The 225,727-nt window shown below is 68.7% G+C and carries 204 protein-coding genes, 16 tRNA genes and 1 other RNA gene (2 of these 221 cut by a window edge); 162 read left to right on the forward strand and 59 right to left on the reverse strand.

From position 1 onward, the window contains the following. From lolB to PG878_RS04380, 52 genes are all read left to right on the forward strand, one after another. Positions 1-368, forward strand: partial view of a lipoprotein insertase outer membrane protein LolB gene (gene lolB / locus PG878_RS04125; RefSeq protein ID WP_209032062.1) — the 3' portion only. It extends 286 nt beyond the left edge of the window; only the last 368 of its 654 coding nucleotides appear in the window; the start codon falls outside the window, past its left edge; its stop codon occupies positions 366-368. After that, positions 365-1,231: a 4-(cytidine 5'-diphospho)-2-C-methyl-D-erythritol kinase gene (ispE, locus tag PG878_RS04130; RefSeq protein WP_209032061.1), complete on the forward strand. Its 867-nt coding sequence runs from the start codon at positions 365-367 to the stop codon at positions 1,229-1,231. The genes lolB and ispE overlap by 4 nt, the downstream gene beginning before the upstream one ends. A gap of 13 nt (positions 1,232-1,244) precedes the next feature. Then, a tRNA-Gln gene (locus PG878_RS04135) sits at positions 1,245-1,321 on the forward strand. 140 nt (positions 1,322-1,461) lie between these two features. Further along, positions 1,462-2,421, forward strand: a complete 960-nt coding sequence (locus PG878_RS04140; RefSeq protein WP_010341263.1) for a ribose-phosphate diphosphokinase — start codon at positions 1,462-1,464, stop codon at positions 2,419-2,421. Between the two features lie 168 nt (positions 2,422-2,589). Continuing rightward, positions 2,590-3,237 carry a 50S ribosomal protein L25/general stress protein Ctc gene (locus PG878_RS04145; protein WP_017907366.1) on the forward strand — a complete coding sequence of 216 codons (648 nt, stop codon included), beginning with the start codon at positions 2,590-2,592 and terminating at the stop codon, positions 3,235-3,237. Positions 3,238-3,291: 54 nt separating this feature from the next. Beyond that, on the forward strand, positions 3,292-3,873 hold the full coding sequence (pth, locus tag PG878_RS04150) for an aminoacyl-tRNA hydrolase (RefSeq protein ID WP_209032060.1): 582 nt from the start codon (positions 3,292-3,294) through the stop codon (positions 3,871-3,873). Between the two features lie 79 nt (positions 3,874-3,952). Continuing rightward, positions 3,953-5,044 carry a redox-regulated ATPase YchF gene (gene ychF / locus PG878_RS04155; protein ID WP_010341267.1) on the forward strand — a complete coding sequence of 364 codons (1,092 nt, stop codon included), beginning with the start codon at positions 3,953-3,955 and terminating at the stop codon, positions 5,042-5,044. A 159-nt stretch (positions 5,045-5,203) separates the two neighbouring features. Then, positions 5,204-5,289: transfer RNA gene (locus PG878_RS04160), tRNA-Tyr, on the forward strand. A gap of 32 nt (positions 5,290-5,321) precedes the next feature. Further along, positions 5,322-5,395 (forward strand) — tRNA-Gly (locus PG878_RS04165). Positions 5,396-5,425: 30 nt separating this feature from the next. Continuing rightward, a tRNA-Thr gene (locus tag PG878_RS04170) sits at positions 5,426-5,501 on the forward strand. Positions 5,502-5,546: 45 nt separating this feature from the next. After that, positions 5,547-6,737, forward strand: a complete 1,191-nt coding sequence (gene tuf, locus PG878_RS04175; protein ID WP_048490041.1) for an elongation factor Tu — start codon at positions 5,547-5,549, stop codon at positions 6,735-6,737. Between the two features lie 165 nt (positions 6,738-6,902). After that, positions 6,903-6,978 (forward strand) — tRNA-Trp (locus tag PG878_RS04180). 50 nt (positions 6,979-7,028) lie between these two features. Continuing rightward, entirely contained in the window at positions 7,029-7,442 is a 414-nt protein-coding gene (gene secE, locus PG878_RS04185; RefSeq protein ID WP_010341346.1) for a preprotein translocase subunit SecE, read from the forward strand. A 13-nt stretch (positions 7,443-7,455) separates the two neighbouring features. Next, positions 7,456-8,013, forward strand: a complete 558-nt coding sequence (gene nusG / locus PG878_RS04190) for a transcription termination/antitermination protein NusG (protein WP_048490043.1) — start codon at positions 7,456-7,458, stop codon at positions 8,011-8,013. Between the two features lie 200 nt (positions 8,014-8,213). Next, positions 8,214-8,642, forward strand: a complete 429-nt coding sequence (rplK, locus tag PG878_RS04195) for a 50S ribosomal protein L11 (RefSeq protein WP_010341342.1) — start codon at positions 8,214-8,216, stop codon at positions 8,640-8,642. Between the two features lie 3 nt (positions 8,643-8,645). Next, complete coding sequence (gene rplA / locus PG878_RS04200) at positions 8,646-9,344, forward strand: 50S ribosomal protein L1 (RefSeq protein WP_010341341.1); 699 nt, start codon at positions 8,646-8,648, stop codon at positions 9,342-9,344. Positions 9,345-9,828: 484 nt separating this feature from the next. Beyond that, positions 9,829-10,371, forward strand: coding sequence for a 50S ribosomal protein L10 (rplJ, locus tag PG878_RS04205; protein ID WP_010341340.1), 543 nt, complete (start codon positions 9,829-9,831; stop codon positions 10,369-10,371). Positions 10,372-10,434: 63 nt separating this feature from the next. Then, positions 10,435-10,803, forward strand: coding sequence for a 50S ribosomal protein L7/L12 (gene rplL / locus PG878_RS04210; protein ID WP_010341338.1), 369 nt, complete (start codon positions 10,435-10,437; stop codon positions 10,801-10,803). A gap of 303 nt (positions 10,804-11,106) precedes the next feature. Next, a complete protein-coding gene (rpoB, locus tag PG878_RS04215; RefSeq protein WP_017908393.1) occupies positions 11,107-15,258 on the forward strand; it encodes a DNA-directed RNA polymerase subunit beta in 4,152 nt (1,383 codons plus the stop codon). Between the two features lie 130 nt (positions 15,259-15,388). Then, positions 15,389-19,606 (forward strand): DNA-directed RNA polymerase subunit beta', encoded by a 4,218-nt coding sequence (gene rpoC / locus PG878_RS04220; RefSeq protein ID WP_209031943.1) that lies wholly within the window; start codon positions 15,389-15,391, stop codon positions 19,604-19,606. 228 nt (positions 19,607-19,834) lie between these two features. Further along, positions 19,835-20,209 (forward strand): 30S ribosomal protein S12, encoded by a 375-nt coding sequence (gene rpsL / locus PG878_RS04225; RefSeq protein WP_003469157.1) that lies wholly within the window; start codon positions 19,835-19,837, stop codon positions 20,207-20,209. 12 nt (positions 20,210-20,221) lie between these two features. Further along, positions 20,222-20,689, forward strand: a complete 468-nt coding sequence (gene rpsG / locus PG878_RS04230; RefSeq protein ID WP_010341334.1) for a 30S ribosomal protein S7 — start codon at positions 20,222-20,224, stop codon at positions 20,687-20,689. 138 nt (positions 20,690-20,827) lie between these two features. Next, complete coding sequence (fusA, locus tag PG878_RS04235; protein WP_010341333.1) at positions 20,828-22,918, forward strand: elongation factor G; 2,091 nt, start codon at positions 20,828-20,830, stop codon at positions 22,916-22,918. A gap of 90 nt (positions 22,919-23,008) precedes the next feature. Continuing rightward, positions 23,009-24,199, forward strand: a complete 1,191-nt coding sequence (gene tuf, locus PG878_RS04240; RefSeq protein WP_048490041.1) for an elongation factor Tu — start codon at positions 23,009-23,011, stop codon at positions 24,197-24,199. A 472-nt stretch (positions 24,200-24,671) separates the two neighbouring features. Further along, positions 24,672-24,983 carry a 30S ribosomal protein S10 gene (gene rpsJ, locus PG878_RS04245; RefSeq protein WP_010341589.1) on the forward strand — a complete coding sequence of 104 codons (312 nt, stop codon included), beginning with the start codon at positions 24,672-24,674 and terminating at the stop codon, positions 24,981-24,983. An 11-nt stretch (positions 24,984-24,994) separates the two neighbouring features. After that, on the forward strand, positions 24,995-25,645 hold the full coding sequence (gene rplC, locus PG878_RS04250; protein ID WP_010341590.1) for a 50S ribosomal protein L3: 651 nt from the start codon (positions 24,995-24,997) through the stop codon (positions 25,643-25,645). 12 nt (positions 25,646-25,657) lie between these two features. Next, positions 25,658-26,263, forward strand: a complete 606-nt coding sequence (rplD, locus tag PG878_RS04255) for a 50S ribosomal protein L4 (RefSeq protein ID WP_010341591.1) — start codon at positions 25,658-25,660, stop codon at positions 26,261-26,263. Then, a complete protein-coding gene (gene rplW / locus PG878_RS04260) occupies positions 26,260-26,559 on the forward strand; it encodes a 50S ribosomal protein L23 (RefSeq protein ID WP_010341592.1) in 300 nt (99 codons plus the stop codon). The genes rplD and rplW overlap by 4 nt, the downstream gene beginning before the upstream one ends. Positions 26,560-26,569: 10 nt before the next feature. After that, positions 26,570-27,397, forward strand: a complete 828-nt coding sequence (rplB, locus tag PG878_RS04265) for a 50S ribosomal protein L2 (RefSeq protein ID WP_010341593.1) — start codon at positions 26,570-26,572, stop codon at positions 27,395-27,397. 6 nt (positions 27,398-27,403) lie between these two features. Continuing rightward, positions 27,404-27,673: a 30S ribosomal protein S19 gene (gene rpsS, locus PG878_RS04270; protein ID WP_010341594.1), complete on the forward strand. Its 270-nt coding sequence runs from the start codon at positions 27,404-27,406 to the stop codon at positions 27,671-27,673. Positions 27,674-27,685: 12 nt separating this feature from the next. Continuing rightward, on the forward strand, positions 27,686-28,021 hold the full coding sequence (rplV, locus tag PG878_RS04275; RefSeq protein ID WP_003470663.1) for a 50S ribosomal protein L22: 336 nt from the start codon (positions 27,686-27,688) through the stop codon (positions 28,019-28,021). 17 nt (positions 28,022-28,038) lie between these two features. After that, complete coding sequence (gene rpsC, locus PG878_RS04280) at positions 28,039-28,773, forward strand: 30S ribosomal protein S3 (protein ID WP_010341595.1); 735 nt, start codon at positions 28,039-28,041, stop codon at positions 28,771-28,773. A 5-nt stretch (positions 28,774-28,778) separates the two neighbouring features. Then, positions 28,779-29,192, forward strand: a complete 414-nt coding sequence (gene rplP / locus PG878_RS04285) for a 50S ribosomal protein L16 (protein WP_003470657.1) — start codon at positions 28,779-28,781, stop codon at positions 29,190-29,192. Next, a complete protein-coding gene (gene rpmC / locus PG878_RS04290; RefSeq protein ID WP_010341597.1) occupies positions 29,192-29,377 on the forward strand; it encodes a 50S ribosomal protein L29 in 186 nt (61 codons plus the stop codon). Before rplP ends, rpmC begins: the two co-directional genes overlap by 1 nt. Positions 29,378-29,388: 11 nt before the next feature. Further along, positions 29,389-29,658: a 30S ribosomal protein S17 gene (gene rpsQ / locus PG878_RS04295; RefSeq protein ID WP_010341599.1), complete on the forward strand. Its 270-nt coding sequence runs from the start codon at positions 29,389-29,391 to the stop codon at positions 29,656-29,658. A gap of 14 nt (positions 29,659-29,672) precedes the next feature. Further along, the gene (gene rplN, locus PG878_RS04300) at positions 29,673-30,041 is read left to right on the forward strand and encodes a 50S ribosomal protein L14 (RefSeq protein WP_003486699.1); all 369 of its coding nucleotides are present in this window, start codon (positions 29,673-29,675) and stop codon (positions 30,039-30,041) included. Positions 30,042-30,056: 15 nt separating this feature from the next. Further along, positions 30,057-30,374, forward strand: a complete 318-nt coding sequence (gene rplX, locus PG878_RS04305) for a 50S ribosomal protein L24 (protein ID WP_010341604.1) — start codon at positions 30,057-30,059, stop codon at positions 30,372-30,374. Between the two features lie 11 nt (positions 30,375-30,385). Beyond that, positions 30,386-30,928 carry a 50S ribosomal protein L5 gene (rplE, locus tag PG878_RS04310; RefSeq protein WP_010341606.1) on the forward strand — a complete coding sequence of 181 codons (543 nt, stop codon included), beginning with the start codon at positions 30,386-30,388 and terminating at the stop codon, positions 30,926-30,928. Positions 30,929-31,035: 107 nt separating this feature from the next. Next, a complete protein-coding gene (rpsN, locus tag PG878_RS04315) occupies positions 31,036-31,341 on the forward strand; it encodes a 30S ribosomal protein S14 (RefSeq protein WP_010341607.1) in 306 nt (101 codons plus the stop codon). 254 nt (positions 31,342-31,595) lie between these two features. Next, positions 31,596-31,994 (forward strand): 30S ribosomal protein S8, encoded by a 399-nt coding sequence (gene rpsH, locus PG878_RS04320; RefSeq protein WP_010340446.1) that lies wholly within the window; start codon positions 31,596-31,598, stop codon positions 31,992-31,994. Positions 31,995-32,010: 16 nt separating this feature from the next. Beyond that, a complete protein-coding gene (gene rplF / locus PG878_RS04325) occupies positions 32,011-32,538 on the forward strand; it encodes a 50S ribosomal protein L6 (protein WP_209031944.1) in 528 nt (175 codons plus the stop codon). A gap of 88 nt (positions 32,539-32,626) precedes the next feature. Then, on the forward strand, positions 32,627-32,986 hold the full coding sequence (gene rplR, locus PG878_RS04330; RefSeq protein WP_160967017.1) for a 50S ribosomal protein L18: 360 nt from the start codon (positions 32,627-32,629) through the stop codon (positions 32,984-32,986). A gap of 155 nt (positions 32,987-33,141) precedes the next feature. Further along, on the forward strand, positions 33,142-33,687 hold the full coding sequence (gene rpsE, locus PG878_RS04335; RefSeq protein ID WP_010340449.1) for a 30S ribosomal protein S5: 546 nt from the start codon (positions 33,142-33,144) through the stop codon (positions 33,685-33,687). Continuing rightward, entirely contained in the window at positions 33,680-33,871 is a 192-nt protein-coding gene (gene rpmD, locus PG878_RS04340; protein WP_010340450.1) for a 50S ribosomal protein L30, read from the forward strand. Before rpsE ends, rpmD begins: the two co-directional genes overlap by 8 nt. A 6-nt stretch (positions 33,872-33,877) precedes the next feature. Beyond that, complete coding sequence (gene rplO / locus PG878_RS04345; protein ID WP_010340451.1) at positions 33,878-34,321, forward strand: 50S ribosomal protein L15; 444 nt, start codon at positions 33,878-33,880, stop codon at positions 34,319-34,321. Between the two features lie 7 nt (positions 34,322-34,328). Then, positions 34,329-35,699, forward strand: a complete 1,371-nt coding sequence (gene secY / locus PG878_RS04350; protein ID WP_010340452.1) for a preprotein translocase subunit SecY — start codon at positions 34,329-34,331, stop codon at positions 35,697-35,699. Positions 35,700-36,038: 339 nt separating this feature from the next. Further along, positions 36,039-36,395 (forward strand): 30S ribosomal protein S13, encoded by a 357-nt coding sequence (gene rpsM / locus PG878_RS04355; protein ID WP_010340453.1) that lies wholly within the window; start codon positions 36,039-36,041, stop codon positions 36,393-36,395. A 9-nt stretch (positions 36,396-36,404) separates the two neighbouring features. Continuing rightward, positions 36,405-36,797 (forward strand): 30S ribosomal protein S11, encoded by a 393-nt coding sequence (gene rpsK, locus PG878_RS04360; RefSeq protein ID WP_003470632.1) that lies wholly within the window; start codon positions 36,405-36,407, stop codon positions 36,795-36,797. A gap of 14 nt (positions 36,798-36,811) precedes the next feature. Then, on the forward strand, positions 36,812-37,441 hold the full coding sequence (gene rpsD / locus PG878_RS04365) for a 30S ribosomal protein S4 (RefSeq protein ID WP_010340454.1): 630 nt from the start codon (positions 36,812-36,814) through the stop codon (positions 37,439-37,441). A gap of 51 nt (positions 37,442-37,492) precedes the next feature. Then, positions 37,493-38,491: a DNA-directed RNA polymerase subunit alpha gene (locus tag PG878_RS04370; protein ID WP_010340455.1), complete on the forward strand. Its 999-nt coding sequence runs from the start codon at positions 37,493-37,495 to the stop codon at positions 38,489-38,491. A gap of 200 nt (positions 38,492-38,691) precedes the next feature. Beyond that, complete coding sequence (gene rplQ / locus PG878_RS04375; protein WP_010340456.1) at positions 38,692-39,075, forward strand: 50S ribosomal protein L17; 384 nt, start codon at positions 38,692-38,694, stop codon at positions 39,073-39,075. A 206-nt stretch (positions 39,076-39,281) separates the two neighbouring features. Continuing rightward, positions 39,282-39,794, forward strand: a complete 513-nt coding sequence (locus PG878_RS04380) for a disulfide bond formation protein B (RefSeq protein ID WP_043095224.1) — start codon at positions 39,282-39,284, stop codon at positions 39,792-39,794. A gap of 187 nt (positions 39,795-39,981) precedes the next feature. On the opposite strand, the gene PG878_RS04385 is transcribed toward PG878_RS04380, so the two are convergent. After that, positions 39,982-40,845: an alpha/beta hydrolase family protein gene (locus PG878_RS04385; RefSeq protein WP_209031945.1), complete on the reverse strand. Its 864-nt coding sequence runs from the start codon at positions 40,843-40,845 to the stop codon at positions 39,982-39,984. A gap of 319 nt (positions 40,846-41,164) precedes the next feature. Then, positions 41,165-43,306: a TonB-dependent receptor gene (locus tag PG878_RS04390; RefSeq protein ID WP_209031946.1), complete on the reverse strand. Its 2,142-nt coding sequence runs from the start codon at positions 43,304-43,306 to the stop codon at positions 41,165-41,167. Between the two features lie 199 nt (positions 43,307-43,505). On the opposite strand from PG878_RS04390, the gene PG878_RS04395 reads away from it, so the two are divergent. Further along, positions 43,506-44,900, forward strand: a complete 1,395-nt coding sequence (locus tag PG878_RS04395) for a class II 3-deoxy-7-phosphoheptulonate synthase (protein WP_209031947.1) — start codon at positions 43,506-43,508, stop codon at positions 44,898-44,900. A gap of 266 nt (positions 44,901-45,166) precedes the next feature. Then, positions 45,167-46,327, forward strand: coding sequence for a mechanosensitive ion channel family protein (locus tag PG878_RS04400; protein ID WP_209031948.1), 1,161 nt, complete (start codon positions 45,167-45,169; stop codon positions 46,325-46,327). Between the two features lie 93 nt (positions 46,328-46,420). Here the strand turns inward: PG878_RS04400 and PG878_RS04405 are convergent, their stop codons facing one another. The 3 genes from PG878_RS04405 to typA form a co-directional block, all read right to left on the reverse strand. After that, complete coding sequence (locus tag PG878_RS04405) at positions 46,421-48,598, reverse strand: ricin-type beta-trefoil lectin domain protein (protein ID WP_244663387.1); 2,178 nt, start codon at positions 48,596-48,598, stop codon at positions 46,421-46,423. 313 nt (positions 48,599-48,911) lie between these two features. Further along, positions 48,912-49,397 carry a DUF2127 domain-containing protein gene (locus PG878_RS04410; protein WP_209031949.1) on the reverse strand — a complete coding sequence of 162 codons (486 nt, stop codon included), beginning with the start codon at positions 49,395-49,397 and terminating at the stop codon, positions 48,912-48,914. Between the two features lie 16 nt (positions 49,398-49,413). Beyond that, complete coding sequence (gene typA / locus PG878_RS04415) at positions 49,414-51,243, reverse strand: translational GTPase TypA (protein WP_010340464.1); 1,830 nt, start codon at positions 51,241-51,243, stop codon at positions 49,414-49,416. A gap of 199 nt (positions 51,244-51,442) precedes the next feature. Here typA and PG878_RS04420 point away from each other — a divergent pair, with 199 nt between their 5' ends. The 10 genes from PG878_RS04420 to prpE all read left to right on the forward strand — a co-directional run bounded on the left by PG878_RS04420 (position 51,443) and on the right by prpE (position 60,733). Further along, the gene (locus tag PG878_RS04420) at positions 51,443-51,937 is read left to right on the forward strand and encodes a peptidylprolyl isomerase (protein ID WP_010340465.1); all 495 of its coding nucleotides are present in this window, start codon (positions 51,443-51,445) and stop codon (positions 51,935-51,937) included. 91 nt (positions 51,938-52,028) lie between these two features. Next, positions 52,029-52,406, forward strand: coding sequence for a glutaredoxin family protein (locus tag PG878_RS04425; protein ID WP_209031950.1), 378 nt, complete (start codon positions 52,029-52,031; stop codon positions 52,404-52,406). 36 nt (positions 52,407-52,442) lie between these two features. Next, positions 52,443-53,429: a malate dehydrogenase gene (locus PG878_RS04430; RefSeq protein WP_209031951.1), complete on the forward strand. Its 987-nt coding sequence runs from the start codon at positions 52,443-52,445 to the stop codon at positions 53,427-53,429. 69 nt (positions 53,430-53,498) lie between these two features. After that, positions 53,499-54,377, forward strand: a complete 879-nt coding sequence (locus PG878_RS04435; protein WP_209031952.1) for a LysR family transcriptional regulator — start codon at positions 53,499-53,501, stop codon at positions 54,375-54,377. A gap of 78 nt (positions 54,378-54,455) precedes the next feature. Further along, a complete protein-coding gene (gene gstA, locus PG878_RS04440) occupies positions 54,456-55,076 on the forward strand; it encodes a glutathione transferase GstA (protein WP_209031953.1) in 621 nt (206 codons plus the stop codon). Between the two features lie 99 nt (positions 55,077-55,175). Beyond that, complete coding sequence (locus PG878_RS04445) at positions 55,176-57,689, forward strand: S9 family peptidase (RefSeq protein WP_209031954.1); 2,514 nt, start codon at positions 55,176-55,178, stop codon at positions 57,687-57,689. Positions 57,690-57,711: 22 nt separating this feature from the next. Beyond that, positions 57,712-58,020 (forward strand): hypothetical protein, encoded by a 309-nt coding sequence (locus PG878_RS04450; RefSeq protein ID WP_209031955.1) that lies wholly within the window; start codon positions 57,712-57,714, stop codon positions 58,018-58,020. A gap of 157 nt (positions 58,021-58,177) precedes the next feature. Further along, entirely contained in the window at positions 58,178-58,357 is a 180-nt protein-coding gene (locus tag PG878_RS04455; protein WP_209031956.1) for a hypothetical protein, read from the forward strand. A 42-nt stretch (positions 58,358-58,399) separates the two neighbouring features. Beyond that, positions 58,400-58,702, forward strand: coding sequence for a hypothetical protein (locus PG878_RS04460; RefSeq protein WP_311186021.1), 303 nt, complete (start codon positions 58,400-58,402; stop codon positions 58,700-58,702). 159 nt (positions 58,703-58,861) lie between these two features. After that, the gene (gene prpE, locus PG878_RS04465; RefSeq protein WP_209031958.1) at positions 58,862-60,733 is read left to right on the forward strand and encodes a propionate--CoA ligase; all 1,872 of its coding nucleotides are present in this window, start codon (positions 58,862-58,864) and stop codon (positions 60,731-60,733) included. Positions 60,734-60,775: 42 nt separating this feature from the next. Here prpE and PG878_RS04470 read toward each other — a convergent pair whose 3' ends face one another. From PG878_RS04470 to PG878_RS04495, 6 genes are all read right to left on the reverse strand, one after another. Then, complete coding sequence (locus tag PG878_RS04470; RefSeq protein WP_209031959.1) at positions 60,776-61,384, reverse strand: glutathione S-transferase N-terminal domain-containing protein; 609 nt, start codon at positions 61,382-61,384, stop codon at positions 60,776-60,778. Between the two features lie 133 nt (positions 61,385-61,517). Continuing rightward, on the reverse strand, positions 61,518-61,979 hold the full coding sequence (locus PG878_RS04475; protein ID WP_010340474.1) for a cell wall hydrolase: 462 nt from the start codon (positions 61,977-61,979) through the stop codon (positions 61,518-61,520). A 298-nt stretch (positions 61,980-62,277) separates the two neighbouring features. After that, positions 62,278-63,804, reverse strand: a complete 1,527-nt coding sequence (locus tag PG878_RS04480) for a hypothetical protein (protein WP_425611760.1) — start codon at positions 63,802-63,804, stop codon at positions 62,278-62,280. Positions 63,805-63,855: 51 nt separating this feature from the next. After that, positions 63,856-65,010 (reverse strand): glycerophosphodiester phosphodiesterase family protein, encoded by a 1,155-nt coding sequence (locus PG878_RS04485; protein WP_209031960.1) that lies wholly within the window; start codon positions 65,008-65,010, stop codon positions 63,856-63,858. 208 nt (positions 65,011-65,218) lie between these two features. After that, positions 65,219-66,115, reverse strand: a complete 897-nt coding sequence (locus PG878_RS04490; protein WP_209031961.1) for a glycerophosphodiester phosphodiesterase family protein — start codon at positions 66,113-66,115, stop codon at positions 65,219-65,221. 23 nt (positions 66,116-66,138) lie between these two features. After that, entirely contained in the window at positions 66,139-68,637 is a 2,499-nt protein-coding gene (locus PG878_RS04495) for a TonB-dependent receptor (RefSeq protein WP_209031962.1), read from the reverse strand. A gap of 113 nt (positions 68,638-68,750) precedes the next feature. Here PG878_RS04495 and PG878_RS04500 point away from each other — a divergent pair, with 113 nt between their 5' ends. Beyond that, positions 68,751-69,872 carry an ROK family protein gene (locus tag PG878_RS04500; protein ID WP_209031963.1) on the forward strand — a complete coding sequence of 374 codons (1,122 nt, stop codon included), beginning with the start codon at positions 68,751-68,753 and terminating at the stop codon, positions 69,870-69,872. Positions 69,873-69,975: 103 nt separating this feature from the next. Here PG878_RS04500 and PG878_RS04505 read toward each other — a convergent pair whose 3' ends face one another. The 6 genes from PG878_RS04505 to PG878_RS04530 form a co-directional block, all read right to left on the reverse strand. After that, entirely contained in the window at positions 69,976-71,304 is a 1,329-nt protein-coding gene (locus tag PG878_RS04505) for an MFS transporter (RefSeq protein ID WP_209031964.1), read from the reverse strand. An 84-nt stretch (positions 71,305-71,388) separates the two neighbouring features. Beyond that, entirely contained in the window at positions 71,389-73,437 is a 2,049-nt protein-coding gene (locus PG878_RS04510; RefSeq protein ID WP_209031965.1) for an NADPH-dependent 2,4-dienoyl-CoA reductase, read from the reverse strand. Positions 73,438-73,918: 481 nt separating this feature from the next. Further along, positions 73,919-74,941, reverse strand: a complete 1,023-nt coding sequence (locus PG878_RS04515) for a zinc-binding alcohol dehydrogenase family protein (RefSeq protein ID WP_209031966.1) — start codon at positions 74,939-74,941, stop codon at positions 73,919-73,921. A gap of 42 nt (positions 74,942-74,983) precedes the next feature. Then, the gene (locus PG878_RS04520) at positions 74,984-76,018 is read right to left on the reverse strand and encodes an aldo/keto reductase (protein WP_209031967.1); all 1,035 of its coding nucleotides are present in this window, start codon (positions 76,016-76,018) and stop codon (positions 74,984-74,986) included. A gap of 46 nt (positions 76,019-76,064) precedes the next feature. Continuing rightward, entirely contained in the window at positions 76,065-77,363 is a 1,299-nt protein-coding gene (locus PG878_RS04525) for an SGNH/GDSL hydrolase family protein (protein WP_209031968.1), read from the reverse strand. Further along, complete coding sequence (locus PG878_RS04530) at positions 77,360-78,610, reverse strand: MFS transporter (RefSeq protein ID WP_209031969.1); 1,251 nt, start codon at positions 78,608-78,610, stop codon at positions 77,360-77,362. The genes PG878_RS04525 and PG878_RS04530 overlap by 4 nt, the downstream gene beginning before the upstream one ends. Positions 78,611-78,709: 99 nt before the next feature. On the opposite strand from PG878_RS04530, the gene PG878_RS04535 reads away from it, so the two are divergent. The 4 genes from PG878_RS04535 to PG878_RS04550 all read left to right on the forward strand — a co-directional run bounded on the left by PG878_RS04535 (position 78,710) and on the right by PG878_RS04550 (position 82,688). Then, complete coding sequence (locus tag PG878_RS04535) at positions 78,710-79,621, forward strand: LysR family transcriptional regulator (RefSeq protein ID WP_209031970.1); 912 nt, start codon at positions 78,710-78,712, stop codon at positions 79,619-79,621. Between the two features lie 277 nt (positions 79,622-79,898). Then, positions 79,899-80,996 carry an OmpA family protein gene (locus tag PG878_RS04540; RefSeq protein ID WP_160966123.1) on the forward strand — a complete coding sequence of 366 codons (1,098 nt, stop codon included), beginning with the start codon at positions 79,899-79,901 and terminating at the stop codon, positions 80,994-80,996. A gap of 314 nt (positions 80,997-81,310) precedes the next feature. Continuing rightward, the gene (locus tag PG878_RS04545) at positions 81,311-81,808 is read left to right on the forward strand and encodes a hypothetical protein (protein WP_019801306.1); all 498 of its coding nucleotides are present in this window, start codon (positions 81,311-81,313) and stop codon (positions 81,806-81,808) included. A 49-nt stretch (positions 81,809-81,857) separates the two neighbouring features. Beyond that, on the forward strand, positions 81,858-82,688 hold the full coding sequence (locus PG878_RS04550) for a pseudouridine synthase (RefSeq protein ID WP_425611761.1): 831 nt from the start codon (positions 81,858-81,860) through the stop codon (positions 82,686-82,688). On the opposite strand, the gene PG878_RS04555 is transcribed toward PG878_RS04550, so the two are convergent. Continuing rightward, on the reverse strand, positions 82,639-83,031 hold the full coding sequence (locus PG878_RS04555; RefSeq protein WP_209031972.1) for an HNH endonuclease: 393 nt from the start codon (positions 83,029-83,031) through the stop codon (positions 82,639-82,641). The genes PG878_RS04550 and PG878_RS04555 overlap by 50 nt on opposite strands. A gap of 1 nt (position 83,032) precedes the next feature. After that, positions 83,033-84,235, reverse strand: a complete 1,203-nt coding sequence (gene kbl, locus PG878_RS04560) for a glycine C-acetyltransferase (protein WP_209031973.1) — start codon at positions 84,233-84,235, stop codon at positions 83,033-83,035. Between the two features lie 194 nt (positions 84,236-84,429). On the opposite strand from kbl, the gene PG878_RS04565 reads away from it, so the two are divergent. The 5 genes from PG878_RS04565 to PG878_RS04585 all read left to right on the forward strand — a co-directional run bounded on the left by PG878_RS04565 (position 84,430) and on the right by PG878_RS04585 (position 89,566). Beyond that, complete coding sequence (locus tag PG878_RS04565) at positions 84,430-85,452, forward strand: sulfate ABC transporter substrate-binding protein (RefSeq protein ID WP_244672685.1); 1,023 nt, start codon at positions 84,430-84,432, stop codon at positions 85,450-85,452. Between the two features lie 10 nt (positions 85,453-85,462). Beyond that, complete coding sequence (locus PG878_RS04570; RefSeq protein ID WP_311186022.1) at positions 85,463-86,557, forward strand: ABC transporter permease subunit; 1,095 nt, start codon at positions 85,463-85,465, stop codon at positions 86,555-86,557. Further along, the gene (gene cysW, locus PG878_RS04575; RefSeq protein WP_244672686.1) at positions 86,557-87,513 is read left to right on the forward strand and encodes a sulfate ABC transporter permease subunit CysW; all 957 of its coding nucleotides are present in this window, start codon (positions 86,557-86,559) and stop codon (positions 87,511-87,513) included. Before PG878_RS04570 ends, cysW begins: the two co-directional genes overlap by 1 nt. Positions 87,514-87,520: 7 nt before the next feature. Beyond that, the gene (locus tag PG878_RS04580; protein ID WP_209031975.1) at positions 87,521-88,561 is read left to right on the forward strand and encodes a sulfate/molybdate ABC transporter ATP-binding protein; all 1,041 of its coding nucleotides are present in this window, start codon (positions 87,521-87,523) and stop codon (positions 88,559-88,561) included. A 306-nt stretch (positions 88,562-88,867) separates the two neighbouring features. After that, complete coding sequence (locus tag PG878_RS04585; protein WP_010341358.1) at positions 88,868-89,566, forward strand: TorF family putative porin; 699 nt, start codon at positions 88,868-88,870, stop codon at positions 89,564-89,566. Between the two features lie 85 nt (positions 89,567-89,651). Here PG878_RS04585 and tdh read toward each other — a convergent pair whose 3' ends face one another. Beyond that, entirely contained in the window at positions 89,652-90,683 is a 1,032-nt protein-coding gene (gene tdh / locus PG878_RS04590; RefSeq protein WP_026144006.1) for an L-threonine 3-dehydrogenase, read from the reverse strand. 162 nt (positions 90,684-90,845) lie between these two features. Between tdh and PG878_RS04595 the strand changes: the two genes are divergently transcribed. From PG878_RS04595 to PG878_RS04640, 10 genes are all read left to right on the forward strand, one after another. Beyond that, the gene (locus tag PG878_RS04595) at positions 90,846-93,005 is read left to right on the forward strand and encodes a S46 family peptidase (RefSeq protein WP_209031976.1); all 2,160 of its coding nucleotides are present in this window, start codon (positions 90,846-90,848) and stop codon (positions 93,003-93,005) included. Between the two features lie 167 nt (positions 93,006-93,172). Beyond that, on the forward strand, positions 93,173-93,817 hold the full coding sequence (locus PG878_RS04600) for a histidine phosphatase family protein (RefSeq protein ID WP_010341361.1): 645 nt from the start codon (positions 93,173-93,175) through the stop codon (positions 93,815-93,817). A gap of 383 nt (positions 93,818-94,200) precedes the next feature. Further along, positions 94,201-95,460, forward strand: coding sequence for a bifunctional tetrahydrofolate synthase/dihydrofolate synthase (folC, locus tag PG878_RS04605; RefSeq protein WP_244672687.1), 1,260 nt, complete (start codon positions 94,201-94,203; stop codon positions 95,458-95,460). A 68-nt stretch (positions 95,461-95,528) separates the two neighbouring features. Beyond that, a complete protein-coding gene (locus tag PG878_RS04610) occupies positions 95,529-96,623 on the forward strand; it encodes an SPOR domain-containing protein (protein ID WP_209031977.1) in 1,095 nt (364 codons plus the stop codon). A 95-nt stretch (positions 96,624-96,718) separates the two neighbouring features. Next, positions 96,719-97,480 carry a CvpA family protein gene (locus PG878_RS04615; RefSeq protein WP_209031978.1) on the forward strand — a complete coding sequence of 254 codons (762 nt, stop codon included), beginning with the start codon at positions 96,719-96,721 and terminating at the stop codon, positions 97,478-97,480. 28 nt (positions 97,481-97,508) lie between these two features. Continuing rightward, complete coding sequence (purF, locus tag PG878_RS04620; protein WP_152240271.1) at positions 97,509-98,975, forward strand: amidophosphoribosyltransferase; 1,467 nt, start codon at positions 97,509-97,511, stop codon at positions 98,973-98,975. Between the two features lie 31 nt (positions 98,976-99,006). Beyond that, entirely contained in the window at positions 99,007-99,555 is a 549-nt protein-coding gene (locus tag PG878_RS04625) for a hypothetical protein (protein WP_209031979.1), read from the forward strand. Next, positions 99,552-100,358 carry a ferritin-like domain-containing protein gene (locus PG878_RS04630; RefSeq protein WP_209031980.1) on the forward strand — a complete coding sequence of 269 codons (807 nt, stop codon included), beginning with the start codon at positions 99,552-99,554 and terminating at the stop codon, positions 100,356-100,358. The genes PG878_RS04625 and PG878_RS04630 overlap by 4 nt, the downstream gene beginning before the upstream one ends. A 233-nt stretch (positions 100,359-100,591) precedes the next feature. Next, positions 100,592-101,836 (forward strand): zinc-dependent metalloprotease, encoded by a 1,245-nt coding sequence (locus PG878_RS04635; protein WP_209031981.1) that lies wholly within the window; start codon positions 100,592-100,594, stop codon positions 101,834-101,836. Between the two features lie 141 nt (positions 101,837-101,977). Next, a complete protein-coding gene (locus tag PG878_RS04640; RefSeq protein ID WP_209031982.1) occupies positions 101,978-102,466 on the forward strand; it encodes a hypothetical protein in 489 nt (162 codons plus the stop codon). Positions 102,467-102,768: 302 nt separating this feature from the next. On the opposite strand, the gene lpxH is transcribed toward PG878_RS04640, so the two are convergent. From lpxH to PG878_RS04680, 8 genes are all read right to left on the reverse strand, one after another. After that, a complete protein-coding gene (gene lpxH, locus PG878_RS04645) occupies positions 102,769-103,506 on the reverse strand; it encodes a UDP-2,3-diacylglucosamine diphosphatase (protein ID WP_209031983.1) in 738 nt (245 codons plus the stop codon). Between the two features lie 269 nt (positions 103,507-103,775). After that, positions 103,776-104,300 carry a phosphatase PAP2 family protein gene (locus PG878_RS04650; RefSeq protein ID WP_209031984.1) on the reverse strand — a complete coding sequence of 175 codons (525 nt, stop codon included), beginning with the start codon at positions 104,298-104,300 and terminating at the stop codon, positions 103,776-103,778. Further along, positions 104,284-105,417, reverse strand: a complete 1,134-nt coding sequence (locus PG878_RS04655; protein ID WP_209031985.1) for a glycosyltransferase family 4 protein — start codon at positions 105,415-105,417, stop codon at positions 104,284-104,286. The genes PG878_RS04650 and PG878_RS04655 overlap by 17 nt, the downstream gene beginning before the upstream one ends. 417 nt (positions 105,418-105,834) lie before the next feature. Next, positions 105,835-107,361, reverse strand: a complete 1,527-nt coding sequence (ppx, locus tag PG878_RS04660; protein WP_209031986.1) for an exopolyphosphatase — start codon at positions 107,359-107,361, stop codon at positions 105,835-105,837. 55 nt (positions 107,362-107,416) lie between these two features. Further along, positions 107,417-109,516: a polyphosphate kinase 1 gene (gene ppk1 / locus PG878_RS04665; protein ID WP_209031987.1), complete on the reverse strand. Its 2,100-nt coding sequence runs from the start codon at positions 109,514-109,516 to the stop codon at positions 107,417-107,419. Between the two features lie 11 nt (positions 109,517-109,527). Continuing rightward, the gene (gene phoR / locus PG878_RS04670) at positions 109,528-110,853 is read right to left on the reverse strand and encodes a phosphate regulon sensor histidine kinase PhoR (RefSeq protein ID WP_209031988.1); all 1,326 of its coding nucleotides are present in this window, start codon (positions 110,851-110,853) and stop codon (positions 109,528-109,530) included. A 64-nt stretch (positions 110,854-110,917) separates the two neighbouring features. After that, a complete protein-coding gene (phoB, locus tag PG878_RS04675; protein WP_160959358.1) occupies positions 110,918-111,607 on the reverse strand; it encodes a phosphate regulon transcriptional regulator PhoB in 690 nt (229 codons plus the stop codon). 83 nt (positions 111,608-111,690) lie between these two features. Then, entirely contained in the window at positions 111,691-113,334 is a 1,644-nt protein-coding gene (locus PG878_RS04680) for a M48 family metalloprotease (protein ID WP_209031989.1), read from the reverse strand. Between the two features lie 149 nt (positions 113,335-113,483). Between PG878_RS04680 and grxC the strand changes: the two genes are divergently transcribed. The 3 genes from grxC to PG878_RS04695 all read left to right on the forward strand — a co-directional run bounded on the left by grxC (position 113,484) and on the right by PG878_RS04695 (position 115,377). Further along, positions 113,484-113,795: a glutaredoxin 3 gene (grxC, locus tag PG878_RS04685; protein ID WP_017907836.1), complete on the forward strand. Its 312-nt coding sequence runs from the start codon at positions 113,484-113,486 to the stop codon at positions 113,793-113,795. After that, positions 113,792-114,205 (forward strand): carboxymuconolactone decarboxylase family protein, encoded by a 414-nt coding sequence (locus PG878_RS04690; protein WP_209031990.1) that lies wholly within the window; start codon positions 113,792-113,794, stop codon positions 114,203-114,205. The genes grxC and PG878_RS04690 overlap by 4 nt, the downstream gene beginning before the upstream one ends. A gap of 164 nt (positions 114,206-114,369) precedes the next feature. Continuing rightward, positions 114,370-115,377, forward strand: a complete 1,008-nt coding sequence (locus tag PG878_RS04695; protein WP_017907834.1) for an isocitrate dehydrogenase — start codon at positions 114,370-114,372, stop codon at positions 115,375-115,377. 143 nt (positions 115,378-115,520) lie between these two features. On the opposite strand, the gene PG878_RS04700 is transcribed toward PG878_RS04695, so the two are convergent. After that, positions 115,521-115,616, reverse strand: coding sequence for a Bax inhibitor-1/YccA family membrane protein (locus PG878_RS04700; protein WP_209031991.1), 96 nt, complete (start codon positions 115,614-115,616; stop codon positions 115,521-115,523). Between the two features lie 152 nt (positions 115,617-115,768). Between PG878_RS04700 and PG878_RS04705 the strand changes: the two genes are divergently transcribed. The 14 genes from PG878_RS04705 to PG878_RS04770 all read left to right on the forward strand — a co-directional run bounded on the left by PG878_RS04705 (position 115,769) and on the right by PG878_RS04770 (position 125,771). Next, a tRNA-Pro gene (locus PG878_RS04705) sits at positions 115,769-115,845 on the forward strand. 44 nt (positions 115,846-115,889) lie between these two features. Continuing rightward, positions 115,890-115,966, forward strand: a tRNA-Arg gene (locus PG878_RS04710). Between the two features lie 34 nt (positions 115,967-116,000). After that, positions 116,001-116,077 (forward strand) — tRNA-His (locus tag PG878_RS04715). A gap of 76 nt (positions 116,078-116,153) precedes the next feature. Then, positions 116,154-116,229, forward strand: a tRNA-Lys gene (locus PG878_RS04720). Positions 116,230-116,320: 91 nt separating this feature from the next. After that, positions 116,321-116,405 (forward strand) — tRNA-Leu (locus PG878_RS04725). Between the two features lie 191 nt (positions 116,406-116,596). Further along, the gene (gene tig / locus PG878_RS04730; RefSeq protein ID WP_010341120.1) at positions 116,597-117,892 is read left to right on the forward strand and encodes a trigger factor; all 1,296 of its coding nucleotides are present in this window, start codon (positions 116,597-116,599) and stop codon (positions 117,890-117,892) included. Between the two features lie 140 nt (positions 117,893-118,032). Beyond that, positions 118,033-118,659 carry an ATP-dependent Clp endopeptidase proteolytic subunit ClpP gene (gene clpP / locus PG878_RS04735; RefSeq protein WP_010341121.1) on the forward strand — a complete coding sequence of 209 codons (627 nt, stop codon included), beginning with the start codon at positions 118,033-118,035 and terminating at the stop codon, positions 118,657-118,659. 128 nt (positions 118,660-118,787) lie between these two features. Beyond that, positions 118,788-120,074, forward strand: coding sequence for an ATP-dependent Clp protease ATP-binding subunit ClpX (gene clpX / locus PG878_RS04740; RefSeq protein ID WP_209031992.1), 1,287 nt, complete (start codon positions 118,788-118,790; stop codon positions 120,072-120,074). Positions 120,075-120,252: 178 nt separating this feature from the next. Further along, positions 120,253-122,721: an endopeptidase La gene (gene lon / locus PG878_RS04745; protein ID WP_209031993.1), complete on the forward strand. Its 2,469-nt coding sequence runs from the start codon at positions 120,253-120,255 to the stop codon at positions 122,719-122,721. A 229-nt stretch (positions 122,722-122,950) separates the two neighbouring features. Next, complete coding sequence (locus PG878_RS04750) at positions 122,951-123,223, forward strand: HU family DNA-binding protein (protein ID WP_010341124.1); 273 nt, start codon at positions 122,951-122,953, stop codon at positions 123,221-123,223. 11 nt (positions 123,224-123,234) lie between these two features. Beyond that, positions 123,235-123,309, forward strand: a tRNA-Val gene (locus PG878_RS04755). A gap of 27 nt (positions 123,310-123,336) precedes the next feature. Beyond that, a tRNA-Asp gene (locus tag PG878_RS04760) sits at positions 123,337-123,413 on the forward strand. A 117-nt stretch (positions 123,414-123,530) separates the two neighbouring features. After that, positions 123,531-123,607 (forward strand) — tRNA-Asp (locus tag PG878_RS04765). Positions 123,608-123,782: 175 nt separating this feature from the next. Then, a complete protein-coding gene (locus tag PG878_RS04770) occupies positions 123,783-125,771 on the forward strand; it encodes a peptidylprolyl isomerase (protein WP_209031994.1) in 1,989 nt (662 codons plus the stop codon). A 410-nt stretch (positions 125,772-126,181) separates the two neighbouring features. On the opposite strand, the gene PG878_RS04775 is transcribed toward PG878_RS04770, so the two are convergent. Continuing rightward, the gene (locus PG878_RS04775; RefSeq protein WP_209031995.1) at positions 126,182-127,393 is read right to left on the reverse strand and encodes a lytic transglycosylase domain-containing protein; all 1,212 of its coding nucleotides are present in this window, start codon (positions 127,391-127,393) and stop codon (positions 126,182-126,184) included. Continuing rightward, on the reverse strand, positions 127,390-128,157 hold the full coding sequence (gloB, locus tag PG878_RS04780; protein ID WP_209031996.1) for a hydroxyacylglutathione hydrolase: 768 nt from the start codon (positions 128,155-128,157) through the stop codon (positions 127,390-127,392). Before gloB ends, PG878_RS04775 begins: the two co-directional genes overlap by 4 nt. 12 nt (positions 128,158-128,169) lie before the next feature. On the opposite strand from gloB, the gene PG878_RS04785 reads away from it, so the two are divergent. From PG878_RS04785 to dnaQ, 3 genes are read left to right on the forward strand one after another with little or no spacing between them, the layout of a single operon-like run. Then, a complete protein-coding gene (locus PG878_RS04785) occupies positions 128,170-128,829 on the forward strand; it encodes a class I SAM-dependent methyltransferase (RefSeq protein WP_209031997.1) in 660 nt (219 codons plus the stop codon). Positions 128,830-128,842: 13 nt separating this feature from the next. Beyond that, positions 128,843-129,301, forward strand: a complete 459-nt coding sequence (gene rnhA, locus PG878_RS04790) for a ribonuclease HI (RefSeq protein WP_010341132.1) — start codon at positions 128,843-128,845, stop codon at positions 129,299-129,301. 29 nt (positions 129,302-129,330) lie between these two features. After that, the gene (gene dnaQ / locus PG878_RS04795) at positions 129,331-130,068 is read left to right on the forward strand and encodes a DNA polymerase III subunit epsilon (protein ID WP_209031998.1); all 738 of its coding nucleotides are present in this window, start codon (positions 129,331-129,333) and stop codon (positions 130,066-130,068) included. 196 nt (positions 130,069-130,264) lie between these two features. Here the strand turns inward: dnaQ and PG878_RS04800 are convergent, their stop codons facing one another. Further along, positions 130,265-130,969: a PP2C family protein-serine/threonine phosphatase gene (locus PG878_RS04800; protein WP_017907821.1), complete on the reverse strand. Its 705-nt coding sequence runs from the start codon at positions 130,967-130,969 to the stop codon at positions 130,265-130,267. A 208-nt stretch (positions 130,970-131,177) separates the two neighbouring features. Between PG878_RS04800 and PG878_RS04805 the strand changes: the two genes are divergently transcribed. From PG878_RS04805 to PG878_RS04815, 3 genes are all read left to right on the forward strand, one after another. Beyond that, positions 131,178-131,268 (forward strand) — tRNA-Ser (locus PG878_RS04805). Between the two features lie 375 nt (positions 131,269-131,643). Next, on the forward strand, positions 131,644-133,509 hold the full coding sequence (locus tag PG878_RS04810) for a rhamnogalacturonan lyase B N-terminal domain-containing protein (protein WP_244672689.1): 1,866 nt from the start codon (positions 131,644-131,646) through the stop codon (positions 133,507-133,509). Between the two features lie 104 nt (positions 133,510-133,613). After that, positions 133,614-134,018 carry a DUF6165 family protein gene (locus PG878_RS04815; protein ID WP_017907820.1) on the forward strand — a complete coding sequence of 135 codons (405 nt, stop codon included), beginning with the start codon at positions 133,614-133,616 and terminating at the stop codon, positions 134,016-134,018. Between the two features lie 46 nt (positions 134,019-134,064). On the opposite strand, the gene PG878_RS04820 is transcribed toward PG878_RS04815, so the two are convergent. Continuing rightward, on the reverse strand, positions 134,065-134,319 hold the full coding sequence (locus PG878_RS04820; RefSeq protein ID WP_209031999.1) for a DUF2798 domain-containing protein: 255 nt from the start codon (positions 134,317-134,319) through the stop codon (positions 134,065-134,067). A gap of 200 nt (positions 134,320-134,519) precedes the next feature. Next, complete coding sequence (locus PG878_RS04825) at positions 134,520-135,569, reverse strand: glycosyltransferase family 9 protein (protein WP_209032053.1); 1,050 nt, start codon at positions 135,567-135,569, stop codon at positions 134,520-134,522. A 20-nt stretch (positions 135,570-135,589) separates the two neighbouring features. On the opposite strand from PG878_RS04825, the gene PG878_RS04830 reads away from it, so the two are divergent. Genes PG878_RS04830 through PG878_RS04860 form a run of 7 tightly spaced genes read left to right on the forward strand, consistent with a single transcriptional unit; the run spans position 135,590 to position 139,745 of the window. After that, positions 135,590-136,339, forward strand: coding sequence for a 3-deoxy-D-manno-octulosonic acid kinase (locus PG878_RS04830; RefSeq protein WP_209032000.1), 750 nt, complete (start codon positions 135,590-135,592; stop codon positions 136,337-136,339). Next, the gene (locus PG878_RS04835; RefSeq protein WP_209032001.1) at positions 136,339-137,097 is read left to right on the forward strand and encodes an MBL fold metallo-hydrolase; all 759 of its coding nucleotides are present in this window, start codon (positions 136,339-136,341) and stop codon (positions 137,095-137,097) included. Before PG878_RS04830 ends, PG878_RS04835 begins: the two co-directional genes overlap by 1 nt. After that, positions 137,094-138,128 carry a GTP 3',8-cyclase MoaA gene (gene moaA, locus PG878_RS04840; RefSeq protein ID WP_209032002.1) on the forward strand — a complete coding sequence of 345 codons (1,035 nt, stop codon included), beginning with the start codon at positions 137,094-137,096 and terminating at the stop codon, positions 138,126-138,128. The genes PG878_RS04835 and moaA overlap by 4 nt, the downstream gene beginning before the upstream one ends. A gap of 3 nt (positions 138,129-138,131) precedes the next feature. Next, positions 138,132-138,506 carry a nuclear transport factor 2 family protein gene (locus PG878_RS04845; RefSeq protein WP_209032003.1) on the forward strand — a complete coding sequence of 125 codons (375 nt, stop codon included), beginning with the start codon at positions 138,132-138,134 and terminating at the stop codon, positions 138,504-138,506. 49 nt (positions 138,507-138,555) lie between these two features. Continuing rightward, entirely contained in the window at positions 138,556-139,053 is a 498-nt protein-coding gene (gene moaC / locus PG878_RS04850) for a cyclic pyranopterin monophosphate synthase MoaC (protein WP_209032004.1), read from the forward strand. Further along, a complete protein-coding gene (locus PG878_RS04855) occupies positions 139,050-139,295 on the forward strand; it encodes a MoaD/ThiS family protein (protein WP_048490141.1) in 246 nt (81 codons plus the stop codon). Before moaC ends, PG878_RS04855 begins: the two co-directional genes overlap by 4 nt. A 3-nt stretch (positions 139,296-139,298) precedes the next feature. Then, positions 139,299-139,745, forward strand: a complete 447-nt coding sequence (locus PG878_RS04860) for a molybdenum cofactor biosynthesis protein MoaE (protein WP_209032005.1) — start codon at positions 139,299-139,301, stop codon at positions 139,743-139,745. A 380-nt stretch (positions 139,746-140,125) separates the two neighbouring features. Here the strand turns inward: PG878_RS04860 and ffs are convergent. Then, positions 140,126-140,222, reverse strand: an RNA gene (ffs, locus tag PG878_RS04865) — signal recognition particle sRNA small type. Between the two features lie 258 nt (positions 140,223-140,480). Continuing rightward, positions 140,481-140,573: transfer RNA gene (locus tag PG878_RS04870), tRNA-Ser, on the reverse strand. Between the two features lie 224 nt (positions 140,574-140,797). Here PG878_RS04870 and dnaX point away from each other — a divergent pair. From dnaX to PG878_RS04890, 4 genes are all read left to right on the forward strand, one after another. Next, positions 140,798-142,663, forward strand: a complete 1,866-nt coding sequence (gene dnaX / locus PG878_RS04875; RefSeq protein WP_209032006.1) for a DNA polymerase III subunit gamma/tau — start codon at positions 140,798-140,800, stop codon at positions 142,661-142,663. 6 nt (positions 142,664-142,669) lie between these two features. Continuing rightward, on the forward strand, positions 142,670-142,990 hold the full coding sequence (locus PG878_RS04880) for a YbaB/EbfC family nucleoid-associated protein (RefSeq protein ID WP_160966219.1): 321 nt from the start codon (positions 142,670-142,672) through the stop codon (positions 142,988-142,990). Between the two features lie 250 nt (positions 142,991-143,240). Then, positions 143,241-143,855, forward strand: coding sequence for a recombination mediator RecR (gene recR, locus PG878_RS04885; protein WP_209032007.1), 615 nt, complete (start codon positions 143,241-143,243; stop codon positions 143,853-143,855). A gap of 75 nt (positions 143,856-143,930) precedes the next feature. Beyond that, entirely contained in the window at positions 143,931-144,278 is a 348-nt protein-coding gene (locus PG878_RS04890; protein ID WP_010342491.1) for a histidine triad nucleotide-binding protein, read from the forward strand. An 82-nt stretch (positions 144,279-144,360) separates the two neighbouring features. Here the strand turns inward: PG878_RS04890 and PG878_RS04895 are convergent, their stop codons facing one another. From PG878_RS04895 to PG878_RS04910, 4 genes are read right to left on the reverse strand one after another with little or no spacing between them, the layout of a single operon-like run. Next, positions 144,361-144,879: a Slp family lipoprotein gene (locus PG878_RS04895; protein WP_150410546.1), complete on the reverse strand. Its 519-nt coding sequence runs from the start codon at positions 144,877-144,879 to the stop codon at positions 144,361-144,363. Further along, positions 144,876-146,825, reverse strand: a complete 1,950-nt coding sequence (locus tag PG878_RS04900) for a transglutaminase TgpA family protein (protein ID WP_209032008.1) — start codon at positions 146,823-146,825, stop codon at positions 144,876-144,878. Before PG878_RS04900 ends, PG878_RS04895 begins: the two co-directional genes overlap by 4 nt. Beyond that, positions 146,818-147,774: a DUF58 domain-containing protein gene (locus PG878_RS04905; RefSeq protein WP_209032009.1), complete on the reverse strand. Its 957-nt coding sequence runs from the start codon at positions 147,772-147,774 to the stop codon at positions 146,818-146,820. The genes PG878_RS04900 and PG878_RS04905 overlap by 8 nt, the downstream gene beginning before the upstream one ends. Before the next feature lie 5 nt (positions 147,775-147,779). Further along, a complete protein-coding gene (locus tag PG878_RS04910; RefSeq protein ID WP_152243124.1) occupies positions 147,780-148,733 on the reverse strand; it encodes an AAA family ATPase in 954 nt (317 codons plus the stop codon). 36 nt (positions 148,734-148,769) lie between these two features. Here PG878_RS04910 and PG878_RS04915 point away from each other — a divergent pair, with 36 nt between their 5' ends. The 3 genes from PG878_RS04915 to PG878_RS04925 are packed head-to-tail and all read left to right on the forward strand — an operon-like array spanning position 148,770 to position 153,484. Beyond that, on the forward strand, positions 148,770-150,614 hold the full coding sequence (locus PG878_RS04915) for an ArnT family glycosyltransferase (protein WP_209032010.1): 1,845 nt from the start codon (positions 148,770-148,772) through the stop codon (positions 150,612-150,614). A gap of 48 nt (positions 150,615-150,662) precedes the next feature. Then, entirely contained in the window at positions 150,663-151,640 is a 978-nt protein-coding gene (locus tag PG878_RS04920; protein WP_209032011.1) for a glycosyltransferase family 2 protein, read from the forward strand. Further along, complete coding sequence (locus PG878_RS04925) at positions 151,637-153,484, forward strand: glycosyltransferase 87 family protein (protein WP_209032012.1); 1,848 nt, start codon at positions 151,637-151,639, stop codon at positions 153,482-153,484. The genes PG878_RS04920 and PG878_RS04925 overlap by 4 nt, the downstream gene beginning before the upstream one ends. A 1-nt stretch (position 153,485) precedes the next feature. Here PG878_RS04925 and PG878_RS04930 read toward each other — a convergent pair whose 3' ends face one another. Next, complete coding sequence (locus PG878_RS04930) at positions 153,486-154,058, reverse strand: Maf family protein (RefSeq protein ID WP_010342481.1); 573 nt, start codon at positions 154,056-154,058, stop codon at positions 153,486-153,488. Positions 154,059-154,202: 144 nt separating this feature from the next. On the opposite strand from PG878_RS04930, the gene PG878_RS04935 reads away from it, so the two are divergent. From PG878_RS04935 to PG878_RS04995, 13 genes are all read left to right on the forward strand, one after another. Further along, positions 154,203-154,712: a YceD family protein gene (locus tag PG878_RS04935; RefSeq protein WP_209032013.1), complete on the forward strand. Its 510-nt coding sequence runs from the start codon at positions 154,203-154,205 to the stop codon at positions 154,710-154,712. 101 nt (positions 154,713-154,813) lie between these two features. After that, positions 154,814-155,008 (forward strand): 50S ribosomal protein L32, encoded by a 195-nt coding sequence (gene rpmF, locus PG878_RS04940; protein ID WP_010342479.1) that lies wholly within the window; start codon positions 154,814-154,816, stop codon positions 155,006-155,008. A 97-nt stretch (positions 155,009-155,105) separates the two neighbouring features. Continuing rightward, the gene (locus PG878_RS04945; RefSeq protein WP_017917506.1) at positions 155,106-156,089 is read left to right on the forward strand and encodes a beta-ketoacyl-ACP synthase III; all 984 of its coding nucleotides are present in this window, start codon (positions 155,106-155,108) and stop codon (positions 156,087-156,089) included. Between the two features lie 536 nt (positions 156,090-156,625). Then, positions 156,626-157,570 carry an ACP S-malonyltransferase gene (gene fabD / locus PG878_RS04950; protein ID WP_209032014.1) on the forward strand — a complete coding sequence of 315 codons (945 nt, stop codon included), beginning with the start codon at positions 156,626-156,628 and terminating at the stop codon, positions 157,568-157,570. 91 nt (positions 157,571-157,661) lie between these two features. Further along, entirely contained in the window at positions 157,662-158,405 is a 744-nt protein-coding gene (fabG, locus tag PG878_RS04955; RefSeq protein WP_209032015.1) for a 3-oxoacyl-ACP reductase FabG, read from the forward strand. A 205-nt stretch (positions 158,406-158,610) separates the two neighbouring features. Continuing rightward, positions 158,611-158,850, forward strand: a complete 240-nt coding sequence (gene acpP, locus PG878_RS04960; protein WP_010342475.1) for an acyl carrier protein — start codon at positions 158,611-158,613, stop codon at positions 158,848-158,850. Positions 158,851-158,979: 129 nt separating this feature from the next. After that, complete coding sequence (fabF, locus tag PG878_RS04965) at positions 158,980-160,215, forward strand: beta-ketoacyl-ACP synthase II (RefSeq protein ID WP_048490158.1); 1,236 nt, start codon at positions 158,980-158,982, stop codon at positions 160,213-160,215. A gap of 181 nt (positions 160,216-160,396) precedes the next feature. After that, positions 160,397-161,746, forward strand: a complete 1,350-nt coding sequence (locus PG878_RS04970; RefSeq protein WP_209032016.1) for an aminodeoxychorismate synthase component I — start codon at positions 160,397-160,399, stop codon at positions 161,744-161,746. Positions 161,747-161,814: 68 nt separating this feature from the next. After that, entirely contained in the window at positions 161,815-162,882 is a 1,068-nt protein-coding gene (mltG, locus tag PG878_RS04975) for an endolytic transglycosylase MltG (protein ID WP_425611762.1), read from the forward strand. Beyond that, positions 162,879-163,550: a dTMP kinase gene (gene tmk, locus PG878_RS04980; RefSeq protein WP_209032018.1), complete on the forward strand. Its 672-nt coding sequence runs from the start codon at positions 162,879-162,881 to the stop codon at positions 163,548-163,550. Before mltG ends, tmk begins: the two co-directional genes overlap by 4 nt. Continuing rightward, positions 163,547-164,509, forward strand: coding sequence for a DNA polymerase III subunit delta' (locus tag PG878_RS04985; RefSeq protein ID WP_209032019.1), 963 nt, complete (start codon positions 163,547-163,549; stop codon positions 164,507-164,509). Before tmk ends, PG878_RS04985 begins: the two co-directional genes overlap by 4 nt. Next, positions 164,506-164,859 carry a PilZ domain-containing protein gene (locus tag PG878_RS04990; RefSeq protein WP_010342469.1) on the forward strand — a complete coding sequence of 118 codons (354 nt, stop codon included), beginning with the start codon at positions 164,506-164,508 and terminating at the stop codon, positions 164,857-164,859. Before PG878_RS04985 ends, PG878_RS04990 begins: the two co-directional genes overlap by 4 nt. An 87-nt stretch (positions 164,860-164,946) precedes the next feature. Continuing rightward, positions 164,947-165,021, forward strand: a tRNA-Val gene (locus tag PG878_RS04995). A gap of 187 nt (positions 165,022-165,208) precedes the next feature. On the opposite strand, the gene PG878_RS05000 is transcribed toward PG878_RS04995, so the two are convergent. The 3 genes from PG878_RS05000 to PG878_RS05010 all read right to left on the reverse strand — a co-directional run bounded on the left by PG878_RS05000 (position 165,209) and on the right by PG878_RS05010 (position 166,697). Next, the gene (locus PG878_RS05000) at positions 165,209-165,925 is read right to left on the reverse strand and encodes a DUF4145 domain-containing protein (RefSeq protein ID WP_209032020.1); all 717 of its coding nucleotides are present in this window, start codon (positions 165,923-165,925) and stop codon (positions 165,209-165,211) included. Between the two features lie 360 nt (positions 165,926-166,285). After that, complete coding sequence (locus tag PG878_RS20815) at positions 166,286-166,408, reverse strand: type II toxin-antitoxin system YoeB family toxin (RefSeq protein WP_425611774.1); 123 nt, start codon at positions 166,406-166,408, stop codon at positions 166,286-166,288. Between the two features lie 40 nt (positions 166,409-166,448). After that, on the reverse strand, positions 166,449-166,697 hold the full coding sequence (locus PG878_RS05010) for a type II toxin-antitoxin system Phd/YefM family antitoxin (protein WP_209032021.1): 249 nt from the start codon (positions 166,695-166,697) through the stop codon (positions 166,449-166,451). Positions 166,698-166,860: 163 nt separating this feature from the next. On the opposite strand from PG878_RS05010, the gene PG878_RS05015 reads away from it, so the two are divergent. Further along, entirely contained in the window at positions 166,861-167,622 is a 762-nt protein-coding gene (locus PG878_RS05015; RefSeq protein ID WP_209032022.1) for a DNA-formamidopyrimidine glycosylase family protein, read from the forward strand. Between the two features lie 236 nt (positions 167,623-167,858). On the opposite strand, the gene PG878_RS05020 is transcribed toward PG878_RS05015, so the two are convergent. After that, entirely contained in the window at positions 167,859-168,584 is a 726-nt protein-coding gene (locus PG878_RS05020) for an ArsR/SmtB family transcription factor (RefSeq protein WP_209032023.1), read from the reverse strand. Positions 168,585-168,597: 13 nt separating this feature from the next. Here PG878_RS05020 and PG878_RS05025 point away from each other — a divergent pair, with 13 nt between their 5' ends. Beyond that, a complete protein-coding gene (locus PG878_RS05025; protein ID WP_244672690.1) occupies positions 168,598-169,155 on the forward strand; it encodes a nuclear transport factor 2 family protein in 558 nt (185 codons plus the stop codon). 82 nt (positions 169,156-169,237) lie between these two features. Here PG878_RS05025 and PG878_RS05030 read toward each other — a convergent pair whose 3' ends face one another. The 5 genes from PG878_RS05030 to PG878_RS05050 form a co-directional block, all read right to left on the reverse strand. Further along, positions 169,238-172,450, reverse strand: coding sequence for an error-prone DNA polymerase (locus PG878_RS05030; RefSeq protein ID WP_244672691.1), 3,213 nt, complete (start codon positions 172,448-172,450; stop codon positions 169,238-169,240). Next, positions 172,447-173,871: a Y-family DNA polymerase gene (locus tag PG878_RS05035; RefSeq protein ID WP_209032024.1), complete on the reverse strand. Its 1,425-nt coding sequence runs from the start codon at positions 173,869-173,871 to the stop codon at positions 172,447-172,449. Before PG878_RS05035 ends, PG878_RS05030 begins: the two co-directional genes overlap by 4 nt. 10 nt (positions 173,872-173,881) lie before the next feature. Further along, the gene (gene imuA, locus PG878_RS05040) at positions 173,882-174,502 is read right to left on the reverse strand and encodes a translesion DNA synthesis-associated protein ImuA (protein ID WP_209032025.1); all 621 of its coding nucleotides are present in this window, start codon (positions 174,500-174,502) and stop codon (positions 173,882-173,884) included. Further along, positions 174,502-175,110 (reverse strand): transcriptional repressor LexA, encoded by a 609-nt coding sequence (gene lexA, locus PG878_RS05045; protein WP_209032026.1) that lies wholly within the window; start codon positions 175,108-175,110, stop codon positions 174,502-174,504. Before lexA ends, imuA begins: the two co-directional genes overlap by 1 nt. Before the next feature lie 74 nt (positions 175,111-175,184). Then, positions 175,185-176,426 (reverse strand): citrate synthase family protein, encoded by a 1,242-nt coding sequence (locus PG878_RS05050; RefSeq protein ID WP_209032027.1) that lies wholly within the window; start codon positions 176,424-176,426, stop codon positions 175,185-175,187. Positions 176,427-176,545: 119 nt separating this feature from the next. On the opposite strand from PG878_RS05050, the gene prpB reads away from it, so the two are divergent. From prpB to prpF, 6 genes are all read left to right on the forward strand, one after another. Continuing rightward, the gene (gene prpB / locus PG878_RS05055; RefSeq protein WP_209032028.1) at positions 176,546-177,433 is read left to right on the forward strand and encodes a methylisocitrate lyase; all 888 of its coding nucleotides are present in this window, start codon (positions 176,546-176,548) and stop codon (positions 177,431-177,433) included. Positions 177,434-177,464: 31 nt separating this feature from the next. Next, positions 177,465-178,073, forward strand: a complete 609-nt coding sequence (locus PG878_RS05060; RefSeq protein WP_209032029.1) for a DUF1003 domain-containing protein — start codon at positions 177,465-177,467, stop codon at positions 178,071-178,073. A gap of 40 nt (positions 178,074-178,113) precedes the next feature. Further along, positions 178,114-179,277 (forward strand): bifunctional 2-methylcitrate synthase/citrate synthase, encoded by a 1,164-nt coding sequence (gene prpC / locus PG878_RS05065; protein WP_209032030.1) that lies wholly within the window; start codon positions 178,114-178,116, stop codon positions 179,275-179,277. A 281-nt stretch (positions 179,278-179,558) separates the two neighbouring features. After that, positions 179,559-182,174: a Fe/S-dependent 2-methylisocitrate dehydratase AcnD gene (acnD, locus tag PG878_RS05070; RefSeq protein WP_209032031.1), complete on the forward strand. Its 2,616-nt coding sequence runs from the start codon at positions 179,559-179,561 to the stop codon at positions 182,172-182,174. Positions 182,175-182,204: 30 nt separating this feature from the next. Then, on the forward strand, positions 182,205-182,708 hold the full coding sequence (locus PG878_RS05075; protein ID WP_209032032.1) for an SRPBCC family protein: 504 nt from the start codon (positions 182,205-182,207) through the stop codon (positions 182,706-182,708). A 38-nt stretch (positions 182,709-182,746) separates the two neighbouring features. Beyond that, entirely contained in the window at positions 182,747-183,940 is a 1,194-nt protein-coding gene (gene prpF / locus PG878_RS05080; RefSeq protein WP_209032033.1) for a 2-methylaconitate cis-trans isomerase PrpF, read from the forward strand. A 54-nt stretch (positions 183,941-183,994) separates the two neighbouring features. Here the strand turns inward: prpF and PG878_RS05085 are convergent, their stop codons facing one another. Beyond that, on the reverse strand, positions 183,995-184,639 hold the full coding sequence (locus tag PG878_RS05085; protein WP_244663485.1) for a hypothetical protein: 645 nt from the start codon (positions 184,637-184,639) through the stop codon (positions 183,995-183,997). A gap of 409 nt (positions 184,640-185,048) precedes the next feature. On the opposite strand from PG878_RS05085, the gene PG878_RS05090 reads away from it, so the two are divergent. The 12 genes from PG878_RS05090 to pbpC all read left to right on the forward strand — a co-directional run bounded on the left by PG878_RS05090 (position 185,049) and on the right by pbpC (position 208,919). Beyond that, positions 185,049-187,268 (forward strand): TonB-dependent receptor, encoded by a 2,220-nt coding sequence (locus PG878_RS05090; RefSeq protein WP_209032034.1) that lies wholly within the window; start codon positions 185,049-185,051, stop codon positions 187,266-187,268. 69 nt (positions 187,269-187,337) lie between these two features. Continuing rightward, on the forward strand, positions 187,338-188,354 hold the full coding sequence (locus PG878_RS05095) for a nucleoside hydrolase (protein ID WP_209032035.1): 1,017 nt from the start codon (positions 187,338-187,340) through the stop codon (positions 188,352-188,354). Positions 188,355-188,857: 503 nt separating this feature from the next. After that, complete coding sequence (locus PG878_RS05100; protein ID WP_209032057.1) at positions 188,858-193,747, forward strand: alpha-2-macroglobulin family protein; 4,890 nt, start codon at positions 188,858-188,860, stop codon at positions 193,745-193,747. A 301-nt stretch (positions 193,748-194,048) separates the two neighbouring features. Continuing rightward, positions 194,049-194,702: an HAD family hydrolase gene (locus PG878_RS05105; protein WP_209032036.1), complete on the forward strand. Its 654-nt coding sequence runs from the start codon at positions 194,049-194,051 to the stop codon at positions 194,700-194,702. Positions 194,703-194,961: 259 nt separating this feature from the next. Next, complete coding sequence (locus PG878_RS05110) at positions 194,962-197,871, forward strand: TonB-dependent receptor (RefSeq protein WP_209032037.1); 2,910 nt, start codon at positions 194,962-194,964, stop codon at positions 197,869-197,871. Positions 197,872-197,890: 19 nt separating this feature from the next. After that, a complete protein-coding gene (locus PG878_RS05115) occupies positions 197,891-198,832 on the forward strand; it encodes a glycerophosphodiester phosphodiesterase family protein (protein WP_209032038.1) in 942 nt (313 codons plus the stop codon). A 147-nt stretch (positions 198,833-198,979) separates the two neighbouring features. Further along, entirely contained in the window at positions 198,980-200,230 is a 1,251-nt protein-coding gene (locus PG878_RS05120; protein WP_209032039.1) for an efflux RND transporter periplasmic adaptor subunit, read from the forward strand. Between the two features lie 21 nt (positions 200,231-200,251). Then, positions 200,252-201,022, forward strand: coding sequence for an ABC transporter ATP-binding protein (locus tag PG878_RS05125; RefSeq protein ID WP_209032040.1), 771 nt, complete (start codon positions 200,252-200,254; stop codon positions 201,020-201,022). After that, on the forward strand, positions 201,019-203,460 hold the full coding sequence (locus PG878_RS05130; RefSeq protein ID WP_209032041.1) for an ADOP family duplicated permease: 2,442 nt from the start codon (positions 201,019-201,021) through the stop codon (positions 203,458-203,460). Before PG878_RS05125 ends, PG878_RS05130 begins: the two co-directional genes overlap by 4 nt. Before the next feature lie 81 nt (positions 203,461-203,541). Beyond that, positions 203,542-204,936, forward strand: a complete 1,395-nt coding sequence (locus tag PG878_RS05135) for a sigma-54-dependent transcriptional regulator (RefSeq protein WP_209032042.1) — start codon at positions 203,542-203,544, stop codon at positions 204,934-204,936. Positions 204,937-205,735: 799 nt separating this feature from the next. Beyond that, positions 205,736-206,224, forward strand: coding sequence for a sensor histidine kinase (locus PG878_RS05140; protein ID WP_209032058.1), 489 nt, complete (start codon positions 205,736-205,738; stop codon positions 206,222-206,224). Positions 206,225-206,525: 301 nt separating this feature from the next. Continuing rightward, on the forward strand, positions 206,526-208,919 hold the full coding sequence (pbpC, locus tag PG878_RS05145) for a penicillin-binding protein 1C (RefSeq protein WP_209032043.1): 2,394 nt from the start codon (positions 206,526-206,528) through the stop codon (positions 208,917-208,919). Positions 208,920-209,481: 562 nt separating this feature from the next. Here the strand turns inward: pbpC and PG878_RS05150 are convergent. Together PG878_RS05150 and PG878_RS05155 are read right to left on the reverse strand one after the other, a co-directional pair. After that, a complete protein-coding gene (locus PG878_RS05150) occupies positions 209,482-210,066 on the reverse strand; it encodes a ferritin-like domain-containing protein (RefSeq protein WP_209032044.1) in 585 nt (194 codons plus the stop codon). Between the two features lie 37 nt (positions 210,067-210,103). After that, entirely contained in the window at positions 210,104-210,586 is a 483-nt protein-coding gene (locus PG878_RS05155) for a peroxiredoxin (RefSeq protein ID WP_209032045.1), read from the reverse strand. 169 nt (positions 210,587-210,755) lie between these two features. Between PG878_RS05155 and PG878_RS05160 the strand changes: the two genes are divergently transcribed. Both PG878_RS05160 and PG878_RS05165 read left to right on the forward strand, forming a co-directional pair. Beyond that, positions 210,756-211,223 (forward strand): Hsp20/alpha crystallin family protein, encoded by a 468-nt coding sequence (locus tag PG878_RS05160; protein ID WP_010341349.1) that lies wholly within the window; start codon positions 210,756-210,758, stop codon positions 211,221-211,223. A 135-nt stretch (positions 211,224-211,358) separates the two neighbouring features. Then, positions 211,359-212,243, forward strand: coding sequence for a DnaJ C-terminal domain-containing protein (locus PG878_RS05165; protein WP_209032046.1), 885 nt, complete (start codon positions 211,359-211,361; stop codon positions 212,241-212,243). A gap of 363 nt (positions 212,244-212,606) precedes the next feature. Here the strand turns inward: PG878_RS05165 and PG878_RS05170 are convergent, their stop codons facing one another. The 3 genes from PG878_RS05170 to PG878_RS05180 form a co-directional block, all read right to left on the reverse strand. After that, entirely contained in the window at positions 212,607-213,530 is a 924-nt protein-coding gene (locus PG878_RS05170; RefSeq protein ID WP_311163327.1) for an IS110 family transposase, read from the reverse strand. Positions 213,531-213,906: 376 nt separating this feature from the next. Continuing rightward, positions 213,907-214,284, reverse strand: a complete 378-nt coding sequence (gene pilH / locus PG878_RS05175; RefSeq protein ID WP_010340114.1) for a twitching motility response regulator PilH — start codon at positions 214,282-214,284, stop codon at positions 213,907-213,909. Positions 214,285-214,366: 82 nt separating this feature from the next. Continuing rightward, positions 214,367-215,371 carry an acrylyl-CoA reductase family protein gene (locus PG878_RS05180; protein ID WP_209029424.1) on the reverse strand — a complete coding sequence of 335 codons (1,005 nt, stop codon included), beginning with the start codon at positions 215,369-215,371 and terminating at the stop codon, positions 214,367-214,369. A gap of 141 nt (positions 215,372-215,512) precedes the next feature. Here PG878_RS05180 and hflK point away from each other — a divergent pair, with 141 nt between their 5' ends. From hflK to PG878_RS05200, 4 genes are all read left to right on the forward strand, one after another. Further along, on the forward strand, positions 215,513-216,655 hold the full coding sequence (gene hflK / locus PG878_RS05185; protein WP_209029425.1) for an FtsH protease activity modulator HflK: 1,143 nt from the start codon (positions 215,513-215,515) through the stop codon (positions 216,653-216,655). Continuing rightward, a complete protein-coding gene (gene hflC / locus PG878_RS05190; protein ID WP_209029426.1) occupies positions 216,652-217,518 on the forward strand; it encodes a protease modulator HflC in 867 nt (288 codons plus the stop codon). The genes hflK and hflC overlap by 4 nt, the downstream gene beginning before the upstream one ends. A 172-nt stretch (positions 217,519-217,690) precedes the next feature. Next, positions 217,691-217,876 carry a DUF2065 domain-containing protein gene (locus PG878_RS05195; protein WP_209029427.1) on the forward strand — a complete coding sequence of 62 codons (186 nt, stop codon included), beginning with the start codon at positions 217,691-217,693 and terminating at the stop codon, positions 217,874-217,876. A gap of 265 nt (positions 217,877-218,141) precedes the next feature. Continuing rightward, positions 218,142-219,434 (forward strand): adenylosuccinate synthase, encoded by a 1,293-nt coding sequence (locus PG878_RS05200; protein ID WP_010340110.1) that lies wholly within the window; start codon positions 218,142-218,144, stop codon positions 219,432-219,434. Between the two features lie 91 nt (positions 219,435-219,525). On the opposite strand, the gene PG878_RS05205 is transcribed toward PG878_RS05200, so the two are convergent. Then, positions 219,526-219,828: a hypothetical protein gene (locus PG878_RS05205; protein WP_209029428.1), complete on the reverse strand. Its 303-nt coding sequence runs from the start codon at positions 219,826-219,828 to the stop codon at positions 219,526-219,528. A gap of 85 nt (positions 219,829-219,913) precedes the next feature. On the opposite strand from PG878_RS05205, the gene PG878_RS05210 reads away from it, so the two are divergent. Continuing rightward, entirely contained in the window at positions 219,914-221,149 is a 1,236-nt protein-coding gene (locus PG878_RS05210) for a DUF1444 domain-containing protein (RefSeq protein ID WP_209029429.1), read from the forward strand. A 380-nt stretch (positions 221,150-221,529) separates the two neighbouring features. Beyond that, entirely contained in the window at positions 221,530-223,677 is a 2,148-nt protein-coding gene (locus PG878_RS05215) for a tetratricopeptide repeat-containing diguanylate cyclase (RefSeq protein WP_209029430.1), read from the forward strand. A gap of 224 nt (positions 223,678-223,901) precedes the next feature. On the opposite strand, the gene PG878_RS05220 is transcribed toward PG878_RS05215, so the two are convergent. Continuing rightward, on the reverse strand, positions 223,902-224,390 hold the full coding sequence (locus tag PG878_RS05220; protein WP_311186023.1) for a hypothetical protein: 489 nt from the start codon (positions 224,388-224,390) through the stop codon (positions 223,902-223,904). Positions 224,391-224,575: 185 nt separating this feature from the next. Beyond that, positions 224,576-225,727: the 3' portion of a DUF2075 domain-containing protein gene (locus PG878_RS05225; RefSeq protein ID WP_209029432.1), read on the reverse strand. 690 nt of this gene lie beyond the right edge of the window; the window shows 1,152 of its 1,842 coding nt (coding positions 691-1,842); its start codon lies beyond the right edge, outside the window; its stop codon occupies positions 224,576-224,578.

A 225,727-nucleotide genomic window follows, 5' to 3' on the forward strand; every position in this document is an offset into this window, starting at 1 on the left:
AGAGCTGGCGCCTGATCGGCGACAGTCATTCCGAGGCCGGGCGCCTGGAAGGGCTGGAGGGCGGTCCGCGCGACGGCGAGAACGCCGAACAACTGTTGCTGGAGGCGACCGGCTGGGAGATCCCGGTCAACCTGCTGCCGGACTGGGTGCGTGGGCTGGTGGCGACCGACGCGCAGGCGCCGGAGCGTGTCGACTACGACGCGCAGGGGCGGCCGCACACGCTGCAGCAGATGGGCTGGGAGATCGAATTCCAGGACTGGTATCCGCCCAGCGACGGCCGTCCGGCGCTGCCGCGGCGCATCGAGGCGCGCAATGGCGACGCCAAGGTGCGGCTGCTGGTCGACGCCTGGACCGTGCCCGCGCCATGAGCGGCGCCGTCGACAGTGGGGGCTGGTCGTCCTGGCCGGCCCCTGCGAAGCTGAACCTGTTCCTGCAGATCACCGGCCGCCGGCCGGACGGCTACCACCGGTTGCAGACCGTGTTCCGCCTGCTGGATTGGGGCGACACCGTGCACCTGCGGCCGCGCGCGGACGGGGTGGTGGCGCGGATCGGCCCCTCCGTGGCCGGCGTCGCCGAGGCCGAAGACTTGCTGGTGCGAGCTGCACGGCTGCTGCAAAGAGTCGCGAACGTCGATCAAGGTGTCGATATCCGCGTCGAAAAGCGCATTCCGGCAGGCGGTGGCTTCGGCGGTGGCTCGTCCGACGCGGCGACCGCGCTGGTGGCGCTGAATGCGCTGTGGCGCGCCGGGCTGGACGAAGATGCCCTGGCCGAGCTCGGCCTGTCGCTGGGCGCGGACGTGCCGGTGTTCGTGCGCGGACGCGACGCCTGGGCCGAGGGCGTGGGCGAACAGCTGACCCCGATCGCCCTGCCGCCCGCCTGGTACGTGCTGGCCGATCCGGGCGTGCACGTGCCCACCGCGGCGCTGTTCCAGTCCCCGGATTTGACGCGGGATGCTGCGCCCGCGAAAATAGCCGACTTCGTTTCAGGTTTCCTGCTCGGCAACGCGTTCGAGCCGGTCCTGCTTCGCCGCGAACCGGCCGTCCAGGCCACGTTCCAGGCGCTTGCGCGGATCGGCACGCCACGCCTGACCGGGTCGGGAAGCGGTTGTTTCGTCGAGTTCGCCGATCGCGCTGCCGCCGTGCGCGCGCTGGCGGACTTGCCGGACGGGATGCGCGCCTGGGTGGCAGGCGGCGTCCCGCGTTCGCCGCTGCTCGACGCGCTGGAGGCTTGACACAGGTTTACGCAGGGGCGTCGCCAAGAGGCCCAAGGCACCAGGTTTTGATCCTGGCATTCGTAGGTTCGAATCCTACCGCCCCTGCCATTTAGGTATGCAGATCCCTCTGCAAGAGCCCGCACATCCATGTGCGGGGATTCAACGGGAAAGGCATCGCTTCTCCTCGCGTTCCGATTCACCCTCTTTTCGTCGCCACACGCTCTTTGCAGCCACCCGAGAGACTCCTCATGCAAGACCAACGCAACCTGCTGGTGTTCTCCGGCAACGCCAACAAGCCCCTGGCCAAAAGCATCTGCCGCGAGTTGGGCGTGCGCCCCGGCAAGGCGATGGTCTCCAGCTTCTCCGACGGCGAAGTGCAGGTGGAGATCGAGGAGAACGTGCGCCGGCAGGAAGTGTTCGTGATCCAGCCGACCTGCGCGCCCAGCGCAGAGAACCTGATGGAGCTGCTGGTGATCATCGACGCGCTCAAGCGCGCCAGCGCCGCCAGCGTCACCGCGGTGGTGCCGTACTTCGGCTACTCGCGGCAGGACCGGCGCATGCGCTCCTCGCGCGTGCCGATCACCGCCAAGGTCGCGGCGAAGATGTTCAGCGCGGTCAATGCCGACCGCGTGCTGACCGTGGACCTGCACGCCGACCAGATCCAGGGCTTCTTCGACATCCCGGTCGACAACGTCTACGCCTCGCCGCTGCTGCTGGCCGACATCTGGCGCGCCTACGGCACCGACAACCTGATCGTGGTGTCGCCGGACGTGGGCGGCGTGGTGCGCGCCCGCGCGGTGGCCAAGCGCCTGGACGATGCGGACCTGGCGATCATCGACAAGCGCCGCCCGCGCGCCAACGTGTCCACGGTGATGAACATCATCGGCGACGTCGAGGGCAAGACCTGCGTGCTGGTCGACGACATCGTCGACACCGCCGGCACCCTGTGCGCCGCCGCGGCCGCGCTGAAGGAGCGCGGCGCGCTGAAGGTCGCCGCGTACTGCACGCACGCGGTGCTGTCCGGCCCGGCAGTGAGCAACATCACCAATTCGCAGCTGGACGAACTGGTCGTCACCGACACCATCCCGCTGTCGGAGGCCGCCCGCGCCTGCGGCAAGATCCGCCAGCTCAGCGTCGCCGAGCTGCTGGCCGAAACCATCCGCCGCATCGCCTTCGGCGAGTCGGTGAGCTCGTTGTACGTCGATTAAAGGCTGGGAATGGGGAATCGGGAATAGAGGATTGGCAGAGCGCGGCGTTGCGCTGTTGCGATTCCCCATTCCCGATTCCCCACTCCCGGCTTCACAGACTCTTCTGGTCGCGGAAGAGTCCTTCAAACCGTCGCGAGGCGGTTCATTCAACCAAGGTAGTAAACGCAAATGGCAACCACGCATGAAATCAAGGTGCAGCGCCGCGAAGTCGAGGGCAAGGGTGCGAGCCGCCGCCTCCGTCGCGACGGCCTGATCCCGGCGATCGTCTACGGTGGCGATCTGAAGCCGGTCAACATCCAGCTCGACCACAACGAAGTCTGGCTGGCCAGCCAGAACGACTGGTTCTATTCGTCCATCCTCAGCCTGAGCCTGAACGGCGACGTGCAGAAGGTGCTGCTGCGCGATATGCAGCGTCACCCGTTCAAGCAGCTGATCATGCACATCGACTTCCAGCGCGTGAACGACAACGAAGCCCTGCACGCCTCGGTGCCGCTGCACTTCATCAACGAGGACGTGTCCCCGGCCGGCAAGTCGGCCGAAGTGGTCGTGACCCACGAGCTGAACGAAATCCAGGTCGTGTGCCTGCCGAAGGACCTGCCGGAGTTCGTCGAAGTCGACCTGGCCGCGCTGTCGGTCGGCGACGTGATCCACCTGTCCGACCTGAAGCTGCCGGCCGGCGTCGAGCTGCCGGAACTGAAGCTGGGCAAGGAGCACGACGTGGCGGTGGTCATCGCCAAGCACGGTCGTGTCGAGGAAGAGCCGGAAGCCACCGACGCGGCGGCCGCCGCCGAGCCGGCCAAGAAGGACGGCAAGTAATCGCCTGCGCAGCGTCCGGGCCGTCGGTCCGGACGCTGCGGCGATGCATTGCGCATGACTGGTCTGCGTCTGATCGTCGGCCTGGGCAATCCCGGCGCCGAACACGCGAACACCCGGCACAACGCCGGGTTTCGTTTTGTCGACGCGCTGGCCGAGCGGGCCGGCGCGCGCTGGAGCGTGGACGCCAAGCTGTTCGGCGAGACCGCCAGGGTCGAGGTCGCGGGGCAGTCGGTGTGGCTGCTGAAGCCGGCCACCTTCATGAACCTCAGCGGCAAGTCGGTGACGGCTGCCTTGCGCTTCTGGAAGATCGAACCGGCGCAGGCGCTGCTGGCGCACGATGAACTGGACCTGGCGCCGGGCACGGCGCGGCTCAAGTTCGACGGCGGCCACGGCGGCCAGAACGGACTGCGCGATACCATCCGTTTGCTCGGGCATGCCGGCTTTCACCGCCTGCGCATCGGCATCGGCCATCCCGGCCACAAGGACAAGGTGGTGCCGTGGGTGCTGGGACGCGCCGGCAAGGACGACCAGGTCCTCATCGACCGCGCCATCGACGACGCCATCCACGTGCTGCCGCTGGCCGTGCAGGGCGACTTCAACGAGGCGATGAAGCGGTTGCATACGCAGGGGAAATAGGGAATGGGGAATGGGGAATGGAAAGGCGGCTATGCTTTCCGATTCCCTATTCCCGATTCTCCATTCCCGGATTACACACATGGGCATCAAATGCGGCATCGTCGGCCTGCCCAACGTCGGCAAGTCGACCCTGTTCAATGCGCTGACCAAGGCGGGCATCGCCGCGGCCAATTTTCCGTTCTGCACCATCGAGCCGAACGTGGGCGTGGTGCCGGTGCCGGATCCGCGCCTGAACGCGCTGGCGGCGATCATCAATCCGCAGAAGGTCGTGCCGACCGCGGTCGAGTTCGTCGACATCGCCGGCCTGGTCGCCGGTGCGGCCAGCGGTGAGGGCCTGGGCAACAAGTTCCTGGCGCACATCCGCGAGGTCGACGCGATCACCCACGTGGTGCGCTGCTTCGAGCATGGCGACATCATCCACGTGAACAACAAGGTCGACCCGGTCTCCGACATCGAGACCATCGACACCGAACTGGCCCTGGCCGACCTGGACAGCGTGGAGAAGGCGCTCAACCGCGCCGAGCGTTCGGCCAAGGGCGGCGACAAGGACGCGGCGGCGCGCAAGCCGGTGCTGGCCAAGCTGCAGGCCGCGCTGGCCGAGGGCAAGGCCGGCCGCAACGCGGGCTTGGACGAGGAAGAGAAGGCGCTGGTGCGCGATCTGTTCCTGCTCACCCTCAAGCCGGTGATGTACATCGCCAACGTGCTGGAAGACGGCTTCGAGAACAATCCGCACCTGGATGCGGTGCGCGCGCATGCCGCGGCCGAGGGCGCCGAGGTGGTGCCGGTGTCGGCGGCGATCGAGGAAGAGCTGTCGCAGCTGGACGATGCCGACCGCGACGCGTTCCTGGCCGACCTGGGCCTGAGCGAGCCGGGTCTGAACCGGGTGATCCGCGCCGGCTACACCCTGCTGGGGTTGCAGACCTATTTCACCGCCGGGGTGAAGGAAGTGCGTGCCTGGACGGTCAAGGCCGGGTCGACCGCACCGCAGGCCGCGGCGGTGATCCACACCGACTTCGAGAAGGGCTTCATCCGCGCCGAAACCATCGCCTACGACGACTTCATCAAGTACAAGGGCGAGGCCGGTGCCAAGGAAGCCGGGCGCCTGCGCCTGGAGGGCAAGGAGTACCGCGTGCAGGAAGGCGATATCCTGCATTTCCGCTTCAACGTCTGATGCGTGCGCGTGCCCTGGCCGGGCGCGCGCGAGCCACGACGATTTCCTGCGACATCGCGTCAAAATACTGTTGACAAGGCGGGGATGTCAGGGAAGAATAGCGGGCTGTTTCACCCCTCTCTGATTTCGGCTTCGCAGCCGGGTTCGAGTGGGTAAGTTGGAGGGATACCCAAGCGGCCAACGGGGGCAGACTGTAAATCTGCTGGCTTACGCCTTCGGTGGTTCGAATCCACCTCCCTCCACCAGTTATTTTGTTGTGGCAGTGCGACATCCCGTAGCGGGAGTAGTTCAACGGTAGAACCTCAGCCTTCCAAGCTGATGGTGCGGGTTCGATTCCCGTCTCCCGCTCCATTGAACGCGCTTGTGTCACAATAGAACAACGCTCACGTAGCTCAGTCGGTAGAGCACCTCCTTGGTAAGGAGGAGGTCGAAGGTTCGATTCCTTTCGTGAGCACCATATTCAGTCGTCAAATCTTTCTACGATCACCGAGAAGAAGCAGCCATGGCCAAGGGTAAGTTCGAGCGCACCAAGCCGCACGTCAACGTCGGCACCATCGGTCACGTCGACCACGGCAAGACCACGCTGACCGCGGCGCTGACCAAGATCGGCGCAGAGCGCTTCGGCGGCGAGTTCAAGGCGTACGACGCGATCGACGCGGCGCCGGAAGAGAAGGCGCGCGGCATCACGATCTCGACCGCCCACGTGGAATACGAATCCCCGACGCGCCACTACGCGCACGTGGATTGCCCGGGTCACGCGGACTACGTCAAGAACATGATCACCGGTGCGGCGCAGATGGACGGCGCGATCCTGGTGTGCTCGGCCGCTGACGGCCCGATGCCGCAGACCCGCGAGCACATCCTGCTGTCGCGCCAGGTCGGCGTGCCGCACATCGTGGTGTTCCTGAACAAGGCCGATATGGTCGACGACGCCGAGCTGCTCGAGCTGGTCGAGATGGAAGTGCGCGAGCTGCTGAGCAAGTACGACTTCCCGGGCGACGACACCCCAATCATCCACGGTTCGGCCCGCCTGGCGCTGGAAGGCGACCAGAGCGAGATCGGCGTGCCGGCGATCCTGAAGCTGGTGGACGCGCTGGACTCGTTCATCCCGGAGCCGCAGCGCGACGTGGACAAGCCGTTCCTGATGCCGGTGGAAGACGTGTTCTCGATCTCGGGCCGCGGCACCGTGGTGACCGGCCGTATCGAGCGCGGCATCATCAAGGTGGGCGACGAAATCGAAATCGTCGGCATCCGTGCGACGCAGAAGACCACCGTGACCGGCGTGGAAATGTTCCGCAAGCTGCTGGATCAGGGTCAGGCGGGCGACAACGCGGGCCTGCTGCTGCGCGGCACCAAGCGTGACGACGTGGAGCGCGGCCAGGTGCTGTGCAAGCCGGGTTCGATCAAGCCGCACACCGACTTCGAAGCCGAAGTGTACGTGCTGTCGAAGGACGAGGGCGGCCGTCACACCCCGTTCTTCAAGGGTTACCGTCCGCAGTTCTACTTCCGCACCACCGACATCACCGGTGCGGTGCAGCTGCCGGAAGGCGTGGAAATGGTGATGCCGGGCGACAACGTCAAGATGGTGGTGACGCTGATCAACCCGGTGGCGATGGACGAAGGCCTGCGCTTTGCGATCCGCGAAGGCGGCCGCACCGTCGGCGCCGGCGTGGTGGCCAAGATCATCAAGTAATGCCCTCTGGCGGCTGCGGCCGCCAGGCTCGACGGCAGGACGGCGGCCTCGGTCGCCGGAATCCGACGAGGTGCAGGCGGCTCCGGCCGCCGGGTTCAGCGAAGGGCGGGCCGGAACCTTCGGTCCGCCTTCGCCGTCTCAGGGAAGTGCAGTCGTTCTTACTACACGCCAGTAGCTCAATTGGCAGAGCAGCGGTCTCCAAAACCGCAGGTTGGGGGTTCGAGTCCCTCCTGGCGTGCCAATCTGCCGCTCCCTATCCAGTGACCTCGGTCGCATAGCAGCAAGAGTCGGATGAACAGCAAGATCGAGCATTCCAAAGGCCCCGCCGCATCTTCCGGCGGCGATATCGTCAAGTACGTCATCGCTGCGCTGCTGGTGGTTGCCGGCCTGTTTGTCTGGTTCTGGTTCGGCGAGCCGAGTCGCGCGACGCAGCTGGGTAGCTGGTCCGGGCCCCTGCGTGCGCTGGCGGTGGTGATCGGCCTGGTGGCCGGTGCCGCGGTGTTCCTGCTGACGGCCAAGGGGCGCGAAGGCCGCGAGTTCCTGTCCGAGTCCCGTTTCGAACTGCGCAAGGTGGTATGGCCGACCCGTCAGGAAGCCATTCGCACCACCTGGGTGGTGATCGTGGTGGTGATCATTCTGAGTCTGCTGCTGGGCGGGTTCGATTTCCTGATCCAGAAGCTGATGCAGTGGTTCGTGAGCCGTTGAGGAGAGTGCAGCAGTGAAGCGTTGGTATGTCGTTCACGCCTATTCAGGCTTCGAGAAGTCCGTGGCCCAAGCGCTGCGCGACCGTATTGTGCGTGACGAGATGCAGGAGCGCTTCGGCGACGTGCTGGTCCCCACCGAGGAAGTGATCGAGATGCGCTCCGGCCAGAAGCGCCGTTCCGAGCGCAAGTTCTTCCCCGGCTACGTGCTGGTCCAGATCGAGACCCACGACGAGGGCGGCATCCCGCGCATCGACAACGAAAGCTGGCACCTGGTCAAGGAAACGCCGAAGGTGATGGGCTTCATCGGCGGCACCGCCGACCGTCCGTTGCCGATCCGCGACGAAGAGGCCGATGCGATCCTGCAGCGCGTTCAGGACGGCGTGGAGAAGCCGCGTCCGAAGGTGCTGTTCGAGCCGGGTCAGATGGTCCGCGTCACCGACGGCCCGTTCAACGACTTCAACGGCGTGGTCGAGGAAGTCAATTACGAGAAGAGCCGCCTGCGCGTGGCGGTGCTGATCTTCGGCCGTTCCACCCCAGTGGAGCTGGAATTCGGCCAGGTCGAGAAGGCCTGAGCCCGCCCCGGCGCGGCTGCGCCGGGCGCCAAAATCTCTGCTATACTGCGCGGCTCCCTGTCCAGGCAAGCCGCTGGGCAGAACGGAAGCCGCCGCGAGGCGGCTTTCTGCGCACTTCAAAAACGTGATGGCGGGACACGTGATTTTCCCGTCGCGATGGGGAGCCTGCGGTTTAGGCGCTAGCACCCGGAGACACTAAAATGGCAAAGAAAGTCGTCGGTTACATCAAGCTGCAGGTGAAGGCCGGTCAGGCCAACCCCTCGCCGCCGGTCGGTCCTGCGCTGGGTCAGCGCGGTCTGAACATCATGGAATTCTGCAAGGCGTTCAATGCCGCCACGCAGAAGCTGGAGCCGGGCCTGCCGACTCCGGTCATCATCACGGCCTATTCGGACCGTACCTTCACCTTCGTCACCAAGAGCACCCCGGCCAGCGTGCTGCTGAAGAAGGCCGCGGGCGTCAGCTCCGGCTCCAAGCGCCCGAACACCGAGAAGGTGGGCAAGGTGACCCGCAAGCAGCTCGAAGAGATCGCCAAGGCGAAGGAAGCCGACCTGACGGCGGCGGAGCTGGAAGCGGCGGTACGCACGATTGCGGGTTCCGCCCGCAGCATGGGCCTGACGGTGGAGGGTTAAGCAATGGCACAGACCAAGCGACAGAAAGCGATCCGTGCTGCCGTGCAGCCGGGCAAGGCGTATTCGATCGACGAAGCGCTGAAGATCGTCAAGACCACCAGCAAGGCCAAGTTCGTCGAAGCCGTCGACGTGGCCGTGCGTCTGGGCGTGGACGCCAAGAAGTCCGACCAGCAGGTGCGCGGTTCCACCGTGCTGCCGGCCGGTACCGGCAAGAGCGTGCGCGTGGCCGTGTTCGCCCCCGCCGGCGCCAAGGCTGACGAGGCGCTGGCCGCCGGTGCCGACGCCGTCGGCATGGACGACCTGGCCGAGAAGATGCAGGGCGGCGACCTGAACTACGACGTGGTCATCGCCACCCCGGACGCGATGCGCGTCGTCGGCAAGCTGGGCACCCTGCTGGGCCCGCGCGGCCTGATGCCGAACCCCAAGGTCGGCACCGTGTCCGCCAACCCGGCCGAAGCGGTGAAGAACGCCAAGTCGGGTCAGGTGCGCTACCGCACCGACAAGGCCGGCATCATCCACTGCACCATCGGCAAGGCCAGCTTCGAAGACGAAGCGCTGAAGAACAACCTGCAGGCGCTGCTGCTGGACCTGGTCAAGGCCAAGCCGGCGACCTCGAAGGGCACCTACCTGCAGAAGATCTCGGTCAGCTCGACCATGGGTCCGGGCGTCACCATCGATCAGGCGTCGCTGTCCCTGAAGTAATCGCAATACGGCGCCGCCCGCGAGGTGCGGCGCCGGTTTCACCCTTTTGAAGGCGTCGCCCGGGGCAACCCGACGCGAAGCCGTCAAAGACCGCAGGCGCGGTCTGCGCACACCGACGACGGGCACGGAAGCTCGACACGGCAAGGAGTCGCCGTCGGTACAGCGGGATCGCTTAATCCAGTCCCCCCGGGGACGCGCCGGCGTAGATGGTGCCGCCTTTCTGGAGTTTTTCTGGTGCAGGCCAGCCCGGTGTTCCGGGCGCGCTCACTCCAGGTCTGGAACGGCCACCAACTGGGATGCCATGCGGCATCCCCGGCATCCAGGATGGAGGCCGCCCAGGACCGCAAGCGGCAGGAGCCGCGAGCGGAGTAAGTTTGAAGCAGGGATTCGGGATTCGGGATTCGGGATTGGCAAGAGCGGCGGTATCGCTCCTGACGCATCCCAGGTCGCGCATTTCAACTCCCGGCTTTAACGGAGGAGTGCAATGGCTCTCAATCTGTCCCAGAAGCAAGAAGTCGTCGCCGAACTGGCCGACGTCGCCGCGAAGGCCCACTCCTTGGTTGCTGCCGAGTACGCCGGCATCACGGTCTCGCAAATGACCGCGATGCGCAAGAAGGCGCGCGAAACCGGTGTGTACTTGCGTGTTGTCAAGAACACCCTGGCCGCGCGTGCCGTTGCCGGTACCGAATACGAGTGCGTCCAGGACGCGCTGGTCGGTCCGCTGCTGTATGCGTTCTCGACGGAAGAACCCGGCGCTGCCGGTCGTCTGATCAAGGAATTCGCCAAGGGTAACGACAAGCTGCAGGCCAAGGTCGTGTCGCTGGGTGGTCAGCTGTATCCGGCCGCTCATCTTGAGGTGTTGGCGTCGCTGCCGACCCGCGAGCAGGCGCTGGCCATGCTGGCACGCGTGCTGGCCGAACCGGCGAGCATGTTCGCCCGTGCGGTCAAGGCCGTGGGCGACAAGCAGGGTGGCGGCGACGCCGCGCCTGCCGACGCCGAAGCGGAAGCCCCGGCCGAAACGGCTTAAGTTCGCGACACCTGAAACGGTTCACTAGAACCTCATCCAGAAAAAATTCCAAAGGTAATCACAATGTCCCTGTCTAACGAGCAGATCGTCGACGCAATCGCCGAAAAGACCCTCATGGAAGTGATGGAGCTGGTCAAGGCCATCGAAGACAAGTTCGGCGTCTCCGCCGCCGCCCCGGTCGCCGCTGCCGGTCCGGCCGTGGCCGCTGCGCCGGTCGAAGAGCAGACCGAGTTCAACGTCATCCTGATCGACGCCGGCGCCAAGAAGGTCGACGTCATCAAGGCCGTCCGCGCCATCACCGGCCTGGGCCTGAAGGAAGCCAAGGACCTCACCGAGGCCGGCGGCGTCCTGAAGGAAGCCGTGTCGAAGGAAGACGCCGACAAGTTCAAGAAGGACCTGGAAGCCGCTGGCGCGAAGGTCGAAGTCAAGTAAGCAGTCCCTTGCATCGCCAGCCGTTCAAGGCGATGCACTGAAGGCTGGGGGCGAAAGCCCCCGGCCTTTGGCCGTTTCAGGCGGGAACCGGGAATCGGGAGTGGAGAATCGGAGCAGCCACGCTATGTGCGCCCCACGATTCCCATTTCTCCATTCCCCATTCCCCGCTTCACCACCGAGTTGGTAGTTGGAAGTAGCGGGAGAAGGCGTGCTGGTGCCGGCAATACCAGCGACTTCCAACTGACAATTTATGTTCACTCAGGGCCGCGGACGCGTGGCCCGCATCAGCCAAGGTGATACCTCATGACGTCTTATTCGTTCACCGAAAAGAAGCGTATCCGCAAGGACTTCGGCAAGCAGCGCTCGATCCTCGAAGTGCCGTTCCTGCTCGCCATCCAGGTGGATTCCTACCGCGAGTTCCTGCAGGAGAACACCGACCCGAACAAGCGTTCGGACCACGGCCTGCACGCGGCCCTGAAATCGGTGTTCCCGATCTCCAGCTACAGCGGCAACGCGGCGCTGGAGTACGTCGGCTACAAGCTCGGCGAACCGGTGTTCGACGAGCGTGAATGCCGCCAGCGCGGCATGAGCTACGGCGCGCCGCTGCGCGTGACCGTGCGCCTGGTGATCTACGACCGCGAGTCCTCGACCAAGGCGATCAAGTACGTCAAGGAGCAGGAGGTCTACCTCGGCGAAATCCCGCTGATGACCGACAACGGTACCTTCATCGTCAACGGCACCGAGCGCGTCATCGTCTCGCAGCTGCACCGTTCGCCGGGCGTGTTCTTCGACCACGACCGCGGCAAGACCCACAGCTCGGGCAAGCTGCTGTACAGCGCCCGCATCATTCCGTACCGCGGCTCCTGGCTGGACTTCGAGTTCGACCCGAAGGACGCGCTGTTCACCCGTATCGACCGCCGCCGCAAGCTGCCGGTGTCGATCCTGCTGCGCGCGCTCGGCTACTCGAACGAGGAGATGCTGTCCGAGTTCTTCGAGATCAACACCTTCCACATCGACCCGAAGGAAGGCGTGCAACTGGAGCTGGTGCCCGAGCGCCTGCGCGGCGAGACGCTGAACTTCGACCTGGCCGACGGCGACAAGGTCATCGTCGAAGCCGGCAAGCGCATCACCGCGCGCCACGTCAAGCAGCTCGAGGCCTCCGGCATCGCCGCGCTGGCCGTGCCCGACGAGTACCTGGTCGGCCGCATCCTGTCGCACGACGTGGTCGATGCCTCGACCGGCGAACTGCTGGCCAGCGCCAACGACGAGATCAGCGAAGATCAGCTGACCGCGTTCCGCAAGGCCGGCGTCGACGCCGTGGGCACGCTGTGGGTCAACGACCTGGATCGCGGTCCGTACCTGTCCAACACCCTGCGCATCGATCCGACCAAGACCCAGCTCGAGGCGCTGGTCGAGATCTACCGCATGATGCGTCCGGGCGAGCCGCCGACCAAGGACGCCGCGCAGAACCTGTTCCACAACCTGTTTTTCACCTTCGAGCGCTACGACCTGTCCACGGTCGGCCGCATGAAGTTCAACCGCCGTGTCGGCCGCAAGGAAGTCACCGGCGAGTCGGTGCTGTACGACAAGAAGTACTTCGGCGAGCGCAACGACGAAGAGTCCAAGCGCCTGGTCGCCGAGCACGCCGACAGCTCCGACATCCTGGACGTGATCAAGGTCCTGACCGAGATCCGCAACGGCCGCGGCGTGGTCGACGACATCGACCACCTGGGCAACCGTCGCGTGCGCTCGGTCGGCGAAATGGCCGAGAACGTGTTCCGCGTGGGCCTGGTCCGCGTCGAGCGCGCGGTCAAGGAGCGCCTGTCGATGGCCGAGTCCGAAGGCCTGACCCCGCAGGAACTGATCAACGCCAAGCCGGTGGCCGCCGCGATCAAGGAGTTCTTCGGCTCCTCGCAGCTGTCGCAGTTCATGGACCAGAACAACCCGCTGTCGGAAGTGACGCACAAGCGTCGCGTCTCCGCGCTGGGTCCGGGCGGCCTGACCCGCGAGCGCGCCGGCTTCGAAGTGCGCGACGTGCATCCGACCCACTACGGCCGCGTCTGCACCATCGAAACCCCGGAAGGCCCGAACATCGGCCTGATCAACTCGCTGGCGGTGTACGCCCGCACCAACCAGTACGGCTTCCTCGAGACGCCGTACCGTAAGGTCGTGGACGGCCAGATCACCGACGAGGTCGAATACCTGTCGGCGATCGAAGAGAACGAATACGTCATCGCCCAGGCCAACGCGCTGCACGACGCCAAGAGCCGCCTGACCGAGCAGTTCGTGCCGTGCCGCTACCAGGGCGAGTCGCTGCTGAAGCCGCCGGCGGAAGTGCACTTCATGGACGTGTCGCCGATGCAGACCGTGTCGATCGCGGCGGCGCTGGTGCCGTTCCTGGAGCACGACGACGCCAACCGCGCACTGATGGGCGCGAACATGCAGCGCCAGGCCGTGCCGACGCTGCGTGCGCAGAAGCCGCTGGTCGGTACCGGCATCGAGCGCGCGGTGGCGCGCGACTCGGGCGTGACCGTGAACGCGCGCCGTGGCGGCGTGATCGAGCAGATCGACGCCGGCCGCATCGTGGTCAAGGTCAACGAAGCCGAGATCGGCGGCGGCACCGACGCCGGCGTCGACATCTACAACCTGATCAAGTACACGCGCTCCAACCAGAACACCTGCATCAACCAGCGTCCGCTGGTCAACGTGGGCGACGTGATCGCGCGCGGCGACGTGCTGGCCGACGGCCCCTCGACCGACATCGGCGAGCTGGCCCTGGGCCAGAACATGCTGATCGCGTTCATGCCGTGGAACGGCTACAACTTCGAAGACTCCATCCTGCTCTCCGAGCGCGTGGTGGAAGAGGATCGCTACACCACGATCCACATCGAAGAGCTGACCTGCGTGGCGCGCGACACCAAGCTGGGACCGGAGGAAATCTCCGCCGACATCCCCAACGTGTCCGAGCAGGCGCTGAACCGTCTGGACGAGAGCGGCGTGGTGTACATCGGTGCGGAAGTGCGCGCCGGCGACATCATGGTCGGCAAGGTCACGCCGAAGGGCGAGAGCCAGCTGACCCCGGAAGAGAAGCTGCTGCGCGCGATCTTCGGCGAGAAGGCCTCGGACGTGAAGGACAGCTCGCTGCGCGTGCCGCCGGGCATGGACGGCACCGTCATCGACGTGCAGGTGTTCACCCGTGATGGCATCGAGAAGGACAAGCGCGCCCGCCAGATCGAGGAAAACGAGATCAAGCGGGTCAAGAAGGACTTCGACGACCAGTTCCGCATCCTCGAGAGCGCGATCTACGCGCGTCTGCGTGGCCAGCTGATCGGCAAGGTCGCCAACGGCGGTCCGAACCTGAAGAAGGGCGACACCATCAGCGACGCCTACCTGGACGGCCTGAAGAAGTCCGACTGGTTCGCGCTGCGCATGAAGGACGAGGATGCCTCCGAGGCGATCGAGCGCGCGCAGAAGCAGATCCAGGCGCACGAGAAGGAGTTCGAGCGTCGCTTCGCCGACAAGCGCGGCAAGATCACCGCCGGCGACGACCTCGCCCCGGGCGTGCTGAAGATGGTCAAGGTGTTCCTGGCGGTGAAGCGCCGCATCCAGCCCGGCGACAAGATGGCCGGTCGCCACGGCAACAAGGGTGTCGTGTCGATGATCCAGCCGATCGAGGACATGCCGTACATGGCCAACGGCGAGACCGTGGACATCGTGCTGAACCCGCTGGGCGTGCCGTCGCGTATGAACATCGGTCAGGTGCTGGAAGTGCACCTGGGCTGGGCCGCCAAGGGCCTGGGTCGCAAGATCCAGAACATGCTCGAGGCCCAGGCCAAGGTCGCCGACCTGCGCAAGTTCCTGGCGCAGATCTACAACCACGACCAGAAGCTGGGCGAGGACCGTGTGGATCTGGACCAGTTCAGCGACGCGGAGCTGCTGGCGTTGTCGAAGAACCTGACCGACGGCGTGCCGATGGCCACCCCGGTGTTCGACGGTGCGACCGAAGCCGAGATCAAGCACATGCTCGAACTCGCCGACCTGCCGATCAGCGGCCAGACCCAGCTGTACGACGGCCGCACCGGCGAGGCGTTCGATCGCCACACCACGGTCGGCTACATGCACATGCTGAAGCTGAACCACCTGGTCGACGACAAGATGCACGCGCGCTCCACCGGCCCGTACTCGCTGGTCACCCAGCAGCCGCTGGGCGGCAAGGCGCAGTTCGGCGGCCAGCGCTTCGGCGAAATGGAAGTCTGGGCGCTGGAAGCCTACGGCGCGGCCTACACCCTGCAGGAAATGCTGACGGTGAAGTCCGACGACGTGCAGGGCCGCAACCAGATGTACAAGAACATCGTCGACGGCGAGCACGAGATGGTCGCCGGCATGCCGGAGTCCTTCAACGTGCTGGTGAAGGAAATCCGCTCGCTGGCGATCAACATGGAACTGGAAGACTGAGGGCAGGGAATGAGGAGTCGGGACTAGGAAACCGCCCGGGCGCGTGCCCACAGGCCGCCGGCGTTTCCTGTCCCGCCTCTCCGCTTCCAACGATTCCCTATTCGCTATTCCCGATTCCCGGAGAAATCAAATGAAAGACCTGCTCAACCTCTTCAACCAGCAGCGCCAGACGCTGGACTTCGACGCGATCAAGATCGCGCTGGCCTCGCCGGACCTGATCCGTTCCTGGTCCTTCGGCGAAGTGAAGAAGCCGGAAACCATCAACTACCGGACCTTCAAGCCCGAGCGCGACGGCCTGTTCTGCGCCGCCATCTTCGGCCCGATCAAGGACTACGAGTGCCTGTGCGGCAAGTACAAGCGCATGAAGCACCGCGGCGTGGTCTGCGAGAAGTGCGGCACCGAAGTGACCCTGGCCAAGGTGCGTCGCGAGCGCATGGGCCACATCGACCTGGCTTCGCCGGTCGCGCACATCTGGTTCCTGAAGTCGCTGCCGTCGCGCATCGGCCTGATGCTGGACATGACCCTGCGCGACATCGAGCGCGTGCTGTACTTCGAAGCCTACGTGGTGACCGAGCCGGGCCTGACCGCCCTGGAGCGCCGCCAGCTGCTGACCGAAGAGCAGTACCTGACCGCGCGCCAGGAGCACGGCGACGACTTCGACGCCGCCATGGGCGCCGAGGCCGTGTACGAACTGCTGCGCACCATCGACCTGCAGTCGGAAATGACCCGCCTGCGCGAAGAGATCGCCAGCACCGGTTCGGAAACCAAGCTCAAGCGCCTGACCAAGCGCATCAAGCTGATCGAGGCCTTCATCGAGTCCGGCAACCGTCCGGAGTGGATGGTGATGACCGTGCTGCCGGTGCTGCCGCCGGATCTGCGTCCGCTGGTGCCGCTGGACGGTGGCCGCTTCGCGACCTCCGATCTGAACGACCTGTATCGCCGCGTCATCAACCGCAACAACCGCCTGCGCCGCCTGCTCGAACTGAACGCGCCGGACATCATCGTGCGCAACGAAAAGCGCATGCTGCAGGAATCGGTCGATGCGCTGCTGGACAACGGCCGTCGCGGCCGCGCCATCACCGGCACCAACAAGCGCCCGCTGAAGTCGCTGGCCGACATGATCAAGGGCAAGCAGGGCCGGTTCCGCCAGAACCTGCTCGGCAAGCGCGTGGACTACTCCGGCCGTTCGGTCATCGTGGTCGGCCCGACCCTGCGCCTGCACGAGTGCGGCCTGCCGAAGAAGATGGCGCTGGAGCTGTTCAAGCCGTTCGTGTTCGCCAAGCTGCAGCGTCGCGGCCTGGCCACCACCATCAAGGCCGCCAAGAAGCTGGTCGAGCGCGAAGAAGCCGAAGTCTGGGACATCCTGGAAGAGGTGATCCGCGAGCACCCGGTGCTGCTGAACCGTGCGCCGACCCTGCACCGCCTGGGCATCCAGGCGTTCGAGCCGGTGCTGATCGAAGGCAAGGCGATCCAGCTGCACCCGCTGGTCTGCACCGCGTTCAACGCCGACTTCGACGGTGACCAGATGGCCGTGCACGTGCCGCTGTCGCTGGAAGCGCAGCTGGAAGCGCGCGCGCTGATGATGTCCACCAACAACATCCTGTCGCCGGCCAACGGCGAGCCGATCATCGTGCCGTCGCAGGACGTGGTGCTGGGTCTGTACTACATGAGCCGCGCCCTGGAGAACAAGAAGGGCGAGGGCATGGTGTTCGCTAACATCGCCGAAGTGAAGCGCGCCTACGACAACCGTGCGGTCGAACTGCACGCCAAGGTCAAGGTCCGCATCACCGAGACGGTGATCGACGAAGAAGGCAACCGCAGCAAGAAGACCTCGATCGTGGACACCACGATCGGGCGCGCGCTGCTGGCCGAGATCCTGCCGGAAGGCCTGCCGTTCGCGCTGGCCAACACCGAGCTGACCAAGAAGAACATCAGCCGCCTGATCAACTCCAGCTACCGCCAGCTGGGTCTGAAGGACAGCGTGGTGTTCGCCGACAAGCTGATGTACACCGGCTTCGCCTACGCCACCCGCGCTGGCGTGTCGATCGGCATCGACGACATGCTGATCCCGTCGGAGAAGAGGGGCATCCTCGGCGAAGCCGAGCAGGAAGTGCTGGAAATCCAGGAGCAGTACCAGTCCGGTCTGGTCACCGCCGGCGAGCGCTACAACAAGGTCGTGGACATCTGGTCGCGCACCAACGAGCGCATCGCCAAGGCGATGATGGACACCATCGGCACCGAGAAGGTGGTCAACGCCAAGGGCGAGACCATCGACCAGAAGTCGATGAACTCGCTGTACATCATGGCCGACTCCGGCGCGCGTGGTTCGCAGGCGCAGATCCGTCAGCTGGCCGGCATGCGCGGCCTGATGGCCCGCCCGGACGGCTCGATCATCGAGACGCCGATCAAGGCGAACTTCCGCGAAGGCCTGAACGTGCAGGAGTACTTCAACTCCACCCACGGTGCCCGTAAGGGTCTGGCCGATACCGCGCTGAAGACCGCCAACTCCGGTTACCTGACCCGTCGCCTGGTCGACGTGGCGCAGGACGTGGTCATCACCGAGCCGGATTGCGGCACCACCGACGGCCTGACCATGACCCCGATCGTGGAAGGCGGCGACGTGGTCGAGCCGTTGCGCGACCGCGTGCTCGGCCGTGTGGTGGCCGAGGACGTGTTCCTGCCGGGCAACGACGAGGATCCGATCGTCACCCGCAACACCCTGCTCGACGAGCAGTGGGTGGCCAAGCTGGAAGAGGCCGGCGTGCAGTCGGTCAAGGTCCGCTCGACGATCACCTGCGAATCGGCGTTCGGCGTGTGCGCGCGCTGCTACGGCCGCGACCTGGCCCGTGGCCACCTGGTCAACATCGGCGAAGCGGTGGGCGTCATCGCCGCGCAGTCGATCGGCGAGCCGGGTACCCAGCTGACCATGCGTACCTTCCACATCGGCGGCGCGGCCTCGCGTGCGGCGGCGGTGGACAACATCACGGTCAAGACCACCGGTTCGATCAAGTTCAACAACCTCAAGTCGGTCGAGCATGCCAACGGCTCGCTGGTGGCGGTGTCGCGTTCGGGCGAACTGTCGGTGCTCGACGGCCACGGCCGCGAGCGCGAGCGCTACAAGCTGCCGTACGGCGCCACCATCACCGCCAAGGACGGTGATGCGGTCAAGGCCGGCCAGTCGGTGGCGAACTGGGATCCGCACAACCACCCGATCGTGTCGGAAGTGGCCGGTTTCATCCGCTTCATCGACTTCATCGACGGCGTCACCGTCATCGAGAAGACCGACGAACTGACCGGCCTGGCCTCGCGCGAGATCACCGATCCGAAGCGTCGCGGTACCCAGGCCAAGGACCTGCGCCCGATCGTGCGCATCGTCGACGCCAAGGGCAACGACCTGACCATCCCGGGCACCGATCTGCCGGCGCAGTACCTGCTGCCGCCGCGCTCGATCGTCAACCTGCAGGACGGCGCGCCGGTCGGCGTGGGCGACGTGGTCGCCAAGATCCCGCAGGAAGCGTCCAAGACCCGCGACATCACCGGTGGTCTGCCGCGCGTGGCCGACCTGTTCGAAGCGCGCAAGCCGAAGGATCCGGCGATCCTGGCCGAGCGTTCGGGCATCATCAGCTTCGGCAAGGACACAAAGGGCAAGCAGCGCCTGATCATCAAGGACACCGACGGGTCGGAGCACGAAGAGCTGATCCCGAAGTACCGCCAGATCATCGTGTTCGAAGGCGAGCACGTGGCCAAGGGCGAAACCGTGGTGGACGGCGAGCCGAGCCCGCAGGACATCCTGCGTCTGCTGGGCGTCGAGCCGCTGGCCGCGTACCTGGTCAAGGAAATCCAGGACGTGTACCGCCTGCAGGGCGTGAAGATCAACGACAAGCACATCGAGGTCATCACCCGGCAGATGCTGCGCAAGGTCGAGATCACCGACCAGGGCAACAGCAAGTTCCTCAACGGCGAGCAGGCCGAGCGCCAGCGCGTCATCGAGGAGAACGCCCGCCTGGTGACCCGTAACGAGCTGCCGGCGAAGTACGAGCCGGTGCTGCTGGGCATCACCAAGGCGTCGCTGGCGACCGAGTCGTTCATCTCGGCCGCGTCGTTCCAGGAGACCACCCGCGTCCTCACCGAGGCGGCGGTCCGCGGCACCAGCGACACGCTGCGCGGCCTGAAGGAAAACGTGATCGTGGGTCGCCTGATCCCGGCCGGTACCGGCCTGGCGTACCACAACACGCGCCGCCGCAACGCCAGCGGCCTGACCGAGTCGGAGATGCAGACCCTGTCCGGCGGCAGCGCCGAGCCGGCGGTCGAGACCTCCGCCCCGGCGGCGGCCGGCAGCGAAGAGTAAGCAGCACGCCGGACCGGTCCCGCATGCGGGGCCGGTCTACCACGCGAAAGGGGGCGCAGCGGAAGCGCCCCGTATTCCGGCCCCGGATGGGCCAGCAAGTAAAAATTCCGTTGTGTTGACGGCGCTTTGACTTGCCCGCTATACTTTCCTGTCTCGGCAGGCCGTCCTTCGGCCTGCCTTCGTTTTCACGCATCCAGGCCCGACGGCCTCAATCAGAAGAATCCACTGATGGCGACGATCAACCAGCTGGTCCGCAAGCCGCGGCAGGCGACTACCTACAAGAGCGCCTCTCCGGCGCTGGACAAGTGCCCGCAGCGCCGTGGCGTCTGCACGCGCGTGTACACCACCACCCCGAAGAAGCCGAACTCGGCCCTGCGCAAGGTCGCCAAGGTGCGCCTGACCAACCAGGAAGAGGTCATCAGCTACATCGGCGGCGAAGGCCACAACCTGCAGGAGCACTCCGTGGTCCTGATCCGCGGCGGCCGCGTCAAGGATCTGCCAGGCGTGCGCTACCACACCGTGCGCGGTTCGCTAGACGCCGCCGGCGTTGCCAAGCGTCGCCAGGGTCGTTCCAAGTACGGCGCCAAGCGCCCGAAGAGCTAAGGGAAAGTACACATGTCTCGTAAAGGTAATACGCCGCAGCGCGCCGTTCTCCCGGATCCCAAGCACGGGAGCGAAACCATCGCCCGCTTCATCAACATGGTGATGCTGAGCGGCAAGAAGTCGGTCGCCGAAAAGATCGTGTACGGCGCGATGGACGTGATCGGCGAGAAGAACCCCAACGCCATCGAGCTGGTGCAGAAGGCGCTGGACAACGTCGCTCCGGCGGTCGAAGTCAAGTCCCGCCGCGTCGGCGGTGCCACCTACCAGGTGCCGGTCGAGGTGCGTTCCTCCCGTCGCATGGCGCTGGCGATGCGCTGGCTGATCGACTCCGCGCGCAAGCGCGGCGAGAACTCGATGCCGCGCAAGCTCGCGGCCGAGCTGGTCGACGCCTCGGAAAACCGTGGCGGCGCCATCAAGAAGCGCGAAGAGACTCACCGCATGGCGGAAGCGAACAAGGCGTTCGCGCACTACCGCTGGTGACCTTCCGGGCCTTGGAAACGGGGCCCGCTGGCACCATCTGAGTGCCGCTAGCCGCGCCGTTGCGCGTGGCACAAATCCGAAGGCCGCCGCAAGGCGGCGTTCGGCCATCCGAAATCCAAGAAATTTGAGAGGCTCCCTGTGGCCCGTACCACTCCCATCGAGCGTTACCGCAACTTCGGCATCATGGCTCACATCGATGCCGGCAAGACCACCACCTCCGAACGCATCCTGTTCTACACCGGCGTCAGCCACAAGATCGGCGAGGTGCATGACGGTGCCGCGACGATGGACTGGATGGAGCAGGAGCAGGAGCGTGGCATCACGATCACCTCCGCGGCCACCACCGCGTTCTGGACCGGTATGGACAAGTCCATGCCGCAGCACCGCTTCAACATCATCGACACCCCCGGGCACGTGGACTTCACCATCGAAGTCGAGCGTTCGCTGCGCGTGCTCGACGGCGCGGTGTTCGTGCTGTGCGCGGTCGGTGGCGTGCAGCCGCAGTCCGAGACCGTGTGGCGTCAGGCCAACAAGTACGCGGTGCCGCGTCTGGCGTTCGTCAACAAGATGGACCGCACCGGCGCCAACTTCGACAAGGTCGTCGAGCAGCTGAAGGCCCGCCTGGGCGCCTACCCGGTGCCGATGCAGGTGCCGATCGGCGCCGAAGACGGCTTCGAGGGCGTGGTCGACCTGGTCAAGATGAAGGCGATCCACTGGGATACCGCCTCGCAGGGCACCGTGTTCGAATACCGCGACATCCCCGCGCATCTGGTCGACAAGGCCACCGAAGCGCGCGCGTTCATGGTCGAGGCCGCGGCCGAAGCCAACGAAGACCTGATGGACAAGTACCTCAACGAGGGCGACCTGTCCGAGGCCGAGATCCTGGGCGGTCTGCGCGAGCGCACCCTGAAGGTGGAAGTGGTGCCGGTGTACTGCGGCACCGCGTTCAAGAACAAGGGCGTGCAGGCCATGCTCGACGGCGTGATCCAGTTGCTGCCGTCGCCCAGCGACCGTCCGCCGGTCAAGGGCATCGACGAGGACGAGAAGGAAGACAGCCGTCCGGCCACCGACAACGCCCCGTTCTCGGCGCTGGCGTTCAAGATCATGACCGACCCGTTCGTCGGCTCGCTGACCTTCTTCCGCGTCTACTCGGGCACGCTGAACTCCGGCGACCAGGTGTACAACCCGGTCAAGTCGAAGAAGGAGCGCGTGGGCCGCATCCTGCAGATGCACTCCAACAACCGCGAAGAGATCAAGGAAGTGCGCGCGGGCGACATCGCCGCGGCGGTGGGCCTGAAGGACGTCACCACCGGCGACACGCTGTGCGCGCAGGACCACATCATCACCCTGGAGCGCATGGTGTTCCCGGAGCCGGTGATCTCGATGGCGGTCGAGCCGAAGACCAAGTCCGACCAGGAAAAGATGGGCATCGCGCTGAGCCGTCTGGCGCAGGAAGATCCCTCGTTCCGCGTCAACACCGACGAAGAGTCCGGCCAGACCATCATCCGCGGCATGGGCGAGCTGCACCTGGAAATCATCGTCGACCGCATGAAGCGCGAGTTCAACGTCGAAGCCAACGTCGGCAAGCCGCAGGTGGCCTACCGCGAGACCATCCGCAAGGCGGTCAAGCAGGAAGGCAAGTTCGTGCGTCAGTCCGGCGGTAAGGGCCAGTACGGTCACGTCGTGCTCGAGATCGAGCCGCAGGAACGCGGCCAGGGCTACACCTTCGAGAACGCGATCGTCGGCGGCGTGGTGCCGAAGGAATACATCCCGGCGGTGGACAAGGGCATCCAGGAAGCGGTGGCCAACGGCGTGATGGCCGGCTACCCGATCGTGGACGTCAAGGTGCGCCTGATCGACGGTTCGTACCACGACGTCGACTCCTCGGAAATGGCGTTCAAGATCGCCGGCTCGATGGGCTTCAAGGAAGGCTTCAACAAGGCCAATCCGGTGCTGCTGGAGCCGATCATGAAGGTCGAGATCGTCACCCCGGAGGATTACCTGGGCGACGTGATGGGCGACGTGAGCCGTCGTCGCGGCATCCTGCAGGGTCAGGACGACAGTCCGTCGGGCAAGGTGATCAACGCGATGGTGCCGCTGGGCGAAATGTTCGGCTACGCCACCACGCTGCGCTCGATGTCGCAGGGTCGCGCCACCTTCTCGATGGAGTTCGACCACTACGCCGAAGCGCCGGCCAACATCGCCGACTCGGTCATCAAGAAGAACTGAGATTAGAGCGACGGGATGCGTGCCGCGGACCCGGTCCGCGCCGCATCCCGCTCTCTCGTCCCCCAATACGAATCACGAGGTAGAGAAGACATGGCAAAGGGTAAGTTCGAGCGCACCAAGCCGCACGTCAACGTCGGCACCATCGGTCACGTCGACCACGGCAAGACCACGCTGACCGCGGCGCTGACCAAGATCGGCGCAGAGCGCTTCGGCGGCGAGTTCAAGGCGTACGACGCGATCGACGCGGCGCCGGAAGAGAAGGCGCGCGGCATCACGATCTCGACCGCCCACGTGGAATACGAATCCCCGACGCGCCACTACGCGCACGTGGATTGCCCGGGTCACGCGGACTACGTCAAGAACATGATCACCGGTGCGGCGCAGATGGATGGCGCGATCCTGGTGTGCTCGGCCGCTGACGGCCCGATGCCGCAGACCCGCGAGCACATCCTGCTGTCGCGCCAGGTCGGCGTGCCGCACATCGTGGTGTTCCTGAACAAGGCCGACATGGTCGACGACGCCGAGCTGCTCGAGCTGGTCGAGATGGAAGTGCGCGAGCTGCTGAGCAAGTACGACTTCCCGGGCGACGACACCCCGATCATCCACGGTTCGGCCCGCCTGGCGCTGGAAGGCGACCAGAGCGAGATCGGCGTGCCGGCGATCCTGAAGCTGGTGGACGCGCTGGACTCGTTCATCCCGGAGCCGCAGCGCGACGTGGACAAGCCGTTCCTGATGCCGGTGGAAGACGTGTTCTCGATCTCGGGCCGCGGCACCGTGGTGACCGGCCGTATCGAGCGCGGCATCATCAAGGTGGGCGACGAAATCGAAATCGTCGGCATCCGTGCGACGCAGAAGACCACCGTGACCGGCGTGGAAATGTTCCGCAAGCTGCTGGATCAGGGTCAGGCGGGCGACAACGCGGGCCTGCTGCTGCGCGGCACCAAGCGTGACGACGTGGAGCGCGGCCAGGTGCTGTGCAAGCCGGGTTCGATCAAGCCGCACACCGACTTCGAAGCCGAAGTGTACGTGCTGTCGAAGGACGAGGGTGGCCGTCACACCCCGTTCTTCAAGGGCTACCGTCCGCAGTTCTACTTCCGCACCACCGACATCACCGGTGCGGTGCAGCTGCCGGAAGGCGTGGAAATGGTGATGCCGGGCGACAACGTCAAGATGGTGGTGACGCTGATCAACCCGGTGGCGATGGACGAAGGCCTGCGCTTCGCGATCCGCGAAGGCGGCCGTACCGTCGGCGCCGGCGTGGTGGCCAAGATCATCAAGTAATGCCCTCCGGCGGCCGAGGCCGCCGGTGGAATCGCCGGCGACTGCGGTCGCCGGCATCGCGAAGGGTCGGCGCACGCCGGCCCTTCGTCGTTTCGGGTCAGCAGAAATCTTGCGATTTGCTGCGCCGTGGTGTTGCGGAGGCGTGAAGTCGTCGCTATAATGCGCGGCTCGGCGTTCCTGGGTAGGGCGCCGGCAAGACAGCGAAAAGAGAGGCAGGACGCCGCTCGTGTTCGCAGGACCGGGAAGGTCGCGTCGCATGGAGCACTCAACAGCCCCGGGTTGTTGACGCTGCTCTAGCTGCGCATTATACTTTTCCGTCTGGGCAGGCCGGGTCGACTGGTCTGCCCCAGTTTTTGGGGCGGAGGAATGCCCCCGCCGAGCCGGATGCTCTGCGGTACGACATCAGGAAACAACCGGGGCAGGTATCCCAGAGGCCTTGCCCGTCGCTCTTTTAACGAAGGAACCCACCGTCATGGCGGACCAAAAGATCCGGATTCGGCTGAAGGCGTTCGATCATCGTTTGATCGACCGTTCGGCCAGCGAGATCGTCGAGACGGCCAAGCGGACCGGCGCGCAAGTGCGTGGCCCGATCCCGCTGCCGACCAAGATCGAACGCTACACCATCCTCGTTTCCCCGCACGTCGACAAGGACGCGCGTGACCAGTACGAGACCCGCACGCACAAGCGCGTGCTCGACATCGTCGACCCCAACGACAAGACCGTGGACGCGCTGATGAAGCTCGAACTCGCGGCTGGCGTCGATGTCCAGATCAAGTTGACCTGAGGACTACGACCATGACGAAGAAGTATTCGTTGGGCTTCGTGGGCCGCAAGGCCGGCATGAGCCGCGTCTTCACCGAAGACGGCCGCTCCATCCCGGTCACCCTGATCGAAGCGACCCCGAACCGCATCACCCAGCTCAAGACCGTCGAAGCCGACGGCTACAGCGCCGTGCAGATCACCGTGGGCGCCCGTCGCGCCGCGCTGGTCAACAAGCCGGCGTCCGGCCATTTCGCCAAGGCGAAGGTCGAAGCGGGTCGCGGCCTGTGGGAGTTCCGCGTCGAGGACGCGCAGCTGGGCGAGTTCGCCGTCGGCGGCGAAATCAAGGCGGACATCTTCGCCGTCGGCCAGAAGGTCGACGTCCAGGGCGTCACCAAGGGCAAGGGCTTCCAGGGCACCATCAAGCGGCACAACTTCCGCATGGGCGATGCCACCCACGGTAACTCGCTGTCGCATCGCGCGCCGGGTTCGCTGGGTCAGCGCCAGACCCCGGGTCGCGTTTTCCCGGGCAAGAAGATGTCCGGCCACATGGGCGCGGTGCAGCAGAGCACGCAGAATCTGGAAGTGGTCAAGGTCGACGTCGAGCGTGGCCTGATCGCCATCCGCGGCGCTGTGCCTGGCGCTGCCGGTGGCGACGTGATCGTGCGTCCGGCTAGCAAGGCATAAGGAGAGATGACGATGGAACTCGTTATCACGGGTAGCAACAACAAGGTCTCGGTCTCCGACGCCGTGTTCGGCCGCGATTTCAGCGAGGATCTGGTTCACCAGGTCGTCGTCGCCTATCGCAACGCCGGCCGCGCCGGCACCAAGGCGCAGAAGACGCGTTCGGAAGTCAATGGCACCACCAAGAAGTCGAAGAAGCAGAAGGGCGGTGGCGCTCGCCACGGCGCGCTGACCGCTCCGATCTTCGTCGGCGGTGGCGTGACCTTCGCGGCCAAGCCGCGCAGCTTCGAGCAGAAGGTCAACCGCAAGATGTACCGCGCGGCCATCTGCGCGATCCTCTCGGAACTGAACCGCCAGGGCCGCCTGATGGTCGTCGACGCGTTCGACGTCGAGGCCAGCAAGACCAAGGGCCTGGTCGAGAAGCTGAAGGGTCTGGAAGTGGGCAAGCGTCCGCTGATCGTGACCGAAGAAGCGTCCGAGCATCTGTACCTGTCCGCCCGCAACCTTCCCTACGTGGAAGTGCGCGACGTGCAGGGCCTGGATCCGGTGTCGCTGGTCGGGGCCGACACGGTCGTGATCACCGCCGATGCGGTCAAGAAGGTCGAGGAGTGGCTGGCATGAGCAGCAACGAAAAAATCTTCAGCGTGCTGCGCGCTCCGCGTGTCTCCGAAAAGACCGCGCGCCTGCAGGAACTCTCCAATCAGTACGTCTTCGAGATTTCGAACGAAGCCACCAAGGCCGATGTCAAGGCCGCGGTCGAGCAGCTGTTCGACGTCAAGGTCGAGTCGGTCAACGTGTTGAACGTCAAGGGCAAGAACAAGTCCTTCCGTTCGCGCAGCGGTCGTCGCGGCGATTGGCGCAAGGCGTACGTGCGTCTGGCCGAAGGCCAGTCCATCGACGTAACGGCCAAGGCCTGAGGTACATCCCATGCCATTGATGAAATTCAAGCCCACCTCCGCAGGCCGTCGTTCGGCCGTGCGCGTGGTCACGCCCGATCTGCACAAGGGCGCCCCGCACGCTGCACTGGTGGAAAAGCAGAGCAAGTCCGGTGGTCGTAACCACCACGGCCGCATCACCACCCGCCACGTCGGCGGTGGCCACAAGCAGCACTACCGCGTCATCGACTTCAAGCGCAACAAGGAAGGTATCCCGGCGCGCGTGGAGCGGATCGAATACGATCCCAACCGCACCGCCCATATCGCCCTGCTGTGCTACGCCGACGGCGAGCGCCGCTACATCATCGCGCCGAAGGGCCTGAAGGCCGGCGACCAGGTGATCGCGGGTTCGGATGCGCCGATCAAGACCGGCAACACCCTGCCGCTGCGCAACATCCCGGTCGGTACCACCGTCCACGGGATCGAGCTGAAGCCGGGCAAGGGCGCGCAGATTGCGCGTGCCGCCGGCGCCGCGGTGCAGCTGGTCGCGCGTGAAGGCATCTACGCCACCCTGCGTCTGCGCTCCGGCGAAATGCGCAAGGTGCCGTCCGAGTGCCGCGCCACCATCGGCGAAGTCGGCAACGACGAGCACAACCTCGAGAAGCTGGGCAAGGCGGGCGCGAAGCGCTGGCGCGGCGTGCGTCCGACCGTTCGCGGTGCGGCCATGAACCCGGTCGACCACCCGCACGGTGGTGGCGAGGCGAAGGCCGGTCAGGGTAATCCGCATCCGGTCACCCCGTGGGGTGTTCCGACCAAGGGTTACAAGACGCGCCATAACAAGCGCACCGAACAATTCATCGTCCGCGATCGTAGGGGCTAATCGACCATGGCACGTTCACTCAAGAAGGGCCCGTTCGTCGATCACCACCTCGTCAAGAAGGTGGAGGCCGCGGCCGGTAGCAAGCGTCCGATCAAGACCTGGTCGCGTCGCTCGATGATCCTGCCGGAGATGGTGGGTTTCACCATCGCCGTGCATAACGGCAAGAACCACGTTCCGGTGCTGGTCAACGAGAACATGGTCGGCCACAAGCTCGGCGAATTTGCCGTCACCCGGACCTTCAAGGGTCACGGTGGCGACAAGAAGTCGGGCCGGTAAGGAGAGATGACGATGGAAGCGAAAGCAATCCTGCGCACCGCGCGCATCTCCCCGCAGAAGGCCCGCCTGGTCGCCGACCAGGTCCGTGGTCTTTCCGCCGAGCGGGCGGTCAACCTGCTGAAGTTCTCGGACAAGAAGGCTGCCCACCTGATCAAGAAGGTGGTGGAGTCGGCGATCGCCAATGCCGAGAACAATCAAGGCGCGGATGTCGACGAGCTGAAGGTCAAGACCATCATGGTTGATGAAGGTCCGACCCTGAAGCGTTTCATGGCGCGGGCGAAAGGCCGCGGTACCCGCATCCTCAAGCGCACCAGCCACATCACTGTGGTTGTGGGCGCCGCCAAGTAAGCGGAAAGGAAAAGACGATGGGTCATAAAGTTCATCCGATCGGAATCCGCCTGGGTATCGCCAAGGACTGGAATTCCAAGTGGTACGCCAACAAGGCCGAGTTCGCCGGTTACCTGGCAGCCGACCTCAAGGTCCGCGAAATGCTGCGCAAGAAGCTGGCGCAGGCGGGCATCAGCAAGATCCTGATCGAGCGTCCGGCCAAGACCGCGCGCGTGACGATCCACACCGCCCGCCCGGGCGTGGTGATCGGCAAGCGCGGTGAGGACATCGAGAAGCTGCGCAAGGAAGTGAGCGAGATGATGGGCGTCCCCGCCCACATCAACGTCACCGAAGTGCGCAAGCCGGAGCTGGACGCGCAGCTGGTCGCCGAGTCGATCGCGCAGCAGCTGGAGCGTCGCATCATGTTCCGCCGCGCGATGAAGCGCTCGGTCGGCAACGCGATGCGCCTGGGTGCCCTGGGCATCAAGGTCAACGTCGCCGGCCGTCTGAACGGTGCGGAAATCGCCCGTTCCGAGTGGTACCGCGAAGGCCGCGTGCCGCTGCACACGCTGCGTGCCGACATCGACTACGGCTTCGCCGAAGCCAAGACGACCTACGGCATCATCGGCATCAAGGTCTGGATCTACAAGGGCGAGATCTTCGATTTCTCCCAGGTTGGCCAGGAAAAGCAGGACGATTCCCCGCGCAACGATCGTAACGATCGCGGCGACCGTGGCGACCGTCCGTCGCGTCCGGCCCGTGAAGCGAGGTAACGGCAATGTTGCAACCCAAGCGAACCAAATACCGCAAGATGCACAAGGGTCGTAACGACGGCCTGGCGTGGAGCGGAAACGCCGTCAGCTTCGGCGAGTACGGGCTGAAGGCCACGGCGCACGGTCAGCTGACCGCGCGCCAGATCGAAGCGGCGCGCCGCTCGATCAGCCGCTACGTCAAGCGCGGCGGCAAGATGTGGATCCGCGTGTTCCCGGACAAGCCGATCACCAAGAAGCCGATCGAAGTGCGAATGGGCTCCGGTAAGGGTAACGTCGAGTACTGGGTCGCGCAGATCCAGCCCGGTCGCATGATCTATGAAATCGAAGGCGTCGGCGAAGATGTCGCGCGCGAGGCGTTCCGCCTGGCCGCTGCCAAGCTTTCGGTGACCACCACCTTCGTGACCCGGACGGTACGCTGATGGACATCAAACAACTCCGCGAGAAGTCGGCCGACGATCTGAAGGCCCACCTGACCGATCTGCGCAAGGAGCAGTTCGCCCTGCGCATGCAGCAGGTCACCGGGCAGCTGCCGAAGACTCACGAAACCCGCCGGGTGCGCCGCGAGATCGCTCGCGTCAAGCACCTGCTCGGCAGCACGAAGTAAGGATGGCCGCGATGAGCGACAATAACGAAAGCAAGACGCTGCGCACGGTCGAAGGCCGTGTGGTCAGCAACAAGATGGACAAGACCGTCACCGTGCTGGTGGAGCGTCAGGTCAAGCATGCGCTGTACGGCAAGTACATCAAGCGCTCGACCAAGCTCCACGCCCACGACGCCGACAACGCCTGCAACGAAGGCGATGTCGTGCGCGTGACCGAGATTGCGCCGATGTCCAAGACCAAGAACTGGCGGGTGGTGGAAATCGTCACCCGCGCGGCCGAATAAGGGAGATCTGAATCATGATCCAGATGCAGAGCTACCTCGACGTCGCCGACAATTCCGGTGCCAAGGAAGTGATGTGCATCAAGGTGCTCGGCGGCTCCAAGCGCCGCTACGCGCACATTGGCGACATCATCAAGGTCACCGTCAAGGACGCGATCCCGCGCGGCAAGGTCAAGAAGGGCGAAGTCTACGACGCCGTCGTCGTGCGTACCCGCAAGGGCGTGCGTCGTCCGGACGGTTCGTTGATCCGCTTCGATGGCAACGCCGCGGTGTTGCTCAACAACAAGCAGGAGCCGATCGGTACGCGCATCTTCGGGCCTGTGACCCGCGAGCTGCGTTCCGAGAAGTTCATGAAGATCGTCTCGCTCGCTCCCGAAGTGCTGTGAGCGGAGGACATACACATGGCTAACCGTATCAAGAAGGGCGACCAGGTCGTCGTCACCACCGGCAAGGACAAGGGCAAGCAGGGCGAAGTCGTCCGCGTCGACGGCGACCGCGTGGTCGTCTCCAACGCGAACATCGTCAAGCGCCACACCAAGCCGAACCCGCAGGCGGGCGTCGCCGGCGGCGTGGTCGAGCGCGAAGCGTCGATCCATATTTCCAACGTTGCGATCCTCAACCCGGCCACGGGCAAGGGCGACCGCGTTGGCTTCAAGGTGCTGGAGGATGGACGCAAACTGCGTGTGTTCCGCTCCAGCGGTGAGGCGCTCGACGCCTGAGGAATGACACAATGACTTCCCGTCTCGAAAAGATCTACAAGGAAGAAGTGGTACCGGCTCTGATGAAGAAGTTCGGTTACACCAATCCGATGGAAGTGCCGAAGCTGGTCAAGGTCACGCTGAACATGGGCGTGGGCGAGGCGGCGACGAACAAGAAGATCCTGGAAAACGCCGTTGCCGACATGGCCAAGGTCTCCGGCCAGAAGCCGGTGGTGACCAAGTCGCGCATCTCGGTGGCCTCGTTCAAGATCCGCGATGGCTGGCCGATCGGCTGCAAGACCACGCTGCGTCGCGCCAAGATGTACGAGTTCCTGGACCGCCTGATCAACATCTCGCTGCCGCGCGTGCGCGACTTCCGCGGTGTCTCGGGGCGTTCGTTCGACGGCCGCGGCAACTTCAACATGGGCGTGAAGGAGCAGATCATCTTCCCGGAAATCGACTTCGACGCCGTCGACGCGATCCGCGGTATGGATATCGCCATCACCACCACCGCCAAGACCGACGCCGAAGCCAAGGCGTTGCTCGAAGCGTTCAAGTTCCCGTTCCGTAACTGATTGACGCCGGGATTGGGGATTCGGGATTCGGGATGGAAGGGCGCATGCCCGCCACCCCGGGTTCCGCGGATCTCAAATCCCCACTCTCGAATCCCGAGGATTTACAGATGGCAAAGACCTCCATGGTCAACCGCGACATCAAGCGCAAGAAGCTGGCGAAGAAGTTCGCCGACAAGCGTGATGCGCTGAAGAAGATCATCGCCTCCGGCACCGCCTCGTACGACGAGAAGGCCGAGGCTGTGACCAAGCTGCAGAAGCTGCCGCGCGATTCGTCGCCGAGCCGCCAGCGCACCCGTTGCGAGCTGTCCGGCCGCCCGCGTGGCGTGTACGGCAAGTTCGGCCTGGGCCGCAACATGCTGCGCAAGGCGACCATGAACGGCGACGTTCCGGGCCTGCGCAAGGCCAGCTGGTAATTCCAGCGGCGCCGGTCCCGTCCGCGGGGCCGGGCAGGGCGGTCTAGTCGCCCGTGTGTCGTTCAGACAACGAGTCCGACGCAAGTCGGACTTTTTGTCGTATACTCCCGCTCCTTGCCTCGCGGCAGGGACGGGTATGGCAGCCGCCGCGGGTTCCTCCGGCGGCTGCGCGCTTCACCCCCAGCGTCATTCCACCGCTCCACCACACAAGATTTTCGCGAAAGCGGATATCGGTGCACTCAAAGGTAGACACCATGAGCATGACTGATCCCATCGCCGACCTGCTGGTCCGCATCAAGAATGCGGCCGCGGTTGGCAAGCCGACGGTGAAGATGCCGTCCTCCAAGATCAAGGTTGCGATCGCGGAAGTGCTGAAGGCCGAAGGCTATATCAGCGATCTGCGCGTCAACGCGATCGAGAACAACAAGTCCGAACTGGAAATCGTGCTGAAGTATTTCGAGGGCCGTCCGGTCATCGATACGCTCAAGCGCGTTTCGCGTTCGGGTCTGCGCCAGTATCGCGGCAAGACCGAGCTGCCGAAGGTTCTCGGCGGTCTGGGCGTTGCCATCATTTCCACGTCCAAGGGCATCATGACCGATGCGCAGGCCCGTCAGGCCGGCGTCGGTGGCGAAGTCCTGTGCTTCGTGGCCTAAGGGAAGGAGCACTCACATGTCCCGCGTAGCCAAGAAGCCGATCTCCCTCCCGAAGGGCGTCGAACTCACCGTCCAGGCCGATCAGGTCAGCGTCAAGGGCCCGAAGGGCAACCTGTCGCTGCCGAAGCCGGCCGGCGTCGAAATCAAGCAGGAAAACGGTGTCGCCACGCTGTCGGCGAACGATCCGTCGCACATCGCCATCACCGGCACCGTTCGCGCCATCCTGGCGAACATGGTGCAGGGCGTGTCCGCGGGCTTCGAGCGCAAGCTCGAGCTGGTGGGCGTCGGCTACCGTGCCACGATGCAGGGCAAGGACCTGAGCCTGGCGCTCGGTTTCTCGCACCCGATCGTGTTCAGTGCGCCGGAAGGCATCACCCTGGCCGCTCCGACCCAGACCGAGATCGTGGTGCAGGGCGCCGACAAGCAGCGCGTCGGCGAAGTCGCTGCCAAGATCCGCGGTTTCCGTCCGCCGGAGCCCTACAAGGGCAAGGGTGTGAAGTACGCCGGTGAAGCCATCATTCGCAAGGAAGCCAAGAAGGCCTAAGCCCGGTGCTTCCATCAGGATTCCGGCCTCGCGAGGCCGGCGTCCCGAACGAACGCCTCGCTTCCTTCAGCTTTCCTAGGACACAGACATGACCATCAACAAGAACATCGCCCGCCTGCGTCGCGCCAAGTCGACCCGCGCCCACATCCGTGAGCTCGGCGTCGCCCGCCTGTCGGTGCTGCGCACCGGCCAGCACCTGTACGCGCAGGTCTTCACCGCCGACGGCTCCAAGGTGCTCGCCGCGGCGAACACCCTGCAGGCCGACGTCAAGGACGGCCTGAAGAACGGCAAGAACAGCGACGCCGCCGCCAAGGTCGGCAAGCTGATCGCCGAGCGCGCCAAGGCCGCGGGCGTCGAGAAGGTCGCCTTCGACCGCTCGGGCTACCGCTACCACGGCCGCATCAAGGCGCTGGCCGACGCCGCGCGCGAAGGCGGCCTGCAGTTCTGATCCTTGCGGGCGCGGCGATGCCGCGCCCGTCCCGCCGATGCGGGTTGCATCGGACCTTGGCGCGCCTTCTGCGCGCGCCCGGGGAACACGGCTCCAGACCACAACCACAAGCGGCAACGAAGCCGTAAATCTTTTCCTCTATCAAGGACATCACAATGGCTGAAGAACAGCGTGCACCGCGGGGTCGTGATCGCGACCGCAACCGCGAAGAGAAAGTCGACGACGGCATGATCGAGAAGCTGGTCGCGGTCAACCGCGTCAGCAAGACGGTCAAGGGCGGTCGCCAGTTCACCTTCACCGCGCTGACCGTGGTCGGCGACGGCAACGGCAAGATCGGCTTCGGTTACGGCAAGGCGCGCGAAGTGCCGGTCGCGATCCAGAAGTCGATGGAGTATGCGCGCAAGGGCATGCTCAACATCGATCTGAACAACGGCACCCTGTGGCACCCGGTGAAGTCCGGCCACGGCGCGGCGCGCGTGTTCATGATGCCGGCCTCGGAAGGTACCGGCGTGATCGCCGGCGGCGCGATGCGCGCCGTGCTGGAAGCGGTGGGCGTGAAGAACGTGCTGGCCAAGGCCGTCGGTTCGCGCAACCCGATCAACCTGGTGCGCGCCACGCTGCGCGGCCTGGAAGACATGCAGTCGCCGGCCCGCATCGCGGCCAAGCGCGGCAAGAAGGTGGAGGATCTGACCCATGGCTAATGAATCCACCAAGACCGTCAAGGTGCGCCTGGTGCGCGGCCTGCGTGGTACCCAGTCGCGTCACCGCCTGTCGGTGCGTGCCCTGGGCCTGAACAAGCTCAACGATGTGCGCGAACTGAAGGACAGCCCGCAAGTGCGCGGCCTGATCAACAAGGTTCAGTACCTCGTCCAGGTTGAGGAGTAATCGACCATGACTTTGCATCTGAATGATCTGAAGCCCGCGCCGGGCGCGCGTACCGAGCGCACCCGCGTCGGTCGCGGCATCGGTTCCGGCCTGGGCAAGACCGCCGGCCGTGGCCACAAGGGTTCGTTCGCGCGCAAGGGCGGCGGCAAGATCAAGGCCGGCTTCGAAGGCGGCCAGACCCCCATGCAGCGTCGTCTGCCGAAGATCGGCTTCCGTTCGAAGATGGCCAAGGACACCGCCGAAGTGCTGTCCTACCAGCTCGACAACCTGCCGGCCGGCGAGATCGATTTCGCCGCGCTGCGCGCCGCGAAGCTGGTCCCGAGCACCGCGAAGAAGGCCAAGGTGGTCCTGAAGGGCGAACTGACCAAGAAGTTCGTGCTGAAGGGCGTTGCCGCGACCGCCGGTGCCAAGGCGGCAATCGAAGCTGCCGGCGGCAGCGTGCAGGAGTAACACGCAGATGGCGCAGGCTGGCATGGGGAATCTCGGCGGCGGGCTCGGCAAGTTCACGGAACTTCGCCAGCGCCTGTTGTTCGTCATCGGCGCATTGATCGTCTACCGTATCGGCTGCTACGTGCCGGTGCCGGGCGTCAATCCCGAAGCCATGCTTGCGCTGATGCAGGCGCAGGGCGGCGGCATCGTGGACATGTTCAACATGTTCTCGGGCGGCGCCCTGCACCGTTTCAGCATCTTCGCGCTGAACGTGATGCCGTACATCTCGGCATCGATCGTGATCCAGCTGGCCACGCACATCTTTCCGTCGCTGAAGGCGATGCAGAAGGAAGGCGAGTCGGGCCGGCGCAAGATCACCCAGTATTCGCGCATCGGCGCGGTGCTGCTGGCGGTGGTGCAGGGCGGCAGTATCGCCCTGGCGCTGCAGAACCAGACCGCACCGGGCGGCGCGCCGGTGGTGTACGCCCCCGGCATGGGCTTCGTGCTCACCGCGGTGATCGCGCTGACCGCCGGCACCATCTTCCTGATGTGGGTCGGCGAGCAGGTGACCGAGCGCGGCATCGGCAACGGTGTCTCGCTGATCATCTTCGCCGGCATCGTCGCCGGCCTGCCGGCGGCGGCGATCCAGACCGTGGAGGCCTTCCGCGACGGCAACATGAGCTTCATCGCGCTGCTGCTGATCGTGCTGACCATCCTCGCCTTCACCCTGTTCGTGGTGTTCGTCGAGCGCGGACAACGGCGGATCACGGTGAACTACGCGCGCCGCCAGGGCGGCCGCAACGCGTACATGAACCAGACCTCGTTCCTGCCGCTGAAGCTCAACATGGCCGGCGTGATCCCGCCGATCTTCGCCTCGAGCATCCTCGCCTTCCCGGCGACGCTGTCGATGTGGTCGGGCCAGGCTGCCTCCAACAGCACCTTCGGCAGCGTGCTGCAGCGCATCGCCAATGCGCTCGGCCCGGGCGAGCCGGTGCACATGATCGTGTTCGCCGCGCTGATCATCGGCTTCGCGTTCTTCTACACGGCGCTGGTGTTCAACTCGCAGGAAACCGCGGACAACCTGAAGAAGTCCGGCGCGCTGATTCCGGGCATCCGTCCGGGCAAGGCCACCGCAGACTACGTCGACGGCGTGCTGACCCGCCTGACCGCGGCCGGTTCGGTGTACCTGGTGATCGTGTGCCTGCTGCCGGAAGTGATGCGTGCCCAGCTCGGCACCTCGTTCCACTTCGGCGGCACCTCGCTGCTGATCGCGGTCGTGGTGGTGATGGACTTCATCGCGCAGATCCAGGCGCACCTGATGTCGCACCAGTACGAAAGCCTGTTGAAGAAGGCCAACCTCAAGGGTGGCTCGCGCGGCGGCGGTTTTGCCCGCGGTTGATTGCTATACTGTTTGAATCCTTCCGCGAAGACGCCCCGGCTCCCGGGCGCAGTCTTCCGACTTGAAGGGCGGCCCGTGCAGCGGTCTCGTGCGCGGGTGAGACGTGGTGGTCCTGCGCTGGAGTAGCGCGGGCGGCAGGGTGGAGGTTTCTCCCTGCCAACGACGTCCGGCGCCGGAGCATGGGCACACTCCCCATGCCGGGCTTGCGGAACCTTGCGGTTCCGCGGGCTTCCATGTAACCCGAGACCTTGCTAGACTTACAAGTTCACTTTTTGATCCATCCTGCCGGATGGCGCCGTGGTGCGCCGTCGGGCCATCACTCAGTTGGAGAACCGCGTCATGGCGCGTATTGCAGGCGTCAACCTGCCAGCCCAGAAGCACGTCTGGGTCGGGTTGCAAAGCATCTACGGCATCGGCCGTACCCGTTCGAAGAAGGTCTGCGAAGCCGCAGGCGTGACCTCGACCACCAAGATCCGCGACCTGTCCGAGCCGGAAATCGAGCGCCTGCGTCTCGAAGTCGGCAAGTACATCGTCGAAGGCGACCTGCGTCGCGAAATCGGCATCGCCATCAAGCGACTGATGGACCTGGGCTGCTACCGCGGCCTGCGTCACCGTCGTGGCCTGCCCCTGCGCGGTCAGCGCACCCGTACCAACGCCCGCACCCGCAAGGGTCCGCGCAAGGCGATCAAGAAGTAAGGGACCGACATGGCTAAGCCCGCAGCAGCAAAGACCAAGAAGAAGATCAAGCGCGTCGTCACCGACGGCGTCGCCCACGTCCACGCTTCGTTCAACAACACCATCGTGACCATCACCGACCGTCAGGGCAATGCATTGTCCTGGGCGACCTCCGGTGGCGCCGGTTTCCGCGGTTCGCGCAAGTCCACGCCGTTCGCGGCGCAGGTGGCCGCCGAGAAGGCCGGGCGCGCTGCGCTCGACTACGGCGTGAAGTCGCTGGAAGTGCGCATCAAGGGCCCGGGTCCGGGTCGCGAGTCCGCCGTCCGTTCGTTGAACAACGTCGGATACAAGATCACCAACATCATCGACGTGACGCCGATCCCGCACAACGGGTGCCGTCCGCCGAAGAAGCGTCGCGTCTAAAGGAGCGATAAGAAATGGCTCGTTATATCGGTCCTACCTGTAAGCTCGCGCGCCGCGAAGGCGCCGATCTTTCCCTCAAGAGCCCGGCGCGTGCGCTGGACTCCAAGTGCAAGCTGGAGCAGAAGCCCGGCCAGCACGGCGCGACCGCCCGCAAGGGCAAGCTGTCCGACTACGCCACCCAGCTGCGCGAGAAGCAGAAGGTCAAGCGTATCTACGGCCTGCTGGAGCGTCAGTTCCGCAACTACTACAAGAAGGCCTCGACCAAGAAGGGCAACACCGGCGAGAACCTGCTGCAGCTGCTGGAAACCCGCCTGGACAACGTCGTCTACCGCATGGGCTTCGCCGTCACCCGTCCGGCCGCGCGCCAGCTGGTGTCGCACCGTGGCGTGCTGGTCAACGGCAAGTCGGTGAACCTGGCCTCGTACCAGGTCAAGGCCGGCGACGCGATCGCCCTGTCGGAAAAGGCGCAGAAGCAGCTTCGCGTGCAGGAAGCGCTGACCGTTGCCGAAACGCATGACCTGAACCCGTCGTGGGTCGAGGTCGATTCGAAGAAGTTCAGCGGCATCTTCAAGGCCGTGCCGGACCGTGCGGACCTGCCTGCCGACATCAACGAAGCGCTGATCGTCGAGTTGTATTCGAAGTAATCACATCGGAGAGCCTCCGGTCCACGGAGGCTCGTCAGGAGAACCCGCAACATGACGGTTACCGCCAACCAGGTTCTGCGCCCGCGTGGGCCGCAGATCGAACGCCTTACCGACAACCGCGCCAAGGTCGTGATCGAGCCCTTGGAGCGCGGGTATGGGCATACGCTGGGCAACGCCCTGCGTCGCGTGCTGCTGTCCTCGATTCCCGGCTTCGCGATCACCGAAGTCGAGATCGACGGCGTGCTGCACGAGTACACCACGGTCGAAGGGCTGCAGGAGGACGTGCTGGAAGTCCTGCTGAACCTCAAGGACGTGGCCATCCGCATGCATACCGGTGACAGCGCCACGCTGTCGCTGTCCAAGCAGGGTCCGGGCACGGTCACTGCCGCCGACATCAAGACCGACCACAACGTCGAGATCCTCAACAACGACCACGTGATCTGCCACCTGACCAAGGACACGGCGATCAACATGCGTCTGAAGATCGAGCGTGGCTTCGGCTACCAGCCGGCCGCCGCGCGTCGCCGTCCGGACGAAGAGACCCGCACCATCGGCCGCCTGGTCCTGGACGCGTCGTTCTCGCCGGTGCGCCGCGTCGCCTACGCGGTCGAGTCGGCCCGCGTCGAACAGCGCACCGACCTGGACAAGCTGGTCCTGGATATCGAAACCAACGGCACGATCGATGCCGAGGAAGCCGTGCGCACCGCCGCCGACATCCTCAGCGACCAGCTGTCGGTGTTCGGCGACTTCACCCATCGCGACCGTGGCGCGGCCAAGCCGGCCAGCAACGGCGTGGATCCGGTGCTGCTGCGTCCGATCGACGATCTGGAACTGACCGTGCGTTCGGCCAACTGCCTGAAGGCCGAGAGCATCTACTACATCGGCGATCTGATCCAGAAGACCGAAGTGGAGCTGCTCAAGACCCCGAACCTGGGCAAGAAGTCGCTCACCGAGATCAAGGAAGTGCTGGCCCAGCGTGGCCTGTCGCTCGGCATGAAGCTGGAGAACTGGCCGCCGGCCGGCGTCGCCCAGCACGGCATGCTCGGCTGAGTGTTGCGCATCCGGCCGGTGCCGCAAGGCATCGGCCGCGTGTCGTGAGCTCCATCTGCGTCACCACGTCGACGGGTCGCCAAGCCCGCGGCGTCGCCCGGTCAGGGACGGCCGGCACGGACCATCCGCAGTCCACATTCAACGCCAGGACGGCGACAGCGATCTCCAACAGTCACACTCTTCCATAGGAATCCCAACCCATGCGTCACCAGAAATCCGGCCGCAAGTTCAGCCGCACCAGTGCTCACCGCGAAGCGATGTTCAAGAACATGGCGGCGTCGCTGATCAAGCACGAGCTGATCAAGACCACCCTGCCGAAGGCCAAGGAACTGCGCCGCGTCGCCGAGCCGCTGATCACCCTGGCCAAGGTCGACAACGTCGCCAACCGCCGCCTGGCGTTCGCCCGCCTGCGCGACAAGGAAGCCGTGGGCACCCTGTTCACCACGCTGGGCCCGCGCTACCAGGCGCGCCCGGGTGGCTACCTGCGCATCCTCAAGTGCGGCTTCCGCGCCGGCGACAACGCGCCGATGGCCTACGTCGAGCTGGTCGACCGCCCGGCCGTGGCCGAGGAAGTGGCCGAGTAATCGGTCCGCCCCTGCAGCAAGCAAGAAGCCCGGCATGTCCGGGCTTTTTGTTTTTGGGGCGGGCATTTGGGAGTCGGGATTGGGGATTGGGGATTGGTAGAGCGTGGTCGCGGCGCCGGCTGAGGCGGCCGACAGCGCCATGACACATGGTGATGGCGCGCACGATCGCGGATAATGCGCGGATCGTCGATGCGAGTTCGAGTCCGATGAATCCGTTACGTTGGGGTTTCCGCGCGCAGTTCCTGCTCGGCTTTCTGATCTGCGCCGGCTTGCTGGGCTATGCGATCTTCGTGCAGCTGCAGCTGGGCATCGAGCCGTGCCCGCTGTGCATCTTCCAGCGCATCGCCTTCGCCGCGCTGGGCGTGCTGTTCCTGCTCGGTGCCCTGCATGGGCCGCGCAGCGCTGGCGGGCGCAAGATCTACGGCGTCCTGGCGTTCCTGGCCGCGCTCGTGGGCGCCGGTATCTCCACCAAGCACGTCTCGGTGCAACTGTTCCCGGATCCGATGGCGTCCTGCGGCCCGCCGCTGAGCTTCCTGCGCGAGACCATGGGGCCGTTCGAGGTGCTGCGCCGGGTGCTGACCGGCACCGGCGACTGCGGCAACATCGACTGGCGTTTCCTTGGCCTGTCGATGCCGATGTGGTGCCTGATCTGCTTCGTGCTGCTGGCCGTGTTCGCGCTCTATGCCGGGTTCAAGAGCCGCAAGCGCACGTTGATCTGAGCCTGCACCTGCGGCGCGTCGATCGCCCAGCCTGACGGCGACGGAGCCCAGCGGCAGCGCCGCTGGGCGTTGCAGCAGTTGCGACGGGAAGGGCTGGCGCTTGCAGCTGTCGCGCAGTGGTTGGCCATCTGATCCTGCCGGCCTGGTTGTCTGGCGCCGCTGTCGACTGTGAGCTGCTGTCTGGGCGTCAGCGCGACGCGCCGGCCGCCTGCGGCACGACCTGGGCGAGAAAAGCCGCCACCGGTGGTGCCCACACCGACGGGTCGGCCTGGGCGAAGGTCTTGTGGCCATCGTCGCCGAATGGCGGCAGATCGACGAAGGTCACCGGGGGCGTCGAGCCGGCGCGGTAGGCGGCATGCATGCGGTGCGCCAGTTCGCGTCGGAAGAAGTGATCGTTCTCGGCGTACAGCCACAGTTGCGGCAGCGTGTTGGCCGCGCCCAGGGTCTTCTCCGCCTCGACCAGGCGGTCCTCGCCGGCGCAGATGACCTCCTTGCCGTTGCTGCCGCGCCCGCCGGCGAAGCTGATGACGCCGCGCACGCCGGGTGGCGGCGCATCGGCCAGCGCCACCGCGCCGAGGCCGCCGGCGGACTGGCCGACCACGACGATGCGCTGCGGGTCCACGTCGGGAAGACGTGCGACGGCGTCGACGATCGCCGCCTCGGCCGCGGCGATCTTGCGCCCGGCGACGACGAAATCGACGTCGTGGCAGTTGCCTGCGCCTTCCAGGTAGCTGCCGCTGGAGCTGCCATAGCCGGGCCGCAGCGCCAGCACCACCATGTAGCCGCGGGCGACGAACCAGCGCGCGGCGCGCGCGAAGCCGAGGCGGGTGTCGGCGAGCTTGCGCTTGTCCGCGGGCGTGCCGTGGTGGATGACGATCAGCGGGAACGGACCTGGGCCCGTGGGGCGGTACACGCGTGCGGCGAGATCGTAGTCGACGCCTTCCACGACCACCGGCATCCGGAAGTCCGCGACGCGTTCGGCGTGCACCGGCAATGGCGCAGCGAAGGCGAGGAGGGTGGCCGCGAAGGCGGCGAACAAGTGCTTGCGCATGTGCGAAACCTGCCTGGCCGGGGGCGTGGCGACGCGTCGTGGCGGTTCGTGTGCGATCGGCGTGCCGTGTGGCCCTGCCTCCGCTGGGCGATCCCGCGGCCACGACGCGGCGCGCGGCTTCGCTGTATTGCTGGACGTGCCTTGGTCGGATATTCCGGATGCATCTTACCGGGCGATTGGCGGCCGCTCCTCGACCGATCGGGAGCCGCTTCCCGGCGGCCGTTGCGCCCGCATCCGTCCGCCACAACCGCCGTCGTCCATCGTGTTGCGGCCTGCGGCACGTCGGTCGACATGCCGCAGGCCGCCGTCCGGGCCTTGCTCAGAAGTCCTGCTGCAGGCTCAGGTAGACGCCGCGGCGCGGCGCCCACTGCGGCGCGAACACGCCGATGCCGCCGCCGTCGCGCAACTGGTAGTGGCGGTCGAGCACGTTGAGCACCGCCAGTTGCGCGTGCAGCGGGTGGCTGCTGGCCAGGGCGAAGTCGTGGCCGGCGCTGAGGTTGAGCTGGAAGTACGCCGGCAACTCGCCGCCGTTGGGCACGCCGTCGGCGTCGGTGCGCAGGCCGCTGCCGAACAGGTAGTCGGCGCCGATGCGGCTGTCCTCGGCCAGGGCGTAGTTGATGCCGCCGGAGGAGGTCAGCTTCTGGTCGTGGTCCAGGTGGATCCAGTGGTCGTTGGCGTAGGCCAGCGCATCCGGGTCGAAGTTGTACAGGCTGGTCATCACCTGCTTGCCCATGGCCTTGCTGTAGGCGGCGTTGAAGTAGGCGTTGATCGGGCCGTTGCTGTAGTCGGCGCTGAACTCGGCGCCGCGAATGCGGCCGTAGCGGTAGTTGAAGGTGGAGTAGACGTAGGCGGCACCGAACTGGCCTTCGTCCTGCAGACGGTCGGCCTTGCGGTAGTAGGTGTCCAGGCCCAGGGTCAGGTGGTCGCCGACCATCTGCGAGATGCCCAGGTCGTAGTAGTCGCTGCGCTCGCTCAGCGGCTTGGTCGAGGCGCCGTTCGGCGACTGCTGGTTGGTGGTGCCGTCGTACAGGGCGATGTCGCTGGTGGAGATCAGCTCGGTGGCCGGCGGGGTGAAGTAGCGCGCATAGCCGGCGTGCAGGGTGGTGCTGTCGCTGGCGTGCCAGACCACGCCCAGGCGCGGGCTGAGCTGACCCTCGGTGGTGCCGAAGGCCTTGTAGCGGTCGCCGCGCACGCCGTAGTTGATGGTCCAGGCGTCGCTCGGCTGCCATTCGTCCTGCAGGTACACCGCGTAGGTGCTGGCGTGGAAGCGGCTGCTGTCGGGGATGAACAGCGGCACGTCGCTGCTCTGGCTGCCGTCGTCGTTGGCCGGGAACACATAGGCGTTGTTGCTGGCGTTGGCGTGTTCGAAGTTGCCGTACACGCCGTAGCGCAGGGTGTGGGTGCTGCCCCACGGCGTGGAGAAGTCGGCCTGCAGGGTGCTGGCGCGGTTGGCGCGCTGCACCTGCGAGGCGATGCCGTTGAAGATCAGGTCGCCGGCGATGTCCGGGGAGAACGCGACGCTGCTGTAGCGCTGGCCGGCCGACAGCTGGTAGCTGGTGTCGCCGAGCGCGCCCTGCAGCACCAGGGTGCCGAAGCGGGTGTTCTCGCGCTGGTTCTCGTCGAGCTGGGAGGAATCGAAGGTACTGGTGCCCTGGTAGGTAAACGCCGGCGTCTGCCCCGGGTTGTTGGGGATCTGGAAGCGGTTGTTGGCGTAGCCGACCAGCAGGCTGAGCCGGGTGTTCTCGTTCAGCAGGTAGCTGAGGTCGGCGAAGCCCTTGCCCTGGTGGGTCTTGTCGTGGATCGGGTTGTCGCTGTCGGTCGGGTTCTCCATGCCGATGCGGTTCTGCAGGTAGTTGCCGCTGGCGAACCAGCTGAAGCGGCCTTCGCTGCCCCACCACGAGGCGTTGGGGTTGAGCGTGCCGTAGGAGCCGCCGGTGATGCCGACGCTGCCGCCGTTGCCCAGTTCCACGCCGTTCTTGGTGGTGATGTCGACCACCGCCGCGGTGCGGTCGCCGAACTGCGCCGGCAGCGCGCCGTCGAGCAGGCGGATGTTCTTGATCGTGCGCGGGTCCAGGGTCTGGCCGAAGCCGGAAATGGATTCGGGGATCATCACGCCGTTGATGCGGTACTGCAGGTTGGCGTGGTCGCCGCGCACGTGCACGCCGCCGTAGGAATCCTGGACCACGCCCGGTGCCTGCAGCAGCACCTGGTTGAGCGGGGTGGAAGCGCCCAGCGGCAGGCGCGCGATGTCCTCGGCGCTGATCGCGTACTGGCTGCTGCCGATGTCCGGCGACAGCGCGTTGCGCGCGGCTTCCAGCTTGGCGGTGACGGTGACCGGATCGAGATCGACGGTCGGTTCGGCGGCAGCGGTGCTGTCGGCGGTGGCGTCTGCGGCGAGGGCGAGGCCCGGGGCGACCAGCAGGACCAGGGCGATGGCGGAGGAGAGGGGACGACGTGTCATGGCGAGGCGAACCGAAGGGGAGGAATTGTTACTTAATAACAGTGTGCTTTCGCAAAAACGCCGGCGTAGGCCGGAAGTCATGGTGGCGTCGCGGTGTTGCTTGCCGTTCATGTCGCGGCGCTGCCAGCGTGACCGGGATGCGGCGCTATGCGGCGCGCCCCGGCTCTGCGAACATCGCACACTGCCAAGGAGTCCTTTCATGAATCTGTCGCCCGCCGCCGTGTCCGCCTCCACCTCGCCGTCCTGGTCACCTGCCAGTTGGCGTGAGCGGCCGGCGCTGCAGATGCCGGTGTATCCGGACCCGCAGGCGCTGGAGGCCGCGCTGGCGGAACTGCGGCACTTGCCGCCGCTGGTCACGTCCTGGGAGATCTTCGCGCTGAAGAAGCAACTGGCCGAGGCGCAGGAGGGCAAGCGCTTCCTGCTGCAGGGCGGCGATTGCGCGGAGAACTTCAACGATTGCGAATCCGGCACCATTTCCAACCGGCTCAAGGTGCTGCTGCAGATGAGCCTGGTGCTGGTGCACGGCCTGCGCCTGCCGGTGGTGCGGGTGGGTCGCTATGCCGGGCAGTACGCCAAGCCGCGCTCGGCCGATACCGAGACCCGCGACGGCGTGACCCTGCCCAGCTACCGCGGCGACGTGGTCAACGGCCCGGAGTTCACCGCGCAGGCGCGGGTGCCCGATCCGCGGCGCATGATCACCGCGCACTCGCGTTCGGCGATGACCATGAACTTCGTGCGCGCGCTGATCGACGGCGGCTTCGCCGACCTGCACCATCCCGAGTACTGGAACCTGAGCTGGGTCGGCTATTCGCCGCTGGCCGAGGACTACCAGAAGATGGTGGCCTCGATCGGCGATGCGGTGCGCTTCATGGAGACCCTGTCCGGCGCGCAGCTGTACAACCTCAATCGCGTCGATTTCTACACCTCGCACGAGGCCTTGCTGCTGCCCTACGAGGAGGCGCTGACCCGCGAGGTGCCGCGGCAGTGGGGCTGGTTCAACCTCAGCACGCACTATCCGTGGATCGGCATGCGCACCGCGGCGCTGGACGGCGCGCACGTGGAGTACTTCCGTGGCATCCGCAATCCGATCGCGATCAAGGTCGGACCGTCGGCGCAGCCGGACCAGTTGCTGCGCCTGATCGACGTGCTCAATCCGGAAGACGAACCGGGCCGGCTGACCTTCATCCACCGCATGGGCGCGGCGCAGATCGCCGAGAAGCTGCCGCCGCTGCTGGACGCGGTGAAGCGCGACGGCCGCCGCGTGCTGTGGGTGTGCGATGCGATGCACGGCAACACCGAGAGCACCAGCAACGGCTACAAGACCCGGCGCTACCAGAACGTCCTGGGCGAGGTGGAGCAGTCGTTCGATATCCACGCCGCGGCCGGCACCCGGCTGGGCGGCGTGCATCTGGAACTGACCGGCGAGGACGTCACCGAGTGCACCGGCGGCGCGCGCGAACTGACCGAGCGCGACCTCGAGCGCGCCTATCGCTCCAGCGTGGATCCGCGGCTGAACTACGAGCAGTCGCTGGAGATCGCGATGGCGATCGTGCGCAAGCAGAACGGGCGTACCGTCGCCACGCCGCTCGCGTAGTCGGTTGGTGGCGGCATGCGCCGGCGCGCAGCGTGCGCGTCGGCGCCGGCGCTGGACACACAGGCCTGTGCGGGGCCATTACGTCTGCACGCACTGCGCGTGGCGGCCTCTCGCGGCCGTTGGCAACCCATTTCGCAGAGGTGCGCGCATGCGCGCCGACGCCCGCTGTGGCCGTCGCCTGGCGCCGCAGCGTGCGCGCTCGACATCACGCTAATCCCCGCGCTGCCAGACTGTCGCGACTCCTCCCCCCGACAAAGGAGCGCATCTTGACCCTCGATCTTCATTGGGTGCCTTGGCGTGCCTATACGCTGCCGATCGGCGCCGCGCTGATTCTCGGCTTCCTGGCCTGGTGGCTGCTGCTGCGCATCGCCCAGCGCATGCGCGGCCGCGACTACCGCCGCGCGCGCATCGTGCGCGTGGTCAGCGTGCCGGTCGCGTTCCTGCTGCCGATGCTGATGCTCAGCTTCGCGCTCGAATCCACGCCGCTGGACGAGAAGGCGCTGACCGACCTGCAGCACCTGCTGCACATCGGCATGATCGGCTGCGTGACCTGGCTGCTGGTGCGCGGCGTGGCGGCGCTGGAAACGGCGATCCTGCGCAGCCATCCGATCGAGGTGGCGGACAACCTCACCGCGCGCCGCGTGCAGACCCAGACCCGGGTGCTGGCGCGGGTGGCGATGGGCACGATCATCCTGGTCGGCACCTCGATCGTGCTGCTGACCTTCCCGGCGGTGCGGCAGATCGGCACCACCCTGCTGGCCTCGGCCGGCATCATCGGCCTGGTCGCCGGTATTGCCGCCAAGCCGGTGTTCGGCAATCTGATCGCCGGCCTGCAGATCGCGCTGACCCAGCCGATCCGGCTCGACGACGTGGTCATCGTCGAAGGCGAGTGGGGCCGTATCGAGGAGATCGGCAGTTCCTACGTGGTGGTGCGGATCTGGGACGAGCGGCGCATGGTGGTGCCGCTGACCTGGTTCATCGAGAACCCGTTCCAGAACTGGACGCGCAACAGCGCCGACCTGCTCGGCACCGCGTTCCTGTGGCTGGACTACCGCACGCCGATCGCGCAGGTGCGCGCCGAACTGGAGCGCATCTGCAGGAGCGAGCCGCTCTGGGATGGGCGGGTCTGCGTGACCCAGGTGACCGACACCAGCGAGCGCACGATCCAGGTGCGCCTGCTGGTCAGCGCACGCAACTCCGGCGATGCCTTCGACCTGCGCTGCATCGTGCGCGAGCGCATGCTGGATTTCCTGGTGCGCGAGCATTCCTACGCCTTGCCGCTGCTGCGCGCGGAAATCGCGCCGGAGCCGGTGCGGCTGTCGCATCCACCGGTGCGTGCCAGCGATTCGGAGGCGATGCGTTCGCCGGGCGCCGAGGATGGGGCTGCAGCGGCCGCCCCTGCGTCCGGACAACGCGGTGCGGCATGAAGCGCATGAAGCGCCGTGCTGCTCGCTCGACCGTCGGCAGCGCAGGCACTGTGATTCGCGGATGCCCGGCCGATGGCCGGGCATGCGCGTTGTTCAGTTGGGCTGCACTTCCCAGAGCTGGTTGACGTTGCCCAGGCATTCCCACATCTGCGCGATGGCGCCATTGCGCGCGCCGCCAGCGGAGTCATCCAGGCACTTGCCGTTCAGGTCGCTGCGGATTTCGCCACGGATCCGCCACGCCTGCGCGCTCGTGCCGGTGCAGGCGGCCATGCGCACGACGGTGCCGTTCTGGGCCAGGTTCACCGCTTCCAGGCAATTGCCGCCGTAGCCGACGATCGATCCGTTCTTGCCGAGCTGCCAGACCTGGTTCTTGGTGCCGGTGCAGTCCCAGATCTGGACCGGTGTCCCGGTGGCCACGCCGAATTCCGCTACGTCCAGGCAGCGTCCGGTCGAGACCCGGATTTCACCGGTCGCGGGAATGTACGACCAGCGCTGGTTGGCGCCGCCGAGGTTGTCCCAGAGCTGCATCCGCGCGCCGTTGCCCGACCCGGCAGCCACCACGTCCAATACCTTGCCGCCGGTGGCGATGAGCGAGGCATTGGTGAAGTGCCAGCCCTGGTTCTCCGTGTTCAGCGATTGATAGAGCTGGAGCGGCGCACCGTTGGCGCGGCTCACGCCGCTGATGTCGAGGACCTTGTCTGTCCCTTCGCCGCGCAGGCTGCGGCTGCCGCGCTGGAACGACCACTTCTGCTGGCGGAACCCGTTGCAGCTCCAGACCTGGACGGGGGAGGCGTTGTCGGTCGCCCCACCCGCGACATCGAGGCATTTGCCGGAGGGGCCCATGACCTGGCCGGGCGAACTGGAATCGTCCAGCGGCACCACGGTCTGCCGGTACTGGACGACGTTGGGCACCGTGGTGAGGAAGGCGCGGGCGTTGTCGGCCTGATCCTGCACGCCGCAGGGTTGCCCGTTGCAGGTGGTGATCGACGGCGACGAGTACACCAGGATCTCGCTTTGCCCGTTGATCGCGTAGGCCATCGTGGTGTGGAAGCTGCCCACGTCGCTGCGATGGCCGAAATTGAAGCCCGGTTCCTGGCCGGTTTCGTGCTGGTGGCCGGAGCCGAGCAGGTGGCCGAACTCGTGGGCGAGGGTGCCGCGGGTGCAGTAGTAGCCGCCGTCCACGCCGTCGGAGATCACCGCGTAACCCCAGCGCGAATCGGTGCCGCCGGATTGCCAGGCCACACCGCAGCTCTGCTGGGCACCGTTGAAGCGCCGCACCAGGCCGACCATGTCGGCACCAAGGCGATCGCGCGCGTCGTGCAGCGGCACCAGCGCCGCGGCGGTGGCCTGGCCGACGCCCGTGAGTTCGTCGAGGGTATTGTCGTTCAACGTGTTGTCCGGGTAACTGACCTGTACGGTCCCGACCAGCCGGTAGCGCACGTTGATGTTGGCGTTGGCGAAGGACAGGTTCGCCGTCTCCACCAGATTGGTGAGCACCGTGTCGATCGCCGTGATGCCGCCGCGGTAGTCCCGATAGCCGGGCGTATAGCCGAGCAGCACGTCGATCGTGTTGGTCGAGGTGCTGCCCGCCTGCGCGTTGACCTGCGCCAGACTGCTGTACCCGGCGATATAGCCCTGTGCGGTGTCGCCCGCGGGCAGGTGGATGACCGCATCGGCCAGCTTGCGCCCGTCCGTACGGCTTCCGGCGGAATGCAGGTCGGCGCTGGCCGCCGCCATGATGTAGGGCTTCCCCTCGATCGTGGTGAGCTGGTAGGTCATGCCATCGATGGTGCCCAGCGATCCGAACACCGCGTCCTTGCCGAAGCTGATGACCGCTTCATTGCCCACCGGTTGGCCGTCCACCCGTCCGACCCAGGTCCAGATGCCGCCCTTGGCGTCGCGCCGGCTCAGATAGCTGATCTGCAGGGTCTTTCCGTCGGGCGTCGGCAACGTCATCGTGCCGTCGACGCTGGCCTTGATGGCATGCGCCTCGCTGACCGTGATCGGGTACAGGGCGAACGCGCCGTCGTGTCCGCTCGGGGTGCGGCTGGTATAGCGGATCAGCGCACCGCTGTCCTTCGCATCGAACAGGGCGGCGTGCTGTACGGCGGCCGCTGCCGTGGCGGCCGTGCCTGCAGCCAGGGCCGTCGGTTGCTGCCTTGTCCCGTTGGACGCCGCGCTGCCCTTGTCGCCGATCGCACCGCCGCAGGCGCTCAAGCCCGCGCACAGCAGTGCCGCCACACTCCACCCCATCGCTTCTGCGAACCGCATTGGAATCCCCTTGTGCCAGTCTCCGCCATCGGCCGGCTGGCCGTCATGGCACGCGTTCCGGACGCGCCCAAACTACGCCAAAACAGCATCGGCAGGTGCGGTCGATTCTGTAGACGAATGAACGCTTTAGCGCAGTGGGAATCGCATTGCGTGAAATGCGTCCATGCGCAGCGTGATGGGCATTAGGGAATCGTGGCGGCTGGCCTGGTGCCAGGCAACATCCAGGCGTTGGGCCAGATCAGGGTAGCGATGCGCTGTGTCGAGCGACACGCCGCAGGAGCGGCGTCCCGCCTCTCGCATCGGGCGATGCGGCTCAGGCCGAAGGAGGATGCCGCCGGCGCCGCACCAGGTCGCGCGCCAGGATGCCGACCACGGCGAGGTTGATCGCCAGTACCGCCCACGACGCCCAGCCGGGGTGGCGCACGATCGCGTAGACGTCGAACGGCAGGTAGATGGCCGCGGAGATGCAGCCCAGCAGCGAGGCCCAGGCCTTGGCGCGCCACAGGCCCCAGGCCTCGATGATGTGCAGCACGCCGTAGGCGAGCATGCCGGCGGCGGCCAGGTGCACCGCGCCGGGGTTGATCATGGTCAGCAGCGAGGGCAGGGCACCGTGGTCCGGGTCCAGGCTGAAGCGCACGATCAGCCGGTCCACCCCCGCGCGCAGCGGGGCCGGACCCATCAGTTCCAGCCCCGTGGCCGCCAGCACCGCGAGCAGGCCCTTGCCGGCCTCCAGCAGTGCGATCAGGTGCAGGCCCGGATGCGCATGCGGATCCGGGTTGTACGCCTTGTCGGCGGCCATGGGCGTGCGCTGCCGCTCAGCCCGCGCGGCCGGCGCGCTTGCGCTCGTTTTCGGTCAGGTGCTTCTTGCGCAAGCGGATCTCCTTCGGGGTGACTTCGACCAGTTCGTCGTCCTCGATGAAGTCCAGCGCCTGCTCCAGCGTGTACTTGATGGCCGGGGTCAGCTTGATCGCATCGTCCTTGCCCGAGGCACGCATGTTGGTCAGCGGCTTGGTCTTGATCGCGTTGACGGTCAGGTCGTTGTCCTTGGAGTGGATGCCGACCAGCTGCCCTTCATACACGTTGTCGCCTTCGGCGGCAAACAGGCGGCCGCGCTCTTCCAGCGGACCCAGCGCGTAGGCGGGGGTGGCGCCCGGCGCGTTGGCGATCATCACGCCGTTCTGGCGCTTGGCGATGGCGCCCTGTTCCTTCGGGCCGTAGTGGTCGAACACGTGGAACAGCAGGCCCGAACCCTGGGTCAGGGTGCGGAACTCGTTCTGGAAGCCGATCAGGCCACGCGCCGGGATCATGTAGTCCAGGCGCACGCGGCCCTTGCCGTCCGGCTCCATGTTCTTCAGCTGGCCCTTGCGGATGCCCAGCTTCTCCATGACGCCGCCCTGGTGCTGCTCCTCGATGTCCACCACCAGCTGCTCGACCGGCTCCATCAGCTGCCCGTCGATCTCCTTGATGATGACTTCCGGGCGCGACACGGCCAGTTCGAAGCCTTCGCGGCGCATGTTCTCGATCAGCACCGACAGGTGCAGTTCGCCGCGGCCGGAGACCAGGAACTTGTCGGCGTCTTCCAACTGCTGCACCTTCAGCGCCACGTTGTGCACGGTCTCGCGCTCCAGCCGGTCCTTGAGCTGGCGGCTGGTCAGGAACTTGCCGCCGGACAGGTCCTTGTTGCCGGCGAACGGCGAATTGTTGACCTGGAAGGTCATCGAGATGGTCGGCTCGTCCACGGTCAGCGGCGGCAGCGCCTCGGGGGCTTCCAGCGCGCACACGGTGTCGGAGATGGTCAGTTCCTGGATGCCGGAGATGGCGACGATGTCGCCGGCCTGCGCGCTGTCCTGCTCGATGCGCTCCAGGCCCAGGAAGCCCAGCACCTGCAGCACCTTGCCCTGGCGCTTCTTGCCTTCGCGGTCGATCACCGCCACCGGCATGTTCTTCTTCAGCACGCCGCGCTGGATGCGGCCGATGCCGATCACGCCGACGAAGTTGTTGTAGTCCAGCTGGCTGATGCGCATCTGGAACGGGCCGTCCGGGTCCACGTCCGGCTTCGGCGCGTGCTGCATGATCGCTTCGTACAGCGGGGTCATGTCGCCGTCGCGCACGCTGTCGTCCAGCGAGGCATAGCCGTTCAGCGCCGAGGTGTAGACGATCGGGAAGTCGAGCTGCTCGTTGGTGGCGCCGAGCTTGTCGAACAGGTCGAACACTTGGTCGATCACCCAGTCCGGACGCGCGCCGGGGCGGTCGATCTTGTTGACCACCACGATCGGCTTGAAGCCCATCGCGAACGCCTTCTGGGTCACGAAGCGGGTCTGCGGCATCGGGCCGTCCATCGCGTCGACCAGGATCAGCACGGTGTCCACCATCGACAGCACGCGCTCCACTTCGCCGCCGAAGTCGGCGTGTCCGGGGGTGTCGACGATGTTGATGCGGTTGCCCTGCCAGGTGATGGCGGTGTTCTTGGCCAGGATGGTGATGCCGCGTTCCTTTTCCTGGTCGTTGCTGTCCATCACGCGCTCGGCCAGCACCGTGCGCTCGGACAGGGTGCCGGACTGCTTCAGCAGGCAGTCGACGAGGGTGGTCTTGCCGTGGTCGACGTGGGCGACGATGGCGATATTGCGAAGATTTTCGATGGACATGCGAAAGGGGGCCAGCCGGCGCCAGGAGGAGGAAAGGAAGCCACCTAGTATACCCGGATCCCGTGACGCCTGCCGGCGTCCGGCGGCGGCGGGCCGGGCGGGGGGCATTCAGGCGCCGGCGACGGGTGCGGGCGAAGCCTGAACGAGGCGGCGTGTATCCTATGCGCCCCTCATGACGCCCCCGTTTCCAAGGAATCCCATGTCCCTGATCGCCCATTTCGACACCGCCCGCGGCCCGATCAAGATCGAGCTGTATCCCGACAAGGCCCCGCTGACCGTGGCCAACTTCGTGAACCTGGCCAAGCGCGGCTTCTACGACGGGCTGAACTTCCACCGCGTGATCGCCGACTTCATGATCCAGGGCGGTTGCCCGGAAGGCTCCGGCCGCGGCGGCCCGGGCTACCGCTTCGAGGACGAGACCAACAACGGCGTGCGCCACGAGCGCGGCGTGCTGTCCATGGCCAATGCCGGCCCCAGCACCAACGGCAGCCAGTTCTTCATCACCCACACCGCCACCCCGTGGCTGGACGGCAAACACACCGTGTTCGGCAAGGTGCTCGAGGGCCTGGACGTGGTCGACAGCGTCGCCCAGGGCGACGTGATCAACAAGATCACCATCGAAGGCGACGCCGACGCGGTGCTGGCGGCCAAGGCCGACCGCGTCGCCGAGTGGAACCGCACCCTCGACGCCTGATCCGGCGCTGTCCGCGCGACCGGTCCTGCGGCCGGGCGCGCGGAGCCTGCGTGCTACCATTTTCCCGATTGATTGCCGCACCCGACCGCCGATGACGATGCGCCCCCTTGTGTTGTGCCTGCTGCTGCTCGCCATCGGCAGCGGCGTGCATGCCTGGTGGCGCAGTGCGGCCACGGCGCCGTCGGCCGCCCTGGCCGCCGGCGACCCGCGGCGGCTGACGGGCGACGAAGGCATCGTCATGCTCGCCGCCGACTGGTGCGGCTACTGCCGCCGGCAACAGGCCGATTTCGCCCGCGCCCAGGTCCCCTACACGGTCCTGGACGTGGAGCAGGAGGCCGGCCGCCAGGCCGCCGCCGCGCTGGGCCTGGAAGGCGTGCCGATCACCGTGATCGGCCAGCACGTGGTCGAAGGCTACGACACCGCCGCCCTGGACCTGCACCTGCAGGCGCTGGGCTATCGCGTCTACTGATCCACCCCACCCACTTTCTTAGCAGAGGAATCCCCCATGAAAGCACCCGTTCGTGTTGCCGTGACCGGCGCCGCCGGCCAGATCGGTTATGCCCTGCTGTTCCGCATCGCCTCCGGCGAAATGCTGGGCAAGGACCAGCCGGTGATCCTGCAGTTGCTGGAACTGCCGATGGAGAAGGCCCAGGCCGCGCTGAAGGGCGTGATGATGGAGCTGGAAGACTGCGCGTTCCCGCTGCTGGCCGGCATGGTCGGCACCGACGACGCCGAAGTGGCGTTCAAGGACGCCGACATCGCCCTGCTGGTCGGCGCGCGTCCGCGCGGCCCGGGTATGGAGCGCAAGGACCTGCTGCTGGAGAACGCCAAGATCTTCACCGCGCAGGGCGCGGCGCTGAACAAGGTGGCCAAGCGCGACGTCAAGGTGCTGGTGGTCGGCAACCCGGCCAACACCAATGCCTACATCGCCATGAAGTCGGCGCCGGACCTGAACCCGAAGAACTTCACCGCCATGCTGCGCCTGGACCACAACCGCGCGCTGAGCCAGCTCTCGCTCAAGCTTGGCAAGCCGGTCGGCGGCATCGAGAAGCTGGTGGTGTGGGGCAACCACAGCCCGACCATGTACCCGGACTACCGCTTCGCCACCGCCGACGGCACCTCCATCGCCGACGCGATCAACGACCAGGAATGGAACGCCGGCACCTTCATCCCGACCGTGGGCAAGCGCGGCGCGGCGATCATCGAAGCGCGCGGCCTGTCCTCGGCCGCCTCGGCCGCCAACGCCGCCATCGACCACGTGCGCGACTGGGTGCTGGGCAGCAACGGCAAGTGGGTGACGATGGGCGTGCCGTCTGACGGCTCCTACGGCATCCCGGAAGGCGTGATCTTCGGTTTCCCGGTCACCACCGAGAACGGCAAGTACACCATCGTCAAGGATCTGCCGATCGACGACTTCAGCCAGAAGTACGTCGACAAGACCCTGGCCGAGCTGGAAGAAGAGCGCAGCGGCGTGGCCCACCTGCTGGGCTGATCGCCACCGCGATCGCGTCGTCACGGAACGCCGGGCCCTGCCCGGCGTTTCGCGTTGTGGGAGTCCGACATGATGAATCTGATCCACTGGCGGCTGTACGTCGCCGTCGTCGAGTGCGGCAGCATCAGCGCAGGCGCCGCGCGTTGCGGCATCACCCAGTCCGGCGCCAGCCAGGCCATCGCGCAGATGGAGCACGTGCTGGGCGCGGCGCTGCTGCTGCGCGAGCGCGGGCGGATCCGGCCGACCCCATTCGGTACGCGTGCGCTGGAACATGCGCGGGCGATGCTGGTCGAGCTAGGGCAGATCCAGGCCCTGGCCAGGGCGCAGCGTGCACCGGGTGCGGCCTCGCTGCGGGTCGCCGGCTTCGCCTCGTCGCGGCCCTGGCTGGCGCCGCGCCTGCGCGCGTTCGAGCGGGCGCATCCGCACACGGGTGTGGTCTGGCTGGAAGGCAGCGACGAAGAGGTCGAGGCCTGGCTGGCGGCCGGCAACGTCGACCTGGGCGTGGTGCTGGATCCGGCGCCGGATCGCGATGCCACGGTGTTCGGCGAGGACGAGTGGCTGGCGGTGCTGCCGCCGGCGCTGGCGCGTCCGCAGGCGCGCGACATCGCCCTGACGGAGCTGCTGGCGCTGCCGTTCGTACTGGCTACCGGCGGTTGCTGGTTGCATGCGCAGCGCCTGGCCGAGCGTGAGGGACTGACGATCGCCGACCTGCGCCTGCAGGTGCGCGACTGGTCCAGCGCGTGGACCCTGGTGCGCGATGGCGCGGGCGCCAGCCTGCTGCCGGCGTCGGTGCTGCCGGCCGCGCGCGACGGCGTGCAGGTTCTGCCGTTGCAGCCGCGGCTGCAGCGCCGCTTCGCATTGGTCGCTGCTGCACACGTGGCGCCGGCCGCGTTGCAACTGCGCGGGTTCCTGGCCGAAGCCATTAGCAGCGCTACTGGCGCGCCCTGACATTCTTGTTTCTCGACGGCCCCCGTGCCACGCACACTGCGCGCGCCGACTGTCCGGTGTTCCTGCGAGACCGTTTCGATGCACCTCTATGCCGCTCCTGGCGCGTGCTCCCTGGCGCCGCACATCGTGCTGCGCGAACTGCAACTGCCGTTCCGGCTGGTGCACGTGGACAACCGTAGCAAGCGTACTGCGGAGGGCGAGGATTTCCGGGCGATCAATCCCAAGGGTTATGTGGCCGCGCTGCAACTGGACGACGGCCAGGTGCTGACCGAGGGGCCGGCGATCCTGCTGTACCTGGCCGACCGTTGCCCACAGGCGGCGTTGGCGCCGCCCGCGGCCGCAGACGCCTTGCCGCGCTATCGCCTGTACGAGTGGCTCGCCTTCATCAACAGCGAACTGCATGCCGGCAGCGTGCCGCTGTTCGATGCCGGGCTGGCGCCGGAGCGGCGCGCCGCGGTCGCCGCCCGCCTGCTGCAGCGCTATGGCCATGCCGAGACCGCGCTAAGCGCGCGGCCGTACCTGCTCGGCGAGCGTTTCGGCGTGGCCGATGCCTACCTGTTCACGGTGCTCGGCTGGCTGCCGCGGTTCGGCCTGTCGCTGGACGCGCATCCGGCGTTGGCCGCTTACGCGGCGCGCATCGCGCAGCGTCCCAGCGTGGTGGCGGCGCTGGCCGCCGAGCAGGCGCTGCAACCGGCCTGAGCGCGGCCCGCGGGTGGGGCCAGGGCATGACCTTCGGCGCTCGGCCGCTGCGCGGCGGCCGTGCTACGTTGCCGGGGCCATTCGAAGGGGGTTTCGATCATGCTCATGCCGTTCCGCTGGATCGGCGCGCTGGCGCTCGCCAGTGCGTTGCCTGTTGCCGCCCATGCCGCCACCGCCGACAGCGGTTACCGGCAACCGCCCGAGCCGCTGCTGGGCGTGATGCGCGCGCCGCTCAACCCGTCGCCGCGGCTTGACCCGACCGGGCGCACCCTGCTGCTGGTGGAGCGTCAGGCCTACCCGCCGATCGCGCGTGTCGCCGAGCCGTACCTGAAACTGGCCGGTGTGCGCGTGGAGCCGCGTACCCACGCCCGCCACGATATGTCCAGCGGCTACGGCATTCGCGCCTGCCTGGACGGCTTCAGCCTGGTCGACGTGGCCAGCGGCAAGCAGACCGCGGTGACCCTGCCGGCCGGGGCCTGCCCGGCGCAGCCGGTGTGGTCGCCGGACGGCCGTCGCTTCGCCTTCAACAACACCGCGGCCGACCGCGTCGAACTGTGGCTGGGCGACGTCGCCACCGGCGCGGTGCGCCGCATCGACGGCGTGCAGCTCAACCCGGTGCTGGGCGGCGAGATCCAGTGGCTGGGCGGCAGCGACACGCTGCTGGTGCGCACGGTGCCGCAGGGTCTGGGCCCGGCGCCGGTGAAGGCGGCGGTGCCGCCGGGGCCGGAGGTGAAGGAAGCGATCCGCGGCAAGGGCGAGAGCAGCACCTACGAGGCCCGCGACACCCTGTCCAGCCCCGAGGACGAGGCCCAGTTCACCTACTACGCCACTTCGCAGTTGGTCACCGTGGATGCCGCCAGCGGCAAACTGCGCACGATCGGCAAGCCGGCGGTGTACTCGGTGGTCGACGGCGCGCCGGACGGCCGCCACGTGCGCGTGGAGCGCCTGCAGCGCCCGTATTCCTACGTCACCACCTACGGCCGCTTCGCCCACGACGTGGCGGTGCTGGACCTGGCCGACGGTAGCGAGCGCGTGCTGGCCAACCTGCCGGTGGCCGACCGGGTGCCGGTGCATGGCGTGCCGACCGGGCCGCGTGCCTACGGCTGGCGTTCCAACCAGCCGGCCACCCTGGTCTGGGCCGAGGCGCTGGACGGCGGCGACTGGAAGACGAGCGTTCCTGCCCGCGACAAGCTGTTGACCCTGTCGGCGCCGTTCACCGGCAAGCCGCGCGAACTGGCCAAGGTGACCCAGCGTTACGCCGGCTTGAGCTGGTTCGCGCAGGGTGGGCAGGTGTTGCTGGACGAGTACGACGAGAACCGCCACTGGCGCCGCACCACGCTGTTGGACGCGGACCGCCCCGGCAGCGCCGGACGGGTGCTGTTCGACCTGTCCACCGACGACCTTTACGCCGATCCAGGCACGCCCGAGCTGCGTCGCTTGCCAAACGGCGAGTACGTGCTGCGCGAGGACAACGGCGCGCTGTTCCTGAGCGGACAGGGCGCCACCCCGGCCGGCGACCGGCCGTTCCTGGATCGGTACGAGCTGGCGAGCGGCAAGACCCAGCGCCTGTTCCGCAGCGGCGCCGACGTCGACGAAGCCTTTGCCGGATTCGCCAGCGACGACACCACCCGCTTGCTGACCTGGCGGCAGTCGCCGAGCGACCCGCCCAACGTGTACCTGCGCACGCTGGGCCAGGCGCAGCCGGCCGCGGCGGCCGGCGAGGCAGTGGTCGCCTCCACCCTGGCGCCGGTGACCCGCTTCCCCGACCCGACCCCGGTGGTGCGGCAGATCAAGAAGCGCCTGGTGACCTATAAGCGCAAGGACGGCGTGGAACTGTCCTTCACCCTGTACACGCCGCCCGGCTACAAGGAAGGCACGCGGGTGCCGGCGATCCTCTACGCCTATCCGCTGGACTACGCCGATGCCTCCAAGGCCGGCCAGGTCAGCGGCGCCAACGACCGCGACTTCACCCGCCTGCATTCCTACCAACTGCTGCTGCTGGCCGGCTACGCGATCATCGACGATGCCGCGTTCCCGATCGTCGGCGACCCGAAGACCGCCTACGACACCTACCTGCAGCAACTGGTGGAGAACGCACAGGCGGCGGTGGACAAGGCGGTGGCGCTGGGCGTGGTCGACCGCGACCGCATCGGCGTCACCGGCCACAGCCACGGCGCGCTGATGGCGGCCAACCTGCTGGCGCACACCGACCTGTTCCGCGCCGGCGTGGCCACCAGCGGCAGCTACAACAAGACCCTGACCCCGTTCGGCTTCCAGAACGAGCGGCGTTCGTTCTGGGCCGCGCCGGAGGTGTACGCGCAGGCCTCGGCGTTCTTCCACGCCGACAAGATCAACGAGCCGCTGCTGCTGGTGCACGGCATGGACGACGCCAACCCCGGCACCGAGACCACCCAGGCCCCGCGCATGTTCCAGGCCATCCGCGGCCTCGGCGGCACCGCGCGGCTGGTGCTGCTGCCGTTCGAACCGCACTGGTACACCGCGCGCGAGTCCAACGAGGACGTGGTGGCGGAGATGCTGGAGTGGTTCGACCGTTATGTGAAGCAGGCGCCGCCGCGTGCGGCGTCGGCGGACAAGGCGGCACAGAAGCAATAGCTCGACGATTTAGGAGCGCACGATGAACTTGCGTTTTCTTTGCGCGCCAGTGCTGCTGGCGCTCACCGCATGCGGTGCCGTCGACACGATGAAGAATGCGTACGCGCATTCGCAGGAGGTAGCGGCCGACCTGGAGAAATCGGTCGGCAGCAAGCCCGCGGTCGGCTTCAACTGGGCGAACGGCTCGCTGGTCCAGGTCACGGTCAGTTTCCAGGGCGTGCCGCACAAGCCGCTGGCGCAGATCGTGCAGCTCAGCAAGGATTCGGTGGCCACGCGTTTCGAGCAGGCGCCGGGGAATGTGGTGGTGACGTTTACGGTGCCGGGGAAGTAGGTCGGTCTCCGGCGATTCGTCCAGCCGACGCCGCGTTGCGGCGCGGCTCGATCCAGGCGTGAGGCGAGCCATGGGCAGTCCCTGTTACCCCGGTACGACGACGCCTGTTCGTCGTGGCGACCTGGTCAAGTGGCACGGTGACACACTCCCATCGCGAGTGCTCTTTGTCATCAGTACCGGTGACTTCCCCCCGGAAGAAGACCTGGCCTCGAGAGAGTGGTTCCGGTTGGAGTTTGGCGAAGGCATCATGATCGACACGCCGACCGCGGGTTGGGTGCTTGAGTCGGAAGACTGCGCGAACCTGGTGTTGCTGCATGCGGTCGATGAGCGCGCCTGACCAAGCGCGTTCTAGCCAATGGTGTTGTAGCAATGGTGAATCGTGGCGAAGGAGTTCTGTATGCAGCACGCGGATGATGCGGTTGATATCGAGCGACTTGTAACTGTGTTGGTCGCAGAGGGGTACTACGCGTATTGCAAGTGGGACGGCGCGGTGCCGCTCTTGTTCGCTCTGGGCGAAAAGAAGACGCACTCGGTGGACGTGCGGCGTCGCGGCGAGCACGTGGCCGTGCATTACTGGTTCGGGTATCCCGACGACGACTTCATTCGCGAAGAACGGTTCCAGACCTTCGCTGAGACGGAGGCGCCGGTTAGGGCTTGGCTCGCCAGGGACACCCCGAGCTGACACGGCGTCGCGGCAGCTCCGTTCAAGGGTGCGACACCGCGCTGCACTGAGGCTGGATCCGCGTTCTTCGCCTGGGACCCTTCGACCAAGGTCGGAACGACGCCCGCGCCGCCAAAGGACTATGCTCGGAGCCGGTGCATCGGCCTTGGGAGGGGCGGCATGGACTACGCGACGCTGTACCGACGTTCGATCGAGCGGCCCGAGGAATTCTGGGCCGAGCAGGCCAGGGCGATCCACTGGGAGCGCCCGCCGCAGGCGATCCTGGAATACGACACGCCGCCGTTCCGGCGCTGGTTCGCCGGCGGCCTGACCAACCTGTGCCACAACGCGGTCGACCGGCACCTGCCGGCGCGCGCCGCGCAGTTGGCCCTGGTCGCGGTGTCCAGCGAAACCGGGCAGACCCAGGAGATCACCTATGCGCAGTTGCACCGCGAGGTCAACGCCTTCGCCGCGGTGCTGCAGCGGCTGGACGTGCAGCGCGGCGACCGCGTGGTCATCTACATGCCGAACATGGCCGAGGCGATGTACGCGATGCTGGCCTGCGCGCGCATCGGTGCGGTGCACTCGGTGGTGTTCGGCGGCTTCGCCGCGCACAACCTGGCGCTGCGCATCGACGATGCGCGACCCAAGCTGCTGATCGCCGCCGATGCCGGCAGCCGCGGCGGCAAGCGCATTCCCTACAAGCCGTTGGTCGATGCGGCGTGCGCCGAAGCCAGCGCGCCGCCGCCGACGGTGCTGATCGTCTCGCGCGGGCTGGATCCGGCGCAGCCGCGCGTGCCCGGGCGCGACGTCGACTACGCCGCGCTGCGTGCCGAGGTCGGCGATGCGCAGGTGCCGGTGGTGTGGCTGGAATCCAACGAACCCAGCTACCTGCTGTACACCTCCGGCACCACCGGCAAGCCCAAGGGCGTGCAGCGCGATGTCGGCGGGCATGCGGTGGCGCTGGCGCTGTCGATGCGCACCGTGTTCGACTGCGGCCCGGGGCAGACCATGTTTTCCACCTCCGACGTGGGCTGGGCGGTGGGGCATTCGTACAACGTGTACGGCCCGCTGATCGTCGGCGCGACCTCGCTGCTGTACGAAGGCCTGCCGGTGCAGCCGGATCCGGGCGTGTGGTGGGCGCTGTGCGAGAAGTACCGGGTGCGCACCATGTTTTCTTCGCCCACCGCGATCCGCGTGCTGAAGAAGCATCCGGTGCGCTATCTGCGCGAGCGCGACCTGAGCGCGCTGCGCTATCTGTTCCTGGCCGGCGAGCCGCTGGACGAGCCGACCGCGCTGTGGATCGGCGAGGCGCTGGGCAAGCCGGTGATCGACAACTACTGGCAGACCGAAACCGGCTGGCCGGTGCTGACGCTGCTGCCGGGCGTCGAACTGCGGCCGGTGAAACCGGGTTCGCCGGGCTTTCCCAACCTCGGCTACCGCACGCGCATCGTCGACGAGCACGGCGTCGAGGTGCCGGCCGGGCGCAAGGGCGTGCTGGTGATCGAGCCGCCGCTGCCGCCGGGCTGCATGACCACGGTGTGGAACGACGATGCGCGCTTCCTGCGCAGCTACTTCAGCCACTTCGACACGCTGCTGTACAGCTCGCTGGACTGGGCGATCCGCGACGAGGACGGCTACACCTTCATCCTCGGCCGCACCGACGACGTGATCAACGTGGCCGGGCATCGGCTGGGTACGCGCGAGATCGAGGAAGCCATTGCCGGCCACGCCGACGTGGCCGAAGTGGCGGTGATCGGCATGCACGACGAATTGAAGGGGCAGGTGCCGGTGGTGTTCGCGACGCTGAAGCAGGCTGCGCCGGATGCCGCGGCGGTGGTCGAAGAACTGCGCCAGTGCGTGGTGGAGCGTCTTGGCGCGGTGGCGCGGCCGGCGCAGGTGTATCTGGTGCAGGCGTTGCCGAAGACGCGCTCGGGCAAGCTGTTGCGGCGCTCGCTCCAGGCGCTGGCCGAGCAGCGCGATCCGGGCGATCTGTCGACGCTGGACGATCCCGGCGCGCTGGAGGAAATCCGTCGCGCCTTGCGCGGTTGACCTGCGACGCCGGCGCAGACGCGCCGGCGTTCGCAGCGCCGATCAGCTCAGCCCTTCGGCCTGCAGCGCCGCCTGCACCTGCGGATCGGCGGACATGCGTTCGAAATGCAGCTGCAGATTGGGGCCGAGCGCGATCTGCTGCGCGCGCGCCCAGCGCAGCGTGACGAACAGGTACGCATCGGCGATGGAACGGCGCGCGCCGCCCAGCCAGGTCTGCTGTTCCAGCGCGGCTTCCACGCGCGTGTACAGCGTGCGCACGCGCTCGCGTGCGTGTTCCTGGGTGCGCGCGATCACCGCGGCATCGTCGAGATAGCGGGTGCTGCCGAACAGCGGATGGAAGGCCGGATGCAGATCGGCGTTGAGGAAGGCCAGCCAGCGCTGCACCTCGGCGCGACTGCGCGGGCTGCCGTCGCCGGCCAGGTGCGCGTCGGGCGCGAGATCGGCGATGTAGTTGAGGATCGCCGAGTTCTGGGTGAGCACCCAGTCGTCCATCTGCAGCGCGGGCACCGCGCCGGCCGGATTGATCGCCAGATACGCGGGCGCCTTCATCGCGGCCGCATCGAGCAGCTTCAGTTCGAACGGCAATCCCGCCCAGCGCAGCGCGATGTGATCGGCCAGCGAACAGGCGCCGGGTTTGGAATAGAGTTTCATGGCAGGCGGCTCCGCATCGGTAAGAACGCCAGAGCGTACCCGTTGCGCGGGGCGCTTGGCGATCACGACGCGCCATGCATGGCGCGCGGGAGCCTGCGTCAGGACGTGCCTGCGCGGCGAACGGCCAGAACGACTAGGACGCGTTGCGCGGACGCAGCTTCTGCACGCGATAGAACGTGTGGTCGCCGATGGTCGCGACCTGGTAGGCGTTGCGCCAGCTCGGGCTGGCGATCGCATGCGCGGCAAAGTGGCTGGCGCCGGGCACGATCTCCTTGCGCTGGCCCTGCGGCAACGCCCAGTTGCGCTCGGCGTCGAAGGACACCTTCACCGCATCGGCCCAGGCGTCGTCGTTCTTCAGTTCGGTGCCCGGCTTCACCAGGCCTGGGGCGAACTGCTTGCGTGCGGTGACCACCTCGCACATGGAATCGCCCCACAGGCCGCTGTCCAGGCGACGCAGCGCGACTTCGGCAACGGCCTGTTGTCCGCGCAGCGTCTGGTCGCGCGCTTCCAGGTACACGGTGGTGCTGAGGCAAAGCGAATCGGCAGCGGGTTGCGGCAACAATTGCGACAGCCAGAGGATCCAGGCCAGTTTCATCGTACTCCTTGCTCCGTGTGGGCCGTCGTCGTGGCGCTGCGCCGGGGTGGCGCGGCAAGCGATGCGGCTTGGCGTCATGGGGAGGCGGCCTGTCACGGGCCGCCCGGGTGCCGGCAATCTGAAGTCCGGCGGGACCCGCCAAGATGGGCGGATCGGAAGAGGCGCGCACAATAGGCGCCGCTTCCCGAATCGCAACTGAACCCCGCTGCTTGACAGGGTTCACATCTCGCGACGCGCCAACGCCGTCGCGCCTGGTCGCGCGACGGCATGGTGCAGCGCCGCAATGTAGCGCGTCACTTCAGGGAAACTGTTTGCGCTGCATCAGCATCGCGTACACCTTCACCACCGGATCGGCGTGTCCGCTCAATTGCGCGAGGCGTTGGTCGCGATCCGGCCAGCGTTGTGACTGCTCCGCGACTACGCGCAGATCGCCGAACCAGGTGTCGTGATCGCGTGCGTAGTAGGGGCCGCTCAGCAACGTGGCAAGCAGGTGCATGCCGCGGTCGCGCGCTGCGCCCGCCGGCGCGTACTCAAGATAGCGCAGCAACTCGCGCAGGCGCGCGCGCTGCACGCGGCCGCTGGCGTCGCTGGCCGCGGTCTGTTGCAGCACGCCGTGGTCGAGTTGGTCGAGGAACTCGCTCGACGCGGTTTCGATGGCGGAATCTCCGGCACCGGCGCCGGCGGCGGCGTCCAGCAATTGCGCACGGATGTTGTAGCCGGCCTGGCGGATCAGCGAAATCGCATCCGCATCGATCGACTGCACGGGGGCCGGCGGCGCCGGCACGATGCGCTCGCTGGGCAGTTCGGCGACGAAGCGTTGCTCCAGCAGCCAGTGGTTGCCGAGCACGCTGGACGGACAGCGTGCCTGCGCAAGATGTGCGGCGACATAGCCGCGATAGGCGGTGTGCAGTCGCTCGCGCAATGCGGCGTCGGACAGTTGTTGCAGCACCAGCGGCATGTCGCCGGCCACGCTCAGTTCGGAGGCGGTGAAACCGGCGTCGTCGCCGCGGATGCGTTCGAACATCCGCGCCAGGCTGTCGGCGAGTCGTGCCTGTCCTGCGCTGTCCAGCGGCGCAGCGGCGAGCGCCATCTTCAGTGCCGGGGCGGTATCGGTTTCATGGTGCGCCGCGTCCACGCGTGCGGCGAGTGCGCTGGCGCGCGCCGCCGATTGTGCAGGCTGCAATGCGGTGGCCAATGCATAGGTCGGGCTGGGATCGTCGAGATAGTCGGCGTCGCAATCGCCTGCATGCGGCGTCGGCAGCGCGGCGAACACCGTCTGCGCCTGCGCCGGTGTGGCGCGCTGTGCGGCGCGCGTCTGCAGCGTCAGTTGATCCAGGCCGGCGGTCCGCGGCATCCGCAATTCGTTGTCGCGCTCTTCGTCGATGCTGCCGACGCGGGCCAGACCAGGCAGGCGCCGCTGCGCGCGCTCGGCCAATGCCACGGCCTGTTGCGTCAGCCGTTGCGCAGCTGCGGCGCGGTTGCCATCGGCTTGCAGATCGGTAGAGGCGGCGAGGCGCAGCAGCACATCGGCCTGGAAGTCGGCGGGCAGCGCCTGCGCCGCGGCCAGCACCGCGCTCGCGGGCGGTCCAGGCATGGCATTGCCGTTCACCGACGGGGTGTCGGTGTGCACAGGCGTCTGTACGCCGGCAGGCGCGTGCGTTGCGAGGGAAGCGGGCGCTGCGGTTTGCGCGCCGTGGGCGGTGGCCGCGCGTTGCAGCAGCGGCACGCACGCGCCGGCGACCAGCAGCGCGAGAAGCAGATGGCGGGGACGTGGGGCGGAACGCATGGGAACTCCTGAAGGCGGACGACGGACTGCACGGCGCATGGGCGCCGTGCAGGACCGGGGAGCGCACTCCCCGGCGCGACCATCCAGTGGTCAGTTGTAGCGCGCGGTGTTGCGCGGCACGTTGGCGCGGATCACGCCGAGCGGATCGTCGGTGATGATGCTGGTGAAGCCGGCGGTGACCTGCGCGCGGAAGTCCGGGCGGTCGTCGGCGGTCTCGTTGCCGAAGTACTTGGTTTTCGTCAGGTAGTCGTCCAGCGACGCGCAGCAGGTGCCGTTGCTGCGCACGAAGTGCTGGCCGTCATGGCTGCTCAGGCGGTACTCGGGTACCGGCGAGAACGCACCGATCGCCTGCTTCTGCGCCTGGTTCGCGGCCAGCAGTTCGGCAGTCGGGTCGCCGCGGCGCGGCTGCTTGTTGCCGATTTCCAGCCAGGCGTACCCGCTCTGCTTGCGCACTTCGGCGATCCAGGCGCTGACCCGGCACTGCGGCGTATTGGGCGCGGTGAAGCCGCACAGGCCGACGTAGTTGTCGGCGATCCTGTCCATGTCGCCCGCATAGACGGTCGGGGCGAACGGCACGCCCTTGGTGAAGCGGGTGATGTCGCTGGGCGTCCTCGGCAGCAGCGAGGCGCTGAACTTCAGCACCACCTGGTTCTGCATCTTGAACGCATTGACCTGGTCTGCCGCGCGCGACACCGCGTCCAGCGACTTCAGGTCCAGCACCACCACCATGTGGTTGGCATAGTGGCTCACCGCGTCCAGTGCGATGCCCAGCGAGGCCGGATGGTCGTTGGTCTTGGCGAAGTTCTTGTCGCGCAGGTACATGTTGATCAGATCATGGCTGCTCAGGGTGCTGATGTCCGGATTCCAGCCCGACGGATTGGCGGCCGGCTGGAAGATGTTGAAGCCGGGGTTGTGGTCGATGACGCGGCCGGCGTTCTGGTCGTGGAACAGCCAGAGGACGCCGTCGGACGCCTGCTTGACGTCCAGTTCGATCGCTTCGATGTTCTCGTTGTAGGTATCGAGGATCGAGCAGGTGGAGTTCTCCGCGCAGCCGTTGCCGACCAGCCCGCGATGGGAGATCACCACGACGTCGGCGTGGTTCCCCTGGTAGGGATTCTTCATCACGTTGAGGATGTGTTCCGGGTTCCAGTTGCTGGCGGCCGACGCCATGCCGGACAACGCAGCCAGCGACGCGCAGGCCAGCGCCAGGGCGAGAACCTTGGCGGGTTTCTTGGGCAGTTTCATGTGCTCTCTTCCGTTCGGGGTTGATGGAATGAAGTGAAGCAGGCGCAGCGCGCTGCAAGCGACGGACGCATGGGCGTCGTCCTCTGCAGTGCAATGCTCGAAGCGACGGGCATCGTCCTGGCGTTGCTGCCACCCGTCTGAAACCGGACTCCTGGCGACGCCGCACGTGGTCATCGCGCGGCGTCGCCGGGATTTGGACCGAGGCCGGCTACCGTGGCGTGTCCGTGCCGTGCAGGTAGCGTTGCAATGCCAACGGTTCGTCGGTTTGGATCATGCTGACGCCATGCTTGCGCAGCCCGCCCCAGACCGCGGCCGGATCGCGCAGTGCGCGCTGGTCGGTGTAGTTGGCCGACAGCCGCATCGGCCTGCCGCTGGCGATATCGTTGGTCATGGTGTTGACGAACAGGCGCGTGTGCGGCGCCAGTTCGCGTTGCGCGATGTCCAGCACCGCCGGGTCGTCGAACATCAACTGCACCACCGCCGGCCGCAACGCGGCGGCGCGGCGCAGGGCCTGCTCGGGCGGCAGCGTCGATTCGCGCTGCAGGTAGAGCGCCTGCACCGCGATGTCGGCCTTGCGCGCGCGCTGCAGTACCGTCGCCGGCACGTCCAGCGGCACGTTGAGCAGCACGTCGCGTTGTGCGCCGGCCGCTTCCACCGCGTCGATCACCTGGTCCAGCGCTGCGGCCTTGACGTCCAGGTTCACCAGCACCTTGCCGCGGGCGATGGCCAGCGCCTGCGCCAGCGTCGGCGGATGCCGCGCGGTGAGCGTGCTGCCGCGGCCGCCACCCTGGCTGCGCACGCGCAAGGCGGCGATCTGCGCTGCGTCCAGATCGGCCACCGTGCCGTGTCCGTCGGTGGTGCGGTCCACGGTCTCATCGTGCATCAGCACCAGCGCACCGTCGCGGGTGGTGCGCACGTCGATCTCGACCATGTCCACGCCGCGCGCGATGCACGCGGCGATGCCGTCCAGCGTGTTCTCCGAGGCGAACGTCCAGCAGGCGCGGTGCGACACCACCAGCGCCGGCCCGTGTGGGTCGCGCAGGCGCTCGGGCAGGCTCGGCGTCGCCGCCAGGGCCAGCATCGGCAGCGACAGCGCTGCGCTCATCAGCAGTCTCCGGCAGCGCATGCTCACCACCTCCAGGTCAGCGACGCGTTGTAGTTGCGGCCGAAGATCGGCCGCGCGTAGATCGCGTCGGCGGTGCCCTGGCCGGACAGCGTGTCCACGCGCGCATTGCCTTCGGTCAGGCCGAGCGCATTGCTGATGTTGGCGGCGTGCAGTTGCAGCTCCAGGTGCGCGCTCAGCCGCGCGAACAGGCCCAGATCGTAGGTGGTGTAGGCGGGCAGGGCGGTGGCGTTGGTGTAGTCCACATAGCGCTGGCCCATGCGATAGGCGGTGGCCGACAGTTCGACCGGTCGGCCATCGATGTCGAAGTACAGGGTCGGGCTGAGCGAGGCCATGAACTTCGGGATGCGCGAGATCTGCTTGCCGTCCAGGTCGCCGTAGCTGAGTCCGGTGGTCGCGTTGCTCAGGCCGCGCGTCTGCGGATCCTGCAGCGTCGCCGAGCCGGTGATGCCGAACAGCGGCGACGGCCGCCAGGTGAACTCCGACTCCAGGCCCAGGGTGCGGGTCTTGCCGACCAGCGCCAGGTTCTGCACCGCCCCTGTGCCGTCGAGCACGATGGCGCTGATCGACAGGTCGTTGAAGCGGCTCCAGAAGCCGACCGTGGAGAACGAGAAGGTGTCGCCGAAGCTGCCGCGCAGGCCGACCTCGGCCTGGTCGATGTCGGTGACGTCCGCGTTCTGGGTCTGGTAGACGTTCTGCAGCCGCGGCAGGCGCTGCGACTGGGTGTAGCGGGCGAACGTCTGCAACTGCGGGGTGAGCGCGAACTCGGCACCGAGCGTCCACTGTGTGGCGTGGCGATGATCGGTGCGCGGACTGAACGCGCCGCTGAGGCCGCCGACGTTGTCGTCGGCCAGCGTGGTCGGATCGCCGAGATTGCGCGTGGTGTTGGCGTACACGCCGCCGTTGGCGTTGTAGCGGGTGTAGCGCACGCCCGCATCCAGGCCGAGGCGGCCGAAGCGCACCGAATCCCACAGGTACGGCGACAGGTAGGTGGCGTTGGCGAAGCCGCTGGTGACGCCGTTGCCGTAGCGCACGAAACCGTTCTGGGTGACCGAGCCGACCACGTTGCCGGCGGCATCGTAGGCCAGCACGTCCAGCCGCTGCGCGTTGTTCTGCAGCGTGGTCAGCACGGTGTTCTGCAGCCGGTCCTGGCGGAATTCGACGTGCTGCACGTTGAGGTCGGCGGTCAGCGTGTGCTGGCCGAGCGCCGTGTCGTCGAAGGCCTTGCTCAGGCGCAGGTCGTCGGACAGCGTGCGCAGATGGGTGCGCGCATTCCACAGGCCGCTCTCCAGCACCAGGCCGTCGGCCGCTGCCGGATCGTAGGTGGCGCCGTTGCGGGTGGTGACGTAGCCGACCCGCGCCACCCGCGCGCCGAAGCCACTGCGCGCGCGGCCGAGCTGGGTGCTGAGGTAGGCGTTGGCGTCGTAGGGCGCGGCGCCGGAGAACAGTGCGGTGTAGTCCACCTCCGCATCGACGAAGCGCATGCGGTTGTTGAGGGTCAGACCGTCGCCCAGATCCCATTCCAGGTGCGTGCCGAGTTGCTTGACCTTGGTATGGATGCCGTCGGCCAGGTCAAGATTGCGCGTCAGCGGTGTAGTGCCGTCGAAGGTCAGTGCGGTGGTATGGCGCAGGTCGTTGGACAGCAATGTGCCATCCAGCGGATCGATCAGCGCCGACAGCGATTGCGACGGATTGCGCGGGTCGGCCAGCGGGATCGGGTTGTAGAAAGCGGTGCGGTCGTTGAGGTACTTGGCGTCGACGTCGAGCACCGCGTCGCCCATCAGGAAGGTCAGGTTGCCGCGCAGCTGGCCGCCCTGGTCGGCGGTGTAGCCGGTGCGGCGCAGCCCGTCGTCGCTGCGGTGGTAGCCGCCGATGCTGTACAGCACGTTCTCGCTGAGCGGGCCGGAACTGTAGGCGTCCTCGCGGCGCAGGCCGTCGCTGCCCACGGTCATGCGCACCGCGCCCTCGGGCGTGGCGGTGCCGTGGCGGGTGATGGCATTGACCGTACCGCCCGGCGCATTGGTCGCGAACAAGGGCGAGGTACCGCCGCGCACCACTTCCAGGCGCTCGGTCATCATGTCCAGCGCGAACAGGGTGTCGACGTTGAAGAAGCTTTCCTGCGGCTCGTCGAACAGGGTCAGGCCGTCTTCCTGGTATTGCACGTAGTACCAGCCGCCCGCCGGCAGGCCGCGTACGTACAGGTTCTGGCCGCCGCCCTGGCCGCCGGAGGGTTCGGCGGAGAAGCCGGGGACCGCCCGCAGCATGTCCACGCTGCTGCTCGGGATGCTGCGCTCCAGGCGTTCCTTGGACACCACGCTGATCGCGAACGGCGCGTCCTTCTGCGATTGGCCCTGCGGGGTGCCGGTGACCACGATCTGGTCCAGCGTGGTGGTGGCGTCGGCCGGCGGCGCGGGCGCGTCCTCGGCGTGGACGGCAGTGGCGCTGCCGAGGATGGACGCGAGCGCGAGTGCCAGCAGGCTCGGGTGCGGATGAACGGTACGCATGAAGACCCCCAGTAAAAGAATGTGGGGGTAATACTATTTACCATGTATGAAACTTCGATGTCCACGTGCTAGGTTGTTGCGGTTCGTGCATCCATCACGCTTTGCGCCCGCCTATGCCGCATCCCGATTTCCCGCCGCGCGTCAGCGCCGGCGGCCGCCAATTGCTCGACCGTGTGTTCAAGACCGGGGTGCAGACCCAGGCGGCGCTGAGCCGCGACCTGGATCTGTCGCAGCCCACCGTGGCGCGCCTGCTGCAGGGGTTCGTGCAGGACCGCATGGTCCAGCTCAGCGCCCGTGCCGCCGAGGGCCGCGGCAATCCCAGCGTCGACGTGCGGCTGGCGCCGGACTACGCCTATGCCTTCGGCATCGGCCTGATGGGCGACGTGGTGGCGCTGGCCCTGGTGGATTTCGCCGGCACCGTGCGCGGCCAGCGCCGCATCGGCCTGGCCGACATGCGCCGCGCGCCGGTGCTGGCGCAGTTGCAGCGATTCCGTGCCGAACTGCTGTCCGAGAGCGGGGTGGACCCGGCGCGGGTGGTCGGCACCGGCATGGCGATTTCGGCGTTCTTCACCGGGCAGGGCCGGCAGATGGCCGGGCCGCCTGCGCTGGAGGACTGGACCCAGGTGGACCTGGTGCCGATCCTGGAAGAGGCCATGGGCGGCGCGGTCACGCTGGAAAACGACGGCGCGGCGGCGGCGGTGGCCGAGAGTCTGTACGGGGTCGGCCGCGACTGCCGCGACTTCGTCTACCTGCACCTGACCAACGGCTTCGGCGGCGGCATCATCGCCGATGGCCGGCTGTTCCGCGGCCACCGCGGCAACGCCGGCGAGTTCGGTGGCATCTGGACCGTCGGCGGCATGGCCTATCCGAACCTGGACGCGCTGCTGTCCCTGGTGCGCGCCGCCGGCCAGGACTACGCCGGGGTCGAGCAGATGCTCGGCGCGATCGACGCGCACACGCCCGGCGTGGACGCCTGGCTGGACATGGCCGAGGCGCCGTTCTCGCAGTTGTGCGCCTACCTGGCCTACGCGCTGGATCCGCAGGCGATCGTGATCGGCGGGCGACTGCCGGCCGCGATCGCGCAGCGCCTGATCGAGCGTATCCGCATCCCGCGAGCGCCCAACCGCCACGGCCTGGCGCCGCCGCTACCGCAGTTGTGCATCGCGCGCACCGTCGGCGACGCGGTGACCCTGGGCGCGGCGTTGATGCCGCTGCAGCAGGCGTTTTTCGCCTGAGGCATGCAGCGGCGGGCGGAGTACGTCGCGCCGCGCTGCGGATGCTGCGGGCCAGACGCTCGCCCGCGGTGCATCGCGGCGGCGTCGACCGTGCGCCGCGGTCTCAGCTGCTGCCCACGTTCGCCGCCAGGCCGGCGCCGACCGGAAGCGATCGGCCGCGCCCGGTGAGCCATGCCAGCAGCAGGCACAACGCCCCACACAGCAGCGGGCCGGCTGCCATCGCCCAGCACAGCAGCAGGCAATGCCCGTCGCGGTAGGACAGCGCGTCCAGCAGCAGGCCGATCAGCACCACGCCGGCGGCCAGCGCGACCTGCGCGGCCGCGGTCAGCGCGGCGAAGCAGAGCGCGTGCTCGGCGACCGCGCGGGTCGCGGTGCACTGCGCATGCCAGGCCCACACCAGTTGCCCGCCGCTGCCGCCGATGGCGCCGATGCAGGCGGCCGCGGCCAGGCTCAGCAGTGGTTGCGCCGGCAACGCCAGGGCGAACAGCGGGGCACACAGCAGCAGGGCGCCGCCGAGCCAGGCCAGCCGCTGTGTCGGCGTGCGCTGCCGGCCCCAGCGCGCGGCCAGCGGTTGCACCAGCACCGTGCCGAGCGCGTAGGCGATCAGGACCGCACTGCCCCAGCCGGGCGAGAGCAGGCCGTAGGCGGCCACGTACGGGGCGAGCTTGGTGAACGCGGGCAGGGTCAGCGAGATCGCCGCGATCAGCGCCAGCGGCTGCCAGGGAATCGCGCGCCAGGAGGGCGCCCGGTCGCTTGCGGTCACGGCCTTGGCGTCGGCGGGTAGCGGATGGACGCAGGCGCGGCCCAGCACCCGCTGCAACTGCCAGGCGCACAGCATCGCCACCGCTGCCAGCACCGCGCTGGCCTGCAGCGCCAGGCTGCTACCTTCGGTGCCCCGCGCCAGCACCGCGCCGACCACGCTGCTGATCAGCAGCGCCGCGGCGCCGCTGCCGGCCAGGCGCAGCGCGCTGGCGCCATCGTGGCCGCGCCAGGGCCACTGCGCCAGGCTCAGCAAGGTGTTCTGGGCCACGTCGCAGGCGGCGTAGGCCAGCCGGAACAGCAGGCTCACCGCCAGCACGTAGCCCAGCCGCCACGGCGGCGGCAGCAAGGGCGCGGCGAACACCAGCAGCAGCGCCAGCGCCGCGGCCGCCAGGCCGTGCCATTGCAGGCGCCCGGCGCTGCGCACGTCGCGCAGGCGCCGGCGCAGGCCCCAGCCGGCACCCAGGCCGATCGCGGCGCTGAGCAGCAGGCCCAGCGCCAGCACCAGACCGGCCGCGATCGCGCGCAGGCCGGCGTGTTCGGTCAGCGAATAGATCAGCAGCAGTTCGCCGGCGTACCACAGCAGGCTCTTGCCGAAATGTGCGCCGGCGTATGCCGCCAGCGCCGCCTGCGGCAGACGGGGGAGAGCGGACAGGGGCGAGGAGCGCGGCATGCCCAGGCTTATAGCCGCACGATGCGACAGCACCAAGTCCGCTCCCTTGGCCGGCGGCCTCCCGGCTGCCGGCGCGGGCCGTGCCTACAGCTGTGCCGCCAGCCGGCTGCCCTGGGCGATGGCGCGCTTGGCGTCCAGTTCGGCGGCGACGTCGGCGCCGCCGATCAGGTGCGGACTGCGACCGGCGGCCTGCAGCGCCGCATGCAGGTCGCGGCGCGGTTCCTGGCCGGCGCAGACCACCACGGTACCGACCGGCAACACTTGCTCGGCGCCGTCCACGCGGATGCGCAGGCCGCTGTCGTCCACGCCCAGGTATTCGACCCCGCCGAGCATGGTCACGCCCTTGGCCTTGAGCGTGGCGCGATGGATCCAGCCGGTGGTCTTGCCCAGCCGCGCCCCGGGCCGGCCCGGGCTGCGCTGCAGCAGCCACACGCTGCGCGCCGGCGGTTCCGGGCGCGGCTTGCACAGCGCGCCGCGGCCTTCGAACTGCGGGTCCACGCCCCATTCGGCCATCCACCGCGCCGGGTCCAGTGCGGTCGATTCACCGGCGTGCACCAGGAACTCGCCGACATCGAAGCCGATGCCGCCGGCGCCGATGATCGCCACCTTGTCCGCCGCCTGCACCCGGCCCTGCAGCACGTCCAGATAGCTGACCACGCTGGGATGGTCGGCGCCGGGGAAATCCACCGTGCGCGGCACGATGCCGGTCGCCAGCACCACCTCGTCGAAGTCGGCCAGCAGCGCCGCATCGGCGGTGGTCTGCAGGCGCAGCTCCACGCCGGTGGCGTCGAGTTGGTGGCGGAAGTAGCGCAGCGTCTCGTGGAATTCCTCCTTGCCGGGAATCCGCTTGGCCACGTTGAACTGACCGCCGATCTCTCTGGCGCTGTCGAACAGGACGACGCGGTGGCCGCGCTGTGCGGCCACAGTGGCGCAGGCCAGCCCGGCCGGGCCGGCGCCGACCACGGCGATGCGCTTGGGCGCGCGCGTCGGCAGGTAGTTCAGTTCGGTCTCGGCGGCCGCGCGCGGATTGACCAGGCAACTGGCGGTCTTGTTCTCGAACACATGGTCCAGGCAGGCCTGGTTGCAGGCGATGCAGGTGTTGATCGCCTGCGCCTGGCCGCGCTGCGCCTTGTTCGCCCATTCCGGGTCGGCCAGCAGCGGCCGCGCCAGCGACACCATGTCGGCGCCGCCGCCGGCGAGGATGCGCTCGGCCACGTCGGGCATGTTGATGCGGTTGGTGGCGATCAGCGGCAGCCGTACGTGCGGCTTGAGTTTGGCGGTCACCGCCGCGAATGCTGCGCGCGGCACCGAGGTGGCGATGGTCGGCACGCGTGCTTCGTGCCAGCCGATGCCGGAATTGATGAGGGTCGCGCCAGCGGCCTCGATCGCCTGCGCCTGCAGCACGATCTCCTGCCAGTCGCTGCCGTCCTCGACCAGGTCCACCAGCGACAGCCGATAGACGATGATGAAATCCGGCCCGCAGGCGGCGCGGATGCGGCGCACGATCTCCACCGCGAAGCGCATGCGCCTGGCGGCGTCGCCACCCCAGGCATCGCTGCGGCGGTTGCTGCGCGGGGCGATGAACTCGTTGATCAGATAGCCTTCCGAGCCCATCACCTCGACGCCGTCGTAGCCGGCCTCGCGGGCGAGCCTGGCGGCGTGTGCATAGGCATCGATCTGGCGTTCGACGCCGCGTGCCGACAGCGCGCGCGGGGTGAACGGATTGATCGGCGCCTTCAGCTTCGACGGCGCCACCGACAAGGGGTGATAGGCGTAGCGCCCGGCGTGCAGCAGCTGCAGGCAGATCTTGGCGCCGTGCGCGTGCACCGCGGCGGTCACCTGCCGGTGCGGGCGCACTTCCCAGGGCCAGGACAGCTTGCCGCCGAACGGTTTCAGCCAGCCGACCACGTTCGGGGCGAAGCCGCCGGTGACGATCAGGCCGACGCCGCCGGCGGCGCGCTCGGCGAAGTACGCGGCCAGCTTGGGAAAGTCGCGGGCGCGGTCCTCCAGGCCGGTGTGCATGGACCCCATCAGGATGCGGTTGCGCAACTGGGTGAAGCCCAGGTCCAGCGGGGCGAACAGGTGCGGGTAGGCGGCGGGGGTGGGGTCGGGCTGGCCGGGGGCGGGCGACATGGCGTGGATACGCAGGCGTACGGAAGGGCGCAGGGTGCCGTGAAACCTGGCTGGCGGCAAGAGGGGCGTTGCTTTTGCGTAGACCTAAACGTTGCCTTGGTCCTGGTGCTTGGACTTCTGAAGCTTGGAGCTAAGAGCTTCGAAGCAAGAGCAACAGCTTCCGCTGGCGCGGGTCACTTTTCTTTGCTTGTGCAAAGAAAAGTGACCAAAAGAAAGCACACCCCGCGGCGCGCCCTCCGCGCTGCGCGCTCCGGGTCCGCAGCCACGACGGGCATTTTTCGACGGCACATCCCTGTGCCGGCGAAAAACGACGCGCATCCTGCGCGTCGCCCTTCGGGTATTCGCCCGCCGTGGCTGCCGCGCCGAGGGGACCCGATAGATCAAAAGCACAGCAACAGCACAAGCAACAGCGGGAGCAGGAGCAGGAGCGGTTACGTCGGCTGGGCGATCGCGCGAATGTTTCGATCGCTGCGCCGCCCGCTCAGCCCCAGCCGACCAGGGCCAGTTTGCCGATGGTGCTGCCCGACTCCAGGCGGCGGTGTGCCTCGCGCAGGGTGGTGGCGTTGATCGGGCTCAGCGTCTCGGTCAGGGTGGTGCGCAGTTCGCCCGCGTCCACCAGGCTGGCGGTGCGCGCCAGGATGCGGTGCTGCTCGATCATGTCCTCGGTGCGGAACCGGGCGCGCGCGAACATCATTTCCCAGTGGATGCCGATGCACTTGGCCTTGTACGGGTCGCCGATGTGCAGCGGACCGCTCGGCTCGACGATCAGGCCGACGTGGCCCTGCGGCGCCAGCAGCTCGCCCAGCGCCTGCCAGTAGCGGTCGGTGTCGGCCAGGTTCAACGCGGCGTCCACCTGGTCGATGCCCAGCGCCTGCAACTGCGGCGCCAGTTCCTGGCGATGGTCGATCACGTGGTGTGCGCCGAGTTGCAGGCACCAGTCGCGGGTCTGCGGCCGCGAGGCGGTGGCGATCACCTCGAAGCCGGCATGCCGCGCCAGCTGGATCGCGATCGAGCCGACTCCGCCGGCGCCGCCGATTACCAGCAGGCGGCGGCCGCGGTTGCGCGCGTCGTCGAAGTCGAACGGCATGCGCTGGAACAGCAGTTCCCAGGCGGTCAGCGTGGTCAGCGGCAGCGCCGCGGCCTGGGCGAAGTCCAGCGTGGCCGGCTTGCGCGCCACGATGCGCGCATCCACCAGTTGGTACTGCGCGTTGCTGCCGGCACGGGTGATGTCGCCGGCGTAGTAGACCTCGTCGCCCGGCTCGAAGCCGTCGACCTCGGGCCCGACCGCCTCGACCACGCCGGCGGCGTCGTAGCCCAGCACCTTGGGCTGGGCGTCGCGCGATGCGTTACCGCGGACCTTCGTGTCCACCGGATTGACCGATACCGCCTCCACCCGCACCAGCAGGTCGTGGCCGCCGGGCGCGGGCGGCGTCGGCAGGTCAAGGTCGTGCAGCGACTGCGGATCGTCGATCGGCAGGGGATGGAGGGTGGCGACCGCTTTCATGGAGGCTCCTGGGCGTGAGGGAAAGGAGGGCACGGCCGCGGCTCAGACCGGCCGCGGGTTGCGCTCGGCGAAGCCGCGCTGGTGCCAGGACGGATACGCCGGGACCGCGGCGCTGGCCGCATCCAGCTGTTGCACGTGGGCGGCATCGAGGGTCCAGCCGACCGCCCCCAGATTCTGCCGCAACTGTTCCTCGGTCCGTGCGCCGATGATCACGCTGCTGACCGTCGGCCGCTGCAACAGCCAGTTCAGCGCGATCTGCGGCACGCTTTTGCCTGTCTCCGCGGCGATGGTCTCCAGTGCGTCGAGGACACGGTACAGGCGCTCTTCCTCCACCGGCGGGCCGGCCTCGGTGACCGCCTTGTCGTGCAGGCGGCTGCTCTCCGGCAGCGGCTGGCCGCGGCGCAGCTTGCCGGTCAGCCGGCCCCAGCCCAGCGGGCTCCACACCAGCGCACCCACGCCCTGGTCCAGGCCCAGCGGCATCAGTTCCTCCTCGTAATCGCGGCCGATCAGCGAGTAATAGGCCTGGTGCGCGACATAGCGCGACCAGCCGTGGCGGTCGGACACCGCCAGCGACTTCATCAATTGCCAGCCGGAGAAGTTGGACACGCCCAGGTAGCGGAGCTTGCCGGCACGCACCAGGTCGTCGAGCGTGGACAGGGTTTCCTCCACCGGCGTGTGCGCGTCGAAGCCGTGCAGTTGGAACAAGTCGAGGTAGTCGGTGCCCAGGCGGGACAGCGCCGCCTCCACTGCGCGGATCAAATGGAAGCGCGAGGAGCCGACGCTGTTGGGCACGGCGCGGTCGAAGCGGAAGCCGGCCTTGGTCGAGAGCAGCACCTGGTCGCGGCGGCCCTTGATCGCCGCGCCCAGTACCGATTCGGCGGCGCCGCCGGAGTAGACGTCGGCGCTGTCGAACAGGGTGACGCCGGCCTCCAGGCAGATGTCGATCAGGCGCCGCGCCTGATGCACGTCCGAATTGCCCCAGGTGGCGAAGAACGGATCGGTGCCGGCGAAGGTGCCGGTGCCGAAGCTGAGCACGGGGACCTTGAAGCCGGATGCGCCGAGATGACGGTATTCCATGGAGAACTCCTGATGAGGGAAGGGGGAGGGGATGTGAGGAACGGCGTCAGCGCGCCGCGGCGTCGGTGTCGACGGCGTCGGTCGCAGCGGAGGTGGAAGCGGCTGCGGGGTCGCCGAGCAACTGCGCGGCGGCCTCGGCGATGGCCGCGTAGCCGGCGTCGCCGGGATGCAGGTGGTCGCCCGAGTCGAATTCCGGCCGCATCCGCGCCGGATGCGCGGGGTCGCGCAGCAGCGCATCGAGATCCAGGATCGCGTCGAAGCCGTTGCCGGCGCGCAGCCAGGCATTGACCTGCTGGCGCACGGCCTCCTTCTGTGGGCTGTAGTAGCCGGGGATCGGCGAATCCGGCAGGGCACCTTCGAACGGGGTGAGGGTGGCGCCGATCACCCGCAGCCCGCGCGCCTGCGCGCGCTGCAACAGTTGCCGGTAGCCGGCGATCAGCTCTTCGGCCGGCACCGGCGCATCGTCCGGCGCGAACGGCGTGCCGTACCAACTGATGTCGTTGATGCCCATCAACAGGATCAGGGTGTGCACGCCGGGCTGCGCCAGCACGTCGCGGTCCAGCCGCGCCAGCGCGTTGCGGCCCATGCGGTCGCGCAGCACGCGGCCGCCGGAGATGCCGGCGTTGAGCACCGCCACCCGCTGCGCCGCCAGTCGCGTGGCCAACTGGTCCGGCCAGCGCCGGTCCTGCCCCGGCGTCGAGGCGGCGCCGTCGGTGATCGAGTCGCCCAGCGCCACCACCGCGCCGACGGCATCGGCGCGGCGCACCTGGACGCCGCTGACGAACAGCCGCACCGGCAGCGCCGTCGCGTCGGCCAGGCTGGCGTCGGCGGTGCGCTCGCCCTCGGCCAGCCATGCGCTCTGCAGGCCTTCCCAGTGGAAGGTGGACGGCGCGGTCGGCTGCGGCAGGTACAGGCTGATGCTGAGCCGGGCCAGGTCCGGCACGCTCAGCGCCACCGGGTCGCTGAGCACCGGCGCGCCCGGCGGCACGGTCACCTCGGTCTTGCCGCCGAAGCGCAGCGGCCGCTGCGAACCCGGCACGATTGCCGCGCCGTCGCCGGCCAGCGCCAGCGACGCGGCGCCGATGTGCAGCGGCGTGTCGCCATAGGCGTTGCTCAACTCCACCCGCACCTCGTTGCCGCCCAGGCTGACCCGCGCCACCTGGCGCACGGTCTGCCGCCACAGGTGGAACGGCGTCTGCGTCGGGAACGGGAAGTCGGCGCTCCACAGCGGCTGCGGGCTGGCCTGCCAGGTCGCGACCCAGTCGCGCGGTGCGGCGTCGGCCGGCAGTGCGCGTGTGCCCAGCAGCGCCGCAGCCAGCGCGGCCGTCGCCAGCGGCCGGCTCATGCCGCACCGCCGGCGGCGCAACCCGCGCCGTGATTGGGGGCGGGCGCTGCGCTGGCCGGCGACAGCCGCAGCGCGCCCAGCGCCACCGCCAGTCCGGCCAGGGTCAGCAGTGCCGCCACCCACGGCAGTTGCGACAGGCTACCGCCATGGCCGAGCACCAGACCGCCGAGCCAGGCGCCCAGCGCGTTGCCCAAATTGAACGCGCCGATGTTCAGGCTCGAGGCCAGGTGCCGGCCGGCCTCGCCGGCCTTGCCCAGCACCCACACCTGCAGCGGCGCCACCGTGGCGAACGCGGCCACGCCCAGCAGCCCGATGCCCAGCGCCATCGCCGGCGGCGAGGGCAGGGCGAGGGTCAGCGCCGCCAGCACCACCGCGAGCACGCCCAGGCTCAGCGGCAGCGCCTGCCGCGGGCGGCGGTCGGCCAGGCGTCCGCCCAGCACGTTGCCGACGATCATGCCTACGCCGAACACCAGCAACAGCGGCGACACCGCGCTTTCGGACACCCCGGTGACCTGGGTCAGCAGCGGCTGCACATAGGTGTACACGGCGAACACGCCGGCATAGCCCAGCACTGTCGTCGCCAATCCCAGCAGCACCGGAGCGCGGCCGACCGCGCGCAGTTCCTCGCGCAGCGGCACGGTCGCCGGCGCGGCGCGGTCGGCCGGCACCAGCGCGGCGATCACCACGGTGGCCAGCGCGCCGATCGCCGCCACCGCCCAGAACGTGGCACGCCAGCCGTAGTGCAGGCCCAGCCAGGCGCCGGCCGGCACCCCGAGCAGGGTGGCGACGGTGAGCCCGGTGAACATGGTCGAGATCGCCGAAGCCTTGCGCTGCGGCGGCACCAGGGTGGTGGCGACCACCGCGCCGACGCCGAAGAAGGTGCCGTGCGCCAGCGAGGTGATCACGCGTGCCGCCATCAGCGCCGCGTAGTTGGGCGCCAGCGCGCAGGCCAGGTTGCCGGCGGTGAACACCAGCATCAGCGCCAGCAGCACGCGCTTGCGCGGCCAACGCCGGCTGGCCACGGTCAGCAGCGGCGCGCCGAGGAACACGCCCAGCGCATAGCCGGAGATCAACAGTCCGGCGGCCGGAACGCTGACCCGCAGGTCGGCGGCGACCTGCAGCAGCAGGCCCATGATCACGAACTCGGTGGTGCCGATGCCGAACGCGCCGGCGGTCAGCGCGTACAGCGCCAGCGGCGTGCGCCCTGCAGCGGGTTGCTGGGGAGGTGGAGCGAGCGAGGCGGCCATACGGCGGCTCCGGAAGTGGCGGGAGGACGGCAGCCTAGGCCTGCACCTCTTCAGCAAAAACAGTAAAAATATTGAACGACTTTCAATGGAATCCACACAATGGACCGGATCGGCGACATCGCCCTGTTCCTGCGCGTGCTCGACCTCGGCTCGATCAGCGCTGCCGCGCGCAGCCTGGACCTGTCGGTGGCGGTGGCCAGCCAGCGGCTGCAACGGCTGGAACGCGCGCTCGGCGTGCGCCTGCTGCACCGGACCACGCGGCGCCTGCACCCGACCCCGGAAGGCCTGCAACTGGCCGAGCAGGGGCGGCCGCTGGTCGAGGACCTGGAATCGCTGGCCGGCGGCCTGCGCCAGGCCGGCGTGGCCGCCGCCGGCACCCTGCGGGTGACGATGTCGGCCGCGTTCGGGCGCCTGTATGTCTCGCCCCTGCTGCCGCGCTTCATGGCCCTGCATCCGCAGGTGCGGCTGAGCGTGCACCTGAGCGACAACGTCGTGGACCTGGTCAGCGAAGGTTTCGACCTGGCGATCCGCATCGGCACCCTGCGCGACTCCAGCCTGGTCGCGCGGCGCCTGGCCGGCAATCGCCGCATGCTCTGCGCCTCCCCCGACTACCTGCGCCGCCACGGCACCCCGGCCACGCCGGCCGACCTGACCGCGCACGCCTGCCTGCTGCTGACCGGCAGCGACGGCCGGCAGGACACCTGGCGGCTGCAGGGACCGGACGGCGAGATCGCGGTCCGCGTGGCTGGGCCGCTGGAGACCAACTTCGGCGAGGTGCTGCGCGACGCCGCGGTCAACGGGCAGGGTATTGCCCTGCATTCTGAATGGCACGTGGCCGAAGACCTGCGACAGGGGCGGCTGCGCCAGGTGCTGGCCGACTACCCGCTGACCGAGACCGGCATCTACGCGGTGATGCCGCAGCGGCGGCTGGTGCCGCCACGGGTGCGGGCCTTCGTCGAGTTCATGCAGGCCGAGCTGGCGGACCCGCCGCCGTGGGCACGGCCGGGGTGAGACCTGGGTCGCCCTGCGGGCCCTTGTCTACGACCGCAAACGGTCATCCGCCTGCCGCATTGCGGGATTTCATCAAGCTGTATAGGGTGTATCCACGGCCTGGCAGCGGCTGGCGTTGACTTTCACATGTTACGTGCTCGTTAACGCCATCTTCACTATGCCGCGCATAATGTGCGCGGCGATGGCGTGCGGAAACGGCCGTCTGGATGTGACGAGACATCTGTACTGAACCATGCCTCTACCGGTTTCTATCTCCCCGAAACAAGGAGTTGTATTAATGAACAAGAAAATTCTCACCGCCGCGTTGCTGGGCGGTCTGGCCGTCGCCCAGGCAGCGTCCGCGCAGGAATTCGACGACCGCTGGTACCTGACCGGTTCGGCTGGTTTCAACTTCCAGGACAAGGACCGCACCACCAACGATGCGCCGTTCGTCACCCTGGGCCTGGGCAAGTTCATCAACCCGAACTGGTCGCTGGACGGTGAGCTGAACTATCAGAACCCGAACTTCGACAAGAACCAGGACCTGAACTGGAGCCAGTACGGCATCTCGTTCGACCTGCGTCGCCACTTCATCCAGGAAGGCCGCGGCTGGAACCCGTACCTGCTGTTCGGCCTGGGCTACCAGCGCTCGGAAGAAGAGTTCGACACCGGCGGTCCGGTCTCCCCGGGCCAGCGCAAGGACGGCAACTTTGCCGCCAAGGCCGGCGTCGGTCTGCAGACCACCTTCGACAAGCGCGTTGCCGTGCGTGCCGAAGTGGCCTACCGCGCTGACTTCGACGACCAGAGCGTTGCCGCTCCGTCGCAGAACTGGTTCGGCGACGTGCTGGCTTCGGTCGGCGTCGTGATCCCGCTGGGCCCGCCGCCGGCTGCCCCGGTCGCCCCGCCGCCGCCGCCGGCCGCTGCGCCGAGCTGCGCCGACCTGGACGACGATGGTGACGGCGTCAACAACTGCGACGACAAGTGCCCGAACTCCCAGCCTGGCCAGACCATCGGTCCGGACGGCTGCCCGGTGCCGGTGTCGATCGACCTGAAGGGCGTCAACTTCGACTTCAACAAGGCGAACCTGCGTCCGGACGCCGTGGCGATCCTGGGCGAGGCCACCGAGATCCTGAAGCGTTACCCCGACCTGCGCGTCGAGGTTGCCGGTCACACCGACTCGAAGGGTACCGAAGCCTACAACCAGAAGCTGTCCGAGCGTCGCGCCCGCGTCGTGTACGACTACCTGACCAAGAACGGCGTGGACGCTTCGCGTCTGGTCGGTCCGATCGGCTACGGCGAGAGCCGTCCGATTGCCCCGAACACCAACCCGGATGGTTCGGACAATCCGGAAGGCCGTGCGAAGAACCGTCGTACCGAGCTGAACGTCCAGAACTAATCGGACGCTTCCAGTCTCAAGCAAAGCCCGGCCTCGTGCCGGGCTTTGTTTTTGTGGGGTAAGGCATGCGTTGCGCTGTCCTCGCCTGATCGTCGTAGAGCGGCTTCAGCCGCGACAGACGTTCCCGGGAATGCCTATCGCGGCTAAAGCCGCCCCTACGCGGAGGCCGGGCGCCGCCCCTCGCTCGCGACGCGTTCAAGCTGAACTTTTTCAGCAATCCCAATTATTTAGCGCATGTAGTGCCGGTAACAGTTGAAAGCACGCCGGGGCCTGCCTACACTCGCTCGTCGAACCGCCTGAATGGAAAAAAACCGATGCTGCGTATCGTGACGGCCAGCCTGCTCGCGCTTGCCCTGATTCCTGCGGCCCACGCCGCACCGGATTGCTCCGGCGATCTGCTGCCCAAGCCGCTGGCGCTGCCGGCCACGGTCGCTGCGCCGGTCGCTTCGGAACTGTTCAGCCGCAACGTGCAGCTGGGCATGCCCAGCGGCGTGCTGACCCAGTCCTACAGCAGCGACCAGTCGCTGGACCGCGTGCTGCTGCGGCTGCGCGCCGAAGGCTGCCAGAGCCTGGCCAACGCCACCCCGGGCGCGGTGAAGCCGAACGACCCGGCTGCCTACAAGCCGGCCACCGCCTTCGACAACACCCCCTGGCGGTTCGACATGAGCCAGAACGGCAAGCGCATGACCGCCGAGGAGTTCGACGCCTGGATGAAGGCGCGCGGCGTGCGCGTGGTCAAGGCGCGTCCGGCCCCGGCACCGGCTGCCGCCGAGGCGCCGGCACCGGCTCCGGCCGAGGCCAACAAGCAGTAAGTCCGGTGCGCGGCCGCCTGCGGCCGCGCCCGTCGACGCCGTGCGAGGGGTGAAGCCGCCGCGTTCCCGCCGTCCGGCGTCCTCCCCGGCGCCGCCCGCGCGTCCGCGCCTGCCTGCGCGCGGCGCCGCGCCCGCCGCGCCGCGGCACGGCCTGGCCCGCACCCTGTCCAAGCTGGGCCTGTGCTCGCGCACCGAAGCCGCGCGCTGGATTGCCGCCGGCCGCGTCGCCGTCGACGGGCGCATCGTCACCGATCCCGAGTTCCCGATCCTGCAGGGCCGCCACCGGCTGGCCGTGGACGGCGCGCCGCTGGCCGACACCGCGCGCCTGTACCTGATGCTCAACAAGCCGCGTGGGTTGGTCACCAGCGCGCAGGACGAACGCGGCCGCGATACCGTCTACCGCTGTTTCGACGGCGCCGGCCTGCCCTGGCTGGCGCCGGTTGGACGCCTGGACAAGGCCAGCGAGGGCCTGCTGCTGTTCAGCAACGACCCGCAATGGGCGGCGCGGGTCACCGATCCGGTCAGCGGTCCGGACAAGACCTATCACGTGCAGGTGGATGCGATCCCCGACGCGGCGCTACTGGCGCGGATGTGTGCCGGCGTGATTGCCGAGGGCGAAGCGTTGCGGGCCAAGCAGGTGCGCCTGCTGCGCCAGGGCGAACGCCATGCCTGGCTGGAAGTGGTGCTGGACGAAGGCCGCAACCGGCAGATCCGGCGGCTGCTCGCCGCGCTGGGCCTGGACGTGCTGCGGCTGGTGCGGGTGGCGATCGGCGAGCTGGCGCTGGGCGAGTTGGGCAAGGGCGCATGGCGCGAACTCAGCGCCGCCGAAGTCACGGCGTTGGCGCCGGCGGCGGACGCCAGCGCGCCAGCCGCGCGCTGAGCAGGGCGGCGACCACCTCACGGGCGCGCGCGTCCTGCGGCCCGCGTGCATCGTGGTGGCGGCCCTTGGCGTGATTGCAGCCGGCACAGGCCAGCGCCAGGTTGCGCGCATCGTTGGGGTCGTCGCCGACCTGGGCGCACAGCGCCGCTGCCGCGCGGCGGCCGAACCATGCCTGCGGTACCACGTGCTCGAGCGAGCAGTGGCCCAGCGGCTCGCCGTCGCCGCGCAGATCCAGCCGCCGCCGGCAATGCAGGCAGCGGCTGTGCCAACCGCCGGCCGCCGGCTGCGCCTGGGCGTCGGTCTGCGCCGCCAGCAACAGCCGTTGGCGCAGCGCGGCGCGCATCTCAGACGGTGATGACGCCCAGTTCGCGGCCGATGCGGGTGAACGCGTCGATCGCCCGGTCCAGGTGTTCACGCGTATGCGCGGCGCTGATCTGGGTGCGGATCCGCGCCTGGCCCTTGGGCACCACCGGGAAGAAGAAACCGATGGCGTAGATGCCTTCCTCCAGCAGCCGTTCGGCGAAGCGCTGCGCCAGCGGCGCGTCGTACAGCATCACCGGGCAGATCGGATGGGTGCCGGGCTTGATGTCGAACCCGGCGGCGGCCATGCGCTCGCGGAAGTAGGCGGTGTTCTCGACCAGCCGCGCGCGCAGGTCGCCGGCGGCGTCGAGCATCGCGAAGGCCTTGATTCCGGCAGCGACCACGTGCGGCGGCAGCGAGTTGGAGAACAGGTAGGGCCGCGAGCGCTGGCGCAGCAGTTCGATCACCTCGCGGCGGCCGGTGGTGAAGCCGCCCAGCGCACCGCCCATGGCCTTGCCCAGGGTGCCGGTGAAGATGTCGATCCGGTCCAGCACGCCCTTGACCTCGGCCGAGCCGCGGCCGCTGGCGCCGAGGAAGCCGGTGGCATGGCATTCGTCGATGTGCACCAGCGCGTCGTACTGCTTCGCCAGCGCGGTGATCTCGTCCAGCGGGGCGATGAAGCCGTCCATCGAGAACACGCCGTCGCTGGTGATCAGCTTGGTCTTGCAGCCGGCGGCGTCGGCCGCCTGCAGCTGCGCTTCCAGGTCGGCCATGTCGCAGTTGGCGTAGCGGAAGCGCTTGGCCTTGCACAGGCGCACGCCGTCGATGATCGAGGCGTGGTTGAGCGCGTCGGAGATGATCGCGTCGTGCTCGCCCAGCAGCGGTTCGAACAGGCCGCCGTTGGCGTCGAAGCAGGCGGCGTAGAGGATGGTGTCCTCGGTGCCGAAGAACGCGGCGATCTGCGCCTCCAGTTGCTTGTGCAGGTCCTGGGTGCCGCAGATGAAGCGCACCGAGGCCATGCCGAAACCGTGCGTGTCCAGCGCGTCCTTGGCCGCCTGGATCAGGTCGGGATGATCGGCCAGGCCCAAGTAGTTGTTGGCGCAGAAGTTGAGTACGCGGCGGCCGTCGGCGAGGACGATTTCCGCCGCCTGCGGGCCGACGATGATACGCTCGGACTTGAACAGGCCCTGGGCGCGGATCGCGTCCAGTTCCTCGGCGTAGTGCTGGGTGAGGCGGGAGTCGGTCATGACGGGCACGCGCGGCGGAAAGAAGTGGCGATTTTACCGCGGTGCCCGCAGGCGTCGGTGTCGTCATGCGCAAATGGCATGAGCCGCTGCCGGGAAGTCATTTCACCCGTCGCCTGCCGCTGCGCAGCATGCGTCATGGTCCGCGGCGGGCATTGGCCGCGGCGTTTACCTGTGGGTTTCCCGGAGAACCGTCCATGTCCAGCCTTCCGTCGCGCCGCTGGCGCCCGCTCCTCGCGCTCGCGTTGTGCGTGCTCGCCGGGGCCGCGGCCGCCGCCGAGACGCAACTGCTCAACGTCTCCTACGATCCCACCCGCGAGCTGTACCGGGACTACAACGCCGCCTTCGCCAAGCACTGGGCGCAACTGCATCCCGGCGAGCAGGTCGCGGTGGAGACCTCGCACGGCGGCTCCGGCAAGCAGGCGCGCGCGGTGATCGACGGGGTCGAGGCCGACGTGGTGACGCTGGCGCTGGCCTACGACGTCGATGCGATCGCCGCCAAGAGCAAGCTGATCGACGCGAACTGGGCCACGCGCCTGCCCGACAACAGCGCGCCGTACACCTCGACCATCGTGTTCCTGGTGCGCAAGGGCAATCCCAAGGGCATCAAGGACTGGCCGGACCTGCTGCGCAGCGGCGTGTCGGTGATCACCCCCAATCCCAAGACCTCCGGCGGCGCGCGCTGGAACTACCTGGCCGCCTGGGCCTACGCCGACCACATCTTCAAGGGCGATCGCGAACGCATCCTCAACTACATGCGCGCGCTGTTCCGCAACGTGCCGGTGCTGGACACCGGCGCGCGCGGCGCCACCACCACCTTCGTCCAGCGCGGTATCGGCGACGTGCTGCTGGCCTGGGAGAACGAGGCGTTCCTGGCGCAGCAGGAACTGGGCCAGGACAAGTTCGAGATCGTGGTGCCGAAGCTGTCGATCCTGGCCGAGCCGTCGGTGGCGCTGGTCGACAAGAACGTGGACAAGCACGGCACCCGCGCGGTCGCCGAGGAGTACCTGAAGTACCTGTACTCGCCGGAAGGACAGAAGATTGCGGCCAGGCACTATTACCGGCCGCGCCATCCCGAGTACGCCGATCGCGCCGATCTGGCGCGGCTGCCGAAGGTGCGCCTGGTGACCATCGATCAGGCGTTCGGCTCCTGGGCAAAGGCGCAGGCCACGCACTTCGACGACGGCGGCCTGTTCGACCAGATCCAGGCGAGCAAGTGACGCGATGGCCGTGACCGCCGCTGCCGTTGCCCGCGCACCGCGCCAGCGCCGGGTCATGCCGGGGCTCGGGCTGAGCCTGGGCATCACGTTGACCTGGCTGGGGCTGGTGGTGCTGATCCCCTTGCTCGCGGTGCTGCTCAAGACCAGTGGGCTGGGTTGGGAAGGCGTGTGGCGGGTGTGGAGCGAGCCGCGGGTGCTGGCGGCGTTGCGCCTGAGCTTCGGTACCGCGCTGGCCGCGGCCGCGTTCAATGCGGTGATGGGCACCTGGGTGGCCTGGGTGTTCGTGCGCTATCGCTTTCCCGGCAAGCGCCTGTTCGACGCGATGATCGACCTGCCGTTCGCGCTGCCGACGGCGGTGGCCGGCATCGCCCTGACCGCGCTGTACGGCAGCAACGGCTGGATCGGCCGGTGGCTGGAGCAGCCGGCGCAGGCGCTGGCGGCCAGCCTGCCGGTGCTGGCCTGGTGGTGGCCGCGGCTGTCACTGTTGCTGGCGTTGTCGGCCACCGGTTACGCGCTGCTGCGGCGCGGCCAGGCGCTGCTGCCGGCACCGCTGCGCGCACTGCAGCGCCTGTTCGGCACGGTCGCGGTGCTCAGCCTGGTCGCGCTGGGCGTGGGTGGCCTGCTGATCGGCTATGCCGGGCTGATGCACGGCAGCGGCGCAGGCGGGATCAAGGTCGCCTACACGCCGCTGGGCATCGTCGTGGCGCTGGTGTTCGTGGGGCTGCCGTTCGTGGTGCGGATCGTGCAGCCGGTGCTGGCCGAGGCCGAGCGCGAGCTGGAGGAGGCGGCGGCCACGCTCGGTGCCGGGCGCTGGCAGACCGTGCGCCGGGTGCTGCTGCCGACGCTGTGGCCGGCGGTGCTGACCGGGTTCGCGCTGGCGTTCGCGCGCGGCGTCGGCGAGTACGGCTCGGTGATCTTCATCGCCGGCAACCTGCCCAACGCCACCGAGATCGCGCCGTTGCTGATCACCATCCGCCTGGAAGAATTCGACTACGGCGGCGCCAGTGCGATCGCCGCGGCGATGCTGCTGTTGTCGCTGCTGTCGCTGTTGCTGGTCAACGCGGCGCAGGCCTGGTTCGCGCGGCGCGGCAGGGCGGTGGCGTGATGGCGTCGGTGGTGGCCGCGCTGGCGGCACGCGGCCCCGGGCAGGCCGATGCAGCCTCCATTCCGGTGCACGCCCAGGCCTCGGTGGTGGACGAACCGCGCTGGGTGCGGCGCTTGCTGATCGGCGGCGCGCTCGGCTTCCTGCTGGCGTTCCTGCTGCTGCCCTTGCTGCTGGTGTTCGTCGAGGCGCTGCGCGGCGGCGTCGGCGTGTTCTGGCGTGCGATCTCCGATCCGGACGCGCTGGCGGCGATTCGCCTGACCCTGCTGGTGGCGGCGATCGTGGTGCCGTTGAACCTGGTGTTCGGCGTGGCCGCGGCCTGGGCGGTCAGCAAGCATCGCTTTCCCGGCAAGCGCCTGCTGGTGAGTCTGATCGATCTGCCGTTCTCGGTGTCGCCGGTGGTCGCCGGCCTGCTGTTCATCCTGATCTTCGGCCGCAACGGCTGGGCCTGGCCGTTGATCGACGAGGGCGTGCGCCTGCACCTGCCGCTGTTCGGCGAGGTCCTGCTGCACCTGCCGCGGATCGTGTTCGCGCTGCCGGGCATCGTGCTCGCGACCACCTTCGTCACCTTCCCGTTCATCGCCCGCGAGCTGATGCCGCTGATGGAGCAGCAGGGCGACGACGAGGAACTGGCGGCGCTGAGCCTGGGCGCCAGCGGCTGGCAGACCTTCTGCCGGGTGACCTTGCCGAACATCCGCTGGGGCCTGCTGTACGGCGTGCTGCTGTGCAGTGCGCGGGCGATGGGCGAGTTCGGCGCGGTGTCGGTGGTGTCCGGGCATATCCGCGGGCGTACCAACACGCTGCCGCTGCATGTGGAGATCCTCTACAACGAGTACGCCTACAGCGCGGCTTTCGCCTGCGCCAGCCTGCTGGCGCTGACCGCGCTGCTGACGCTCGCCGTGAAGTCCTGGCTGCACTGGCGCCACGGCGCGGCGCTGGCCGCCACTCACCGACATTGAGGTTGCAATGAGCATCCGCGTACAGCACCTGGGCAAGCGCTTCGGCGACTTCGCCGCGCTCGACGACATCAGCCTGGACATCCGCCAGGGCGAACTGCTGGCGTTGCTGGGGCCGTCCGGCTCCGGCAAGACCACGCTGCTGCGGGTGATCGCCGGACTCGAACATGCCGATCGCGGACGCGTGCTGATCCACGGCGAGGATGCCACCGCGCTGTCGGTGCAGGCGCGCCGGGTCGGCTTCGTGTTCCAGCACTACGCCTTGTTCAAGCACATGAGCGTGTACGAGAACGTCGCCTTCGGTCTGCGCGTGCGCCGCGAGGCGCGCTGGAGCGAGGCGCGTATCCGCGCGCGGGTGCAGGAGCTGCTGGCGCTGGTGCAGTTGCACGACCTGGAGCGGCGCTACCCGGCGCAACTGTCCGGCGGCCAGCGCCAGCGCGTGGCGCTGGCGCGCGCGCTGGCGATCGAGCCGCGCGTGCTGCTGCTCGACGAACCGTTCGGCGCGCTCGACGCGCAGGTCCGCCGCGACCTGCGGCGCTGGTTGCGGGAGCTGCACGAACGTACCGGCCTGACCACGGTATTCGTCACCCACGACCAGGAAGAGGCGCTGGAGCTGGCCGACCGCGTGGCGATCCTCCACCGCGGGTGGATCGAGCAGGTCGGCAGCCCGGCACAGGTCTACGAGCAGCCGGCCTCGCCCTTCGTGTATGGATTCGTGGGCGCGGTGAACCGGCTGTCGGCGCGCCTGCACGACGGGGCGGTGCAGGTCGGCGGGCTGGCCTTGCCGGCGCCGTCGACGCCGCTGTCCAGCGGTCCGGTCGAGCTGTACGTGCGGCCGGAAGACCTGGCACCGGGCAGCGAGGGCTGGGCGGCGACGGTGCTGTCGATCCAGCGCAGCGGCCCGCGCCTGCGCCTGCGTGCGCAACTGGCGCATGGCCACGACGAGGTGGAGGTGGAACTGCCGGCGGGCGAGGGCGCATCCGACTATGCGCCGGGCCAGCCGCTGCACCTGCGTGCGCGCCGCTACGGCGTCTTCGCCCGGCCCGATTGAGGCGCCATTGCGCCACCTTCAGCGGCTGCTGACACGCCTGCGTGCCGGTGCCATGGCGGTTGTCCGCTCGGTCGCGGCCTGACCGCCAGGCCGTCGGCCGCCCCGCCTGTCTGGCAGGCCCTTGACCGCGATCGGCGGGCCGGGGATGTCCGCGCCTGACTCCGGACCGACGGCTGTGTGTCCGGTCATGTCGCGCAGCGGACGAAAAGTTGTTGCACTGCAAGATCAAAGCGGTTAAAAAACCGTGAAGGCGCCGCTGCGCCAGCGCTGCAACCCCATCCCTCGTCAACAGCAGGAGAATGACCGGTGAACAAGACCACTCTCGCCCTGGCCGTCGCACTGGCCGCTTCGCCGCTCACCGTCCTGGCCCAGGACGCGCCCACCTCGCCGATCACCGGCTCCTACGGCGTGGTCAGCGACTACGTGTTCCGTGGCGTCTCCCAGACCGACAAGGGTCCGGCGTTCCAGGCCGGCCTCACCTACACCTCGCCGTTCGGCCTGTACGTGGGCGCCTGGGGTTCCAACGTCGATTTCGGCGCGGGCGATCCGGATTGGGAAACGGACGGCTTCGTCGGCTACAACGTCGATTTCTCGCCGGACTGGAACTTCGACGTGATGGTCAACCGCTACGGTTACCCGGGCGCCGGCCGGTTGAACTACAACGAACTGATCACCAAGACCAAGTTCCTCAAGACCTACACCCTGACCGTGGCGTACACCGACAACGTGTACAACCTGGACAAGGACAGCTTCTACTACGCGCTGGACGGAAACTGGTCGCTGCCGCAGGGCTTCAGCGTCGGCGCGCACGTCGGCCGCACCACCTACGAAAGCGCGCTGACCGCGTACCAGGACTACACCGACTACAACGTCAGCGTGGGCAAGATGGTCGGCCCGCTGGCGTTGAGCGTGGGCTACTACGACACCGACAACAAGGGCCCGGAGAACTTCACCGAGCGCCTGGCCGGTCACCGCGTGGTGGTCTCGGGCACGATCGCGTTCTGATCGGATTGCCGCGGTGTAACGACGAAGGGCGCCGCAAGGCGCCCTTCGTGTTTTCCGGCGCTGCCGCGTTGCCGCGGCGCGCGCATTACCAGCTCAGCACGACCTTGCCGGCCTTGCCTTCTTCCATCAGGTCGAAGCCCTTCTGGAATTCGTCGATGGTCAGCTGGTGGGTCAGGACCTTGCCCAGCGGGAAGCCGGACAGCACCAGTTGGGTCATCTTGTACCAGGTCTCGTACATCTTGCGGCCGTAGATGCCCTGCACGGTCAGGCCCTTGAAGATGATCTTGTCCCAGTCGCAGCCGGCGCCGCGCGGCATGATGCCGAGCATGGCGATCTTGCCGCCGTGGTACATGCAGTCGAGCATGTCGTTGAACGCGCGCGGATTGCCGCTCATCTCCAGGCCCACGTCGAAGCCTTCCATGTGCAGGTCGGCCATCACGTCCTTGAGCGAGGTGTTGGCGACGTTGACCACGCGGGTCGCGCCCATGTCCGCGGCCAGCTTCAGGCGGAAGTCGTTGACGTCGGTGACCACCACGTTGCGTGCGCCGATGTGCTTGCAGATGCCCGCGGCAATGATGCCGATCGGGCCGGCGCCGGTGATCAGCACGTCCTCGCCGATCACGTCGAATTCCAGCGCGCAGTGCGCGGCGTTGCCGTAGGGGTCGAAGAACGCGGCCAGCTCGGACGGGATCTGGTCGGGGATCGGCCACAGGTTGGAGGCCGGCATCACCATGTATTCGGCGAAGGCGCCGTTGACGTTGACGCCGATGCCCACCGTGTTCGGGCACAGGTGCGGGCGCCCGCCGCGGCAGTTGCGGCAGTGGCCGCAGACGATGTGGCCTTCGGCCGAGACGCGCTGGCCGACCTCGTAGCCGGTGACCGCCGAGCCGAGCTGGGCGATGCGGCCGACGAATTCGTGGCCGATGGTCAGGCCGGGCTTGATGGTGCGCTGGCTCCACTCGTCCCACAGATAGATGTGCAGGTCGGTGCCGCAGATCGCGGTCTTTTCCAGCTTGATCAGCACCTCGTTGGGGCCGGGGACCGGCACCGGCACCTGTTCCAGCCAGATGCCCTTGGCGGCCTCGCGCTTGACCAGCGCCTTCATTGTTTGCGCCATGTCGGTGCAGATTCGATGGGAAGAGGGCGCGCAGTATAAGCGCCCGGCCGATGCGGCCATGTTGCGGCGCGGTTGCGGCGCGGCCAGGGTGCCATTGGTCACGGTCCGGCCACTTGATGACAGCCGTTACACTCTAACGTCTGTCATCAAGGAAGCTTTTCGATGCGTTCGAATTCGTTGGCTGTCGCCATCGCCGCCGTGGCCGCCCTGTCCGGCGCCTCCGCCGCCCAGGCCGGCGAGGGCATGTGGGTCCCGCAGCAGTTGCCGGACATCGCCGGGCCGCTGCAGCAGGCCGGCCTGAAGCTGTCGCCGCAGCAACTGTCCGATCTCACCGGCGACCCGATGGGGGCGGTGGTCTCGCTGGGCGGCTGCACCGCCAGCTTCGTCTCGCCGCAGGGCCTGGTGGTGACCAACCACCACTGCGCCTACGGCGCGATCCAGCTCAATTCGACCCCGCAGAAGAACCTGATCCGCGACGGCTTCAGCGCCGCCAGCCAGGGCGCCGAGCTGAGCGCCGGCCCGAACGCACGCATCTATGTGCTGGACCGCATCACCGACGTCACCGCGCAGGCCAAGGCGGCGATGGCCGCCGTCGGCAACGATGCGCTCAAGCGCACGCAGGCGCTGGAGGACTTCGACAAGGCCCAGGTCGCCGCCTGCGAGGCCGACGCCGGCTATCGCTGCGAGCTGTACAGCTTTTCCGGCGGCAACACCTACCGCCTGGTCCGCACCCTGGAAATCCGCGACGTGCGCCTGGCCTACGCCCCGCCGGCGGGCATCGGCAAGTTCGGCGGCGACGTCGACAACTGGATGTGGCCGCGCCACACCGGCGATTTCTCGTTCTATCGCGCCTACGTGGGCAAGGACGGCAAGCCGGCGGCCTACGCCAAGGACAACGTGCCGTACCAGCCCAAGCACTTCCTGAAGTTCGCCGACCAGCCGCTGGGTGCCGGCGATTTCGTCATGGTCGCCGGGTACCCGGGGCGCACCAACCGCTATGCGCTGGCCTCGGAATTCGACGCCACCGCGAGCTGGGGCTATCCCACCGCCGCGCGTCAGTACCGCGACCTGATCGCGCTGGTCGAGCAGGCCGGCAAGCAGAACCCGGACATCCAGGTGAAGTACGCCGCGACCATGGCCAGTTGGAACAACGTCGCCAAGAACTACGAGGGCCAGTTGGAAGGCTTCAAGCGCATCGACGCGGCGGCCAAGAAGCACGCCGAGGAAGACGCAGTGCTGGCCTGGCTCAAGCGCCAGGGCGGCGTGGGCAAGGCCGCGTTGCAGGCGCATGCGCAACTGCTGGCGCTGGGCGATCAGGCCAAGGCCACCCGCGACCGCGACCTGGTGCTGCGGCAGATGCAGCGGACCGGCGCGCTCGGCAGCGCGATCATGCTGTACCGCCTGTCGATCGAACGCGCCAAGCCGGATGCCGAGCGCGAGCCGGGCTACCAGGAGCGCGACCTGCCCGAGCTCGAGGGCGCGATGAAGCAGATGGAGCGCCGCTACGTCGCGTCCATGGACAGCCAGCTGCAGCGCTACTGGTTCGAGCAGTACCTGAAGCTGCCGAAGGCGCAGCGCCTGCCTGCGCTGGACCAGTGGCTGGCCGGTGCCGACGCGCAGGCCGCCGCCACGCGCCTGGCCGGTACCCAGTTGGGCAACACCGATGCGCGCCTGAAGTGGCTGCATGCCGACCGCGCCGCGTTCGAGGCCAGCGACGACCCGGCGCTGCGTTATGCGGTGGCGTTGATGCCGACCCTGCTGCAACTCGAGCAGGACCAGAAGCGCCGCGATGGCGAGGAACTGCTGGTGCGGCCGCGCTACCTGCAGGCCGTGGCCGACTACAAGAAGAGCCAGGGCGAGTTCGTGTACCCGGACGCCAACTCCTCGCTGCGCATCACCTTCGGCAACGTCAAGGGTTATGCACCCAAGGACGGCGTCGAATACACCCCGTTCACCACGCTGGAAGGCGTGGTCGCCAAGGACACCGGCGCCGAGCCGTTCGATTCGCCCAAGGCGCTGCTGGACGCGGCCAAGGCCAAGCGCTATGGCGGGCTGGAAGACAAGCGGCTGGGCACGGTGCCGGTCAACTTCCTGTCCGACCTGGACATCACCGGCGGCAACTCCGGTTCGCCGGTGATGGACGCGCACGGCAAGCTGGTCGGCCTGGCCTTCGACGGCAACTGGGAATCGGTGAGTTCCAACTGGGTGTTCGACCCGGCGATGACCCGGATGATCGCGGTCGATTCGCGCTACCTGCACTGGATCATGCAGGAGGTGATGCCGGCACCGCGGCTGCTGAAGGAGTTGAACCTGGCCAAGTGAGCCAGGTCCCGACGGGCGGCGGCGTTAGCCGCCGCCCGCGTGTCCGCCCCGCATGCCGGGGCGAGGCACGGGGATGCAGCGCCGGGTTTCAGGCGACGGAGCGGGTATCATGCCGCTCCGTTTTCGTTTGCGAGACGGGCCCTTCCTCCCCCCAAGGATTCCAGCGCATGCGCATTCTGCTCGCCCGCCATGGCGAAACCCCGTGGAACGCCGAAGGCCGCTACCAGGGCCAGATCGACATCCCGCTGTCGCCGGTCGGCGACGCCCAGGCGCAGGCGCTGGGCGCACGCCTGCGCGAGGTGCCGCTGACCCGCGCCGTGGCCTCGCCGCTGGCCCGTGCGCAGCGCACCGCGCGCTTCGCGCTGGGTCCAGAGCGCGAGGCGCTGCTGCAGACCGATCCGGACCTGCAGGAAATCGCCCATGGCGAATGGGAAGGCCTGCTGGCCAGCGAGATCCACGAAAAGGATCCGGCACGCCTGCGCGCCTGGCGCGAGGAGCCGGACACGGTGCTGATGCCGGGCGGCGAGTCGCTGCGGCAGGTGCTGGAGCGCTCCTGGCGCGGCCTGGCCCGCGCCGCCGAGGGCCTGGGCGAGCACGACACGCTGCTGGTGGTGGCGCACGATGCGGTCAACCGGGTGATCCTGTGCCGGGTGCTGGGCCTGCCGATCGCGCGGCTGTGGAGTTTCCGCCAGGCGCCGACCACGCTGAACCTGCTGGAAGGGCCGGACGTGGAACATCTGGAAGTGGTGCGATTGAACGATTGCGCGCATCACACGCCGTTCTTCGGCGAGGCGAAGCATCGGGCTCTGTAGTGTTCTGCTGATTCTTTGCCAGGATGCGTTGAGTTGATGCAAAGGCAAGATCAAATGCTTTCGCGCTTGGCGCGCGAGTCACTTTTCTTTGCTTGTGCAAAGAAAAGTAACCAAAAGAAAGCACACCCGGGCGGCACGCCCTCCGCGCTGCGCGCTCCGGGTGCGCAAGCAGACCGGACATTTTTCGGCGGCACATCCATGTGCCGTCGAAAAACGGCGCGCATCCTGCGCGCCGCCCCTGCGGGGTTTTCGTCCGGTCTGCTTGCCGTGCCTCACGGGACCCGGAACAGCAACAGCAACAGCCAAAGCCAAAGCAACAGCAAAATGCGTCGCCGCTACGAGTGCGCGTGCTGGCGCCGTATCAATCGAGTTCAATCGCCTCCATGAACACCCTCTCCGAATGGCTCGCCTACATCGAGCGCCAACACCCCCAGGACATCGCCATGGGCCTGGAGCGGGTGCGCGCCGTCGCCGCACGCATGCGCCTGACCAAGCCAGCCAGGCACGTCATCACCGTCGGCGGGACCAACGGCAAGGGCTCGACCGTCGCCTTCATCGAGGCGATCGCGCGCGCCGCCGGCTGGCGGGTGGGTAGCTATACCTCGCCGCACCTGCTGCGCTACAACGAGCGCGTGCGCATCGACGGCGACGAGGCCAGCGATGCCGATCTGGTGACCGCCTTCGCGGCAGTGGAGGCCGCGCGCGGCGAAACCGCGCTGACCTATTTCGAGTACGGCACGCTGGCGGCGCTGTGGCTGTTCCAGCAGGTCAAGTTGGATCTGGCCGTGCTGGAAGTCGGCCTCGGCGGCCGGCTCGATGCGGTGAACCTGGTCGATGCCGATGTCGCGGTCATCACCACCGTGGACATCGACCACACCGACTGGCTCGGCACCGACCGCGAGGCGATCGGTGCGGAGAAGGCGGGCATCGCGCGGCCGTGGAAACCGCTGGTGCTGGGCGAGATCGATCCGCCCTCCAGCGTGCTGCGCCGCGCCTACGCGATCGGCGCCAATGCGCTGCGCGCCGGCAGCGACTTCTTCCACGAGCCGATCGACGCCGAGCGCTGGCGCTGGCGCGACGTCGGCACCGAACTGCAGTTGCCGCTGCCGCAACTGCGCGCGCCGGTGCAGCGCGCCAACGCCGCCACCGCCATCGCCGCCCTGCGCGCGCTGCGCCGGTCGCTGCCGCGCACCGCCTACGCCGAGGGCATCGCCGCCGCGCGCCTGCGCGGACGCCTGCAGCCCTGCGTGCGCGACGGGGTGGAGGTGCTGGTCGATGTCGGCCACAACCCGCAGGCCGCGCGCGAGCTGGCCGCCGCGCTGCAGGCGCAGCCGGTCGCCGGCCGTACCTGCGCGGTGTTCGCGGCGCTGGCCGACAAGGACGCCGCCGGGGTGGTGGAGGCCCTGGCCGCACAGGTCGACGCCTGGCATGTGGCCGGCCTGGGCGGCAGCCGTGGCCAGAGCGCTGCGCAGTTGCGCGCGCGGCTGGCGGGCACGGCGGCCGCCGCGGCCGGCACCGCCGAGAGCGTGGCGCAGGCGCTGCAATCGGTGCTGGCGCGGGCGCAGCCGGGCGACCGGGTGCTGGTGTTCGGCTCGTTCCATACCGCCGCCGAGGCGCTGCACTGGCTGCATTCAGCCGCCTGATCCCGCCTCCGCGCGGGCCGACCTTATAATCGGCACGGCACTCCGCCACGCCGCCCCTCAGCCTTTCCGTGGATACCGTCCTGAAACAGCGATTGATTGGCGCCCTCGTCCTGGTAGCGCTCGCCGTGATCTTCCTGCCGATGCTGGTGAAGGGGCCTGCGCCCGACAGCGGCGTGGCCAATGTCCCGCTGAAGGCGCCCGAGGCGCCGGCCGACGGTCAGTTCGAGACCCGCGAGCTGCCGCTGGTGACCCCGGGCGACGCGCCCAGCGGCGGGGCGGTGGGCATGGCCAAGGCACCGGGCGCCGCCGCGGCGCCAGCCGCCGCACCGGCGCCGGTCCAGAACAATCCCGATGCCGCCGACCTCGCCGATCCGGCCGCCGGCAGCGCCGCGCAGCCGCTGCCGCCGAGCACGGCCGCCGGCAACTACGCGGTGAACTTCGGTGCCTACGCCACCGCCGCCGACGCCGATGCGGTGATCGCGCGGCTCAAGCAGGCGCAGCTGCCGGGCTTCCGCGAGCAGGCCACGATCGGCGGGCGCCAGGCCTGGCGGGTGCGGATCGGGCCGTATGCCGATCGCGCCCAGGCCGAATCGGTGCGCCTGCAGGCGGTCAAGGTGCGCAACGACGTCAACGCCCAGGTGGTGACCCTGGACGCGGCGCCGAGCAACGCCACCCCGGCCAGCGCCGCGCCGGCCGCCAGCAACGTCGCCGCCGCCGCGCCCGCCGCCCCGGCCAAGACCGAGGCGCTGCCGCCGGAGCCGGCCAAGCCGGTCGCCACCGCCAAGCCGGCGACGCCGCCGGCGCTCAAGCCGGAACCGGCCAAGCCGGCCGTGACCAAGCCCGAACCCACCAAGCCGGCGGCCACCCCGGCCACCACGGCGGCGGCCAAGCCGGCGCCGAGCGTGCCGGCCGCGCCGGCGGCCTCCGGCACCGGCTTCGCCGTGCAGTTGGGTGCCTTCGGCAAGGCTGAGGACGCCAATGCCCTGCGCGACAAGGTGCGCGCGGCCGGCTTCAGCGCCTTTGTCGAACAGGTGCGCACCGACAAGGGCGCGCTGAACCGGGTGCGGGTCGGCCCGGTCGCCAATCGCGCCGATGCCGAACAGTTGCGCGCCCAGGTCGCGGCCAAGGTCGGCATCAGCGGTATGGTACGTCCACATCCTTGATCGGGCTTCGGCCCATGGAGTAGCACGATGGTCCAGGGAAGGCAGGCGCGCCGCGCGATCGGCGCGATGCAGCGGCTCGGCCGCGGGAGGCGCACATGATCGACATGGTGCTGTTGACGGTGATCCTGGTCTCGGCGCTGCTCGGCGCCCTGCGCGGGTTCGTCGGCATCGTGGTCGGCACGCTGTCCTGGTTCCTGGCCGGCTGGGCCACGTTCCAGTTCGGCGGCAATGCCGGGCGCTGGCTCGCCGATGGCGCGCGGCCCAGCATGAGCTACTACCTGGGCGGCTACGCGCTCACCTTCGTGACGGTGATGGCGGTGGTCGCCATCGTCGGCATGGTGATCCGCACGGCGGTGCGTTCGACCGCGCTGTCGGGCACCGACCGCGCGCTCGGTTTCGGCCTGGGCGCGGCGCGTGGCGGCTTCTTCGCCGCGGTGCTGGCGTTCCTGATGAGCTTCACGCCGCTGACCCGCGAGCCGGACTGGCAGCGCTCGATGGTGCTGCCGGTGCTCAGCCCGGGCGTGGGCTGGATGCGCGCGCAACTGCCGGACTGGCGCATGCCGCAGATGCCGGAGCTGAACCTGTCGCAGATGCCGCAACTGAACGTGTCGCAGATGAATTTGGGCAACCTGCCCGCGGCAGGCGATAATGCGGCGTTGGGCAACGCCCTGCAGGCCAGTGGGCTGCAGGAGATGATGTCCAAGGCCCTGGGGCGTCCCGGGGCGCGGTCCGCGCAGCCCGGGGGCGATCCGTCGCAACTGATGCCCGCGAACATCGATCCGGCGCAGGCGCGTCCGGCGCAATCCGACCCGGCACGGGTCGAATCCAACGGCCAGGCACGGCCACCTTCCCAATAGCGGCGTCCCCGCCGCGGAGAGCGTTGACATGTGTGGCATCGTCGGAATCGTCGGCAACCAGAATGTGGCCGGGCAGCTCTATGACGGCCTGGCCGTGCTGCAGCACCGTGGCCAGGACGCGGCGGGCATCGCCACCGCCGACGGCACCCGTCTGCGCGTACAGAAGGCCAACGGCCTGGTCCGCGACGTCTTCGACGAGAAGCGCATGGCGGTGCTGGAAGGCCGCGTCGGCATCGCCCATTGCCGCTATCCGACCGCCGGCTCGGAAGGCATGGACGAGGCGCAGCCGTTCTACGTGAACTCGCCGTACGGCATCGCGCTGGCCCACAACGGCAACCTGGTCAATACCGAGGCCCTGCGCCAGCAGGTGTTCGAGGCCGACCGTCGCAACATCAACACCGATTCGGACAGCGAAGTGCTGCTGAACGTGTTCGCCTACGAGCTCGACGCGCAGCGCATGCTGACCCCGGAAGCGGCGATCCGTGCAGTGGCCGGTGTGCACCGCCGCTGCAAGGGCGGCTACGCGGTGGTCAGCGTGGTGCTGGGGCTGGGCCTGGTCGCGTTCCGCGACCCGCACGGCATCCGTCCGCTGGTGCTGGGCAAGCGCGAGAGCGTGGAGGGCGACGAGTACATCGTCGCCTCCGAGTCCTCGGCGCTGGACATCCTCGGCTTCACCCGCGTGCGCGACGTGCGCCCCGGCGAAGCGCTGGTCATCACTGGGCGCGGCGAGCTGTTCTCCGAGGTCTGCGCCTCGCCCACCGACCACACCCCGTGCATCTTCGAGTACGTGTACTTCGCGCGCCCGGACTCGATGATCGACAACGTCTCGGTGCACAAGGCGCGCATGCGCATGGGCATGAAGCTGGGCGAGAAGATCCTGCGCCTGCGCCCGGACCACGACATCGACACCATCATCCCGATCCCGGACACCTCGCGCGACGCCGCGCTGGAGATCTCCAACGTGCTCGGGGTGAAGTACCGCGAGGGCTTCGTCAAGAACCGCTACATCGGCCGCACCTTCATCATGCCGGGGCAGGGCGAGCGGGTGAAGTCGGTACGCCGCAAGCTCAATCCGATCCACCTGGAATTCCGCAACCGCGTGGTGCTGCTGGTCGACGATTCGATCGTGCGCGGTACCACCAGCCGGCAGATCGTGCAGATGGCGCGCGACGCCGGCGCGCGCAAGGTGTACCTGGCCAGTGCGGCGCCGCCGGTGCGCTATCCCAACATCTACGGCATCGACATGCCGGCCGCCGACGAACTGGTGGCGCATGGCCGCAGCGAGCAGGAGATCCAGGAATTCCTCGGCTGCGACTGGCTGATCTACCAGGACCTGGAAGACCTGGAGACCGCGGTGCGCGAGGGCAACCCGGAACTGAAGGCGTTCGACTCCTCGTGCTTCAACGGCCAGTACACCACCGGCATCGAATCCGGCTATTTCGAGCGGATCATGCAGTTGCGTTCGGACGAGGCCAAGCGCAAGCGCCGTGCCTGAGTCCCGCGGCGCACGCGCACGCGCGTGGCCCATGTTCGCGCTGGCCGGCCTGGCCGCGCTGTGCAGTGGCTGCGCCGGCGACGACGCCACGCGGCCGGCGCGCACGCTGGACGATCCGCGCCTGCGCGACGGCAGCGTGCCGAGCGCGCAACTGACCGCGTTGCAGCTGTATATGACCCCGGACCAACTGGCGCTGCTGCAGCCGGACTACCGCGCGCCGCTGGCGATCGTCGGCGCGCAGCGCATCGGTGACGACCTGCTGCTCCTGCGCCTGCGCGCGCAGCGCTCCTCCGACGATGTGCGCGCCGACGCGCCGCAGTGGGGCTATGCGGTCGACTGCCGCGACGGCACGTCGCGCCTGCTCGCCGCCGGCATCGGCGTCGACGCCGGTTGGCCGTCGGGCGCACCGCTGGCGCAGATTCCGGAACCGGCCGCGGCCGACCGCCGCAGCGCCTTCGCCCTGGCCTGCGCGCATCGCGTGGACTGCGTGTTCAAGGTGGCCGGCAACCGTTGCGAGCAGGCCCAGCGCACCTGGCTGGAACGGCGCGAGGCAGCCCGGCGTCCGGCGGCGGCGCCGTGAGTGGCGACCTGTATCAGGCCGCGCGCGCCTGCCTGGACGCGGCCGACCCCGACCAGAAGGTCGCGCTGACCCAGCGCCATGCCGCGGCCTGGCGCCAGGGTGCGCTGGCGGTGCCAGCCACGGCGCCGGCGCCCGAGCCGATCCGCATGCCGGGGCGGCCGCCGCGGCCGTCGCTGGTGCATCCGCGCGAACTGCCGCGGCGCGGCCTCGGCAGTGCCGAGGGCCGCGCCGCCTTCATCCACGCCATCGCCCATATCGAACTCAACGCCATCGACCTGGCCTGGGACGCGGTCTACCGCTTCCGCGGCCTGCCGCAGGCGTTCTATGCCGACTGGGTGGCGGTGGCGGACGACGAGTCGCGCCATTTCGTGCTGCTGCGCGACCGCCTGCGCGCGCTGGGCCACGCCTACGGCGACTTCGCCGCGCACAACGGCCTGTGGGAGATGTGCGAGAAGACCGCCCACGACGGCCTGGCGCGGATGGCGCTGGTACCGCGCGTGCTGGAAGCGCGCGGCCTGGACGTGACCCCGGGCATGATCGCCAAGCTGCGCGCGCTCGGCGACGACGCCACCGCCGACATCCTGGAGATCATCCTGCGCGAGGAAGTGGCGCACGTGGCCGCCGGCTCGCGCTGGTACCGCTGGTACTGCGCGCAGGCCGGGATCGAGCCGCGCGCCCGCTTCGCCGCCTTGCTGCACGAATACGCCGGCGGCTACCTGCATGGCCCGTTCAACCTGCAGGCGCGCCTGCTGGCCGGGTTCGACGAGGACGAATTGCTGGCCCTGCAGCAGCAGGCCGGCTGAGGCGGCGCGATTCCTTCGGGACGGTGCGTGCGCTGCGAGAAGGCACGCGCACGCGCGGCGTGAGTACCGGGCGGCGCTTTTTGTGACATCTATCTCCGAGTTGCGACCCGGCTGCATTTGTTGCTTGCGCTGAACGGTGGCTGAGCGGCTAATCGAACTCCCCCGCGCGGCCTCCCCCGATCTGGTCGCGCGCGGGGCGACGTTCGTCCCTACTCACCACCCAGGAGTCCGACATGAAGTCGATGTGCAGCCTTACCGCGATGCTTGCCCTGTGTGTCGCCGGTTCCGCCTCCGCAGCCGGAACGCCCCTGTTCCAGAGCAGTCAGTACGTCTCCAAGTCCATCGCCGGCGAGCCGGCGCTGAGCCGCCTGCTGGCCAATCCCGCCACCGGCGCGGTGCAGCGGGTCGGCGTAAACGCCGCCGCGGTCACCGCCGGACAGCAGCAACTCGAGCTGGACCTGCTGGGCCAGCGCATCACCGCCACGCAACTGAAGACCGAGCAACTGGAAGGCGGCAACAGTATCTGGTACGGCAACCTCGGCAATGCCGCGGTGGCCCGGACCCGTGCGCCGTCCGGCCTGGATCCGCTGAACTCGGCGATCCTGGTGCGCAGCGGCGACACCATCACCGGCAGCATCCGCAGCAACGGCACGCTGTTCCACCTGCGTCCGGTCGCCGGCGGCGGCCATGTGCTGGTGGAAGTCGACGAACGGCGCATGCCGGCCGAGCATCCGGCCGACTATGCGCTGCTGCCGACCGTGCAGATGCCGCAGTCGGTGATCGACGAACGCGTGACCGCCGCCGGCGCCTCGTCCGGCTCGCCCGCGACCATCCGCGTGCTGGTGGTGGCGACCAACAAGGCGGTGACCAGCTATGGCGGCAACATGCAGTCGCTGGTGCAACTGGCGGTGGCCGAGTCCAACCAGGGCTATACCAACAGCAACGTCGGCATCACCATGCAGCTGGCCGGCTACGAGACCACCAACTACACCGAGTCCGGCGACTTCAACACCGACCTGACCCGCTTCCGCGGCACCAGCGACGGCTACATGGACAGCATCCATACCTCGCGCAACACCACCGCGGCCGACGTCGGCGTGCTGATCATCGACAATTCCAGCTACTGCGGCCTGGCCTCGGGCATCGGCTCCACCGCCGCCACCGCGTTCGCGGCGGTGTACTGGGATTGCGCGACCGGCTACTACAGCTTCGCCCACGAGATCGGCCACCTGCAGAGCGCACGCCACGACGTGGCCACCGACTCCAGCACCTCGCCGTACGCCTACGGCCACGGCTATCGCTACGGCAACAGCTGGCGCACGATCATGGCCTACGACTGCACCAGCAGTTGCCCGCGGCTGAACTACTGGTCCAACCCGAACGTGTCCTACAACGGCGTGCCGATGGGCAACGCCAGCACCGCCGACAACCAGCGCGTGCTGGTCAACACCAAGGCGACGGTGGCCGGGTTCCGTTGAGCCGGCCCGCGCGTGACGCAGGCCGCCTGCCTGCGTCACGCGCGGCGAAGACGGCCGGAGCGGGCGCGGCGGCGCCCGCTTCGGCTATGCTGGGAAGCGGCGCCGGCATGGCCGGCGGCGACCGACTTCCTGGAAACGACGATGTTCAAGCGCATGCGACTGCCGGCCGCGCTGCTGCTGGCGATGCTGAGCGCGGGCTGCGGCCCCGCCCCCGATCGGCAGACCGACACGCCGTCGCCGACCGCCAAGACCGAGGCGCCACGGGCCACCCCGCCGGCCGCACCGGCCGACGCCTTCGACGACCAGCGCGCGATCGACCTGTTGCAGTCGCGCCTGTCCGCCGATCACGCCTATCCCGACCTGCAGTGCCTGGGCTACGCCGTCGAGGACGCGAGCGCGGACGACGCGGCGGCCGCTGCGGGTGCGTCGGAGGCCGCGCCGGCGGCGATCGAGATCGCGGTGCGCGAGAAGCACGGCGACGGCTGCCCGGGCGACCCGCAGACCGAGCCGGTCCGCGACCGTTTCCGCGTCGAGCGCTCCGGTGCGATCGGCTGGTACGACGTGGTCGACGGCGACTTCGTCGATTACGCGCAATGGCGGCAGCAGCGTGCCGGCGGTGGTCTGCCCTGAGCGCTGGTTTTCGCACCGTGCTGCACGCGTGGTTGTGATGGCGCGCTGCGAGGACGTGCGGATGGACGGTGCTGGCCCGAAGCGGATCGGTGCCGACGCCGCACGCGCTGCCGGCCTGATCGCGGCGTTGCATGAGGCAGGCAGAGACGGTCAGGCGGCGTCGTCAGCGGTTCTGCGGAATCCTGCACCGAAGCGCAGTTCGGTGACGTCCTGGAGCCGCGCCGCGGTTGCAGGGAAATGCGTTGCCGCGCACTACTGAGTAAGCGTCGCCGGGCTGCACGCGGCGGCGCCGGTCGTTGGTGCTAGAGCTGTTGCAGCTTGCAGCCCTGCGCATCGACGCGCAGCACCGAACCCTGTTCGTACCAGTCGCCGAGCACGATGCGGGTGCAGGCGCGACCGTCCACGTCCAGCGCATGCACCGCGGGCCGATGGGTGTGGCCATGGATCATCTTCGCCACGCCATAGCGGGCGAAGGTGGCGGCGACTTCGGCCGGGGCCACGTCGGTGACGGTCTCGAATTGCGCGCTGTCGTCCTGCTTCAACTCGGCCTGGCGCGCCTGGCTGGCGGCGCGCGCCTGCTGCGCGTAGGCGATCCGCGCAGCCAGCGGCTGCGCCAGGAACTGCTGCTGGAAGGCCGGATCGCGGGTCTGCGCACGGAACGCCTGGTAGGCGGTGTCGTCGGTGCACAGCAGGTCGCCATGCAGCAGCAGGGTCGGCTCGCCGTACAGGTCGATCACGCAGGGATCGGGCAGCAGGCGCAGGCCAGCGCGCTGCGCGTAGTCGGCGCCGAGCAGGAAGTCGCGATTGCCGTGCATGAAGAACACCGGCACCCCGGCCGCATGCAGCGCGTGCAGCTCCAGCGCCACCGCATCGGCGGCCTCGGACGGGGTGTCGTCGCCGATCCAGGCCTCGAACAGATCGCCGAGGATGTACAGCGCCTCCGCCTGCCGCGCCTCCCCGCGCAGGAAGTCGAGAAACAGCGCGGTGATCGCCGGCCGTGCCGGGTCCAGATGCAGGTCGGAGATGAACAGCGTGGTCATTTGGCCATTGTAAGGCCGGGAGTGGGGAATCGGGATTGGGGAATGGTGAGTGCTCGCGAGCGCAGGCATTGCTGCGCCGTCGAAGAGCCGGGATCCGGATTCGGGAACGGGAATTAGGGATTCGGAGGGTGCACTAACGCAGACGTTGTTGCGCTCTGGTAGGAGCGGCTTCAGCCGCGACCTTGTCCGCAGCCAGGATTGAAGAAAGGCATGGAGCCGGACAACGCCGGCTGTTTCCATTCCCTATTCCCGGTTCCCTATTCCCAGCCTCAGACCAACCACAACGACACGCCCGCCAACAGCGCGCCGATGCCGGTGGCGGCGAGCACGTCGCTGGGGTAGTGCAGGCCCAGGACCACCCGCGACAGCGCCACGCAGACGATGAAGGGCACCAGCAGCGGCGCCAGCCAGGGGTAGTAGGCGAGGGCGACGATGCCGAAAGACACCGCGTGCAGGGTGTGGCCGGAGGGGAAGCTGAACTCGTCCAGCGGCGCCACCCAGGCGCGGATGCGCAGGTCGGCGGCGTACGGACGCGGGCGCCGGGTCCAGCGCTTCAGGCCCTTGTACAGGCTCAGCGCGACCACGCCGGTGGCGGCCATGTGCGCGGAGGCGAACACGCCGTCCATGCCGTCGCACAGCACCAGCAGGGTCATCAGCGCGTACCAGAACACGCCGTCGCCGAGCCGGCTGATCGCCGAGAAGAAGCGCCGCACCGTGCGTCGCCGGCACCAGTGGTTGGCGCGCCGGCACCAGCGGGTCTCGTGCCCGCGCAGGATCTCAAGCCGCGTCGACATGCGTCCTCCGGGTGTTCGCCAGTTCGGTGAGCAGTGCATCGAAATCGGCCACCACGCGCTCCGGGCGCAGTTGCTGCATCGACGCGCAGGCCGCCTCGCCCAACTGGCGGCGCAAGGCGTCGTCGCTGCCCAGGCGCAGGGCGGCGGCGATGAACGCCTCGTCGTCGGCCACCGCCGCGCCGTTGAGGCCGTCGCGCAGGTATTCGCGCGCCGCGCCGTAGTCGAAGGCGACCGTGGCCACGCCGCTGGCCATCGCTTCCAGGGTCACGTTGCCGAAGGTCTCGCTGCGGCTGGGGAACAGGAACAGGTCGCCGCTGGCGAAATGCCGCGCCAGCGCGTCGCCGCGCTGCACGCCGCAGAAGAGAAAGTCGGGATTCTCCTGCGCCAGGCGCTCGCGCAGCGGGCCGTCGCCGACCCAGACGAAGCGCGCCCGCGGGCGCAGCTGCTGCAACTGGCGGAACGCACGTACCGCCAGCGGCAGGTTCTTCTCGGAGGCGATGCGGCCCACGTACAGCACCGCGCAATCGTCGTCCTGCAGGCCCCACTGCGCGCGCAACTGCGCATCGCGGCGCTGCGGCTCGAATTGTTTGCTGTCCACTGCGCGCGCCAGCAGGCGCACCCGCTCGAAGCCCTGGGTGGCGAGGAAGTCGCGCAGCTCGCGGGTCGGCACCAGGGTCGCCTGGGCCTGGTTGTGGAAGCGCCGCATCCAGCGCAGCGCGGTCGACTGCAGCCAGGCCGCGCCGTACTGCGGCAGGTACTCGTCGAAGCGGGTGTGGAAGCCGGTGGCGATGGGAATGCCCAGGCGTCGCGCGCTGCGCAGCGCCGACCAGCCCAGCGGGCCCTCGGTGGCGATGTACACCGCATCCGGCGGCGTCGCCTGCCACAGCTTGGTCAGGCGACGCGGCGCCGGCAGGCCGAACTTCAGACCCGGGTAGCGCGGCAGCGCCGCGCCGCGCACCAGCCGCAGATCCGCCGGGTCGGCATCGCCGACCTGGCGCGGACGCACCACGTCGACGCTATGGCCGCGCGCGCGCAGCCCCAGTTCCAGCCCCTGCACGGTCAGCGCAACGCCGTTGACCTCAGGGGGATACGTCTCGGTGACGATCGCGTAGCGCATGCGGGGGCTCCGGTTTGACAAAGCCTCGCGCAATGCAGTGAAGCGAACATGTCCAGCGCATGTAGGAAAGATGACGCCAAAAGCCGGGATTGGGGATTGGGGATTTCCCGCGAGCGCAGGGTGGTTGCGATTGCACTGTGGGAGGGACTTCAGTCCCGACGGGCTTTACCGGTAAAGCCCGTCGGGACTGAAGTCCCTCCCACAAAAAGCGGAGATCACGGCTTCAGGAAGGCCTGTTTTTCTTTAAGAAATTGCCACTTTTCATCAAATCGCTTGACGGCGATTCCACTCCGGACAGCATGCTGCCGTCCCGAATCCCGAATCCCGAATCCCGAATCCCGAATCCCGAATCCCGAATCCCGAATCCCGAATCCCGGCTTTCAACAGCCGCAGGCTGGTCATCCCGAATCCCGGCCCTCAAGCCACAAAGGGCCGGAAATTGATCCCCAGCCCCGCCATGCCCTCGACCTCGCCGATCAGGTCGGCGCGCTGCAGCGGCCGCGACTCGATCCACGGCTGCGACAGGATCAGGTGCAGGTTGGCGCCGTCGGCCTTCAGTTCCAGCGCCGGGATCGGGTCGGCCTCGTGCGCGCGGTGCAGCAGCACCGCCAGGCGCAGCAGCGCCGCCTTGCGCTTGGCGCTGAGCAGCAGCCGGTCGGGCAGTGCGTCGAACGCGGTCTTGGACACGTTGCGGCGGTGCGTGCGCACCAGCGTGGCCAGCACCTGCTGCTCCTGCCGCGAGAAGCCGGCGATGTCCGAATGCTCCAGCACGTAGGCACCGTGCACATGGTACTGGCTGTGCGCGATGGCCTGGCCGAGTTCGTGCAGGCGCGCGGCCCAGCCGAGCATGCGCGCGTCGTCGGCATCCAGGGCCCAGTCGCCGGCGACCTGCTCGAACAGCGCCATCGCGGTGTGCTCCACGCGCGCGGCCTGCGCTTCGTCGATGCCATAGCGCTGGGTGAGCGCGGCGATCGCGGTTTCGCGCGGATCGTTCTCGCCGCCGCGGCCGAGCATGTCGTAGAGGATGCCTTCGCGCATGGCCGCCTTGCTCACCATCAGCCGTTGCAGGCCCAGCGCTTGAAACGCCGCTTCCAGTACCAGCACGCCGCCGGCGATGATCGGCCGGCGGTCGGCGGACAGGCCCGGCAGGTCGATGTCCTCGATGCGCTTGGCCAGCAGCAGGCGGTCGCGCAGTTGCGGCAGCGCCTCGGCGGTGATCGCGCCCTTGGTCAGCTTCATCGCCGCGCAGATCTCGCCGATCGCCTTGTGCGTGCCGGACGAACCCAAGGCCTCATGCCAGCCCAGCGCACGGTACTGCCCGGCGAACTGCTGGAACTCGGCGCCGATCTCGGTCAACGCGTCCTTCCATTTCTTCCTGGACAGCTTGCCGCCCGGGAAGAAGCGCCGCGTGCTGGCGATGCAGCCGGCCTGCAGGCTCTCGCGTTCCAGGGTCTGGAAGCCGCTGCCGATGATGAACTCGGTGGAGCCGCCGCCGATGTCGATCACCAGGCGGCGTTCGTCCGGCTTGGGCGGCTGCGCGTGGGCCACGCCCAGGTAGATCAGGCGCGCTTCCTCGCGGCCGCTGACCACTTCGATCGGATGGCCGAGCGCGGTTTCGCCGGGAATCAGGAAGGTCTGCGGCGAGCGCAACTGGCGCACGGTGTTGGTGGCCAGCGCGCGCACCCGCAGCGAGGGCAGGTCGCGGATGCGCTGGCCGAAGCGCGCCAGGCATTCCAGCGCGCGCTGCCGCGCCTCGGCGGACAGCCCGCCCTTGTTGTCCAGGCCGTCGGCCATGCGCACGGTCTCGCGCAGGCGGTCCACCACCCGCAATTGCCCGAGCTGATAGCGGGCGATGACCATGTGGAAACTGTTGGAACCCAGGTCGATGGCGGCCAGCAGGTCGCCGTCGCGCAGCGGCGGATGAGTGGGGGAAGTGGCAGGCATGGCGGAATGGTAGCCGATGCGCGGCGCACGCCGTGGAGACGGCGCCGCGATGCGCTCAGAGCCCGTCGAGCAGGGCCAGCTGCGCCGAATGCGGCGGCTGGTCCTGGCCCGGGGCCAGCTTGCGGTAGTTGCCGTCGGCGTCCAGTTCCCAGGCGTTGAGATTGTCAGCCAGGTAGTTCTGCAGCACCTCGCGGTGGATGCGCTTCACCAGGTCCGGATCGAGGATCGGGAAGCCGGTTTCCACGCGCCGCAGCAGGTTGCGCTCCAGCCAGTCGGCGCTGGCGCAGAACAGTTCCGGCGCGCCGTCGTTGCCGAACCAGTAGACCCGGCTGTGCTCGAGGAACCGGCCGACGATCGAGCGCACCCGGATGTTGTCGGACACGCCCGGCACGCCGGGACGCAGGGTGCAGGCGCCGCGTACGATCAGGTCGATCTTGACCCCGGCCTGCGAGGCCGCGTACAGCGCGCGGATCACCTGCGGCTCGTTGAGCGCGTTCATCTTGGCGATGATGCGGCCCGGACGGCCGGCGGTGGCCAGCTTGGTCTCGCGCTCGATCCGGTGCAGCACGCCCGGGTGCAGGGTGAAGGGCGACTGCAGCAGGCGCTTGAGGCGGATCTTCGGCGCCAGGCCGGACAACTGCTGGAACAGCAGGTGCACGTCGTTGCCGATGTCCACGTCGGCGGTGATCAGGCTCAGGTCGGTGTAGGCGCGCGCGGTGCCGCTGTGGTAGTTGCCGGTGCCCAGGTGCACGTAGCGGCGCAGCTTGCGGCCCTCGCGGCGCACGATCAGCAGCATCTTGGCGTGGGTCTTGTAGCCGACCACGCCGTACACCACCTGCACGCCGGCTTCCTGCAGGCGGTCGGCCAGGCCGAGGTTGGCCTCTTCGTCGAAGCGCGCGCGCAGTTCCACCACCACGGTGACGTCCTTGCCGTTGCGCGCGGCCAGCACCAGCGCATCGACGATCGCCGAGTCCTTGCCGGTGCGGTACAGGGTCTGCTTGATCGCCAGCACGTTGGGATCGACCGCGGCCTGCTTGATCAGGTCCAGCACCGCGGTGAAGGCGTCGAACGGGTGGTGCAGCAGCACGTCGCCGGCGGCGGCGATCTCGAAGATGCCTTCGCTGTCGCGCAGCGTGCGCGGATTCATCGGCGGATACTTCAGGTCCGGGCGCTGCACTAGGTCGTAGACCTGGTTGACCCGGCTCAGGTTGACCGGGCCGTTGATGCGGTAGACCGCGTTTTCCGGCAGTTCGAAATTCTGCAGCAGGGTGCGCACGATCGACTTCGGGCAGTCCTCGGCGATCTCCAGCCGCACCGCCGGCCGGTAGCCGCGGTTGACCAGTTCGTCGCGCAGCGCCAGCGCCAGGTTCTCCACTTCCTCCTCGTCCACCACCAGTTCCGAGTTGCGGGTGACGCGGAACTGGTAGGAGCCCATCACCTCCATGCCCGGGAACAGTTCGTCGACGAAGGTGGACAGCACCGAGGACAGGAACACGAAGCTCTGGCCACCCTCGGCCAGGCTTTCCGGCAACTGGATGATGCGCGGCAGGGAGCGCGGCGCGCGCACGATCGCCAGGTGGCCGACGCGGCCGAACGCGTCGGTGCCCTTGAGCACCACCACGATGTTCAGCGACTTGTTGAGGATCTTCGGGAACGGATGCGCCGGGTCCAGGCCCAGCGGCGACAGCACCGGCATGATCTCGTTGCGGAAGTAGGCGCGCAGCCAGCGCTTCTGCCGCGCGTTCCAGGAATGCCGGCCGAGCACGCCGATGCCGGCGTCCTTCAGTGCCGGGCGCAAGACCTCGTTCCAGCAGCGGTACTGCTGGTCGACCAGTTGCGCGGCGCGGTCGTGGATCGAGGTGAGGATGGCATTGGGGCTCATCCCGTCCGGCGCCGGCGGCAGCCCGAACTCCTGCGCGTGGCGCACGGTGGCTGCGCGGATCTCGAAGAACTCGTCGAGGTTGGTGCAGGAGATGCACAGGAAGCGCAGCCGCTCCAGCAACGGCACCTGCGGGTCCTGCGCCTGCGCCAGCACCCGGAAATTGAAGTCCAGTTGCGACAGTTCGCGGTTGATGTACAGCGCGGGATCGCGCAGCGGGTCGCTGGGAATGTCCGGGGGCGGCGTGGGCGGCAGGGCGGGGGCGCGGCGGGGCATGAGGTTCCTCGTTAGGCGGAGGTCAGGGTGGCATGGTCGTGCCGCGGATGCACGCGCCCGGCGCCGAAGTGGCAGGAGAAGGTGCTGCCCTTGCCGACTTCGCTCTCGATCTCCAGTCGCGCCTGGTGCAGGCCGAGCACGTGCTTGACGATCGACAGGCCCAGGCCGGTGCCGCCGCTCTCGCGCGAACGGCTGCTGGAGACGCGGTAGAAGCGCTCGGTGATCCGCGGCAGGTGATGCGCGGGGATGCCGTAGCCGCTGTCGCGCACCGCCAGCACCGCGCCGTCGCCTTCGCGGGCGAAACTGATGCGGATGGTGCCGCCGGCCGCGGTGTAGCGCACCGCGTTGGTGACCAGGTTGGAGAAGGCGCTGTGCAGTTCCTTGTTGGAGCCGACCAGGTCGCAATCGGCCTCGTCGTGGACCTCGATGCGGTGCCGGCCCTGGCTGTGCGCTTCGGCCTCGCGGCGCAGCGTGGCCAGCATCGGCGCCATCGCGATCGACTCCTCGTTGGCGTGCTCCTGCGATTCCAGCCGCGACAGGGTCAGCAGGTCCTCGACCAGTTGGGTCATGCGCTGCGACTGCTTGCGCATCTCGGCGATCATCGGCCCCGAGTCCGGGAAGTCCTCCGGATCGAGCATGTCCAGGTAGCCGTGGACCACGGTCAGCGGCGTGCGCAGTTCGTGCGAGACGTTGGCGACGAAATCGCGGCGCACCTGTTCCAGTTGCAGCAGCTTGCTGACGTCGCGCGCGACCAGCAGCCAGTGGTCTTCGGAATAGGGGATCAGCCGCAGGTTCAGGCGCAGGCGCTCGTCGACCGGCGAGGGCATGTCCAGCATCGGCTCGGCGTTGCGGCCGGCGCTGAGCCAGTGCGCCAGCGGCATCGGCTGCAGCCGCTCCACCACCGGCGCGCCGAGGTCGCCGGGATGGCGCAGGCCGAGCAGGGTCCCGGCGGCCTCGTTGAACCACTGGATGCGCTGGCTGTTGCGGTCCACCACCACCACCGCGTCGGGCAGCGCCGCAGCGGCGGCGCGGTAGGCGCGCAACATGTCCAGCAGGCGCCGCTTGCGCACGCGCATTTCCGCCTGGCTGCGGTACAGCAGCCGGTCCAGCTCGTTCCACACCCCGGTGCCGGCCGGCGGCTCCCAGCGCTGGCGCGCGGTCAGCCGCCGCAGCACCCGCCGCAGCCGCCAGTAGTGCCAGCCCATCACCCCCAGCGACATCAGGGTCAGCGCCATCCACACGTGACCGCCGATCCAGCCGACCAGCAACGCCAGCAACAGCATGCCGGCGAGCGTGCCGAGGGTCTTCAACCAGGCGGAGCGGATGTGGCGGGGCATCGGGAACGCACTCTGTCGCAAAGGATCGTGATCCGTCCGCCGTTATAGCAGGCCAAGCCGGCGGTCAGATGGACGCAGAGAAGCGATAGCCGGAACCGCGCACCGTCTGCACCATGTTTTCCACCGCGAACGGCTCCAGCGTCTTGCGCAGGCGACGGATGTGCACATCGATGGTGCGCTCTTCCACGTAGACGCTGCCGCCCCAGACGTGGTCGAGCAACTGCGCGCGGCTGTACACGCGCTCGGGATGGGTCATGAAGAAGTGCAGCAGGCGGTACTCGGTCGGGCCGATCGGCACCGGCGCCTCGCCGGCGAACACCCGGTGCGCGGCGCCGTCGATGCGCAGGCTGCCGACCGAGACGCTGCCGTCCTCGTCGTCCTCGCGGGTGCGGCGCATCACCGCGCGGATCCGCGCCAGCAGTTCGCGCGCCGAGAACGGCTTGACCACGTAGTCGTCGACGCCGGCCTCCAGGCCGCCGACACGGTCGTTCTCCTCGCCGCGGGCGGTGAGCATGATGATCGGCACTTCGCGGGTCATCGCATCCTTGCGCCAGCGCCGGGCCAGTTCCAGGCCGCTGGTGCCGGGCAGCATCCAGTCCAGCAGGATCAGGTCCGGGACCCGGTCGGCGATCGAGGTCTGCGCCTCGCGGGCATCGCCGGCATGCACCGGCTCGAAGTCGCCCTTGCGCAGGGCGAACGCGACCATGTCGCGGATGGCCGGTTCGTCGTCGACGATCAGGATGCGTTTCTGCACAACGGCACCGTGGAACTGGGGAGGAAGGTCGCCAGTAGACTACGGTTTTATTACGTTTAAGTGACGCCTGCCATGGGCGCGTTTCAGCGCCGTTGCATGTCCGGGTCCTGCACGCCCTGGCGGCGCAGTTCCAGTACCGTCGGGGTGATCGCAGCGATGCGCGCATCGATGCGCGCGCGCGCCACGTAATCCAGGTCGCTGCGCTTCTTGAGGTTGTTGAGCTGGATCAGCGCCTGCTCCGGGTGCCCGTTCAGGTAGGCGGCCTCGGCATAGGCCTCGCCGGCGCGGGTGTCGTCGCCGGCCAGTTCGCAGGCGCGGGCGAAGGTGCGCTGGAACACCGGATCCTCCGCAGCCGCCCCGAGCAGCGGCCGCAGCACCGCCTGCGCGCGCTGGCCGGCCTGGCGGCCGCCCTGTTCGTTGAGGGCGGTCGCATAGCTCAGCGCCACCGCCCGGTTGCTGGGCATGCGCTTGACCAGCGCCTCGAAGCGCTGGTCGGCGGCCTGGGGGCGGCCGGCCTTGGCGTCGGCCTCGGCCACCGCCACGGTCAGCCACCAGTTGTCCGGGTGCGCCTGCAGCAGGGTCTCCAGCGTCTGCGCCACGTCCTGCGCGGCGCCGCCGGCGCGCAGCCGGGCCAGCGCCAGGCCGTAGCGCTGGGCATCGCTCAGGCCCTGCTTGCTGCCCTGGCGCAGGCCTTCGTACTCGCGGATCGCATCGGCCGGGGTGTTGGCGCTGAACACCCGCAGCCGCTCGCGGGCCCACTCGAACTGGCCGCTGGGGCCGCGCGCGTAGTTGGCGAACGGCAGTTGCAGGCCGCCCGGCAGCAGCGGGTTGCTGGGCGCGCCCAGCGGCTGGCTCAGCGATACGTCGTTCGGATCGACCCGCTCCTGCAGGGTGCCGCCGGGCACGCTGGTGGTCACGGTCAGGGTGTTCTTCTTCATCTGCTCGGCGCGCTCGCGCGCCTCGCTGATGCGGGTGGTGGTGACCGGGTGGGTCATCAGGAAATCGGGGGTGCTGTAGCCGCCCTGGTTGCCGCGCATCGCCAGCGACATGCGCTCGAAGAAGCCGGCCATCGCATCGACGTCGTAGCCGCTGCGCGCCAGGGTGCGGATGCCCAGCCGGTCGGCCTCCGATTCGTTGGAGCGGGTGTAGTCGATCTGCCGCTGCTGCATCAGCCCCAGGCCGCTGGCGATCGCCGCCTGGGTGGCGTCGCCGCTGGAACGCCCGCCGGCCTGCTGCGCGGCGACCACCGCGGCGAGCATGCCGAGCAGGATCGGGATCTGGTCGCGTTGCGCCCGCTCCACCCCGCGCAGCACGTGCTGCTGGGTGACGTGGGCGATTTCGTGCGACAGCACCGCGGCCACCTCGTCCTCGCGCTCGGCGGTCAGCACCAGGCCGGCGTTCACGGCGACGTAGCCGCCGAGGGTGGCGAAGGCGTTGATCTGGCGGTCGCGCAGCATGAAGAAGGTGAACTTCTGCTGCGGCTGGTCGCTGTTGGCGCCGAGCCGGGTGCCCATGGTCTGCAGCCAGTCGTCGATCAGCGGGTCCTCGAGTACGTAGCCGTAGCTGCGCAGCTCGGCCAGCATCATCTTGCCGTACTCGGCCTGGCGCGCCGGGGTCAGCAGCTCGCCGGCCGAGGAGCCGATGTCCGGCAGCTTGTTCTCCTGGGCCGGCGCAACGGCGCAGGCGGTGGCCAGGGTGATCGCGAAGGCGAGCGGCAGCAGGCGCAAGACGGGCTCCAAGGGGGCAGGCGGACGCCGGGTGGCGGCCGGGACGACGGTGAATCCGGGATGATTCGCAGTGTTGCGGCAGCGGCCTCGAAAATCCACCCGGCCGCTACCATAGTGGCTTGGACCCTCGACACCGCCCGGAGTTTCCCGTGGACAACCCAACTGCCGACACCGGCCACGCCGGCGGCCCGCCGATCACCCTCTATTCCACCGCGATCTGCCCGTACTGCGTGGCGGCCAAGAACTTCCTCAAGAGCAAGGGCCGCACCTGGAACGAGGTGCGGATCGACCTGGACCCGGCCGAGCGCGAGAAGATGGTCGCGCTGGCGCGGCGCACCAGCGTGCCGCAGATCTTCGTCGGCGACGTCCACGTCGGCGGCTACGACGACATGATGGCGCTGCACCGCGCCGGCAAGCTGGAGCCGCTGCTCGACGGCCATGCCCCCGAGGCGCAGGCATGAGCGGCGCCGCGACGGGCGAGGGCGGTGCAGACGGACAGGACCGGGTGCGCGCGTTCACCGAGTTCCGCCAGCGCATGAACCAGCGCATCCTGGCCGAGCCGAACCAGGTGGTACGGCGCTTCTTCGCGCTGGACACCCAGACCTACCAGGCCGGCGCCCTGGACGTGAAGACCAAGGAACTGCTCGGCCTGGTCGCCTCGCTGGTGCTGCGTTGCGACGACTGCATCAGCTACCACGTGGCCCAGTGCAAGGAGGCCGGGGTCAGCCGCGAGGAGTTTTTCGAGACCTTCTCGGTGGGCCTGGTGGTCGGCGGATCGATCGTGATCCCGCACCTGCGCCGCGCCGTGGACTTCCTCGACACGCTGGAGGCCGGCGAGGTCGCCGCGCCGACGCAGCACGCGCACGACTGAGCCCGCCGCGGGCTGCGCGATGGCCGCCAGCGCCCGACGCCGGCGGCCGCCCGGTTTTGGGCGCCTTCACCGGCTTCGGGCATAATTACCACTGAAACCTCCTTGCGCCTGCAGCCCCGGTTCCCGGGCGGCGCTCCCCCCTCTTGTACGGAAACCGCAACCCTATGACGCAGACAATCACGGTCATCCGTGGCGATGGCATCGGCCCGGAGATCATGGACGCCACGCTGTTCGTGCTCGACGCGCTGAACGCCGGCCTCACCTACGAATACGCCGACGCGGGCCTGGTGGCGCTGGAGAAGCACGGCGACCTGCTGCCGGCCGCCACGCTGGAGTCGATCCGCAAGAACAAGGTGGCGCTGAAGAGCCCGCTGACCACGCCGGTGGGCGAGGGCTTCAGCTCGATCAACGTGGCCATGCGCCGCCAGTTCGACCTGTACGCCAACGTGCGTCCGGCCAAGTCGTTCCCGAACACCAAGTCGCGCTTCGGCGCCGGCGTTGACCTGATCACCGTGCGCGAGAACACCGAAGGCGCCTACCTGAGCGAAGGCCAGGAAGTGTCGGCCGACGGCGAGACCGCGCTGTCGATGGCCAAGGTGACCCGCAAGGGCTCCGAGCGCATCGTCCGCTACGCCTTCGACCTGGCCCGCGCCACCGGCCGCAAGAAGGTCACCGCGGTGCACAAGGCCAACATCATCAAGTCCACCTCGGGCCTGTTCCTGAAGGTGGCGCGCGACGTGGCGGCGAACTACCCGGAGATCGAGTTCCAGGAAATGATCGTCGACAACGCCTGCATGCAGCTGGTGATGCGCCCGGAGCAGTTCGACATCATCGTCACCACCAACCTGTTCGGCGACATCCTCTCGGACCTGTGCGCCGGCCTGGTCGGCGGCCTGGGCCTGGCCCCGGGCGCCAACATCGGCGTGGACGCGGCGATCTTCGAAGCCGTGCACGGCTCGGCGCCGGACATCGCCGGGCAGGGCAAGGCCAACCCGTGCGCGCTGCTGCTGGGCGCGGCGCAGCTGCTGGACCATATCGGCCAGCCGCAGAACGCCGAGCGCCTGCGCAATGCCATCGTCGCCACCCTGGAAGCCAAGGACGGGCTGACCCCGGACCTGGGCGGCAGCGGCAACACCATGGGCTTCGCCAAGGCCATCGCCAGCCGCCTCTGAGCGCGCCGGAAGATCGCACAAACAGAAAGGGCGCCCCAGGGCGCCCTTTCTGTTGCTCGGACGTTTGTCTGAAGCCACGCCCGCTCATCGATCAAGGGGAGCCGCTCTTGCGATTCCCTAATCCCGATTCCCGACTCTCAGCTTCAATTCCGCGACTGCACCTTCGACAGCAAGCGCAGGAACTGCACGGACAGCCACACCAGGGTCACCATCAGGCCGAACGCGCCGTACCACTCCATCTGGTTTCTCTCTTGGACGTGACCCTGGCCGATGCCGGGAACGGACGTCGAGCATGTTGTGAGCGATGTTGCGCGCCTGCGACGTTGACATCGCCGCGCAAGCTTCCCACAATAGCCGACCTTTCCGGCCTTGGCCGCGAGGGATGTTCCGCCGGGGTATAGCGCAGTCTGGTAGCGCGCCTGCTTTGGGAGCAGGATGTCGGGGGTTCGAATCCCTCTACCCCGACCAATCCGATGTCCAACGGCGGAAAGGAATGCGACAATCCAGCCAGGGCGCCCGTAGCTCAACTGGATAGAGCACCGGCCTTCTAAGCCGGCGGTTACAGGTTCGATTCCTGTCGGGCGCGCCACATGGCGCCGGGCAGGAGATGCAAGGTTTCAATGGTGGCTGTAGCTCAGTTGGTTAGAGTACTGGATTGTGATTCCAGATGTCGGGGGTTCGAGTCCCCTCAGCCACCCCATTGATCGCGTGACCCGATGCTTCGCGGGGTGTTGCAACGAAGCAAAAAAGCACATAGAATGTGCGACTCAGTTTCAGGGCCGTTAGCTCAGTTGGTAGAGCAGTTGACTCTTAATCAATAGGTCCAAGGTTCGAATCCTTGACGGCCCACCAAAAACGAAAAGGCACCTGCTCCGGCAGGTGCCTTTTTCTTTGCCGGCCGGCCTGCAACAATGTGCCGGCGGGCGCCTTCCGGCGCCGCAGCGCGAAAGTGGCGGAATTGGTAGACGCCCTGGTTTTAGGTACCAGTGCCGCAAGGCGTAGGGGTTCGAGTCCCCTCTTTCGCACCATCCCGATGCCCGTGGACCGTGCGCGCGCGGCCACGTCCGGCGTCGCCGCTTCGGGTCTCCCGGCCCTGCGCTGGCAGGCGCCGCGGGAATAGGCGAAACTATCCGGCTGCGGCGGCTGTCCCGTGCCCGCGCCAACCCGTACTTTTCTACATCGTGCCGAGAGCCGTGGGCTCCCGGTGGCAGGAGTCCACATGCAAGCTTCGATCGAAACCACCGGTACCCTGGAACGGCGTCTGACCTTCACCCTGCCGGAGGATCGCCTGGAAACCCATGTCGGCGGCCGCCTGCGCGAAGTCGCGCGTACCGCGCGGATCAAGGGCTTCCGTCCGGGCAAGATTCCGGCCAAGGTGATCGAGCAGCGCTTCGGGCCGCAGATCCGCGCCGAGGCGCTGGACGGCCTGCTGCGCGAAACCTTCGATTCGGCCGTGCGCGAGCACGAGCTGCGCCTGGCCGGCAACCCGCGCATCGACCGCGCCGGCGACAACGAACTGCAGTTCGTGGCCACCTTCGAAGTGGTGCCGGACTTCGGCGACATCGACGTGTCCACGCTGCAGGTGATCCGCCACACCGCCGAGGTCACCGACGCCGACATCGAGCAGATGATCGAGAACCTGCGCCTGCAGCGCCGCACCTGGCAGCCGGCCGCGCGTCCGGCGCAGGACGGCGACCTGGTGACCCTGGAGACCTGGTCGCAGGTCGGCGACGAGCGTCTGCCGGCCGAGGGCGTGGAGAAGGGCAGCAGCGTGATCGGGTCGGGCGTCATGTTCCCGGCGATCGAGCAGGGCCTGGTTGGCCTGTCCAAGGACGAAGAGAAGACGCTGACGGTCGACTTCCCGGCCGACTGGCGCGTGCCGCAGTTCGCCGGCAAGCAGGTCCAGGTGCACGTGAAGGCGGTCGACGTGGCCGCGCCGGTGCTGCCGGAGGTGGACAAGGAGTTCATCAAGAGCTTCGGCGTGAAGAGCGGCGATGCCGAGCAGTTCCGCAAGGACATCCGCATCAACCTGGAGCGCGAGCTCAAGGGTGCGCTGATGAACCGCCTGCGTCGCGAAGTCGGCGAGCAGTTGATCGCCGCCTACGCGTCGGTGGAAATGCCGCCGCGCCTGGTCGAGAACGAGGCGCGCGCCATGCTGGCGCAGCAGGTCGAGCAACTGCGCCGTTCGGGCCGCGACCCGGGCCAGGTGCCGGACGACGCCCACCAGGGCTTCATGGACGCCGCACGCAAGCGCGTGCTGGTCGGCCTGCTGGTCGGCGAGGTCGCCCGCCGCAACGAACTGCGCCTGGACCCGAAGCGGGTCTCGGAGACGCTGCGCCTGATCGCCTCGACCTACGAAGAGCCGGAACAGGTCATTGAGATGTACCGCAACGATCCCCAATTGATGGGGGGACTGCAGAGCCGCGTGATGGAAGAGCAGGTGATCGACTGGATCGCCGAGCGCGCCCAGCACACCGAGCAGGCGATGTCGTTCCAGGACGCGATCCGTCAATAAGACGACGCGTCGCCGCGTTGCGCAGCCGACCTGCGCGACGCGGATCCCGTTTCACCTCCCCGCGGCGGCGGGGCGCAACACGATGCGAAGCCCTGCACACCCCCGTGCAGGACCGACCCCGAGCAGCAGGAGATCACCGCGTGGACAATGTGACCAAGGCCTTGAATCTGGTTCCGATGGTGGTCGAGCAGACCAGTCGTGGCGAGCGCGCCTACGACATCTATTCGCGTCTGCTGAAGGAGCGCCTGATCTTCCTGGTCGGCCCGATCGACGACCACATGGCCAATGTGATCGTGGCCCAGTTGTTGTTCCTGGAAGCGGACAATCCGGAGAAGGACATCAGCATCTACATCAACTCGCCGGGCGGCGTGGTCACCGCCGGCATGGCGATCTACGACACCATGCAGTACATCAAGCCGGACGTGAGCACCATCTGCGTCGGCCAGGCCGCCTCGATGGGCGCGCTGCTGCTGGCGTCGGGCGCGGCCGGCAAGCGCTATGCGCTGCCGAACTCGCGGGTGATGATCCACCAGCCGCTGGGCGGCTTCCAGGGCCAGGCCACCGATATCGACATCCACGCCCGCGAGATCCTGACCCTGCGCGCGCGGCTGAACGAAATCCTGGCCAAGCACACCGGCCAGTCGCTGGAAACCATCGCCCGCGACACCGAGCGCGACAACTTCAAGAGCGCCATCGACGCGCAGGCCTACGGCCTCGTCGACCAGGTCCTGGAGCGTCGTCCGGATGAGTCCATCCAGCCGGCATAAGGCTTGCATGTACTGCAAAACGCAGCGTATTCCGCAGGGCCGGGGTCGGGCTAGCGTCCTCCCGGCCCTGTGCTATTCTCGAAATCGAACCCCCGTTCATCGGGTGGGGTAACTGGGTAAGCGAAGCAATGAGCGAAGACCGGCAAGGCCGTTCCGGCGACAGCAACAAGATCCTGTACTGCTCGTTCTGCGGCAAGAGTCAACACGAGGTCCGTAAGCTGATCGCCGGGCCCAGCGTGTTCATCTGCGACGAATGCGTCGAGTTGTGCAACGACATCATCCGCGAGGAGCTCGAGGAGAAGGCGCAGTCGGCACGCAGCAGCCTGCCCAAGCCGCGCGAGATCCTCGAAGTGCTCGACCAGTACGTGATCGGCCAGCAGCGCGCCAAGCGCACGCTCGCCGTGGCCGTGTACAACCACTACAAGCGCATCGAGAGCCGGCAGAAGAACGACGAGGTCGAACTGGCCAAGTCCAACATCCTGCTGGTCGGTCCGACCGGTTCGGGCAAGACGCTGCTCGCGGAAACGCTGGCGCGCCTGCTCAACGTGCCGTTCACCATCGCCGATGCGACCACGCTGACCGAAGCCGGCTACGTCGGCGAGGACGTGGAGAACATCATCCAGAAGCTGTTGCAGAAGTGCGACTACGACGTCGACAAGGCGCAGCAGGGCATCGTCTACATCGACGAGATCGACAAGATCTCGCGCAAGAGCGAAAACCCGTCGATCACCCGCGACGTGTCCGGCGAAGGCGTGCAGCAGGCGCTGCTGAAGCTGATCGAAGGCACGGTCGCCTCGGTGCCGCCGCAGGGCGGGCGCAAGCATCCGCAGCAGGAATTCCTGCAGGTGGACACCAAGAACATCCTGTTCATCTGCGGTGGCGCGTTCGCCGGCCTGGACAAGGTGATCCAGCAGCGCTCCAACGACGCCGGCGGCATCGGCTTCGGCGCCAAGGTCAAGAGCGTCGAGCGCAAGCGCGAGGTCGGCAAGATCCTGGCCGAGGTCGAGCCGGAAGACCTGATCAAGTTCGGCCTGATCCCCGAGTTCGTCGGCCGCCTGCCGGTGGTCGCCACGCTCGAGGAACTGGACGAGCCGGCGCTGATCAAGATCCTCACCGAGCCCAAGAACGCCATCACCAAGCAGTTCAAGAAGCTGTTCGAGATGGAAGGCGTGGAGCTGGAGTTCCGCCAGGACGCGCTGCTGGCCATCGCCAAGAAGGCGCTCAAGCGCAAGACCGGCGCGCGCGGCCTGCGCACCATCGTCGAATCGGTGCTGCTGGACACGATGTACGAGCTGCCGTCGCAGGAGAACGTCAGCAAGGTGGTGGTGGACGAGTCGGTGATCGAGCACAAGTCCGAGCCGTACCTGATCTACCAGACCCCGCCGGCGGCGCCCAAGGTCGCCTCTGCGGAGTGACCCCGGGCAGGCGCTGCGCGGCGACCCCGTCGCGCCCCGCTTGCCTGCCGGTAAGTCGCTGAAACATATAGGGGTTCTGCGCTCCCCTTGCATCGTCCAGCCGATGGCCCCATAACGGGGCCATCGGCGTTTTTATGGCCGCCCGCATCGCGTTCCCGCCTCCCAAATCGGAATCCTCATGGCCCAGTCCCAATCCGAAGTCCTCGACCTGCCGGTCCTGCCGTTGCGCGACGTCGTGGTCTTCCCGCACATGGTCATCCCGCTGTTCGTCGGTCGCGACAAATCCATGCGCGCGCTCGAGCACGCGATGGAGGCCGACAAGCGCATCCTGCTGGTCGCGCAGAAATCCGCCGAAACCGACGATCCGGCGGCGGCCGACCTCTACAACGTCGGCACGCTGGCGCAGGTGCTGCAACTGCTGAAGCTGCCCGACGGCACCATCAAGGTGCTGGTCGAAGGCCTGTCGCGGGTCAGCGTCGACAAGGTCGCCGAGCGCGACGGCGCGCTGCAGGGCGAAGGCCGCGAGATCGATGCCGCCGAATCGCGCGAGGAGCGCGAGGTCGAGGCGATCGCGCGCTCGCTGATGTCGCTGTTCGAGCAGTACGTCAAGACCAACCGCAAGCTGCCGCCGGAGCTGCTGCAGACCCTGTCCGGCATCGACGAGCCCGGCCGCCTGGCCGACACCATCGCCGCGCACATCGGCGTGCGCCTGGCCGACAAGCAGCGCCTGCTGGAAACCCTGGAAGTGGGCGAGCGCCTGGAGATGCTGGTCGGCCTGGTCGACGGCGAGATCGACGTGCAGCAGCTGGAGAAGCGCATCCGCGGCCGGGTCAAGTCGCAGATGGAGAAGAGCCAGCGCGAGTACTACCTCAACGAGCAGATGAAGGCGATCCAGAAGGAGCTGGGCGACCTCGACGATGCGCCGGGCGAGCTGGAGGAACTGGCGCGCAAGATCGCCGAGGCCGGCATGCCCAAGCCGGTGGAGACCAAGGCCAAGGCCGAACTCAACAAGCTCAAGCAGATGTCGCCGATGTCGGCCGAAGCCGCGGTGGTGCGCAACTATCTCGACTGGCTGCTGGGCGTGCCGTGGAAGAAGCGCAGCAAGGTGCGCAAGGACCTGAAGGTCGCGCAGGAAACCCTCGACGCCGATCACTACGGCCTGGAGAAGGTCAAGGACCGCATCCTCGAGTACCTCGCGGTGCAGTCGCGGGTGAAGCAGATGAAGGGGCCGATCCTGTGCCTGGTCGGGCCGCCGGGCGTGGGCAAGACCTCGCTGGGCCAGTCCATCGCCAAGGCGACCAACCGCAAGTTCGTGCGCATGTCGCTGGGCGGCGTGCGCGACGAGGCGGAGATCCGCGGCCATCGCCGGACCTACGTCGGCTCGATGCCGGGCCGCATCGTGCAGAACCTCAACAAGGTCGGCAGCAAGAACCCGCTGTTCGTGCTCGACGAGATCGACAAGATGTCGATGGACTTCCGTGGCGATCCGTCCTCGGCGCTGCTGGAGGTGCTCGACCCCGAGCAGAACAACGCCTTCAACGACCACTACCTGGAAGTGGACCTGGACCTGTCCGAAGTGATGTTCGTGGCGACCTCCAATTCGCTGAACATCCCCGGCCCGTTGCTGGACCGCATGGAAGTGATCCGCATCCCCGGCTACACCGAGGACGAGAAGCTCAACATCGCCGCCCGCTACCTGGTGCCCAAGCAGCTCAAGGCCAACGGCCTGAAGCAGGACGAGCTGGAGATCGGCGCCGACGCGATCCGCGACATCGTGCGCTACTACACGCGCGAATCCGGCGTGCGTAATCTCGAGCGCGAGGTCGCCAAGATCTGCCGCAAGGTGGTCAAGGAGATCGCCCTCGCCGGTCCGCAGCCGGCCGCCACGGCGAAGAAGGCCGCAGCGAAGAAGGGCGCCGCGCGCAAGGACAAGGCGCGCGTGAGCGTCGGCTCGAAGAACCTGGACAAGTACCTGGGCGTGCGCCGCTACGACTTCGGTCGCGCCGAGGAGCAGAACGAGATCGGCCTGGTGACTGGCCTGGCCTGGACCGAGGTCGGCGGCGATCTGCTGCAGATCGAATCGACCCTGGTCCCGGGCAAGGGCGCGGTGATCCTGACCGGCCAGCTCGGCGACGTGATGAAGGAATCGGCATCGGCCGCGTTGTCGGTGGTGCGCTCGCGCGCCGAGCGGCTTGGCATCGAGGCGGATTTCCTGCAGAAGCACGACGTGCACCTGCACGTGCCGGACGGCGCCACGCCGAAGGACGGCCCCAGCGCCGGCATCGCGATGGTGACCTCGCTGGTGTCGATGCTGACCAAGGTGCCGGTCAAGTCGGAGGTGGCGATGACCGGCGAGATCACCCTGCGCGGCCGCGTCTCGGCGATCGGCGGACTCAAGGAGAAGCTGCTGGCCGCGTTGCGCGGCGGCATCCGCACCGTGCTGATCCCCGAGGAGAACCGCAAGGATCTGGCCGATATCCCGGAGAACGTCACCCGCGATCTGAAGATCGTGCCGGTGAAGTGGATCGACGAAGTGCTGGATCTGGCACTGGAGCGTCCGCTCGCGCCCAAGCCCGCCGCCGATGCCGAACAGGCACCGTCGCGACGCAAGCAGAAAGCATCCTCGAACCCGCGCGTCAAGCACTGACGCGCGCTGAACCGTACCCGCGCAAACGGCTCAAACCCGCGCCGTTGTTGGCTTTTCGGCTTGCGCGGGTATGGGCCCGCTGGTATAAATGCAGCGCTTGCGAGCACCGCGAACGGGCGTGCTTGGTAGTGCAAAACATATCCATCGGGGTCTCGCTCAGGCGAGGCAGGCCACGCCGACACCCGATCCTCAATCCGCGGTCTTCTGCCGCACATGGAGTCATCAAGAAATGAATAAAGCCGAACTGAACGACGCGATCGCCGCTGCCGCCGATATCTCCAAGGCCGAAGCCGGTCGTGCCATCGACGCCTTCGTGTCGGAAGTGACCAAGGCCCTGAAGAAGGGCGACAGCGTCACGCTCGTGGGCTTCGGCACCTTCCAGGTGCGCGACCGTGCCGAGCGCACCGGCCGCAACCCGAAGACCGGCGACTCCATCAAGATCGCGGCGTCGAAGAATCCGACGTTCAAGGCTGGTAAAGCGCTGAAGGATGCCGTAAACTAATCGACTCGCTAGGGTGCTTAGCTCAGCGGTAGAGCGTCTCCTTTACACGGAGAGGGTCGGGGGTTCGAAACCCTCAGCACCCACCAGAGCACCAAGCGACAGGTTTCAAAAGCGGAGTGGTAGTTCAGTCGGTTAGAATGCTGGCCTGTCACGCCGGAGGTCGCGGGTTCGAGTCCCGTCCACTCCGCCAGTTGTACCGAAGCCCCCGAGCGATCGGGGGTTTCGTTTCTCGCAGTCGCCGCCACGCGCCAGCGTTGGCCCGGCAGCTCCGGGAAAGCGGGCTTCGCGCCCGCCTCCGTTCAAACGCGGAGTGGTAGTTCAGTCGGTTAGAATGCTGGCCTGTCACGCCGGAGGTCGCGGGTTCGAGTCCCGTCCACTCCGCCATTTGTACGCGAAACCCCCGAGCGATCGGGGGTTTCTTTTTTTCCGCAACGCGCTGGCGTTCGCCCCCGATTGCCGCCGCGGCGCATGAGCGGCGCGGGCTGCGGGGCGGCCGGTTCTGCCGCAAGGCGTGAAGCGGGTTAAACTGCGCGGCTCGCCAATAGGCCGTCGGTTCCCAATGCTGCAGAAACTTCGCGAAAAGACCTCGGGCTGGATCGCCACCGCGATCATCGGTCTGTTGATGATTCCGTTCCTGTTCGTCATCGACAACAGCTACCTCGGTGGCGTCGGTGCCAACAATGTCGCCAAGGTGCAGGCACCGCCGTCGTGGTGGTCGTCGGCACCGTCGTGGTGGCCGGTGTCGCTGCTGTGGCAGCACCACGAAGTGAGCACGGAGCAGTTCCGTACCCGCTTCGAGCAGGCGCGCATCCAGGCGCGCGAGCAGCAGGGCGAGAACTTCGATCCGCGTGCGTTCGAAAGCATCGACAACAAGCGCAAGCTGCTCGATCAACTGATCGACGAGCAGGTGGCGAAGCTGTCGGCCGAGCGCGCCGGTGTGGTCATCGGCGATGCGGCAGTGCGGGATTACATCAGCTCCATGCCTGCGTTCCAGAACGACGGCAAGTTCGATCCGGAGCGCTACCGCCTGGCGCTGGCCTCGGGCACGCCGCCGCGCACGCCGACCATGTTCCAGCAGTTGGTGCGCGATGCGCTGCAGCAGTCGGTGATTCCGTCCGGCATCGCCGAATCGGCGTTCGCCACCAAGCAGGAGACCGATCGCCTGCTGAAGATGCTGGGCGAGACCCGCGACGTGGAGATGGCGCTGTTGCCGGAGATGCCGGCCGATACCGCGCCGGTCAGCGATGCGCAGGTGCAGCAGTGGTACGACTCGCACAAGTCCGACTTCAAGCAGCCGGAAAGCGTGACGATCGAGTACGTCGACCTCAATGCGGCCAGCCTGCCGCCGGTCAAGCCGGCCGACGAGGCGACCTTGCGCAAGCGCTACGATGACGAGAAGGCGCGCTTCGTCGAGCCCGACCAGCGGCTGGCCTCGCACATCCTGATCAGCGCCGGCAAGGATGCGGCCTCGCAGAAGGCGGCCGAGGCCAAGGCGGCCAAGCTGGCGGCCGAAGCCAAGCAGCCCGGTGCCGATTTCGCCGCGCTGGCCCGCGCCAACTCCGACGATCCCGGTTCCAAGAACGCCGGCGGCGACCTGGGCTGGGTGGAGAAGGGCGTGATGGTGAAGCCGTTCGAGGATGCGCTGTTCGCGATGAAGCCCGGCGAGATCGTCGGGCCGGTGAAGAGCGAATTCGGCTATCACGTGATCCAGCTGCGCCAGGTCAAGGGCGGCGGCGGCAAGTCGTTCGAGCAGGTTCGCGACCAGCTCGCCAGCGAGCAACTGAAGGCCGACAGCGAGAAGGCCTTCAGCGACCTGAGCGGCAAGCTGGTGGACCTGGTCTACAAGAACCCGACCGCGCTGGCCTCGGCGGCGAAGGAAGTGGGCCTGCCGGTGCAGACGCTGGGGCCGTTCTCGCGTGCCACCGCCAGCGGCATCGCCGCGCAGCCGGCGGTGTTGCGCGCCGCGTTCTCCGACACCCTGGTGCAGGACGGCACGGTCAGCGACCCGATCAACCTGGGGCCGAACCACAGCGTGCTGATCCGCGTGACCCAGCACCAGCCGGAGCAGATCCAGCCGCTGGCCAAGGTGCACGAGCAGGTCGTCGCCGCGGTGCATGCCGATCGCACCGCCAAGGCCGCCGCGGCCAAGGCCGACGCGCTGCTGGCGCGCCTGCGCAAGGGCGAGACCCTGCAAGCCCTGGCCGGCCCGGAAAAGCTGCAGATCAACCCGATGCCGGGGCTGCCGCGCAACGTGCCGATGCCGAGCGCACAGGCCAGCCAGGCGATCTTCAGCGCGCCGCAGCCGGCTGAAGGCAAGCCCTCGGTGGGCAAGGTTGAGCTGCCTGCCGCGCCGGGCACGGTGGGCAAGCGCTATGCGCTGTTCGCCGTCACCAAGGTCACGCCGGGCGACCTGAGCAAGGTGCCGGCCGAGCAGCAGACGATGTTCCAGCAGCAACTGGCGCGCATCGAAGGCGAGGCCGATGCCAAGGCCTACGTCGATGCGATGCGCAAGCACTTCAAGATCAGCGTGCAGGAGTCGCAGCTGTAACAGCGGCGCCGTCGACACGTGCTGTCACGCGACAGGCCCGGCATTGCCGGGCCTGTTGCGTTTCAGAGGGCATCAACGTGTGCGTCTTGCCGCGCGCAGCGGTGCGGCAACGCGTGCGCAAGCACAGGGCGTGTGCCGGCTGGCAGGTTGGGCGGGCACGAAGGGCGGGGCACGCGGCCGCCATCGCTCAGCGTGAGGCACTGTGCAAGCTGGCTGCGATCGAGGCAAGGCATCCTGCCCGTCGGGCAGTACGCTGGTCGGCGCAGGTGCTGGGCGCTGTGAGACGCCGGCCTCGCAGAGGTTCGCGTCGGTGTCGGGCGCCGCTCGGGTCGTGGTCATCCCGCGACGCGGCTGCACGTCCTCTGGCGTTGCAGCGTGTTTCGGACGTCGTCCCGCCGAGGCGGGAGCGTTCAGTCCTCGTAGCTCAGCACCATGCCGGGACGCAGCACGCTGCGTGCGGACAGGCCGTTCTTCATCAGCAGCGCCTGCACGGTGATGCCGTAACGTTTGGCGATGTTCCAGGCGGTATCGCCGTCGCGCACGGTATGGGTGTGGCGGGAGCGTGCGCCAGCGCGGGTGGTGCGGCTCGGCGCGGGGCTGTCGTCGGCGCTGGCCACGGTGGTGGCGACCGGGGCGTCGTCCTGCGCCGGCGCTGTGGTGTCCTGGGCCAGCACCGGGCCGCCCACGCTGCGCGGCGCCAGCACCGGCAGTGCGCGCTTGGCGCCGCGGCCGCTGCCCAGGGCCGGGTTCAGCCGTGCGAGCTGGTTGCCCTGCAGCGCCTGGCGCCGTGCCCACTCGTCCAGCGCCATGCCGGCGGGCAGGGTCTGCGCCTGCAGGATCGGCACGTCGCGGTCCAGCGAGGCCATCCATTCGTCGCGGGTCTGCGCCTGTTCCAGCACGCAGGCCAGCGCGTGCAGCTTCTCGACATAGGCGTAGGTGACCGAGGACAGCCCGGGCAGCTTGTCCGGCTGCGCGTTCTGCGCGTTCATGCCGGCGCGGCGCATCGACTGCAGCACGCGGTACTCGCCGGCGTTGTAGGCCATGATCGCCAGGCGCCAGTCGCCGCCGAACATGCCGTGCAGGGTCTTCAGGTAGCGCACCGCGGCGCGGGTGGAGTCGACGGCGGACAGGCGGCCGTCGTAGCCGTTCTCCAGCGGAACGTCGTGATTGCGCGCAGTGCCGGGGATGAACTGCCACAGGCCGGCGGGGCCGCCGCTGTTGCGCGCGGCCGGGCGGTAGCCGCTCTCCACGAACGGGATCAGCGCGAACTCGGTCGGCAGGTTGGCCGCACGCAGTTCGTCGACCACGTAGCCGAACAACGGCAGCACGTCCTCGTCCTCGTCGGCCAGGCGCGAGGGGGCGCGCGAGAACTGCTGCTGCCAGCGCGCATCGGTGGCGCCGGCGTCGCAACGCGCGTCGGCAAGGCCGTCGCGGAAGCGGGCGAGGATGTCGTGCCCGTTACGGGTGGTCGGCGGCGGCAATGCCGCCGCGTCCGTCGGCAGGCCGTTCAGGCCGGCCACGGTCTGCTCAAGTGCCGCCGCAAGCGGGGTCGCGGCCGCCGCGGGGGGCGCCGCCGACGCCATCGCCAGCGTCAGCGCCGCCGTCAACGCCAGCGCCCTCATGCGCGGAAATCGTCTTTCCAGCGCCTCAATTCGGCGAAGACTTCCACTTCGTCGGACACCCCCCGGCCGAGCCGGGCGCCGATCGCCTGCTGGATCGCCGCCGAGGCGGTGCGCAGGAACGGATTGGTCGCCAGTTCGCTGGCGAGGGTGACGGGAACGGTGGGGCGGGCAGCGTGACGCATGGCCTGGGCTTCCTGATGGCGCTGCCGCAGGGCAGCGTTGGTGGGATCGACCGTGACGGCGAATGCCGCATTGGCCAAGGTGTATTCGTGTCCGCAGCAGACCAGCGTCTGCCCCGGGAGGGCGGACAGGCGCTGCAGCGAACCCAACATCTGGGAGGGCGTACCTTCGAACATGCGCCCACAGCCCAGGCTGAACAGCGTATCGCCGCTGAACAGGTGACCGTGGCCGACATAGGCCACGTGCGAGCGGGTGTGGCCGGGGACGGACAGGGTATCGAACTGCCAGTCCAGCACCTTCACGACATCGCCGTCGCCGACCCGCTCGCATGAAAATCCGGCGATCCGCGGGTCGTCCGGCGCGTACACCGGGATGTCCGGCCAGCGTTCGCGCAGCGCCGCCACGCCGCCGATATGGTCGTCGTGATGGTGGGTGAGCAGGATGGCGGCCGGCTGCAGGTCTTGCGCGGCGGCCTCCAGGACGGGGTCGGCCTGGCCTGGATCGACCAGCAACGCACGCCCGTCGTCCGTGGCGATCGCCCAGATGTAGTTATCCTGGAATGCGGGCAGGGCGATCAGTCGCATAGAATTGGCACCATGCCTGCCGTGTCGCTCCCTCGTCAAGCCAACGTCTCATCCTGGTTTGATACGGCCGGGGCGCAGGCGCTGCTCCAGGCCGAGCAGCCGCTGATCCTCGACGCCCTGCTCAAGCGCCCCGCGCAGCCCTGGCTGTGGCTGGCGCCGGTGCCGCTGCCGCCTCCCGGGCGCGAGCTGCCGGGGCGGGGCGTGCGCCTGCACCGCAGTCCGCGCGGCTATGCCGGCGACCTGGTGTGCACGCTGCCGCTGCCGCTGCCCTCGGAGAGCGTCAACGCCATCGTCCTGCAGCACGTGCTCGCCGCCGACGCGGCGGAACTGCTGGAGGAATGCGAGCGCATCCTGATGCCGGGTGGCCGCGTGTGGCTGTTCGCGCTCAACGCGATGAGCCCGTACCGGCTGCGCTGGCGCCGCCAGGGCCTGGTGGCGCGCCCACCGGGCAGTTGGCGCGGCCTGCTGGAGCAGGTCGGCCTGCCGTGCGTGGAGCAGTTGCGCTATCTCGGGCCGGTGTGGCCGACTCGCGGTGGCGTCGGCCCGGCCACCTCCACCGCGCCGCTGCGCGCGGTCTGCATGCTGCACGCGGAAAAACGCACCGCGGCCGGCATCGGCCCCATTCCGCTGCGCGCGCCGGTCCGCTGGCGCGGCTCGGTCGCTTCGATCTGATCTACGGAGTTTCATGAAGACTGTCGACATCCATACCGATGGCGCCTGCCTCGGCAATCCCGGCCCCGGCGGCTGGGCCGCGCTGCTGCGCTACAAGGGACTGGAGCGCGAGGTGGCCGGCGCCGAGGCGCACACCACCAACAACCGCATGGAACTGATGGCCGCGATCATGGCCCTGGAGACGCTCAACGAGCCCTGCCAGATCGTGCTGCACACCGACTCGCAGTACGTGCGCCAGGGCATCACCGAATGGATGCCCGGCTGGGTGCGCCGGCAGTGGAAGACCGCTGGCGGCGATCCGGTCAAGAACCGTGATCTGTGGGAGCGGCTGCACGCCGCGGCGCAGCGGCATACGATCGACTGGCGCTGGGTCAAGGGCCATAACGGCGATCCGGACAACGAGCGGGTCGACCAACTGGCGCGCAACCAGGCCCTGCACGTGCGTGCCGGCGGCGCCGTGGTCGCGCCTTGATCCCGTCTCCCTTTTCCGCTGCGAGTCCCATGCGCCAGATCATCCTCGATACCGAAACCACCGGCCTGGAATGGAAGAAGGGCAACCGCGTCGTCGAAATCGGCGCGGTGGAACTGCTCGAACGCCGCCCCAGCGGACGCAATTTCCACCGCTACCTGCGCCCGGACTGCGATTTCGAGCCCGGCGCGCAGGAAGTCACCGGCCTGACCCTGGACTTCCTCGCCGACAAGCCGGAATTCCACGAGGTGGTCGACGAATTCCTGGAGTTCATCGACGGCGCCGAGCTGATCATCCACAACGCCTCGTTCGACCTGGGCTTCCTGGACTACGAACTGTCGCGGCTGGGCGAGTCCTACGGCCGCATCCTCGACCGCGCCACGGTGATCGACACCCTGCTGCTGGCGCGCGAGCGCTTCCCCGGCCAGCGCAATTCGCTGGACGCGCTGTGCAAGCGGCTGGGCGTGGACAACTCGCACCGGCAACTGCACGGCGCGCTGCTCGATGCGCAGATCCTCAGCGATGTCTACATCGCGCTGACCTCCGGCCAGGAGGAGATCGGCTTCGCCCTGGCCGAGGACGGCGCCGCGCATGCGGCGGCGCAAGGGCCGGCGTTCGACATGACGCGGCTGCTGCCGCGGCCGCGGGTGTTGCCGACGGCCTCGGAGCTGGAAGCGCACCAGGCGCGGCTGGAGAAGCTGCGCAAGAAGGCCGGTCGCGCGTTGTGGGACGACGCCGAGCCGGTCGTGGCGGAAGCGGTGGCCGGCTGAAGGGCGCCTCGAATGACGACGGGACGGATGGTGTAGGGGGCGGCTTCAGCCGCGATGGAGCTTTACCGGAAAGCCCCATCGCGGCTGAAGCCGCTCCTACAGGGCGGTCTGGCCGGATTGAGCGTGAAGAATGCAGTGCCCAGCGGTGCGCTGAGTCGTTTGCGCGGACGGGAGCGGCGGCAGCGCCGCACCGTCCTCAGTGACAGCGCACCAGGATCGCGGTGATGTTGTCCGAGCCGCCTTCGTCCAGCGCGGCGGCGACCAGCATGTCCACGCACTCCTGCGCGCTGCAGTCGTCGTGGCCCAGCGCGTTGGCCAGGCCGGCATCGTCCACTTCCTCGGTGAGCCCGTCGCTGCACAGCAGCAGGCGCATGCCCGGGCGCAGTTCGCCGGTCATCGTGGCCACGTTGAGATGCTGCGGGTCGGTGACGCCCAGCGCCTGGGTGACCACGTTGCGGTGCGGATGGGCGCGGGCCTGCTCGGCGGTGAGCGCGCCCTGCGCGATCAGTTCCTGCACGTAGCTGTGGTCCTGGCTGAGCTGGGCCAGCTTGCCGTCGCGCCACAGATACGCGCGGCTGTCGCCGACCCAGGCGACCTCGAAGCGGTTGCCCTGCACCCGCGCGGCCACCACCGTGGTGCCCATCGGCAGGGTATCGTTGCGGCGCTGCGAGGCGCGGATGATCTCCTCGTCGGCGATGCGGATGGCCTGCGCCAGCGCGGTGCCGCCGCGCACTTCGCGGACGATGGCCTCGCGCGCCAGGGCGCTGGCGACCTCGCCGCAGGCGTGGCCGCCCATGCCATCGGCCACCAGCCACAGCCCCAGTTCGTGGTCGCCGTAGTAGGTGTCCTCGTTGAGGTCGCGGCGCAGGCCGACGTGGGTGAGGTGTCCGAATTCGATCATTGCGCGCCTGCGGCCGGCCGGTGTTTTCTGGGGTCGACGGGCATCATCGCGGTCGCGCGCGGATCAGGCAATCGCCGCGCGTGGCGGCAAGCAGGCGGGGTTCATCGCCCCGTGCCGCGGGGCGCTTGCGGGGCCTCGGCGCCGGGCCGCTTGTCCGCGCGCGGCGGGAACCGTATGATGCACGCCCCCGGTCCGCCGGGGACCACCCGGGAAGGTGGCAGAGTGGTTGAATGTACCTGACTCGAAATCAGGCAGGCGTTTATAGCGCCTCGGGGGTTCGAATCCCCCCCTTCCCGCCAGTTCTTGCGTCTCGCGCTTCTGCGAGGCCGCGTCATCAGGGGCATGACCCCGCGCCGGACCGGCAAACGCCGCTGGCGATGCCATCCGCGCCTGGCGGTAGCCCTGATCAACCTCCGTGTCCCCGCGCCGCGATGATGCCTCAACGGTTCGTGCGCGGCGGTAAGCCCGCATGCTGGGCATCGCCGCCCTGTCGCAGGGCAATCACCACAGCCCCTGCGCGTGGCATGCGTCCGTTTCGTTCGCCGCTTGGGCCGATCCTGCCTCGCCGATGCGGTGCGTCGTGGGGCCTGGATGCCGTCGCGTGCAGGCGCTTCCACCCTGCGTCGGACAAGCCCGTTCTCCCGGTTCATCCATCGTCCAGCGGTCGTGTTCGCATGCTGTCGCCCCCTGGTTTCGGCATTGGCGCAATGGACAGTCGGGTTGGCTTCGAGCGTGCGGATCGACATGCCGACGCGTGTTCCGGCGTCACCAGGGCATTGCAGCGCGCACAGGCAATGAAAATGTCGAGCGCAACTGGGCGTCCGGGATCGCGACGGTGCTTCTCCTTCCTGTGCATCCTGCTGCTCGCCGCGGTCGGTGCCACGGCGCAGCGCGGCGCTGCGGCGCCGATATCGGAGGCCCCGGCGTCCGCGCGCGCGGCAGGGTTCGGACTCAGCGAACGCCCGGATGCCTATGTCGTCGACACCGGGGCGGGGTTGACCTTCGCCGTGCGGCGCATCGCCGGCCGCAGTGGTTTGCAGAGCGCGGGCGGTCTGTGTTCGCTGCGCTGGCATGGCGTCGAGTACCAGGATCCGGCCAAGGACAGCCACGTCAACTCGGGCTTCGCCGGCCTCTATGCGGATGCCGGGCCGGTCGCCGTCGCGGCGCGACAACTCGATGCCGACACGATCCGGGTGACGGTGCGCTCGGGCGATCTGGTCCACTATTACCTGGCCCGGCGCGGCGAGCCGCGCATCTACATGGCCGACCGCTTCAGCAGCGAACCCAAGCCCGGGCTGCTGCGCTTCGTCGTGCGCGTGCCCTGGGTGCTGCTCCCGCATGGTCCCGAACCCGCGGACCTGCACGGGACCGACCGGACGATCGAGGCGCACGATGTGTTCGCCCGCCCGGACGGGCAGACCCGCTCGAAACACTATTCCAACATGCGGCTGCTCGACTGGCGCTACTTCGGCGCGACCGGTGCGCATGTGGGGATGTGGATGGTGCGCGACGACAACGAGGGCGGCTCCGGCGGCCCGTTCTACCGCAGTCTGCTGGACCAGGGCACCGTCGACCAGGAACTGACCTACATCGTCAATTACGGCGAAGGCCAGACCGAGCCGTTCCGTACCGGCGTCCTCGATGCCTACACGCTGGTCTTCACCGATGGCGCGCCGCCGGGGCCGGTCGATACCGGGTGGTTCGCCGGTGCCGGCCTGGACGGCTACGTGCCGCCGGCGGCGCGCGGCGCGGTGGCCGGTACGGCACGCGGACTCGATCCCGCCTTTGCCTACACGGTGGGTTTCGCCTCGGCGCAGGCGCAGTACTGGACCGGCGTCGGCGCGGACGGGCGTTTCGAACGCAGCGGCATGCTGCCGGGCGTCTACCGGGTGACGCTCTACAAGAACGAACTGGCCGTGGCGCAGGGCGAGGCCACTGTGGTGGCCGGCCGTGCCGTGGCCGCCGGGACGCTGCGCGCCGACGATCCGGACCGCGTGCCGGCGTTGTGGCGGATCGGGCGCTGGGACGGCTCGCCGGGCGAATTCTTGAACGGCGACAAGGTGGCGACCATGCACCCGTCGGATGTGCGCATGGCGAGTTGGCGGACTGCGCCATTCACGGTCGGTGCGTCGTCAGCGGCGCAGGACTTTCCCGCGTATCAATGGCAGGACGTGAACGACGCGCTGCACGTGCGCTTCGTCCTCGAGCGCCTGCCGGCGGCGCCGCCGACATTGCGCATCGGCATCACTACCGCCGCTTTTCATGGGCGCCCGGTGCCCGCGATCGGCGGGTGGCAGGCGGCGGTTCCCACGGCGTCGCAGCAACCGACCTCGCGCACGCTGACGGTCGGCACCTATCGCGGCAACAACGCCGTCTATCGCTTCGTCATCCCGTTGTCCGCGTTGAAGGTCGGGAGCAACGACCTGACGTTGAGCGTCGCCAGCGGTCAGCACGGGCAGGGTTTCCTCAGTCCGGGCGTTGCGTACGATGCGATCGATCTGATCCAGGACGTGCCGGCGGGCGTCGCGGCGGCGCGCTGACGTCCGTGCTGCGCTCCAGGCGAGCGCGCCGTCGCGACGCAGTGCCGACGCCGTCTTAAGGCAGAGCCGTTACACTGGCGCGACTTCTGTTTGTGGTGTCTGCCATGTCCGAAATCCTGGTGCCCGTGTCCTTCGGCGAACTGCTCGACAAGATCGCCATCCTGCAGATCAAGTCCGAGCGCATCGAGGATCCGGGCAAGCTGGCCAATGTGCGTGCGGAACTGTCGGCGCTGGAAAAGACTTGGATGGCGCATCCGGCGGCCGGCGGCGACGTGGCGCGCCTGCGCGCGGAGCTGAAGGCGGTCAACGAGCGCCTGTGGGTGATCGAGGACGAGATCCGGATCAAGGAGAAGGCGCAGGCCTTCGACGAGGAGTTCATCAAGCTGGCACGCAGCGTGTACTACGAAAACGACGAGCGCGCGCGGCTCAAGAAGGAAATCAACCTGGCCCTGGGTTCCAGCTACGTGGAAGAGAAGTCCTACCAGGACTACCGCAACGCCTCGGCGTGAGGGCGTTGACCGGGAGGCGTTGCCGCCTCCCGGAACGCCGCGCTTCTCAGTCGCGCGCGACCAGCAGGCCGGTCAGGCGCCGCACCAGCGGCAGCACCAGCAGCAGGGTGGGGAAGGCGACCAGCCAGGACAGCGCCCAGGCGCCGAGCCAGAGCGTGCCGATGCCGGGCGCCAGCCCGACGCTGCGCAGGGTGCTGATCATCGAGACGATGCAGGTCATCAGCACCGACAGCAGCAGCGGGGTCACCCAGGCGGCGTGGCGCGCGGGCAGCTTGCGGGAAAACAGCGGGGAACGTGACATCGAGGACTCTCCGTAAGCCGGTCGATCGAAGGCGCCACCCGCCAACGGCCTGCCAGGCCCGGGCGGGAAACAGCCCCGGACGGATCCGGCGCAGTTGGCGCGTTGATTGACGTAAACGCTTACGGCGGCTCCTGCAGGCCAGGTCGGCGGCAGGACGCGCGGCGGATGGTAGAGCGATGCCGGCGCCGCCGCAACTGGCCTCAATGGCCGTGGTCGGCGCGGTAGCGCTCGAACGCGGCGATCGCGTCGTCCACGCCGATCAGTTCCATCACCCCGTCGAATTCGATCTTGCTGCCCCACTTCAACTGCGCGGCCGGCTTGCCCAGGTACTTGCGCGCGGCGGCGTCGTACTTGTCCACGCAGTAGCGGATATCCGAATACGGGCCGCTGCGGCGCGGGTTGCTGGCCGCGTGCAGGCCCAGCACCTTGGTCCCCATGGCGTTGGCGATGTGCATGGGGCCGGAGTCGGGTGTCATCACCAATGCGGCGCGCTGCAGCAGCGCCGGCAGTTGCTTGAGCGTGTCGCGGCCGACCAGATCCAGCACCGGCGTGCGCGCCGCCGCGACGATGGCGTCGGCGGTGCTGCGTTCCAGTGCGCTGCGGCCGCCGCACAGCACCACCCGCCAGCCCTGCGCGGCGGCATGGTCGGCTACTGCGGCGTAGCGCTCGGCATACCAGTTGCGACGCTGGTGGCTGGAGCAGGGCGAGATCAGCAGCGCGGGACGGCCGTCGTCGGGCCATTGCGCGCGCGCCCAGGCATGGGCGTCCTCGGGCACCGGCAGATCCCAGCGCACCTCGGTCTGGCGCAGCCCCAGCGGCTCGCAGAAGCTGCCGATCGCATCCAGCACGTGGATGCCGGGGCGGTCGGGGATGCGTTCGTTGACGAACAGGCCGTGCAGATCCTTGGAGCGGCTGCGGTCGTAGCCGATGCGGCGGCGCGCCGGCACGAACGCCGACAGCACGTTGGCGCGCAGCGCCACCTGCATCTGCAGCAGCGCGTCGAAGCCTTGTGCCGGCAGTTCGCGGCGCAAGGCGCGCATGCCGGCCAGGCCGCTTCGCTTGTCGTAGGGGTGGAATACCACGCCCGGCAGGCCTTCCAGCAGCTTGTGTCCGGCCTTGTCGATGATCCAGTGCATTGCCGGTGCCTGCGGCCAGGCGCGCTGCAGGGTCCGCACCAGCGGCACCACATGGGTCACGTCCCCCAGCGCCGACAGGCGCAACAGGCACAACGAAGGGAGCGTTGCCGGCATGGTGTTGTTAGACTCGCTGGATGGTTGCATTCGACGCCACCGAAGCGCTGACGCCGTACCGCGAGGGCCGCGGCTACGGGGCCATTCTGTTCGACCGCGAACGACTGCGGCAAGCCGAACCGGCGCTGTTCTCCGCCGCCGCCTGGGCCGAACGCGCCCGCCCGGTGGATGCCGGCGGCCGCGGTGGCGCCTGGTTCGTCGATGCCCCGTTCGGCAGTTGCGTGCTGCGCCAGTACCGCCGCGGCGGCCTGGTCGCCCGGCTCGTCCGCGACCGCTACCTGTGGACCGGCGCCGACCGCACCCGCAGCTTCGCCGAGTTCCGGCTGATGCGCGCGCTGATCGCGCGCAAGCTGCCGGTGCCGCGGCCGTTGGCGGCGTGCTACCTGCGCCAGGGCCTGCGCTATCGCGCGGCGATCCTGATGGAGCGGCTGGAGGGCGTGCGCTCGCTGGCCGATTGCGCGCGCATCGCCGGCCGCGGCGCGCCGTGGGAGGAGGCGGGACGGCTGATCGCGCGCTTCCATCGCGCCGGCCTCGACCATGCCGATCTCAATGCCCAGAACATCCTGTTCGACGGCAACAACCGCGGCTGGCTGATCGATTTCGATCGCGGCGTGCTGCGCATTCCCAGCACCCGCTGGCGCGAGCGCAACCTCAGGCGGCTGCGTCGTTCGCTGCTGAAGCTGCGCGGCGAGCGCAGCGTCGATGCGGTGGAGAAGGACTACGCGCGCCTGCGCCGCGCCTACGACCTGGCCTGGGAGCGCGGCTGCTGATGACGGACTGGGCGCTGCGCTTCCAGGGTGTGGGCAATGCCTCGGCGGTGTCCCTGGGCTCGCCGATGGCCACCATCGAGCGCGATGGCCGGCCGTGGCTGACCATCGACTGCGGCGGCGAGGGCCTGACCGCCTACCAGGCGCACTACGGCGCGATGCCGCAGGCGCTATTCGTTACCCATGTGCATCTGGACCACGTCGCCGGCTTCGAGCGGCTGTTCGTGGACAGCTATTTCTCCGCGCGCCGCGGCAAGGTGCGGCTGTATGTGCCGGCCACGGTGGTGCCGCTGCTGCACCGCCGCGTGGCCGACTATCCGAACGTGCTGGCCGAGGGCGGGGCCAACTTCTGGGATGCGTTCCAGCTGATCGCGGTGGGCGATGCGTTCTGGCACGAGGGCGTGCGCCTGGAGGTGTTCCCGGTGCGTCACCACTGGCCGGAGACCGCCTATGGCCTGCGCCTACAGGGCGCGCTGGTGTGGAGCGGGGATACCCGGCCGATCCCGGAAATGCTGAACCGGTATGCCGACGACGGAGAGCTGGTGGCCCACGACTGCGGTCTTCACGGCAATCCGTCGCATACTGGGGTCGACGACCTGGAGCGGGAATACCCCGCCGAGCTGCTGCGACGGACCATGCTCTACCACTACGCCAGCGACGACGATGCCGAGGCCCTGCGCGCGCGTGGCCACCGCGTGGCGCGCCCGGACGAGTGCGTGGCGCTGGCCGCGCCGCGCGCGCCGCAGGTGCCGGCGGGATGAACGCGCTGCCGCGCCCGCCGTTCGCGTCGGCGACGCCGGCGGACCGGCGCGGACGACCGTTGCGCGACCTGCGCCTGTCGGTGATCGAGGCGTGCAACTTCCGCTGCGGCTACTGCATGCCGGCCGACAAGGTGCCGGACGATTACGGCTTCGACGCCGCGTCGCGGCTGTCGTTCGCGCAACTCGAAACGGTGGCCCGCGCCTTCGTGCGCAACGGCGTCAACAAGCTGCGCCTGACCGGGGGCGAGCCGCTGCTGCGCCGCGATCTGCCCGAGCTGGTGCGGCGGCTGGCGCGCATTCCGGGTGTGGACGATCTGGCCATGACCACCAACGGCGCGCTGCTGGCGCGGCACGCGCAGGCCTTGCGCGAGGCCGGTCTGCGTCGGGTCACGGTCAGCCTGGATGCGATCGAGCCGGCGGTGTTCCGAAAGATGTCCGGCGACCGCGGCGAGATCGCCCAGGTGCTGGAGGGCATCGACGCGGCGGTCGCGGCCGGGCTGGGGCCGGTCAAGCTCAACTGCGTGGTCCAGCGCGGCATCAACGACGACCAGGTGCTGCCGTTGCTGGCGTATTTCCGCGGCAGCGGCCACGTGTTGCGCTTCATCGAATACATGGACGTGGGCACCTGCAATGCCTGGCGCCGCGAGCGGGTGGTGCCGGCAGCAGAGCTGCGCGACCGCATCGCCGCGCGCTGGCCGCTGCAGGCGCTGGCGCCGCATTACCCTGGTGAAGTCGCCGCGCGCTACGCCTTCGCCGACGGCGGCGGCGAGATCGGCTTCGTCACCTCGGTCAGCACGCCGTTCTGCGGCGATTGCCACCGCGCCCGCGTGTCCGCCGATGGCCATCTCTACACCTGCCTGTTCGCGGGGGAGGGCACCGACCTGCGGCCGGCGCTGGCCGGTGGCGAGGAGGCGCTGGCCGAGCGCGTGCGTGCGCTGTGGGAGCGCCGCGACGATCGCTACAGCGAACTGCGTGGCGCGGCGTCGGCCACGCGCGGCAAGCACGTCGAAATGTTCCTGATCGGCGGTTGAGCCATGGACGCCGCCGTGCAAGGCGCGCTGGTTGCGCTGGAACTGGAGTTGCTGGAGCCGGCGGTGCGCGCCTCGTCCGAGCGCGTGGCCGAACTGCTCGACGACGCCTTCGTCGAGTTCGGTGCCTCCGGCCGCTGTTTCGACAAGTCGGCAGTGCTGCAGGCGTTGGCGGCGGAAGCGGGCGACGTCCGCTTCCGCACCCTCGATATCCAGGTGCAGTCGTTGTCGCCGGATCTTGCGCAAGTGCGCTATCGCAGCGAGCGTAGCGGCGGTGGCGAACCGCCGCGGCAGGCGCTGCGCAGTTCGCTTTGGCAGTATCGCGACGGCCGATGGCGCATGCTGTTCCACCAGGGCACGCCGATTCCCGGCGGCGCCTGAAGATCGCGCCGTGGGAGCGGCAGCGCAGTCCATGACCAAGAAGACCTCCATGTCCGCGCGCGCAACCGCGCCGGCGCTGACCCATCTGGACCCGCAGGGACTGCCGACCATGGTCGACGTCTCCGCCAAGGTCGCCACGGCGCGCGTGGCGGTGGCCGAGGCGCAGGTGCGCTTTCCCGCGGCGGTGGCCGCGCAATTGCGCGCCGATGCGCTGCGCAGCGCCAAGGGCGGCATCGTCGACACCGCGGTGATCGCCGGCACGATGGCGGTCAAGCGCACCCACGAACTGATTCCGTTCTGCCATCCGCTGCCGATCGACGGCTGCCGCTTCGCCATCGACTGGCGTTCGCCGCAGGTGCTGGGCATCGAGTGCACGGTGCGCACCGTGCACCGCACCGGCGTGGAGATGGAGGCGCTGACCGGCGCCAGCGTCGCCGCGCTGACCGTCTACGACATGTGCAAGGTGCTGACCCACGCGATGACCATCGGCCCGGTGCGGCTGGTCGGCAAGCGTGGCGGCAAGCGCGACGTCGGGAGCGTGGCATGAGCGCAGAGGTGACCGTGCTGTACTTCGCCAGCCTGCGCGAGGCCGCGGGCCTGGAGCGCGAACAGGTGCGCACCGATGCGCCGGACCTGCGCGCGCTGTATGCCGAACTCGATGCCCGTCATGGCCTGCGCTGGCCGCTGGATCGGTTGCGGGTGGCGGTGGACGGCGCCTTCGTCGGCTGGGACGAGGCGGTGCGCGACGGCAGCGAAGTGGTGTTCATCCCGCCGGTCTCGGGAGGCTGAGCCGTGTTCACCGAACCGCGTTTCCGCCTGGCCGGCCACCCGCTCGACATCGCCACGCTGCGCGCCCCGCTGGCGCACGCCCAGGCCGGCGCCTACGCCAGCTTCGAAGGCTGGGTGCGCGACCACAACGACGGCCGCGCGGTGGATGGCCTGCACTACGAGGCCTACGTCGCGCTGGCCGAGGCCGAGGGGCAGCGCATCGTCGACGAGGCCCTGGCCCGCTTCGCCATCCTCGACCTGCGCTGCGTGCACCGCATCGGCGACCTGGCGATCGGCGACCTGGCGGTGTGGGTCGGCGTGGCCGCCGCGCATCGCGGCGCAGCGTTCGACGCCTGCCGCTACGTCATCGACGAGGTGAAGGCGCGCGTGCCGATCTGGAAGCGCGAACGCTATCGCGACGGCGATGCTGGGTGGCTGCATCCGGAGACGCAGGCGCTGTCACGCGGATAGCGGCGCGCGCGATCATGCGTTGATCGCTGATGTCGTAAGGGAGGGTGGCACCCCCGTCGGCTGACCGCGCCAAGTGAATCGTGCCGCCGTGCGGATTCTTGTGCCGTCGCCACGGCCGGAACGAATGAAATGCCGGGATGGCAGTTGCTTTTTTGCGGGCGCAGTCGTGGCGTGCAATCAGGGCTGATTGCACGTCGTCGTAGAGGAGGGTGGTAACCCCGCCGGCTGACCGCGCCAGGTGAACCGTGCCGCCGTGCGGATTCTTGTGCCGTCGCCACGGCCAGAACGAATGACGTGCCGGGATGGCAGTTGCTTTTTTGCAGGCGCAGTCGTGGCGTGCAATCAAGGCTGATTGCGCGTCGCCGTAGAGGAGGGTGGTAACCCCGCCGGCTGACCTCGGCGCCCGCATCGATCGATACCGTTGCTGCCTTCCGGCCCTGGCGGGGTTTTCGACCTAGCGTCGCGAGGGGCCGACGGGGCCACCATAGAGACGAAACCGCGCCAGTGGCGCGGTCTTTCCCTTTGAGTTCTTGCGCCAGTGGCGAAGCAACTCTGCGAGGGAAGCACATTCGAATCTGGCGGAGAGAGGGGGATTCACTCGGCATCTTCGATGCCTCGCCCTGCGGGCGGCTTCGCCGTGCAGGTGGCTACGCCACCTGTCGAACCCGGGGGTTCTCACCCCCTCCCAGGCGCCGGCGAAACTCACGCGACTGGGCCATCTCAACACTTTCAATCTGGCGGAGAGAGGGGGATTCGAACCCCCGAAGCGCGGTTTAGACGCTTACACACTTTCCAGGCGTGCTCCTTCAACCACTCGGACACCTCTCCGGGTCTTGCGCGGGCCATGCGGTCCGGGCAAGGGCGGGAATTCTAGCCGTCATGGCCGCCGTTCACAAGGCGAATCGCGGCTGCCGCGCTGACCGGCGTCACCTTCGCCCTGTTCATCATCGCAGGCAGCCCTGCGCCGGAGCTGGCGCGCGTCGGGACGGCGGCTGACCGATCGCAGTGGTCCGGCGTGGCACAATGGCGGTTCAGATGAAGACGGTCGCCTGATGTCCTATCTCGTTCTCGCCCGCAAGTGGCGCCCCAAGCGTTTCGCCGAGCTGGTGGGGCAGGAGCATGTGGTCCGCGCGCTCACCAACGCGCTGGACAGCGGCCGGGTGCACCACGCGTTCCTGTTCACCGGCACCCGTGGCGTCGGCAAGACCACCATCGCGCGCATCTTCGCCAAGTCGCTGAACTGCGAGCAGGGCACCAGCGCCGACCCGTGCGGCCAGTGCGCGGCCTGCCTGGACATCGATGCCGGCCGCTACATCGACCTGCTGGAGATCGACGCCGCGTCCAATACCGGCGTGGACGACGTGCGCGAAGTGATCGAGAACGCGCAGTACATGCCCTCGCGCGGCAAGTTCAAGGTCTACCTGATCGACGAAGTGCACATGCTCTCCAAGGCGGCGTTCAACGCGCTGCTGAAGACACTGGAAGAGCCGCCGGAGCACGTGAAGTTCCTGCTCGCCACCACCGACCCGCAGAAGCTGCCGGTGACGGTGCTGTCGCGCTGTCTGCAGTTCAACCTCAAGCGCCTGGACGAGGAGCAGATCCAGGGGCAGATGACCAAGATCCTGGCCGCCGAGCAGATCGAGGTGGATGCCTCGGCGATCGTGCAGCTGGCCAAGGCCGCCGACGGCAGCCTGCGCGATGGCCTGTCGCTGCTCGACCAGGCCATCGCCTATGCCGGCGGTGCGCTGCGCGACGAGGTGGTGCGGGCGATGCTGGGCACGGTCGACCGCACCCAGGTCGGGGCGATGCTCGATGCGCTGGCCGATGCCGATGGGCAGCGGTTGCTGCAGGTGGTGGCCGGGCTGGCCGAGTTTTCGCCCGACTGGGGCGGAGTGCTGGAGGCGCTGGCCGAGGCCCTGCACCGCATCCAGGTGCGGCAACTGGTGCCGGGCGCGGCCACGCCCGCGCTGGATGGCCTGGACCCGGCGCCGCTGGCCGAGCGTCTGCGTCCGGAGATCGTGCAGCTGTGGTACCAGATGGCGCTGAACGGGCGCCGCGACCTGTACCTGGCGCCGAGCCCGCGCGCCGGCTTCGAGATGGCGCTGCTGCGCATGCTGGCGTTCCGTCCGATGGGCGCCGTGGCGCTGCCGGCCGGCAGCGCGACCGGTGCGGCGGCGCAAGGGCACGGTACTGCGCCGGCCGCTGCGGCCAGTGCGCCTGCCGCGGCGACGGCGGCACCGGCCGCGGTGGCTGTCGCTGCCCCGGCGGCGCCTGCCGTTGCCGCGCCGGCGCCGGTTCCCGCTGCGCCCGTGGCGGCTGCGCCCACCGCCACAGTGGCCCCGCTCGATCCGCCCTGGGATCCGCCGGCAGCGCCAGCGGCGGCGCGCCCTGTTCCGTCCGTGCCGGTCGCCGCGCCGGTGCCAGCGGTCGTGCCGGCCGCGGCCGCCGAACCGGAAATGGCGATGGTGCCGCCGCTGGCGCAAACGCCGCGTACCCATGCCGCCGTCTCCGACACGCCGCGTGCGCTGCACAGTGCCGAGGACTGGCTGGAACTGGTCGCCGATTGCGGCCTGAACGGCCCCTCGCGGCAGCTCGCCGCCAATGCCGCCTTTGTCAGCCATGCCGAGGGCGTGCTGCGGCTGTCGCTGTCGCCGGGCTTCGAATACCTGCAGTCGGAGCGCTCGCTCGGCGAACTGGCCGCGGCCCTGGCCGACGCGCTGGGGCAGCGCCCGAAGATCGTCATCGAAAGCGGCATCGCGGTCGATGCCGAAACCCTGCATGAGCGCTCGCACCGGCAACGCGGCGAGCGCCAGAACGCGGCCGAGACCGCGTTCATGAACGACCCGGCGGTGCAGGCGCTGATCCAGCAGCAAGGCGCGCGGGTCGTCCCCGATTCCATCCGTCCCTACGATGAGTGAACCACGATGCGCGGCAATATCGCCCAACTGATGCAACAGGCGCAGAAGATGCAGGAAAACCTGCAGCGCGCCCAGGAAGAACTGGCCCAGCTCGAAGTCACCGGCAGCGCCGGCGGCGGCATGGTCACCGTGACCCTGACCGGCGCCAAGGAGTGCCGCAAGGTGCGGATCGATCCGAGCATCCTGGCCGACCAGGAAATGGCCGAGGACCTGATCGCCGCCGCCTTCAACGACGCCTCCAACAAGATCGACGCCGAATCCAAGGCGCGCATGGGCGCGGCCACCGCCGGCATGCCGATCCCGCCGGGAATGAAGCTGCCGTTCTGAGGGCTGGGATTCGGGAGTGGGGATTCGGGATTCGCGGTTTCTCGCGAGCGCGCTGCATCTCCTGCTTCGGTGAATCTCCCGCGTAGGAGCGGCTTCAGCCGCGACGGGCGTTACCGGTAATGCCTGTCGCGGCTGAAGCCGCTCCTACGGAATGTTCCGCGTTTCACGGGATCGCGTGACAACGACTTGGTGGTGGATAGCCCGCTGTAATTCCCAATCCCGAATTCCCAATCCCGAATCCCCAACCGCAATGAGCTCGCCGCTGCTCGAACAACTGATCGATGCGTTCCGCGTGTTGCCTGGCGTCGGCCAGAAGACCGCGCAGCGCATGGCCTATCACGTGCTCGAGCGCGAGCGCGAGGGTGGGCAGCGCCTGGCCGAGCGGCTGCACGAGGCGATCGAGCGCATCGGCCATTGCGCGCAGTGCCGCGATTTCAGCGAAACCGAGGTCTGCGCGATCTGCGCCAGTCCCGCCCGCGATCGCCAGCAGCTGTGCGCGGTGGAATCGCCGGCCGACCGGCTGGCGATCGAGCACGCCACCGGCTACCGCGGCCTGTACTTCATCCTGCAGGGTCGGCTGTCGCCGCTGGACGGGATCGGCCCGCGCGAACTGGGTCTGGACCGGCTGAGTGCGCGGCTGGCGCAGGGCGAGGTGGCCGAACTGATCATCGCCACCAACTCCACGGTCGAAGGCGAGGCCACCGCGCATTACCTGGCGCAACTGGCGCGCCAGCACGGCGTGCGGCCGAGCCGGCTGGCGCAGGGGCTGCCGCTGGGCGGCGAGCTGGAGTACGTGGATCGCGGCACGCTGTCGCACGCCTTCGGCAGCCGCAGCGAAGTGCCGCGCGCCGGCGCCGGCGAGTAAGCGCCGCACGCGGCTGCGGCGCGACGCCGAATTGGGCTATAACGGCGGCCCCTTCTTTCGTTCCGGGCGCGCTTCATGGACACCATCTTCGGCAAGATCATCCGTCGCGAAATTCCGGCCAGCATCGTCTACGAGGACGACGCCGTACTCGGCTTCAAGGACATCGCGCCGCAGGCGCCGGTGCATGTGCTCTTCATCCCCAAGCAGGTGGAGATTCCGACCCTGGACGACCTGGCGCCGGAGCAGGCGACCCTGGTCGGCCGGCTGGTGCTGGCCGCGGCCAGCTATGCGCGCGAGCAGGGCCTGGCCCAGGACGGCTACCGGGTGGTGATCAACTGCCGCGAGCACGCCGGGCAGACCGTCTTCCATCTGCACCTGCATCTGCTCGCCGGCGCGCCGCTGGGACGCTTCGGCACGCCTTGAGCCGCGGCTGGCGCGAACGTGCAGGCATAAAAAAACGCCGCTGGGATCAGCGGCGTTTTTCGTTGCGGCGCAAACGCAGGGCTTACCACCAGCCCCAGCGCGGGCCCCACGGACCCCACGGGCCGCCCCAGGGGCCGTACGGGTAGGCGGGCACCACTTCGACCTGGCGCACCACCGGCCACAGGTACACCACGTCCGCGTCCATCTTCGGCAGGCGGTAGTCGTAATCGCCGATGCGGGTGTTGTCGTAGCCGGACACGTGGCCGATGAAGGTCACTTCGCGGCCGGGCTCGAACACCGCCGGGTCGTAGAAGCCGGCGCGGCAGGCGATGAAGCGGCCGTCGCTGGCGTCGGCGGCATCGCTGTCCGGGCGGCCGCTGGCGTTGAGCGGGCGCGACAGCATCTGGAAGCAGGTCTGGCCCTGGCCAGGCGTGGTCTTGATGATCTTGCCGCCCCAGCGTACCGGCGCGCCGGCCTGCTGGCCGGCGACCGAGTCGCGCGGGCTGACGGGCGCGAACTGGCCCTGCAGCGGCTTGGGGGCGGTGGCGCAGGCGCCGAGCGCCAACGCAGCGATCACGGGGAACAGCAGGCGAATCTTCATCGGGATGCTCCAGTGGGCGGACGGTGCCTGCGCAGGTCGCGCAACAATGAAGCGCTGTCCGAATCAGCGCCAGCGTAGCGCGCATCGGCGAAACGCCGGCTGAGCGGAATCAGGCTCGCATCGCCGGTTTCCCGCTGCACGCGCGCCGCCCAGGCCAGGGCCGGTTCGTGCGGGTCGCGGCCCTGGCCGCGCCGGGCGTAGCGTCGGCCCAGCGCCCGCCACGCCCGCAGCAGCGGATCGCGTTCGCGCTCGCCGCGCGCCAGCCACCAGGCCATCGCACCCAGCAACAACGCGGCGAATCCGGCGAACAGCGCCACCAGTTGGCCGGGTTCCAGGCGGGCGATGCCGAACTGGCTGAGCAGGCGTTGCTGGCGGTTGGCGTCGAACGACAGCACCAGGTCGTTCCAGCCGCGCCGCGCCCAGTCGGCGAGGTCGCGCCAGCGCCAGTCGCCGCCGCCGCCCTGCGCGCCGGCGCCGCCATCGAGCCGGTCCTCAAGGGTGTCGTAGATGCGTTCCGGCGCCACCGCCGCGGTCGGGTCCACCCGCACCCAGCCGCGTTGCGGCAGCCACACCTCGGCCCAGGCGTGCGCGTCCATGCGTCGCACCACCCAGTAGTCGCCGAACGGATTGCGGGTGCCGCCGGCATAGCCGGTGACCACGCGCGCGGGAATGCCGGCGCCGCGCATCAGCACCACGAACGCCGAACTGAAGTGCTGGCAGAACCCCGCCTTCTGCTGGAACAGGAACTCGTCCACGCCGTCGCGGCCGGGTGGCGGCGTCTCCAGGGTGTAGGCGAAGTCGCGACGGATCCATTGCAGGGCGCGGGCGACGATCGCCGCATCGTCGGCACCGGCCTGCTGCCGCCACTGCCGGGCCAGCGCCAGGGTGCGCGGGTTGTAGCCCGGCGGCAGCGCCAGCGCGCGCTGCCGTTGCGCCGGCGCGAGATCGGGCTCGACCCGCTGCGGCAGCGCCGAACGCAGCCGCCAGCGGGTCAGCGCGCTGAGCGGGCGCTCGGTCTGCAGCACGGCGTCGGCCGTCAGCCGCGTGCCGGCCGGCGCCTGCCGTGGCAGATCCAGGGCGACCAATTGCCGGCGGTCGGTCGGTTCCACCTCGAGCTGGTAGTCCCAGCCGCCGGATGCGAGCTGGATCGGCGGTGCCGGCGCGAAGGCATTGTCGCGCGGCGCACGCCAGGTTTGGCCATCGAAATCCCACAGCACCGGGCCGCGCCAGTAGCGCTGCGCCGGCGCCGGCACCGGGCCGAAGAACTGCACGCGCAACGCGGGGGTGTCGTCGGCCAGCAGGTCCAGCCACTGCCCCGGGCTCATCGTGTCCGACAGGCCGGGCCGGCCCAGCGCACGTTCCGGCACGCCCCACAGCGGCGAGCCCAGGCGCGGGAACAGCCAGAACGCGGCCAGCGCCAGCGGCAGGCCCAGCGCGAGCAGGCGGCCGACGCCGCGCAGTTGTCCACGCAACGGGCGACGCGTGCTGTGGCCTTCCTGGTCGGCCAGGCGCTGCATGCACAGCAGCGCCGCGATCACCGCGGCCAGCCCCAGCACCATCGTCACCGGCCCCTGGTCCAGCAGGAACGCGGCGAACGGGGCGAACAGGGCGAAGCCGAGCAGGCTGCGCGCATCGCGCAGGCTCTTCAGTTCCGAGGGCTTGATCGCCAGCATCGCCGCCAGCAACGCGCAGCCGGTATCGCGACCGAAGCGCAGACCGACCTGCCAGTACAGCGCCGCGAGCATGACCGCGACCAGGGCCAGGCGCAGCAGCGCCGGCAGCGGCCGCCACGCCGAACTGGCGCCGATCAGCAGCGCCGACAGCGCAATCAGCCAGGCCAGGGTGCCGGGCAACTGCAGCAGCAGCGGCAGCAAGGCCAGCAGCGCCGCGCCCAGCGCCCAGGCGCGGCTGGCGGCATGCAGCGTCGGCGAGCGCGGCTCAGCCATGCGGTAACAGCGCCAGCGCGCGCAGGCACAGGTGTCGGTGCTGCGGGCCGCGGCCCGGGCCCAGCGCCGGCTGCCCCGGCAACAGCAAACGGTAGCGGCGACCGTCGCGTTCGGCTTCCTCGACCCAGCGCGCCAGCCGCGCGATGCGGCGTTCGTGCGGCAAGGCCGGCAGCGTGCGCCAGTCCAGCACCACGTCCACCCCGATCGGGCGTTCGTACTCGCGCACCAGCAGGGTGTCGCGGCGCGCCGAGTGCTTCCAGGCGATCGCCCGCGGTGCATCGCCGGCCCGATACGGGCGCAGTTGGTGCAATTCCTCGCCCAGCGCGTGCAGGCGGGTCTGGGTCGGGGTGCCGGCACCGGCCGGCAGCGGCGGGCCGTCGGCCTCCGGTTGCGGGTAGACCAGCAACGGAGCGTCCGGCCAGAACCAGGCCCAGGCGCGCAGCAAGCCCAGCGGCTGGGTGGTGGAGACCTGGATGCGCTGCAGATCGAGCCAGCCGCGGCGCTCGGTCGGCACCTCCAGGTCGGCGGCGTTGTGGTCGTCGCCGAGCAGGTCCAGATACGTGTGGGCGGCGCCGTGGCGCACGCGCAGGCCGCGCCGGCGGCGGCCGTCGGCGGTGGCCAGCGCCAGCCGCAGGCGCAGCGGTTGCCCGGCCGCGACCGGCTCGGCCGACAGCGCCTCCAGGCGCAACCCGGACAACTGCAGGTGGGCGACGATGGCGCTGGCCATCGCCGCCGCGCCGAGCAGCATCGCCAGCAGCAGTGCGGGGTTGTTGTTGTAGTTCAGCGCGCCGAGCAGCATCGCCGCCAGCAGCAGCGCCAGAAAGCCGCCGAACGGCGTCGGCAGGATGTAGATGCGGCGCCGGTCCAGATGCACCGGCAGGGCTTCCGGCGCGCGCGGTGCGGCCAACTGCGCCAGTCGCTGCCGCCAGTCGCGCCGCCCGCCCGGCATCGGCGTCAGTCCACCGCGACGCTGTGCAGGATCGCCTTGGCCAGCGCCTGCCCGGACGCCGATTCCTGTTCGGCCACCAGGCGGTGTTCGGCGACGGCCACGAACAGCGCCTGCACGTCCTCGGGCAGCACATGGCCGCGGCCGAGCAGCAGCGCATGCGCCTTGGCCGCGCGCAGCAGGGCGATGCCGGCGCGCGGCGACAGGCCGACGCGCACGCCCGGATGCTGGCGGCTGCGCGCCAGCAGCGCCTGCACGTAGCCGACCAGTGCTTCGCTGGCATGGATCTGCTCCACGCCCTGGCGCAGGGTGGCCATGTCGGCCTCGCCGAGCAGCGGCTGCGCCTGCGCGATGAGGTCGCGTCGGTCGCTGCCGCTGAGCAGCGCGCGTTCGGCCTCGGCGTTGGGATAGCCCAGCGCCAGGCGCAGCAGGAAGCGGTCCAGTTGCGAGTCGGGCAGCGGGAACGTGCCCGACAGGTCCACCGGGTTCTGCGTGGCGATCACGAAGAACGGCGATGGCAGCGGGTGGGTGGTGCCGTCGAGGGTGACCTGCTGTTCGGCCATCGCTTCCAGCAGCGCGCTCTGCGTGCGTGGCGGCGCGCGATTGATCTCGTCGGCGAGCAGCACGTGGGTGAACACCGGGCCGGGGTGGAACTGGAATTGGCGCGACTGCGCGTCGTACACCGACACGCCGAGCACATCGGCCGGCAACAGGTCGGAAGTGAACTGCACGCGCTGGAAGCCCAGCCCCAGGCTCGCGGCCAGCGCATGCGCCAGGGTGGTCTTGCCCAGGCCGGGCAGGTCCTCGATCAGCAGATGTCCACCGGACAGCAGGGCGACAAACGCCATGCGCACCTGTTGCGGCTTGCCCAGGACCAGCGCGTTGACCTGCTGCTGGGCGCGCGTGAGCGCCTCGCGCAACGTATCGGTTAGCATTTCCGGCAAGCGGAGCGGAGTAGGCATCGCAGTCTCGCAACGGTTTCAGGGAGTGTACGGGCAATGCAAGGGGAACAACGTGCACGCAGCGTCTTCATCGTGCTGTGGACGCTCGTCACCGCCGCCAAACTGCTGGTCGCCGCGCGCCTGCCGTTGTTCGTGGACGAGGCATTCTATTGGCAGGAAGGCCAGCATCTGGCGCTGGCCTACTCGGACCTGCCCGGGCTGACCGCGTGGCTGGCGCGGCTGGGCGTGGCGCTCGGCGGCGACCACCTGCTGGCGCTGCGCGCGCCGTTCCTGCTGCTGGGCGCGGCCGTGCCGTGGCTCATCGCACGCATCGCCACGCGCTGGTTCGGCGCCGTGGCGGGCTGGCGCGCCGGCAGCCTGGCCTTGCTGATGCCGCTGTCCGGCACGCTGGGCATCCTGGCGCTGCCGGACGTGCCGATGGCGCTGGCGACGATCCTGTGCATCGACGCCACCGCGCGGCTGCTGCGCCAGACCGAGGCGCTGAGTGCGGTGGAGCTGGCGCTGGGGCTGGTCATCGGCGCGCTGAGCCATTACCGCTTCGTCGGCGTGATCGGCGTCGGCGCGATCGCGCTGCTGCTGATCCCGCAGGGCCGGCGCATGCTGCGCGATCCGCAGGTATGGGTCGCGCTGGCGCTGGGCATGGTGGCCTGGCTGCCGCTGCTGGCCTGGAACGCGGACAACGGCGAAGCCGGTCTCAAGTTCCAACTGGTCGATCGCCACCCCTGGAGTTTCCAGCCCGCCGGCATCGCCTTCCTGCTGATCCAGTTGCTGCTGGTCACGCCGCTGCTGGCGGTGGCGATGACCAAGGTCGCGCTGATGGCCACGCGCGGCGGCAGCAGCGGCACGCGCGTGCAGTGGCGGTATTTCGGCCTGCTCGGCGGGGTGTCCACGCTGGGCATCTTCCTGCTCGGGTTCTTCACCGACGCCGAGCGGGTCAGCTTCCACTGGCCGCTGCCGGGCTATCTGGCGCTGCTGATCGCCACGCCGGTGATCCTCAACGGCTGGAGCAAGCCGCTGCGCCGCGCCACCTGGCTGCTGGCCGGGCTGGGCCTGGTCGGTGCGTTCGGCTACTACCTGGCGGTGTCGGTGCCGGCGGTGCGCGAGCACACCGCCGGCGACAAGTACTACCCGCGCAACTTCGCCGGCTGGCGGCCGCTGGCCGGCGCGGTGCGGCGCGAACTGGCGGGCATGCCGCCCGGCACCCAGGTGCTGGCGGACAACTTCAAGGTCGGTGCCGAACTCGGCTTCGAACTGCGCGATCCGAACATCCAGGTGTTGCCGCATCCGTTGAACGACAAGCACGGACGCAGCGCGCAACTGCAGCAGTGGGGACTGCTCAGCGACGGCCACCGCGACGGTCCGCGGCTGCTGGTGCTTTCGCCCAGCGACATGAAGTACCGGCTGCTGCTGCAGCGCTACCACGCGGTCTGCGACCTGGTCGGTCCGCTGCCGCCGCCGCGGGTGGTGTCCAGCGACCACGGCAGCCAGCGCTTCCTGCTGTTCGCGCTGCCGGCGCAGCGCGACGCCGGTCCTTGCACCACGCCGGCGATGGCCTGGTTCAACACCCCGGACGTGGACGCCAGCGTCGGGCGCCGCTTCGACGTGTCCGGCTGGGCGTTCAAGGACGGGGTGGGGATCGACCGGATCGAGGTGCTGCTCGACGGCAAGGTCGCGGCGCAGGCGCACTACGGCGACGTCTACGACGTCACCAGGTTCTGGAAGATCTCCACCGATCCCAACCATCCGCACATCGGCTTCCGCGCCACCGTCGATGCCAGCGGCCTGGCACCGGGCACGCACTGGCTCGGCCTGCGCCTGCATGGCCGCGACGGCAGCGTCGAGGACTGGTGGGAACAACCGATCGTGCTGCGCCCGCACTGAGCTAGGATGGCGCGCCTTTCCGCCGCCGCGCAGGACCGCACGCCGCCCATGTCCAGTTTCCCCTCCGGTCGCCCCGCGGCCGCGCCGCGGATCGCGGTGCTGGTGCCGTGCCACAACGAAGCGGCCACCATCGGCCGGGTAGTGGCCGATTTCGCCGCGCATCTGCCGGGCGCGCAGGTCCACGTGTTCGACAACAACTCCAGCGACGCCACCATCGCCCGGGCACGTGCGGCCGGCGCGGTGGTGCGCGAGGTCACGCTGCAGGGCAAGGGCAACGTGGTGCGGCGGTTGTTCGCCGACATCGAGGCCGACGTCTACCTGCTGGTCGACGGCGATGCGACCTACGATGCGGCGATGGCGCCGGCGCTGGTCGAGCGCCTGCTGCGCGACGGGCTGGACATGGTGGTGGGCGCGCGCCGCAGCGACGCGGCGGCGGCCTATCGCGCCGGCCATCGCACCGGCAACGTGCTGCTGACCCGCTGTGTGGGCTTCCTGTTCGGTCGCAGTTTCGACGACATGCTGTCCGGCTACCGGGTGTTCTCGCGGCGCTACGTGAAGTCGTTCCCCGCGCATGCCGCCGGCTTCGAGACCGAGACCGAACTGGCGGTGCACGCGCTGCAACTGCGCATGCCGGTGGCGGAGGTGGACACCGCCTACGGCGCGCGTCCGGAAGGATCGCAGAGCAAGCTGCGCACCTGGCACGACGGCACCCGCATCCTGTTGACCATCCTGCGCCTGTTCAAGGCCGAGCGACCGTTGCTGTTCTTCTCGCTGGGTTTCGGCGCCTGCGTGCTGCTGGCGCTGGGGCTGGCGGTGCCGTTGTTGCAGACCTACCTGCAGACCGGCCTGGTGCCGCGTTTCCCCACCGCGATCCTGTGCTCGGCGCTGGTGTTGCTGGGCGTGCTGCTGCTGGCCTGCGGGCTGATCCTGGATACGGTCACGCGCGGCCGCATCGAGGCCAAGCGCCTGGCCTACCTGGCGATCCCGGCCTGGCCGGTGGACGCGGAGCGGAGCGACGGCGCATGAGTGCGTCCGTTGCTGCTGCGGCCGTGCCGCGCCCGACCCGCCGCCAGCGCCTGCTGGCCGCACTGGATCGCCGCTTCGCCTTCCACAGCCGCGGCAACGTGATCGCGGCGGGCGTGGCGGTCGCGCTGCTGGGCGGACTGCTGTCGCTGTGGCTGGGCCAGGACGCCAACTGGGACCTGCGCAACTACCACCTGTACAACGGCTACGCCGCACTGCACGGCCGCCTCGGCATCGACCTGGCGCCGGCGCAGATGCAGAGCTACTTCAATCCGCTGCTGGACGTGCTGCATTACGCGCTGTTCGTCGGCCTGCCTGCGCCGCTGGCCGGGTTCGCGATGGGGGTACTGCACGCACTGGCGTTCCTGCTGCTGGCCGGCATCGTCTGGCAGGTGCTGGACCCGCGGCTGGACCGCGCGCGGCTGGTGCCGTGGCTGGCGCTGGCGGGGCTGTGCAGCGCCGCGTTCCTGTCCGAGTTCGCCGGCACCATGGGCGACAACACCAGCGCGCTGCCGGTGCTGGGCGCGCTGCTCGCCGCGCTGCATGCGCAACGCCGCCAGCAGGCCGCCGGGCACGGCGTGGCGCTGGGCTGGTGGGCGCTGGCCGGCGCCCTGCTCGGGCTGGCGATGGCCTGCAAGTTGACCAACGCCCTGTTCGCGCTGGCCCTGGGCGTGGCCGCGCTGGTCGCCGGCGGACGCCCGCGGCAGCGGATCGGCGGCGCCGCGGTGCTGACCGCGGTGACGCTGCTCAGCTTCGCGCTGCTGGCCGGGCCGTGGCTGCTGCGAGTCTGGCAGACCTTCGGCAATCCGCTGTTCCCGCAGTTCAACAGCCACTTCCTGGCGCCGCTGGCGCAGCCGGTGGCGGTCAGCGACACGCGCTGGTTGCCGAAGACGCTGTGGGAATGGCTGACCTGGCCGCTGCAGTTCTCGCTGGCGCCGAACCGGGTCAGCGAGGTGCGCCTGCGGCAACTGGTATGGCCGCTGCTGTATCTGCTGGGCCTGGCGGCGCTGTTGCGCTGGATGCTGCGGCGTCCGCGCGCCGGCGCGTCGGCGGAGGTGGTCGCGCCGGCCTGGCGTGCGGTGCTGGTGTTCGTGGTGGTGGCCTTCCTCGCCTGGCAGGCGGCCTTCAGCATCCAGCGCTATCTGGTGGTGCCGGAGCTGCTGGCGCCGCTGCTGCTGTGGGTGGGGCTGCGGCGGTTGTTGCCGGCGCGCATCGCTGCGCCGGCGGCGCGTTGGACCCTGATCGCCTGTGCGGCCTTTGCGCTGTACGGCTGGGGCGAGTGGGGCCACGAGCGCTGGGCGCGCGAGGCCTTCCGGGTGCAGGCGCCGCCGATGCCGCAGCCGGAGCGCAGCCTGGTGCTGCTGGTCGGCGATGCGCCGGAGTCCTGGCGCATCCCGTTCCTGCCCGAACAGGCGGCGTACGCGTCGGTCGCCTCCAATTTCCCGGAAACGCCGGCCTACGCCGCGCGGGTGCGCGAGATGCTGGCGGCGCGCGGGCAGGGCTACGCGATGTTGCCGGCGGAAGTGGATCGCAATGTCGAGCGCCTGCAGCGGCTCAATGCCGTGGCCGCGCGCCTGGGCCTGGATCGCGGCCCGGACTGTGCGCTGATGCGGCGGCTGGCGCATCGCCCGGTGCGCGCGGGCGTGGAGCTGGACGCCGGCCGCTGCCGCTGGGTGCTGCTGCCGGAGCGCGCCGTGGATGTCGCCGCCGCGGATCGCCAGACCCAGGCGCTGGCCGCGCAGCAACTGGCGCGCTACGGTCTGGCGCTGCAGCCGGGGTCCTGCCAGCTCTATGCGTCCTGGGTCGGGCAGGCACGTTTCCCGTACCAGTGGTGCCGGTTGCAGTGAGCTAGGGCAGGGTGTAGCCGGCCTCGCGCAGCAGTTCGGACAGCGCGATCAAGGGCAGGCCGATCAGCGCGGTCGGATCCTGGGTCTGGATCGCGCGGAACAGGCTGATGCCCAGGCCTTCGCACTTGAAGCTGCCGGCGCAGTCCAGCGGCTGTTCGGCGGCGACGTAGCGGGCGATGGCGTCGGCTTGCAGATCGCGGAACCGGACCTCGGTGAGGTCGCAGGCGTGCAGCGTGCGCGCACCGCGTTGCAGGCAGACCGCGGTGTGGAAACGCACGCTGCGCCCGGACATGGCCGCCAGTTGCGCGTGTGCCGCGGCCACCTCGCCGGGCTTGCCCAGCGGTTGGCCGTCCAGTTCGGCGACCTGGTCCGAGCCGATCACCCAGGCTTCCCCGGCGGTGGCCGCGACCGCCGCCGCCTTGGCCGCGGCCAGCCGCTGCGCCAACGCCAGCGGCGCTTCGCCGGGCAGCGGGGTCTCGTCGACCTGCGGGCGCGCGCAGTCGAAGGGCAGGCGCAGCCGCTGCAGCAGTTCGCGGCGGTAGGCGGAGGTGGAAGCCAGGATCAGCGGGGGCATCGGCGGAAGGGCGGGCGGCGGCAGGCCGGGGCCGGCAGTCTGCGGCGGCTGGCGCGGACCGGCAAGGCGGTTCGGGGCCGGGCTGGCAGCGGCCCAGGGGGCGGTTTGACAGCGGCCCCGGCAGTCCTTAACATTCTGCGGCTTATGTCCGCGAACGTGCCCGAACTGTTGGATGCCTGGCGGATGGTCGCAGCGCGCAGGGTCTTCGAAGACCGCCTGCCGCTCTCGGCGATGACCCGTCTGCAAGGCAGCCTGGCCGACACCGAAGGCGAATGCCGCTACACGCTGGAATTCGGCCGCGACGCTGTACTGCAAGTGTCCTATGTCGAACTGAAGATCGAAACCGAGCTGCCGCTGATCTGTCAGCGCAGCCTGCAGCGCTTCCTGCTGCCGGTGTCGAGCGTGCAGCGGCTGGGGCTGATCCGCAGCGAGGAAGAAGAAGCCGCGCTGCCGCCGGATCACGAGGCCTTGCTGGTGCCGGACGACGGCATGCTGCGGCCGGCCGATCTGGTCGAGGACGAACTGGTGCTGGCGGTGCCGCTGGTGCCGGTGGCGCCCGGAAGCGAGGCGGTCGATCGCGACTGGCCGGCGACCGAGGAAGAAACGAGCAAGGTCAACCCGTTCGCGGCGTTGGCGGCGCTGAAGAAACAGTAGCGGTCGGTCCGCCTGCCGCTGCCTGAGGTTGTTGCCGGACGCGCGCGTCCTGCGCGACGTAATGACGACAGATGTAAACGAACCGAGTTTGGAGCAATCCCATGGCTGTGCAGAAATCCCGTGTCACCCCGTCCCGCCGCGGCCAGCGCCGTTCGCATGACGCCCTCAGCGCCAAGCAGCTGTCGACCGATCCGACCAGCGGCGAGATCCACCTGCGCCACCACGTCACCGCCGACGGTTACTACCGTGGCAAGAAGGTGATCGCCACCAAGACCGCGCAGGTCGAAGAAGATTGATCCGTGCCCGTCCACCGCGCTGCGGCGGACGGAGTCACCCATCTTCACAGGCCGCGCCGCACCGGGGCGGCCTGCGTAACAGGCAACAGGAACCAGCATGAGCAAGCGGATCTATTCCAGGATCGCGGGCACCGGCAGCTATTTGCCTGAAAAAGTGTTGACCAACGACGATCTGTCGCAGATGGTCGACACCAGCGACGAATGGATCCGCAGCCGTACCGGCATCCGCGAGCGGCACATCGCCGCCCCCGGCCAGACCGCCGGCGATCTCGGCTACGAGGCCGCGCTGAAGGCGATCGAAGCCGCCGGCATCGATGCCGCCGAACTCGACATGATCGTGGTCGGCACCACCACGCCGGACCTGATCTTCCCGTCCACCGCCTGCCTGATCCAGGCCCGCCTCGGCGTGGTCGGCTGCCCGGCGCTGGACGTCAACGCCGCCTGCTCCGGCTTCGTCTACGCGCTCAGCGTGGCCGACAAGTTCATCCGCAGCGGCGACGCCAAGACCGTGCTGGTGATCGGCACCGAAACCCTCAGCCGCATCGTCGACTGGACCGAGCGCACCACCTGCGTGCTGTTCGGCGACGGCGCCGGCGCGGTGGTCCTGCGTGCCGACGAAGACACCGGCATCCTCAGCACCCACTTGCATGCCGATGGCAGCAAGAAGGAGTTGCTGTGGAATCCGGTCGGCATCGCCACCGGCCTGGGCGACGGCACCGGCGACCCGGCCGCCGGCGGCATCCAGATGAAGGGCAGCGAGGTGTTCAAGTACGCGGTCAAGGCGCTGGACGCCGTGGTCGACGAGACCCTCGAGGCCAACGGCCTGGACAAGCACGACCTGGACTGGCTGATCCCGCACCAGGCCAATCTGCGCATCATCGAGGCCACCGCCAAGCGCCTGGACCTGCCGATGGAGCAGGTGGTGGTGACGGTGGACATCCACGGCAACACCTCGTCCGCCTCGGTGCCGATGGCGCTGGACGTGGCAGTGCGTTCGGGCCGCGTGCAGCGCGGCCAGTTGCTGCTGCTGGAAGCCTTCGGCGGCGGTTTCACCTGGGGCTCGGCGCTGCTGCGCTACTGAGCCTGTCCCGTGCCCGGCGCCATCGGCGCCGCGGTACGCAGCGGCAATGCCGGATGCTGTGCGTCGTCTCAACGACACACGGCGATGTGCTGGCCGAACCCATCTTCGATCGACGCCAGCGCGTTCGGCACGCGCCATCTCGATGTGCATTGAGGCGGCGCCCGGGCGCACGGCTGCGTTTGCACGCGCTGTATCGGCGACTTGCGGAAGTCCCTGTGGAGCGACGTTAGCCGCGACGGGCTTTCCAGGGAACGCCCGTCGCGGCTAAAGCCGCTCCTGCGGGGGCAATACTCCATCGCGTCGTGCTGCCGTCGGCATCCGCTGCTGCTGCCGTGCCAACGCGCCGAGTCGCAACGCTTTCCGCCTGCATGCGCCTCGCCCGCCACACGTGCTGTGCGCTTGACGCCCGGCATGGCGGAGCGGGGCGCTGCCGGTGCCGCGCGATGGGCCGGCCGCCACGTCACATACGCCCGGGTACAGACGCCCGGCCGGTTTCGCCCGTATCATCGCCGCTCGATTTTCGCAGGGCCAACCGCGTGACCGATTCCACACTCGCCTTCGTCTTCCCCGGCCAGGGTTCGCAATCGCTGGGCATGCTGGCCGAACTGGCCGAATTGCATCCGCAGCTGCGCGACAGCTTCGCCGAAGCCTCCGATGGCGCCGGCGTGGACCTGTGGGCGCTGAGCCAGGGCGGCCCGGAAGAGATGCTCAACCGCACCGAGTACACCCAGCCGGCGCTGCTGGCCGCGAGCGTGGCGCTGTGGCGGCTGTGGCTGGCCGAGGGCGGGGCGCGTCCGGCGCAGCTGGCCGGGCACAGCCTGGGCGAATACAGCGCGCTGGTCGCCGCCGGCGCGCTGTCGCTGCACGACGGCGCGCACCTGGTACGGCTGCGCGGGCAACTGATGCAGGACGCCGCGCCGGCCGGCGTGGGCGCGATGGCCGCCGTGCTCGGCGCCGAGGACGCGCTGGTCGAAGAGGTCTGCACGCAGGCCGCCGGCAGCCAGGTGGTGGTGCCGGCCAACTACAACTCGCCGGGGCAGGTGGTGATCGGCGGCGATGCCGCGGCGGTCGACCGTGCGCTGGCGCTGCTGGCCGAGCGCGGCGTGCGCAAGGCGGTGAAGCTGGCGGTCAGCGTGCCTTCGCACACCCCGCTGATGCGCGAGGCAGCCAATCGCCTGGCCGAGGCGATGCGCGGGCTGGCCTGGCAGGCGCCGCAGTTGCCGGTGGTGCAGAACGCCGACGCGCAGGTGCACGAGGGCGTCGAGGCGATCCGCCAGGCGCTGGTCGAGCAGTTGTACCTGCCGGTGCGCTGGACCGGCTGCGTGCAGGCGCTGGCCGCCGGCGGCGCCACCCGTCTGGCCGAGTGCGGCCCGGGCAAGGTGCTGACCGGGCTGGTCAAGCGCATCGACAAGTCGCTCGACGGCCGTGCCCTGGGCACGCCTGCCGAGTTCGCCGGCGCGCGCGAGGCCTGGGTCTCCTGATCGCCGGCCGCCGCGCGGTGCGTCTCGCGTCCGCGCCGGTCTCCTTCCTTTCCCCCGGCGCCATGCGCCGTCCGTCTCCAAGGAAACCCAGATGAGCAAGCCATTGCAGGGCGAGATCGCGCTGGTCACCGGCGCCAGCCGCGGGATCGGCGCGGCCATCGCCGACACGCTGGCCGCGCAGGGCGCCACCGTCATCGGCACCGCCACCTCCGACGCCGGCGCGCAGGCGATCGGCGCGCGCCTGGCGGCCCACGGCGGCCACGGCCGCGCGCTGGACGTCACCGATGCCGCCGCGGTCGACGCGCTGATCGAGGCGATCGCCAAGGAATTCGGTCCGGTTTCGATCCTGGTCAACAACGCCGGCATCACCCGCGACAACCTGCTGATGCGGATGAAGGACGACGACTGGCAGGCGATCATCGACACCAACCTGACCAGCGTGTTCCGCACCTCCAAGGCGGTGCTGCGCGGCATGATGAAGGCGCGCAAGGGCCGCATCGTCAACATCGCCTCGGTGGTCGGCGTGACCGGCAATCCGGGCCAGGCCAACTACGCCGCGGCCAAGGCCGGCATCATCGCCTTCTCCAAGTCGATGGCCAAGGAAATCGGTTCGCGCGGCATCACCGTCAACGTGGTCGCGCCGGGCTTCATCGATACCGACATGACCAAGGCGCTGCCGGAAGCGCAACGCACCGCGCTGCTGGAGCAGATCGCGCTCGGCCAGCTCGGCCAGCCGTCCGACATCGCCAACGCGGTGGCATTCCTGGCCGGACCCGGCGCCGGCTACATCACCGGCGAAACCCTGCACGTGAACGGCGGGATGTACATGCCGTGAGCCTGCGGCGCAACGGACGCGCCTAAGTGGCTGATCGGCCGGCATTTGTGCAGCGCTGCAAGGGCCAGTCGGTTTCCACTACACTATCCAACGCGGCCATCGCAGCCCGATGGCGTTTTGTGAGTCCCTCACAGGAGCACCGCACATCCGTGTGCGGGGATCCTAAAACTCGAACCACCACTACTCCATCTGGAGCGATATCCCAATGAGCACCATCGAAGAACGCGTCAAGAAAATCGTCGTCGAACAGCTCGGCGTCAAGGAAGAAGAAGTCACCAACAACGCATCGTTCGTCGATGACCTGGGTGCCGACTCGCTGGACACCGTCGAGCTGGTGATGGCCCTGGAAGAAGAGTTCGAGTGCGAGATCCCGGACGAAGAAGCCGAGAAGATCACCTCGGTGCAGCAGGCCATCGACTACGTCAAGGCGCACGTCAAGAGCTGAGGCGGCGTTCGCGATCGCCATCGGCGCCTGCGTGGGCCCGATGCGCGTGACAATCCCATGGGGCCGCGCATGCGGCCCTGTGTTTTTACAGCGTCAAGGCCGCGCGTATCGCGGTGAGGAGATTTCGCAATGAGCCGTCGTGTCGTCGTAACCGGCATGGGCCTGGTGTCGCCGTTGGGCAATGACCTGGCCAGCAGTTGGGAAGGGATCGTCAACGGACGCTCCGGCATCGGCCCGATCACCCAGATCGATGCGTCTCAGTTCACCACCAAGATCGCCGGCGAGATCAAGGATTTCGATCCGACCAAGTTCATCTCGTCCAAGGACGCACGCAAGATGGACTCGTTCATCCATTACGGCGTCGGCGCCTCGTTCATGGCGCTGGACGATTCCGGCCTGGAGATCACCGAGGCCAATGCCGAGCGCATCGGCGCGATCCTCGGCTCCGGCATCGGCGGGCTGCTCGGCATCGAGGAGCAGACCATCAAATTCCACGAGGGCGGCGCGCGCAAGATCTCGCCGTTCTACGTGCCCAGCACCATCATCAACATGCTGCCGGGCCAGGTGAGCCTGATCAAAGGGCTGAAGGGGCCGACCTTCTCCGCGGTCTCGGCCTGCGCCACCTCCAACCATTCCATCGGCACCGCGATGCGCATGATCCAGCACGGCGACGCCGACGTGATGCTGGCCGGCGGCGCCGAGCGCGGCTCCTCGCCGACTTCGGTGGGCGGCTTCTGCTCGATGAAGGCGATGTCCACCCGCAACGACGATCCCGCCGCCGCCTCGCGGCCGTGGGACAAGGAGCGCGACGGCTTCGTGCTCGGCGACGGTGCCGGTGTGCTGGTGCTGGAAGAGTACGAACACGCCAAGGCGCGCGGTGCGCGCATCTATGCCGAGCTGGTCGGTTTCGGCGCCAGCTCCGACGCCTTCCACATGACCGCCCCGAGCGAGGACGGCGAAGGCGCCGCGCGCAGCATGGTGGCGGCGATGAAGGACGCCAAGCTCAACCCGGACCAGATCGACTACCTCAACGCGCACGGCACCTCCACGCCGCTGGGCGACCTGGCCGAGACCCTGGCAATGAAGCGCGCGCTCGGCGATCACGCCTACAAGACCATGGTCAGCTCCACCAAGTCGATGACCGGCCACCTGCTCGGCGCCGCCGGCGGTGCCGAAGCGATCTTCTCGGTGATGGCGATCCACGCCGGCATCATCCCGCCGACCATCAACCTGCATGAGCCGGGCGAAGGCTGCGACCTGGACTACGTGCCGAACGTGGCGCGCGAGAAGAAGATCGACGTGGCGATGTCCAATGGGTTCGGCTTCGGCGGGACCAACGGGACGTTGGTGTTCAAGCGGGTCTGAGGGCCGGGATTGGGGAATCGGGAATCGGGAATCGTCACAGCCGGCGCCTCACTCCCGTCGCGCGTCCATCCATCGAGCGGCGCGCGTGAGGTCCGCGCGCGTTGCTGCGGGATCGCTTGGAGCTTGTCTGGCGACGCCTCCCGTTTCCTGACGTTTCTTTCATTCTTCCAGCGGAGCCTCGATGCTGCGTACCGTTTCCTTGCCGGCCGAGGTCGATCTGCTGGCGCTGCATCGCCTGGCGCCTGAGCGGTATCCGGTGCTGCTGGAATCGGCGGCGTCGGGTACGGCGCAGGGGCGTTGGGATCTACTGCTGGTCGCCGACGGGCAGGGCCTGCGGCTGGATCGCGACGGGGTCACTCGCGCGTTGGATGGCGCGGCTGTCGCCGGCGATTTCCTCGATGCGCTGGACGCGCGCTGGCAGGCCGAGCGCTGCGAACGCGACGAGCCGCGCTGGCCGTTCCGCGGCGGCTGGGCGCTGCTGCTGGACTACGAACTCGCTGCGCAGGTGGAGCCGGTGCTGCAACTGCCGCCCTCCACCGCAGCGACGCCCGCCGCGCTGGCCTTGCGCTGCCCCGCCGCGCTGTTGCGCGACCACGTCACTGGCGACTGCGTGGCGCTGGCCGAGCCCGCGCATGCGGCGCTGCTGGAGGCCGTGCTCGCCGATCTGCAGGCGCTGCCTGCGGCGGCGCCTGCGCCGGCCTGGCAGGCGCCGCTGGCGATCGAGGAAGACCCGCCGCAGCGCTTCGTCGACGGCGTGCGCCGCATCCTCGACTACCTGCGTGCCGGCGACGTGTTCCAGGTCAACCTGTCGCGGCGCTGGTCGGCGCGCTTCGCCGCGCCGCTTGCCCCGGCGGCACTGTACGCGCAACTGCGCCGCGCCAATCCGGCGCCGTTCGCCGGCCTGTTCGTCGGCCACGGCCGCGCCGTGGTCAGTTCCTCGCCGGAACGGCTGGTGTCGGTGCGCGGCGACGTGGTCGAGACCCGGCCGATCGCCGGCACCCGCGCACGCGCGCCGGGCGACGACGAGGCCGCGCGCATTCGCGAACTGGTCGGGCATCCCAAGGAGCGCGCCGAGCACGTGATGCTGATCGACCTGGAGCGCAACGACCTGGGGCGGATCTGCGCGCCGGGCAGCGTCGAGGTCGACGAACTGATGACCGTGGAGAGCTACGCCCACGTGCACCACATCGTCAGCAACGTGCGCGGCCGGCTGCGTGCGGGGACTACCCCGGGCGAGACGATCCGCGCCACCTTCCCGGGCGGCACCATCACCGGCTGCCCCAAGGTGCGCTGCATGCAGATCATCGCCGAGCTGGAGCAGACCCCGCGCGGCGCCTACACCGGCGCGTTCGGCTGGCTCAACCGCGACGGCGACATGGACCTGAACATCCTCATCCGCACCGCCGAGGTGGACGGCGCGCAGGTGCAGTTCCGCACCGGCGCCGGCATCGTGTTCGATTCCGACCCGGAGCGCGAACTCGACGAGACCCGGGCCAAGGCACGCGGCCTGCTGCGCGCGCTGGAGCCGTGAGCCGGGCGGCGCGATACCGGGCAGCACCGGCTGCGCGGTATCCTGCACGCCATTGAATTCGCTCCGAGGTGGTCGTGGCTTGGGCTAAACGCGGGTGTCTGACCCTGCTGGGGACATTGCTGGTGCTGGCGCTGCTGGTGGCCGCGGCCGGCGACTGGTGGTGGCACAGCTATCGCGCCTTCGCCGAGCAACCGCTGCAGGCGAGCCAGCCCAGCGTGGAAGTGGCGCGCGGCGCCTCGCTCAACGGCGTGCTGCGCAAGCTGCGCGCGGCCGGCGTGACCCAGGGCAGCGACCTGCAGTGGCAGGTGCTGGCGCGCGAGCTGGGCGTGGCCGGCAAGCTCAAGTTCGGCGAGTACGCGCTGCAGCCGGCGCTGAGCCCGCGCGAGCTGCTGCTGCGCATGCGCAAGGGCCAGGTGATCCAGTACCGCTTCACCATCGTCGAAGGCTGGAACGTGCGCCAGCTGCGCAGCGCCTTGAAAGCGGCCACGCCGCTGGTGCACACCACCACCGACCTCAGCGACAGCGAACTGATGGCCAAGCTCGGCCAGCCCGGCCAGCATCCGGAAGGCCGCTTCCTGCCCGAGACCTACCTCTACCAGCGCGGCGACACCGATCTGCAGCTGCTGCGCCGCGCGTATGCGGCGATGGACAAGGCCCTGGCCGAGGCCTGGGACGCGCGCGCCAAGGATCTGCCGCTGCAGTCGCCGGAGCAGGCGCTGATCCTGGCCTCGATCGTGGAGAAGGAGACCGGCCTGGCCGCCGAGCGCCCGCAGATCGCCGGCGTGTTCGTGCGCCGCCTGCAACTGGGCATGAAACTGCAGACCGACCCGAGCGTGATCTACGGCATCGGCAGCGCTTACGACGGCAACATCCGCAAGCGCGACCTGGAGACCGACACGCCGTACAACACCTACACCCGCACCGGCCTGACCCCGACCCCGATCGCCATGCCCGGCCGCGAGGCGCTGCGTGCCGCCACCAACCCGGCGCCGGGCGACAGCCTGTATTTCGTGGCCATCGGCGACGGCAGCGGCGCGCATGCGTTCTCCTCCAGCTATGCCGAGCACAACGCGGCGGTGGCGCGCTACCTGCAGCGCCTGCGCCAGGCGCGCAACGGCGCGGCGGTGACGCCATGAGCGAGGCCGTGCTGCGTCACCATCGCTTCGTCAGCCTGGAAGGCGGCGAGGGCGCCGGCAAGACCACCGCGATCAACGCGATCCGTGAGTCGCTGCAGGGGCAGGGCCACGAGGTGGTGCTGACTCGCGAGCCGGGCGGCACGCCGCTGGCCGAACGCATCCGCGGGCTGCTGCTGGACAAGACGCCCGGCGAAGTCGCCGAGCCGCTGGCCGCCGAGACCGAACTGCTGCTGGTGTTCGCCGCGCGCGCGCAGCACGTGCGCGAGGTAATCCGCCCGGCGCTGCAGCGCGGCGCCTACGTGGTCAGCGACCGCTTCACCGATTCCAGCTACGCCTACCAGGGCGAGGGCCGCGGCCTGGACCGCGCCTGGATCGCCGACCTGGAACGGCGTGCGGTCGGCCTGCAGCCGGGGCTGACCCTGCTGCTGGATCTGGACGTGCAGATCGGCCGCGCCCGCACTAGCGGCCGCGACCTGTGGCCGGACCGCATCGAGAGCGAGCAGGACGATTTCTTCCAGCGCGTGCGTGCCGGCTTCCGCCAGCGCGCTGCGCAGGATCCGCAGCGCTTCCGCGTCATCGACGCCAGCCAGCCGCCGCAGGCGGTGGCGCAGGCGGTCTCCGCCGCGCTGGCGGCGTGGATGCAGCAGCAACAGGAGCCGACGCCATGAGCGATCTGCCGTTTTCGCCGTGGCAGCAGCGCGCCTACGACCAGACCGTGGCCGCGCTCGATGCCGGCCGCCTCGGCCATGGCCTGCTGATCTGCGGGCCGGAAGGCCTGGGCAAGCGCGCGGTGGCGCTGAAGCTGGCCGCGCACGTGCTGGGCCAAGGCGAACCGGCCGCGGCCCTGCGCAGCGCGCAGTTGATCGCCGCCGGCACCCATCCGGACCTGCACCTAATTTCGTTCATCCCCAACCGCACCGGCGACAAGCTGCGCACCGAGATCGTCATCGAACAGGTGCGCGAGATCTCGCAGAAGCTGGCGCTGACCCCGCAGTACGGCGTGGCCCAGGTGGTGGTGGTGGACCCGGCCGACGCGATCAACCGCGCCGCCTGCAACGCCTTGCTGAAGACGTTGGAAGAACCGCAGCCCGGCCGCTACCTGTGGCTGATCAGCGCGCAGCCGGCGCGGTTGCCGGCGACCATCCGCAGCCGTTGCCAGCGCCTGGAGTTCAAGTTGCCGCCGGCCGACGAAGCGATCGCCTGGTTGCTGGCGCAGGACTTTCCCGAGAAGACCGCGCGCGAAGCGCTGGACGCCGCGCGCGGCCATCCCGGCCTGGCCGCGCAGTGGCTGCGCGAGGACGGATTGAAGCTGCGCCGGCAGGTGGCCGCCGACCTGGAGCAGGTCGCGGCCGGCAAGCTCGGCACGCTGGACGCCGCGCAGCGCTGGAGCAGCGATGGGTTCGCCGAGCAGCGCCTGGGCCATGCCGCCGACCTGGCGCTTGCCCAGGCGTCGCAAGCCGGCTTGACCGACCCGGCACGATTGCACAAGCTGGCCGCGTGGTTCGACGCCGCCAATCGCACCCGCGATCTGCTGCGGACCACCGTGCGCGCCGACCTGGCGATCGCGGAACTGTTGCTGGCCTGGCGCGATGGCGATCGCCCGGCCCGGAGAGGGGCACAACGATGAGCGCGATGAGCGGACGGCAGGGCATCCTGTCGCTGGCGGTGAAGGACAAGGCGGCGCTGTACAACGCCTACATGCCGTTCGTGAAGAACGGCGGCATCTTCGTGCCCACCCCCAAGCGCTACTTCCTCGGCGACGAAGTGTTCCTGCTGCTGACCCTGCCCGATTCCAGCGAGCGCCTGCCGGTGGCCGGCAAGGTGATCTGGGTGACCCCGGTCGGAGCCCAGGGCAACCGCGCCGCCGGCATCGGCGTGCAACTGCCGGACAACAGCGAAGGCGAGACCATCCGCACCAAGATCGAGACCCAGCTGGCCGGCATCCTCAACGCCGACAAGCCCACCCAGACCATGTAGCGGCCGCGCGGCGACGCCATGCCGCGATCCTCGAAAGGACCCATTGACGCCGCGCGCCACACCCCTATAATGTGCGGCTCGCGACACGGGCGGTTAGCTCAGCGGTAGAGCATTGCCTTCACACGGCAAGGGTCGCAGGTTCGAACCCTGCACCGCCCACCACACAAGATGATGACCTACGGCCACCTTGCGGTGGCCTTTGTATTTGTGTTCTGCCTTCCTTCAAAGCATCGGGCAAATGTTGCAGGACAGCACTCGCCGCAATAGCAGATCTGCTGCCTATGTGCGAAGCCTGCCAAGTCATCCGATCGGATGGGGTGCACAGGGAAGGAGGTCTCGGCCGCTGTGATTACTCCTTAGCGTTGTCTGTGGGAGTGATAGGCGGAGCCTTTTTGGCAGCCGCAGCAGAAGTGATTGCCTTCATGCGCTGTTCCCGATCATGGCGAGCGATGTACCACTCGGTGAGCAAAGTCTCGACAAGCTTAATCAGCATTTCGGCTTCACCAGAGTCAACGTCAACGATGACATTGATATCCTTTTCCATGTGTGCGCCGATGTTCCCAATCTCGCGGACGGCGTTGATGGCCGCCCACGTCACAGCGTCTGTCTTGTCTTCGACCTGCTGAATCTCATGCCATAGCGTGCCAGACTTTACCTTCCAAAAATCACGTAAAATCCCTTGCAAACAACGGCGCGAAAGTGTCGCCGAAGCCTTTGGGCTAAGATCCACAATCAGGCACGCTTCTCGATAGTCGTTGCGGATCGCTTCAGGGATATAGTCTGGGAATGGCTTGGCAGCACCTTCTGGATAGAGACGCCAGGAGCGCAGCAATTTTCCAAATTTCCGCTCACGTATACCAGGGTGGGAGTACGCCCATTGGTTGAAGCGAAGATCGAATGTTGGCTGCCGGCAGGACGAATTTGGGCAAACGTGGAAACGGACCTGGCAGCCAATATTTCCGAGCGCATTATCTATCTCAAGATAATTATTAATGATTTCAAATCGATCACTGGTGATGGTGACGTAGTGATTGCAGTGCGGGCACTGCCAATTGAATCCAGACATAATGTTTTCTTCCTTTCCTGTGGTGCGCTTGGCATAGCGCACAGTCTGCCATGGAAAAGGCGTCGCTAAAATCCCTTGCTGAGTTACCTTGGCTTGGTTCGTTACGTACCGCAAGCTGCGGTGTCCCGTTGGTTGCTAACCCGTTATGGCTGCACGGGGTGGCTCGTGTATTGTCGGCCTTGGTATGTATCGGCGGTGGTTTCTGAAGAATTTCCGCTGACTGTTGACGACGAATTTAGAAGCAGTCAGTAGCAAGTGCGGCGTTAGAGGGCTGCACGTAGTGATGCCGCAATTGCGCATCAGCGGTAAACCATGCTCGACCTTGTAAACAATGCGATGTTCGTCCTTGATTTTTCGCGATCAATAGCCGGCCAGGATATGGCGTAGCGTTTCGGGTTTGTCGATGCCCTGGAAGGAATCGCGTTGAACGGCCTTGATCAGGTCGTTGATATGCCGAGCATCTTTCTGTCGGCCTGTTGCCAGTAGAGGTGCTCCTCACAGGCATTGTCCGGGAACTTCAGCGTCACTCACTCTGTTTCCGCGCCTTGTCGCAACCGGATTCGAGTTGGGCGATGGATTCCAGCAGGCGCTGCGCATTCTTCGGGCTTCGTAGCAGAGAGGCTGTTTCCTCCATCGCCTTGTAGTTCTCCAGTGACAGCATGACCACTGCTTGCTCGCTGTACCTGATGATCACTGGCTCGTGCTTGTTGATCACGCGATCCATGATGTCTGCCAGAGAGGCGTGTGCAATGCTGTAGGTGATGGTGTCCATGATTGGGCTCCGAGTTTTCAGAGTTTGTGCGCTTCAGACTGAAATGTGTCAACCAACGCTTCCTAGTCAACGATCAGGCGCTGGGGTAGGGCACAGTGCGACCTGCAGCAAAGAGGCATGTGCAGCTCACGATCCGCTCACATGGGCGCTCGATACTGCAGCCATGCCCGAAGGCCCCTCGATCGTCATCCTCAAGGAAGAAGCCGCCGCGTTCGCCGGGCGCAAGGTGTTGCGGGTGTCCGGCAACAGCAAGCTGGACCTGGAGCGGATGCGCAACCGCAAGATTCTCTCGCTGCGCAGTTGGGGCAAGCATTTCCTGATCGAGTTCGATGCGTTCAGTGTGCGCATCCACTTCCTGCTGTTCGGCAGCTACCGGATCAATGCGCGCAAGGATGCGTCGGCGCGCTTGAGCCTGGGCTTCGCCAAGGGCGAGGAGCTGAACTTCTACGCATGTTCGATCAAGTTCATCGACGGTCCGCTGGATGCGGCCTACGACTGGACCGCGGACGTGATGAATCCCGACTGGGATGCGGCGCAGGCGCGGCGCAAGTTGCGGCTGCGGCCGCATACGCTCGCCGCCGATGCCTTGCTGGACCAGGACGTGTTCGCCGGGGTTGGCAACATCATCAAGAACGAGGTGCTGCACCGCATCCGCGTGCATCCCGAGAGCGAGATCGGTGCGTTGTCGCCGCGGAAGCTGGGCGAACTGGTGACGCAGGCGCGTGAGTACAGCTTCGATTTCTATCGTTGGAAGAAAGCCTACGAACTGAAGAAGCACTACCAGGTGCACACCAAGACGGTGTGTCCGCGCGATGGCCATCTGCTCACCTATCGCAAGCAACTCGGCAAGGCGCAGCGGCGCGCGTTCTTCTGCGAGCATTGCCAGCGCCTGTATAAGCTGGAGGGCGTGGAGGCGTCGGGTTAGACCTGCACCGGCAGTTGGGAGCTTTCAGCCACGACCGAGGGTGCATTCGTAGGAGCGGCTTCAGCCGCGATGGGCGTTACCGGTACGGCCAAGTCGCGGCTGAAGCCGCTCCTGCGAGGAACAGCGCGTCACGCGGAGCCGCGGCAAGCGCGTGATTGATTGGAATGGTCCATTACCATGTATGCGCCACTGCATCTCGCGCAGCGGGTGCGCCATCCATGCCGTGCTGGCGCGCTTCAGCGATCCAGTGTCAGTGCGTCGTCTTCCAGGCGGCGAATGCCCAACTCGGCCTGCAGGCTGGCCCAGCCGAGATCGGTGATTACCAATGCGCGGGAGCCGTCGGCGCGGCGTAGCCAGTGTCTGGCGCAGAACTGATCGAGCAGGGCGGCGCCAAGGGAGCCTGCGAGGTGATGGCGGCGTTCGGTCCAGTCCAGGCAGCGCCGGGCCATGGCGCGGCGGCCTTGCGCGAGGTGCGGCAGGTCCATGCCCATGCGCGCGAACCACGCCGCGCCATCGCTGGAGACGGCGTAGTGGGTGGCGTCGTCGTGCGTGGTCAGCCAGGCGCGCTGTTCCAGTGCCTCGGCGACCGCCACGCCGAGGCGCCCGGCGAGGTGGTCGTAGCAGCAGCGCGCCAGGCGCAGCGGCTGGGCGTCGCGGTGCGGGCGGCGGCAGCGCGACGTCTGTGGTGGTGCGAGGGTGGCCAGGGTTTCGAGCACGGTGGCGACGTGCGCGTTGGCAAGGCGGTAGTAGCGATGGCGGCCCTGGACCTCGACCGTGAGCAGGCCGCCCTCCAGCAGCTTTGCCAGGTGCGCGCTCGCGGTCTGCGGGGTGACGCCGCCGGCGAAGGCCAGTTCGCCGGCCGGCAGTGCGCGTCCATCGAGCAGTGCCATCAGCATGGCGGCGCGGGCCGGATCGGCGATCAGGAACGCGGTCGCTGCCAGCTTGGGATGTTCCAGATGCATCGTCGCGCTCCCGATGGACGCGGCCATCATAGGACCGGCCGCGCCGCGACGTTTCGATGCGCACCGAAACGATGCCGGCGGCGGATTCCTAGACTGCGCGCATTCCCACCGGAGCCTGCCGATGCAGACGAACGAAACGTCGACGAACCCCGCTGAGCGCGCTGCGCATGATGTGTTCGAACACTGGCATCGGCATGTGGTCGCGCGCGATCTGCCGGCGTTGATGGCGCTGTATGCGCCGGACGTACAGCTGGAATCGCCCTTGGCCTATGTGGTGTCGGCGACGCGACAGGACGGGCGGCTGCAGGGCCGCGAGGCTATCGCGACGTTCTTTGCCGCGTCCTTCGCCCAGCCCGAGAACGGCCTGGGGCGTTGGTATCGCAGTGGCCACTGCCATGTCGCGGGGCGGCAATTGGTCTGGGAGTATCCGCGCGACACGCCGCAGGGCGATCAGGTCGATCTGGTGGAAGTGATGGACCTGGACGCCGCTGGGTTGATCGCCTGCCATCGCGTGTACTGGGGCTGGAAGGGCGTGCAGACGTTGTTGGCTGCGCTGGGCAAGCAGTCCTGAACTTGCGGATGTTGCGGTCTTCGCACGCGGCTGCACGTGCGCACATGTCGCGGCGATCCGGCGCGTCGCCGTGGCCGCGACCTCAATGAAAATCGCGGCTGCGGATGTCCAGGCCGAGCAGCATGGGTGTCAGGTCCTCGAGGTGGGCGGCGATCAGATGGCGGACCTTGCCTTCGGTTTCGACGCGACCGCGCACCAGCAGCAGCCGGGATTCGAGCAGGGCCTGGCGCTGGCGTTCGGCCAGGCGCCGCCACACCACCACGTTGACCAGGCCGTGCTCGTCTTCGAGGGTGACGAAGGTGACGCCGCTGGCGGTCTGCGGGCGCTGGCGCATGGTCACCAGGCCGGCGATGGCGACGGCGCTGGCGTGCGGCAACGCGCGCAGTTCGCCGGAATGGCGGTAGCGGCGCGCGCGTAGCTGCGCGCGCAGCAGGGTCAGCGGGTGCTTGCCCAGGGTGGTGCCGAGCGTCGCGTAGTCGGCGCGGATGTCCTCGCCCTGGCTGGGCAGCGGCAGCGCGACCTGCTGTTCGGGCGTGGCTGCCAGCGCTTCGAACAGGGGGCGCTGTGCCTCGACGCCGGCCACGGCCCAGCGTGCGCGGTGGCGATGGCCGGCCAGCGCTTTCAACGCGCCGGCGTCGGCGAGGGCGGCGCGGGCCTTGTCGTCGAGCGCGGCGCGGTGGCACAGGTCGGCGAGGTCGTGGAACGGTGCCTGCGCACGCGCTTGTTGCAGGCGCAGCGCGGCGTCCTCGGCCAGGCCGCGGACCAGGCGCAGGCCGAGGCGGATCGCCGGCTGCACCTTGGGATCGGGGCTGTACGCTTCCAGGCTGCAGTCCCAGCCGCTGTAGCGCACGTCCACCGGCCGCACCTGCAGGCCGTGGCGGCGCGCGTCCTGCAGCAACTGGTCGGGGCTGTAGAAGCCCATCGGCCAGCTGTTGATCAGGGCGCAGGTGAACGCCGCCGGTTCGTGGCACTTGAGCCAGCAACTGGCGTAGGTGAGCAGGGCGAAACTGGCGGCGTGGCTTTCGGGGAAGCCGTAGCTGCCGAAGCCCTTGATCTGTTCGAAGATGCGTCCGGCGAATTCGGCGCTGTAGTTATTTTTCAGCATGCCCTCCAACAGCTTGTCGCGATGCGGTTCCAGGCCGCCGTGGCGTTTCCAGGCGGCCATCGAGCGGCGCAGTTGATCGGCTTCGTCGGGCGTATAGTCGGCGGCGACCACCGCCAGCTGCATCACCTGCTCCTGAAACAAGGGCACGCCGAGCGTTCGTTCGAAGACCTTGAATAGTTCCGGAGGCAGATCGTCGGTGGCTTCCTCGCCGCTGCGCCGGCGCAGATACGGATGCACCATGCCGCCCTGGATCGGCCCGGGGCGCACGATCGCCACCTGGATGACCAGGTCGTAGAACTCTTCAGGCTGCAGCCGCGGCAGCATCGCCATCTGCGCGCGCGATTCGATCTGGAACACGCCGATGGTGTCGGCGCGCTGGATCATCGCGTAGGTCTGCGGGTCTTCGGCGGGAATGGTGGCGAGCGTGTAGTCGCGGCCGCGGTGCGCGCGCAGCAGGTCCAGGGTGCGCCGCAGCGCGCTGAGCATGCCCAGCGCGAGCACGTCGACCTTCATCAGCCCGACCAGTTCCAGGTCGTCCTTGTCCCACTGGATCACGGTGCGCTCGGCCATGGTCGCGTTCTCCACCGGCACCAGGGTGTGCAGCGCATGCTCGGAGATGACGAATCCGCCGGGATGCTGCGACAGGTGCCGCGGGAAGCCGATCAGTTGGCCGGCGAGCACCAGTAGCCGACGCATCACCGGCGTGTCCGGGTCGAAGCCGCGCTCGCGCAGCAGTTCCTGCGCCGACTCCACCGGGTCGCGCTGGCCCAGTGCGGACGACAGCGCATCGACGGTGTCGCTGGGCAGGCCCAGCGCGCGCGCCACGTCGCGTACCGCGCTGCGCGTGTGGTAGCTGATGGCCACCGCCGCCAGGGCGGCGCGCTCGCGGCCGTAGTGGTTGAAAATGTACTGGATCACTTCCTCGCGGCGGTCGTGCTCGAAATCGATGTCGATGTCCGGCCGCTCCTTGCGCTTCTCGGAGATGAAGCGCTCGAACAGCATGCCGATGCGATCCGGATCGATCGCGGTGATGCCCAGCGCGTAGCACACCGCCGAGTTCGCCGCCGAGCCGCGGCCCTGGCACAGGATGTCCTTGGAGCGTGCGAAGCGCACCAGGTCGTAGACGGTAAGGAAGTAGGACTCGTACTTCAGCCGCTCGATCACGCCGAGTTCGTGTTCGATCAGGCGTCGCGCCTTGTCCGGCACGCCGTGCGGCCAGCGCTCGGCCGCGCCGCGTTCGGTGAGGATGCGCAGCCATTGCGTGGGCGTGTGCCCGGGCGGCACCAGTTCGTGCGGGTACTCATACTGCAGTTGCTCGAGATTGAAACTGCAGCGCTGCGCGATGCGCACCGTTTCGGCCAGCAGCGCCGGCGGATACAGCGTCGCCAGCGTGGCGCGCGGGCGCAGGTGACGTTCGCCGTTGGGATACAGGTGGGCGCCGGCTTCGTGCAGCGGCAGGCGCTGGCGGATGGCGGTCAAGGTGTCCTGCAGCGCACGGCGGCCGCGCGCATGCATGTGCACGTCGCCGCTGGCCACGGCGGGCAGTTGCAGTGCATGCGCCAACTGCAGGCGTGCCTGCAGCAGCGCGGCGTCGTCGGGGCCGCGCAGCAATTCCACTGCCAGCCACAGCCGCTGCGGGAAGCGTGCCTGCAGCCAGGCGCCATCCGCGGCGTCGTCGCCGTCGCCGCGCGGCAGCCACAGGCACAGCAGGCCGTCGCCGTTGTCTGCGTTGGCCAGATCCTCGCGCAGCGCGCAGTAGCGGCCCTTGTCGGCGCGGCGCCGGGCCAGGGTGATCAGCCGGCACAGCCGCTGGTAGCCGTGCAGGGTCTCGGCCAGCAGCACCAGCTTGGGGCCGTGCTCGAACTGGATCTCGCTGCCGACGATGAGGTGCAGGCGCATGTCCCGGGCCGCCTGCCACGCGCGCACGATGCCGGCCAGGCTGCATTCGTCGGTGACCGCCAGGGCGCGGTAGCCGTGGTGCAGCGCGCGTTCGCACAGTTCCCACGGATGCGAGGCGCCGCGCTGGAAGCTGAAGTTGGACAGGCAATGCAGTTCGGCGTAGTCGGGCAGCGCGGCGTCGGCTGGCGTACGCGGCGCGCTGGCGGTGGGTGCGCTGGCTGGCGCAGACGCAGGCGTCGGCAGCAGCCGCAGGCGCGGCGGCATGCGCGGATGCGGCGGGGTGTGGCTCATGCGAACCAGCCGTGCAGCATCAGCGCGTCCGATGCGTCGGCCGGGGCGAAGGCCCAGGCGCGCTGGCCCTGGCGGGTGCGCACCACGTAGTAGTCGCGACGCACGTCGCCGTCGTCCCACCAGCCGCTCTCGATGCGCTCCGGCCCGGCCAGGCGTTCGGGCGTGCGTTCGCGCAATGGGATCGGTCGCGGCAGCAGCCAGCCGGGGCGTGGCGGCGCGTTGGCTGCGGGTGTGGCCGTGCTGCGTGCCGTGCTGGACTCGGCGCGCCAGGCCAGTTCGGGGCGATGGTCGGCGTGCGCGCGCAGGCCATGCACGGCGTCGTCGCCCAGGCGCGCGCGCAGGCGTTCGCGCAGTTGTTCCCACGGCAGCGCCTGCTGCGCGCGTTCGTCGAACAGTTCGCGCGCGGCCGGCACGAAGGGCGGCAGTTCGTCGGCGCACAGGCGCAGCGCCTGCACCGGCGCCGGCACGCTGGCCTGCTGCAGGCGCCCACGCGCCAGTTCGAACAGCATCGCCGCATCGCGCTCGGCGGCGAGCAGGCCCACCGGCACCACGCTGGGCTCCAGGTCCTCGTGTTCCAGTAGCAGGCGGAAGCGCTGCACGCCGCCATCGCGCCCGGCCAGGAACGCGGCCAGGTCCTGGGTCAGGCGACGCAGCGGGAACAGCAGCGCCTGGTTGGATTCGGTGGCATAGCCCAGTTCCACGCGCGCATCGAAGCGGTCCGGCGGCAGGTAGTACTGCAACGGCAGTGGCGCCTGCCCGCGCAGCGCGTCCAGGTGCTGCAGCAGGGCCGGCGGATAGCGCCGCGCCAGCCCGGTGCGCGGCAGCGCGAACAACTGCTGCAGGCGGCGCAGGCCCATCCGCGCGAAGCCGTCGGCCAGCGCGGGTGGCAGCCCGGCGCGGGCGATCGGCAACTGCCCCAGCGCGCGCTGCAGCGCGGCGTTGTCGAGCAGGGCGATGCCGTCGTGGGCATTGACCAGCGCACGCGCGGCCAGCGGATGCGGCGCGACCACGATGCGGTGGCGGAAGCCCAGCGCGGTCAGTTCCTCGCGCAGCCGTGCCTCGAAGCGCGGCCAGGGCCCGAACAGACCGAGGCTGGCTTCGATCTCGAGCAGCAGCGCGCCGGGGTAGTCGGTGCTGACCAGCGAACTGAAGCGGTATGCCCACGCCGCGAGGAACTGCTGGCTGCGGCGGCTTTCTTCGGCATCGTGCAGGGCGGTGGCGAAGCGGTCGCACAGCGCCTGCGCGGTGACCAGGGATTGCCCGGGGCGCAGGCCGCGGGCGCGCGCGGCGGCGTTGACCGCTTTCAGCGTGCGCCGCTGCGGCGGGCCGTCGAGCAGCGCCAGCGGTTCGTCCGGCGTCGGCCAGCGACGCAGGACGGTGTCCAGCGCCAGTTGCGGCAACAGGATGCAGGCCCAGCGCATGCGTGCGGTCTCACCCGGTCGCCAGGGCGGACAGGGCGATCGGCTGCACCGGCGGCAGCCCGCCGCGGCACTTGAGCACGCGCAGTTGCGCCGGCGCGGCGTCGATGGCGATGCGCAGCGCGGCCGGCGACGGATTGGCGGCGGCCTTCAGCGGCCGGTAGGCGAAGCCCAGGGTGCGCCCGGTCTCGGCGGCCACCTGCAGCCGGCGCAGGGTCTTGTCGCCGGCCAGTCCCGGCCAGCACAGCACCGCCGCGCAACTGCCGGCGCGCAGGCACTGTTCGGCGGCCCAGGCCGCGTCGGCGCCGGCATGGACGATCTGCAGCTGCGCCAGCGCCACCCCGGCCTGCGCCCAGGCGGCGGGGTAGGGCAGGTACGGCGGATCGACCAGCACGATGCGGCCGCCGCCCTGCGACAGCCGCGCCAGCGTCGGCCACAGCAACTGCAGTTCGCCGATGCCGTCGGCGGCGTGCAGCAGCTCGGTCAGCGCCATCTCCGGCCAGCCGCGCGCGGGCAGCACCGCGTCCAGCGCGGCGTGCCCGGTGGGCTGCGCGCTGGGCGGCAGCGCCGTCGGCTGGCCGCGCCAGACCCGGCGCTCGGCCAGCAGGCGGTCGAGGGCGACGACGGCGGCCATCAGCCGGGCCGGATCAGGCCGCAGTAATGCCCTTCGATGGCGAAGTCCTGCCCGCGGCCGACCACGATCGGCACATAGGCGGGATTGCGCGGCAGCAGGGCGATGCCGTCGCCATCGGCGCGGTAGCGCTTGATGGTGAGTTCGCCGTCCAGCCGCGCCACCACGATCTGGCCGTTGCGCGCGTCGGCGGCGCGGCGCACCCCGACCAGGTCGCCGTCGAGGATGCCGTCGTCGATCATCGAATCGCCCTGCACCCGCAGCAGGTAGTCCGGGCGCAGTGCGAACACCGCGCGGTCCAGGCGCAACTGCTGGTCCAGGCCGATGTCGGCGCCGATCGGCGCACCGGCGGCGACCCGGCCCAGCACCGGCAGTTGCAGCAGTTCGCTGCGGCTACCGGCCTGCGCCGGGCGCAGGCTGCGCGCCTGCTGCGGCACCTGCGCCAGCAGCCCGGCCTCGACCAGCGCCTGCACGTGCTTGCGCGCGGCATTGCGCGAGGCGAAGCCGAAGCGTTCGGCGATCTCGGCCAGGCTCGGCGGCCGCCCGTCCTGCTCAATGCAGGCATGGACGTAGGCGAGGATGGCGGCGCGCTGCGGGGACAGGGTGGTCATGGTGTACATTTGTACACCTGGGGCGCGGCCTTGGCGAGAGGGGCGCTGAACGCGTTCGGCGTCTCCCGACTGTGTCAGCCGCGCCCAGCGCCATCCTCCGGCATCGCCCCGGCGTAGCGGGCGCGGGGCCGGATCAGCTTGCCCAGGGCCTGCTGCTCCAGGGCGTGGGCCAGCCAGCCGGCCTGGCGGGCGGCGGCGAACAGCACCAGGGCATGCGCCGCCGGCAGGTCGTGGACGAAGCAGAGCGCGGCCAGCAGGCAGTCGATGTTCGGGCGCTGGCCGCTGCAGTCCTGGGCGGCGGCGATCACCGCGTCCACGTGCTGCATGCGCGCGCTGCCGCCGCTGCGTTCGCGCAGCAGGCGCAGCACTTCGGCCGCGCGCGGGTCGCCGTCGGGGTACAGGGCGTGGTGGAAGCCGGGCAGGTCGTCGCCGCGCTGCCAGCGTTCGGCGATCAGGGCGGCGGCGCTGGGCGCGTCCTGGGCGTCGCGCAGCAGGGCATGGGCGCGGGCGGTGGCGCCGCCGTGGCGTGGGCCGGACAGGGCGGCCAGGCCGGCGCTGACGGTGGCGTGCAGCGGCGCGCCGGTGGAGGCGACCACGCGGGCGGCGAAGGCGGAGACGTTGAGTTCGTGGTCGGCGCACAGCAGCAGCGCGGCGCGCACCAGCTCGGCGAAGTCGGCGTCGCCGGGGCGCCAGTGGTCGGCGATCAGGCGATGCAGCGGGCGCGCGTCCGGCGCGGTGCCGACCAGCAGCGCGGCGTTCTGCCGCAGCAGGGTGGCGGCGATTTCGCGGCGCACGCCGGGGGCGGCGTTGAGCGACTGGCGCAGCTCCAGGGCCAGCAGCGGGATGCAGGCCATGGCGCGTTCCAGCGGCGGCAGCGTGGCATGCCCGGCCAGCGGCGCCAGCACTGCCGGCCACGGCACGGCCGGCGCGCTGGCGAACGGGTCTTCGCCGTCGGGGCAGTCCCACAGCAGCCGGGCGACGTCCTCCAGGCTGGCGCCGGCTCGCACCATGGCCACCGCCGAGCGTCCGCGGTAGTAGGGGCCGTCGGGGCGGATCAGCGAGATCCGCGTCTCCAGCACCGGCAGGCCGCGGTCCAGGCTCTGCGCGGCGCCACGCGCGGCGCCGCGGCCGGCGCGCTTGCGCTGCGCCAGCCGTTCCACTTCGGCGCGCAGGTAGGCGCGGCTGCGGTGGTCGGGACCGGCGCGCGAACTGAGCAGGCCGCGGCTGACGTAGGCGTACAGGGTGGCGCTGCTGATGCCGAGCAGGGCGCAGGCCTGGGCGGCGGAGATCAGGTTGCGGTCGGGGGCGTCGGACATGAAGGGACGATAGGTTGATTCATTGAATCAAGATTGATCCGTGCCGGCGAGAGTGCCAGATTGGCGCCCATCGCGGAACGCCCGGCGGGGCGCCGCCGCCTCTTCGTCAGGAGCCGCCCATGTCCCTCGTTTCCTCCGGCGCCGGTTTCCGCGCCGCCCTGGCCGCCGAAGCGCCGTTGCAGGTGATCGGCGCGATCAACGCCAACCATGCGCTGCTGGCGCAACGCGCCGGCTACAAGGCCATCTATCTGTCCGGCGGCGGCGTCGCCGCCGGCTCGCTGGGCCTGCCGGACCTGGGCATCAACACGCTTGAAGACGTGCTGATCGACGTGCGTCGCATCACCGACGTGTGCTCGCTGCCGCTGCTGGTGGACATCGACACCGGCTTCGGGCCGAGTGCGTTCAACATCGAGCGCACCATCAAGGCGCTGATCAAGGCCGGCGCGGCCGCCTGCCACATCGAGGACCAGGTCGGTGCCAAGCGCTGCGGCCACCGCCCGGGCAAGGAGATCGTCAGCCAGGGCGAGATGGTGGATCGGGTCAAGGCCGCGGCCGATGCCAAGACCGATCCGGATTTCTTCCTGATCGCGCGCACCGATGCGATCCAGACCGAGGGCGTGGACGCGGCGATCGAACGCGCCATCGCCTGCGTGGAGGCCGGCGCCGACGGCATCTTCGCCGAGGCCGCCTACGACCTGGACACCTACCGCCGGTTCGTCGACGCGGTGAAGGTGCCGGTGCTGGCCAACATCACCGAGTTCGGCAAGACCCCGCTGTTCACCCGCGACGAACTGGCCGCGGCCGGCGTGGCGATCCAGTTGTTCCCGCTGTCGGCGTTCCGTGCCGCCAACAAGGCCGCCGAGGACGTGTACACCGCGATCCGCCGCGACGGCCACCAGCAGGCGGTGCTCGAGCGCATGCAGACCCGCGAGGAGCTGTACGAGCGCATCGGCTACCACGCCTTCGAGCAGCGCCTGGATGCGCTGTTCGCCGGCAAGGGCGCATGATCGGCGGCGATTTTCCTGCCCGAGCCTGCCCATGAATACCCATGCCAGCGCTGCGTCGTTCCTGCGCAGCCGCATCGATCGTCGCCAGACCGCGCGGCACCTGCTGCAGACCGAACTGGACAAGCTGTCCGAGGCCGAGCGCGAGGTGGTGGAGCGCTTCATCGCCAAGCGCCATGTGGCCCGCGACATCGTCAAGCAGGCCGACCGCGACCGCTCGCTGGGCGAGCGCGTCGCCGACCGCGTCGCCGCGATCGGCGGCAGCTGGACATTCATCATCGGCTTCTGCGTGGTGCTGCTGGGCTGGATCGTGCTCAACAGCCTGGTGCTGGTGCACGCCTTCGATCCGTATCCCTACATCCTGCTCAACCTTTGCCTGTCGTGCCTGGCCGCGATCCAGGCGCCGGTGATCATGATGAGCCAGAACCGTCAGGCGGCAGTGGACCGCCTGCACGCGCAGAACGACTACGAAGTGAACATCAAGGCCGAGCTGGAGATCCTGCAGGTGCACGAGAAGCTCAACCAGTTGCGCGAGCAGGACTGGGCGACGCTGGTGGACCTGCAGAACCGACAGATCCTCATGCTGCAGCAACTGCTTGAGCGCGCCGGCGTCTCGCCGCCGCCGCAACCGCAGGCCCCCTGATCCACCGCACTCATCCGACCGCAACACCGGGAGATTCGCCATGAACGACACCGCTCCGCAGACCGCCCCCGCCTTCAAGCCGAAGAAATCGGTGGCCCTGTCCGGCACCGCCGCCGGCAACACCGCGCTGTGCACGGTGGGCCGCAGCGGCAACGACCTGCACTACCGCGGCTACGACATCCTGGACCTGGCGCGCAGCAGCCAGTTCGAGGAGATCGCCTACCTGCTGGTGCACGGCAAGCTGCCCAGCAACAGCGAGCTGCGCGGCTACAAGGCCAAGCTGCGCTCGCTGCGCGGCATCCCGGCCGCGGTCAAGGCCGCGCTGGAGCAGTTGCCGCCGTCGGCGCATCCGATGGACGTGATGCGCACCGGCGTGTCGGTGCTGGGTTGCGTGCAGCCGGAGAAGGACGACCACAACCATCCCGGCGCGCGCGACATCGCCGACAAGCTGATGGCCAGCCTCGGCTCGATGCTGCTGTACTGGTACCACTACAGCCACAACGGCCGGCGCATCGAGGTGGAGACCGACGACGATTCGATCGGCGGACACTTCCTGCGCCTGCTGCACGGTTTCAAGCCGCACGAAGAATGGGTGCAGGCGATGCACACCAGCCTGATCCTGTACGCCGAGCACGAGTTCAACGCGTCGACCTTCGCCTGCCGGGTCATCGCCGGCACCGGCAGCGACATGTACAGCGCCATCGCCGGCGGCATCGGCGCGCTGCGCGGGCCCAAGCACGGCGGCGCCAACGAAGTCGCCTTCGAGGTGCAGAAGCGCTACGACACCCCGGACGAGGCCGAGGCCGACATCCGCGCGCGGGTCGAGCGCAAGGAAGTGATCATCGGCTTCGGCCACCCGGTGTACACGGTGTCCGATCCGCGCAACCAGGTCATCAAGGACGTGGCGCGCGAACTGTCAGAGGCGCAGGGCAGCCGCAAGATGTACGACATCGCCGAGCGCCTGGAGACGGTGATGTGGGACATCAAGAAGATGTTCCCGAACCTGGACTGGTTCAGCGCGGTCAGCTACCACATGATGGGCGTGCCGACGGCGATGTTCACGCCGCTGTTCGTGATCGCCCGCACCGCCGGCTGGAGCGCGCACATCATCGAGCAGCGCATCGACGGCAAGATCATCCGCCCCAGCGCGCACTACGTGGGACCGGAGGATCAGGCGTTCGTGCCGATCGATCAGCGCAGCTGATCCTCCCCTCTCCCATCGGGAGAGGGGTCGGGGGTGAGGGTACGGCGGCTAGGGACGTCTGCGATGGAAGGCCTTTCCTACAGACAACTCTCTAGCGCCCGTACCCTCATCCGCCCCTCATGAGGAATCGGATTGCACCAGGCTTCGCCCGTACCCTCATCCGCCCTCATGAGAAATCGGGTTGCACCAGGCTTCGCCCGTACCCTCATCCGCCCCTTCGGGGCACCTTCTCCCGGTGGGAGAAGGGATCCGTCTTCGCTTTTTTTCTACTGTAGCCAGCCATGAACAGCCACTACCGTAAATCCCTTCCGGGCACCGCGCTGGACTATTTCGACGCGCAGGCCGCAGTCGATGCGATCAGCCCGGGCGCCTATGCCGGCTTGCCGTATGTCTCGCGCGTGTTCGCCGAGAACCTGGTGCGCCGCTGCGATCCGGACCTGCTGCACGATGCCCTGCTGCAGCTGATCGAGCGCCGCCGCGACCTGGATTTCCCGTGGTTTCCGGCGCGGGTGGTGTGCCACGACATCCTCGGCCAGACCGCGCTGGTGGATCTGGCAGGCCTGCGCGATGCCATCGCCGAGCAGGGCGGCGACCCGGCCAAGGTCAATCCGGTGGTGCCGGTGCAGTTGATCGTCGACCACTCGCTGGCGGTGGAATGCGGCGGCGACGATCCGCAGGCCTTCGCCAAGAACCGCGCGATCGAGGATCGTCGCAACGAGGACCGCTTCCACTTCATCGACTGGAGCAAGCGCGCATTCCGCAACGTGGACGTGATCCCGCCGGGCAACGGCATCATGCACCAGATCAATCTGGAGAAGATGTCGCCGGTGATCTACGTGCACGACGGCGTCGCCTTCCCCGATACCTGCGTGGGCACCGACAGCCACACCCCGCACGTGGACGCGCTGGGCGTGATCGCGATCGGCGTCGGCGGGCTGGAAGCGGAGAGCGTGATGCTCGGTCGTGCCTCGTGGATGCGCCTGCCGGACATCGTCGGCGTCGAACTGAGCGGCCGGCTGCAACCCGGCATCACCGCCACCGACGTGGTGCTGGCGCTGACCGAGTTCCTGCGCCAGGAGCGCGTGGTCGGCGCGTATCTGGAATTCTTCGGCGAAGGTGCCGCGGCGCTGACCATCGGCGACCGCGCCACCATCTCCAACATGTGCCCGGAATACGGCGCCACCGCGGCGATGTTCTACATCGACCAGCAGACCCTCGACTACCTGCGCCTGACCGGGCGCGAGGAAGCGCAGGTGGCGCTGGTGGAGCAGTACGCGCGCACCACCGGGCTGTGGGCCGATGCGCTGGCCACCGCGCAGTACGAGCGCGTGCTGCGCTTCGACCTGTCGCAGGTAGTGCGCAACATGGCCGGCCCCAGCAACCCGCACAAGCGCGTGGCGACCACCGAGCTGGCCGCGCGCGGCATCGCCGACGCCACCAAGCTGGCCGCCGGCCAGGCCGAGCAGGCGCAGGGGCGCATGCCCGACGGCGCGGTGATCATCGCCGCCATCACCAGTTGCACGAACACCTCCAACCCGCGCAACGTCATCGCCGCCGGCCTGCTGGCGCGCAATGCACGCGCGCGCGGCCTGGCCCGCAAGCCGTGGGTGAAGACCTCGCTGGCGCCCGGATCCAAGGCGGTGCAGCTGTACCTGGAAGAGGCCGGTTTGCTGCCGGACCTGGAGGCGCTGGGCTTCGGCATCGTCGCCTTCGCCTGCACCACCTGCAACGGCATGAGCGGCGCGCTGGATCCGCGCATCCAGCAGGAGATCGTGGCGCGCGACCTGTACGCCACCGCGGTGCTGTCGGGCAACCGCAACTTCGACGGGCGCATCCATCCCTACGCCAAGCAGGCGTTCCTGGCCTCGCCGCCGCTGGTGATCGCCTACGCCATCGCCGGCACCGTCCGCTTCGATATCGAGAAGGACGTGCTGGGCACCGACGCCGACGGGCGCGAGGTGCGGCTGAAGGACATCTGGCCCAGCGACGCCGAGATCGATGCGGCGGTGCGGGCGGCGGTGAAGCCGGAGCAGTTTCGTCAGGTGTACGCACCGATGTTCAACGTGCGCGTGGAGCAGGGCGCGCCGGTGGCGCCGCTGTACGCCTGGCGCCCGCGCAGCACCTACATCCGCCGCCCGCCGTACTGGGAAGGCGCGCTGGCCGGCGAGCGCACGCTGCGCGGCATGCGCGCGCTGGCGGTGCTCGGCGACAACATCACCACCGATCACCTGTCGCCGTCCAACGCGATCCTGGCCGACAGCGCCGCCGGCGAATACCTGGCGCACATGGGCGTGCCGGAGGAGGACTTCAATTCCTACGCCACCCATCGCGGCGACCACCTCACCGCGCAGCGCGCCACCTTCGCCAACCCGAAGCTGATCAACGAAATGGCGGTGGTCGACGGCAAGGTGCAGCAGGGCTCGCTGACCCGGCTGGAGCCGGACGGGCAGGTGCTGCGCATGTGGGAAGCGATCGAGACCTACATGGCGCGCAAGCAGCCGCTGATCGTGATCGCCGGCGCCGACTACGGCCAGGGCTCCTCGCGCGACTGGGCGGCCAAGGGCGTGCGCCTGGCCGGGGTCGAGGCCATCGTCGCCGAAGGCTTCGAGCGCATCCACCGCACCAACCTGATCGGCATGGGCGTGCTGCCGCTGCAGTTCCTGCCGGGCACCACGCGCACCACCCTGGGCATCGACGGCAGCGAGACCTTCGACGTGGTCGGTGCGCGCACCCCGGGCGCCACGCTGACCCTGCGCATCGTGCGCAAGGATGGCGACGCGGTGGAGGTGCCGGTGCTGTGCCGCCTGGACAGCAATGAGGAAGTGTCCATCTACGAGGCCGGCGGTGTGCTGCAGCGCTTCGCCCAGGACTTCCTCGAGGACGCCCGCAGCGCCTGAACCGGCTGCCGCTGTCATCGGGCGCGTGCCATGCTGGCCGCGCCCGCCACCGCCGAGGAGACCGCCATGACCCCGTCCGCCACCACCACCGGGACCGTCCAGTTGCATCGCGTGCTGCGCGCGCCCGCCGAGCGCATCTACCGCGCCTTCCTGGAGCCGGCGGCGCTGGTCAAATGGCTGCCGCCGCACGGCTTCGTCGCCACCGTGCATGCGCTGGACGCGCGGGTGGGCGGCAGCTTCCGGATGAGTTTCACCAACCTCGGCACCGGCACCAGCAGCGCCTTCGGCGGCACCTACCTGGAATTGGTGCCCGGCCAGTTGATCCGACACACCGACCGCTTCGACAACCCGGACCTGCCCGGCGAGATGATCGTGACCGTGCGGCTGCGGCCGGTGGCCTGCGGCACCGCGCTGGAGATCGTGCAGGAGGGCATCCCGCCGCAGATCCCGGTGGAGTTCTGCCATCTCGGCTGGCAGGAGTCGCTGACCCTGCTGACGCAGCTGGTCGAACCCGAGATTCCCGATTCGCCCTGATCCGCCGTCTCTTCTTTTCGCACGCACCTGGAACCGCCATGGCCCACGCTCCGCAACTCCGCATCCCCGCCACCTACATGCGCGGTGGCACCTCCAAGGGCGTGTTCTTCCGCCTGCAGGACCTGCCCGCGGCGGCGCAGACGCCGGGCCCGGCGCGCGATGCGCTGCTGCAGCGGGTGATCGGCAGTCCCGATCCGTACGCCAAGCAGATCGACGGCATGGGTGGGGCCACCTCCAGCACCAGCAAGACCGTGATCGTGGCGCCGAGTACGCGCCCGGACCACGACGTGGACTATCTGTTCGGCCAAGTGGCGATCGAGCGTGCGTTCGTGGACTGGAGCGGCAACTGCGGCAACCTGTCGGCGGCGGTGGGGCCGTTCGCGATCGCCGCCGGGCTGGTCGATCCGGCGCGGATTCCGCGCGATGGCGTGGCCACGGTGCGGATCTGGCAGGCCAACATCGGCAAGACCATCGTCGCGCAGGTGCCGATGACCGACGGCGCGGTGCAGGAGACCGGCGATTTCGAGCTGGACGGGGTGACCTTCCCGGCGGCGGAGATCGCGCTGGAATTCCTCGACCCGGCGGCCGACGAGGACGGCGCCGGCGGTGCCATGTTCCCCACCGGCAATCTGGTCGACACGCTGGAGGTGCCGGGCGTCGGCACGTTTCAGGCGACCCTGATCAACGCCGGCATTCCCACCATCTTCCTGGAGGCGCAGGCGCTGGGGTATCAGGGCACCGAATTGCAGGACGCGATCAACGGCGATGCGCAGGCGCTGCAGCGCTTCGAAACCATCCGCGCGTACGGCGCGCTGCGCATGGGCCTGATCGCCACGCTTGAAGACGCGGCGACGCGCCAGCACACGCCCAAGGTCGCCTTCGTGGCGCCGCCGGCGGACTACACCGCCTCTAGCGGCAAGCCGGTGGCGGCCGCCGACATCGATCTGCTGGTGCGGGCGATGTCGATGGGCAAGCTGCACCACGCGATGATGGGCACCGCGGCGGTGGCGATCGGCACCGCCGCGGCGATCCCCGGCACCCTGGTCAACCGCGCCGCCGGCGGCGGCGAACGCACCGCGGTGCGCTTCGGCCACCCCTCGGGCACCTTGCGGGTCGGCGCCGAGGCGCGCCAGGCGGACGGCCAGTGGACCGTCACCAAGGCCTTGATGAGCCGCAGCGCGCGCGTGCTGATGGAAGGCTGGGTGCGCGTGCCGGCGACGCCGGCGGGCTGAGCCGGCAGGCCGTGCGGAGGCGCAAGTTCCGTCTGCCAACGGCGGCGGGACCGCTCAGCTGCAGTCCGCGTTGAGCGACGGGTAGGCCGTGTTGAGCAGCCATTTGCCGCTCGTGGCCTTCGAGTTGGCGTACCAGAAGCAGACCTTGACCGGCTTGAATTTGCGCCAGTTGCTGCAGATGCCGTCCCCGTCCGCGGAGGTGCAGGCCCATCCCGCGGTGATGCCGACACTGGCCGCATCGACGATGTCTTTCGCGCCGCCACCGGTGCCGCAGTCGGCGTGCTTGCCGGTCGTGGCCGCGGCCCACTTGCCGAAGGCGCCCTGGAACGTCGCCCAGTTGGCGAACGCCGATTTTCCGAGCTGACTCTGCGCGCCGCTGGGCGGCAGCGGCGTGGTGGCGTCCTGCATGTGCAGGCCGACATGCCCGCCAGTGCCGCCGGCGGCGCGATTGGCGGTGTCCGACGCGGTGCTGGCCACGATGTTGTCGACCGCGGTGCAGGTCTTGGCCTGGGCGGAACAGGTGAGCAGCGTCGCGCAGAGCACGGCGACGAGGGACAGGGATCGAGGTGTGAACATCGGAGTCTCTCCAGGGCAGCGCGGATGCGCGCTCTTCAGACGTCGGCAGCGGTCGCTGTGTGAAGCGGCGTGCAGGATGCGATGCGATTTCGTGCTGCCCGGTTGGGCTTGCTGTAGCGGCATGGCCGTGGATCGAGCATCGTCGCAGCGTGTTGCTGCCACCGGTGCTCCAACGCGGCCTGGAGCCGGAGGGCTTCGCGCGTCGGGACTGAAGTCCCTCCCCCAAGAACAGGCACGGCGCGCAGTCGCCGGCGGCGGCGGTGCATGGGGCTGCCGAGATGCCCTGTGGGAGGGACTTCAGTCCCGACGCGCCGAAAAGCGGCTGCCGCAATCCGAGGAGGAAAGCCGGCCGGAGCCGGCAGGCGATCCGCCCCCAGCCCCCGCTTCTGCCACTCCCGACTCCCCCAATCCCAAATCCCCGCCTTAGCAGGTGACGCCGGCCGCCGCAGGTTGTATATTTTGTGTTAATTATGCTGCGGCGCGGCAAGGACTCGGCGCGCTCCCGATTACGCCCACCCACCCCGGAGTTCCCATGTCTGCCAGTTGGTCGCTGCGCGCCAGTGCGCTTGCCGTTGCCGTCGTTTCCGCGCTTTCGTTCCCCGCCGCCGCCCAGCAGGCGGACAGCACCGACGGGGTCGCCCGTCTGGACACGATCAAGGTCACCGCCGAGCGCCGCGCCGAGGACTCCAAGGACGTGCCGGTGTCGGCCAGCGTGCTGCGCCCGGAATACCTGGACGCCATCGCCACCAGCGGTTCGGACGTGCGCGTGCTGGCCGGCAAGGCGCCCAGCCTCAACGTGGAGTCGTCCAACGGCCGCGTGTTCCCGCGCTTCTACATCCGCGGCTACGGCAACACCGACTTCAATACCTACGCCTCGCAGCCGGTGTCGCTGATCTATGACGACGTGGTCGCCGAGAACGCGTTCCTGAAGGGCTTCCCGATCTTCGACCTGCAGAGCCTGGAAGTGCTGCGCGGCCCGCAGGGCACGCTGTTCGGCCGCAACACCCCCGCCGGCGTCGTCAAGTTCAACTCGGTCAAGCCGACCATCGGCGCCAACGACGGCTACGCCAGCCTGTCCTACGGCACCTACGGCACCATGACCATGGAAACCGGCCTGAGCGTGGCCATGGGCGACAAGTGGGCCGCGCGCCTGTCGGCGCTGGGCCAGCGCCGCGGCGACTGGGTCGACAACACCATCGACAATCGCTCCTTCGAAGGCTACATGGACTCGGCGGTGCGCCTGCAGGTGCTGTTCCAGCCGGGCGAGGACTTCAGCGCGCTGTTCAACGCGCACGCGCGCCACCTCGACGGCACCGCGCGGCTGTTCCGCGCCAACATCTTCCAGCCGGGCACCAACCAGCTGGTCGCCGGCTTCGACCCGGACAAGGTGTCCATCGACGGCAAGAACACCCAGGAACTGCAGACCTACGGCGGCAGCGCCAACCTGACCTGGGACCTGGGCGACATCGTGCTGCACTCGATCACCGGCTACGAGGGCATCGGCAAGTACTACAGCCGCGGCGACATCGACGGCGGCTACGGCGCGGTGTTCGCGCCGCCGTCCGGCCCCGGGGTGATCCCGTTCCCGGTGGAGACCGCCGGCGGCATCAAGAACCTGGACCAGTACTCGCAGGAGCTGCGCGCCGAGTCGCAGTACGCCGGTCCGTTGAACTGGCAGGCCGGCCTGTACTACTTCAACGATTCGGTGGAAGGCGAGAACTACACCTACAACACCCTGGCCGGCGGCACCCTGGCCAGCTACCAGCTGACCCGCCAGCGCAACACCTCGTGGGCGGCGTTCGGCTCGCTGAACTACGCGGCCACCGAGCGCCTGAACCTGCGCGCCGGCATCCGCTACACCTACGACAAGAAGACTTTCGACGTGCTCGCGCTGGACCGCGTGACCCTGCAGCAGCCCTCCAGCGGCAGCACCGACAACTCCAAGGTCACCGGCGACTTCAGCGCCACCTACACCATCAACGACAACGTCAACGTCTACGGGCGCGCCGCCCGCGGTTTCCGCGGCGCCAGCTTCGGCGTGCCGTCGGCCACCGCGCCGCTGACCGTGGCCGCGCCGGAGACCGTGGACTCCTACGAGATCGGCATCAAGTCCGACCTGTTCGACAAGCGCGCGCGCCTGAGCTTCGACGTCTACGACTTCAAGGTGAAGAACCAGCAACTGACCGCGGTCGGCGGCGCGTCCAACGACGTGCGCCTGCTCAACGCCAAGGCCTCCAAGGCGCGCGGCGCCGAGTTCGACTTCGAAGCGCTGCTGACCCAGAACCTGCGCATGACCTTGGGCGGCGCCTACAACTGGACCCGCATCGAGGACCCGACCCTGTCGGTCGGCGTGTGCCGCACCTGCACCGTGACCGATCCGATCAACGCCTCCGGCCGCGCGCTGATCGACGGCAACGTGCTGCCGCAGGCGGCCAAGTGGATGGGCAACGCGACCCTGCGCTACGGCATCCCGGTCGGCGACGACGCCGAGTTCTTCTTCTTCACCGACTGGTCCTACCGCAGCGAGATCAACTTCTTCCTGTACGACTCGCGCGAGTTCGTCGGCCAGCCGCTGCTCGAGGGCGGCGCCAAGATCGGCTACAACTGGGGCGCCGGCGCGTACGAGGTCTCGGTGTTCTGCCGCAACTGCACCAACCAGATCCGCGCCACCGGTGCGATCGACTTCAACAACCTCACCGGCTTCATCAACGATCCGCGCATCGTCGGTGCGCAGTTCCGCGCCAACTTCTGATCGGCGGCACCGCTGTTGCACCACCGACCGCCGGCTATCATGCCGGCGGTTCTTTTTTGGGAGACGCGCATGCGCAATCTGATCCGGTGGGCGGCGCTGGCGCTGCTGGCCACAGCGTCCTTCGCTGCCGTGGCGGCGCGCCCCGCGGCCGCCGCGCCGCCGCAGGGCACGGGCGTGTCCACTGCGCCCGCGCAGAAAGTGATCGTCTCCACCGACGTCGGCGACGACATCGACGATGCGTTCGCGCTGGCGCTGCTGTTGCGCAGCCCGGAGCTGCAGGTGCTGGGCATCGCCTCGGCCTGGGGCGACACCGGCCTGCGCGCGCAACTGCTGCAGCGGCTGCTGCAGCAGGCCGGGCGCAACGACATTCCGCTGGCGATCGGGCAGCGCACCACCAGCACCATCCCCTTCAGCCAGGCACGCTGGGCAGCGAAGGGCACGCTGCCGCGCAAGGCGCCGGATGCGGCGCAGTTCATCCTGGACCAGGCGCGTCGCCATCCCGGCGAGGTCACCCTGCTGGTGCTCGGTCCGCTGACCGACGCGGCGCGCGCGCAGCAGCGCGATCCGGCCGGCTTCGCCCAGCTCAAGCAGGTGGTGCTGATGGGCGGCTCGGTGCGCGCGGGCTACGGCAAGTCGCGCTACCGTCCGCCGAATCCGCCGGCGGCCGAATACAACATCGCCGCCGACATCCCCGCCGCGCAGCGCGTGTTCGGCGCCGGCGTGCCGATCGTGATGCTGCCGCTGGACGCCACCCAGGTGACCCTGGAGGAGCCGGAGCGGGTGGCGCTATTCGCCCATGGCGAGCCGCTGACCGATGCGCTGGCGCAGCTTTACTACCAGTGGCGCGACACCGACCAGCCCTGGGCCAGCGCCACCCCGACCCTGTTCGACGTGGTGCCGGTGGCGCAGTTGCTCGACCCGGGCCTGTGCCCCACCGTGCCGCTGCGCATCGTGGTCGACGACAAGGGCTATACCCGTGAGACGCCGACGGCGGACGCGCCGGGGGCTGCGGCCAATGCGCAGGTGTGCCTGGCGCTGGACCGGCCGCGGCTGATCGCGCTGTACATGCAGCGGTTGCTGCGCTGACGTGTGGTCGCGACAAGCGGGGCAGTTGGCCGATCCGTTGCGCTGCAGTCGGGAATGAAGTCCCTCCCACATGAGCTCGCGCCGTGCGTGCCAACGGCAGGGCCATCGGATTGGCTTCCCTGTGGGAGGGACTTCAGCCCCGACGAGTGGAGCCATCGGCGCCTCCAGTGCCGTCGCGGTGGGACCGACGTCCCTCCCACATGACCTCGAGGCGAGGACGCGCGGGTACCCATCCAGGGGGTAGGAGCGGCTTCAGCCGCGACGGGCTTTCCCAAGGATGCCCGTCGCGGCTGAAGCCGCTCCTACGGGGCTCCACGGGATCGGTGGCATGGTTGCGGGAGGTGCTTCTGCACCGACGGCGGCCTGCCGCGCACGCGCCGACGGATGGCGCGTCTTCGCCCCTCCAGCCGTCGCGCCGGCGCTTTATACTCGCGCCACATTCACGGAGCGAACGCATGCACACGGATTCGAAGCGGCGCTGGGCGGGCCTGCGCGCGGGGTTGATGGGGACGTTCTTGCTGCTGGGCCTGGCGCTGGCGCTGGGCGGCTGCAAGCGCAACGAATCCGGGCAGTTGCCCGAGGCCAGCGGCGAGCCGGTGAAGGGGCAGAAGGAAGCGATGAAGGGCTTCGGCCTGGTCCGCGCCTATCCCGACCAGAAGGGCGACGGGCTGTCGCTGGCGCTGGAGTTCTCGCGGCCGCTGGTCGGCACCCAGGATTTCGACAAGCTGCTGCGCTTCGAGGAGAAGGTCGGCACCGACGAGAGCGCCTGGTCGCTGTCCGACGACGGCAAGACCCTGCGCTACCCCTACGTGGAGGCGGCCAAGGACTACACCGTGGTGATCTCGGCCGACCTGCTGGCCGCCGACGGCAGCCGCCTGGGCAAGCCGCTCAAGCAGAAGGTCTATACCGGCGAACTGACCCCGGCGGTCGGCTTCGCCTCGCAGGGCAGCGTGCTGCCGGCGCGCGAGAGCCGCGGCCTGCCGGTGGTCTCGCTCAACGTGCCGGAAGTGGACGTGGAGTTCATGCGGGTCAAGGACAGCGCGCTGCCGGCGTTCTTCGCCCAGTACCAGCGCGGCGGGCGCCGCGGCACCTGGGAACTGGACAGCGACTACGGCGACCACACGCCGATCTCGCAACTGGCCGACTCGGTCTATGCCAACCGCTTCGTGCTCGGCGGCGACAAGAACGAACGGGCGCTGACCTACCTGCCGATCCAGGAGATCAAGGAACTGCAGGCGCCCGGCCTGTACTTCGCGGTGCTGCGCCGCCCCGGCAAGTTCGAGAACGAGTACGACACCGCCTTCTTCACCGTCAGCGACATCGGCCTGCACGCGCGTGCCTACAAGGACAAGCTGTTCGTCCACACCGCCTCGCTGCAGAGCGGCGAGCCGCTGAAGAAGGTGGAGCTGCGCGTGCTCAACGCCGACGGCGAGCTGTTCCTGAAGGGCCAGACCGACGACAACGGCAACGCGCTGCTGAACTACACGCTCGATGCCGGCCAGGTGCTGGTGGCGCGCAGCGGCACCGACCTGTCGATGCTGCCGTTCAACCAGCCGGCGTTGGACCTGAGCGAGTTCGCGGTGGCCGGGCGCGAGAACGCCTGGTTCGACGTGTTCGCCTGGTCCGGCCGCGACCTGTACCGCCCCGGCGAGACCGTGCGGGTGTCGGCGCTGCTGCGCGACAACGACGGCAAGCCGGTGCCGACCACCGGCAAGGGCGCGCAGCCGGTGTTCCTGCGACTCAAGCAGCCCGACGGCAAGATCTTCCGCGAGACCCGGTTGCAGCCGGGCGAGCAGGGCTATTTCAGCTTCGAGCAGCTGATCCCCGCCGATGCGCCGACCGGGCGCTGGCAGGTGGAGTTCCGCACCGACCCGACCAGCAAGGAAGCGGTGCAGGGCATGACCCTGCGCATCGAGGAGTTCCTGCCCGAGCGCATGAAGCTGGACCTGGACAGCGCGCAGAAGACGCTCAAGCCGGGCGAGCCGTTCAAGCTGCAGGCCACCGCCGCCTACCTGTACGGCGCGCCGGCCGCAGGCAACCGCTTCACCGCCAAGCTGGCGGTGGCGGTCGAGCAGCATCCGGTGGAGGCGCTGCCGGGCTACTTCTTCGGCGACCCGACGCTGCAGTTGCCGCGCGAGGCCAAGGACGTGGTCGATACCGAGTTCGGTGCCGACGGCAAGCTCAGCGAGGACCTGGCGCTGCCCGACGAGGCCAAGCCGACCAGCACCATCGCCGCGCTGGTCTCGGCCAGCGTGTACGAGACCGGCGGCCGCACCGTCACCCGCACGCTCAAGCGCGTGCTGTGGCCGGCGCCGGCGCTGGTCGGCGTGCGCCCGCTGTTCGACGACAAGGACGGCGCCGACGCCAACGCCAATGCGCGCTTCGAACTGATGCGGGTGGATGCGCAGGGCAGGCCGCAGCCGGCCAAGGGCCTGAAGGTGACCCTGGTGCGTGAGCTGCGCGACTACCACTGGGCGTTCACCGACAACCGCTGGGACTATGACTTCACCCGCCGCTTCGAGAACAAGCAGACGCTCACCGTCGATGCCGGCGCCAGCGCCGCCAAGTTCGACTTCCCGGTGGAGTGGGGCGAGTACCGGGTGGACGTGTTCGACCCGGCCACCGGCCTGACCACGCGCTATCCGTTCCATGCCGGCTGGAGCTGGAACGACGACAACCGCGGCCTCGACGCGCGCCCGGACAAGGTCAAGCTGGCGCTGGACAAGACCGGCTACAAGGCCGGCGACACGCTCAAGGTCACCCTGACCCCGCCGCATGCCGGCCCCGGCCTGCTGATGGTCGAGAGCGACCGCATGCTGTACGTGCAGGACATCGACGTGAAGCCGGGCAGCCGCTTCGAGATCCCGGTGACCAAGGACTGGGAGCGCCACGACGTCTACGTCACCGCGCTGGTGTTCCGCGGCGGTTCGGCGCCGAGCAAGATCACCCCGGCGCGCGCGGTCGGCGTGGCCCACGTGCCGATGGACCGCAAGGCCCGGCGCGTGGCGGTGGGCCTGGTCGCGCCCAAGCAGATGCGGCCGGAGCAGCCGCTGCCGGTGACGGTGAGCGTGCCGGAACTGGCCGGCAAGCAGGCGCACGTGACCATCTCCGCGGTGGACGTGGGCATCCTCAACATCACCCGCTTCCCGGTGCCTGACGCCAACGCGCAGTTCTTCGCGCAGCGGCGCCTGGGCGTGGACGCCTACGACATCTACGGCCGGGTCATCGAGAGCTTCGAGGGCGGCACCGGCAAGCTGCGCTTCGGCGGCGACATGGCGCTGGCGGCGTTGCCGCAGGCCAAGCGCCCGACCGCACGCGTGCAGACCGTGGACCTGTTCTCCGGCCCGGTGCAGCTCGACGCCAAGGGCAACGCCCGCGTGCAGCTGCCGGTGCCGGACTTCAACGGCACCCTGCGCGTGTCGGCGCTGGTCTATTCGGACGAACGCTACGGCAACCGCGACGTGGAGACGCTGGTGCGCGCGCCGATCGTGGCCGAGGCCAGCATGCCGCGGGTGATGGCGCCGGGCGACCGCAGCACCGTGACCCTGGACGTGCAGAACTTCACCGGCCAGCCGGGCGAGTTCAAGGTGCGGGTGGATGGCGAAGGCCCGCTGGCGATCGCCGACAACGCGCGCAGCGCCAAGCTGGGCAAGGACGGCAAGGCCACCCTGAGCTTCCCGCTGGTGGCGCAGGAAGGCTATACGGTGGCCAAGGTGCGGGTGCGCGTGGAAGGCAACGGCTATGCCGCCGACCGCCGCTACGACCTGCCGGTGCGTGCGGCGTGGCCGTCGGTGCTGCGCACGCAGACCCGCGTGCTGGACACGCTAGCGCCGGTGACCCTGGGCGCCGGCGATGCCGAAGGCCTGATGGCCGGCTCGGTCAACGCGCGCATGCTGGTCAGCGCGTTGCCGCCGATCCCGTTCGCCAGCGCCCTGCAGGGCGCGTTGGAGTACCCCTACGGCTGCGCCGAGCAGACCACCAGCAAGGGCTACGCCGCGCTGCTGCTCGACGACGCCACCGCGCGCCTGCTCGGGGTCAAGGGCCTGGATGCGGCCACGCGCCGCGCGCGCATGGAAGGCGCGTTCGGGCGGCTGGCGTCGATGCAGGTCTCCAGCGGTCACTTCTCGATGTGGGGCGACGACGGCTACGTCAATCCGGGGCTGACCCCGTACATCGCCGAGTTCCTGCTCGACGCCAAGGACGCCGGCTTCGCGGTGCCCGACAACGTGCTGCAGAAGGCGTTGAACCGGCTCAGCGAGGACCTGCTGTCCGGCGGCAACAACTTCTACGGCCAGGACCGCCGCGAGAACCTGAAGTTCGCCAACCAGGCCTGGTCCGGCTACGTGCTGGCGCGGGTCAATCGTGCGCCGCTGGGCACGCTGCGCGCGCTGTACGACAACGACCGCAGCAAGGCGCTGACCGGCCTGTCGCTGGTGCACCTGGGCGTGGCGCTGTCGCTGCAGGGCGACAAGAAGCGCGGCGAGGCGGCGATCGCCGCCGGTTTCGCCAAGGACAGCGCCGACCGGCCGCGCTACTTCGGCGACTACGGCAGCGTGGTCCGCGACGACGCGCTGATGGTCGCGCTGCTGCACGAGCGCGGCCTGGCCAAGCCCGAGTACGACGCGCGGGTGATGGCGCTGGGCCGCGAGCTGGACGCGCGCCGCCGTGGCGGCTGGCTGTGGCTGAGCACGCAGGAGCAAGTGGCGCTGGCGCGCATGGGCAAGGCGCTGCTCAACAGCCAGACCGCGCAGGTGTCCGGGCAGTTGAGCATCGGCGACAGCAGCGAGGCGATCGCCCCGGCCAAGGCCTTCGGCCGCCAGTTCGGTGAGGCCGAGCTGGCGCGCGGCGTGCACTTCGTGCCGCAGGGCCAGCCGCCGCTGTACGCCAGCCTGGAAATCGCCGGCGTGCCGCGCACCCCGCCGGCGGCCGACGACAGCACGCTGAAGGTGGAGCGCAGCTTCTACGGCACCGACGGCAAGCCGTGGACGCCGCAGCCGCTGAAGGAAGGCGAGGCGCTGATCGTGCGCGTCACCATCACCTCCGACACCAGCATGCCCGACGCGCTGCTGACCGACCTGCTGCCGGCCGGCCTGGAGATCGAGAACTTCAACCTGGGCGACGCCAAGCAGTGGGCCGACGTGGTGGTGGACGGCATCGAGATCAGCGACCGTTCCAACGCCGCCGACGTCAAGCACGAGGAGTTCCGCGACGACCGCTATGTGGCGGCGCTGAGCCTGTCGGCGGGCAGCAAGGCGCAGGTGTTCTACCTGGTGCGCGCGGTGACTCCGGGCACCTACACGGTGCCGCCGTCGCTGGTCGAGGACATGTACCGCCCCGACCTGCGCGGGGTGGGGCGCAGCAACCCCGGCACGATCAACGTCGTACAGTCCTGACGCCCCTCTCCCCCAGGGAGAGGGGCGGGGGTGAGGGTCCGACCGCCAGGGGCGCCTAACAGCAACGCCGCACCAACCTCCCCTCTCCCCCCCGGGAGAGGGGCCGGGGGTGAGGGTCCGACCGCCAGGGAACCCCACCAGCAACGCCGCACCAAACTCCCTCCAGGGGCTGGGGGTGAGGGTGCGCCGGCCAGCAATGTCAGCCAGAAGGGACGGCTACCATGACCGCCGCACCCATCGCGCCGTCGCCACCGCACGCCTGGTCCGCCGCTGCGTCCCCCTCTCGTTCCTGGAGCCTGTCATGCCCGCATCCTCCCCGCCTGCCGCACCCCACCTGGACACCGTGGTGTTCGATCTCGGCGGCGTCCTGATCGACTGGAACCCACGCCACCTGTACCGCCACCTGTTCGACGACGAGGCGGCGATGGAAACCTTCCTGCGCGAGGTCTGCAGCCCGCAGTGGAACGAGCGCCAGGACGCCGGACGGCCGTGGCACGACGCGGTGGCCGAACTGAGCGCGCTGCATCCGGCGCATGCGCCGATGATCGCGGCCTACCACGCGCGTTGGCCGGAGATGCTGGGCGGGGCGCTGGACGCCACGGTGGCGGTGCTGGACGAATTGCGCGGGCGCGGCGTGCGGCTGTACGCGTTGACCAACTGGTCGCACGAGACCTTCCCGATCGCGCGCGAACGCTATCCGTTCCTGCAGTGGTTCGAAGGCATGCTGGTGTCGGGCGAGGAGCGCCTGGTCAAGCCGGATCCGGCGATCTTCGCGCTGCTGTGCGAACGCTATGCGATCGAACCGGCGCGTGCGGTGTTCATCGACGACGCGCCGCGCAACGTGCACGCCGCGGCCGCCACCGGCATGCACGCGCTGCAGTTCCGCGACGCCGCCACCCTGCGCGAGGACCTGGCCGCGCTGGGCCTGCTGCCGCCGCGCGCGCCAGCGCCCTGATCCGCCCCCGCCGCGCCGTGGCCAGCGCCGCGCCCTGGCGATCACGGTGCGGGCGCCGTTGCGCCGCAGCGATGCCATGGGCTGCGAACCGCGCCCTGCGCGCGGCCGGCCGTTCGCCGATGCCGGATGAAGACGTCATGGTCACCGTCGGACGGGCGGTGTCGCCAGGCTTTCCGCTGGCCGCCATCGCTCCGTCATATCCCTGGGATTAAATAACGAACTTTAAGTTACTTAATTCGGTCAACCAGGGGACATCGCCATGCAACCACTCACCCATCGGCGCCGCGCGCTGATCGTCTGCGCGCTCGCCGCCAGCTGCCAGGCCGCGCTGGCGCAGGACGCCGCGTCCACCACGGCGACGCTCGCCGCCGACGCCAGCGCTGCCGCCGCCACCGCACCGGCCGTGGGCGCCACCGCGCCCGAGACCGCGCCGAACGATCCCGCCAGCGACGACGGCACCACCACGCTGTCCAGCGTGCAGGTCACCGGCGTGCGCAAGGCCAATGCCGCCGCGATCGAGAGCAAGCGCGCGGCCACCAACATCACCGACGTGGTCAGTTCCACCGACGTGCGTGCGCTGCCGGACACCACCATCGTCGAGGCGCTGCGCCGCATCCCCGGCCTGTCGGTGCTGCCGGCCACCGACAACGAGCACCCGCGCGACGAAGCCGCCACCCCGGTGCTGCGCGGCCTCGGCCCGTCCTACAACAACGTCACCATCGACGGCCTGACGGTGGCCTCGCCGGGCACGCCCAACGGCACGCTCGGCTCGATCACCCGCGGCGTGCGCCTGGACATCCTGCCGGCCTCGATGGTCAGCGAGCTGCAGGTCATCAAGACCTTCACCCCGGACCTGGACCCGAACGCCACCGGCGGCGCGATCAACCTCAAGACCCGCAGCGCGTTCGAGAACGGCGGCAAGCCGTTCTTCACCGCCGAGGCCTCGCTGGGCCATGCCAACGACGTCGGCAAGCCGCGCGACCAGGACGACCCGGGCTACCGCCTGCTGGCCACCGGCAGCCGCACCTTCGGCAGCGAAGGCCAGTACGGCCTGACCCTGTCCGGCAACTACCAGACGCTGAGCAGCTACACCGAAACCCACATGACCACCGACACGGTGCACTACGGGTTCTACGACAACAGCGGCGTACTGCAGAGCGGCACCAACCTGGGCAACGGCTGGGCCGTGCCGCAGCAGGACAAGTACTGGTACGTGATGGACAAGCGCGACCGCTACGGTCTCACCGGCAAGTTCGAGGCACGGTTGAGCGAATCCCTGCAGGCCTACGCCATGGCCGGCTACTACTACTTCCGCGACAACATGGAGCGCAACGAGATCATCCTCGATCCGCGCAACCGCAACCGCGTCTACAACCAGACCGCCACCAGCGGCACCTACCCGGTCGGCGACGTGGAAGTGGGCTACTCCAACCAGATCACCACCACCCGCACCAAGCTCGGCCAGACCGGCTTCGAATGGCGCCCGGACGACCGGCAGGTGCTGTCGGCGCGCGCGTCCTGGTCCGATGCCACCTATGCCGAGCCGATCAAGATGATCAAGTACGTCACCGGCGCGCAGCGCCCGGCGGCGGTGCCCACCGGGCAGACCGGGCCCGGCGTCACCGTGGTGCCGACGGCCGCGTACGGGTTCAACTACGACACCTCAGCGCTCAACCAGCGCTTCCCGATGTCGGCGCAGTCGTACTACAACTACGACAACTACAGCCTGCTGTACTGGCGCCCCGACTACCAGCGCAATGCGCGCGACAAGGTGCTCACCGGGCGCCTGGACTACGCCTTCAACCGCGGCGAAATGGACCGCGGCTTCGGCTTCGGCAGCGGCCTCAGCTACACCCGCGACGAGCCCGGCTTCGACATCTACCGCGTGGAATACCAGCCCAACCGCAGCGCGCCGCCGCTGAAGATCGCCGACGTGCTGGCGCCGTCCAACGCGCCGATGCGCTACCTGGGCCTGAACCTGATCGCGATCGATCCGGACAAGGCCAACCAGATCCTCAGCGCCACCCCGCTGAGCGCGTTCAACCGCACCGACCAGAGCGCCTTCAGCAACCAGGACAACTTCAGCCACCGCGAGGAGATCTTCGGCGCCTACGGCCTGGTCGGCTATCGTACCGACGATTTCGATATGGAAGCCGGCCTGCACTACGACCATACCGACCAGTCCACCGTCGGCCGCCAGCGGCAACTGGACGCGGCCACCGGCAGCTACGTCTACGTCGATGCGCCCACCGAGTCGCGCTATGTCAAGGTGTTGCCGTCGGCGGTGATGACCTACCACGTCAACGACCGCCTGGACCTGCGCGCCGGCGCCAGCCGCACGCTCGGCCGTCCGCCCTACGACGCCTACGCCGCGCGCACCTCGATCGGCTTCGTCAACAGCAGCGACATGGGCAATCCCAACGCGCAGGGCGTGACCGTCACCATCGGCAACCCCGACATCAAGCCGCGCGTGTCCACCAACCTCGATCTGTCGCTGGAGTGGCGCCTGCCCGACGATTTCGACGGCATGCTCGCCGCGGCGCTGTTCGACAAGCGCATCCAGGACGAGATCTTCACCCTCTCGCGCACCGACCAGTTCAGCTTCAACGGCACCACCTATTCCAACGTGCTGATCAGCACCCCAGCCAACGCCGCCAAGGCGCACGTGCGCGGCCTGGAATTGAGCGCGGTGTTCAACACCTTGTTCCCGGGCGTGCCGGCGCTGTCCGGCCTGGGCGCCAGCGCCAACCTGGCCCTGCTCGATGGCGGCATGGACGTGCCGTTCACCAGCGGCAGCGCGCCCAACCTGGTGCAGAGCCAGCGCACCGTCGATCGCCTGGTCGGGCAGCCGGACTACACCGCCAACGCCTCGCTGTTCTACACCGTCGGTGGCGTGGAACTGCGTGCGGCCTACAACCGCCAGGGCAAGGCGCTGCGCGCCATCGTCAGCAACATCGCCTGGCAGGACCTGTACTGGGCGCCGCGCTCGCAGCTGGACCTGTCGGCGACCTGGGCGGTGAGCAAGCAGCTCAGCGTGGTCGGCCAGATCAGCAATGTCACCCACAGCCGCCTCACCAGCCTCACCGGCCCCGGCGAGAACCTGCTGAAGGACAGCTATTCGATGCCGACCACCTACTGGCTCGGCCTGCGCTTCACCCCGTCGCTGTGACCGTTGCCGGAGACCTTCCATGAATCTGCTTTTCTCGCGCGGTGTCGTCATTGCCGCGCTGCTGACCGCGACGGCCCCGGCCGTCGCCGCCATCGCCCCGATCCAGGCGCGCCTGGCCAATCCCGACGGCGGCATCTTCGTCGTCGCCCACCGCGGCTGCCACAACCCCGCGCCTGCGCACGGCTTTCCCGGACACGCACCGGAGAACTCGCTGCTGGGCCTGGAGCGCTGCGTGGCGCTGGGCGTGGACATGCTGGAAACCGACATCCGCCGCGCCGGCGACGGCACCCTGGTGATGTTCCATGACGCTACCGTCGACCGCACCACCGACGGCACCGGCAAGGTCGCCGAACTGACCTGGCCGCAACTGGCGCGGCTGCGCCTGCGCGACGACGAGGGCGGCGCCGATGCGCCGCTCACCGATCAGCATCCGCTGACCCTGCAGCAGATGTTGGCCGCGGCCAAGGGCCGGATCATGCTCAACCTCGACGTCAAGGCGCCGATCTACGCCGAGGTGGTCGACGCGGTGCGCCGCGCCGGCATGGAGCGCCAGGTGGTGGTCAAGACCGAGGTCGGCGTCGCCAGCCAGGACCTGGCCTCGATGCCGCCGTTCGACCGGATCAACTTCACCCCGGTACTGCTCAACCCGCCCGGCACCGACGACCTGGTGCAGACCGTGCGCACCCAGACCGACGGCAAGGTGGTGCCGGTGGCGATCGAACTGCCGCGGATGCGCCTGGCCCAGTTACCGGCAGTGGCGGCCTTGGCCAGGCAGCGGCACGTGCGGCTGCTGGTCAACACGCTGTGGGAGGGCTTCGTCGCCGACGTCGGCGGCGATGCCGATGCGGTGCGCGATCCGGAGGCGGTGTGGGGGCGGCTGTACCGCGCCGGCATCGGCGCGTTCCAGACCGACGAACCGGAAGCGCTGCTGCGCTATCGCGCGTCGCTGGAAACGCCCTGACCCGCGCCCGGCCGCGCCACTGTCCGGAATCGGTCGGTGCGCGACCGCTTGCGGACGCCGCGATCGCAGGCGTCGCGATCGCGTCATAAGTAATTCAATGCGTTAGCGCGGTTCGACGATTGGCATGCCGCCTGCTGCACAGCAGGCATGGATATCGCGAAATCACCGAACCGTTCGTTCTGGCGCCAGCGACGCCGCTGGCTGGTGGCGGCAGCCGTCTGCGTGGTGCTGCTGGGCGTGGCGCTGCTCGGCAGCGGCCGCGCCGCACCGCGGGTGGCACGCAGCGAATTGTGGATCGATGCGGCCACGCGCGGCGAGATGCGTCGCGAGGTCCGCGCCAACGGCGTGCTGGTGCCGAGGCAGATCCGCTGGATCACCGCAGGGGCGCCAGCCACCGTGCAACAGCAACTGGTCGAGGCCGGCGCGCGCGTGCAGGCCGAGACGCCGCTGCTGCAATTGGCCAATCCCGAACTGGAGGCCGGCCTGGACCGCGCCCGTGCCGCGCTGGTCGCCGCCGATGCCGACCTTGCCGCACTGCACGCCGCGCTGGCCTCGCAACTGCTCGACCAGCAGGCCCTGCAGGCGCAGGCCGAGTCCGAGTTGCAGATCGCGCAGATCAAGGCCAAGGCCTACCAGCGCGGCCACGATGGCGGCGCGATCTCAGATATCGACCTGACCCAGAGCCAGATCGTCGAAGCGCAGCAACGCGGACGTGCCGACATCGAACGCAAACGCGTCGCCGCATTCCGGCAGAACATGGCTGCGCAGCTGCGCGCGGCACAGGCACGGCGCGAGCAGGCCGCCAGTGCGCTGGCCATCGCCACGCAACAGGCTGACTCGCTGCAGGTGCGCGCCGGCAGCGACGGCATCCTGCAGCAGGTGGACGTGGAGCCGGGCCAGCGCGTCGAGGCCGGCGCCAAGCTGGCGCGGGTGGCGCGCCCGGACGATCTGCTGGCACGCCTGCAGGTGCCCGAAGTTCTGGCCAAGGATGTGATCGAAGGCCTGCCGGTGGCCGTGGACACGCACAATGGTGTGGTCAGCGGGCAAGTGGCGCGGATCGATCCGGCGGTGCGCAGCGGCAGCGTGGTGGTCGATGTGCGGCTGACGCCGCCGTTGCCGCCCGGCGTGCGCCCAGACCTGTCGGTGGACGGTCGCATCGTGCTCGGCACGCTGCGCGACGTGGTCAGCATCCCGCGCCCGGCGCTGGCCGTTCCCAACGCCGCCGGCAGCCTGTTCGTGCTGCGTGACGGCGGCGATACCGCGCAGCGCATCCGCGTGCGCTTTGGCGCCGCCTCCAGCGACCGCATCGAAGTCCGTGCCGGCCTGCGCGCCGGCGACCGTGTCGTGCTGTCCGATACCAGCCAGTGGAATGCTGACGCCACTTTGCGCTTACGCTAGCTTCACCAGGAGACATCCCGTATGACCACAGTTCAGTCACCTTCCGCCACGCCACTGATCCACCTGCACGGGCTCACCAAGGTCTTCCATACGGAGGAAGTAGAGACCCATGCCCTGGCCGAGATAGCACTGGACGTGGCGCCTGGCGATTTCATCGCCATCACCGGCCCGTCCGGCTGTGGCAAGTCGACCCTGCTATCGATCCTGGGCCTGCTCGATGCACCTAGTGGCGGCACCTACCGGCTCAACGGCCGCAGCGTCGCCGAACTGGACACCGTCGGCCGCGCGCGCATCCGCAACGCCGAGATCGGCTTCATCTTCCAGGCCTTCAACCTGATCGCCGACCTTACCGTGGAAGAAAACGTGGCGCTGCCGCTGACCTACCGCGAGGGCGCCCAGCGCGGCCAGATCCGCCAGCGCGTGCGCGAGGTGCTGGAACTGGTCGGCATGCAGCATCGCCACAAGCACTATCCGGGGCAGTTGTCCGGCGGCCAGCAGCAACGCGTTGCTGTGGCGCGCGCACTGGCCGGAAACCCGGCGATCCTGCTCGCCGACGAGCCTACCGGCAACCTGGACAGCCGCAACGGCGAGGCGGTGATGCAGTTGCTCGAACAACTGCACGACAACGGCACCACCTTGTGCATGGTCACCCACGACCCGGCGTTCGCGCGGCGCGCGCAGCGCATCGTGCACATGCTCGACGGCCGCATCGTCGACGAGGATACCTTCGAGCGGCTGCGCCACGAGCAGGATGTAGCGTTGCCAGTGCGCGCCGCGGGGCCGGCACGATGAGTGCCGCCATCCATTGGGTCGAGACCCGGCAATCCTGGCGCGCGTTGGCACGCAAGCCAGGCTATCTGCTGCTGGCGGTGCTGACCCTGGCGCTAGGCGTAGCCACCACCACCGCGGTGTTCGCGTTGCTCGACCAGGCCTTGCTGAAACCATTGCCGTTTCCACAGCCGGAGCGGCTTGTCACTCTCGGCCTGTCCAGCGACCCAGGCAGTAACGTCGCTGCGCCGGGTTACTATCCGGTGCTACAACGCATGTCGAGCCTTCAGTCGATCGGCATTCTGCGCGCGTTCCCAGTGCCCACCAACATCGCTCGCGATGACGCCAGCGAGGTGGTCGCATCGATCAGCGCAGATGCAGGCGTCCTGCGCACGCTTGGCTTGCCGATGGCGGTGGGGCGTAACTTCAGCGATGAGGAAAGCCAGCCCGGTGGGCCGCAGGCGGTGATCCTCAGCCATCGCTTCTGGCAGCGCTATTTCGGCGGCGATCCGACGGCGGTGGGGCGTACCCTGCAGGTGGAAGGCAAGCCGGTGCAGATCGTCGGCGTGCTGCCGGCGGAGTTTCCCTGGGCCGAACCGTTCGACATTATGCGCAACATGCAACCGGACCTGACGGCGACCAACCTATCCACCAACGAGATCATATTGGCGCGTTTGCGCCCTGGGGTCAGCGTTGCCGAGGCCTCCGCGCAGACCGCAGCGGTGCTCAAGGCGCTGCTGCGCAACAGCCCGCACATGGACGCTTCGTGGTGGGAGTCGCTGCAGCAGCGGCCGCCCAATGCGCTGCCATTGCAGGGCAGCCTGTACGACTCCAACAGCGGCAACACGCTATGGCTGTTCTTCGCCGCGGCCGCCTGCGTGCTGCTGATCGCCGCGATCAACCTGACCAGCCTGATGCTGCTGCGCGCGCTCGGGCGTAGCCACGACAGCGCGGTACGCGCCGCGCTGGGCGCTTCGTGGCTGCGGTTGAGCCTGCCGGCGCTGGCCGAAGGCGTGCTGATCGGCGCGCTCGGCAGCCTGGCCGGGCTGGCGCTGGCCTGGTTGGGCCTGCGCCTGCTCGGCGGCTGGGTGCCGCTGATGTGGATGCGCGGCGAGGCCGCACACCTGACCGGGGCCAGTGCGCTGTTCGCGCTGCTCGCCGGTGGCGCGACGGCGCTGTTGGCCGCAGCGCTGGGCATCGTCCGCGGTCGCCGCCGCAACCTGGTGGTGGAACTGGCCGGCGGTGGGCGCGGTGGCTGGAGCCTGCAGGCCGGCCGCCTCGGCCGCAGCTTGGTGATCGCGCAGGTGGCGATCGCCGTGGTGCTGCTGATCGGCGCGGCCCTGTTCACCCGCACCCTGCAGAAGCTGGCGGAGGTGCCGATGGGCTTCGAGACTCGCTCTGCGGTGGTGTTCACTCTGGCGCCGGTGAAGGAGCGCTATGCGACCGCCGCCGATGCGGTGGAGCAGACCCGGCGTATCATCGCGCGGTTGCAGCAGGTGCCGGGCATCGAGCGCGTGGGAGTGTCGACCAATCCGCCGACGGCGACGCGGCTGAGCTGGAGCGTGGAGGTCAACGGTGCACCCTCCGTCGATACCCAGTACCGGCTGGCCACGCCGCAATTCCTGGACGTGTTCCGCGTTCCTTTGCTAGCCGGACGCGGCATCGCTGACAACGACGTGGCCGGGGCGGAACGGATCTGCGTGGTCAGCGCCAGCTTCGCCGCGCGCTACCTGCAAGGACAGGCACTCGGCAAGAGCATCACTGTGCCCGACGACGGCGGCAACCAGCGCTTGTCGATGCGCGTGGTCGGCGTGGTCGGCGACGTGCGCCACACCAGCCCGGCCGAGCCGCCGGAGCCGACGGTGTACCAGCCGCTGGCGCAGATGAGCGAGCCGATGTGGCAGATCATCCGCGGTTTCGGCGCGCTGACCTACGCGGTGCATCTGCGGGCCGGCGCACTGGGTGCCGACGAGCGTGCGCTGCGTGCGGCGATCGACGAAGTGGCGCCGCAGCAGCCGATCGCCGATCTGCAGCCGATGCAGGCGCTGGTCGCCAGCACCACCGGCGAACAGAAGCTCAACCTGCTGCTGGTCGGGCTGTTCGCTGGGCTGGCGCTGCTGCTGGCCGCGGTCGGGCTGTACGCGGTGATGGCGGTGGCGGTGGCCGCGCGCCAGCACGAGTTCGGCGTGCGCGCCGCGCTCGGCGCACCCCCGGCGCGGTTGCGGCGACAGGTGCTGGGCGAGGCCGGCGTGCAGATCGGCGTGGGCCTGCTGCTGGGCCTGGGCCTGGCGATGGCGCTGTCGCGGCTGCTGCAGCGGTACTTGTTCGACGTGCGCGTGGCCGACCCTCTGGCGATCGGCGCGGTCCTGCTGGTGCTGGCCGCGGCCGGCCTGCTCGCCGCGCTGGCGCCGGCGCGGCGCGCGGCGCGGGTGCCGCCGATGCAGGCCTTGCGCGCCGAATGATCCGCGTCGCGTCCCCATACGAAGGCGCTCGACGATGGTCGTCGCGCCTGCTCGCCGCGCCCGGCCGCTAGACTCTGCGCCATGATCGACTTCCGCACACCGCCCTTGCCGAGCATCCTCGTCGTCGACGACCAGGCCGACGTCCGCGAAGCCTTGCGCATGCTGCTCAAGAGCGCCGGCTACGGCATGGTCGGCGCCGAGTCGCCGGAACTTGCGCTGGCCTGCCTGCGCGGCGACGACTTCGCCGCGGTGCTGGTGGACATGAACTATGCGCGCGACACCACCTCCGGCGCCGAGGGCCTGGCGCTGATCGCGCAGATCGCCGCGCAATGGCCGGGGCTGCCGGTGATCGCGATGACCGCCTGGGCCAGCATCGAGCTGGCGGTGGCGGCGATGCGCGAGGGCGCGGTGGATTTCATCGAAAAGCCCTGGCAGAACGCGCGCGTGCTGGCGGTGCTGGAGAGCCGCATCGCGCTGGACCGCAGCCGCCGCGCCGCGCAACGGCTGGGCGAGGCGCAGGCGCTGCTGCTGCAGGAAAGTGCCGCCGGCTTCGTCGCCGAATCGGCATCGATGCAGCGCCTGGTCGAGGATCTGTCGCGTATCGCCGGCAGCAGCGCCAACGTGCTGCTGCTGGGCGAGAACGGCACCGGCAAGAGTCTGCTGGCGCAGTTGCTGCACCAGTGGTCGCCGCGCCGCGCGCAGGCCTTCGTCAAGGTCAACATCGGTGGCCTGGCGCCCACCCTGTTCGAAGCCGAACTGTTCGGTCACGTCCGCGGCGCCTACACCGACGCGCGCCAGGATCGTGCCGGCCGTTTCGAACTGGCCGACGGCGGCACCCTGTTCCTGGACGAGATCGGCAACCTGCCGCTGCAGCAGCAGCCCAAGCTGCTGCGCGCGATCGAGGACGGCGAGTTCGAGCGGCTCGGCTCCTCGCGCACGCAGCGGGTAGACGTGCGCATCGTTTCGGCGACCAATGCCGACCTGGAGGCGGACGTGGCGGCGGGGCGCTTCCGCCAGGATCTGCTGTACCGGCTCAATACCTTCCAGGTGCGCGTGCCGCCGCTGCGCGAGCGCGCTGCCGACATCCTGCCGCTGGCGCGGCATTACCTGGCCGCCGCCTGCACCCGCTACCGGCGGCCGCTGCCGACGCTGGCGCGCGACGCCGAGCGCGCGCTGCTGGGCTACGCCTGGCCCGGCAACGTGCGCGAGCTGGCGCACGTGATGGAGCGTGCGGCGCTGCTCGCCGACGGCAGCACCCTGGGCAGCGACGACCTGCGCCTGCAGCCGGCGACGAACGCGGCGCCGGCGCTGTCGACGCAACTCACCCTGGAAGAAGCCGAGGCGCTGCTGCTGAAGCAGGCGCTGGCGCAGCACCAAGGCAATCTGCAGCGCACCGCCGACCAGCTCGGCATCACCCGGCAGAGCCTATACCGGCGCCTGGGCAAGCACGGGCTGCGCAGCGATGACGCCGGCTGAGCGACAGCGCTTCCGGCCGCTGTGGCTGGTGGCGCCCGCTTCGCTGGCCTTGGTGCTGGTGCTCGCCGCCGGCGCGCCGCGGTGGCCCGAAGCGTTGCTGTTGCTACTGTGCGTGCTGCTGCTGACTGCGGCGCTGTGGCGCTGGCAGCAGCGCGACGCCGGGCAGCGTCTGCGCACCCTCGGCGGCCTGCTCGACGCGCTGCGCGAGGGCGACTACAGCGTGCGTGCGGCGCAGGACGCGCGCGATGCCGACGGCCTGCTGGCGCGGTTCAACGCCCTGGCGCAACGCCTGCAGGACGAACAGCGCGATTCGCACGAAAGCCTGCAACTGCTGAGCAAGACCCTGGCGGCGCTGGACGGGGCGGTGTTCGCCTTCGAACAGGACCAGCGCCTGCGCCTGATCAATCCGGCCGGCGAGCGCCTGCTCGGCGTCGCCGCCCAGCAGGCGATCGGGCAATCCGCGCAGGCGTTGGGACTCGCCGGCCTGTTCGACGTGCCCTCGGGCAGCATCCAGGCGCATGCGTTCGCCGGGCAGCAGGGGCGCTGGCAGATCGGCCACGCCGCCCTGCGCAGCCGCAGCCAGGCCGGGCGGCTGCTGCTGGTGCAGCCGATGGAGCGCGCGCTGCGCGAGGAGGAGGCGCAGGCCTTCCGCCGCCTGCTGCGCGTGCTCAGCCACGAGATCAACAACTCGCTGACGCCGATCGCCTCGATCGCCGACACCCTCGCGCGGCTGCTGGCGGCCGCGCCGCAGGCACTCGACGCCGACTTGCAGGCCGATCTGCACAACGGACTGGGCGTGATCGAACAGCGCAGCGCGGCGCTGCAGCGCTTCCTGGGCGGCTACGCGCGGCTGGCCAGGTTGCCCGCGCCGGTCCCGGCGCCCGTGGCGCTGGCGCCGCTGTGCGCGCGCGTGCAGCGGCTGCTGGACGATGCGCGGATCCAGGTGGAGATCGCACCGGCGCTGCACGCGCGCGCCGACGCCGATCAGTTGGAGCAGGTGCTGATCAATCTGCTGCGCAACGCCCTGGAAGCCGGCGGCAGCGCGCCGGTGACGCTGCGCGCGCGCGGCGAGGGCGCCGGTGTGCTGATCGAGGTACGCGACGGCGGTGCCGGCCTGCCGCCCAGCGACAACCTGTTCGTGCCGTTCTTCACCACCAAGCCCGGCGGTTCGGGCATCGGCCTGGTGCTGTCGCGGCAGATCCTCGAAGCGCAGGGCGGCAGCCTGCACCTGGAGGCCCGCACCGATGCGCCCGGCAGCGTGGCGACGCTGCGCCTGCCGCTGGCGTAGGGTGGGGTGGGGATCTTCGGCGGGTCCACCCCTTGCGCCACGTGCCGGCATTGCGCGCCGCCGGGAGGCTCCATGCCGTTGTAGGAGCGGCTTCAGCCGCGACGGGCGTTCCCGATAACGCCCGTCGCGGCTGAAGCCGCTTCTACAAAACACCAGCGCGTTCCATCGTGTCGCGGCAACCGCGACCTGGTGGCGGTATGCCGGCCCGCGTATGGCCGAGGACGCCGTACGCGCCGGGGCGATCCCGCTCGCCGCGCCGCCGCCGCAACAGGCAAAATGGCCGCTTCCATCGGGAGCCCGCATGCCACTGGACGACACCGCCGCCCCGCACGTCGCGCGGCGCCCCCGGCGCTGGACGCGCCTGCTGCCGTGGCTGCGCTGGGGCACGGTGGCGCTGCTGTCGACCTTGCTGTTGCTGGACCTGGCGTTTCCGCTGCCGCTGCCGAAATCGCGCGACACCTCGACCCTGGTGGTGGCCGCCGACGGTACGCCGCTGCGTGCCTTTGCCGACAGCAACGGCGTCTGGCGTTATCCGGCCACGCCGGACAGCGTCTCGCCGCTGTACCTGCAGGCGCTGCTGAACTACGAGGACCGCTGGTTCTGGCAGCACCCCGGGGTCAATCCCTGGGCGCTGCTGCGCGCGGCCAAGCAGTGGCTGTTCTCGCGCCACATCGTCTCCGGCGGCTCCACCCTGACCATGCAGGTGGCGCGCATCCTGATGCCGCCCGAGGTCAGCACACGCACGCCGTGGGGCAAGGCCCAGCAGGCGCTGCGCGCGCTGCAGTTGGAAGCGCACCTGAGCAAGCGGCAGATCCTGCAGCTGTACCTGGAGCGCGCGCCCTACGGCGGCACCATCGAGGGCGTGGAGGCGGCGAGCTGGGCCTACCTGGGCAAGCCGGCCGCGCGCCTGTCGCAGGCCGAGGCGGCGTTGCTGGCGGTGCTGCCGCAGGCGCCGAGCCGGCTGCGTCCGGACCGGCATCCGGAGGCGGCGCGCGCGGCGCGCGACAAGGTGCTCGAACGCATGGTCGCACTGCACGTATGGCCGCGCGCGCAGGTCGACGACGCACGCATCGAACCGGTGGTGGCGCGCTCGCTGCAGACGCCCCTGCACGCCGCGCTGCTGGCCGAGCGTCTGCGCCAGCAGCGCCCGCATGCCGCGCACATCGTCTCCACCCTCGACGCCGACCTGCAGCGCACGCTGGAGGACCGGGTCAGCGCCTACTTCTCGCAGCTGCCCGAGCGCACTTCCGCGGCCTTGCTGGTGGTGGACAACCACGACCTGGAGGCGCGCGCCTACATCGGCTCGGTGCAGTTCGGCGACCGCCGCCGGCTCGGCGACGTGGACATGGTGCAGGCCTGGCGCTCGCCCGGTTCCACGCTCAAGCCGTTCCTGTACGGCATGGCCCTGGACGACGGCCTGATCCACTCCGAAAGCCTGCTGGTCGATGCGCCGCAGAGTTTCGGCGACTACCGCCCGGGCAATTTCGACGAAGCCTTCAACGGCCCGATCGGCGCGGCCAGCTCGCTGCGCCTGTCGCTCAACGTGCCGGCGGTGGACCTGCTCGACCGGGTCGGCCCGGCCCGCTTCGCCGCGCGCCTGAGCAACGCCGGCATCGGCCTGAAGTTCCCGCGCGGCAGCACGCCCAACCTGGCGCTGATCCTCGGCGGCACCGGCGCCAAACTCGAGGAACTGGTCGGCGCCTTCGCCGCGCTCAACCGCGACGGCATCGCCGGCCACGTGCGCTACAGCGCCTCGGATAAGCGCATCGAGCGGCGCCTGATGTCGCCGGGCGCGGCCTGGATCGTACGCGAGATGCTCGAGGCCAATCCGCGTCCGGGCTACGGCGTCGGCACCTTCGATGTCGGCGCCCGCCCGCGCGTGGCCTGGAAGACCGGCACCAGCTACGGCTACCGCGATGCCTGGGCGATCGGCAGCACCCGCCGCTACACCGTCGGCGTCTGGGTCGGCCGCCCCGACGGCACGCCGCTGCCCGGCCAGTACGGCGCGGTGACCGCCTTGCCGCTGATGTTCGAGACCATCGACAGCTTGCCGCGCCTGCGCGGCGACAACGCACCGCGGCCGATGCCGGCGACGGTGCAGCAGGTGGACGTGTGCTGGCCGCTGGGCATCGCCGCCGAGCAGACCCCGCCGGCCTTGTGCCAACGGCGCTTCTCCGCCTACGCGCTGGACGGCGCGGTGCCGCCCACCTTCGCCGAGCGCGACGCGCGGCTATGGAGCGCCGGCCGCGAGACCGTGCAGGTGGACGCGCACAGCGGCCTGCGCCTGTCGCCGGACTGCGCGCAACCGCACGCGGCGGTCACCCGCGACCTGGCGCGCTGGCCGGCGCTGCTGACCCCGTGGCTGCACGCCAGCGAGCGCCAGGCCGGGCAACTGCCGGCGCTGTCGCCGGACTGCCGCGACGACGGCCGCGGCCGCAGCGACGTGCTGCGCATCGAAGGCATCAACGACCGCGCCACCCTCGCGCGTGCGCCGGGCAGTGCCAGCGTGCGCCTGCAGGTGCGCGCACTGGGCACGAGCACGCCGGTGGACTGGCTGCTGGACGGCCGCTGGATCGCCCGCACCGAGGGCGCACGCACCTTCCAGCGCGACTTCGCCGACGCCGGCGACCACACCCTGACCGCGCTGGCCAGCAACGGGGCCTGGACCCAGGTCCGGTTCCGGGTGTTGCGCTGAGCAGCGTGGCGCGCGCGCCTTCGTAGAAGCCAATAGTCATGCAAACACCACGACCAGAGTAGGCGGACGATTTGACGTCTGAAGCAGTCGGGACTGAAGTCCCTCCCACAATCGCTCCCGGACACCAACAAGCGTGAGTCCCTGCGAGAGTTGCGGTCGCTTGGCGTTGGCTTTGGCTGTTGCTGTTGCTCTTGCTTTTGACTTGCCGGGTTCCCTTCCGAAGCGGCGGCCATCGCGGGGAAACACCCGAAGGGCGGCGCACATGGATGTGCGCCGTCCGCGGCAGGGGCAGGATGCCCCTTCCGCGGATCCCCGGGATGGACGCGGACCCGGAGCGCGTAGCGCGGAGGGCGCGAGGCAGGGTGTGCTTTCTTTTGGTTACTTTTCTTTGCACAAGCAAAGAAAAGTGACTCGCCGCAAGGCGAAAGCCTCTGCAGTTGCTTCAACCATGTGTGTCAGACCAGAAGGACAATAGGAGCGGCTTCAGCCGCGACAGGCTCCATCGGGAAGGCCTGTCGCGGCTGAAAGCCGCTCCTACGAGGGGGCGTAACGCGGAACCGGTTTACTTGCCGATCCAGCCTTCCAGCATGTCCGAGAACTCGTCGGCGTGCTCTTCTTCCTGGGCCAGGATGTCTTCCAGGATGCGCTTTGTGGTGGTGTCCTTGTCTCCGACGAAATTGATCATCTCGCGGTAGCTGTCGATGGCGATGCGCTCGGCGATCAGATTCTCCTTGACCATGTCGCGCAGATCCTCGCCTTCCTTGTACTCGGCGTGCGAGCGCGCGGTCAGCGTGTCCGGATTGAGGTCCGGTTCGCCGCCCAACTGCACGATGCGCTCGGCGAGCTTGTGCGCATGCGACTGCTCCTGCTGCGCGTGCTCCAGGAACTCGGCCTTGACCGCATCGGCGAGCATGCCCGCGGCCATGAAGTAATGGCGGTAGTAGCGCAGCACGCACACGTACTCGGTGGCCAGCGCGTCGTTGAGCATCTTGATCACCGCCTCGCGGTCGGCGCTGTAGCTCTTGGTGATCGCGCCGTCCTCGATGCTCTGGCGGGCATTGGCGCGCAGCGTGGCGGTGTCGGTCAGGCCGGCGGTGTGCTGCAGCGGCTTGGCATCTGTCTTCGGGGAGGCTGGCTTGTTGGACATGGCTGGCCGTTTCCTGTGGTGGGTAAGGGGAAGGGAATCAGTCGGGAAGATGCTGCAGGACGTAGTCGGCGGCGGAGACCTTGAACTCGCCCGGCGCTTCGACGAACAGCGCACGCACCACGCCGTCGTCGGCGTACAGCGCGAAACGGCGCGCCCGCACGCCCATGCCGTAGCTGCTGGCATCCAGTTCCAGGCCCAGCGCCTTGGCGAAATCGCCATTGCCGTCGGACAGCATCTGCAGGCCGTCCGGCACCAGTTGGCTCTTGCCCCAGGCCTGCATCACGAACGGGTCGTTCACTGCCATGCAGTACACGTCGATGCCGCGTTTGCGGAACGCCTCGAAGTGTTCGACGTAGCCGGGCAGGTGCTTCTCCGAACAGGTCGGGGTGAAGGCGCCGGGCACCGCGAACAGCAGCACGCGGCGGCCATCGAACAGGGTGCGCGTGTCCACGGCTTCGATGCCGTCGCGGATGCGCTGCAGCACCACTTCGGGAATGCGTTCGCCGGTCTGGATGGGCATGTCGGGCTCCTTGGATGAACCGAGTCTAGAAACGGAAATGGGAAGGTGGCGTCAACGCCTTGAAAAGCGCCGCGGCAGGCCTATCTGACGGGCATGGACGACGGGCTGGTCCCGCCGCCGCGAACCGTCCCCTCGGGGGTGTACCTCATTCACGTTTCAGGAGACCACGATGAGCATCGTCCGTTATCGCCAGTGGCCGGCCCAGGCCGCATTCCAGAACGAGATCAAGCAGGTGTTCGACCGCTTCTTCGACCCCAACGGCGGCACCGACGAATCGGCCGTCGTCACCGCGCAGTGGGTGCCGCGCGTGGACATCAAGGAGGAGCCGGAGCGCTTCGTGCTGTACGCCGACCTGCCGGGCATCGACCCGTCGGAGATCGAGGTGTCGATGGACAAGGGCATCCTCTCGATCAAGGGCGAGCGCAAGAGCGAATCGGCGGCCGATACCGAGCGCTTCTCGCGCATCGAGCGCCGCTACGGCAGCTTCCACCGCCGCTTCGCGCTGCCCGACAGCGCGGATCCGGATGGCATTTCCGCCACCGGCTACCATGGCGTGCTGGAAGTGCGCATCCCCAAGCGTCCGGCGAGCACGCCGCGCCGCATCCAGGTCGATACCGGGGCCACGATCGTGCAGTGAGCGCCCGCTCGCAGCGGCGTCGCGCTCGCGACGCCGCGCCCTCGCCGCCGGCCGTAGAATGGCCGGGCGATGGCGCGATGCATGCAACCGGCCCGTTGCCGCAAGGCGGCGGGCCGACTCTTTTTGAGGTGATGGATGGAATTCAAGGATTACTACGCGACCCTGGGCGTGGAACCCAGCGCCGGCGATGCCGAGATCAAGACCGCGTACCGGCGGCTGGCGCGCAAGTACCATCCCGACGTCAGCAAGGAGCCTGGGGCCGAAGAGAAGTTCAAGGCCGTCAACGAGGCCTACGAGGCCTTGCGCGACCCGCCCAAGCGCGCCGCTTACGACCAGTTGCGCGCGCAGGGCTACCGCCCGGGCGAGGAGTTCCACGCGCCGCCCAACTACGGTGGCGCGCAGGGCTTCGATTTCGAGGAAGTGTTCGGCAATGGCGGCGCCGGTGGCGGCTTCAGCGATTTCTTCGAGAGCCTGTTCGCCCGCCAGCAGCGCGCCCGCCAGGGCGCCGGCGCAGGCCCGGGGCCGGGCGCGCCGCGCGGCGACACCCGCGCCAAGCTGGCGGTGCCGCTGGAGGCGGTGTACGCCGGCGACAGTGTGCGCATCACCATCAACGGCAAGCAGTTGGATGTGCGCGTGCCCAAGGGCGTGCGTCCCGGCCAGGTGATCCGGCTGAGCGGGCAGGGCAACGGTGGCAGCAACCTGCTGCTGGAGATCGAGTACGCCGCGCATCCGCAGTTCGAGGTGGACGGCCGCAACATCCTTTACACCCTGCAGGTGACGCCCTGGCAGGCGGCGCTGGGCACCAGCATCAGCGTGCCGACCCTGGGCGGGGCGGTGGAACTGAAGATTCCCCCGGAATCGGATGCCGGCCGCAAGCTGCGCCTGCGCGGCCGCGGCCTGCCCGGCACCCCGCCGGGCGACCAGATCGTCGAACTGGAAGTGCTGGCGCCCGCGCCGGAAACCGAAGCGCAGCGCAAGGCGTATCGCGGGTTGGCCAAGGCGTTTGGCGAGGCCGTATGAGGTGAGGCGGGAGTGGGGAGTGGGGATTCGCAAAAGCGGGCTCCCTCGCGCTGTGGCGTTGTGGGGTCGGCTTCGGCCGCCATGCCGGCCCGATAAAGCGGCCGTACCCGCTTGCGCGGCCCGGCTCGTCATGCGCCTGCAAGCGTGACTGCGCTAGAGCCGCTGCGGCGCAGGGCCGCAGCGGCATCGCCGACAAGCTTGCGCGTTTCGCAAATCTGCAGCTGTGGTGCTTTTCCGTGGGAGGGGCCTCAGCCCCGACGCCTCAACCTTTGAAGCGTCGGGGCTGAAGCCCCTCTCACAAGAGACGCCACCGGCTCTTCGTTTGGTTCCATGCATTGCCCGGCTTGTCGTAGGAGTCAACTGTCATGCACCTGCGATGGCAGGAGGAGCGTACTGGGCCTGATCGCGCGCGATGGCGTTGAGCCAGCGCAGGAACTTGTGCATGCAGGCGACGATGGCGACCTTGGCCGGTTTGCCGCCTGCGCGCAGGCGCGCGTAAGTGTTGGCCAAGGGGGATTTGGCGCGGATGCTGGCCCAGGTGGCCATGTACAGCACGCGCCGCACGTCGGCACGTCCGCCTTTGATGCGGCGTTGGCCTTTCCAGCAGCCGCTGTCGTGATTGAACGGGGCCAGCCCGACCAGGGCAGCGAGCTTGCGTGGCGGCAGCGTGCCCAGCTCTGGCAACCGCGCGGCCAGAACCGCGCGCAGGATCGTGCCGAGCCCAGGCACCTTAGGGAGGCTCGAGCAGGTCTTGCCCTGCTGCCCGATCTCCTGCGTCAACGTCTGGATCTGCTGGTTCAGCAGGGCGATCACCTCTCGGCAGTGGCGTTGCACCTCAGGGCGGGTGATGTGCTCCAGGCGCCGCCGATGGGCATCGCGCTGGCCCACCAGGGTGGCACGCAGGTCCAGCAGTTCGCGAAGAGACTGCTGGTGCCCGGGCACCACGGGCGTGGGGGTGGTCGGGATGTGCTGGGCGGCGATGGCCAGCAGGCGCGCGTCCAGGACATCGGTTTTGGCATGCAGGCCCAAGGCCTGGGCTAGCTTGCGCGGACGATCAGCGGCCATCCGCACTGCCGGCAGGTCCGCCTCTCGGAGCACCTGCAGCACGGCATGTTCGTAGCCGCCACTGGCTTCCAGCACGATCCGCTCGCAGCCCAGCTCGGCCAGGCGTTGGGCCAGCGCACGCTGCCCCTGTGGCGTATTGGCTTGGGTCCAGGTCTGCTCGTCCGGCAGGACATGAATGACCAGTTCGGCCTTGGATACATCGATCCCGACATAGCGCCGCATAGACGTTCTCCACAGTAGACTCAGGCACGAGAGCACTCCTGCCGACGCCCATGCTTGTGGAGTTCGAGCTCGCGACTCGGGCAACTGTTCGGGCTGATGAGGCAGGAGATACGGGGTGCGGCGGCGCTGACTCCTACTCGTGCTTGCTGGCACTACGGCTAAACGGCCTGCCGCACTCCGCTCTCACCCACAACGATAGACCCTCATTTGACACAAGCGGCTTCAGCCGCGACAGGCGTCACCGGTAACGTCTGTCGCGGCTGAAGCCGCTCCTACAAGGGGCGCCGATTGCAACGCGGCCTTACCCCGCGCGCTCAAACGCCGCCCGGAAACCCGCCCTTACGAATCCCCACTCCCCAATCCCGATTCCCGGCTTCTACGGCGCATCCTCGCCGCTGAACACGCGCTCGATCACCTCGTACAGCTCGTCCTCGGAGAACGGCTTGGTGATGTAGGCGCGGGCGCCCTGGCGCATGCCCCACATGCGGTCGGTGTCCTGGTCCTTGGTGGTGACCAGGATCACCGGGATGTTCTGCGTGGTCGGCTCGCGGCGCAGGGTGCGGGTGGCCTGGAAGCCGTTGAGGTTGGGCATCACCACGTCCATCAGCACCAGGTCCGGCAAGGCCGCCTTGGCCGCCTCCACGCCGGCGGCGCCGTCGGTGGCGGTGATCGTTTCGTGCCCCAGCTTTTCCACGATGCGCTGGATGCCCAGCAACTGCGACGGCGAATCGTCGACGATCAGAATGCGTGCCATGTAGTTCCCCCTAGGAGGTTCCGAGTGTAGAGGCAGCGGCGCGAAGGCGGAAAGCGTTGCGTGTCACAAAGCGTCGGCGTGGCTACGCGCCTGGATCCAGCCGCACCACGGTGCGCCCGAACGACTGCCCGGCCAGCATCGTGGCGAACACCTCCGGCAGGCCGGCCAAGTCCACTTCGCGGGTGCAGATCGTCTCCAGGTGGCGCGGCTTCCAGTCGCTGCCCAGGTGCTGCCAGATGCGGTCGCGCAGGTCGCGGGCGGTGCCGGCCGAGCCGATGCCCAGCAGCGATACCCCGCGCAGGATGAAGGGCATCACCGTCATGTCCAGCTCCGCGGTCGCGGCCAGGCCGGCGCTGGCGACGTTGCCGTACGGCGCCGTCTGCGCCAGCAGGCTGGTCAGCATCGCCCCGCCCACGTTGTCCAGGCCGCCGCCGAAGCGCACCGACTCCAGCGGCCGGCTGGTCTGCAAAGCCTCGCGACCGAGCACCTGGGTGGCGCCCCAGGCCTTGAGCTGCTCGGCGCGGTCGGCCTTGCCGCTGACCGCATGCACCTCGAAGCCGGCGCGGCTGAAGAGGTCGATCGCCAGCGAGCCGACCCCGCCGGTGGCGCCGGTCACGCACAGCGGGCCGAGCGCCGGGGTCTGGCGGTTGTCGAGCAGGCGCAGCAGCGCCAGCGCCGCGGTGAAGCCGGCGGTGCCCAGCACCATGCTCTCGCGCAGGCTCAGGCCGGCCGGCAGCGGCACCACCCACCTGGACTCCAGGCGCACGTATTCGCTGTAGCCGCCGTCGCGGGTCTCGCTGAGGCCGCAGCCGGTGACCAGCACCGCATCGCCTTCCTTGAACGCCGGGTCGCTGGAGGCGACCACGTGCCCGGCCACGTCGATGCCGCCGACCAGCGGGAAGCGGCGCAGGATCTTGCCCTGGCCGGTGCCGGCCAGCGCGTCCTTGAAGTTCACCGAGGACCACGCCGCCCGGATCACCACCTCGCCCTCGCTGAGCTGGTCCAGGGACAGCGGGACGAGGCCGGCGTGGTAGCCGCTGGCGTCCTGATGGATGCGGAAGGCGGAGAACTGGGCGGGAACGGACATGGAACACCTTGGTCGGCACGCAGGAATGCACCAAGATACCCTTTCGAAACGGCGGGTCTGCCCCATCTTGTAGAATCGGCGACTCATTTCCGGTGACCGGCGCGTGACCGACGCGGCGCCACCTTCCTTCTTGGAGCATGCATGGCCTGGAACACACCTGGCGGCAAGGGCGGAGACGGCCCGGACAATCACGGGCGCGGTCCCTGGCCACCGCGTGGCGGCAATGGGGGAGGCAAGTGGGGTGGGTTGCCCGGTCCGTTGAAGGACCTGTTCGGCGACGGCGGCGGCATCGGCCGCTGGATCCTGGGCGCGGTGGTGCTGGTGCTGCTGTTCAGCAGCTTCCAGTTGATCGGCGAGCAGCAGCGCGGTGTGGTGCTGCGCTTCGGCCAGTTCTCGCGGATCCTGCAGCCCGGCCCGAACTTCAAGCTGCCGTGGCCGATCGAGACCGTGCGCAAGGTCGACGCCACTCGCATCAAGACCTTCGACAGCCAGTTGCCGGTGCTGACCGGCGACGAGAACATCGTCAACGTCTCGCTCAACGTGCAGTACCGGGTCGAGGATCCGCGCACCTACGTGTTCGGTGCGCGCAACGCCGACCTGGTGCTGGAGCAGGCCGCGCAGAGCGCGGTGCGCGAGCAGATCGGCCGCTCGGATCTCAACACGGTGCTCAACAACCGCGGGCCGATGGCGGTGGCCGCGCGCGAGCGCCTGCAGGCCGCGCTCAAGGCCTATCACACCGGCCTGATCGTGACCGGCCTGACCCTGCCCGACGCGCGTCCGCCGGAGGAAGTGAAGTCGGCCTTCGACGAGGTCAACGGCGCCCAGCAGGTCAAGGAGCGGCTGATCAACGAGGCCCAGGCCTACGCCGCCAAGGTGGTGCCGGAGGCGCGCGGCCAGGCGGCACGCACCCGCACCGTGGCCGAAGGCTACAAGGAAGCGGCGATCGCCCGCGCGCAGGGCGACGCCGAGCGTTTCACCCTGCTGCAGCAGCAGTACCAGAACGCGCCGGACGTCACCCGCAAGCGGCTGTGGCTGGAGACGATCCAGCAGGTGCTGGCGGAGAACCGCAAGGTCATCGGCGGCGACGGCCGCCAGCTGATCTACGTGCCGATGCCGGCCGACAGCAAGGCGCCGGCGGCGGCGACCCCGCCGACGCCTACCACGTCGCTGCCGACGTTGCCGCAGGAAGTGTTGCTGCCGGCCCTGAACAGCACGTCGGCCGAAAGTGTCCGCAACCCGGAGCGCACGCCGCGCCCGACCGGCCGTGAGGAGATCCAGCGATGAAACTGTCATTGTGGGCGGGCATTGCCGTCGTCGCGCTGTTCGCGCTGCTCAGCTCGGTGTTCGTGGTGCCCGAGGACAAGGCGGCGATGGTGCTGAACCTGGGCCGCGTGGTGCGTGCCGACCTCAAGCCGGGCCTGCACTTCAAGGTGCCGCTGGTCGAGTCGGTGCGCATGTTCGACCGCCGCTTCCAGGTGATCGACACCAACCCGGCGCGCTATTTCACCGCCGAGCAGAAGGACGTCAGCGTCAGCTTCTTCGCCATCGGCTACATCTCTGACGTGCGCGCCTTCTTCCGCGCCACCCAGGGCGGCGACGAGAAGGTGGCCAACAGCCTGCTGGCGCCGATCATCACCGACTCGCTGCGCAACCAGATCAACTCGCGCACCCTGCAGCAGCTGGTGTCCGGCGACCGCAGCGAGCTGATCGCCAAGCAACTGGTGGCGATCAACGCGGCGAGCAAGACCCTGGGCATGCAGATCGTCGACCTGCGCATCAAACAGATCGACCTGCCGACCGACAGCCAAGTGATCAACGACGTGTACGAGCGCATGCGCGCGCAGCGCAAGCAGGAAGCGGCGAAGCTGCGCGCCGAGGGCGAGGAGCAGGCGCTGACCATCCGCGCCCAGGCCGACCGCGAGAGCACCGTGCTGGTCGCCGAGGCTGAGCGCGACGCGCAGAAGCTGCGCGGCGAAGGCGATGCCGAGGCCGCCAGCGTGTACGGCAAGGCCGGCTCCGCCGACCCGTCGTTCTACGCCTTCTACCGCAGCCTGGAGGCCTACCGCGGCGGCATGGCCGACGGCAACGGCGTGATCGTGCTCGACAAGAACGATCCGTTCCTGCAGTACCTCAAGAGCGAGCGCTGAGGGGCGGGATTGGGGAATGGGGACTGGGGATTCGCAAGAGCGGGTTCCCGGTCGCCATGCAGTTGTAGGAGCGGCTTCAGCCGCGACACGCGTTACTGGGAATGCCCGGTCGCGGCTGAAGCCGCTCCTACCTGCACCCTCGGGCTGCGGCCCAGCGTCATCGGAGACCGCCATGCACGATCTCATCGCCGCGGTCTGCCTGATGGTGATCCTGGAAGGCCTGCTGCTGTTCGCCGCGCCGGAGGCGTGGCGCCGCATGGTGCAGCAGATCTCGAGCATGCCGACGCGGCAGCTGCGCGGGGCCGGCGCCATTGCCGTCGGCATGGGCCTGCTGGCGCTGTGGTGGGTGCGCGCCTGACCGCAGCCTGATCGCTGCCGTCGGGCGGATCGCTGAACGCGGCAGGGGAAGGGGTGGTGACCGCCACCCAAAACCCGGATAATGCACAAAAGCCGGCCGGGCCCGCTCCACGCGAGCGTCTCGACCGGCTTTTTCCGTGTATGGGTCTTGTCGCCGCCTGGACGCTCCCCGATGGAGCAACCGCGCTGGTGTCGGTCGGACCCCGCACGGCCACCACATCCGCGTGGCCCCGACGGTCGCGCAGCAAACCAGGAGTTACCCAGCCATGGGTCAGTCAGTTGTCGTGCTCGGCGCCCAGTGGGGCGATGAAGGCAAAGGCAAGATCGTCGATCTGCTCACCGAGGAAATCGGTGCCGTCGTGCGTTTCCAGGGCGGCCACAACGCCGGCCACACCCTCGTCATCAACGGCAAGAAGACCGTCCTGCACCTGATCCCGTCCGGCATCCTGCGCGCCGACGCGCTGTGCCTGATCGGCAACGGCGTGGTGATCTCCCCGGCCGCGCTGCGCAAGGAGATCGAGGAGCTGGAGACCTCCGGCGTGGAAGTGCGGTCGCGCCTGAAGATCTCGCCGGCCGCGCCGCTGATCATGCCGTACCACATCGCCCTGGATCAGGCCCGCGAGAAGGCCGCCGGCGGCAAGGCTATCGGCACCACCGGCCGCGGCATCGGCCCGGCCTACGAAGACAAGGTGGCGCGTCGCGGCATCCGCGTCGCCGACCTGCATTACCCGCCGCAGCTGGAAGAGCTGCTGCGTACCGCGCTGGACTACCACAACTTCGTGCTGACCAAGTACCTGGGCGTGGAAGCGGTCGACTTCCAGAAGACCTTCGACGAAGCGCTGGCCTTCGGCGAGTACGTGCAGCCGATGAAGTCCGACGTGGCCGGCATCCTTCATGACCTGCGCAAGCAGGGCAAGCGCGTGCTGTTCGAAGGCGCGCAGGGCGCGCTGCTGGACATCGACCACGGCACCTATCCCTACGTCACCAGCTCCAACACCACCGTCGGCGGCGCGCTGGCCGGCACCGGCGTGGGCGCGCAGGACATCGACTACGTGCTGGGCATCGCCAAGGCCTACGCCACCCGCGTCGGCGGCGGCCCGTTCCCGACCGAACTGGACGACGAGATCGGCCAGGGCATCCGCGACCGCGGCGCCGAGTACGGCGCCTCCACCGGCCGTCCGCGCCGCTGCGGCTGGATGGACATCGTCGCGCTCAAGCGCGCCGTGGCCATCAACGGCATCTCCGGCCTGTGCATCACCAAGCTCGACGTGCTCGATGGCATGGAGAAGCTGAAGGTGTGCATCGCCTACGAATACCGCGGCAAGCGCACCGAATACGCGCCGCTGGACGCGCAGGGCTGGGAAGAGTGCACCCCCGTGTACCTGGAGTTCCCGGGCTGGAGCGAGAACACCCACGGCATCACCGTGTGGGACGAACTGCCGCCCGCCGCCCGCGCCTACCTGCGTGCGCTGGAGGAACTGGCCGGCTGCCCGATCTCGATCGTCTCCACCGGCCCGGACCGCGAGCACACCATGGTGCTGCAGGATCCGTTCGCCTGATCCTGGCGCGCGCTGCGGCGTTCAGCGAAAGCCCCGCCTCGGCGGGGCTTTTTATCGTTTGATGGTGTTTAGGGCGCGAGCAAGGATTGGCTCATTTCTGGTTGCCAACAAAGGCGTCAAAAGGATGGTCTACCTTTGGGGCGATTTGCTTGACATACAGGAGTTGTTTTAAATGTTTTGGATTCTTTCCACGATCATTCATGGGCATATTGATCCGACCAATCAGGAGCCGCCGAAGGACAATGGCTGATCTCAAGATTGGTGTACGCATTTTCCCTGAATATGCCTGACTTGATATCCATTTGGACTTTGGTTGGATGGTCCATGTGATGGGTTTGCGGTGCGCTTTTTTGGGGCGAGGAGTTGTCTCCTCGCTCCATTGATAGCTGTTCATTAATCGGGCCGGCAGGATAGTGGCGTGCCTCCGCTAATTGCTCCTGCTAATGTCGCGTCGCTGTCGATCCGAAGGAGGATCGCCGATGTTCAAGGAGCTATTCGACACGCTGTTCAACCGCAGACCACCCAGTCCGGACGCATTCGCCCGGCTGTTCCAGGGGGCTTTGCAGGCGCGCGGCTATGCCGAACCCCTCACGTACCAGCCGGACGCCTTCCGCCTGGTCGGCCAGAACGGCCGCACCATCCACCTGCACAACGCCTACCACTCCTATACCCAGGCCGACCGGCGCAGGCGCAACGAGGCGCTGCACAGCTACGTCGCTGCCTTCCTCAACGAGCAGGAGGAAAGCCGCCAGCAACGCAGCTTCGAGGAACTGCGCGCCACGCTGATGCCGGTGATCCGCAACCGCGGCATGTTCGAGGATCTGCGCCTGGAGCAGCAGTGCGAGAAGGGCATGGACGTGCCGTTCCCCTATGCGTGCCGCGATATCGCCGAGGATTGCGTCGAGCTGCTGGCGCTGGACTTGCCCGATTCGACCTCCACCCTGATCGCCGGGCCGCGGCCGGAGTGGGGCATCTCCCTGGACGAGGGCCTGGCCATCGCCCGCGACAACCTGCGCGACGCCACCGAAGACCGTTTTGCCGAAGTCGCGCCCGGCGTGTTCCGTGGCGCCTGGTACGACGCCTACGACACCAGTCGGGCCTTGTTGCCGGACGTGCTGCATCGCGCGCCGGTGGCGGGGCGTCCGGTGTTCATGCTGCCCACGCGCGATTGCCTGCTGGTGGTCGGCGAGCGCGACAACGTCGCCATGGCCCTCATGCTGGAACTGAGCCTGCAAGCGGCCGAGCATGGCCGCTGCATCTCCTGGCTGGTCTTCACCTACGACGACGCGCGCCGCATGGTGCCGTTCGCCCTGACGGCGCCCGAGCACCGGCAGCGCCAGGCCGACCTGCGGCGGAGGCTGGACACGCCGGCCTACGCCGGCCAGAAGGCGCTGCTCGACAAGCTGCACGAGGCCAACGACGTGGATGTGTTCGTGGCCTCGTTCAACGTCTATCAGGACCGCAACGACAGCACGCGGCAGGTGTCGGTCGGCACCTGGACCGAGGGCGTGGACACCTTGTTGCCAAGGACCGAGCACATCGCCTTCGTCGTCCCGCGCGACGACGGCGAAGCCGACGTGACCGTCGTGGAGTGGGAGCAGGCGTTCGCCCTGCTCGGCGACCTGATGGAGCGCCAGCCGAACCTGTATCCGCCGCGCTATCGTGTGCGTTCCTTCCCCAGCGTCGAGCAGTTGCGGCAATTGCCGCCGGTGTGAATCCCGGCGCGTCGGCTGGCCATGCCTGGGCTGGGCGGGATCGTGCGGACGGGCCTGCTCGGTTCGGGACGTCAGGCCGCGTTGGCGCCGGTCGTCGTCAGCCGCTGCGAACGGCAGGAGAGTGCTCGACGTAGCATCGCGCCTGGGATGGGCCTCAAGAAATCGCTGGCGCGGCCGATAGCAGCGCACGGATCGGCGTCGCTGCACATCGTCAGCGACACGCGGGGACCAGCTTGCGACGGCAGCCGTCGCGCCCAGGGCTCCGGCGTGCGCCGCGGCATCTTTGGGGGAACGGGGCAGTGCGCAGTCGCTTGGTTTGGCAGTCGCTCGGGGCGCTGCTGTGGTGGGGTGTGCTCGCGCCGAACGCGTCGGCACAGACGGTGGCAACGCCCGCGTGTGCGCCGGCGCAGGCCTTGCCGGCCTGCGTGGAGGCCGTGCGCGCCGACGACCCGGCGGCCGCGTTGCGCATGGGCATGCCGGCCTGGGACGCCGCCGCCGACAAGCAGGGTCTGATTCCCCTCGGCCTGGAACTGGTGGACGCGGCGTCCGCCGCCGGCAAGCCGGAGACCGTGGTCGCCCTCGGCTCGGCCCTGCTCACCCAGCCGTTGTCGCCGCAGCAGCGGGTACGCCTGTTCAAAAAGCTCAATGGCGCCATCTGGCAGCCGCGCGACGCCACGCGCATCGCCGAACTCGAAGCCGAGATGCGGCGGCTGGAGAAGGAACTGCCGGACGAGCCGCTCATCGCCGACATGTGGCGGCAACTGGCCGCTTGCTATTACCAGATCGGCGCACAGAAAGACGCCTTGCGGGTCGCCCGTATTGCATTGTCCAGAGTGCGTAAGCATCCCGATCTGGTGGAGTACAACGCCAACCAGATCTTGTTCATCGTCTCTTCGCAGCAAGGGCGCATGCCAGACGCAATCGCTGCATTGCTTGAGGCGGAGCGGGTAGGAAAGGCGCTGGGCAGGCCGGACGACGCCATGCTGCTGAACAACGCCACCGGCTTGTTCTGCTATGCCCGCGAATGGGAGAAAGCAATCGCCTATGGTCAACGCGCCTTGGCCGCCTACGATGCCAAGCCGCCCAAGGAACTGTCACGTGCGGCCGTGCTCGACAATTTGGGGTCGGCCTACGATGGAGCCGGCGAACTGCAGCGCGCCGAGGCCATCTACCGGCAGGCATTGGTGGCGGCGCGCGTCGACCCCACGGCATCGCTGATCTCCCCCCTGAACAACCTCGCCGATGTCCTGCGTCGCCTGCACCGCCCGCAGGAGGCGTTGCCTTTGTTGCAAGAGGCGGCCGCGATCATGGATAACGCCGCGCAGAGCGGCGAGCATGGCGATCACGGTGCAGCGGCCATCATCTATTCCAACCTCGGTACCACCTTGGTGGATCTCGGTCAGCGCGATGCCGCGGCTGCGGCGTTCGCGCACTCGCGGCAGTTGTTCGCGGAATCGGACAACGTGACGCGGCGGCTTGAGCTGTATCCGCCCATGATCGACAACCTCGATGCGCTTGGCCGCGACCGCGAGGCGCTGGCGCTGATGCGCGAGTACAAGGCGGTCAACGACGAGGCGGTGAACGTCGAGTCCAAGACCCGCATCGCGCAGCTCGAATCGGCGGTGGACCTGGCGCGCAAGAAGAGCGAACTGGCTGCGCTCGGCCGCACCCGCGCCGCCGAACAGGCCGCCTACGCGCAACTGCAGGCGCGCGAACAGCGCCAGCGCAGCGTGCTCTACGGCCTGTTGGCCGCGCTGCTGGCGCTGGCCGGCTTCTTCCTGCTCAAGGTGCGCGAAGGCCGCGTGCGCCGGCGCATCAACGCCGAACTGGCGCGCAAGAACGACGAGATCCAGACCCAGCATCGCGAGCTCGAGCAACTCACCGCCACCATCCGCCGCCAGAGCGAAGAGGATGCCCTCACCGGGCTGCGCAACCGCCGCTACGTCACCGCCTGGCTGCAGGCGCGCGAAGCCGCGGCGACGCCGGAGCGCACGCAGGAGCCGCTGTTGATCGCCCTGCTGGACATCGACCACTTCAAACGCGTCAACGACCTGCACGGCCACGAAGGCGGCGACCACGCCCTGATGCACCTCGGCGACCTGCTGCGCGACTGCGCACGCAGCTCGGACATCATCGCCCGCTGGGGCGGCGAAGAATTCCTGTGGATCTGCCCCGGCGGCACCCTGGCCGACGCCCCACGCCTGTTCCGCCGCCTGCGCGAGCGCCTGCAGGCCGACCCGCTGGTACGCCCGACCGGACGCATCGCCCTCACCGTGTCGATGGGCGTGAGCCTGTTCCCCGCCCACCCCGGCGGCGACTGGCCGCTGAGCCTGCGCATCGCCGATGCCGCCCTGTACCGCGCCAAGCACGCCGGCCGCGACCGTTGGATGGGGCTGACGTTGGAAGGTGTGGCGACTGATCTGGGGCCCGATGTGTCGCTCGACGTACTGGAGGCGGAAGGCCGGCTGCAGCAGAGTGGCGGTGGGGGTGATGGGGTAGTGTTTGTGGTGGGGCGGCAGGTGGCGTGAGGGCGTGATTTCGGCCGAGCCCAATGTTAGGCCTATCGCTCTGAGCGAGGTCGTTGTTGCGTGTTACAGCCAGAGGCGTCGAGGCGCGAGAAGGATGCCGATACTCGAATCATCTTCTTCCCTCATCGCTGTCAAGTCGCGGCAGCGTGGGCGAAGGCCACCAATTCGTGTCCCTGGCCAGGGTGGCAATCCTTGCGTCTGGCGGGCGCAGGACTGCGATGCACCTAGCCTGCTCGACCCCGGAAACGGCTGCGCCCATAACTCATGCCGCCGCTGAAGATCACGAAGCCGTCTTCTGGATCGAGCAGGTAACGGTCGTGGACGTCGTATTGCATGAGCCCCACGATGCAGGCGAGCGCACGATTCAGTGACTCCATCAACGCGAGATGCTGCTGCATCACCTCCGGAACCTGCCCCTTCGAAGCTAGCAGCGTCTGAAAGCGCTGCGGATCGCTCATGGTGACCACGACCTCGGAGAGCGTCTCCTGAAGAGTGGAAAGGTCTGTGGCAGCCCGTTGATGCAAATGGTGATCGCTACTCGGTAGTGCAACAGATGACGCGGCTGCGACTTCCCTGGCAACGTCAGCCAATGAGGATTCCCAGTCTGGTGTGCCCGCGGAACGCGCCAGCCTCTCCACCGTCCGCCGCAGCCGATCCACCGTTTCTCCTTGCAGTCCGCGGTCCATCGCATCCACGCAATACATGGGTTGCATTGAGTCTGTGAGTGTAAAGGCCAACCGTCAGGCGAAGCTTGGGGGATCATGGCGCTGGAGGGCGTTGTGTGCTGCCCTGGGCTACAAGCTTTGGGAAAGCTACACGCCTTACGCCTTACGCCTTACGGTCTTAAGCGGCGTTGTCCCGGAAGATTCGCCTCGGCTCAAGGGCGGTCAATCAGGCTTTACTTGGTTGAGGCTGGATCATGGATATAGATATAGCACCCCTTCATGCCTCGGCTCATTAGTGTTTTGTACGTATTTCGGATGATTCGGTCTGCAAGGTGTCCAATCTTGGGGTCGGTTCTAGATCGCGACTTGTACCCACGGATCGAGCGATCCTGCTTTGAACGCTTACTTGGATCGGTCAGTGTCCGCCCGTCGCGCCAAACCAGGTCCGGCCCGATGATCACGCCCGCATAGTCGAGTTCCAGGCCCTGGCAGGTATGGATGCACCCGACTTGCTCGACCGAGTTCTCGGCGATGGCCCACAGGCTTCCGTCGCTTCCCAAGTTCCACTGTGCGCGATAGCCGTGTTCAGGGATTTCGATATCCCAGGCATCCGGATTGTTCTTGCTCTTCCAGTCCCAGCAGTAGCCAGCGATTACGCGAGATTTGTTGTTGACTTTGTTTTTCTCGCGAATCAGGTCGTGCAGCGCTTTAGGCGAGTCGACAATGCGGAAGTCGAAGGTGTTGCGGTCAAAATCGGTGTTGGCGGTCTCGCGGATGCCCAGGAAATTGTCCAGCCAGGCGATGTAGCCGTCGGAGCCGGCGCAGCGGAATTGCGAGGCCAGTTCCAACTCGGTGACTTCCGCGTCGAGTTGGGCGGCCCAGCGCCTTAGCTCGCCGGTGTGGCCGATGTCGGCGAGGGTAACGATCTGGTCGTTGTCGACGAAGAAGATGGTGCAGTGGGCGCTGCGGATCAGTTCCATCACCTGGTTCTGGCCCAGGTTACCGTATAGGCCGCTCTTCTCGTTGAGGCGATGGGCTTCGTCCACCACCAATGTGCCGAACACGTTCGGTTCGGTCTGGTGGAAGTTACCCGATCCGGAGAACAGATTGCCGATCTCGATCTTGCGCACATGTCCAGCCAATTTCTGCGCGTACACCGCACGGGGTGCTGCATTCTTGGAGACGTACTTTGTGGTGGTGCCGCGCTTGGTCAGTTCGACCATCAGGTTCACGGCCACCACCGATTTGCCGGTGCCGGGGCCGCCCTTGACGATCACCACCTGCTTGCGCTCGGCGCTGGCCTGGGCCGCACGCGCCAGGCAGGTTTCGTAAACCAGCTTCTGTTCGTCGATCAGCACGAACTCCTGGTTTCCCTTAAGCATGCC

It is taken from the genome of Xanthomonas hawaiiensis (assembly GCF_031834635.1).
GTDB lineage: Bacteria > Pseudomonadota > Gammaproteobacteria > Xanthomonadales > Xanthomonadaceae > Xanthomonas_A > Xanthomonas_A sacchari.

Coding starts and splice junctions, on each gene's coding strand:
- ispE (WP_209032061.1), top strand. CDS start 365: ATGAGCGGCGCCGTCGACAGTGGGGGCTGGTCGTCCTGGCCGGCCCCT.
- PG878_RS04140 (WP_010341263.1), top strand. CDS start 1,462: ATGCAAGACCAACGCAACCTGCTGGTGTTCTCCGGCAACGCCAACAAG.
- PG878_RS04145 (WP_017907366.1), top strand. CDS start 2,590: ATGGCAACCACGCATGAAATCAAGGTGCAGCGCCGCGAAGTCGAGGGC.
- pth (WP_209032060.1), top strand. CDS start 3,292: ATGACTGGTCTGCGTCTGATCGTCGGCCTGGGCAATCCCGGCGCCGAA.
- ychF (WP_010341267.1), top strand. CDS start 3,953: ATGGGCATCAAATGCGGCATCGTCGGCCTGCCCAACGTCGGCAAGTCG.
- tuf (WP_048490041.1), top strand. CDS start 5,547: ATGGCCAAGGGTAAGTTCGAGCGCACCAAGCCGCACGTCAACGTCGGC.
- secE (WP_010341346.1), top strand. CDS start 7,029: ATGAACAGCAAGATCGAGCATTCCAAAGGCCCCGCCGCATCTTCCGGC.
- rplK (WP_010341342.1), top strand. CDS start 8,214: ATGGCAAAGAAAGTCGTCGGTTACATCAAGCTGCAGGTGAAGGCCGGT.
- rplA (WP_010341341.1), top strand. CDS start 8,646: ATGGCACAGACCAAGCGACAGAAAGCGATCCGTGCTGCCGTGCAGCCG.
- rplJ (WP_010341340.1), top strand. CDS start 9,829: ATGGCTCTCAATCTGTCCCAGAAGCAAGAAGTCGTCGCCGAACTGGCC.
- rplL (WP_010341338.1), top strand. CDS start 10,435: ATGTCCCTGTCTAACGAGCAGATCGTCGACGCAATCGCCGAAAAGACC.
- rpoB (WP_017908393.1), top strand. CDS start 11,107: ATGACGTCTTATTCGTTCACCGAAAAGAAGCGTATCCGCAAGGACTTC.
- rpoC (WP_209031943.1), top strand. CDS start 15,389: ATGAAAGACCTGCTCAACCTCTTCAACCAGCAGCGCCAGACGCTGGAC.
- rpsL (WP_003469157.1), top strand. CDS start 19,835: ATGGCGACGATCAACCAGCTGGTCCGCAAGCCGCGGCAGGCGACTACC.
- rpsG (WP_010341334.1), top strand. CDS start 20,222: ATGTCTCGTAAAGGTAATACGCCGCAGCGCGCCGTTCTCCCGGATCCC.
- tuf (WP_048490041.1), top strand. CDS start 23,009: ATGGCAAAGGGTAAGTTCGAGCGCACCAAGCCGCACGTCAACGTCGGC.
- rpsJ (WP_010341589.1), top strand. CDS start 24,672: ATGGCGGACCAAAAGATCCGGATTCGGCTGAAGGCGTTCGATCATCGT.
- rplC (WP_010341590.1), top strand. CDS start 24,995: ATGACGAAGAAGTATTCGTTGGGCTTCGTGGGCCGCAAGGCCGGCATG.
- rplD (WP_010341591.1), top strand. CDS start 25,658: ATGGAACTCGTTATCACGGGTAGCAACAACAAGGTCTCGGTCTCCGAC.
- rplW (WP_010341592.1), top strand. CDS start 26,260: ATGAGCAGCAACGAAAAAATCTTCAGCGTGCTGCGCGCTCCGCGTGTC.
- rplB (WP_010341593.1), top strand. CDS start 26,570: ATGCCATTGATGAAATTCAAGCCCACCTCCGCAGGCCGTCGTTCGGCC.
- rpsS (WP_010341594.1), top strand. CDS start 27,404: ATGGCACGTTCACTCAAGAAGGGCCCGTTCGTCGATCACCACCTCGTC.
- rplV (WP_003470663.1), top strand. CDS start 27,686: ATGGAAGCGAAAGCAATCCTGCGCACCGCGCGCATCTCCCCGCAGAAG.
- rpsC (WP_010341595.1), top strand. CDS start 28,039: ATGGGTCATAAAGTTCATCCGATCGGAATCCGCCTGGGTATCGCCAAG.
- rplP (WP_003470657.1), top strand. CDS start 28,779: ATGTTGCAACCCAAGCGAACCAAATACCGCAAGATGCACAAGGGTCGT.
- rpmC (WP_010341597.1), top strand. CDS start 29,192: ATGGACATCAAACAACTCCGCGAGAAGTCGGCCGACGATCTGAAGGCC.
- rpsQ (WP_010341599.1), top strand. CDS start 29,389: ATGAGCGACAATAACGAAAGCAAGACGCTGCGCACGGTCGAAGGCCGT.
- rplN (WP_003486699.1), top strand. CDS start 29,673: ATGATCCAGATGCAGAGCTACCTCGACGTCGCCGACAATTCCGGTGCC.
- rplX (WP_010341604.1), top strand. CDS start 30,057: ATGGCTAACCGTATCAAGAAGGGCGACCAGGTCGTCGTCACCACCGGC.
- rplE (WP_010341606.1), top strand. CDS start 30,386: ATGACTTCCCGTCTCGAAAAGATCTACAAGGAAGAAGTGGTACCGGCT.
- rpsN (WP_010341607.1), top strand. CDS start 31,036: ATGGCAAAGACCTCCATGGTCAACCGCGACATCAAGCGCAAGAAGCTG.
- rpsH (WP_010340446.1), top strand. CDS start 31,596: ATGAGCATGACTGATCCCATCGCCGACCTGCTGGTCCGCATCAAGAAT.
- rplF (WP_209031944.1), top strand. CDS start 32,011: ATGTCCCGCGTAGCCAAGAAGCCGATCTCCCTCCCGAAGGGCGTCGAA.
- rplR (WP_160967017.1), top strand. CDS start 32,627: ATGACCATCAACAAGAACATCGCCCGCCTGCGTCGCGCCAAGTCGACC.
- rpsE (WP_010340449.1), top strand. CDS start 33,142: ATGGCTGAAGAACAGCGTGCACCGCGGGGTCGTGATCGCGACCGCAAC.
- rpmD (WP_010340450.1), top strand. CDS start 33,680: ATGGCTAATGAATCCACCAAGACCGTCAAGGTGCGCCTGGTGCGCGGC.
- rplO (WP_010340451.1), top strand. CDS start 33,878: ATGACTTTGCATCTGAATGATCTGAAGCCCGCGCCGGGCGCGCGTACC.
- secY (WP_010340452.1), top strand. CDS start 34,329: ATGGCGCAGGCTGGCATGGGGAATCTCGGCGGCGGGCTCGGCAAGTTC.
- rpsM (WP_010340453.1), top strand. CDS start 36,039: ATGGCGCGTATTGCAGGCGTCAACCTGCCAGCCCAGAAGCACGTCTGG.
- rpsK (WP_003470632.1), top strand. CDS start 36,405: ATGGCTAAGCCCGCAGCAGCAAAGACCAAGAAGAAGATCAAGCGCGTC.
- rpsD (WP_010340454.1), top strand. CDS start 36,812: ATGGCTCGTTATATCGGTCCTACCTGTAAGCTCGCGCGCCGCGAAGGC.
- PG878_RS04370 (WP_010340455.1), top strand. CDS start 37,493: ATGACGGTTACCGCCAACCAGGTTCTGCGCCCGCGTGGGCCGCAGATC.
- rplQ (WP_010340456.1), top strand. CDS start 38,692: ATGCGTCACCAGAAATCCGGCCGCAAGTTCAGCCGCACCAGTGCTCAC.
- PG878_RS04380 (WP_043095224.1), top strand. CDS start 39,282: ATGAATCCGTTACGTTGGGGTTTCCGCGCGCAGTTCCTGCTCGGCTTT.
- PG878_RS04385 (WP_209031945.1), bottom strand. CDS start 40,845: ATGCGCAAGCACTTGTTCGCCGCCTTCGCGGCCACCCTCCTCGCCTTC.
- PG878_RS04390 (WP_209031946.1), bottom strand. CDS start 43,306: ATGACACGTCGTCCCCTCTCCTCCGCCATCGCCCTGGTCCTGCTGGTC.
- PG878_RS04395 (WP_209031947.1), top strand. CDS start 43,506: ATGAATCTGTCGCCCGCCGCCGTGTCCGCCTCCACCTCGCCGTCCTGG.
- PG878_RS04405 (WP_244663387.1), bottom strand. CDS start 48,598: ATGCGGTTCGCAGAAGCGATGGGGTGGAGTGTGGCGGCACTGCTGTGC.
- PG878_RS04410 (WP_209031949.1), bottom strand. CDS start 49,397: ATGGCCGCCGACAAGGCGTACAACCCGGATCCGCATGCGCATCCGGGC.
- typA (WP_010340464.1), bottom strand. CDS start 51,243: ATGTCCATCGAAAATCTTCGCAATATCGCCATCGTCGCCCACGTCGAC.
- PG878_RS04420 (WP_010340465.1), top strand. CDS start 51,443: ATGTCCCTGATCGCCCATTTCGACACCGCCCGCGGCCCGATCAAGATC.
- PG878_RS04425 (WP_209031950.1), top strand. CDS start 52,029: ATGACGATGCGCCCCCTTGTGTTGTGCCTGCTGCTGCTCGCCATCGGC.
- PG878_RS04430 (WP_209031951.1), top strand. CDS start 52,443: ATGAAAGCACCCGTTCGTGTTGCCGTGACCGGCGCCGCCGGCCAGATC.
- PG878_RS04435 (WP_209031952.1), top strand. CDS start 53,499: ATGATGAATCTGATCCACTGGCGGCTGTACGTCGCCGTCGTCGAGTGC.
- gstA (WP_209031953.1), top strand. CDS start 54,456: ATGCACCTCTATGCCGCTCCTGGCGCGTGCTCCCTGGCGCCGCACATC.
- PG878_RS04445 (WP_209031954.1), top strand. CDS start 55,176: ATGCTCATGCCGTTCCGCTGGATCGGCGCGCTGGCGCTCGCCAGTGCG.
- PG878_RS04450 (WP_209031955.1), top strand. CDS start 57,712: ATGAACTTGCGTTTTCTTTGCGCGCCAGTGCTGCTGGCGCTCACCGCA.
- prpE (WP_209031958.1), top strand. CDS start 58,862: ATGGACTACGCGACGCTGTACCGACGTTCGATCGAGCGGCCCGAGGAA.
- PG878_RS04470 (WP_209031959.1), bottom strand. CDS start 61,384: ATGAAACTCTATTCCAAACCCGGCGCCTGTTCGCTGGCCGATCACATC.
- PG878_RS04475 (WP_010340474.1), bottom strand. CDS start 61,979: ATGAAACTGGCCTGGATCCTCTGGCTGTCGCAATTGTTGCCGCAACCC.
- PG878_RS04480 (WP_425611760.1), bottom strand. CDS start 63,804: ATGCGCCGTGCAGTCCGTCGTCCGCCTTCAGGAGTTCCCATGCGTTCC.
- PG878_RS04485 (WP_209031960.1), bottom strand. CDS start 65,010: ATGAAACTGCCCAAGAAACCCGCCAAGGTTCTCGCCCTGGCGCTGGCC.
- PG878_RS04490 (WP_209031961.1), bottom strand. CDS start 66,115: ATGAGCGCAGCGCTGTCGCTGCCGATGCTGGCCCTGGCGGCGACGCCG.
- PG878_RS04495 (WP_209031962.1), bottom strand. CDS start 68,637: ATGCGTACCGTTCATCCGCACCCGAGCCTGCTGGCACTCGCGCTCGCG.
- PG878_RS04500 (WP_209031963.1), top strand. CDS start 68,751: ATGCCGCATCCCGATTTCCCGCCGCGCGTCAGCGCCGGCGGCCGCCAA.
- PG878_RS04505 (WP_209031964.1), bottom strand. CDS start 71,304: ATGCCGCGCTCCTCGCCCCTGTCCGCTCTCCCCCGTCTGCCGCAGGCG.
- PG878_RS04510 (WP_209031965.1), bottom strand. CDS start 73,437: ATGTCGCCCGCCCCCGGCCAGCCCGACCCCACCCCCGCCGCCTACCCG.
- PG878_RS04515 (WP_209031966.1), bottom strand. CDS start 74,941: ATGAAAGCGGTCGCCACCCTCCATCCCCTGCCGATCGACGATCCGCAG.
- PG878_RS04520 (WP_209031967.1), bottom strand. CDS start 76,018: ATGGAATACCGTCATCTCGGCGCATCCGGCTTCAAGGTCCCCGTGCTC.
- PG878_RS04525 (WP_209031968.1), bottom strand. CDS start 77,363: ATGAGCCGGCCGCTGGCGACGGCCGCGCTGGCTGCGGCGCTGCTGGGC.
- PG878_RS04530 (WP_209031969.1), bottom strand. CDS start 78,610: ATGGCCGCCTCGCTCGCTCCACCTCCCCAGCAACCCGCTGCAGGGCGC.
- PG878_RS04535 (WP_209031970.1), top strand. CDS start 78,710: ATGGACCGGATCGGCGACATCGCCCTGTTCCTGCGCGTGCTCGACCTC.
- PG878_RS04540 (WP_160966123.1), top strand. CDS start 79,899: ATGAACAAGAAAATTCTCACCGCCGCGTTGCTGGGCGGTCTGGCCGTC.
- PG878_RS04545 (WP_019801306.1), top strand. CDS start 81,311: ATGCTGCGTATCGTGACGGCCAGCCTGCTCGCGCTTGCCCTGATTCCT.
- PG878_RS04555 (WP_209031972.1), bottom strand. CDS start 83,031: ATGCGCGCCGCGCTGCGCCAACGGCTGTTGCTGGCGGCGCAGACCGAC.
- kbl (WP_209031973.1), bottom strand. CDS start 84,235: ATGACCGACTCCCGCCTCACCCAGCACTACGCCGAGGAACTGGACGCG.
- PG878_RS04565 (WP_244672685.1), top strand. CDS start 84,430: ATGTCCAGCCTTCCGTCGCGCCGCTGGCGCCCGCTCCTCGCGCTCGCG.
- cysW (WP_244672686.1), top strand. CDS start 86,557: ATGGCGTCGGTGGTGGCCGCGCTGGCGGCACGCGGCCCCGGGCAGGCC.
- PG878_RS04580 (WP_209031975.1), top strand. CDS start 87,521: ATGAGCATCCGCGTACAGCACCTGGGCAAGCGCTTCGGCGACTTCGCC.
- tdh (WP_026144006.1), bottom strand. CDS start 90,683: ATGGCGCAAACAATGAAGGCGCTGGTCAAGCGCGAGGCCGCCAAGGGC.
- PG878_RS04595 (WP_209031976.1), top strand. CDS start 90,846: ATGCGTTCGAATTCGTTGGCTGTCGCCATCGCCGCCGTGGCCGCCCTG.
- PG878_RS04600 (WP_010341361.1), top strand. CDS start 93,173: ATGCGCATTCTGCTCGCCCGCCATGGCGAAACCCCGTGGAACGCCGAA.
- folC (WP_244672687.1), top strand. CDS start 94,201: ATGAACACCCTCTCCGAATGGCTCGCCTACATCGAGCGCCAACACCCC.
- PG878_RS04615 (WP_209031978.1), top strand. CDS start 96,719: ATGATCGACATGGTGCTGTTGACGGTGATCCTGGTCTCGGCGCTGCTC.
- purF (WP_152240271.1), top strand. CDS start 97,509: ATGTGTGGCATCGTCGGAATCGTCGGCAACCAGAATGTGGCCGGGCAG.
- PG878_RS04625 (WP_209031979.1), top strand. CDS start 99,007: ATGTTCGCGCTGGCCGGCCTGGCCGCGCTGTGCAGTGGCTGCGCCGGC.
- PG878_RS04635 (WP_209031981.1), top strand. CDS start 100,592: ATGAAGTCGATGTGCAGCCTTACCGCGATGCTTGCCCTGTGTGTCGCC.
- PG878_RS04640 (WP_209031982.1), top strand. CDS start 101,978: ATGTTCAAGCGCATGCGACTGCCGGCCGCGCTGCTGCTGGCGATGCTG.
- lpxH (WP_209031983.1), bottom strand. CDS start 103,506: ATGACCACGCTGTTCATCTCCGACCTGCATCTGGACCCGGCACGGCCG.
- PG878_RS04650 (WP_209031984.1), bottom strand. CDS start 104,300: ATGTCGACGCGGCTTGAGATCCTGCGCGGGCACGAGACCCGCTGGTGC.
- PG878_RS04655 (WP_209031985.1), bottom strand. CDS start 105,417: ATGCGCTACGCGATCGTCACCGAGACGTATCCCCCTGAGGTCAACGGC.
- ppx (WP_209031986.1), bottom strand. CDS start 107,361: ATGCCTGCCACTTCCCCCACTCATCCGCCGCTGCGCGACGGCGACCTG.
- ppk1 (WP_209031987.1), bottom strand. CDS start 109,516: ATGCCCCGCCGCGCCCCCGCCCTGCCGCCCACGCCGCCCCCGGACATT.
- phoR (WP_209031988.1), bottom strand. CDS start 110,853: ATGCCCCGCCACATCCGCTCCGCCTGGTTGAAGACCCTCGGCACGCTC.
- PG878_RS04690 (WP_209031990.1), top strand. CDS start 113,792: ATGAGCGGCGCCGCGACGGGCGAGGGCGGTGCAGACGGACAGGACCGG.
- PG878_RS04695 (WP_017907834.1), top strand. CDS start 114,370: ATGACGCAGACAATCACGGTCATCCGTGGCGATGGCATCGGCCCGGAG.
- PG878_RS04700 (WP_209031991.1), bottom strand. CDS start 115,616: ATGGAGTGGTACGGCGCGTTCGGCCTGATGGTGACCCTGGTGTGGCTG.
- tig (WP_010341120.1), top strand. CDS start 116,597: ATGCAAGCTTCGATCGAAACCACCGGTACCCTGGAACGGCGTCTGACC.
- clpX (WP_209031992.1), top strand. CDS start 118,788: ATGAGCGAAGACCGGCAAGGCCGTTCCGGCGACAGCAACAAGATCCTG.
- lon (WP_209031993.1), top strand. CDS start 120,253: ATGGCCCAGTCCCAATCCGAAGTCCTCGACCTGCCGGTCCTGCCGTTG.
- PG878_RS04750 (WP_010341124.1), top strand. CDS start 122,951: ATGAATAAAGCCGAACTGAACGACGCGATCGCCGCTGCCGCCGATATC.
- PG878_RS04770 (WP_209031994.1), top strand. CDS start 123,783: ATGCTGCAGAAACTTCGCGAAAAGACCTCGGGCTGGATCGCCACCGCG.
- PG878_RS04775 (WP_209031995.1), bottom strand. CDS start 127,393: ATGAGGGCGCTGGCGTTGACGGCGGCGCTGACGCTGGCGATGGCGTCG.
- gloB (WP_209031996.1), bottom strand. CDS start 128,157: ATGCGACTGATCGCCCTGCCCGCATTCCAGGATAACTACATCTGGGCG.
- PG878_RS04785 (WP_209031997.1), top strand. CDS start 128,170: ATGCCTGCCGTGTCGCTCCCTCGTCAAGCCAACGTCTCATCCTGGTTT.
- rnhA (WP_010341132.1), top strand. CDS start 128,843: ATGAAGACTGTCGACATCCATACCGATGGCGCCTGCCTCGGCAATCCC.
- dnaQ (WP_209031998.1), top strand. CDS start 129,331: ATGCGCCAGATCATCCTCGATACCGAAACCACCGGCCTGGAATGGAAG.
- PG878_RS04800 (WP_017907821.1), bottom strand. CDS start 130,969: ATGATCGAATTCGGACACCTCACCCACGTCGGCCTGCGCCGCGACCTC.
- PG878_RS04810 (WP_244672689.1), top strand. CDS start 131,644: ATGCTGTCGCCCCCTGGTTTCGGCATTGGCGCAATGGACAGTCGGGTT.
- PG878_RS04815 (WP_017907820.1), top strand. CDS start 133,614: ATGTCCGAAATCCTGGTGCCCGTGTCCTTCGGCGAACTGCTCGACAAG.
- PG878_RS04820 (WP_209031999.1), bottom strand. CDS start 134,319: ATGTCACGTTCCCCGCTGTTTTCCCGCAAGCTGCCCGCGCGCCACGCC.
- PG878_RS04825 (WP_209032053.1), bottom strand. CDS start 135,569: ATGCCGGCAACGCTCCCTTCGTTGTGCCTGTTGCGCCTGTCGGCGCTG.
- PG878_RS04830 (WP_209032000.1), top strand. CDS start 135,590: ATGGTTGCATTCGACGCCACCGAAGCGCTGACGCCGTACCGCGAGGGC.
- PG878_RS04835 (WP_209032001.1), top strand. CDS start 136,339: ATGACGGACTGGGCGCTGCGCTTCCAGGGTGTGGGCAATGCCTCGGCG.
- moaA (WP_209032002.1), top strand. CDS start 137,094: ATGAACGCGCTGCCGCGCCCGCCGTTCGCGTCGGCGACGCCGGCGGAC.
- PG878_RS04845 (WP_209032003.1), top strand. CDS start 138,132: ATGGACGCCGCCGTGCAAGGCGCGCTGGTTGCGCTGGAACTGGAGTTG.
- moaC (WP_209032004.1), top strand. CDS start 138,556: ATGTCCGCGCGCGCAACCGCGCCGGCGCTGACCCATCTGGACCCGCAG.
- PG878_RS04855 (WP_048490141.1), top strand. CDS start 139,050: ATGAGCGCAGAGGTGACCGTGCTGTACTTCGCCAGCCTGCGCGAGGCC.
- dnaX (WP_209032006.1), top strand. CDS start 140,798: ATGTCCTATCTCGTTCTCGCCCGCAAGTGGCGCCCCAAGCGTTTCGCC.
- PG878_RS04880 (WP_160966219.1), top strand. CDS start 142,670: ATGCGCGGCAATATCGCCCAACTGATGCAACAGGCGCAGAAGATGCAG.
- recR (WP_209032007.1), top strand. CDS start 143,241: ATGAGCTCGCCGCTGCTCGAACAACTGATCGATGCGTTCCGCGTGTTG.
- PG878_RS04890 (WP_010342491.1), top strand. CDS start 143,931: ATGGACACCATCTTCGGCAAGATCATCCGTCGCGAAATTCCGGCCAGC.
- PG878_RS04895 (WP_150410546.1), bottom strand. CDS start 144,879: ATGAAGATTCGCCTGCTGTTCCCCGTGATCGCTGCGTTGGCGCTCGGC.
- PG878_RS04900 (WP_209032008.1), bottom strand. CDS start 146,825: ATGGCTGAGCCGCGCTCGCCGACGCTGCATGCCGCCAGCCGCGCCTGG.
- PG878_RS04905 (WP_209032009.1), bottom strand. CDS start 147,774: ATGCCGGGCGGGCGGCGCGACTGGCGGCAGCGACTGGCGCAGTTGGCC.
- PG878_RS04910 (WP_152243124.1), bottom strand. CDS start 148,733: ATGCCTACTCCGCTCCGCTTGCCGGAAATGCTAACCGATACGTTGCGC.
- PG878_RS04915 (WP_209032010.1), top strand. CDS start 148,770: ATGCAAGGGGAACAACGTGCACGCAGCGTCTTCATCGTGCTGTGGACG.
- PG878_RS04920 (WP_209032011.1), top strand. CDS start 150,663: ATGTCCAGTTTCCCCTCCGGTCGCCCCGCGGCCGCGCCGCGGATCGCG.
- PG878_RS04925 (WP_209032012.1), top strand. CDS start 151,637: ATGAGTGCGTCCGTTGCTGCTGCGGCCGTGCCGCGCCCGACCCGCCGC.
- PG878_RS04930 (WP_010342481.1), bottom strand. CDS start 154,058: ATGCCCCCGCTGATCCTGGCTTCCACCTCCGCCTACCGCCGCGAACTG.
- PG878_RS04935 (WP_209032013.1), top strand. CDS start 154,203: ATGTCCGCGAACGTGCCCGAACTGTTGGATGCCTGGCGGATGGTCGCA.
- rpmF (WP_010342479.1), top strand. CDS start 154,814: ATGGCTGTGCAGAAATCCCGTGTCACCCCGTCCCGCCGCGGCCAGCGC.
- PG878_RS04945 (WP_017917506.1), top strand. CDS start 155,106: ATGAGCAAGCGGATCTATTCCAGGATCGCGGGCACCGGCAGCTATTTG.
- fabG (WP_209032015.1), top strand. CDS start 157,662: ATGAGCAAGCCATTGCAGGGCGAGATCGCGCTGGTCACCGGCGCCAGC.
- acpP (WP_010342475.1), top strand. CDS start 158,611: ATGAGCACCATCGAAGAACGCGTCAAGAAAATCGTCGTCGAACAGCTC.
- fabF (WP_048490158.1), top strand. CDS start 158,980: ATGAGCCGTCGTGTCGTCGTAACCGGCATGGGCCTGGTGTCGCCGTTG.
- PG878_RS04970 (WP_209032016.1), top strand. CDS start 160,397: ATGCTGCGTACCGTTTCCTTGCCGGCCGAGGTCGATCTGCTGGCGCTG.
- tmk (WP_209032018.1), top strand. CDS start 162,879: ATGAGCGAGGCCGTGCTGCGTCACCATCGCTTCGTCAGCCTGGAAGGC.
- PG878_RS04985 (WP_209032019.1), top strand. CDS start 163,547: ATGAGCGATCTGCCGTTTTCGCCGTGGCAGCAGCGCGCCTACGACCAG.
- PG878_RS04990 (WP_010342469.1), top strand. CDS start 164,506: ATGAGCGCGATGAGCGGACGGCAGGGCATCCTGTCGCTGGCGGTGAAG.
- PG878_RS05000 (WP_209032020.1), bottom strand. CDS start 165,925: ATGTCTGGATTCAATTGGCAGTGCCCGCACTGCAATCACTACGTCACC.
- PG878_RS05010 (WP_209032021.1), bottom strand. CDS start 166,697: ATGGACACCATCACCTACAGCATTGCACACGCCTCTCTGGCAGACATC.
- PG878_RS05015 (WP_209032022.1), top strand. CDS start 166,861: ATGCCCGAAGGCCCCTCGATCGTCATCCTCAAGGAAGAAGCCGCCGCG.
- PG878_RS05020 (WP_209032023.1), bottom strand. CDS start 168,584: ATGCATCTGGAACATCCCAAGCTGGCAGCGACCGCGTTCCTGATCGCC.
- PG878_RS05025 (WP_244672690.1), top strand. CDS start 168,598: ATGGACGCGGCCATCATAGGACCGGCCGCGCCGCGACGTTTCGATGCG.
- PG878_RS05030 (WP_244672691.1), bottom strand. CDS start 172,450: ATGAGCCACACCCCGCCGCATCCGCGCATGCCGCCGCGCCTGCGGCTG.
- PG878_RS05035 (WP_209032024.1), bottom strand. CDS start 173,871: ATGCGCTGGGCCTGCATCCTGTTGCCGCAACTGGCGCTGGACACCGTC.
- imuA (WP_209032025.1), bottom strand. CDS start 174,502: ATGGCCGCCGTCGTCGCCCTCGACCGCCTGCTGGCCGAGCGCCGGGTC.
- lexA (WP_209032026.1), bottom strand. CDS start 175,110: ATGACCACCCTGTCCCCGCAGCGCGCCGCCATCCTCGCCTACGTCCAT.
- PG878_RS05050 (WP_209032027.1), bottom strand. CDS start 176,426: ATGTCCGACGCCCCCGACCGCAACCTGATCTCCGCCGCCCAGGCCTGC.
- prpB (WP_209032028.1), top strand. CDS start 176,546: ATGTCCCTCGTTTCCTCCGGCGCCGGTTTCCGCGCCGCCCTGGCCGCC.
- PG878_RS05060 (WP_209032029.1), top strand. CDS start 177,465: ATGAATACCCATGCCAGCGCTGCGTCGTTCCTGCGCAGCCGCATCGAT.
- prpC (WP_209032030.1), top strand. CDS start 178,114: ATGAACGACACCGCTCCGCAGACCGCCCCCGCCTTCAAGCCGAAGAAA.
- acnD (WP_209032031.1), top strand. CDS start 179,559: ATGAACAGCCACTACCGTAAATCCCTTCCGGGCACCGCGCTGGACTAT.
- PG878_RS05075 (WP_209032032.1), top strand. CDS start 182,205: ATGCTGGCCGCGCCCGCCACCGCCGAGGAGACCGCCATGACCCCGTCC.
- prpF (WP_209032033.1), top strand. CDS start 182,747: ATGGCCCACGCTCCGCAACTCCGCATCCCCGCCACCTACATGCGCGGT.
- PG878_RS05085 (WP_244663485.1), bottom strand. CDS start 184,639: ATGCCGCTACAGCAAGCCCAACCGGGCAGCACGAAATCGCATCGCATC.
- PG878_RS05090 (WP_209032034.1), top strand. CDS start 185,049: ATGTCTGCCAGTTGGTCGCTGCGCGCCAGTGCGCTTGCCGTTGCCGTC.
- PG878_RS05095 (WP_209032035.1), top strand. CDS start 187,338: ATGCGCAATCTGATCCGGTGGGCGGCGCTGGCGCTGCTGGCCACAGCG.
- PG878_RS05100 (WP_209032057.1), top strand. CDS start 188,858: ATGGGGACGTTCTTGCTGCTGGGCCTGGCGCTGGCGCTGGGCGGCTGC.
- PG878_RS05105 (WP_209032036.1), top strand. CDS start 194,049: ATGCCCGCATCCTCCCCGCCTGCCGCACCCCACCTGGACACCGTGGTG.
- PG878_RS05110 (WP_209032037.1), top strand. CDS start 194,962: ATGCAACCACTCACCCATCGGCGCCGCGCGCTGATCGTCTGCGCGCTC.
- PG878_RS05115 (WP_209032038.1), top strand. CDS start 197,891: ATGAATCTGCTTTTCTCGCGCGGTGTCGTCATTGCCGCGCTGCTGACC.
- PG878_RS05120 (WP_209032039.1), top strand. CDS start 198,980: ATGGATATCGCGAAATCACCGAACCGTTCGTTCTGGCGCCAGCGACGC.
- PG878_RS05125 (WP_209032040.1), top strand. CDS start 200,252: ATGACCACAGTTCAGTCACCTTCCGCCACGCCACTGATCCACCTGCAC.
- PG878_RS05130 (WP_209032041.1), top strand. CDS start 201,019: ATGAGTGCCGCCATCCATTGGGTCGAGACCCGGCAATCCTGGCGCGCG.
- PG878_RS05135 (WP_209032042.1), top strand. CDS start 203,542: ATGATCGACTTCCGCACACCGCCCTTGCCGAGCATCCTCGTCGTCGAC.
- pbpC (WP_209032043.1), top strand. CDS start 206,526: ATGCCACTGGACGACACCGCCGCCCCGCACGTCGCGCGGCGCCCCCGG.
- PG878_RS05150 (WP_209032044.1), bottom strand. CDS start 210,066: ATGTCCAACAAGCCAGCCTCCCCGAAGACAGATGCCAAGCCGCTGCAG.
- PG878_RS05155 (WP_209032045.1), bottom strand. CDS start 210,586: ATGCCCATCCAGACCGGCGAACGCATTCCCGAAGTGGTGCTGCAGCGC.
- PG878_RS05160 (WP_010341349.1), top strand. CDS start 210,756: ATGAGCATCGTCCGTTATCGCCAGTGGCCGGCCCAGGCCGCATTCCAG.
- PG878_RS05165 (WP_209032046.1), top strand. CDS start 211,359: ATGGAATTCAAGGATTACTACGCGACCCTGGGCGTGGAACCCAGCGCC.
- PG878_RS05170 (WP_311163327.1), bottom strand. CDS start 213,530: ATGCGGCGCTATGTCGGGATCGATGTATCCAAGGCCGAACTGGTCATT.
- pilH (WP_010340114.1), bottom strand. CDS start 214,284: ATGGCACGCATTCTGATCGTCGACGATTCGCCGTCGCAGTTGCTGGGC.
- PG878_RS05180 (WP_209029424.1), bottom strand. CDS start 215,371: ATGTCCGTTCCCGCCCAGTTCTCCGCCTTCCGCATCCATCAGGACGCC.
- hflK (WP_209029425.1), top strand. CDS start 215,513: ATGGCCTGGAACACACCTGGCGGCAAGGGCGGAGACGGCCCGGACAAT.
- hflC (WP_209029426.1), top strand. CDS start 216,652: ATGAAACTGTCATTGTGGGCGGGCATTGCCGTCGTCGCGCTGTTCGCG.
- PG878_RS05195 (WP_209029427.1), top strand. CDS start 217,691: ATGCACGATCTCATCGCCGCGGTCTGCCTGATGGTGATCCTGGAAGGC.
- PG878_RS05200 (WP_010340110.1), top strand. CDS start 218,142: ATGGGTCAGTCAGTTGTCGTGCTCGGCGCCCAGTGGGGCGATGAAGGC.
- PG878_RS05205 (WP_209029428.1), bottom strand. CDS start 219,828: ATGAACAGCTATCAATGGAGCGAGGAGACAACTCCTCGCCCCAAAAAA.
- PG878_RS05210 (WP_209029429.1), top strand. CDS start 219,914: ATGTTCAAGGAGCTATTCGACACGCTGTTCAACCGCAGACCACCCAGT.
- PG878_RS05220 (WP_311186023.1), bottom strand. CDS start 224,390: ATGCAACCCATGTATTGCGTGGATGCGATGGACCGCGGACTGCAAGGA.